Source organism: Corynebacterium anserum, assembly GCF_014262665.1.
Lineage (GTDB): Bacteria > Actinomycetota > Actinomycetes > Mycobacteriales > Mycobacteriaceae > Corynebacterium > Corynebacterium anserum.
Genome location: NZ_CP046883.1, coordinates 1,268,771 through 1,499,456 on the forward strand (window position 1 = coordinate 1,268,771; position 230,686 = coordinate 1,499,456).

The following is a 230,686-nucleotide window of genomic DNA, read 5'->3' on the forward strand; positions in this document are numbered from 1 at the left end:
CCTCGCCCAGTTCACGAGAGTCTCGATCGTCTCCGAATCCGGGGTATCGTATTCCGTAGCTTCGGGCTGCCCCTCGATAGGACGTGCATCCGGAACGGGTGTCACAACGGCCTCCACATTCGCAGCATAACCCGAGCTGGTGGACCGCACGAAGGTGTCTTCACCATTTTCTGCTATTGCGAGGAACTCCTCAGAAGCGGAACCGCCCATTGCTCCAGACGTGGCAAAACAAATCGCGTATTCAATCCCCAGAGTGTCGAAAATTCGTTGATAAGCCGCTCGGTGATTCTGGTAGCTCTCCTCAAGTCCGGCGTCATCCATGTTGAAGGAATAAGAATCCTTCATCACAAACTCGCGGCCGCGTAAAATACCGGCACGTGGTCGCTCTTCGTCGCGGTACTTATTTTGGATTTGGTACAGGGTGACCGGAAAATCCTTATAAGAGGTAAATTCACTCTTCACCACAGAGGTAAACATTTCCTCATGAGTCGGCCCCAACAGATAATCCGCGCCTTTACGATCTTTTAATCGAAATAGACCGTCACCAAATTCATTCCAACGCCCCGAATTTTCGTACGCCTCGCGCGGAAGCAAAGCGGGGAACGCGAGCTCTTGCGCGCCAATTGCGTTCATTTCGCGGCGAACAATGTCCTCAACGCGGCGTAAAACACGCAAGCCCAAAGGCAACCAGGAATAAATGCCCGGCGCAGCCCTGCGGATGTACCCCGCACGGATGAGAAGCTTGTGACTCGGGACTTCTGCGCCAGCGGGATCATCGCGTAGTGTGCGCAGGAATAAGTGTGACATGCGGGTGATCATGAGGGCTAGCCTACAACCTTCGTGTACCGGAACATACTGACAGGGTGGCTTTTAGGCAGAGCATTTACAATGCTTGCCATGCTGATTATTCTTCCTCCCTCTGAGACCAAGGCCAGGGGCGGCTCCGGTTCCCCATTGAACTGTGAGGATCTCCTTTTCACTGATCTCGATGAACAGGTGGCGTCGCCGATAACACACACGCGAATCCGGCTGGCCACTGCGTTAACACACATGCAGAGCGAGGAGGATCTGACGCTCCTCGGGCTCACACCTACCCAGTCTTCTCAGCTTGAACGCAATGCTGAAGTAATGACCTCGCCAACAATGCCGGCGATTGAACGCTATACGGGCGTGGCCTACGATGCTCTGGATGTCAACGGCGAGCGGACGGGCAAGGCGTTAAGTGCGACAGCTCGGAAGCGCTTGGCAATCGGTTCAGCGTTATTTGGCGTGGTATCAGCAGAAGACTTGATCCCCTATTATCGCTTGTCGGCCGGCTCAAAAGTTTCGGTAGATGGCAAGACCGTGACGGTACGTTCACAGTGGTCGAAGGTACTTAGCCCAGCATTGGAGGCATGGCGTGAATCTAACCCAACGGGATCAAATGGGATCATCGATCTGCGTTCGGGTGGGTATCTCAATCTAGGCCCGGTCAAGGGTGCCGTGAAGCTGCGCGTAGAAACTGAGTATCCAGACGGATCGCGGAAGGTGGTCAGCCATTTCAACAAGCACTACAAGGGTCTCGTTGCACGCGAGCTTGCACAAGCTAGTACTGATGTAGGTTCTGCTGACTCGGCGGAACAGTTCTGTGCCCTGCTCAGTAATGTGTCTTCTTTTCATGACGCGGGTTTCCGTACCGAGATAGTCGACGAGGAAAATGTCACTCTTATCGTTCCGAGTTGATCCCTACCTCTGGATTCCATCTCTGCCTCTGGATCCAGAGAAAATCTCAACTCTGGCCACGATGAACGGGCGACCGTGGGAACAGGAACTGAGGTGACGAGGAGCCATAGGTGAGACTGACTTTGTTCAGCCTTGGGTTACTTTGCTCAGCCTTTCCATCGTTGTCGCAGGTCATAAGGCATTTTAGGCTTATAGTATGTCCTATGAAACTCACAACGAACAGCAGCAGACCGGGCTCGCCTCGAAACTCAATTGGTTGAGAGCGGGCGTTCTCGGAGCTAACGACGGTATCGTTTCCACGGCTGGCGTGGTGGTCGGCGTGGCAGCTGCGGGGTCGAGCTCCTCGGCTATCTTCACTGCAGGCGTCGCAGCGGTTGCTGCAGGCGCTGTTTCTATGGCGCTCGGTGAATACGTGTCAGTGTCAGCGCAGCGTGATACTGAAGACATCCTGGTGAAGGAACATCGTGAAGCTCATAGCCGCGATCGCAGTCTTGAGGAAAAGGACATCATCACCTCTCTGCTAGAACTCGGCATGTCCGAAGAGACAGCCCACCGGGCCTCTCAAGAGATGACGAGTGATCAACGTTTGGCCGGTCATCTCCGTCTAGAACTCGGGCTGGATGAGGAAGACTTGACCAGCCCGTGGTCGGCGGCAGCCGCGTCAGCAGTTGCATTCGTGTCGGGTGCTTTACTCCCCCTCTTTGCCGCCATACTTGTCCCAGCAAGCATGAAGATTGCTGTGATTATCACTGCCACCCTACTTGCTTTGGCTATCACGGGAACTATCTCTGCTCATCTGTCCGAGGCGCACCGGAGCCGCTCTGTTGCCCGGCTCGTCATCGGTGGCGCTTTAGCTTTAACCGTGACCTTCATCATTGGTTGGTTGTTCGGCACAACCGTGGCCGGTTAGCGGAGAATCATTGGCTTCACCTGGGCTACTACTTCCCTCGCTGAGGTCGAATGCTCTCACCTCGTTCCCTGAGCTGGACTCTACGCTAGTTCCATTCGCTTTCCCGCGGCCTCACCAATGACGAAAATCGCCGGTGGTTTCACGCCTTCTCGTTCTACGACCTCGGCCAATTCACCTAAGTCGCACGTAGTTACCCGTTGCTCAGACATGGAGGCAGACTCAACAATCGCCACGGGGGTGCTGGGCGCACGGCCACCCTTTGTCTCCATCAGGACCTCGGCGATAGCCGCTGCGTTCTTCACTGCCATGATCAAGATGAGGCTCCCCGTCATCTGAGCCAATGCTTCCCAGTTCGTTGTCGACTTCGGGTTTCCAGGGGGCACGTGTCCCGATACGAGCGTCACATCATGGTTGAGTCCACGATGTGTCAGGCTAAAACCAGCCACGGCCGGAGCGGATGTCGCCGACGTCACTCCAGGGATCACCCGCACCGGAATCCCCGCTGCAGCTAATTCAGCCCATTCCTCGTAACCTCGACCGAAAATAAAGCTATCCCCACCTTTCAGGCGCACCACATTCTTTCCCATTGTGGCCTTCTCTACCAGCATCGCGTTGGTGCGCTCCTGTGCCACCTGTTTGCCGTAGGGAAGTTTGGACACGTCGATGATCTCCGCTCCATTGCGTGCAGCTTCCTCCGCCAGTGAATACGGTCCCAGATGGTCGGTAAGAATCACATCTGCTTCAGCAAGTGCCCGCGCCCCAGCGATCGTGATGAGATCCGGATGCCCGGGACCCCCACCGACCAAGGTCACGATCCCCTGACCCCCGCGGAATTGCTGGTCCACGTCCTGACCGCGTTGATCGTCCACCGGAATTCCCCATTCACTGGCGTGATCGATAACCTGCTCAACCATCGCCGACGCCACATCACCCGGTATAACGGCGAGAGCAAAGCGGGCGGGGTTGGCGTCGTTAAGAAAAGACGACGCCTCCCCAACCACGGTAACCGCTCCCTGTGATTCCAAACGCTGCGCCACGACAGCGGAAGACGGAGAATTAAGAACGAAAACCGTCAGGTTAGAGAGGCGAAGTGTCATGGAGGGGATTGTACTCCCCTCCACACTAGACAGCTCGGACTAGGCCAGCTTCAGTGCCTTCTGCGAGCGTTCCCACTGCTGCTGGAACAACTCTGGATTTTGTGAGAGACGTCCACCATAAGAAGGAATCATCTCCTTCAACTTCGGCGTCCACTCACCCATCTTCGAGCCGAAGCAACGCTCGAGAACCTCGATCATGGCGGAAGGGGCGATGGAAGCACCTGGGGAAGCTCCCATGAGTCCAGCGATTGTACCATCAGAAGAGTTGACCAAAGCGGTACCGAATTCCAGCGAACCAAACTTAGGCGCACCGATAGGCTTGATCACCTGCACACGCTGACCAGCAATCACAACCTCCCAGTCCTCAAACTTCGCGGTAGGCATGTACTCGCGCAAAGATTCAACCTTAGCCATCTTGTCCTTGAGGACTTCCTCAATCAAGTACTTGGTCAGGCCCATCTCCTGGACACCCACGCCCAAGTAGGACGGAATGTTCGATGGGCGCAAGGAGGACAACATATCGGTGAACTTGCCGTGCTTGAGGAATTTTGGAGTCCAACCGGCGTAAGGGCCGAACAGAAGCCCCTTCTTGCCATCAATGACGCGGGTGTCAAGGTGTGGAACAGACATTGGAGGAGCCCCGACAGATGCCTTTCCATAAACCTTAGCCTGGTGTTGGTCGATGAGCTCCTCGTTGGTGCAGCGCAGCCACTGACCGGACACGGGGAAGCCACCATAACCCTTAATTTCACGAATACCGGACTTCTGTAGCAATGGCAGAGCCATACCACCGGCACCAACGAACACGAAGTTAGCGGTGACTGTGGAGAGATCACCAGTGTGGAGATTCTTCGTCGTAACCTTCCACTTCGTGCCAGCTCGGGTGATGTTCTTGACCTCGTTACCGTAGCGAACCTCTGCACCCTGCTTGTTTACGATGTCCAGGTACTGACGCGTCAACGCACCGTAGTTAATATCCGTGCCGTCCTCGAACCAGGAAATAGACACAGGATTGTTGAAGTCACGGCCTGCGGCCATCAAAGGCAGAAACTCGCGGAACTTCTCCTCAGAATCGCTGTACTGCATATTCGGGAACAGCGGGTGGTCCTTGAGAGCCTCGTAGCGAGCCTTAAGGTAATCCACCTGCTTCATGCCGTTAGCGAAAGAAACGTGAGGCACGGCGTTGATGAATTCCGAAGGATCGCCCAACAAGCCTTCTTCCACGAGATAAGACCAGAATTGGCGCGAAACCTGGAACTTCTCGTTCACGCCGACAGCTTTGGAAATGTCAATCTTTCCGCCAACTTCTGGCGTGTAGTTCAACTCACACAGAGCGGAGTGACCAGTGCCAGCGTTATTCCATGGGTCGGAGGACTCCGCACCCGGCACATCCAAGCGCTCGACGATGAGCTGAGACCAGTCTGGCTGAAGCTGCTTAAGCATCACAGACAGGGTGGTGGAGATGACGCCCGCGCCGATCAGCAGTACGTCAACAGAGTCTTTATTTCCTGGTGCGTTAGTTGCCACAGTTCCTACATTCCTTTGTGCGTGGCGCAATCACGAGGGTGCGCCTCAAGGTAGATGACTTAACAGGGTGTAATTAACATTACGCCCATAAAATGAAGTCTCAATTGTTCACCCCCGGGCGATTCACATCGCTAGTGTTGTGTCCGTGAGTAATTACAGCAGCACAATCTCCACCCTCAGTCCCCTCAACGCCCCATTTTGCCAGGGCGTGAGTTCGCTAGAATTCGCGCCTGACCAGCTTGGAGAGGGATTTGGTTTCCATTTCATCGAGATGGGGAAAGACCCAGATAAACAATCACCGGTCCGCTGTACTCTGGTGCAATATAACCCAGAAGGCGAGTCTGATGACGGTAACTTTTATTCCCGCCCGGCCCTTTTACTGGTCCATGGCATGACAGACTATTTCTTCCAAGCACATGTCGCCCAGTACTTTCACAGTAAAGGCTACGCGGTCTATGGGTTGGATATGCGCAAGTGCGGCCGCTCGTGGAGGGAGGGGCAAACCTGGCATCACGTCACAGATCAGTCCCTCTACGATACCGACTTGACGATTGCCTCTACTCTCATCACCAATAGTCATCCCACCGTCACCCTCTTCGGGCATTCAACCGGAGGCTTAGACGTAACGATGTGGTCGGCTCGGTTGCGCCGAGCATCCATCGACATGCCAGAAAGCTCTGCCGCACAGCTATACTCCAAGCTCGCAGGAATTGTCCTGAATTCCCCATGGTTCGGTTTACAGTTCGACGCCGCCACTAAGCTCGTCGTCACGAGCATCTTCCCCACTCTTGGAAAATTATCCCCGTCGTTGCGGCTACCTGGCGGCATCAACCCGCTGTACGGCAAATCTCTGCATTCCTCCCAACAGGGCGAATGGAATTACAACTTGGAGCTCAAGCCACTAGCCCCGCGGCCTAAATTCCTGCCATGGATCAACGGGGTGGTACGGGAGATCAGAGAACTGCAGTCCGGAAAATACTCCACTGGCGTACCAACTCTGCTTCTGTGCTCCGATACTCACAGTTTCAAAAAAGGCAGGCTCACCGAGGATACCTACACTTCGGATGTCATCCTCAAACCATCCCAGATGCGCGAATACGCCCAGAAAGCCAACAAGAATGTGGAGGTGGCCGTCATTAAGGATGCGGTTCACGACGTGTTTCTCTCTAGACCGCACGTACGCGCCGAGGCTTTAGAAACTACCGCCGAATGGCTGGAACGCCATGTGAAAAACCACAGCGTAAAGGACGCCCATTAATGCACTACGATCTCATTATCGTAGGCACAGGCTCCGGCAACTCCCTGCCCTCCGAGGACTGTGCAGACAAGAAAATCGCCATCGTAGAAAAAGGCACGTTCGGAGGTACATGTATCAATGTCGGCTGCATTCCCACCAAGATGTTTGTCTATCCGGCTGACATCGCACGGGACATAACCCGCGCCAATCGAATTTCCCTACGCGCCACATTGGACGGAGTGGATTGGTTAGACATCCAACGTCGTGTCTTCACAGAAAGGATCGACCCCATCTCCGCTGGCGGAGAGGAATACCGTAGAGGAGACGAGACCCCGAACATTACCCTGTATTCTGGCACCGCCTCTTTTGTGTCACCTCGCACCTTATCCATAAGTAGCCCTGGAACACCTGACCTCACGATAAGCGCCGACGCCATCGTATTGGCGACCGGAACACGCCCCTTCATTCCCGATGTAGTCGCACGCTCTGGCGTGCGCTACCACACGAATGACACCATCATGCGGATGCCCGAGCTTCCCGACTCACTGATTATTCTTGGCGGCGGGATTATTGCCACAGAGTTTGCGCACGTCTTCTCCGCTTTTGGATGCGACGTGAAAGTCATTAATCGCTCCCCGCAACTGCTGCGCAAACTGGATTCCACCCTTGTTGAACGCTTCAATCAACAGGCAGCAACTCAGTGGACCAACTATCTCGGTCGCACGGTGGAGTCAATTGATTACGCCCCCGGTTCCGGCTCGGAAATCATCGTCACTCTCGACGATGGCACCGAAGTACATGGCGCTGAATTGCTGGTTGCCATGGGACGCGTCAATAACTCGGACACCCTCGACTGTGCGGCTGGTGGCGTCGAGACAGAAGACGACGGCCGAATCACAGTGGACGCATACGGTCGTACTACTGCCGACGGGGTCTGGGCGCTCGGCGATGCGTCGAACATCTTCGAACTCAAGCACGTAGCAAATGCAGAAGCGCGGGTGCTTCAGCACAATCTCCTGCATCCTGATGATTTGAGAGCCTATAACCACGAGCTAGTCCCATCGGGCATTTTCACGCACCCGCACATAGCCACTGTAGGACTGACTGAACAACAGGCTCGAGATTCCGGCTACTGCGTCACGGTCAGTATCCAGGACTACAAAGATGTGGCCTACGGATGGGCAATGGAGGATGACACCAGCTTCTGCAAACTCATTGCGGATGCAGAACGGGGCACACTACTTGGGGCACACATTATGGGGCCTCAATCAACCACTCTCATTCAGCAACTCATCACAGTCATGGTCTTCGGTTTGGATGTTCGCCTCGTTGCCAAAAATCAATATTGGCCTCACCCCGGGCTATCAGAACTGGTAGAAAATGCTTTACTGGGACTTCAATTCACCACACCACCACCAGAAGGGCTGTATCCCTAAATGATTTCTTCCACCGCTGTTGTCACAGGAGCTGCCTCGGGGATCGGGCGCAGCCTTGCCATCGCACTAGCCACCATGGGGTATCACCTGCATCTCACCGATCGCGACCCCGATGGCCTGAGTAGCACACGCACCGCCATTGAAGCGGCGGGAACTGGTCAAATTCTGAGCCTGCGCACCGTCGATATCACCGATCAACACGCTGTTGTCAGCTGGGCCGATGCCCTCGTCGCCGAATACGGAGTGCCTGACGAAGTCTATCACGTTGCCGGAATCGCCATCTGGGGTGACGCACGCACAATGCCCCATGACAAGTGGACCAGGGTAATCGATGTCAACCTCATGGGTTCCGTGCACATCGTGGAAGGATTTGCCCAACACCTCACCGTGGACAATCCCACCAGAAAAACGAAACGACGGAAGCTGGTCTTCGTATCCTCCGCCGCGGGCATCATCGGCCTTCCCTGGCACGCCGCCTATTCCGCCTCTAAAGGCGGTGTGCTTGGAATGTGTGAAGTCCTTCGGTTCGACCTCGCTCCGAGGGGAGTGGATGTTCACGTGGTCGCACCGGGTGCAGTCGATACCCCCTTGGTGTCCACCATTGATATCGACGGGGTAGACCAAACGAATAAACGCGTGCTCACGGCGAAGAAATTATTCCAAGGCCATGCACAAAGCCCCGAACAGGTAGCCGCGTCCATTATTCGAGGTGTGAGGAAAAACAAATATCTGATTTTCACCTCACGCGACATCGCTCTTGCTCGGTGGGCACAAGTCAACGCTCCCTTCGCCTATAGAGGAGCTATGAAACTACTCAACCGCGGTTTTCGTTGGGTTGCCGCCGGTGCGCAGTTGAACTAACGACCGGCGTAGCGAACACACGAGTGATGAGTCTCCAGCGATAGCGCAAGCGATTATTGGCTCCCCGAGCGCTTCTCATCGACAGGGACATTGAGCACGTCGAGAGCGGTCGCCAGGCCGTCGTACTGAGTAACCAGCATCACAAAGGCTACTTGTTGTCGCTCATCTAGGACTCCGGCTAAACGAGTCCATGTGAGATCTGACAGCTGCTTATTCTTGACAATCTCCTCCGCCGCATCCAGCAGTGTCGCACGACGGCCGACAAAACCATGCGACTCCAGGGCTGTGGACGCAATCTCCTCTGGTGACAGCCCCACTCGGGCAGCGAGGTCTTTGTGCTGGTCGTATTCATATTCCGAGCCCCGTATGTGGGCAACACGGAGGATGATGAGCTCCGTGTCCTGACGTGATAAGTAGCCAAAAGGCATCATCGTAGCAGAGTACACAAGCCAGCCGCGGAACAAGCGCGGTGCCCGTCCGATGGTAGAAAACACCCCCAGGCTCTTACGTCGTTGAACGCGGGCGCCTATGCGGGCAATGGTGCCGATCACTGGCCCGAGGTTGGTTGGGTGTGCAGGCCCAGGCCCACGATAACCGGTCTTGGTGAATTTCAGTGGTCGAGAGGACATGTTTTCCAGCCTAACTATAAAACGGGGCTCCACGTACACTGTGTGGGATCAATCGACCTCTGCCTCAGTTGACCATGGGAACATCGGTAGTGGTGGAATCCGAGCTCGAAGCAAAAATAACCGGCATTTTACGGCTGCGTAAGCTGTTCACTGATCAGCCGCTGACCTGTCGTGCTCACCTATCGTTCGGCATCTAGAACAGTGAGAACGTCACACCCATCCTCTGTAACTACCAGAGTGTGCTCAAATTGCGCGGTCCACTTGCGGTCGGTGGTTTGCACAGTCCAGTTGTCATCCCAGATTTCGTACTCCAAGCCACCGAGGTTAATCATCGGTTCGATGGTGAGAGTCATTCCAGGTTCCAGCAGAGTATGGTCACCGGGAGAATCGTAATGCAATACGACTAGCCCGTTGTGGAATGTCGTACCAACGCCGTGACCGGTGAAATCACGCACCACGTTGTACCCAAATCGCTTGGCATAACTTTCTATGACGCGGCCGATAACATTGATTTCGCGGCCAGGTTTAACAGCGTTAATACCTCGCCATAATGCCTTCTCAGTGCGATCGACCAGCAACCTATGCTCTTCAGATGCCTCACCTGCGATGAACGTGGCGTTGGTATCACCATGAACGCCATTCTTATAGGCTGTAACATCGATGTTCACGATGTCACCTTCCTCGATCACAGTTGTATCAGGAATTCCGTGGCAAATGATTTCATTGAGAGACACGCAGCATGATTTTGGATACTTGCGGTACCCCAAAGTAGACGGATATGCCCCGTTATCCAGCATGTATTCGTGAGCAATGCGATCCAGCTCATCCGTGGTGACGCCCGGCGCGACGGCACGACCTGCTTCCCGCAACGCCTCAGCGGCAATGCGGGAGGCTTCTCTCATCTTCTCAATGACGTCCTGGGACTGAATCCACGGCTCTCCCACATTCTCCTGCACACTATCTTTCCATGCATACTCGGGGCGCTCGATATGCGCAGGCACTGTGCGGATAGGGGTTGGAAGTCCGGGGGTGAGTGGGGCTCTAGTCATAAAATTCCACTGTACTACCCCGGCTAGTCCTCCTTGGCGTCCAGATTGGTGAAGAAGGTGTTGGTCACCTTCGTCGCATGCTCAGAACCCCCGCCGAGGACAATAAGCGTGGCAAACGCAAGATCCCCACGGTAGCCCACTAGCCAGGAGTGGGAACCTCCTGAAATCTCAGCTTCGCCCGTCTTTGCATACACGTCACCGGCGCCGGACACTCCTGTTCCGGAACCACTGGTCACCACAGCTCGCATAATTCTTCGCAGACCATCCGTCTGTTCTTTTGGCAGTGGATTAGTTTGTTCGCCTTTGACATCAGTCTTGTGATTCGTCCCCGCGATGAGATATGGCGTCGGCATCTTTCCCGCCGCCGCAGTCGACGCCGCCACTGCCATACCAAAGGGGCTCACGAGATCGAGTCCCTGACCGTAGCCAGCTTCTGTACGATCCAGCATTTTCTCGCCATCCGGCACGGTTCCTGTCACCGTATCCAGGCCATCGATCGTAAAATCCTGCCCGATGCCAAACTGAGCCGCTGTGTCCTTTAATTCACCCGGTTTTAGTTGGGTAGAGATATTGGCAAACGTGGTGTTACACGAACGCGCGAACGCCGATTCGAGACTGGTCATGCCCAGAGAGAAAGAATTGTAGTTGGTTACGATGCGTCCACCGATATTCTGCGTGCCCGGACATCCCACGGTGGAATCTGGAGTCAACCCTTGACGTTGCATCCCCGCAAACGTAGTAATCATCTTGAATGTCGAGCCCGGTGGATACTGCCCCATCAGTGCGGCGTCTCCGTCTTCATCTGCTTTTTCTGTCTGCGCCACAGCAAGAATTTCTCCGGTCGATGGGCGCATAACCACCATCATGGTTTTCGCGTCTGAACGCGTGTTGACTGCCGCCTGAGCGGCGTCCTGCACCTTCCTTGAAAGTGACACATGCACGCTCGGAGCGGGTTTCGCATCCTCCCCTCCTAGTTTGCGCACTTCCGACCCCTCTTTGGTGGCGGCGACGACCTTCCAACCGTTATTACCTTGGAGATCACCCTCGACGATCCGTGACACCCGGCTCATGATGTCGGGTGCGAAGCCTGGATCGGGACGTACTAGTGCTTGTTCCTCATTGAGCCGTATACCGGGTTCATTACTGAACACCTCCTTGAGGTGCTGGCCTTGTTGAGCGCTCACAGAGAGTACTGAGTATTCCCCGTCAACATCACGTGCCTCCCGTGCTTTAGCTTCAGGATTGATCTGTGGTGTGGATTTATCATCGCGACGCATCTCATCGAGCTCCCCCGAAATACGACGCATGGTTCCCAAGAGATCATCGGTCTTCTTCGTGTTGACGAACACGCGATAGGTCTTACCCGGTTCCAATAGCACAGCCCCGTCGGAACCGACCACATTGGCGATCTCAGCTTTTACTGACCGCAGTTCTAGGTGTTGATTCGCACCGAGATCTGGATGCATAACCGTCGGTACCCAACGCACCGTCCAGTGCCCGTTGGATTTTGTGAGGGTCATCCTCGCGTCATATTCGAAATGGCGGTCGTTGGGCAAGTCCCAGTTCATGGTGTAATTCGCTGTAGCAACAGTCCCGTCAGTATTGGTGTCTTTGAGAGTCGCCTCCAGCCCCTCTGCTTGGAGACTCTGCCATGTTTCTTCAATAGCCGCAGTTGCTGCGCTGGGATTATCCGTCTGTTCTCCAGCGTCCGTGTGATTGGACAATGCTTTGAGGAAGGCTTCAGCCGCATCGTCTGCAACGTCCGGGCGTGGAGTACAACCCACAATGGTGAAGACTAAGGACGAGGCGAGAACAGTGGAGACAATGCTACGGCGCATGCCGCTTACGTTAGCACCGGAAATATCACGTTATCTGGTGTGACACGAGCCAACGCACGGCATAACTTTTCTCATCGGACCGCTCTTTTTCCTTTCTACTGATGTGCCTACCTAGGTGACTATCCACACTCAAGGACCGTGTTCGCCGGCCTCTGTTCCGGTGCATTAGAGTTCCTTGTTATGAGTTCTCGCCACAAGCAGATGAGTACCGTGTTGTGCGTAGCCGCAGTGCTTGCTTTTTCCATTAATCTGCGTGCCGGCATAGTCTCACTCGGGCCCGTACTCGGACAGGTACGGGACACCCTGAAGGTATCCACTTCTGCCGCGGGTGTATTCACCGCGTTGCCCGGCTTCGCTTTCGCAGTCATGGGCTGGTGTACGGTGCCTTTAGCTCGACGCATCGGTCTCAGTCCCGCTCTACTCACAGGAGGGACGATGATTCTTACAGGTCTTGCCGCCCGACCATTTCTGAACAATTATTGGCCATTCTTGCTTCTCACAGGCTTAGCGGTATGCGGTATCGCCGTGGGAAATGTACTGCTACCTGCGTGGATACAATCTCACGCTGTACAGAATCAACGATTGCTGCTCATGACCATCTACACCACGGTGATAGGGCTTTCCGCGTCTGTAGGACCACTATCCGCCATGTGGTTTGGGGACGAGAATTCTTGGCGAGCCGTCTTGGGAGTATGGGCCATACCCGCGGCAATCTTAGTGTGCGTGTGGCTCGTAGTATGCCTACGTATCGGGTCAGGGGATCTCCCACACCCCACCTCTGCCCATTCCTCAGCTTCTGAGCAGTCCATGTGGTCCTCGCCAACTGCCGTCGCTATGCTGGTGTTTTTCTCGTTGCAGTCAGCAGGCTTCTATACGCAGATCGGCTGGCTCCCGCAGCTTATGATGGATCGAGGCGTTGAGCATTCCACAGCGAGTGTGGCGCTCATTGTGCTGGGTTTTATGGGAGTGATCGGCGGCGTTATTATGCCCACCGTTGTAGCACGTATACGCAATATCACCCCGCTGGCTATCTCCATTACCCTACTCACTATGACTGGGTGGGTGGGGCTGCTATGGAATACCGCGGCTGCTCCCCTGCTATGGGCTGTTCTTCTCGGATTGGGGGGATTCTCGTTCCCGCTGGCACTGGCACTGCTCTCCGCTCGGACGCGTTCCCCTCTGGTGACAGCACGTTTATCGGGATTTGTTCAGCCCTATGGGTATCTTGTCGCTGGAGCCGTCCCTCTTGTGGTCGGCGTGCTGTATTCAGCCGTGGGTAGCTGGACGCTAATTTTGTCCCTGTTGTTGGCGTTAGGCAGCATCCAACTCCTCGCCTCCACACGCTGTGCACGCAACGTGACAATTGACAAGGAATTAGAGCTGCGAGCAACCGCACACAGCAGTCACATGGCTATTTAGTAGATCCCCCTAGCAGATATGTACCGCAGATCTCTGCGGCACATATCCACCTCCGTTCAGCACGCGATCTGTCCGATCCTATGCGCACTGCCTCTACTCAGTAATGCGCACTTCAGCCTTCGCCCCCTCGACAGCCTCTAACCCCTCTTCCTCAGCAATGCGCATCGCTTCTTCGATGAGGGTCTCGACGATCTGATCTTCAGGCACGGTCTTAATAACTTGGCCCTTTACGAAGATCTGTCCCTTGCCGTTACCAGATGCTACGCCAAGATCAGCATCTCGTGCTTCACCGGGGCCATTGACTACACATCCCATCACTGCTACGCGCAATGGAAACTCCATGCCTTCCAAACCTGCTGTCACTTCTTCAGCCAAAGTGTAAACGTCCACCTGAGCGCGTCCGCAAGAAGGGCAAGAAACGATTTCCAATTTGCGTGGACGCAGATTCAGAGACTGTAGAATCTGGTCACCGACCTTGATTTCCTCTACTGGATCCGCAGACAATGACACTCGAATGGTGTCGCCGATTCCTTCAGCCAAGAGAGCGCCAAAGGCTACGGCAGACTTGATGGTTCCCTGAAAAGCAGGGCCAGCTTCCGTCACCCCCAGGTGCAACGGGTAATCAGATTGAGCGGCAAGCTGACGGTACGCCTCAACCATGACCACTGGGTCATTGTGCTTCACGGAAATGGCAATGTCACCAAATCCATGTTCCTCGAATAATTGCGCCTCCCACAACGCTGATTCAACCAACGCCTCGGGAGTAGCTTTACCGTATTTCTCCATGATGCGCTTATCCAAGGAACCTGCGTTCACACCGATACGAATCGGAATACCGGCGTCCCCGGCTGCTTTCGCAACTTCCTTCACACGTCCATCGAACTCTTTAATATTGCCTGGATTCACGCGCACAGCCGCACAACCTGCTTCGATGGCGGAAAAAATATACTTCGGCTGGAAATGAATATCTGCAATCACCGGGATTGGAGACTTCTTGGCAATCGCGGGAAGAGCTTCAGCGTCCACGGTCTTGGGGCAGGCGACGCGGACAATATCACAGCCAGAGGCTGTCAACTGCGCGATTTGCTGCAGGGTCGCGTTCACGTCATGTGTCTTGGTCGTTGTCATGGACTGCACAGAGATGGGGTAATCGCTACCCACACCCACTCCGCCAACCATGAGCTGACGAGTCTTACGGCGCGGTGCCAAAGTTGGTGGCGGGCCGTCAGGGATTCCAAGAGAAATGCCGGACATAAAGCTGTGCGACCTCTTTCTAGTGCTTTCTGGTGGATGTCTGGTCGTCTACGCTCTGATGCGTGACGTGGTTCATGCGTCTGTTGATACGTCCATGTGCAAAACACAGGTACCGCAGGTGTCAACGCACTCAACCCTCACTCAGTCTACGCCGTCGAACGCCCAAAATCCGTGTACCGACTGACCCCACGGCCTATTTCCGTGTCAGGAACCAGCTGGGAAACCCCTAATACCTCAAGAGCCGCCCCTAAGGTCAGAAAAGACGAACTGGATTAACCACGTCCGCCAAAATCACGGTGAGACCAAACACCAGCAGTACTGCGGTTGCCGCGTAGGTCAGGGGCATTAGCTTGGTGTAGTCTGCGGGCCCTCCGGGTGCCAGGCCGCGTGCGCGTCGATACATGTCCCGAATTTTTTCATAAATCACCACGGCAATATGACCACCGTCCAAAGGAGGAAGCGGAACCACATTGAAGAAGGCAAGGAACAGGTTCAGGCTCGCCAGAGTAATGAGAAAACTCTGCCACAACTGGTACTCCACTAATTCACCACCAATGCGGGAGGCTCCCACCACGCTCATTGGCGAATCTTCAGCACGATTGCCCCCAAAAATGGATTCCACTACCCCGGGGAAACGCTGCGGCAACTGTACGAGCCCCTTGGTAGTCTCCTTCACCATCATTCCGGTGAAATCGAAAGTTCCGCCTACTGCAGTCGCTGGATTGAACGTGAGGATTTCAGAGCGAGGTTGCACGGCTTGGATACCGACAGCACCCACGACCATGGTCTTCCCCGACGTGGCTCGTCGCTCTACAAGTTGTACTTGCAGGTCGAGCGACACCTCATGTCCATGGCGCTCCACTACCGCTGGTACCGTAACGCGATCTCCTGGACGGCCATCAGCATCACTACCGATAGACGACACAGCTTTGGAGAAGTCCGGAAAGGTCGGAGTCTCCTGTCCGTTGACGGACACGAATGTATCTCCAGGTCGCACGCCGGAATCTTCTGCCGGCCCAGTCCCCTGGCACGAGGTCAGCGATCCATCCTCTTTTTGGCTGGCAGGTGCACAAGCCAACTTTTCAACAGTGGGGGTAAAAACTTTTGAGGTATCCGGAAGCCCCCAGGCCAATGCCACGCTGTAGATAATGACGAGAGCCAGCACGATATTCATAAGGATGCCGCCTAGGAGCACAAAAATGCGTTGCGCAGCGGGGCGACTGTACATAGCGTACGGACGTTCTTCCTCCGACATCTCGTCCAGCTTGGTCATTCCTGCGATATCACAAAAGCCACCGAGTGGAATGGCTTTCAGGCCATATTCCGTGTGGTTCTTCTTTATTGACCACAGTGTCGGGCCAAAACCGATGAAGTAACGGCGCACGCGCATGCCACACGCTCGAGCAGCATACATGTGACCAGCTTCGTGCAGTGCGATAGATACCGCGATTCCCAGTGCGAAGAGTACGACACCTAATGCGAAAGCCATGGGCGCATCCTTTCATAGGCCTTTGCACGGGCCTCGCGTTCGGCTTCCACAACGTCTTCCACCGTGGAAGGGATCTGGCAGAGGTGTGCACAGTCCTCCATCACAGCCTGTACCGTGTCGACGATGCGCGGAAAGCTCAATGCCCCATTGAGAAATTCCACGGCGGCTTCTTCATTCGCGGCATTATAGACCGCGGGCATGGTACCGCCCGCACTCACTGCCTGTCGTGCCAGAACAACAGCTGGGAAGACGTCATCATCAAGGGGCTCAAAATGCCAATCCATCGCGTTGCTGAAATCCAGGCCTGGCTGTACTTCCGCCACGCGGTGTGGCCATCCCAAAGCGAGGCTGATCGGCAGCTTCATCGAGGGGGGTGATGCCTGAGCAATTGTCGAGCCATCAACGAAAGTCACCATCGAATGGACGATAGATTGCGGATGAACGGCCACGTCAATGTGCTCGGCAGGAATGCCAAAAAGCAGTGACGCCTCAATAAGCTCGAGCCCTTTGTTCACCATCGTCGCGGAGTTCAGAGTGTTCATTTGTCCCATCGACCACGTGGGATGATGTGCCGCCTGCAGCGGAGTCACAGGTTCTAATTGTTCACGCGTCCACCCACGGAACGGCCCACCGGAGGCGGTGAGTACTAGTCTGGCGACCTCCCGCGTTGATCCCGCGCGCAAGCATTGAGCCATTGCGGAGTGTTCAGAATCGACGGGGATCAGCTGGCCTTCATCCGCGGCGTGAAGAACCAGCTGACCACCGGCCACGAGGCTCTCTTTGTTGGCCAGAGCGAGCTTTGCGGCAGTTCCTAGGGAGGCAAGAGTGGCGTCGAGTCCAAGAGAACCCACCAGGGCGTTGAGGATTACGTCGTCACTGCACAACTCATCGCCCAGGTTATCCACCAGTTGGCGAGCAGAATCATTTCCTCGGATCACCCGGCCGCCCAATTGAGCATCCAGATAATCAGCGCTCTTTTCCGACGCCACGGCTACCCGATCAGCCGATAACTGAAACTGCTGGGCTTGTTGAAGCAAAAGCTCGGGATCACTACCTCGCGCGGCGATTCCCACGAGCTCAAAGCAATCGGAGTTGTCGGCTATCACTTCCAGTGCCTGGGTGCCAATCGAACCTGTGCTACCTAGTACAACAACGTGTCTCTTCACCCGAACTATCTTTCCACGAAAGACCCAGCGTGTGTACTTAGCTCTACTGTGAGAACGCTGGGAGAAAACAGGCTCAACTTTCTTAACCCCTAACGGGTGGCGAGGGCGACTTTCCTCAGGGAATATGCCAATATAATGAAGACGCAACTGACTGTGTTGGATAGTGGGTTGAACGATGGTCTGCAGCAAAGACAAGCTATTGTCCCATCAACTGCACCACTACACCCCACGCAGCAACACCGTTGCCAACACAGATAAATGACGAAAACATGGAGGACATGGTGGCTTCCCACGCAAAGAAGGCAGAAGTTTACGCCAACGTATCTACCGAAGATGTGCCATCTGCAGCTTGGGGCTGGAGTGCGCTCTCCCGCCGTGCTGTAGCTACCGCTGGCATCTGCGGTGGCTTGTTCCTGCTGGGAATGCTCTTCGGTAACCACAAAGGGCACGTTGAAGACATCTGGCTGATCGTCTTAGCAGTGCTCACTTTCATCGGCACCGCATTCGTTACCCTCCAGCCAAAACTGACGCAGGTTCGTACCGTCACCGCCCATAACAAGGCAGAAGGCCACGTTGAACCAGTCTGGACCGAAGATCAGCTCCACGGTACCGGCGTGTACGCCAACCTCTCCCGCGAAGAGCGTCTAGCGCTGAACACCGACGGGACCTCTGCTGGCACCGAGATTGATGGCACAACTGCAGACCCCGAGTTAGCTCACTAAACACCCGCACGCTGAACAACAAACCCGTGATGGATATCCATCACGGGTTTTCACTATGCGCCTGGCACGACCATCAGTTCTCCTCAGCGGCAAGCTGACCACACGCCGCTGCAATCTCCTGCCCCTTAGTATCGCGTACCGTACAAGGAACGCCCTGAGCAATCACGCGGCGTACAAACTCATCTTGAACTTCACGCGGAGACGCATCCCACTTCGAACCGGGCGTCGGGTTCAAAGGAATCACGTTCACGTGAACTTTCGAGCCCAACGCACCGTGAAGTTTCTTACCTAACAAATCCGCGCGCCACGGCTGATCATTCATGTCCCTAATCAACGCGTACTCAATTGACACCCGCCGCCCCGACTTATCAGCGTAATAACGGGCGGCATCCAGTACTTCTTCAACAGACCAGCGGTTATTAACCGGCACTAACTCATCCCGCAATTCATCGTCGGGAGTGTGCAAAGACACTGCAAGGCGAACGGTCATCTCTTCATCAGCGAGTTTCCGGATTGCCGGCGCCAACCCTACGGTGGAAACCGTGACATTACGCTGAGAAATCCCAAAACCTTCAGGTGAGGGATTAGTGATCTTGCGGATAGTTTCCACCACTCGCTTATAATTCGCCAATGGCTCGCCCATCCCCATAAAGACAATGTTGGAAAGACGGCCTTCCTCACCGGAAACTTCACCATCACGCATGGCTACAGCTGCGTTACGCACCTGCTCCACCATCTCCCCGACTGAGAGGTTACGGTCCAAACCGCCCTGGCCCGTCGCGCAGAACGGACAGGCCATGCCGCAGCCTGCCTGAGAAGAAATACATAATGTAGCGCGACCCGGATAACGCATGAGTACAGACTCCAGCAATGTACCGTCGTGAAGCCTCCACAGGGTCTTGCGGGTCTCGCCATCATCGGCCTCCATGTGCCGGACTGGTTGCATGAGGGGAGGAAATAAAGCTTCCCGAACAACCGAGCGGGCAGATTCCGGAAGGTCAGTCATCAAGTCTGGGTCGCCCTGCAAACGCCCGTAATACTGACGGGCAAGCTGATCGGCGCGGAATTTTGGCAAGCCTAACTGCTTAACCTGATCCTGCAAATCTTTGCGGGAAAGATCAGCCATGTGCGTCGGCGGCATACCTCGTCGGGGTGCAGAGAAATTTAACGTCACTGGTGTAACCATGATGAGGGACATTATTGCACGTAAAACGCGCCACACCCATTTCAGAAATGGCGTTAGAGGAAAAAATGGCGTTGAATAGTCATTATGACGAATAATAACGTACCCAACGACTACAGCAGCACTCCTGGTTTCGATGGGTCAACCACTCCTCAGGAAACCGCCAGCTACACCACTGACGTTCCAACTCGGGCACCGGAATCTCAGGTCATCCCTCCGGCAACTGAAGCTCAGCCCGCCCACACCCCTAGCCGCACGAAGGCAGACACGAAAGCTGAACAAAAGACGGTAAAGGGTTCCATTGCCGGAAGCACGTGGGTCGCCCTCATCATCGGCGCGCTGCTTCTCATTCTTCTCTTGGTGTTCATCCTGCAGAATCAGCAATCAGTACGCCTGCAAATGTTCGTGTGGGAGGTTAACTTCCCAATCGGTGTGGGAATGCTCATCGCTGCCATCATCGGTGCACTGATTATGGCTCTGGTGGGCGGCGTACGCATGGTTCAGTTACGACGCCAAGTCACCGCCCGTAAGAACTAACGACAGCTAGTCGCGCCGTGTAATGACGTGACTTTTGCCGCATGCCACATAGTACTGCCTCTGCCATGAAGAACTAAGACAATGGCAGAGGCAGTACTTTCTTCGTTTCTTCGCCTGCCGAACTACACCTCACGGCAAACCGTGCCTTGAGTCTGGGTGTTAAATAGCGGGAGGGGTTTTAGACACCCGACAGCATATTGAGAACCACCCACGTAATCATCGCGGCGGGAAGTAAGCCATCGAGGCGATCCATCAAACCCCCATGCCCGGGCAGCATGCCAGACATATCTTTGATGCCGAGATCGCGTTTAAACTGAGACTCCACTAGATCACCCAAAGTGCCACACGCTGCCAGCCCCATCCCCAAAAGCATTCCGATCCACATCGGTCCATCGAGTAGGAATACAACACACGCCATTCCTACGATGGTGGAAAACACGATGGATCCCACAAAGCCTTCCCACGACTTTTTGGGACTGACAGCTGGAGCCATTGGATGCTTGCCCAGGAAAATCCCAAATACATAACCTCCTACATCGGAGGCAATGACGCAGGCCATGAATGTAAAAATAAACGCTGCACCCGATGCCCGGGATGTTTCCATGCGTGAGAGCATCGCAGCGAAGGCGCCAAACAAGGGAATCCAGGTGAGGATGAAGATTGCCACGGCGGTATCGCGCACATAATTGTGTGGTGGAGACTTTCTTCCGTGGTGAAACAGACGCGTGACCATGACCAACAGCACACTCGTGGCATATCCAGCTACCAGGCCAGTAGTGCCGAATGGCCACGAAAGGTAGATCATGACCTGGCTACCGACCACGAGCGTCACTAGCGGGAGAACATAACCTGATTCGTATAGGCGTCGCCACACCTCATAGGTCGCCAACCCCATGGCAGTCGCAACTAACGGGTACCACGTGAAAGGAGTCTGCAAACACGCTATGACGACTATGCCGAGGAACACACCAACGCCGATCGCCTTTTTGAGGTCGCGACCGGCGCCGTTCTTGGGCTTAGGAGTTGCCATCGGAGATTAGACCTCCATCAGCTCCTTTTCCTTATTGGCCACCAAGGAGTCAATTTGACCAACGTAATCATGGGTGATTTTTTCAAGATCCTTCTCGGCCGCTCGTACTTCATCTTCGCCGGCTTCGCCGTCCTTCTGGATCTTGTGAAGTTGCTCCATGCCCTTGCGACGGATGTTACGGATGGCAATCTTCCCGTCTTCGCCCTTGGACTTAGCTAGCTTGACGAGTTCACGTCGACGTTCCTCGGTCAGCTGTGGAATAGTCACGCGAAGTACCTGTCCATCGTTGGTTGGGTTAACGCCCAAATCTGAATTACGGATAGCATTCTCGATGGTGTCCATCGACGACTGCTCGTAAGGTTTGATGATCAACATGCGAGGTTCAGGCACGGAAATGGTCGACATCTGTGTAATCGGAGTTGGCGCACCGTAATACTCAGCAATGACGCCATTGAACATCGCTGGGTTCGCACGACCCGTGCGGATAGTAGTCAGATCCTCGCGAGCGTGCTCAACAGAGTGGCCCATGCGCTCTTCGGATTCGAGCAGAATGTCATCAATCATGTTCTTGAATCTACCAGTCGAGTTGTTGTGTTAGCGATAAGGAGGGAGTTCGGACGACGGCGGGTGAACCCTGCTGCTGCCTATTTCGATTGAACGAGGGTGCCGATACGCTCTCCGTTTACCGCCCGAGCGATATTTCCGTCAGTCAGCAAGTTGAATACAAGGATCGGCATGTTGTTGTCCATACACAGAGAGAAGGCTGTGGAATCTGCCACTTTGAGACCCTTTTCGATCACTTCTCGAGGGGTGATCTCGGTGTAGAGTTCTGCCTTTGGGTTTGTCCGCGGGTCATCGCTGTATACACCATCAACGGCTTTCGCCATGAGAAGCACGTCGCATCCAATTTCCAATGCGCGCTGTGCGGCGGTGGTATCCGTGGAGAAATACGGCATACCCATGCCAGCACCGAAGATCACCACGCGACCTTTCTCAAGATGACGGTCGGCGCGCAACGGCAAATACGGTTCGGCCACTTGAGTCATTTGTATAGCTGTCTGAACGCGACAATCCACTCCCTCTTGTTCAAGGAAATCCTGAAGTGCCAAACAGTTCATGACCGTGCCCAACATTCCCATGTAATCAGAACGGGAGCGATCCAGACCCCGCTGTTGTAGCTCTGCGCCGCGGAAGAAATTCCCTCCGCCGATCACGACCGCCACTTCGGTACCAGCTTTAGAGACCTCGGCGATCTGGCGGGCCACGTTCTGAACCACATCTGGGTCCACGCCCACTTTGCCGCCGCCAAACATTTCGCCGCCAAGCTTCAGCATTACGCGCTTAAATGCAGTCCTATTTTCGCTGGTAGTCACCTGTTATCTCCTATGGGATGGTTCATACGGAGTGTTGTCTTTTCTTTCCGGTGAACCATCCTACCGCGTATGGACCTATCCCCTATGCAGAAGCGCCCTGACGTGCTCGGCTTTCTCTGAGGCTGAATTTTGCCGTACGTTTTCGGCTCCTCCTCGGGCTTAACCCTAACCCGGATCTTAGTGCTTCAAAGCTTGCGTCATAGGACGACGACCCGCACCGTTATCGTGGTGCGGGTCGTCGTCCTAAGCGTGCGAGGCTTCGTCAAGGTTGGGGCGAGATTACTCCTGGCCAACCTCGAAGCGTACAAAGCCAGTCAACTGAATTCCAGCCTCGTCTGCTACCTGCTTTACAGTCTTCTTCGACTCGGTAACGGATGGCTGCTCGACAAGAACAGCATCCTTGTAGAAGCCCTTGAGGCGGCCTTCGATGATATTTGGCAGAGCCTTTTCTGGCTTGCCCTCTTCCCGAGCGGTTGCTTCGGCAATTTCACGTTCCTTAGCGACGACATCTGCTGGGACCTCATCAATGGTGAGGTAACGAGCCTTCAGTGCGGCAACCTGCATGGCTGCTGCACGAGCTGCCCCCTCATTGTCACCGGTATAGGAAACCAACACACCAACGGCGGGTGGTAGGTCGGCGGAACGGTGGTGCAGGTAGACAGCCACCTGGTCGCTTTCGATGGTGACGGCGCGCTTGAGCTCCAGCTTTTCGCCAATCTTGGCGGACAGCTGCTGGAGGGCTTCCAGAGCGGTCTGGCCGTCAACATCCACGTTCTCTAGTTCTTCGCGGGAGTTGGCCTTCGCTGCGGCGGCAGCTTCGGCAACCTTGTTTGCGAAGTCGATGAACTCAGCGTTCTTTGCAACGAAGTCCGTCTCGGCGTTGACTTCAATCATGGTGTTGCCGGACACTGCAATGAGGCCCTCAGTTGCAGAGCGCTCTGCGCGCTTGCCTACGTCCTTAGCGCCCTTGATGCGCAGGATTTCGATGGCTTTGTCGAAGTCGCCGGATGCTTCTTCCAGAGCTTTCTTGCAGTCCATCATGCCGGAGCCTGTGATCTGGCGGAGCTTCTTAACATCTGCTGCGGTGTAGTTCGCCATGAGTGGCGTTCCTCCTTATTGGTGGAAAATGTCGGTGGCCGTTGTATTGGACGACCTAAGTGAAGGCAATCGCCCACGCCCGGTGGCGACTCAAGTGTCTATTCCATACGGGTGTGGGCGTCACGTGTGCTCTTACTCTGCGGACTTCTCCTCAGAGGCAGCGGCCTCCTTGGACTCAGCGGCCTCAGATTTCTCTACATTTTCTGGCTTCTCGGCCTTGTCGGCATCGCCGGTAGCTTCCTTGGCGGCAGCTTCCTGACGCTCTGCACGGGCAGCACGACCAGCCTCGACAGCGGAGGAGATAACAGAGGTCAACAGGTTTGCAGAGCGGATAGCGTCGTCGTTACCTGGGATTGGGTAATCGACAACGTCTGGGTCGCAGTTGGTATCCAAAATAGCCACAACTGGGATGTTCAGCTTGTGTGCCTCGGAGACTGCGATGTGCTCCTTGTTGGTGTCCACGATCCACAATGCGGAAGGAACCTTGGACATGTTGGCGATGCCGCCCAATACGCGCTCCAGCTTGTTGCGCTCACGGGTCAGCATCAAAATTTCCTTCTTGGTGCGACCCTTGTAGCCGTCCTCAGCGTTCTCCATAGCCTGGAGTTCCTTCAGACGGTGCAGGCGCTTGGCAACGGTCTGGAAGTTGGTGAGCATACCGCCCAACCAACGGTGGTTGACGTATGGCATACCGACGCGCTCCGCCTCGGTCTGCACTGCTTCCTGAGCCTGCTTCTTGGTGCCCACATAAAGGATGTTGCCACCGTGAGCAACGGTTTCCTTCACAAACTCGTAAGCCTCATCGATGAAGGTCAGGGTCTGCTGCAAGTCAATGATGTAGATGCCGTTGCGGTCAGTGAAGATGAAACGCTTCATCTTCGGGTTCCAACGACGGGTCTGGTGACCGAAGTGAACACCTGCATCCAGCAGCTCGCGCATAGTAACAACAGCCATAGTGTTACAGGGGCGGATATAACCTCGTGGCTCCCAGCCCAGTGGGATGCCGCCCCTTCCTCGCTTTCGAAAAAATCTAGGTTTCAACGGTTTATTTCGACCCACTCGCCGCAATCAATTGTGGTTGCAGTTTATGAATCGACCTGGCAGATAGCCCCTGGCTGTGTCCCACCGTGTTGTGTGCCCGGTTTTCTGTACCGAGACCGTTGCGATGATCCATGAAATAAGGGCTCGCGAATATCTACGCGTAGTCAGTGTTCTTCCCGCTTAACGAGCGGATTCGCGTACCGTTTCCTTCATACCCATGCAGGCATGGCTAAGTGAAAGCACACTGCTGAGCAGCCATATTACTCTAAAAATCTCTACGTTCACAACTTGGGATACCGGTGTGTCTGGGGATAACGCAACTTATCCACAAGCTAGACCCTCGCGTCATTGTTTTCTTCTCAACCGACGCAAACAATGCATTCTATGAAGTTACCCGGCCTTGTAAAAATCGTCTCTTATTCAGTATCTGCTGCATTGCTATTGGTTTCCCCAATTACATTGCTAGCAAGGAATGACCAGTCGCATATTTCACGCGAATCGGTCGCCCCCAGATCTCTTTTTCGCAGTGATACAGGTGGCGCACAAGACCTCACCCGCCTACCCCATTATGACTCAGCCGGAACCGGCACTCGTCCCGATTGCGCAGCAGTAGAAACCGACTCTCCTCCAAATTATGAATTGGCCAAGTTCACAGTCTCTGCCCAGAATCTTGTCGAAACTGAAAACTCCCAGCGCGGAGATCTGAGTCGTTATTCTGCGACGCACAGACTACCAATAACGCACGAGAGGAACGTGCCACCGAACAACTATGTACTTCGCGAGGCTGATATTCCGGAGAGGAACTGGGAGCCGGGGCATCGTGGCGTCGATCTCAAAGCACAACCAGGCGACCCGATATACGCCAGCCGCGGCGGCATAATCTATTTTGCTGGTGAAGTAGCGGGTACACCGGTTGTGTCTATCTTGCACTCAGACGGTCTAAGAACCACCTATGAGCCCATCACACGCACAGTATCGATCAACCAAAGGATCAGCCGAGGACAACTGATCGGCCACCTTGCCGATACGGCTACCCTGCCAAAGACCGCCAGGGCAGAACCCGGATTATCGTGGGGAGCCAGAGATGGGGACACATATGTAAACCCCATGCTATTGCTTGGTCTCCCCACAATCCGCCTGAAATCACCCAACCCGGAACAACGAGCCCATTCTGGTTAGTCAACAAGGTAGAAGCATTATTCAAGGCAAAGGCGCCATTTTCGCTTCTTATTATTTTCGGCCTCTACAAGTTTCCACTGCGTGGATGAGCTTGCTTAAACACGGCTCGGAGACGCTCAGTTCCCACGTGGGTATAAATCTGGGTCGTTGCCATACTCGAGTGTCCGAGCAGTTCCTGCACCACGCGCAGGTCTGCACCGCCCTCGAGCACCGATGTCGCGGCAGAGTGACGCAAACCATGTGGCGATAGTGTCGGCCCATCAGCTGCCGCAGTGGCCTCGCGAACCACATCGCGTACTTGTCGCGGATTTATCCGTCCACCGCGAACTCCCAGAAACAAGGCCGGTTGAACAGCCCGCATTGTGTTGTTCGTGGAATGGTCCCGCTGCGACAATATCTCGTGACGCCGCGTTATCCATTGCTGCAACGACTGCTCCACCGTCTGACCAAAGGGGACGACGCGGGTTTTGTTTCCCTTGCCTGTCACGCGTAGATAGCGACGGTGCATATCCACGTCATCAATATTCGCGCCGGTTAACTCGCTCACGCGAATGCCCGTAGCGTAGAGCAATTCGAGAATCGCCCAGTCACGCGTGGCAATAGCGTTTTGTGGGTTGTCAGCAGCGAAAGCTTGTGCACTATCTAAAAGCTCGCGAGCCTGATCTTCCCGCAGGACGCGCGGTAAACTGCGTTGAGGCTTAGGCGCTTTAAGAGCAGCCACTGGGTTGGCGTCTGTGTGCCCTCGATGAGCCAGATATCCGCCGAAACCCCTCATAGAGGACACGAGGCGGGCCAAAGTTGATCGCGAGATTTCCTTCTCCACTGCCCAGCCCAACACATCACGAGCTCTATCAAGAGTGAACTGATCTATTCGCTCGAGGCCTTCTAGAGCCACGTTCAGGTCATGAACATAGGCACGAATAGTGTTCTCACTACGCCCCACGACATGCCTTAGATACTTTTCATATCCGCGCAGAGCCTCACCGAGCTCTCCCTCAATATTCACTGCAGAATCAGAATCACCAGCACCGCGGGTAGCGCCGCGATCACTGAAGTTACCGTTGTGGCCAGAGGGGTTCATGGGACTTGATCATAGTTGCCGAAGGTCTTTTCCGAGAACCTTCACCCAGCGTTGACCTTGGCGGTCAATCACCCCCTTCTCCCTCAACAATCTCAACGCCACGACAATCACCTGCGGAGCAAGACCGGTAGCCTGCTGAATATCCTCCACAGTGCCCGTAGTATCCGTTACTACTCCCACGGCATCGTACACTGCTGTTTCCTGCCAACTCAGCGAAACAGCGTGCCCCTGCCCTCCAGCCGTGTCCTCGTCCCACAGGGTCATACTGCGCCCCACCGGTTCAATCGCATTGACCACATCTGCAACAGTGCGCACCAGAGCAGCCCTTTCTTCCTGAATCCTCAACAGACACCCCTGGCTGGCGGCACTATCAATCGGCCCAGGCACAGCTAAGGTAGGCTTCACCATCGCCTCTGCCCAGTTCATCGTGTTCATTGCGCCGGAACGAATAGGCGCTTCAACCATCACTGTGGCTTGACTCAATGCCGCAGCTAAACGATTACGTGTGAGGAATCTGTGCCGTGCCGGTGGAGTTCCAGGCGCATATTCACTGATTAGTAGCCCTCCGGAGTCCACAATGCGATCAAACAATTCCCGGTGTTTTTTGGGATATGCCACATCCACACCACTTGCTAATAAAGCAATGGTGGGCGCACCGTTATCTAATGCAGCACAATGTGCTTGTTTGTCAATGCCATAGGCTCCCCCTGACACGATTGTGTAACCTCGGCCTGCAAGTTCAGAGCACAACTGATACGCCGTATTTCGCCCATAGCGCGTGGCAGCACGCGTACCAACGACGGTCACTGAGTGCTGGATCACTGTCGCGAGATTTACCTCTCCCCTCACCCATAGTGCAAAAGGCGCTGATGCTTGTCCTCGAACTCCCGCCTCATTGTCCGCTCCTGCATCTGCCATTCTTAGGAATGCTTGCGTGAGTTCACACGGCCACTCATCACTATCGGGAGTGAGTAAACGCATTCCACGCTGTTCGGCTTGCTCCACATCGCTTGTAGGATCATAATTCCATCGACGTTCAGTGGTCATCAGCACTCTGTCAGGCAATGACGTGTCACGGCGGTAAATTCTCCGAGCCACCTCAACCACACGAGCCGAGGCCCTGTCTTTGCCCATCGGTTGACTACCGACGCACCCACCCTCTCGAGCGCTCCAACCCGCAGAGACCTCGTCATCGCTGTGAGGCCACAATAAATCCAATATTTCTGGAGTACTTCCTTCGACCACCCTGCGCAAGTACGCCCACGCAAGAACTCGCGTGCGTCCTGAATCCGCTGCGTCCATTGTTCGTATTCCCCCGTCTTACTCTCTTAGCTCGTCACTAAACGTCGCATTGATAACTCGTCTCTGAACATGCGCTACAGCTCGTCTCTGATCATGCGCTAGAGCTCATCGCTAAACATATCCACAGCATCCAGCACATCCTCAGTGGACGGTATCGCGGCGTCGCGTAAATCGCACAATGTCCAGCTAACCCGCAATGCTCTGTCCACACTGCGCTGAGATAGTCTTCCCGAACGCAAGAGATCCTGCAAAATGAGCATTCCCGACTCCTCAGCGGGATAATCTCGCCGCAAGGTCTTCCCTGGCACAGTCGCGTTCAACCAGGAACAATTGCTGCCTTGATCCTTGTCGACGCCCGACCATCTCGCCCTAGCCCTATCGTGAGCCTGGAGTACCCGCTGTCTAACGGTGGCTGTTGTCTCTTCTTTCTCGTTGGTAAGCAAGGCCAGACGGTTGCTCCTCGTGCGCGCAAACACGTCAATTCGATCCCGTAATGGACCCGAAAGCCTCGCCTGGTAGCGAGCACGATCCCCTGAACGGCACGTGCAATCCACATCAGTTTCCGCACCACATGGGCAGGGATTCGCTGCACAGACAAGCTGAAATTGAGCCGGATACATTACGCTCCGCTTATTTCGTACGAGCTCTACACGCCGAGTTTCCATGGGGGCACGCAGGCTATCGAGCACAGGACGAGAGATTTCCGCCACTTCATCCAGAAAAAGAACCCCGTGGTGAGCAAGACTGATCGCACCGGGTAATGGCCGTGCTCCTCCACCGATAAGTCCAGCGACCGTCACAGTGTGATGCGGAGCCACAAACGGACGTTGGCCACGAAATATAGACTCTAAATCTCCGCGCATCCCGGAGACAGAATGAATCGCCGCCGCTTCCACAAGCTCCTCCTGACCCATCGGCGGTAACAGCTGTGGCAAACGCTGAGCCAGCATAGACTTTCCTGTCCCCGGTGGCCCCGATAGCATCAGTGCGTGCCCGCCCGCCGCTGCCACTTCTACCGCTTTACGAGCCTCTGGTTGAGACACCACGTCGGCAAAATCCATGGTCGCGTGAAATCCCCCACCGCGTGAAGGCGCATCCATTCCTGCCCCCGTGGCCCCGCCTAGATCCGCAAGTTCCACGTACTCAGCTGCTGTTAACAATTTTCTGTCGTTGCTCATCCAGTCAACAACCTCACGCAGATTCTCTGCAACCAGCACATCAACACCGTCGGTTAACCCAGCAGCCTGAACTCCTTCCACTGCATTGTCTGCGGGAATGAGAGCGCGCTTGAGACCTCTACTACCCGCGGCAACAATAATGGGGAGAATTCCTGGCACCGGCCGTAAGCGCCCATCCAGTCCCAGTTCCCCGACCAACACTGTGTCCTTCACGCATTCCTGTGCCACGGGGCTTTTATTCCGCGCAACAAGCATCGCGCAGACCATTGCTAAGTCATAGCCCGCACCTGCTTTGGGTACTCCCGCCGGAGACAAACTCATCACCACTCGCTGGCCTGGCCATTGCAATCCGGAATTTGTTAAAGCCGCGCGCACCCGATCCCTCGCTTGGACAACAGCTGCGTCTCCCATACCAATCACACTGATTCCCGGAAGTCCTAAGGCCACGTCGCACTCCACCCGTACGACCAATCCCTCCAGGCCTTCTAATGCCATGGAGAGTGTGTATCCCACCCCCATTCTTTACAGCACCCCTTCCAAGTGATGCCGTATCCCTTCGGGTCCTACGTCGATAACGTCAAAACGCACGCACGGATATTCGTTCCGAGTACTGCTGATCCGTGGTCTGTTCTGCTGCATCCATAACGCGCTAGCTCGCTTCATTTTCTTGAGTTTTGCGGGTGTGACAGCGGCGAGACCCCCACCAAACTTCGTGGACGAGCGAAACTTCACTTCAAGGAAGACAAGGAGTCCTTCTGCAGTCTGTCCCACCACATCCAACTCACCATAAGGGCACAACCAATTACGTTCGAGGATTGTCCAGCCCTTGTCCCTCAAGAAGGAGACTGCTACATCCTCACCTCTATTACCTATGTCCTTCGTGGTCATAGCAATCCCACATGCTTCGTTGTCATAAGGAGACAATCGCATATCTGCACTGGTAGGCGCCGGTTCACAATGAGTGCCTCTATGCAAAAAGGCCAGGAGGTTGTGGATAACTCCTGGCCTGTGAAAAGAAAAAATCTTAGTTGTCTGGTAATTGCAGTTCGGGCTTGTCCAGCTCCTCAATATTGACGTCCTTATAGGTGATCACGCGAACATACCGCACAAAACGCGCTGGTCGGTACATGTCCCACACCCATGCGTCAGACATGCGAACTTCGTAATACACCTCTCCGCCAGAGTTGCGAGGGATCAATTCCACAGCGTTCGCTAAATAAAAACGCCGCTCTGTTTCCACCACATATGAAAACTGGCTCACCACATCGCGGTACTCGCGGTACATGGACAGTTCGACATTTGCCTCGTAGTCGTCCAGCTCTTCAGCGCTCACGTGAGCTCCACAACCTTCCAAAAAGTCTCGACTTTGCTGACCGGGCCATCGTCATGCCCGGTATCAGAATAATGACAGGTCACTCTGCATAGCTTCATATTGTGCCTGAGCAGCCGCCACATTTTTGTAAGTGTATCGGTGATGAGGCGTTCCGCCACGCAGACTCACCGCGCGCATATGATCCGCCGTTCCATAGCCCTTATGGTTTGCCAGACCATAACCGGGATACTGCTCATCCAGAGCAATCATGAGACGGTCGCGGCTAACTTTAGCCAAAACACTCGCTGCACTAATACAGCGCACAACCTGATCACCCTTCAGCACGGGTAAATGAGGTTGCACCAAACCTGGGATTCTCATTGCATCCGTGAGGACATAGCCAGGTTGGACAGAAAGTTGCGCAACAGAGCGACGCATACCGTCGAGATTAGCAGGCTGAATACCGCGTCTATCGATCTCCGAGGCCAAAATATGCACCACCGAAAAACTCAATGCTGCGTCGCACACGATGTTAAAGAGCCGTTCGCGCTTTGTAGGAGATAATTTCTTCGAATCGGTGAGTTCGTCCAACTCCGCTATGGGATGTGCAGGCAAGACGCACGCAGCGATGGTTACAGGACCGCAACAAGCACCCCGACCGGCCTCATCCACCCCCGCAACTGGGCCAAGACCCACCCTCTCCACGGCGTGCTCAACCGTGCGAGCATGGGGCATCACGCGCAGAGCTCTACGCACTACAGCGGCGGGATGATCCGGAGAAAGCATATAGAAACGAGGCGAACGTGACCCCAGAGCCCTACGCAGCGCCCTGGTTGTCCACGGAATCAACACTGCCGATCCGGCTGAACGGCAAGACAATCGACTCAACACGTCCGACCACGTTGGCTACTGGAATTGTGCCCTGGTTTTCATCTCCCATGTGACCACGAGAGTCCAGAGAATTAGTTCGGTTATCACCCATCAGCCACAAGTTGCCGTCCGGAACGGTAATGGGGCCAAAGTAGTCGCCACCACAGGCTTCCGAACCAGTAGCTGGATTCACTGGATACTCCGGCTCGGGATTGATGTAAGGCTCGTTGAGTTTCTTTCCATCAACCATCACACCCGGATCGCCTTCCAAGCACTGTACCGTCTGTCCCCCAGTGGCAATCACACGCTTGACGAGGGTGTTCTCATCGGGAGCTAGCAAACCGATGTAGCTCGCACCATTTTGGATGCCTCTCAGGGCGTTGTTTTTCGAGCGTTGGGAAACGTACTCTGAGTTCCAGGATTCCTCTCCTACGAACACAACTACGTCACCAGGCTTCGGTGTTTTTCCACCGAGATAAGCCATCTTGTTCACAAAAATACGGTCAGGAGTGCAACCGGCACACCCATGCAGCGTTGGTTCCATGGACTCAGAGGGAATCAGGTACAGGCGACCCACAAAAGTGTTAAACGCACCGAGAATCAGCAGTGTGACCACAACAATGATCGGAATTTCCACCCACCAGGGATAGGTCTTCTTCTCTTTCTGCTGTTTCTTCTGGGCATGGCGTCCACCGCCATGCTTGGGAGCATGTTGTTCCGATGAGTTATAGGCGGAATTCGCCGAGCTGCTAGAAGTCACAAAGAATTAGGCTACCAGCCCCTCGAGCTTTTTCATCCACACCACGTCTGTGAGGTTGCTGGGCATTGCGGTTATCACACGAGAAAACCCCCGCATCCACACCGTATTGGTGAATGCGAGGGCGTAGCAATGCGTTATATGGCCCAAACTGGGCGTTTCTTTAGCGCTTCTCCTTGATCTTCGCAGCTTTACCGCGCAGGTTGCGCAGGTAGTACAGCTTAGCGCGACGAACCTTACCGCGAGATAGTACGTCGATGTGATCAATGTTTGGAGAGTGCACAGGGAAGGTGCGCTCAACGCCGATGCCGAAAGAGACCTTGCGGACAGTGAAGGTCTCACGAATGCCAGAGTTCTGGCGACGGATAACGACACCTCGGAAAACCTGGATACGGGACTTAGAGCCCTCAATAACCTTTACGTGTACATCCAGGGTGTCGCCCGGGCGAAAGTCTGGAATGTCGGAACGCAGCTGAGCTGCATCAACCTTGTCTAGAATGTGCATAGATTGAATCCTTATGTACTCGCCTGGATAGAGGATCCTCGCGGCTTTTCGTACCAAATCACGCGCCCACGGGTTCATACCCACAACTGATTAACTTGAGTAGTATGCCAGCCTAAACAACACGAGGCAAATCCGCCATGCCACGGGATAAAGATGACTCTCGGTGTGGACTCATCGCCGTTCACGTGCGCACATGTCCATCCTGAACTAATGCCCAAAGCCTGCCTTGCGCAGTGCCTCCGCCATTGATCCGCCCGCTGGTGCTTCGAGTTTCGTCCGCCTACGAGAGGTGGCTTGGCCTCGGGCTCGATTTCCCCGCCCGCGGAGTTTATGTCCACCGGAACGCTGGTTAGGAGCATCCTCTCCACTTCTCGACGCAGATGTTCTTGACCCAGATGGTGCCTTTTTCGTAACCGCTGAGGCTTCGTCACCTAATCGCAAAGAAAGACTGATCCGATTCCGCTCCACATCAACATCTATAACCCGCACCCTAACCACTTGTCCCGAGGAGACGACGTCGTGCGGATCGTTAACGTACGTGTCACTCATAGCTGAAATGTGAACCAGCCCATCGTGGTGAACTCCTACGTCCACGAACGCGCCAAAGGCTGCAACATTTGTGACCGTTCCTTCAAGAACCATGCCGGGGACGAGGTCGGTAACCTTCTCCACCCCATCGGCTAGTGACGCGGTCTTGAAGCTAGGACGTGGGTCTCGTCCGGGCTTATCCAACTCCGACAGCACATCCGTCACTGTGGGGATGCCGAACGTCTCATCAGCGAAATCTGCTGGATTAATTCCTGCAAGTACTGCGCTATTTCCGATGAGATCGGGCACTGGCAAGCCGGTGACATCAACAATTCTGTGAACAAGAGGATAGGCCTCCGGATGCACCGCTGAAGCGTCCAGTGGATCAAGTCCCTCGCGAATGCGCAAGAAACCCGCTGCTTGTTGGAAGGCTTTCGGGCCAAGACGGGGCACTTTTAATAACTCCTTACGAGACTGAAATGCCCCGTGCTCGTCACGAAACGCGACGATATTCTCTGCCACAGTCTGGTTCACCCCCGCCACCCGCTGGAGCAGTTGAGTGGAGGCAGTGTTCAAGTCCACACCCACGGAGTTCACGGCATCCTCCACCACGATGTCCAGCTCAGCAGCAAGCAGAGTTTGATTCACATCGTGCTGGTACTGACCAACACCGATGGACTTCGGATCAATTTTTACTAACTCGGCTAATGGATCTTGAAGACGGCGGGCAATCGACACGGCGCCGCGTAATGCCACATCCATCTCTGGAAATTCCGTCGCCGCAACTTCTGACGCGGAATAGACGGAAGCTCCAGCCTCGGAAACGATCACGGCCTGCGGTTTTTTGGCTCCTGCAGCAGAGACGAGCTCTGCCACCTCACGGGCTAGTTTCTCCGTTTCCCGCGACGCCGTGCCATTGCCCACGGCCAACAACTCCACATGATGCACCGCAACGAGTTCAGCCAAAATGGTGCGCGCATGTTCCCACGCGGTGGTACCGCTGTGGGGATAGACGATAACCGTATCTAGTACTTTTCCAGTGGCATCCACGACGGCACACTTCACACCGTTGCGATAACCCGGATCAAGCCCCAGTGTCGCGCGCTGTCCGGCAGGAGCTGCCAAAAGAAGGTCTTTCACGTTGCGGGAAAAAACTTCCACCGCTCCACGATCAGCCTTCTCTTTAAGTTTCATCCGCACGTCGACTGCAGAACTCACAGACAGCTTCGTGCGCCAAGCAAAGCGCACACACTCTGCCCGAAATTGATCCGCCTTGTCTCCCCGCGGAGTCAGTCCCCCATCTTCAGCGATAATGTGCTCAAAAAACTGATCGTTGTCAGTCGTGCCGTGCCCATCACCAGTAGAAAAACTGACGTGAAGCACACCTTCTTTTTCTCCACGTAGAAGCGCGAGAATGCGGTGGCTAGGTAGAGCGTGGAAGGGCTCCGAAAAATCAAAGTAGTCACGGTATTTCGCTCCGGCCTCTTTTTTACCGTCCACCACACTCGAGCTGGCATAGCCGCGGGAGAAATACTCCTGACGTACACGACCCACAATATCCGCGTTCGTAGCGAGATCTTCGACGACAATGTGACGAGCGCCGGTCAGTACAGCACTGGCGTCGTCGAAACCTTCGGTGAGGAATTGAGCAGCTAACGCCACCGGCTCCTCATCGACCCCCTCCAGCAGCTGCCGAGCCAACGGCTCCAAACCAGCCTCGCGGGCGATCGAGGCTTTCGTGCGGCGTTTCGTCTTATACGGAAGATAGAGATCTTCAAGCCGAGCCTTCGTGTCTACTGCCAGGATCTCACGCTTAAGCTCATCGGTGAGTTTGCCCTGAGAGTCAATGGATTCCAGAACAGTCGTCTTACGATCTTCCAACTCACGAAGATACTGAAGTCGACTTTCCAAGGTGCGGAGTTGAGAATCATCCAAGCCACCAGTCATTTCCTTGCGGTACCGAGCAATGAAAGGAACGGTATTCCCTTCATCCAGCAAAGCGATCGTCGCCACCACATTCTTTTCCGCAACACCGAGTTCTTCAGCAATCGTCTGGGCAATCATTCCGCTCATGTTAGCGCGGCTCATTCATCCGACAGACGATGGGGACCGCGAGATCGCACTCTCGCAGCCGTCCTGCTCTCGTCCCGCCGTACCACAAAGCCTCGCTTCCATCTGGTGCGGATGGAAGAGACGCAGCGATCCTTGCAGTCACGTCACTGAATCTCGCACCTGCCGGTGCCGTGACCCCCACGACGATACGGTACAAGCTTTCTGCCATCGGTGGTTTTTCGAAGCGCTGTTCATACTCGGTGACAAGAATGTTGTCAGGTGCGCAGCCAGCGTGAATGTCCGCGACGTGGACACCCACATCGGTATAACCTTGCTCCTTCAGCGCTGTCGCTATCGCACGCACAGCGCCATCGGTCTCAGACGAACGCATGAGCACGGTGATATCGGCTATGTAAGCCTGTCGCGAGGTATCCGTCAGCAACCTTTCAATTTCATCATTGGACATCTTGCTACTCTCCGCACTCTATGGCTCTTTCAGCTGCTCTGTGAGAGCAAGCGTCATGCGCCGAAAACCACCGTGGCCTACCCCTTGAACTGCCCTGTCACCGAAGGCGCCAAATTGGTGTAGACGTGCTTGAGTTCTTGGTATTCAGCCAAACCAGTTGGCCCTAGCTCACGTCCGTTACCGGATTGTTTCATACCTCCCCACTCTGCCTGCGGAAGATACGGGTGGAAATCATTAATCCACACAGTGCCATGACGAAGCCCTCGGGCCATGCGCTCTGCCCGCCCAATGTCGGAGGTCCATACTGCGCCGGCAAGACCGTACTCCGTGTCATTGGCGATTTTTATTGCCTCGGACTCGGAGGTGAATGTTTCGACCGTGACCGCCGGGCCGAAAGCTTCGACGTGCACGCAATCCATATCACGGGTGCAACCATCAATCACTGTAGGTAGGTAATACATGCCTCGGGTGAGGTCGGTCTCACCAGTTGCATGCCCCGACTTGTTATCTTCCTCCGTTGGTACACGCCCTCCGGTGAGAATTTGTGCCCCTTGCTCACGAGCCTGGTCGACATAAGCCGCGACCTTGTCACGATGGTCCTGGGAAATGAGAGGACCGGTCTCAGCTCGCGCATCACGTGGACCGCCGATCTTGATCTGAGACGTACGCCGCACAAGTTCTTCCACAAACCTGTCATGGATCGATTCCTCCACAATCAGGCGGGAGCCAGCTGAGCACACTTGGCCAGAATGAAAAAATGCGGCGCATAAGGCGTTGTCTACAGCTGCCTCAAAATCTGCGTCGGCGAAAATGACATTAGGATTTTTACCACCCAACTCCAGCGCCACACGTTTGATAGTATCCGCTGCATTTTTAGCGATGATCCGGCCGGTGGCAAGGCCTCCTGTGAAAGAGACCATGTCAACATCAGGATGAGTCGATAGTGGATTGCCGCATTCCGCACCGGCTCCGGTGATGAGGTTGGCGACGCCATCGGGCAGCCCCGCCTGGGCAAAAACGTTCATCAGCATCATCGCGGTATGCGGAGTCAGTTCTGCTTGTTTAAGAACAAACGTATTTCCCGCGGCAATGGCAGGTGCTACCTTCCAACTAACTTGCAGCAGGGGGTAATTCCACGGGGTAATCAATCCGCAGACACCAACTGGTTCAGCGTCGATGCGGGAACGTACTTCGGAATCAGCAGGGTCGACTACTCGCCCCGCATGATGCGGTGCGAGGGTTCCGAAGTAGTCGAATGCATTGGCAATGTCATCCATATCAGCCAAGGACTCGTCGAGGCGCTTACCTGTATCCGCAGACTCAGCGCGAGCGAAAATCTCCTTGTTTTCGCGGATAATCTGTGCGACGCGTAAAAGTATTGCTCCTCGCTCCTGTGCGGGAACCGCTACCCATGTCCCAGAGTCGAAAGCAGCGCGAGCCGCCGCAATAGCTCTTTCCGTATCGGCCTCACTCGCCTCGGAAACCTCGCCTACGACAGAGCCGTCAGCCGGGCACACGATGGTGCGGGTCTTTCCATCGGCAGCAGCCTCCCAGCGCCCATTAATGTAGAGGGACGCCGGAGCCGCGCCCGAGTGTACGCCCTTGAGTAATTCACAGGTTGTCGGGTCAAACAAATGAGTCACAGTCGTGTTTCTCCTAGAACATGAAAACAGTTGACGTTGATTTCTCTATCCGTAGCGAAAAGGCATGCAGTACAGCAGAAATTGAAAGCTCACACCGCACTAAACAGCCTACGCATCTTCAGACCAGTCTCGAGCGGGGGCGGCCCCATCGGTCATGTCGGAAGCACCAGGAAGATCACGCTGAATGTGCAGGAATTCCAAATGCCGTTCATAGAGGTCGAGCACGTTGTTAATAAGCTGTTCCTGCGAATATCCACATACGTTGTAGCCGAGAGACCCATTTCGGTCGAAGACTTCTAAACGGTAGTACACAGAGTCGTCGCTGGTGCTTCGTGTAAACGACGGCACTGGGTTTTCAATTGGGTAAATCTGGTAACGGAAATCGCGTTCGTCCCCGAGACTTACGGTCAGATCCAATTGCCCGACCGGCATGCCTACAACCTGTGAACTTACTAGTACAGCATCAATACCCTGTTTCTCGAGTTCATGAGTGACTTGCTCTAGGGCTGGGCGCGCTACATTATCCAGGTAATCTTGTGCCCGTTTCGCACTTGGCCAGGTAGCAGCTCTGCTGAGTCGACGACGCCAGTGATGAGCCCCATCGCCGCCCGTACGACCTGACATTGCCCCGTGAAGAGAAATAAGACGAGCATCAGCTTGCACCGTTTCAAGCCTAAACGAACGGATGAGTCCAGCCATCACCAGGTACATCACGAAGGCAAAAGGAAGTCCCATGACAATCGTCGCAGATTGAACTGTCGACACCCCGTCAATTTGTAGGAGCACCACAGTCAATGCTCCGACTAGCACGGACCAGAAAATGCGGCTCGTTTTTCCTCCGTCTTGGCGGGAGTCAGTGATCTTGGAGGTGAAGTTCGATAGCACCAAAGCCCCAGAATCAGCCGAGGTGATGTAAAGCAATAACCCGATGAGAGTTGCCAAACCAATCAAAAAAGTGCCACCCGGATGCAGACCCAGAAGATCATAGAACCCCTGTTCCGGAACAGCCACGGTAGTCTCCCCAAACTGCCTATTTCCTCCGTTAATGATGAGATCCAGCGCAGAGTTACCGAAGAAACTCATCCAAGCCAGAATAAAGAAGAAAGGAATAGTCAGTACTCCGAAGACAAACTGGCGTAGAGAGCGTCCGCGAGAGATACGTGCCAAGAACAAACCTACGAAGGGTGCCCATGCTACCCACCAGGCCCAGAAGAACAATGTCCAGCCCGACATCCACTCGCTGACAGCTGCTTTGTCCTCGGCATAGGCAAAGGTATCCATCGTCATACTTGGAAAACTGGCGAGGTAATCTCCAATATTCATGATTAACGCATCGAAGAGGAATGCAGTCTTTCCGGTCACGACGATCCACACCATGAGTCCGATTGCCAAATAGACATTAATCTCGGACAGCAATTTGATGCCTTTGTCCACTCCGGAGACCGCAGATGCGGTCGCGATAGCGACTGAAAGTACAACAAGGCCGATCTGAGAACCTACCCCGATTTCGATACCGAACATCAAATTTAGGCCGTAATTCAGTTGAACCACGCCAATACCTAGCGAGGCGGCAATGCCGAAGACTGTACCGAGCACCGCGGCAATGTCCACCGTATTACCTATCGGCCCGTGTACGCGCTTTCCGATCAGCGGATATAAAGCGCTACGGATCGCCAGGGGCATATGTAAGCGGTAGGCATAGTACCCAAACGCCATACCCATCAGCGCATACATTGCCCAGCCGGTGATTCCATAGTGAAATAACGCCCAGACCACTGCTTTCTTGGCAGCTTCACGACTTTCCGGTGCCATGTCGGGTGGCATGAAATATTGTGTCACGGGCTCGGCAACGGAGAAGAACATGAGATCCACGCCAATGCCTGCGGCAAACAACATAGCTGCCCACGAAAAGAGCCGAAACTGCGGTCGCGAGTGGTCTGGCCCCAGCCGTAGCTTGCCATGCTTTGACATCGCTACCCATAGGACAAATCCCACCACAACAGTGGCGGTCAGAATGTAGAACCAACCGAGATTCGTGGAGATCCAATTGGTCACGTTCCCAAGGACAATTTCTGCATTATCTTGACCCAACCACGCCCACAACACCACCGCCAACACGCCCAGCGCGGAAATGGCGAAAACTGGCCAATTCACCTTCGGAGCACTGACCTCCCCTGGGGTATAGGATCCAAAAGAACCTGCTCTATAGGAGCCAATGATCACTTCAGGTGTGATCTCCTTGCTCTCGGAGTCTCCATTGGCACGGGATTTCTCGGAGAACGTCGCGGCACCGAAGCCATCTTCTGATCTACTCATGCAATTCTCCTTCTGCTCATGCAATTGTTTTCTTTCATTACTCAACCTCGCATTTCACTCAATCCCACGCATTTCTCAAATAAAATTTTCAGAGCAGACTAACCTCGTTGACACGTCGACAGCCAACCTCTCAGCGGTGTCCATTATCCATATTTTTCCTCACATGGAGAATCTCGATCCATCTTCTCAGCCTCAACAACCATTAGTTATTCTCACCCTGAAGCTTTCCTCTACGAAACCCCTTTATGCACGTCAAGCCGCTAAATGATACACTCGTGACACCTAGCTCGAGGTAGTTTGATCGGTCAGGGTGACTAGCTACATTGATCTTGCAGATTGCTGCTACGGCCATCCAACGGCTAGATAAGACAACCTCTATTGGGTGACTATCTCCCCTATTGTTCCTCCAGCTCCTTTCGCTTATTTGCTGGCTTATAAGGAGCACAAAGGCATGAGATTAGAGCACCCTAATGAACCATAATGCGCAGTTAAGCGATGCCATACTTACCCAATCGGTTGGTCGTGTCCGAGTCATGTTCGAAAGGGATGACGCATTTGTCCATCAAGGATTTTATTTTTAAGAACCTCAAGAAGAATGACGCCAATGGTGAGATCATCTACGATCGCCACCGCGATGTCGTCATTGTCGGTGGTGGTTCTGCCGGCTCCGTCATGGCTCGCCGCATGTCCGAAGATCCAGACGTTAGCGTCTTGGTTCTCGAGGCTGGACGCATGGATGCGTTCTTCGAACTGTTTTTGCATATGCCTTCCGGTTTCTCTTTCCCGATTGGCAATAAGCGTTATGACTGGATGTATGAGACAGAACCCGAGCCAGAGATGAACGGCCGCCGCATCCCCCATGCACGCGGCAAGGTCTTAGGAGGCTCCGGTTCTATCAACGGCATGATCTTCCAGCGGGGTAACCCTATGGACTACGAAAAATGGGGTGCTCTACCCGGCTTAGAAAATTGGGATTATGCGCACTGCCTTCCGTATTTCAACAAGATGGAGACCGCTAAAGCTGCGGATGCCCGTGACCCCCGCCGTGGACACAACGGTCCACTGTATCTTTCCCGTGGACCTGCTACCACTCCCCTCTTCCAGTCACTATTCAAATCTGTGCAAGAGGCTGGTTATCACATCACCAACGATGTCAACGGCTACCGGCAGGAAGGTTTTGCCCCCTTTGACCGCAACATCAAGCATGGGCGCCGTGCTTCCTCTGCCCGTTGCTATCTTCACCCGGTGAAGAACCGCAAGAATCTGGATATCTGCACCAAAGCATTCACTACACGTGTTCTTTTCGAGGGAACTAAAGCGGTCGGCGTGGAATACGAGTGGAAGGGCAACACCCGGCGAGTCACCGCGGACAAGGTGATTCTCTGTGGAGGTGCCATCAATACCCCTCAACTGCTGCAACTGTCTGGCGTCGGTCCGCGGGCATTGCTCGAAGAACACGGCATTCAGGTCGTCAAGGATCTTCCTGGAGTGGGTGAGAATCTCCAAGACCACTTAGAGGTCTATATCCAGTATGAAGTGGATACCCCATACTCATCTCAGCCCTATCTGCGAAAATGGCGCTGGCCTTTTATGGGACTGCAGTGGCTACTCACCGGTAGGGGGCCTGTCGGTACCTCCCACTTCGAGGCTGGCGGCTTTGTCCGCTCTAATGATGACGAAGACTACCCCAATCTCATGTTCCATTTCCTTCCCATGGCGGTGCGCTACGACGGTACGCCAGCCAAGGTCAAGCATGGATTCCAGTGGCATGTTGGCCCTATGTTCTCAGACACAAAGGGCTGGGTCCGTATCCAATCTGATGACCCCCATGTGAAGCCAAAAATGCTGTTCAACTACTTGCGTACGGAACAAGACCGCCGTGAGTGGGTCGAAGCAGTGCATAAAGCACGGGAGCTCATGGACACTGATGCCATGGCTGAGCATGGAGCCCGAGAGTTTTCCCCGGGCCCCGCTGTGCAATCCGATGAGGAGATCCTGGAGTGGGTGCGTAATGATGGAGAAACCGCTCTTCACCCTTCATGTACCGCAAAAATGGGTCCGGCCGACGATGAGATGGCGGTAGTCAACCCGGATACCATGGAGGTGCATGGCACTGAGGGTCTCTACGTTGTGGATGCCTCCGTTATGCCCATCATCACCAACGGCAATATCTATGCACCCGTGATGATGTTGGCGGAAAAAGCTGCGGATCTCATCCGCGGTATCACGCCACTGGAGCCCATCCATCTGCCCTGGTACCAAGCCAAAAAGGACATGCCTCTCTACGCCGAAGGTGAGGCAATCCGCGATCACGTCAATGCTATTCCCGGCGCTGATTTCTAGAGGATATCCACAAAAATCTTCTCGCCGGCTCTAGCCCTCCTCTCCTCGGGACTATTCCTCGAGGGGAGTTCCGGCATCCAAAACCTGTTGGTCGCGTTTAGTGAGCAGCCCTGCTTCCTGTGCAGCCTCCAGCAGGTCGGGTCGGCGTGCCGCCGTTTTCAGCAGTGACTGATCACGACGCCACCTTTCCACCTTGCCATGGTTGCCACTGAGTAACACAGCTGGCACATCCAGCCCCCGCCACCGACGCGGCTTGGTGTAGCTTGGCCCCTCCAGCAAACCATTTTGGAAACTATCGTCCTGGTGGCTTGCTGCGTTGCCCAGCACGCCCGGGATCAGGCGCACTATCGCCTCAACCATCACGAGCACCGCGACCTCCCCACCGATGAGGACATAGTCGCCAATGCTCACCTCCTCGACGCGGTAGGTGTTTGCGGCGTCGTCAACCACTCGCTGATCAATCCCTTCATAGCGCCCGCAAGCAAACACCACGTGCTTCTCCGTCGACCAACGAGCCGCCATGTCTTGTGTGAACGGCACACCAGCCGGAGTCGGCACTATCAACAGCGGCTTCGTAGTTGGGGATTCCTCGCCGAGCCGGGGTGCAGCGGCGTCGGAAGAAGAGGTCCCCAACAATCGATGGGGAACCGAGGAAATCAAGTCAGAACAACTCGCTGCCGGCCCAGTGCCCGCAGCGACATCATCCAATGCTGGCCCCCATACCGAAGGCTTCATCACCATGCCTGGCCCGCCGCCATAAGGACTATCATCTACTGCCTGGTGGACATCGCTAGTCCACTCCCGCAGGTTGTGTACACCAACCTGAATAATGTCCTGTTCGATAGCCTTGCCCAATAATGCATGGCGCAGTGGCTCAAGGTATTCGGGGAAGATCGTCAACACATCTAGGCGCATCTAGTTAGCCCCTCCATAGATTAAAGCTCAAGTAAACCATCTGGCGGTGTGATCACTACTGCCTCATTGTCCAGATCAACAATGGGGACGATGGCATGACGAAAAGGAATAAGCGCTGTGGAACCAGCGGAGGGGATGTTGGCATCGGCGTCAATCGCAACTTCGAGAGTCGTACCAGCGGGGCCATGCATCACACCGCTAATCACACCAATGTCTACGGGTTCTGGTTGTGCGCCCTCATATGCGCGCGCACGCGCGGTTGCCTCATCTACATTGCCCACGGTGAGAACACGCAGCCCTTCGAGCTCGTGATCGTAAAAAGACTCATCGTCATCATCGACGATCGGTTCTGCATAGAAGCGTACGCCCCGGAGGGACTCTGCCTCCGTCCGATCCTTAATCTCCTCCGCGGTCAGCAGCAAACGACCCTGATGAGGGCGAGTTGATTTAATAGTCAGACTGATCTCTTTACCAGCGTGACGCCCCGTGAGCACCTCACCGTTTTTAAACCGCACCTCGGGGTGATCAGTGGTGACCTCCACCACGATTTCCCCACGTACCCCGTGGGGTTTGATGACTCGTCCGATCTGCAGTTCAACCATGCAGGTCAGTTTAATTCACCCGGGAGACTAGATAACACCCTGGGCTAACATTGCGTCTGCGACCTTGCGGAAGCCAGCGATGTTAGCTCCAGTGATGTAGTCACCAGCTACGTCGTATTCTTCAGCGGTGTTCTTGCACGCCTTAAAGATATTGCGCATGATTCCCTTGAGGCGCTTATCCGTGTACTCGAAGCTCCACGAGTCACGCGATGCATTCTGCTGCATCTCCAATGCAGACGTGGCCACACCACCAGCATTGGCCGCCTTACCTGGGGCGAAGTGGATCTTCCGCTTGCGGAAAACCTCAATAGCTTCTGGGGTACATGGCATGTTCGCGCCCTCCGCAACGAACTTCACACCATTGTCAGCTAAGAGCCGGGCGGACTCTCCATCCAGTTCGTTTTGAGTAGCACACGGCAGAGCCACGTCGGCCTCAACTTCCCAGATGTTGCCACCTTGAACAAACTTCACACCGTCAGTTTCCTTAGCGTACGTTGATACTCGCTCGCGACGCTTTTCCTTCACATCTTTGAGCAGCTCAATATCCACTCCCTCAGGGGTCGCAACGTACCCGGAAGAATCAGAAAACGCCACCACAGTTGCGCCCAGTTCTTGGGCTTTCTCCATCGCATAAATGGCCACGTTGCCTGAGCCTGAAACGATCACCTTCGCACCGTCCAAGCGCTGATCGGTGGCGGTCATCATTTCCTGAGTGAAGTACACCGTGCCGTAACCAGTAGCCTCCGTGCGCACCAATGAGCCACCCCACTGCAAACCCTTACCAGTGAGTACCCCAGACTCATGACGGTTATGCATGCGGCGGTACTGACCGAACAGGTAGCCGATCTCGCGTCCACCTACACCAATGTCGCCAGCTGGCACATCCACTTTGTCACCGATATGGCGGTGCAGTTCAGTCATGAAGGACTGGCAAAAGCGCATGATTTCGCGGTCAGATTTGCCCTTCGGGTCGAAATCGGAGCCACCTTTACCTCCACCAATGGGCAACCCCGTCAAAGAGTTCTTAAAAATCTGTTCAAAGCCGAGGAACTTGATGATGCCTAGGTTCACTGACGGGTGAAACCTCAGACCACCCTTATAAGGGCCTAGGACAGAGTTAAATTGAACACGGAAACCACGATTGACTTGGACATTACCAGCATCATCAATCCAAGGAACACGGAAGATAATCTGGCGTTCCGGTTCGCACATCCGTTCAATCAAACCGTCATTGGCGTAATAATCATCCTTCTGCAGGACGTACTTGAGACTCTGCAGTACCTCCGCAACAGCCTGGTGGAACTCAGGTTCACCGGCATTGCGCTGCAGAATCTGCTCGTAATAGTGGTTGACGGTCTGCTCGACGTTCACTGCGACTCCTTACACAAACAAGAAAATATGCTGACCCACTCAACAGTGAGCCGGTGATGCTTTCAACACTAACTGTCGGGAAGAAAACAACATAGTTTGGCGGGGGTGACGTTTTCGTCAACGCAACAGATCAAGCGTAGTAGAAAGATCGGACACAGCAGGCAAATAAACCCCGGGAGGCGGCCAGGATACGGCTGATTACAAAAAGACGAAACACAGAAAATCCGCCACGCCCGCAAGCATGCGGTGAACCGTGACGGATTGTTCTTAGTGGATATTGTGCCGGTCTCAGCCGGGGGATGATCCGGAACTCACTGGCGTTAACGAGCGCGCCCAGGCCAGACCCAGGGTGCTCGCCGGGACATTACTCCTCGGAAGACTCCCCAGCCTCGGACTCGGACTCCTCAGATGCCTTCTCTTCAGCTTCGGCTTCGGCAGCTGCTTCAGCTGCGGCCTTCGCCTCTGCCTCTTCCTTAGCCTTGCGCTTCTTCTCAGTGATGGCCTCAGCGGTTGGGCCGTCAGCTGCCTCAGCAAGAGCCTCGTTGAACAGATCCAACTTGGACTTCTTCTCTGGCTGAGGTTTCAGCGTTCCCTCTGCACCATCGAGACCCTTGAACTTCTGCCAATCACCGGTCACCTTCAACAGAGCCAGGACAGGTTCGGTTGGCTGAGCACCTACACCCAGCCAGTACTGAGCACGCTCGGAGTTGATGCGAATAACGGATGGGTCGTAAGTTGGCTGGTAGATGCCCAGGTTCTCGATAACCTTGCCGGAACGACGGGTACGAGCATCGGCAACAACTACGCGGTACTCAGGGGTACGGATTTTACCCAAGCGCTGCAGTTTGATCTTAACGGCCACAATTGGCTCCTTTTCTTGGTCACTGGGCAGTTCAGACACTCCCCACACGGAACGCGGAAAGCCGGTTCAGCCCTTACTTTTATGCTGCGCGTGACCACCGGTCGACCGTGGTCGATGACGGTGTTACACAGACAACCCGAACAATACTAGTCCACACTGTTGTTTTCCCCAAACCGCTACAGTGGGCATCATGTCAACCGCCAGTGCCCAGACACCACCGCAACTCACCTCACTTTTTGCCGATGCGCTCCCCGACCTCGCCGCCCCGTGGTCTCCTGTTCCTTTTTCCAACGCCACGCTTCTCATCCTCAATGAGAACCTCGCACGCGATCTGGGTTTCGATCCGCAATGGTTACGCAGCGACGATGGTCTCCGGTTCTTGCTTGGCGAGTCGACCTCAGGGCATTCCGGATCGATATGGCCTCACCCGGTCTCCCAAGCGTACTCAGGCCATCAGTTTGGCAATTTCTCCCCCGTACTCGGTGACGGAAGGGCAGTACTTCTGGGAGAGGTAACCGTTGAGCAATCAGACGGGGCCACAGTTGCAGTGGACATCCATCTGAAAGGAACCGGCCGGACACAGTTTTCTCGCGGCGCGTCAGACGGTCGCGCCTGCCTTGGGCCCATGTTGCGCGAATATCTGGTGAGTGAAGCTATGCACGCGATGGGAATCCCAACTACGAGAGCACTGGCGGTCATATTAACCGGTGAAACAGTTCTACGGCGCCGCCCTGAACCCGGCGCGGTATTAGTGCGGGTCGCTCGATCCCATCTCCGCATCGGATCTTTTCAATACGCGCGCATGCTGTGGGACAGCAAACCGCAGGTTCTCACCGACCTACTGGACTTTGCCCTATCCCGGCATCCCCTACGTTTTTCTTCTCTTTCCGGATGTTCCCCTGAGTATCCCCACGGACAACCATCGACAAGGGATGAGGATCGCTCACTCGGTATGGAAGGTACCGCGCTGCATTTGCTGGATACAGTCGCCCGCGCACAAGCCAAGCTTATGGCGCAGTGGTTATGCGTAGGATTTGTTCATGGCGTGATGAACACCGACAACGTCACGATATCTGGCGAAACTATTGACTACGGCCCATGTGCCTTTCTCGACGCATTTGATAGCTCCACCTGCTTTAGTTCCATAGACGCCCAGGGTCGCTATGCCTTCGGCAGACAACCACACGTCATGCTGTGGAATCTCCAACGCTTCGCGGAGGCACTCCTTCCACTCATCGGCCAGCAAACCGGCGTTACTGCTGCCGGTGCTGTCGATAAGGCCAACAGCATCTTGCTCCGCTACCCCGAGTACTTCTCGCATGCGTGGCAATCCGGCATCGGAACTGCTTTGGGCTTAGCTCCCATTCCCACCAATCGCTCCTCAGATACCACCGCTCCGCTTTCAGCGTCTCAGGTATCTGTGATTGATGAGTTCATCGCACAACTGGAAAACTCCCATGCGGATCTCCTCCACGTGCTCAATGCTCTCGCACGTTCTCTCCTAGAGACAGGAGAAAAGCGGAAGGCTCATTTATCGCACACGCCGCTGAGCACACGGTGGATTGAACGGTGGATCTCCCACAATCCAGATCCTGAACTGATGCTTCGTACTAATCCCGTGTACATCCCGCGTAATCACCTCGTGGAGGAGGCACTCAGCGCCGCTGAATCTGGTGAAATGGAGGCATTCCACAAGCTCCTAAAAGCTGTCACCGAGCCTTGTGAAACGCCTGGGCAGATCAGAAGTGGCGTCGATAAGGAAAAGGAGAGCAAATACCGAGAAACCGCACCGAAAACCGACGCACCATACATCACCTACTGTGGCACGTAACCAAGTGTTGCACGTAGGCTTCCGGGAAACCTGCCGGTTCGTATACGTCTTTTGAATGACGTTCGTTGTCTGGTGGTTACTTCTTGCCGAAGCCCATTTTCCCCAGATCGATATTTTCAAACCCAGGGGGCAACTGCTCCTGCATTTTCTGTAAATCTGCCATAGATGGCATGCCACCACCAGCTCCGGGCATGGCAGGCATTCCTGGCATACCCTGCGGCATCCTTGGCTGAGTAGGACCCCGGCGCTTAGCGTTCTTCCCCTTCTTGCCTTTCTTACCTTTACGGTGGTTCTTCTGCTTCTTCGTGAACGACGAGCCACCCATGCCCATCTGGCCCGCCATCTTGCCCATCATCTTCTTCGCCTCAAAGAAGCGCTCAACGAGCTGATTAACCTCCGAGACAGAGACACCAGAGCCATTGGCAATGCGCTTTCGACGAGAAGCATTGAGAATCTTCGGATCCTGACGCTCCGCTGGCGTCATACCGCGAATAATGGCTTGAATGCGATCCAGCTGTTTCTCATCGACCATGTCGGCGATTTTGGACATCTGTGAACCGCCCGGCAGCATCTTCAAGATGTTACCCAGCGGACCCATGCGACGGATCATCATCATTTGCTCAAGGAAGTCTTCCAACGTCAGTTCGCCGGTGGCCATACGCTCCGCAGAGCTCATGGCCTGTTCCTGATCAAACACCTTTTCCGCTTGCTCAATGAGGGTGAGCATATCGCCCATACCCAGGATGCGGTTTGCCATGCGGTCGGGGTGGAAGACATCAAAGTCCTCGAGCTTCTCACCCGTCGAGGCGAACATGATCGGCTTACCCGTCACCTCGCGGATGGACAGCGCGGCACCACCGCGGGCATCGCCATCCAACTTTGTGAGTACAACACCAGTGAAGTCCACACCATCGCGGAAAGCTTCTGCGGTAGTCACCGCATCCTGACCGATCATGGAGTCAATGACGAACAACACCTCGTCTGGCTCCACTGCATCGCGAATGTCACGAGCTTGTTTCATCAGCACTTCATCGATACCGAGGCGTCCGGCGGTATCAATGATGACGATGTCGTGCTGGGTACGGTAGGCCTCTTCAATGCCCGACTGAGCAACAGCCACGGGATCACCGTGGCTGGTACCCATCTCATGATCCAGAGTTTCCAAGGAAGTTCCAGGATCCGGTGCGAATGTGGGAACCCCTGCACGTTCACCGACGATCTGCAACTGCTGCACCGCACCTGGACGTTGCAAGTCACAGGCGATCAACATCGGCGTATGCCCCCGCCCAGCTAGATGCTTCGCCAATTTACCGGCCAAGGTAGTTTTACCAGCACCCTGCAAACCGGCCAGCATAATGATGGTAGGTGGCGTCTTTGCGAGGGAAAGACGCCGAGTTTCACCACCGAGAATCTCAATGAGTTCCTCATTAACAATCTTGATGACCTGTTGAGCCGGATTCAGAGCCTGTGAAACTTCCGCGCCTGTCGCACGTTCCTTGATGCGCTTGATGAAACCGCGCACTACCGGCAGAGAAACGTCAGCCTCCAGGAGGGCAAGGCGGATCTCCCGGGCTGTGGCGTTAATGTCTTCTTCGGTCAAACGACCCTTGCCACGCAGACCTTTAAGAGCGCCTGAAAGGCGATCGGAAAGCGACTCAAACACGCTGTGAAGTCTCCTTGGTTCAGCTTGTTGAAACTCAATCTCTTTCCACACGCACGCACGCGACGCACACACGAGGGAACACTACGGCGCGAAAATACTACGCGCTAGCTTCTGTCTCCCCCACCTTACAGGGCTTATGGCTTCTTCCCCGACTTCCCCTCACCCCTGTTTTCTCCGACGCTACTCCACTCGCACCCAGCGAACCCTAGTCGCACGAACCGGTGACACCAATAGCAGTAACCCCACTAGCAGCAGCCCGGGACATCCAATGGCGCCGGCACACGATAAATCACCGAGCCAGTTAAGCTGTAATCAGCAACTGGACTCGGTGGGAAAGCGACCTGCAGCCTTTCATCATTACTCACTATTTTCTTATGTGAACAGTGAGCGGATCAGAGGATGAGAGATAAGGAACCGCGAGAAAGACCCATCGACGCTACGGGATTGAAGCCACGGGTTAGACGGTCGTGTTCGCCGGAGTGACATCGTCACCGTAGTGGTATGCGGACTCGCCGTGGTGAGATGTATCGATACCCAACTCCTCGTCCACGCCGCGGATACGCCAGCCCATAGCTTTCTTCAAAATCAGTCCGATAACGGTCGTCACAACGGCGCAGAAGATAGCAGCACTCAGGGCGATAATAATCTGCACAGCCAGTAACTTCGCACCTTCTACCCCGCCGCCAACGAACAGCCCACGATCAGTGGCAAACAGGCCACAGGCAATGGTGCCCCACGTACCGGCAACCAGGTGCAAACCCACAACATCTAACGAATCATCGAACTTGAAGCGGTACTTCATAGCGACGCCAAACGCTGCCAAGATACCTCCAATGAACCCTGCGATCAGCGACGTCAGTGGGTTGAAATCGCCAGCTGCTGGGGTGATCGTGACCAGACCCGCAACCAGACCGGAAGCAGCAGCCAAGGAGGTGCTTCGTCCATCACGGATGCGCTCGACTAGCAACCAACCAAGCATCGCGGCACATGTTGCTGCCGTCGTATTAACCCATGCAAGCCCAGCCACCCCATTAGCGGCAAACGCAGAACCACCATTGAAACCAAACCAGCCGAACCACAGCAGAGCCGCGCCCAACATCACCAGCGGCAGGTTGTGAGGCTTATCCTCTTTTTCCATGAAGCCGCGCGACTGGCCAATGATTAGAGCCAGGACGAGACCCGCTACACCGGCATTAATGTGGACGACGGTACCTCCAGCAAAATCAATTGGAGCAACGGCAGCAACGGTTTCTCCCCCCTCTTCAGTGGTGCCGAAAATCATGGAGGAAATGGAATTCTCGGAGTGAGAAAGCAAACCGCCGCCCCAGACCATGTGTGCCATAGGAAAATAAGCAAAAGTTACCCAGAGAGCTGTGAAGGTCAACCATGTGGAGAATTTCACACGGTTGGCCAGCGATCCAGAAATAATAGCCACCGTGATCATGGCGAAAGTCAGCTGGAACGCTACGTCAATGATGTTCGCGTAACCATTGGCACCGACAATGTAGTTGCCTTGCGCATCCATGATGCTGTCTTTCAGCCCAAAAAACTCCAGAGGATTAGACAGAATGCCTGCAAAGGACTGCGTGCCATAGGACATCGACCAGCCCCACAGGACGTAAATCACGCCGACGACACCCATCGAACCAAAGGACATCATCATCATGTTCAATGCGGATTTCTGCCGACTCATGCCTCCATAAAACAGCGCAAGCGCCGGTGTCATAAGAAGCACCAAGGCGGCGCTCATCAACATCCATGAAGCATTGCCACTGGCTGCGGTTACTTCCTCCGGGGACATTTCTCTCTCCTTTAAAATAAAGTTGTCTTATAAAACAACGATGTCTTACGGAGAGTCATTTAAGCGAGGCGATGTTTCATAAAAACATCGCCTGAGATTACTGGCTCATGAATTGAGCCAGACTTATGTTTCTCAGACGTAACCAAGCCGGGCGCTTCGTTTCAAGAATGTAACGCAGAACTGCAGCGGTGGCAGACACACCATCACAGAAGAGCCGAGCACCCACATAAAACAACAGTGATCGGCTCCCCTTCCGTGCAGGCCTGCCCAAGTCATACAGACTAAAACGATTTGTGCAGGCCTATCCAAGAAGGGCGTCGACGAAACTCTCTACTTCAAATGGCGCCAGGTGGTCTGCCCCCTCGCCCAGACCGACGAGCTTCACCGGAACACCAAGTTCCTCCTGCACTTGGAACACAATGCCGCCCTTTGCAGTGCCATCCAGCTTGGTAAGAACCACACCGGTAATGTCAACAACCTCTCGGAAAACACGTGCTTGCATGAGGCCGTTTTGTCCCACGGTAGCGTCCAACACCAGCAGAACCTCGTCAACGGTGGCGCGTTTCTCCACGACGCGCTTCACTTTACCCAGTTGATCCATGAGTCCAACGGATGTGTGAAGACGCCCAGCTGTGTCAATCAACACCACATCGGTGCCATCATCGATACCCTGCGCTACTGCATCGAAAGCAACAGAAGCCGGATCGGCGCCTTCTGCGCCACGAACAGTTTTCGCTCCCACTCGGCGCCCCCAGGTTTCCAGCTGATCCGCAGCAGCAGCGCGGAACGTGTCAGCTGCGCCCAGAGTTACACTGTGTCCCATGCCGATGAGAACACGGGACAGCTTGCCAGTTGTGGTGGTTTTACCGGTGCCATTGACACCCACGACCATGATGACCGCTGGTTTTCCGTCATACGGCATGGCCTTGATGGAACGATCCATTTCTGGTTTACACGCCTCGATCAACACCGAACGCAACATTGCGCGTGCTTCAGCTTCGCTTGACACTCCATTCACGGCGATGCGTTCGCGGAGAGCGTCCACCACATCCAAGGTGGTCTTTGTTCCGAGATCAGCCATGAGCAGGGTATCTTCGATTTCTTCCCAGGCATCCTCGTCGAGATTTCCCGCGGAAAGAATGCCCAATACGCCGCGTCCAATCACGTTTTGCGATTGAGATAAACGGCCACGCAGCTTACCCATTCGGCCTTGAACAGGGGCGATCTCATCCTGAGAAGCGTGGCCTACTGTGGTGTCCTCCTGAGGTAATTCAGGCTGCGCTTCGGCGTCCGGATCACGATCCTCCTCGGGCGAAGTTCGCAGTGACGTTTCTTCACTGCCCTCACTGCCTTCGACGGGCACCTCAACGGTTTCATCGACCGTATCGTTCAGTTGTTCATCCGTGGAACGCGGTTCTGCGGGAACTTCTGGCTGAGAGTCAGGTTTAGGATCAGTGTGAAGTCCTGAATTATCAGCGGATGGTTTGGTCTCCCCCTGGGTGAGTACCGCTTCAGACTCCGGAGCAGTTTCGCTTTCGCGTGGAGCCTGTGGTTGCGGCTTCAGTTCCTGGTTCTCGCGCAGTTCTGGCTGTTCATGCCCGTCGGTTGAAGGTTTGGTGATTTCGACGCCACCAATGGTGGTAGTACTACCAGAGGTGAAGTTAAAGCCTCCTTGAGCCTTGTAATTGCCTGACGAAGGCTTGGCTTGTTCAATCTCCTCCTTCTTCTCAAAAGAAATCTGCTTCGACTTACTACGCCGCAGGCCGAAGAGAATGATGAGCAAGGCGATAAGCAAAACTGCTACTACGCCAAGGATGATCCACATAAGCGGTGATAAAGACATACCCCTAGTCAATCAGAATCTATGTTGTCTTGTGTGCTTGGGCGGGACTATTCTTCCCTCATGCTCGACTTCATACGGTCGATCCCTTTGCAGGGCACCGCCGCAACCACCGCAACGTGGATCTTTCTGATTCTTTCCATCGCCTTACTTATACGCACCCAGGCTGCGGGGAAACAGCGACGCATCGGGGTTGTGTGTCTGATTCTCTCGATCATTCTGGCGGCTCCACTGCTTGGAACGCTCATCTTTGGCTACGGAATACCTCTCAACGAAATTCCTCGCAGCCTCATTATCGCCAGCATTCTTCTCTTTACGGCCTTCTTCCTCACTTGCGTAGCGATTTACACTCACTGGCGGAAAACGTGGACGATCCTTCCTTTGGCTGTCGTCACCGTGTGCACAATGCTTGTCGGCAACCAGGCATACGGTCTATATCCTGACCTTGAAGCACTAATTCCCAGCGTTTCCTATAACGAGGCGCAGGAATCCGACATCCCGCAGGTCAAAAACACTGATCACACTATCCCTGCGGATCAGTGGACGCCATCGCCGGACATGCCCGAGATGGGAACACGCGTATCCATGCACGTTCCTACCCCGCAGTCGAAATTTCAGGCTCGTAATGCGGATGTCTATTTGCCTCCAGCGTGGTTTACCTCTCCCCGGCCTGAACTACCTGTATTAGTACTCATGCATGGTATTCCGGGTGCGCCTGATCAGTGGATCGATGAGGCTGGTGCGCTGAAACCGGTGGCCAACTACCAGAAGAACCACAATGGTTTAGCACCAATCATCGTCTCCATAGATTCCACGGGAGGATGGGTCAAAAACCCTTTATGCACCGATTCCCCGCAAGCCAATATCACCACCTATCTCACCAAAGACATTCCTCAGTGGCTTATCAAGCGGCTTGGTGCCAATCAAGACCAGCAAACCTGGACCCTTGGTGGATTGTCTTATGGCGGGACGTGTGCTCTCCAGACCCTTGCACAACACCCCGAGAGTTACGGAGCCTTCCTCGATTACTCTGGCGAATTCACCCCCAATGACAGCCAGAGCCATAAATCCACCGTGAAAGACTTCTTCAACAACAACGAGGATTTATTCAAAAAACGCAATCCCGCTGATATTTTCACCAGCGCAGCCAACGATAATTCGGATAAGTTTGAGGGACTCGAGGGGCGCTTCGTAGCGGGCACGGGTGACCGATCAGCGCAAAAGGACTTAACGAGGCTGAACGCTCTTGCGAATAAGGTGGGCATTCAATCCACTTTCCGTGCTATTCCCGGCCGGCATGATTTCCGTGTATGGCGTACAGCCATCGCGCAGGACTTCGGCTTTGTAATTGAGCGTGGCGAGCTGCCCAAGTAGTGACTGCTTCCCCTCTGCAGTGGGTTGTTCCTTTGTCTCAGAATTATCTGCCCCTTTTTTGGAGCGTTCATCAGGCCCTTTCAGGGCATCTGCCACTCCGTTCTCAGAGTCTCAATTGGAGCTATTGTTCAATTCGGGTGGAGGACAAACCCCACCCTAAAGACGGACGGTGGCACACCCGGCAGCTGGCACACCCAAACGGAGGAGACTCTCCACGTCCTGGGTTGCTTCCACAGTATCCGTGTCCAGAGAATCTTCCTTCATCTCTGCGGGGCGGGTATCCACCGCATAACCACTGGCAATGATCTGTCCGTCGTTGACGATAAGGAAACCATTGGCGAAGGCACATCCGAGTCCCGTTGCCTTATCCAGTTGAACGGTGGCCGGCACACCGGTGAACACGGTCAATCCGCACACGCTCGGGAGCACTTTGTTCATAAAGATTGTGCCGAGCATATCCTCACGGCTCTCGTCAGGGCGAACCCTCAGCCCCAAGCTCTGACAAATCTCCCGAGCCTCCGACTCAGTCTGAACCGTGGCTTGGCCGGTGACATCTGCAACCGCAGAGGCGAATCCCACAGTACGCGGATCCGGCACAGCTTCCTCAGTCATTTTCCCCAGAATTGTCAAAGCCTTATCCAAAGCCCATGCCTCGTCGGCATGCGTGGCCATGAATGTCAGGTGCCGTTCAGGTTGGATCAGCTCCAGTTCGGTCACTCTGTCCTCCAGTCCATGATGAACTCCCGGCAGAGCGATACTAAATGCCCGAGCGGCACCACCAGTCAGAGCCGCAAGGAGGTGCAACGTAATGTCGATCTCTGGTATGTCCTCCAGCTCCACGAATCCCTCTGCGTTTAGCTCCGAGCGCACCTGGGTCATTCGAGCCGCGCTGGCGTACAGACGGCTACGCAAATCAGCGTCTGCGGTGAGCGCTTGCGCCATAGTTCGCACCGGGCTGGTTTCCTGGGTACTTTTATTCTTTTCGTTCTTTCCCGACGCCACCACTGCTTCTAACGCTTTTGCCTCGAACCGCAGTGCATGAGCCAACAGAGACGGTTGTCCTTTCTTAGATAGAGCTGTGATTCCCTCGACTTGAATATAGTCGGAGACTTCTACATCCGCTGGACGCACCGACCCCTCAGGTAAAGCCTCAGGCAAGTCTTTCTTATTGATGATGACCTGACAGACACCACTGGCGTCGGCAAGGTCGATAAAGGCGATAGCTCCGAATTTGCGTTTGGCAATGACCCGACCGGCGATAGTTGCCGCGTGCCCCTCCTGCGCGTCGTGTACCTCGCGACATGTCATAGTCGGGGTCGGCAATTGTGCCCATGGATCCACCCCGGACTCTTCGAGCTTCTGCGCCGTGGTAATGCGGTTATGTAATTGTTTGTTATGCTTCTTTTCTTTCTTTGAGCTCTTTGCCTCCCACCGGTGCATCGCTTTTACTGCCACGTCAGCGCCGGGAGTTTCTACAGCAGCGTGTGCGCGCATGTCTCCGGAATCAATCCACGGGATGAAACCTTCTGCGATTCCGGCAGCCACACTGGTACGCGCCAAGGCCACGGAGTTATCAAAGCACATGTACCGTGGGACCCATTCCGGGTTGTATTTGACGTTAGAACGGTACAACGCCTCCATTTGCCACCATTTAGACAGGAAGACGAGCACCTTCCTCGCCAGGCGGCGGATTGGCCCCACCCCTACCTTGGATTCAGAGGCAAAGACGCTGCGGAACACGGCAAAGTTCAAAGAGATACGGCGAATGTTGAGAGCATCGCCGCTGCACAGGTAAGCAACCATTGCTTCCACGGTCCCATTGGGAGCTTCAGGACCGCGTCGCATAAGGTCCAGAGAAAGCCCATCGCTTCCCCACGGGACAAAACTCAATTGTGCTACCACATGGGCGTCGGAGCCTTCACCAACCAGCGCCTCGACCAAAACACATTCGCCATCGGCCTCGTCCCCGAGACGCGACAGCGCCATGGAAAATCCACGCTCCTCAGAGGTGTCACGCCACACGTCGGCACGTTCCTGTACCTTCTGCATCTCCTCGGCGGGGATTTGCCGGTGTCGACGCACCCGTATCCACACCCCATCGCGTTGCGCATGGGCAACCGCTTGGCGTACGTCCTTAAGCTCAGGATGGGCTAGATCAAATGTGTCGGTGTAAATGACCGCTTCATCGCCCAGATGCATGGAACGCATACCATTGCGCTGATAAGCGCGGGCACCTTCCTCTGAGGCGCCCATCGCCCCTGTAGTCCAACCGAATTCTGCCGCCTTCGTTCGGAATGCGTCGATAGCTGCATCCCAGGAATCCGGCTCGCCAATAGGGTCAGCGGAGGCAATAGCGCTGCCCACTTCCACACGGTATGTGACGGCGGCTCGTCCATTAGGAGCGTAGACAATGGACTTGTCGCGTCGGGTTGCGAAGTAAGCGAGAGAATCATTCTGATTAAAGCGCTTAATCATCGAGCGAACCACGGCCTCATCAGTGGCTGATGCCGAATTCTGGGATCGCTGGGAGCGCACGGCAACAAAGAACGTGACAAGCAACACGAATGCCGCTGCGATGGAAATAATAATCGCGACGAAACGCGGCGCGTGACCATCAAAGAAACTGCGATCCACCAGAGATAGTAGTGCTGCATGGTTGAGAGCCCACCCCACGCGTTGGGACCCCACTAGGGATCCCGGGAACTTGAACACCAACGCCACAGCGAGAACACTCACCAACAACGTACCAACAAGCCATGTTAAAGCTGCTGCACGCACATTGATGCGGCGCGTGCGAGTGGTGAACAGGGGATGCAGAAGCACCATGAACACCAGCATCAGTGCCTGAATGACCGTGCCAATCTGAAACAGAACGCCCATGTCAGGCGGAATTTCGAAGGTCTCCGGGCTAAATGTGTAGAACAGTAAGTTGCCAACGTTGAGCAAGACGAGTCCCGCTACGGATGTCACCCATGCTGCTCGTCGGCATCGCCACAGCCCTGCTCCCAAAACAGCAATGAACACAGACCACGCCATCGACAGGTGAGAAACGGGGAGAAAAAGAGCATCCAGCGTATAGGCAACGGGCTTGAGGGTATGCCGTAATGTCGGACTAACCACCAAAAGGAATCCGAAGAATCCATAGGCCAGCAAAGAGCCGCCGATGATGCGAGGGGCGTAACGTTCAAATACCTGTTTCACGTGTCTGATTAAACCCATGGCACTGTGAGAAGCCGAGAAAAATAGCTGTATGTCTACTGAGAGTTAGCTTAGTATCTTCGATCTCCCTAGGGCACTACTCAGCCCAGTCACTCGGCTTCATGCTCCTCCTGCACATCCTCCTGCAGATCAGGGCCGAAAATACCCAGAACCATGGCTTCTGCGCTGACCAAATCCCCTGTCACTAAATCTGGTACCAAACGCGCCATCTCAGACCATGTTGGGTACACCCTCGGAAGTTTGCCCACGCTCGTCAGCTTCCCATGCGCATGCATACGCGCTGCTAACGCAAACACCATCGAAAGCACCGGCGCAAGAGCCCACCGATTAGCAGGGTTGTCTGTATCCACACCGTCCAGACGGTCAAAACGCACGCGGGCGGACAAATACAGTTGTCGGTTCGTGCTCTTCACGCGGCGCAAAATCTTCACGGCTGCCGTCATCAGTTCCGGATTACCCAGCAATTGACTCAGCCGCTCGCGCTTCGAAAATGTTTCAAAAACGCTGATCAGACGGGTGTTCTCATCACTTAGAGCATCAGGAACTACCCCGGCGCCGCCGAAGAATGCGTCGAGTACCGCTTTCTGTTGCGCTGGATCCATCTGTGCAATGTGGACTGTCGTGGCATCGATGCACGCGGTTTCCAGCGTGCTATCGCGTCCAGTCTCTGCGGTCTGTAGGAGAGTAGGGCCTGCCGCATCCACTAGTTCTTGGCGCAACTCCTTCGATCGAAGACTCCCTTCCTCTTCATGGAAGAGGTCATGGAGAATCTCCATCGCCGCGATCCACGGCGCATCCGACCGGCGCGTCCTGCCCCCCATCTGATCACCGCCCTCGTCTGACACCTGACGAGCTAACTCTTCATCCTCTTTAGACGACGTCACAACGTGCACCAGACCGGATTGAATGTACTGAGCTGGACGGTCGGCAGCAGGCACTAAGGACTGGCTCATGGCATGCATGGATGCAGCCGGATGAGCAGTCAGAGCTGTCTGCAGCGAGGATCGGAGATCATTCATCACTGCATTGTCGTAATCCGAATCTAAATGATTCTTCAAGCCTCCCGCCAGGACGTCCCACAGCGTCGGTAGAACCTGTGCGTCTCTTGGAGGTTCGGCACTCTCACCAGCCAAGAATGAAGACAATTGCGCAAAAGGGTCCGACATGTCGTCGCTGCCAAAGAATCCCTCATGCTCAACACGGACGGCTCGAGGTCCGGGGAACTCTGGAGCGCGCAGGAAGTTAAAACGGTCACACATCACCAACTGGACGGCTAGCGGTCCGGCATCCCGCAACTCGGGCGGCAGAGTTTCCCCTATCTTCACATAACGTGCCGATTCCCACGGCGCGGTCAGTGGCCACACCCACATCGCTTTACCTTCAAGGCGAGAAGGGTCATCGCTGGTTATCTCAATGCGATGGTGATCACCGTAGGTGACATCGAGGGAAGAATCTTCCACTATGCGTGCCATGCGCACGCTGACTCGACGGCCAGCACGCTCGTCGATGAATTCGAGTTCACAGGTTCCCTGACTCAGTAACTTCAGCGTGCTGGCGATTCTGCTTAGTTCAGCCCACCAGGTCACGTTGTCTTGAGTGGTGAGTTTTACCGTGCATGCTGGCGCACCATGGCGGTCGCGCACCACAAAACGCGGATCTGTAATAGGAGCACCCGGGCGCACACGGAAGCGGGTGTCTGTATCCACCCACGACGCAGCCATGCGCATCGCTTCGGTACGCCACAGTGGATCCTCACCCGTCAGCGGAAGTTGATAGCGCAGGCGCGGTGGATTGACCACGATGGGAAGAGCATCTCCCGCATCGGTTTCCACCACTGTCGTGGCGTAGCGATCCCCCGCCCCTAGCGTGATCGGTGGAATCTCTTCGAAAGGCTTGACTCCCGGGTGGAACACAACCGTGGCAGGGCTCAACCCCGTTGTCAGTGGCAAACGAGTCTGAGCTGATGCTCCTTCAATATCCACCGTGACCCGCAACCCCTCGATGAGAGCAAACTCGTGGCGAAACGACTCGTTGCGCGGACCGCGCAGACGGACCAAGTACTCCCCCACCCATGGGCTGTCATAGGCCTCTGGGTCAAAAACATCGAACACACCCCCTTCAGCTGGAACTTCCAGAGGTTCTTCCTCCGACACATCCACGCCCATCTCTCCTGGGCCTGCGTAGGCAGAGACGGAGAGATGCCATATCTCCGAGGAACAAGAGACGGTAGGTGGAAACTCAACCCGCAAACTCGAAGAGTGAATGCGCTGGCCTGTCACGGTCTCCACTGCCTCAGCTACATCATCGGGTTCAATAAACAACACACGTTGCCGCGGATCCACTGCCCGCATTGTGTTCATAGCCGGGCGATGTTCCCCTGGCTTCTCGATGTACAAACTCAAGGCATCGGTGAGATCGAGGCGTCGAATCACCCACCCCTCCCAGGTTTTCATTGCCCGCTCCCACACCACGGTGACCGGACGGTCCTGCACAGGGTCCACAGCCACTGTATCTGCAGGGCACACCACATCCACGGCCACACGGTGCAGGGACTCCAAACGCGTGAGATCCACCCCACGTTCAGAGAAAATCAAGGCAGGGTCTTCGCCGCCGATAACAGGAAGTGTCCAGTGCTGGCCATGCGTGAGGTTGTGAACATTGATTTCACGCATCGGGCGTCGCACAGGAATATCCAAGATTTCTGATACACAACGCCCTAAGTGTTCGGAGCGGCCTGTGCGGAAGGAAAAAGGCTGCCCATCGACGTCCACTCTCCAACGGATCTCAGCAGTGTCATCCTCTTCCACCGGCGGCAGGGGTTGAGAAGGCAGGCGAAGCACAATTCTGTTGCGTGGCACATCCAGCCGTAAGCGAGGTTGATCCTCGCGCTGAGCCACACCCACGCTATGACGCCGCCTCAACGTTCCGGCTGGACGTTCACGGAGCTCCTCAACGAGATCTTCAAAAATCAGCGAAGGTAACTTCAGAGCAGGGACAGAGTATTCCCAGGTCACAGGATTGGCCGCGGCGTGACGAATGATGCGCACAATCGGAGTAAATAACCGCGTAGCAATATCCGGCTGGAGAGTACACAGCGGCCCCACCTGGAGTTCTTCCCCGGAGAATTGCTCTACAACTGCCGAGGCTTCCTCGGTCGCATTCTCCAAAGCCGTACCTTCGAGTCGCCGGGAATCGATGCGCTCGATAATCTCTGGCAGCCAGTCAGTCGCTATGCCAACATGCATGAACAGACGACCAACCTCCCCGTCCGGTCCGCCCACAGCCTCATCCATCGGATTGAGGCCAGCGGCAGAGAGGATGTGCGCATACTTACCCTCAACGCAGGAGACGCGGTCGGGCGTCGGTTCCAAGCCCAGGCCAGCCCAGTATTCCTGTGGCAGTTGGCCTACCTTGTTAAAGCGGGCTGCACGAGCAATCAAGGTAGCGGCGGTCAGCGCGGGGCATACAGCCAACAAAGATTCTGGGCTAGAGCCTGCGGCAAGTTGGCGTTGGAGGAACGTGCCGAAGAACCTGGTGTAGCGTTCTAGCTGGTCACCACTGATGTCAAGGTCAACGAACAGATCCACTTCCCGCATACGGGCGGAGAGAGCAGCCTCTGCAGTAGAGGCCCAGGGAAGAAGAGTGTCTTTCAGGTCTGCGATTGGGCTGTCGGTCACTCCCATAATCCTACGCAGTTCCTCTCACAGTGCACCTGCTAGGTCCCCCTTTTGACTACGTGCTACCCGCCGGCCGGCGACATGCGCTGAGAAATGACCCGGGTCACGCCGTCTCCGCGCATAGTCACCCCATAAAGCACATTGGCCACGTCCATCGTCGGTTTCTGGTGGGTGATGACGATGAGCTGGGAATCTCTACGCAACTCTTCGAGAAGCGCGATCAGTCGCCTCAGGTTCACGTCGTCCAGTGCCGCCTCAACCTCATCCATCACATAAAACGGCGAAGGGCGCGCGCGGAAAATAGCTACCAACATGGCCAACGCAGTCAGTGACTTCTCGCCGCCGGACAAAAGAGTGAGCCTCTTGACCTTCTTTCCGGGTGGACGAGCCTCAACTTCAATACCGGTGGTCAACATGTCACTCGGATCCGTGAGAACCAACCGCCCAGCGCCGCCGGGGAACAGAGTGCTGAACACCTTCGGGAACTCAGTTTCAACATCCTTCCACGCCTCGGTGAACAATGTGAGGATAGTGTTGTCCACATCCGCAATGACGTCGTGCAAATCGGCGCGAGCTCGTTCCACGTCGTCAAGCTGCTGCGAGAGAAAACTATAGCGCTCTTCTAACGCTTTGTACTCTTCTAGAGCAAGCGGGTTGACTTTGCCTAGAGAATTGAGAGCCTTTTGCGCTTTCTTCAGTTCCGCACGGGTCGTCTTTTCATCGAAGTCCTCCGGGAGCTGCTCCTCCAACAACTGTTCTGCATTAAGCCCGAGCTGTTCCATCGCATTGTCCAGAGCTTGCTCAATTTTCAGCTGAGCCTGGCTGCGCGCCAATTCCGCGTGATGAGAAGAATCCGTCAGGCGCCCCAATTGTGCAGTCAACGCCGAGAGTTTCTCACGCTGTTGGCTCATCGTCACTTGCCACTGTTTATGGGCGGCATCGGTTGTACTGCGATTCTCTTCAGCACGCGCTAGGGCATCATCAATTCTGCGCCCCACCCGGCGCGCTTGTTCCAGTACGCTTGCGGCAATTTTTTGCTCACGACGGCGCCGGGCCTGAGCCTTGTCGAATTGCGCACGCGCCGCTTCTTCCTGCCGAGCTTGGCGGCGTAGTGAGTCGGCGCGGCCCCGTGTGGCCGTGGCTCGTTCCTCGGCCGTACGCAATGCCAGGCGCGCATCCATCTCCACTGCTTTTACTTGGCTGAGGGCTAGTGTAGCGGCATCTTTGTGCTGAGTGGAAGGTTCCTTCTCCTCCCCCTCGTCGTCAATCCGCGCTACACGGTCTGCGAGTTCTGCCACGTCCGATTCAGCCTGGGAGAGACGTAGCGTTGCCTCCTCTAGCTGCGCGGATACTCGTTGAAGTTGGCGGCTCACCGCGTCAAAGTTCTTGGCGGTGGCTTGCGCATGTCTTTGTGCCGAATCGAGTGTCGCCTTGTGCGCCTGCATTGCCGCTCGCGCGGCTGCGGCAGCGGTGCGGCGTTCGGAGGCTGCATCCAGAGCCCCATCGAGCGCTGCCTGTAGATCGGATAGTTCCGCCGTCTTTGTCTCCACGTCATGACGCGCAGCCTGAGTTTTCTCCACCAACTCCACGGCTGTCGAGCCACCATTACCCGCAGCGGCCCATCCTGTGCCCACGAGTACACCATCGCGGGTCACGGCGCGCAGACGAGCATCATCCTTGACCACAGAGCGGGCGTCCGCCACTGTGTCCACGGCGACAACATCCACGAGTAGAGCACTCAATGTTCCGTCAAGCTCCTGCGGGCAGTCGAGGAGGTCAAGCAACCACTGTCCTCTTTTCGGGCTCGCATCCAGTCGCCACCCCTTTTTTGGCTGCGAGGTGACCACCACTGCCCGTCCTTCGTCAGCGGCGCTCAGTGAGTGGATAATGGCGTCGCATAAAGAGAGGTTGTCCCCCTCGCCGGCAACAACTAGCCCATCGGAGGCCTCTCCCAGAGCAGCAGAAAATGCCGTCGCCCAACCGTCATGCGGGGTCACAACTTCAGCGAGGGTCCTAGTGGTGCCCCCAACCTCCCGAACGGTGCGGTTCACGACGGCTGCCCCATCGACCGGACGCATGTGGGCTTCCCAAGCGTTCATGGTGGCTTCAAGCGTGGAAATTTCCTTTTCCAAGACCAATTGCCTTGCCCGCAGTTCTTCGGCACGCTGCTCAGACGTGTAAGCCTCGCGATTCGCTCGTTCCAGATCTGCCTGGAGGTCACCGCCGGAATTTTCGGCATTGTTGACCGCTTCTCGAGCAATCTCGGTCTCTTCTGCTGCCGAGTCGACGGCTTCCTGTTGTTGTTCTACGGATTCCTTGAGCCGTTCCACTTCCGACTGAATGGAATGCTGACGTTGAAGCGCTGACTCGTGCTGGCTCAGCAAGCGCACAATGCCTTCACGGCGGTCAGCGATAGCGCGAACTTGGGCGAAGTGTTCACGCTCAGCCTGGCGTGCGGCTTCCTCACGCTCGGCGACCTCTTCCTGAATTGCCTCAAGCTTTTCTGCAGCTATTTCCACGGCATCGTCAAGCTCGCGTTGTTCCTGCTCAGCGCGGTCGGCCCGTGCGAGAAGCTCTTCTGGGTCTTGACCACCCCAGCGGGCCTCAGGTGACTGTTCCGCGCGATCGGCGGCGATGCGTATCGTTGCGGAGTTCTTTTCCGATACGGAAGATAGCCTGTACCACAGCGTGCGTGCGGCTTCGGCGTTTTCCAACGCTGTGCGCAATTCTTCCTCTGTGTTGGCGAGGCGGCTGGAGTGGTCTTCGACGAGCTCTTGTAATTCCTCCACTTGCTCAGCCACCAATTCGGCGCGGCCTGATGCAGAATTGAGTTCTTCGGACAAGGTGCGCACCTGGTGCGCCGCGAGTTGCACCTTAGCGTTGCGTATGGTCGCCTGCACGGTGGAGGCTTTCTGAGCAGCGTCAGCCTGGCGGGCTAGTGGCCCCAACTGCTTGTGAAGCTCATCGGTGAGGTCGTGCAGACGGTCCAGGTTGGCCTGCATACTGACCAATTTGCGCTGCGCTTTTTCTTTGCGACGCCGGTGCTTAAGCACTCCGGCTGCCTCCTCGATAAACGCACGGCGTTCCTCTGGCTTGGATTCCAGGATTTGTGCCAGCCGCCCCTGACCGACGATGACGTGCATCTCACGGCCGATACCAGAATCAGATAAGAGCTCCTGAACATCCATCAGGCGCGCTTTGGCACCGTTGATTTCGTATTCGCTAGCACCGTCGCGGAACATACGACGCGTGACGGAAACCTCGGAATACTCAATGGGCAAGGCGCCGTCTGAGTTGTCGATAGTCAGCGTCACTTCTGCGCGCCCCAGCGGTTTTCGGTCTCCAGCACCGGCAAAGATGACATCTTCCATCTTTCCGCCGCGTAGGGTTTTCGCCGAGTGCTCACCCATCACCCAAGCAAGAGCATCCACGACGTTGGATTTGCCCGAACCATTTGGCCCCACTACGGCGCAAATGCCAGGTTCGAGTTTGAGGGTCGTCGACGAAGCGAAGGACTTAAATCCTTTCAGGGTCAACGACTTCAAGTGCATTGGGTAATAATAACACCCCAAATCCGCAGAGCTTGGGGTGGTCAGGAAGCGGTGGAGAACACCAACCTGAGCTGGTTACTAGGACTCCCCACCGGAAGTTGTTGAGCGTGGTGTGACTGCGTCATTCCAGAACTCGCGGGTGGTCACGGGGTCAGACCCGTCCCAGCATTCGACGTTCTTGAGCTCTGGCATGTCGTCCCGGTGGAAAACAGGCTCCAAACCTTGGTGTTTCTGCGCCGAAAAGTGCTTGAGTAGCTTCACCGCGACGCCCGCTAGAGGAACAATAGCGATCAAGTTGATGATGACCATGGTTGCTGCAAAAGTATCCGCCAGTGCCCACACGATAGGGACTGTGCCAACCGCACCACCAAATACGCAGAGCACCACAAGTATGCGGAAAGCAATGATCGCGTTCTTGTTTCTAGTGAAGTACTCCACATTGGCCTGAGCCAAGTAGTAGTTGCCCAGCACAGAAGAAAAGGCTAGGAAGAACAAAATAAAGGTGACAAAGTGAATACCCCAACGGCCTACTTCAGAGGCCAAAGCCTGTTGCGTGAGGTTGGCCGATTGCATGGATTCACCGATTGTCGGATGGGAAAGCAAAATGATGAACGCTGTGATGGAACACACCACCAGGGTGTCGAAATAGACGCCCAAAGTTTGCACTAAGCCTTGTTTAACAGGGTGAGATACCGAAGCCGTAGCAGCAGCGTTGGGGGCAGAACCCTGCCCGGCCTCATTAGAAAACAGACCGCGTCGCATTCCGTTCATGAATGCAGCACCGATGCCTGCGCCAGCGATCTCCTTCAAGCCCAGCGCGTGCCCCACGATGTCCGCGAACATTCCAGGAATCTCGCCAATGTTCAGAGCCAACACAATCACGCCAATGAAGATGTATGCACCAGCCATAAAAGGAACGATCACCTGCGTTGCGTTAGCAATGCGTGTTACTCCGCCGAAGATGATGAACGCAGTCAGGATCGCTAAAACCAGTCCAATGATGACACGCAGCGAGTTGGAAGTTTCTCCCCCTAAAGAAGTATTCACTGCTTCGACAATGGAATTTGTCTGTACAGCGTTATACACCAGGCCGTAAGTAATGGTAATGGCGATACCAAAGATGACGGCCAACCAGCGAGCATTGAGTCCTCGGGTCATGTAGTACGCCGGTCCACCTACATACGCGCCGTCGTGTTTAGATTTCCACAGCTGAGCTAGGGTTGACTCCACGAATGCAGTAGCACCACCGATGATGGCGACCATCCACATCCAGAACACAGCCCCCGGACCTCCAACGGAAATTGCAATAGCCACGCCCACGACGTTGCCTGTGCCTACACGCGATGCTGCAGAAATGGTGAACGCTTTGAATGCTGAGATTTCAGCATCAGAGCTATCTGGATGAGGTTTGTCCTTCAAGGAACGAACCATGTCTGGGAACATGCGAATCTGCACGATGATGGTGCGCAGACCAAAGTAGACACCAGCGCCAATCAGGAGGAATGGGATGACCTTCCCCAGATTGTTATTGATATCCACTGTAAGGAAATGTTCGATACTTTGCATGCGCTAAAAGTACCGTAGTCATCGCATTTTCTAGCACCCGCGTGTATTTTGGCCGCCTGAACTGCACCTGCCTGCCGGGTCTACTTTTGGCACCGTGGACAGTAGTGGCTACTGCGACCGGACAACACTACTCGCTTGATTGGCGTCTGGCACCGCCGGCATGGCTCATTCTCGCGCCCGTATACATTGAGTGATCGCGAAAAATACCCTGAAGCCCCGTTGACGTTCACATAGAGAGAGTCAAAACTCGTACCCCCCGCTGCCAGAGCCTTGCGCATTACTGTTTCCGCCGCACGAATAGTTTTTTCGACGCGACGTTTACTTATCCTCTCGGGCTTTCTTGTTGGTCGGATTCCTGACAACCACAAGGCTTCATCAGCGTAAATGTTGCCGATCCCTGAAATCACACGTTGATCGAGGAGAATACTCTTGATGGGTGACCGCTTCGACGCTATCTTCTCCACCACAGAAGCTATATCGAAGTGTGGTTCCAAGGGGTCAGGCGCAATATGAGTCGCAGACGTAGGTACTGCCTCATATTCACCGAACGGATCGTCAACCATGGGCACAACTTCCCAGCGACCAAAGGTGCGTTGATCGACGAAATTGAGATCGTTCAAACCGTTATGCTCTAGTCCATCATCGGAACGTGTTGGCGACAACCTGTCACCGAACCCCGGGGACAGCAATCCACCACCGCGCCGCGACGGTGCGCAGCTGAGCCGGGCTCGAATGCGTAAGTGACTCGATGCCACTTGATCCGGTTCTGTCACCAGCATCTGTCCGCTCATGCCCAAATGAACTACAAGCGCTAGGCGCTCATTGCACGTCAATCCCGTATCAGCGTTGGGGTCTTGCGATAACTCCAACCAGAGGAATTTGCCCCGGCGACGCACAGAGACAACAGTGGCGGCATAGAGAAGCCTGGGAAGCGGTTCCCCTACATGGCAGCGAACTGCACGCGGGCTCAACACTTCCACGCCGTCAAACACTCGACCGACCACGTATTTTTCTAAGCCCCGCCGGACCACCTCAACTTCAGGAAGTTCGGGCATGAATAGACTTCAAGTGACTGACCATTGCTTTCGCAGCGTTGTGTTCTGCTTCCTTCTTATTGCGGCCGGTGCCACGCGAATACAGAGAAGGGCCAACGGTCAATGTTGTCTCGAAAGTGAGCGCGTGCTGCGGGCCGGTTTCTTCCGTAGAGTATTCCGGCGTGCTGGAAATCTTTTTCTCGCTGAGAGTCTGCAACAGCACGGTCTTCCAGTCCATGGTCAGCCCCACGGATGGTGCAGAGGTAATTCGCGAACCAAAAATGCGCAGCACTGTCTCGCGCGCAGTCGCAAAACCATGTTCCAAATAAATCGCACCCAGAATCGCTTCCACCGTATCTGCGAGGATCGAATCCTTGTCCTCACCACCGGTACGCATCTCGCCACGGCCGAGCAGGATATAAGAGCCAATCTGCAACTCGCGGGCGACATCCGCCAGGGCATACATGTTCACCACGGCAGCTCGCATTTTGGATATCTCCGACTCTGTGCGGTCTGGGAACTGGACATAGAGCTGCTCAGCGACAGACAAACCCAAAACGGCGTCGCCAAGAAATTCCAAACGCTCATTGTTTGGAAGGTTATCGTTCTCGTTTGCGAAGGATCTGTGCGTTAACGCGAGACGAAGGATGTCATCGCTGAGGGATACTCCCCACGCATCGAGTAAAGGAGCGTGATCGGAACGGTTGTAGGCGGCATGCAAAGCTGCCTCGCCGGTGAGACGACGTTTTCTAGCCACTGAAAATTACTCGCCCTTCAAATCCTTGAATTTTTCTAGTCCAGCCCATCGTGGATCTATTCGATCCACGTCCTCAGACTGTTCCTCCAAGACGCCATCCGGAACTGGAGTGTCTTCCTCGCAGTCGAGATGAAAGTCGTCACAGCTTGGAGAAAAAGGAGCATTCAAGCCCGCTTCGTCGAGGACGGACTGCGAGATATCCACCGAATTATCCACCACTAACGGCGGTTCTTCGTCATCGTCCCCCTCGTCACCCTGAATGAAATCTGGGGTAGTGCCAAAGACCTCACTAATAGACACTTTGAGTTGAGGGTTCAACGACCGCAGGCAGCGTGCGCACGTACCGTGTGCCTCGCCGAACACCGTCGCCTGAACCATAAACGCTTCGCCCAGATTGTTAACAGTGGCTTCGACATCGACGGTCGTGCCTTCCTCAACAGCCAGCATTTGCCCTCCCCATCGAACGGGGGAAGGTCCGGAATTGCTGATTCTCTCCAGGGATCCGTTGGGAATATCGCCAACAGGGATGACAAAAGGGTTGCTCATAGCCTCGTTTTTACCCGCTCGACACGAGGAACGGTAGCCGGCCTGGCCACACTGTGATCAACGGTGCGTCAGTGATTCTGGCCGCTCGTTGGGCGGTAGCCAGAAGCACCAGCTCCTTTGCGTAGGGCTGCTCGGTCTCGGTTCACGGTGCGCAGGGTGTCCGTCAGTGAATTTTCGAATTCTGCCAGGGTGGAGTCCACATAACGATCGCACTCGGTGCGGAGACGGTCGGAGTCGGCGTGTGCGGATTCCACAATGCGCTGAGCCTCTGCCTGGGCTTTGCGTACAACTTCAGACTCGGATACCAATCGCTGTTGTTCGGCAATGCCTTCATCAACCGACCGCTGATAAGACTCGTTACCGGAAGTAACCAAACGTTCAGCCTCTGCGGCTGCTCGGCTGGTTACTTGGTCATACTCTCGGCGGGCATCAGACACCAAACGATCAGCCTCAGTTTCAGCATGGGAGACCGTGGAAGCTGCTCGGTCTTCAGCGTCACGCAACATCTCGTCGGCACGGGCGCGAGCATCAGCCAAAATGGCGTCACGCTCGGCCTCTGCGTCGCTAATCATGGCATCGGACTGATCCTGGGCATCAGCCACGATGTTGTCGCGGTGATCCAGAACGTCCTGCGCATCGTCCATTTCGATCGGAATGGCATTGCGCATCTCATCGAGGATGTCCAAAACTTCGCGGCGAGGCACCATGCAATTAGCGGTCATCGGCACGCCATATGCCTGCTCAACCATCTGCTGAAGGTCATCCATACCCTGGAAAGTCTTATACATGCCCTCCACTATTGCATTAACAGATATCTATGTGGCTGAAAGACACGCGTGTTACACGTGTGACTACCCGCAATCGTTACGCCAACCCCTCCCCGCTCGATCAATTCACGCACACGCCGACTCACAAGGCTATCCACAAAGGCTATCCACCAGTTGTTGAGCCTCTCATGCGGCGTATTTTCTCTGAACGGCCTCCACCACCGGGCCAGGCAGAAGACCCGTCACGTCGCCCCCATACTTGGCCACTTCCTTGCACAAGGTAGAAGAGACATAACCATATTCCGGGCTCGTCAGTAGAAAATAGGTCTCAGCGCCGGACAGTCGCTGATTCATCTGAGCCATCGGCAATTCATATTCATAATCAAGGGAACTGCGCAGCCCCTTCACCATAGCCTTAATGTTGTTTTCCGTGAGGTAATCCACCAACAATCGATCCCACGTGTCCACCGTGACGTTCTGCGGGGCATTGGGAAGGCTTTCTAAGGAACGCCGAATCAAGTCCACACGCTCTTCTGCAGTAAACAACCCTCTCTTGTTAGGGTTATAGGTCACCAAAACAGTGACCTGATCCCAGGTCGCAGCCGCGCGGGTGAAAATGTCCAGGTGACCAAAAGTGACAGGATCGAAAGATCCGGGGCAGACAACATGCATGCGCAACAGTGTACTCGTCAATGCGAGCAGGCCAACCTATATGCCGCGGCCGCGGCCAGCCACAGGCATTATCCGCGCCAAATAGCCATATCGAAACGAGTCAATCCATACGTACGTTTTTTTAGTTTTTGGTTCGTAGGCTCAAATCCTTCCGGCCACGCAGTCTCGGGGGACTGAGAACTGCGTTCGACGACAATCACTGCGTCGTGAGTAAGAAGGGGAACCAGAGCATTCAACATCTCCACGACTGCATCGTCAGAAAGAGAATACGGCGGATCCGCAAGCACCATGCTGTAGTGGCCCCGCGGTGCCCCTGCGATAAAAGTCGACGCGTGCGATTGAACCACACGCACATTCGGATGCCCCACAATTTTTGCGTTGGATTGTATAACCTCCACCGCCTTGCGGTTGTTATCGACCAGCGTCACCTCTTCAGCACCACGCGAGGCTGCCTCCAGACCTAGCGCACCGGATCCCGCGAAAAGATCGAGCACCGTCTCCCCCTCAAAACCAAAACGAACCTGAAGAGAGGAAAACAGCCCCTCACGCGCACGGTCAGTCGTAGGGCGCGTATCTTCCGGAGGCACTTTGATATTGCGGCCACGGGCAGTGCCGGAAATAATACGAGTCATAACCGACAGCCTACTTCTCCCCCAGACGAAGAATCTCATCTCCTCCGGCTACATCTACAAAATCTTCGTGGATACTGCGCTGAACCACGCCCGGCCCCGGCGCTAACACAGGAGCTTCTAGTTTCACGGCTTCCACTACAGCCAATTGGTCACCGGTCTCCACGGTCTGGCCATCAGCCACCAGGAAGCGAACAACCCCTGCAAATGGTGCGTAAATCTTCATGAATCTAGCCTAGCTGCGCTCGATATACTCCTGCTCCTCAATCTCCAAGTTCGCCACCAGAGATCGGGCCAACAGTTCGTCATAAGCCACCAAATCATGAGCATAACGCCGCGCCTCAACAATAATCGCCTCATCCTCCACGAGATGCAGCAGAGTAGAGCGCCGTCCAGCCGAACCGGACTGGCGCTGTCCCAAGATGTCACCTTCCGTACGCTGCTGTAAGTCCAATTCCGCCAAAGCAAAACCATCGTGAGTGGTGGCCACAGCTTCTAATCGCTGGAAACTGGGTGTGAACTCTGACGCCGTAGTGTGCAGAAGACACACAGCGTCCTCAGTGCCACGACCTACGCGCCCGCGCAATTGGTGCAGTTGTGACACGCCAAAACTATCAGCATCGACGATGAGCATCATCGTGGCGTTCGGCACATCCACACCCACTTCGATCACAGTTGTGGCGACCAGTACATCAATCTGCCCCGCATTAAAGGACCTCATCACCTCGTCCTTCTCCTCGCTGGCCATTCGACCGTGCAGAACAGCGATCGAAGAGTCCGGAGGAAGGTAAAAACTCTGTATACGTTCCGCCCAGTCCTCTACGCCTCCCTCACCATCGATCCGGGGAACGACCACATAGACCTGGCGCCCGGCGTGAATTTCTTCGGCCATGCGCTGCCACATACGCTCCACCCACCGAGGCTTCCATGCCGGCACCACCGAAGTGTGCACGCGTCCTCGTCCCGCAGGCATTCCAGACAAACGCACCGATGTCAGGTCTCCGAACATCGTCATCGCGACGGTTCGTGGGATGGGAGTTGCGGTCATCACCAGCATGTGCGGGGTTTTGTCTGGCGGAGATTCTTCACGCAGCTTATCGCGCTGTCGCACGCCAAACCGGTGCTGTTCATCCACAACCACAAAACCCAGATTGTTGAATTCCACTGAATCTTGGATCAACGCATGAGTACCCACCACAATGTCTGACTGGCCGCTCACGATATTCAGCAAATTCGCCTTCTTCTCAGAGATCTTCTGTGAACCAGTGAGCAACGTCACTCCTACCATCGTTCCCTCCAGCAAAGTGGTGAGAGTCCGCGCATGTTGAGCCGCAAGTACCTCGGTGGGGGCGATAAAAGCGCACTGAAAACCCGCTTCAACGGCGTGAAGCATACTCAATAGTGCGACGATAGTTTTGCCGCTCCCCACATCCCCTTGCAGCATCAACGATGCCGGATCAGTGCTGTTCAGCGCGGCAGTGACTGTGGAGAGAGCGTCTTCTTGTCCCGTGCTCAAAGTAAAAGGCAACGTTGACTTCAATTGCGACGCCACCCCATTCTCAACTGGGACGATTGCTCGAGCCGTTCGTTTTTCTGCGTCGGCACGTCTCAACGCCATGACCAACTGCAGCTCAAGTGCCTCGTTAAATTTCAGCCGGTTGATAGCCGCCCAGGGTCCCTCCGGCGGGGGCTGATGAATGTCACGAAGCGCCTCGTCAAAGGCAATGAGCGGCTCTCCCGCTGAATCTACCGGCCAATCTGGCACCCCTGACCCCACATGTGGCAAAGGCAAGACTTCCGTCGGGTGCCCCATTCCACGCAATACTTTGTCCATCACGCCGATGAGCTCAGCTGTTGATGTTCCGGCCTTCCGCCCATAACTCGCTAACCACGGCCTCGTCAGTAACTCTTGGGCCTGAGCTTGCGAACCAGCCACATCCACGATTGTCTTGAGGGGGCCAAAGGCTCCGAATCGGGCTCCCTCTGCTGGATAGACCGATACATAGCTCGGGTTTTTCAGCTGCCATTTATTCCTATAGCGACTCAATTTTCCATAGAGCAGCACGATGCTCCCCTGCGTCAGCGCAGCGGTATGCAACTTCGGATTGCCAAACAGGGCCGACTCCATAGTCGCGGCACCATCGGTAAAGCGAAAAGTCACGATACTGCGTGGCCCTCGGCCGGAACGATTTTCACGTTCACTGACGCTGAGGATTTCTGCCACGCATGTGTACATCTCCCCCTCTTCCAGGATGTCCAAGGCTTGTGCACTTCCGGCACGCACATATTTCGTGGGGAAATTCAATACTGCGTCGGAAATGGTGCCCAGTTTTGGCTTATCGGCGAGCTTGCGCGCCCGATCCGGGGTGATGAACAGCGACAGCGGGCGTGTGTCCTCCCAGCCCAGCACTTACTCGACTCCGATCTCCACCGCAGCCCCCATGCCGTCAGCCCGATAGTCATGCAGTTCGACGTCCGGATATTGTTGTGCGACGCGAGCACGTAGTTGTTCGATCTGCGCGTCACTGACTTCTGGGGATGACCACAACAGGGTGACCAGCTCCCCGCCTTCGGTCAATAATGCATCCAAATCCTCAGCCATTGTCTCTGCGGTAGTCTCCACACAGCGCTGTATGGATACTGCATCCACCATTTCCTCAAGGTCATCGTCAAAATCATTATGCGGGTCGTGCACAGCCAGGGCTGCCAATCCACCAACCAAAGAGCGGGTGTCCAACACAGCAACGGGGCGTCCACGATCCATGAAAGCCGAGGCGTCCCTCCCGTTTGTCAGCACAATCACCATACCCATGCTGGCCATATCCAGAAGATCATTGATCTCACGATCATCAGCTTTATCTAAGTCCACGGCAATCGCGCCGGCTCCCTCAAACACATCCGCGGCACCACCCGATGGAGCCAGAGCGATGATCGGCGTCTGCGGGAGTTCGGAGCCGGGCAAAACCTCAAGGCGGAGATCAAACACGCGCGCTAGGCTAAAAGCCTTTTCGATGACGGCACCCGCTCGCCGCGTATGCACGTGCACCTTCACCACGCTGTCACCAGCGTGGGCGATCACCACACTATTCCCCGCATTGTCCAAAAAATCACGTAGCTCGCGGATAGCATGCGGCTTCCCTGTAGCATCGAACATGAACATGACCTCGATCTCCATCGATGGTGCAGTGTCCATCATTGTGGCATCAGAGCCGTCAGTATCAGGAAAAGCATCCGGCGCGGCGAAAGAATCATGGTAGATGCTGTCCGCATTCACGCCCTCTTCAGCATGAGGCTCTGCGCAGTTTTCCTTCATACGCTGGGAGGCACCGACCCTCGCTTCCCTGTTTGGCTCACGGTGCCTGTCCTCATGTGTGAGCGTGTCCAATAGAGCCTGAAGAATCACAACCAAGCCACAACCGCCAGCATCCACCACACCGGCCTTGGCCAGCACATCCAGTTGTTTTGGGGTCTGCTCCAGCGCGCGTTCAGCGGCGTCTAATGCTCGCTGTACGGTTTCAATCAGAGAGTTTCTCCCCTGATGTGCCCCTTCAGCTGCTGCACGCAACACGGTAAGAATAGTACCCTCCACCGGAGAGGCGATGGAATGTTTCACGAAGTCCACAGACTTGCTGAGCATTTGTGCAACCGCTGTGCCATCCACAGGTCCATGAGCTGCAGTATCCGCCAATGCGCGCAATACCTGGGATAACACCATTCCTGAATTACCCCTCGCACCGCGAACGGCACCGCTAGCGAGCGCTGCGGTGAGAGTCGAGGTATCACTCTCATCAGAATCTCTCGTAAACGCCACAGCCTGCGTCATAGTGTGCGCCATGTTGGAACCGGTATCGGAATCCGGAATAGGAAACACATTGAGGCTATTGATCTCTGCCTGGCGTTCCCGCAAGCCTGCGGCGGCCCGGCGCGCCCATTGCGCGATAAGGGGGCCGTCGAGGTTCTTTGTCATATGCTCCAGCCTAACGGGTGAGATCCCAGTTGACGGGATCGGCGCCCAGTTCAGTCAGAATTTGATTCGCCTTGGTGAATGGTCTGGATCCAAAGAAACCTCGATATGCTGACAGAGGCGAAGGATGGGAAGACATGACACAACGGTCCAGTCCAATAATTTTTCCTAATTGCTGTGCTGGACGCCCCCAGAGAATCGCCGCTACCTTATCGTTTGCCGCCACTTGTCGCACGGCTGCCTCAGTAATCTCTTCCCAACCACCGTTTCTATGGCTACCGGGCTTTCCTGCACGAACAGTCAGCACACGGTTGAGCAACATCACGCCTTCATCTAGCCATGGGGATAGATCTGCGCTGTGTGGCCGAGATAGTCCCAAATCATCTTGATATTCGGCGAATATATTGGCCAGGGATTTCGGTAAGCGCTCTCCGGCGGGCAGCTCAGCAGAAAAAGATAGCCCCACCGCGTGTCCAGGGGTCGGATAGGGATCCTGTCCCACGATCAGCACCCTCACATCTTCGGGAGCCATACGAAATGCCCGCAGGATATTTTCCTGAGCGGGAAGCACATGCACCCCTCGCTCCGCTTCTGCCAGCGCCTTGCAGAGTACAAAACGTAGATTCGGCAACTGCCAGTCAGGATGAATCTGTCCGATTAGTTCGTCTGCCCTCTTTTCCACAGTTGCAGAAAAAGAGTGTGGGCGCAGACGAGGTGACGTCGGTGTCGAATGCGCAGTCGACTGCGCATATCTCGTTGAACGGGAGGAAAGGGCAGAAGAATCTCCGGAAGGAAGATCAGCAGATGCCCCTGAGAAAGGATCAGAAGAAACAGTCATCGGAGCGATTCCCAACCTTTCGTGTATGCCGGACGCACACCGTCCACTGTGACATAAGGGGTTGTCTCATCCCCTGCAACTCGTGAACGAACCATACCAATAGGGCGGTATGTTGTTGGCAAGCGCGCATCAGTTGTGCCGATGAGTGTGTGGTCTTCACCACCGGTTAGCACCCACTCCCACGGATCAACGCCCGTAATCTCCGCGGCGTGGAGCAGTGTGGAATCTGGAGTAATCGCCGATCGGTTCAGATCGATGCGCACGCCTGAACGTTGGGCGATCATCGACAGATCCCTCACCAACCCATCAGAGTTATCCGTCATGGAACTCGCACCTGCGGCTCGTGCGACCGTTCCACGCTCCACTTCCAGCCGCGGAGCGCAGTGCCACTGCACCAACTCCTGCGCAATAGCATCCTCCTTTGGGATAGCCTCCCTGCTGCCGTAATGGCGCAATATATCTAAGCCAGCAGCAGAATAGCCGATTGGTCCGGAGGCAATAACCCGGTGCCCCACGCCCGCGCCTCCCAAAGTCAGAGCAGCGGCTGGGCCTCCAAGCTCGCCGATAGCAGTGATTGACAGCACCAGGTCAGTCGAGAGCACCACGTCGCCTCCGACGAGCTCTGCTCCCCACGGTTGGGCTGCGTCGTTGATTCCCCGAGCAAGGTCAGATATCACCCCTAAATCCGTGTCACCAGGCGTGGCTATTCCCAACAAAATAGCAGTCGGGCGCGCACCCATAGCTTGGATGTCAGCAAAGTTCTGGGAAACTGCCTTCACTCCAACCTCATAGGCGGTGGAATAGAGGAAGGAAAAATGGCGGTCGCATACTAGGACGTCTGTGGTGCACACGTGCCGTGAGTTAGAGGAGGTGGGATGCAATACGGCCGCATCATCGCCATTGAGCGAACTCGGGGCTGCCTTTTGAATGGCAGCTATGGTTGCTGATTCGCCTGCCTCCGCAACGGTGAGATGACCTGACATGGACTGCTCACAACTCCTCTAACCAGTGTTTCTCAGTATTCAGTAAGACTTTTGTGAAAGCGCTCTGTTTTCAGGCGGTATGGGCCGGTGCATCGTGTCACGCTTCGTTACTAAGATATGTGAACATGACTAAGCAGGCCTCAGATAACACTACCCCGCGTACCGTCGTGATCCTGTCTCTCATACTTGCTGTGCTTTTTGTCATCGCGGTTCTCGTGGGTGCGCACACTGTGATGGAGCGCCAGACATACACTCCCGTTTCGATGGGGCCTGTCGATGCTCCCGAGGCTGAATCCCAAGAGTGCTCTGACTATATCGATGCTCTGCCGGATAAGATGGAGCATTTCCGTGCTGTGGGTGTTATGGATCCTGCACCTGCCGGTGCCGCTGCTTTCCGTGACGAATCGGGGGAAGAACTCAGTGTCCGGTGTGGTGTGCGAATCCCTAACCAATACACCGTGTTATCGAGCACAACCGATGCCGGTGGTGCTACGTGGTTTGAGATCGCCGATGTGACTCCAAGTTCCACTATGCGCACGTGGTATTCCGTGGGCTCCACCCCTTCTTTGGCTATCACAACATCCAGTGAGCACGCCCCTGACCTGGAGGCATTGGGTAAACCTGCCGCCGCGTTCACTGGTGCGAAGCCTCAGCCTGGTCCTTATCCTCTCTCTGATCTCACGATGGTCTCCCCCATTTCCGACGCCACCCCGACCTGCACTAAGTTCCTCCGAGAATTACCACATGAATTCGAAGGCTACGTGAGGACTGAGCGTGAGGATGCTCCACAATTGTCCGCAACGTACCTCTCCTCGGATCTGGCCGAGCCGGTGGTCATCCGATGCGGTGCGACGTTGCCGAAAAGCTATAAGCCCGGTGAACATATCAGCCAGGTAGATTCCGTGGCGTGGTTCTCTGACCCAACAGTGAACCAGGGTTCTACGACGGGCGTATGGTATGCCCTGAGCCACGAACAAATTGTTGCCGTGTCCATGCCAAGTAACGCCGGCAATGCGGTGATTTCCGGCGTAAGTACGGTGATTGAAAAGACTATGAAATCTCACACATCGGCCAACTAAATCCAGTTCACTAACCCCCCGTGGAGACCAAAGCCCCACCCCAAGCCAAAGAAAACTGCGAGAGAGAGCAATTCCCTGGAGAACAATTCCAGTAGGAGAGGTTCGAGTAAGCGCGTATGAGTAACTATGAGATTTTCGAGCGCTGACTGACTAAGGCTCGTTCAATGAGACTGCTCAGAAGTTCTCCGTAGCCCACACCCGAAGCTTGGAACATCTGTGGATACATCGAAATCGGTGTGAAGCCGGGCATCGTGTTGATCTCGTTGAATACTGGCCCCTTATCGGTGGCAAAGAAATCAACTCGAGCCAGGCCCTCACATCCTAGGGCTTCGAAAGTAGTGATCGACCAGCGCTGAATCTCTTCAATAGTCCGCTGATCCAACTCGGCTGGAATGGTCGCGGAAACGGTATTATCCACGTACTTCGCGTCGAATCCGTAGAAGCCTTCATCGCCGTCCTCGGTGCCCTCAAGCATCGCCGGCAGAGAAGCGATAAGGCTACCGTCTGACTTCTGCAGCACTCCGCATTCAACCTCGGAACCCACGATCATTGATTCGATGATCACCTTGTGATCATGGGCGAAAGCCGCGTCCACGGCCTGGGGTAACTCGTCCCAGGTGTTCACTTTGGAAATTCCGATGGATGAGCCACCGCGGGCTGGTTTCACGAATACGGGTAGCCCTAAGGCCTGCTCTTCCTCTGCGGTCAATTCCCGACGGTGAGAAAGAACCAACTCGTGGGTAACGGGAATTCCCGCCTCGCGGGCGAGCTTCTTGGTAAAGACTTTGTCCATACCGGCTGCCGAGGCCAGCACACCATTGCCGACATATGGAACCCCGATGAGATCCAGGAACCCTTGGATAGTGCCGTCCTCGCCGTTCATCCCATGCAGCACGGGAAAGACCACGTCTACGTGAGCGTAGAGTTCACCGGTTTGCTGACCGGTGACATACCGAATCTCACCCGGCTTATCTCCGATGATGAGCTGCACGTGATCTGCGGAATCCTGAACCATTGGCATGTGAGAGCCATCGGCTTTGAGTTGCTCGATTAACTCTGGTACAGGCAGGTGGTTGGGTACCCATGCTCCAGTCTCGGTAATACCGACGGGAACAACGGTGAAGCGTTCCGGGTCGAGGTGAGACATAATCGCACCCGCCGAGATGCACGACACGGGGTGCTCAGTGGACTGGCCACCATAAAGAACGGCGACGACCGTGCGGTCAGCGGTGTCAGCGTCGCTGTGGTTATCAGGGGTATTACGCAAATCCTTAGTCACGGGCACCAAGTGTAGTGCTCTAAACCTCGGACTTGCGGGAGCGACCCAACAGCTGCTGCAAAACCTCCGGAGCTCGCTGTCCCTTGTGACACACTCCCACGACTGCCTCTGTAATAGGCATCTCCACCCCCACCTTGTGCGAGAGTTCCGAGACAGATTGGCTGGACACCACCCCCTCGGCAACCTGCCCTTTCGTCGCAGCTGCGGCTTCCTCTACCGAGGCACCCTTGGCCAGTTGCAGGCCGAAACGCCGGTTTCGGGATAGTGCCGACGTACAGGTGGCCACCAAGTCTCCCATGCCAGCCAGTCCAGCAAGTGTGCGTTGATCAGCCCCTAGTTCCAACGCAAGACGGGTCGTTTCGGCTAAGCCACGGGTAATCACGGTAGCCAAAGTATTATCCCCGAAGCCTAACCCCGAAGAGATCCCCGCGGCCAAAGCAATGACGTTTTTACAGGTACCAGCAATTTCACATCCGACCACATCAGTGTTGGTATAGGGGCGGAAATAGGGTGCTGCAACGGCAGCTTGGATGAGCTGTGCACGGCTCGTGTCTTCACACGCCACGACGGTGGCCGCTGGTTGCCCCTCAGCGATCTCCTTCGCCAGGTTAGGACCTGTCAGGACGGAGACGCGTTCTTTTTCTACCTCCGCGACCTCCGCGATCACTTGGCTCATGCGCATGCCCGTCGAATGCTCAATCCCCTTGGCTAAGGACACCAGTGACGCGTCGGCGGAAATGAGATCTTTCCAGTGGGATAGGTTCTCCCGCAGAGTTTGCGATGGCACCCCCAATACCACGATATCCGCTCGCTCCAGAGCCTCCTGCGGATCAGACGTACCGTGAATCGCTTCTGGAAGCTCAATATCCCCCAAATAGGCAGAATTGCGGTGGTTATCGCGAATGTCTGCGGCCACCTCTTCACGGCGCGCCCACAGTGTGACCTGGTTGCCGGCGTCTGCGAAAACCTTGGACACCGTGGTGCCCCAGGACCCAGCTCCCATCACTGCGACCTGAACCATGCTCTTCTTCCCTCATTTCGATATACGATATTTTGGACGTTAGCGATTATGGACGCTCACCGCCCGACTCTGCGTTAGCCGCCACTAATCACTATTGAACCAAAAACTTCTTACGTGAGGTATGAATCTCGTGATCTCCCATAATGGAATCGGCGACCTTTCCACTTCTCTGGCTATGTCCGAGCATGGCCGGGGCTCCATCACACGCATTGGCTCCCGTCCGGCGCAAGAGTTTGCACGCCCCACGTTCGCGTCCGGAGCGGTGTTGTGGCGTCGACCAGATGGCTATGGTGCTCTACACGGCGAAGGTGATACGGAGAACATGCTTATCGCCGTGGTTCATCGCCCTCACTACGATGATTGGTCGCTTCCTAAAGGAAAGGTCGATCCCGGTGAAAATCTCGCAGGTACCGCGGTGCGGGAAATAAAAGAGGAAACTGGGCTCGACGCCACGCTCGGTTGGTTACTGGGCTATGTTCATTACCCGGTGGGATCTCGAACCAAAGTTGTTTATTACTGGACTGCGGAAATCGCCACAGGCCAATTCGAGAAGAATAGTGAAGTCGATGAACTCAGGTGGGTCAGCTTTGCTGAAGCAGCGGAACTGCTCAGCTACGACATCGACCGAGATGTCATCAAGGCTGCAGAGGAAAGCCTCTCTCTAGGCTGCAATCGGCGCGTATTGTACGTCCGCCATGCCAAAGCTCACGACCGTAAGGGCTGGGGCGGCGATGATAATTTGCGCCCCTTGACTAAGAAAGGTCGCCGTCAAGCAGAGGCGTTGGCTTCTGAGCTCGAGGGCTACCGGCCACTGAATCTGGCCTCCGCCGAACCAGAACGATGCCAGAACACCGCCAGTCCCGTAGCGCAACAGTTGGAATTAGAGTTACATGTCAACCCACAACTGGGCGACGTTGCATGGAATGAAGACCCCACCACAGCCTTGGATGCTTTCCACGCAGCTACCACTTTTCCTGTCTCCGCTATCGTGGCACAGGGAAATGTGATTCCTGGGATCATTGAGAAACTCAGTGGCGACGCACACATTGAGATCGAAGATATGCGGGTGAAAAAATCCAGTGTGTGGGTGTTGCACTTTGCCAGTAACCGGCTGCTGGGCTTGGATTACTTGGCTAGCCCTTTGCCGGTGAAGTAATCCTTTCCCGACGTTCTGTCTGTGGGGTAGCCGAAAGACACCGTCCAACGAGGTGGACGGTGTCTTTTATTCAGAGTGCGCACCTAATTCTGAGCACATTGGTCTTATGAAAATGCTGCTTCTTTGAGGTCTCGCATCCCTAAGGTGCTGGCAGTGTGCGTGGTTTGAAGCTGGGACGCTGTGATTCGTAAGCCTTAATCGCCTCTTCATCCCGCAGGGTCAGGCCGATGTCGTCCAACCCTTCCATAAGGCGCCACCGAGTGTAATCGTCTACCTCAATCTGGAAGGTGTGATTACCTAATGTCGCAGTGCGTTCCTCCAAATTGACCGTCATGTCTTGACCCGGATCTTGTTCGAGCAATTTCCAGATCAATTCAATATCGGATTCCTCCAAAGTGGCCGCCAACAAACCGGCCTTCCCTGCATTTCCCCGGAAAATGTCTGCAAAGCGGGATGACAACACCACGCGGAATCCGTAGTCCATGAGAGCCCATACAGCATGCTCGCGGGAAGACCCCGTACCGAAATCCGGACCGGCTACCAGAACTGAGGCGTTCTTGTACTCATCCTGATTCAGCACGAAATTCTCATCCTTGCGCCAGGCCGCAAAGAGGCCATCCTCGAACCCGGTTCGGGTCACTCGCTTCAGGTATACCGCTGGGATGATCTGATCGGTGTCCACATTGGAGCGGGTCAGAGGGGCGGCCACACCGGTGTGAGTGGTGAACTTTTCCATAATTACTGTTCTCCTAAGTCTGGGGAATTCTCGTTCGGGTGAATTCTCTGGTGTGGGCGGTCTATACGTGGACCTGAGACGTGGCGTCAGTGAGGTCAGCCGGCGACGATAGATATCCGCGTACCGCGGTGGCGGCGGCAACCGGTGGAGACACCAGATGGGTGCGCGAGCCCTTACCCTGACGGCCTTCAAAGTTGCGGTTTGATGTCGACGCCGAGCGCTCACCCGGTTGCATCTGATCTGGATTCATTCCCAAGCACATAGAGCATCCCGCGGTACGCCATTCGGCCCCGGCTTCAACGAAAATCTTGTCCAAACCCTCGTCCTCGGCCTGCATCTTCACTCGAGCGGATGACGGAACAACAAGCATCCGTACCCCATCTGCGACCTTGTGGCCCTTGATAACCTCGGCAGCGACGCGTAGGTCTTCAATACGGGAGTTCGTGCACGACCCCAAGAACACCGTATCAATCTTCACCTCACGCAAAGGCGTGCCTGGTGTCAGATCCATGTATTCCAGTGCGCGTTCAGCGGCGGCACGTGAATTATCGTCCGAAAAGTCCTCCGGAGATGGGACTTTCTCCCCCAGAGGCAAGCCTTGTCCTGGGTTAGTGCCCCATGTAACGAACGGCGTGAGCGCAGCGCCATCAATGTGCACGACAGTATCGAACTCTGCATCGTCATCGGTGCGCAGAGACTTCCAATACTCCACGGCCTTATCCCAGTCCTCACCTGTCGGAGCGTGCGGGCGGCCTTTAATGTATTCGAACGTGGTTTCGTCCGGAGCTATCATTCCCGCTCGAGCACCGGCCTCGATGGACATGTTGCACATGGTCATGCGCGCTTCCATTGATAGCTTTTCAATGGCCTCGCCACGGTACTCAATAATGTGACCTTGCCCGCCACCGGTACCGATCTTAGCGATGATCGCCAAGATCAAATCCTTGGATGTCACGCCCGGCTGCAGCTCGCCAGACACCTCGATCGCCATGGTCTTAAAAGGCTTCAACGGCAAAGTCTGGGTGGCCAACACGTGTTCCACCTCAGAGGTACCAATTCCCATGGCGATGGAACCAAATGCGCCGTGCGTCGAGGTGTGGGAGTCACCACAGACGACGGTCATCCCTGGCTGCGTCAATCCCAGCTGCGGCCCCACCGTATGAACGATGCCCTGTTCAATGTCGCCCATGGAATGCAGACGGATACCAAACTCCTCAGCATTATCACGCAGTGTGGAGACCTGAAGCCGCGAGGTGGGTTCCTGGATCTCCAGCAAATTGCCTGAACTCACCCCAATGGTAGGGACATTGTGGTCTTCCGTGGCAATGGTCAGATCAGGTCGACGCACCGGGCGACCAGCTTGCCGTAGTCCGTCAAAAGCCTGAGGTGAGGTCACTTCATGGACGAGGTGAAGATCGATATACAGCAGGTCGGGTCCGCCGTCTTTACCTTCCGTCACGACGTGATCACGCCAGACTTTTTCGGCGAGAGTTAAAGGCTTATTCGTCACGATCTCTCCTCATGTCTCAATCTGTCCCCGTGTTGGTGGGCCGATTGCTATTGTGTTGTGCGGATTGTGTTCAGGCGAGTGGAGCGTATCTGGCGACAGTCTCGTCTTGACTATTGCGCAGGAAGCCACACTGTGAGCTGGTTTTATTTCATTGTCATTTGGCATCTCTTAGTGGCCTATTCCACTGGATGGAATGTATAGTATCAAATCATGGGACACAATACGGAAGTGCCGTCAACAAGCGGGATCCAAGTTCTCGACCGCGCAATCTTCATTCTTTCCGTCATTGCCGCGGAACCACGCAACCTCGCAGAGCTGTGCGAAATCACCGGTTTGCCACGGGCGACCACGCATCGCATCGCCGTGGCATTGGAAAAACACCGCCTCATAGAGCGTTTGCCCGATAGCCAATGGACTGCCGGGCCAGCTCTCACCGAACTGGCGCCGCAATCCAATAGTCGCCTAGAAGAAGCTGCAGAATACGTCCTGCCAAAACTCATGCAAGAGACCAACGAGTCAGTACAGCTCTACCGACTCTCCGGCATGGAACGCGTCTGCATCGCCAATGCTGAGCCAGCCGCCGGCCTACGAGACACCGTTCCAGTGGGAACCCGTATGACTCTAGAAGCCGGTTCCGCAGCAAAAGTCCTCGTGGGTCACTCCTCCCCTTCTCTCCAAAAAGAGGTTCTCGCCACAGCGGCTTATTCCGCCGACGAACTGCGCAATGTCGTGCAGGAGGGAGTGGCAGACTCCCATGCAGAACGCGATCCCTCCCTTGCCTCTGCATCTGTTCCCGTCTTCGACACCAATGGTTCCCTCATCGCCGCCTTGTCCATTTCAGGCCCTGCCGATCGCATCGGTAAAAATGCCGGTGCCCGCTATGGGGCTCAGTTGAAGGCAGCCGCACTCGAGCTGCAAAAACAGTTGAAGTAAAGCAATGTCTACTCCACGCCTGCCACAAAGCAACACTAAGACAAAAGCCCCAGCATAAGCTGAGGCTTTCCTTTTCTCTCGTTTTGTACCCCGTACGGGATTTGAACCCGTGTTACCGGCGTGAGAGGCCGACGTCCTAGGCCGCTAGACGAACGGGGCGGACGTTCATTCCTTGTGAACGAGATGTAACTCTACACAGTGCTTCATACACTCACCTAATCCGCAGCTAGATCAGTTGTCTCACGATGAAATTCTTAACGCTCGTGGATAGAGATCACCGCAATCGTGACATCTGCATGCACTGTTCCTTCACCGTGATCCTTAGAAAAGACACCTACTTTCCGCACCATCGATCGATGGAGACTTTTCCCTTGGCTCCTACATCAACACCTTCCTGAGAAAATCTCCCCAAAACGCTCTTTATTCGATCCAAGCAACCCATTACTGAGTAAGGTTCTTCATGTCGGAAAATGGTGCAGTTCCACCGAACTTCAATGGATTTCGGTAAAACCGCACTATTTCATGCCGGCGAAGTGGCCGTCTCCATCGCTCGACGTCCACCTCCCTGCCCCGATCACATGTTCTTCCACACGTGTTCCACAGCAATTCAGAGCTGTTTTTACGCAGAACTGATTGAAAACTGGATGATGCAATGGCAATACAGAGTATAAAACCGCATTCTTTACAGCCATTCCTTGTCATCAAAGAACACACAAGTGATCAGAGTATGTAACCGGACGTGGCTAGGGAGATCACTGACATTCCACGAGATTGTCGCGGTGCACTGTATGGGGCATACCCCCACCAAACCACCGCGACTGGAAAGAACTGACGATGACTCAATCGACTCCTTCTGCCACACCGGGCGCCACACATACCGCCCCGACCGGCGCCGCCGGTTCAACCCCGCGGCAGAATCCTATACGAGAGCTCACCTTCCGCGCGATCATTCTTGGTGGCATCATCACCCTGGTGTTCACGGCGGCAAACGTCTATCTGGGCCTCAAAGTTGGCTTAACATTTGCCACGTCCATCCCCGCTGCCGTCATTTCAATGGCCATTCTGCGCAAGTTTGCACATCACTCCATTGTGGAAAACAATATTGTGCAGACGATTGCCTCCGCAGCCGGTACGCTATCCGCGATTATTTTCGTCCTGCCCGGCCTCATTATGATCGGTTTTTGGTCTGGTTTCCCTTATTGGACGACAGCTTTTATCTGTGCCATTGGCGGTATTCTCGGCGTAACCTATTCCATTCCTTTGCGACGCGCCTTAGTGACTGGCTCTGATTTGCCCTATCCCGAAGGCGTCGCAGCTGGCGAGGTACTCAAGGTTGGTGATGAACAAGGTTCCGCCGAAGAAAATAAGCGCGGCCTACACGTCATCATCGCCGGATCCCTAGCATCCGCGGGTTTTTCCCTCCTCGCCGCAATGAAAGCCGCTGCTGGTTCCCTCACCTCCTATTTCAAACTCGGAGCTGGCGCTACCACAATTAGCGCGTCTTTGTCTTTGGCACTCATCGGTGTCGGCCACTTAGTAGGTATGTCCGTCGGCATCGCGATGATTGTGGGACTCGTCATTTCCTTCGGAGTTCTTCTCCCCATGAAGACCGCTGGATTGGTTGATGGAGGCACTGCCCTCGCTGATGTTGTCGACGGAACGTTTTCAGCCGATGTGCGTTTTATCGGCGCTGGCGCTATGGCTGTCGCAGCTGTATGGACGCTACTCAAGATCATCGCCCCCATCGCTAAGGGAATCAAAGAATCCCTAGCTTCCTCCCGAGCTCGTCACGATGGCAAGGAAGTAGATATCACCGAACGCGACATCCCATTCCCCATCGTCGCTGGCGTCACCCTCGCCTCGATGATCCCGGTGGGACTGTTGTTGTGGTTGTTTGTCAAAGACACAGAAATCATGCACCACACCACATCTCTGGTGCTGCTGTCCATTGTCTACGTACTCCTGGTTGGCCTTATCGTGGCCTCTATCTGCGGATACATGGCAGGCTTGATCGGTGCGTCGAACTCGCCTATATCCGGTGTTGGAATCATCGTAGTGTTATCCGCTGCACTCCTGATCAAAGCAGTAACCGGTAATGAGTCCGAAGTTCACCCAGAAGCCCTCGTTGCCTACACGCTGTTTACCGCTGCAGTGGTTTTCGGAATCGCCACCATCTCGAACGATAACCTGCAGGATCTTAAAACAGGACAAATAGTCGGAGCTACACCGTGGAAGCAGCAAGTTGCTTTGATCATTGGTGTCCTCTTTGGTTCCGCAATCATCCCGCCTGTCCTGCAATTGATGATGAAGGGTTTCGGCTTCGCAGGCGCACCAGGTGCCGGCCCCGATGCTCTGGCATCGCCACAAGCTGCCCTACTTTCCTCTGTCGCTAACGGCATCTTTGGCAACTCTTTGGATTGGTCGCTTATCGGATTAGGAGCCTTGATTGGCATTGGAGTCATCATCGTCGATGAAATTTTGCGGAAGACTTCTCGGTTCTCACTGCCTCCACTGGCGGTGGGAATGGGCATGTACCTTCCGATTTCCTTGACCCTGATTATTCCGTTAGGCGCACTGCTGGGGCTGTTGTACAACCGCTGGTCTCAGAAGCAATCTAACCCTGAAAGCTCCACGCGCCTCGGTGTATTGGTCGCAACCGGTTTGATTGTCGGTGAATCGTTGTTCGGCGTACTCAACGCAGGCATCATAGCCGCAAGCGGAAACGGCGATGCTCTCGCCGTATTCCCTGCTTCGTGGACTCCTGTTGCTAACTGGCTAGGTCCGATCGTTTTTGCAGTGCTCATCGGCTGGTGTTACCGCTACGTGCAGCGCAAAGCCACCGAAACCAAGGGATAAAACAATCGCATAAAGGCACGGGCTAGAAATTCTAGCCCGTGCCTTGCCATATTCTCCGCCACGTATAGGTCTTTTACTCCAGTAGGTCTTTTCCTTCGGGGAGTCACGGCCTTGTGATGCGATCACTCGTCCTCAGGTTTCGATCCCAATTCTTCCACGAGGACCTGCTGGGCGACCTTCATGGCGGCCAAAGCGGCTGGTGCACCGCAATATCCCGATGCATGCACAATAGCTTCCGTGATCTCTTCACGAGTCAGGCCATTAGCCAATGCTCCTTTCACATGCCCACGCAGTTCTTCCGTGGCACGCAACGCTACCAACATGCCAATGTTCAATAAACTACGGTCACGTCTGGATAGCCCCTCTCGCGTCCACACAGAGCCCCAGACTGTGGCGGTGATATGACGCTGGAGTTCTTCCCCGTCCGAGCCAGCATTACGCGATAATGCCGCGTCCACGAACTCGTCCCCCATGACCTCGCGACGAACACGGATTCCCGCTTCATAACGAGCATCGTGAGCAGCTTGTAAATCTGATTGAGAGTTGTTTTGTACGTCGCCCATAAGACTCATCCTACGCAGAAGTTCTTGACTGCATTTCGTACCGGAATAATGAGCCGGAGACTCTGTAGATTTTATATTTGATGAGCGTAGAGCATTTTTCCATCAACGATGGCACTGATGAGCGAGAGAATCTCCAGCCACGTACCGATGATCGCATCGTTCCCACCTTTGGAGGGCAGGTTACACCAACACTGCCTTCCTCGGCATATCATCGCGAAGTCGTAAGTGAACAACGCTGGCTTCAGCCGTCTGCGTGGAAAATAATCGTCAAGCGCCTGTTTGTGGAAGTCTTTTTTAACGCTCTGCTAGATAAGGGCGCCACGCTTAGTTTCTTCACCTTGCTTACCGGTTTGCCTACTTTGCTGGCATTCTATGCAATCACCACGTTGGTGCTCGACCGCAACCGTGACCAGGTTAATCTACTCACTGACGAATTTATCGCCGATAACGTCCCCGCCAACTTTCAACACAATGCGCACACCATCGTTCAAACGGTCATCGGTTCCACCGAACAATCAATCATCATGTTGGTGGTCAGCATTGTTTTTGCGTTGTTTTCCTCCTCCGCATACATTCGGGCTTTCTCACGCATGTCCAATGAAATGTATGGGCGCAAGGAAGGTCGTGGAATTATTCGCACGTGGGTAACCATGATGGCTATTACTCTGGTTCTGGTTTTGGGTCTCGTATTCATTGCCGGAGCGTATTTCCTGCGGGAAGATATTGCCCGGCCGTTACTGGATAAAGTTGCCGAGCCATTGAACTGGCAAGGATTTACCACGTTTGTGTTGGATCATTTTCTACCTACGTGGCAATACTTGCGTTGGCCGGTGATTCTCACGCTTTCTCTTCTGCTCATTGCGATTCTTTACCATGTGGCTCCGAATGTCCGTTTCGGACGTGTCCGCTGGGTTTCGGTAGGTTCTGTGTGTGCGTTGATCAGCATCCTCGCTGTTGGGCAAATCCTCCGCTTATACCTCAATAATTTCGGCCATTTCGGCCTCTACGGCGCACTCGGTGGTGTCATCGTCGCGCTCGTTGGCTTAGTGGTGAGTAATTCGTTACTGCTACTCGGTGTGAAACTCGACGCAGAAATTGCCCGAGTTCGCGAGCTTCAAGCTGGCATAGAATCCGAGCACATCATCCACGTTCCACCACGCTCTTCCTCCGCAGTCGATGGGCTGACCCAGCTACACCAACAACTTGAAATTCAGGCCATCGAACTACGCGCGCACTCGGAACCCGCACCTCACTCCACGGCTTCCCCACCGGACGACATCGAACTACACGCGCACTCGGAACCTCAATCCGCTGCGCAGAGGGCTACGCGGAAAGATTCGCCCCGGTAAGACTAAGCGGCATGGCGAAGGAACATGACGGGCTGCATTGCCATCTCTGCGTTTATATCAATAACCGCTTATTTACTCGGCCGCCGCCTCATCGCATGGGATTTGTCTACAGACCCCCATGAGCTACCCGCATAATCAGCACTTTGTTCGAACAAGGCTTAAAATCGAGCCTATGAGCCCCGAACAGCATTCGCTTACTCCTGCCCATGTCGCTACCCATGTTCGAGCCGCAGCTGGAACCACGCCGGAGGCTGCAACAACACGCAAATTCTGGGCCGGCTTGTCCCGCAGCATCCAGGAACGCATTGCTGACAATTGGGAAAAGACGCGCACGGCGTACGCTGATACACGTCAACAGCACTATTTCTCCGCCGAGTTTTTGATGGGGCGCGCGCTACTCAATAACCTCACGAACCTCGGTCTTGTTGAGGATGCCGCAACTGCAGCTCGCGCATTTGGCCATGAGCTCACGGATATTCTTGAGAGTGAAAACGACGCCGCCTTGGGCAACGGCGGCCTCGGACGCCTCGCCGCTTGTTTCCTAGATTCCGCAGTCACCCAAGATTACCCCGTCACCGGCTACGGCATTCTCTATCGCTATGGACTGTTTCGGCAGTCGCTCGAAAATGGTTTTCAGGTGGAGAAGCCGGATCCGTGGCGAGAAGAGGAATATCCTTTCACCATTCGCCGTTCATCGGACCAGCTCGTCGTCCATTTTGATGACATGAAGGTGCGAGCCATCCCCTATGACATGCCGATTACGGGTTACGGCACTAACAACGTGGGAACGCTGCGGTTATGGAAGGCCGAACCATGGGAAGAGTTCGATTACGACGCTTTCAATTCCCAACGCTTCACAGATGCCATTGTTGAAAGAGAACGTGTCTCCGATATTTGTCGAGTTCTCTACCCCAACGACACCACCTATGAGGGCAAGAAACTACGTGTTCGCCAACAGTATTTCTTCACTTCGGCGTCGTTACAGGCGATGATCCACAGCCATCTCACTCATCACGGTGATCTACAAAACTTCGCCGAATTCCACTCAGTTCAGCTCAACGATACGCACCCCGTACTGGCTATCCCTGAACTCATGCGTCTGCTTATGGACGAGCATGGGATGGGATGGGAGGAAGCCTGGGATATTGTTTCCCATACGTTCGCCTACACCAACCACACCGTTCTCACGGAAGCGCTGGAACAGTGGGATCAGCAAATATTTCAGCAATTATTCTGGCGAGTGTGGGAGATCATTGCGGAAATTGACCGTCGTTTCCGGATGGAACGCTCCGCGGAAGGGGTGGATCAAGAAACCATCCAACGCATGGCACCCATCCAACATGGTGTAGTGCATATGGCATGGATTGCTTGCTATGCCGCTTATTCGATCAATGGTGTCGCTGCGCTTCATACGGAGATTATTAAAGCCGATACCCTCGCTGATTGGCATGCGCTATGGCCAGAAAAATTCAACAACAAGACCAATGGCGTCACTCCTCGGCGTTGGCTGCGCATGATCAATCCCCGTCTATCTGAGTTGCTCACTCGTTTGTCTGGTAGCGACGCATGGGTCACCGATCTCAGCCAGCTCGTACAGTTACGTTCCTATGCCTCCGACGATGCCACTATGCGCGAGCTGATGGACATCAAATCCGCAAACAAGCGCGACTTCGCCCAATGGATCGCTGCGCGCCAGGGCAGCGTCGTCGATCCTGACTCCATCTTCGATGTTCAGATCAAGCGTCTTCACGAATACAAGCGCCAACTTCTCAACGCGCTCTACGTTCTCGACCTTTACTTCCGTATCAAAGACGATGGTCTCCGCGACATTCCAGCTCGCACCGTCATCTTCGGGGCAAAGGCCGCACCGGGTTATTCGCGAGCGAAGGCAATCATTAAGCTCATCAACTCCATCGCGGAACTCGTCAACAACGATCCAGTGGTTTCCCCACTGCTCAAGGTGGTCTTCGTAGAGAATTACAACGTGTCCCCTGCGGAGCACATCCTGCCTGCGTCGGATATTTCCCAACAAATTTCGACAGCGGGGAAAGAGGCTTCAGGCACCTCCAACATGAAGTTCATGATGAACGGCGCCCTCACACTCGGCACCATGGACGGTGCGAACGTGGAAATCGTGGATTCCGTAGGCGAAGACAACGCCTACATTTTCGGCGCGCGTGTGGAAGAACTGCCACAGTTCCGTGCCGAATACAAGCCCTACGAACTCTACGAAACGGTACCTGGCCTGAAGCGCACACTGGATGCTCTGGATAACGGTACGCTCAACGACAACTACACGGGTATTTTCTACGACCTCAAACAGTCGCTGATCCACGGCTATGGTGAAGGGGCCTCGGACACCTACTATGTTCTCGGGGACTTCGCTGACTACCGAAATGTGCGCGACCGCATGGCAGCAGACTACGCACGGGATCCCCTGGACTGGGCACGGAAAGCGTGGATCAACATTTGCGAAGCTGGCCGTTTCAGCTCCGATCGCACCATCCGCGACTACGCCACGGAAGTGTGGAAACTCACTGCTACTTCGGTGAAGTAACGCTCGCTAGTCCGGGGCAATACTACTCGCTAACCCAAAGAAGTACTGGCCACTAGTCCAGCGACGATCCCCGGTGAAGCTCACTGTTTCACGAATCGTCACCTTGCCGTTCGCTTCCACATGTGGTCTTTCCAGATGAAAAAGGTGGAATGTGCCCCTGGATTCCCCCCGGTCCCCCAAGAAATTGGGGGCTAACGCCTCTAGAGGTTTGCGACAATATCTTCGACGGTCTTCTTCGCATCACCCAGCAACATGTCCGTGTTCTCGTTAAAGAACAGCGGATTCTGCACGCCTGCGTAGCCAGACCCCATGGAACGTTTGAAAACGATCACCCTATCTGCTTCCCATACTTTGAGAACCGGCATACCTGCGATTGGGGAGCCTGGCTCTTCGGCTATCGGATTGACAGTGTCGTTAGCGCCGATGACCAGCACCACATCGATATCCGCGAAATCGTCATTGACCTCATCGAGCTCCAGCACAATGTCATAAGGAACCTTTGCCTCGGCTAGCAGCACGTTCATATGCCCTGGTAGGCGGCCTGCTACCGGGTGGATACCGAAAGTCACTTCCACGCCCTGAGCTTTCAGTTTTTCCACCAAAGTCGCCACAGGGTACTGAGCTTGTGCTACCGCCATGCCGTATCCAGGAGTGATCATCACGGTCTTAGCATTCTTCAGGATCTCCGCAGTCTCGGCTGCAGTGACCTCAGTGTGCTCACCGTACTCGCGGTCGTCACTTGCTGCGGTCTCTCCGCCAAAACCGCCAAGAATCACCGAGACGAAGCTACGGTTCATGGCTTCACACATCACATAGGACAAGTATGCGCCGGAAGAACCAACTAGTGCACCAACAATGATAAGTAGCGGGTTGGCGAGCATGAAACCGGCCGCAGCTGCAGCCCATCCCGAGTAAGAGTTCAACATGGACACGACGACCGGCATATCGCCACCGCCGATGGCGGCAACCAAGTGGAATCCCAAGAACAGTGCCAGCACCAGCATTACACCCAGGGCAACCCACGCCACGGCCCTATCATCATGACCGGCGATGATAAAGACGACCATGCCGATCAGCGATGCCACGATGACCAGCAGGTTAAGCATGTGACGCCCTGGCAGCATGAGCGGCTTGCCATCCATCTTTCCAGAGAGCTTCATGTACGCCACGATGGATCCCGTCAGGGTCACGGCACCAATGAAGACGCCGAGGTAGACCTCCCCCAAGTGGAAGGACTCGATCGCTGCGGTCTTTTCATCCGGTTGAATGAAGGAGTTCACACCAATGAGTACCGCTGCCAGACCCACGAAGCTGTGGAGCATCGCGATGAGCTCCGGCATTTCGGTCATTTCGACCTTCTTTGCCCGAGGAATGCCGATTGCTGCACCCAGAATCATTGCCACGGCGATGAGCAATAGTGTGACGATGGGGCCAGTAGATTGATTTCCACCATTAACTGAGTTCACTACGGCTTTCACGACGGTTGCGATCAACGCGATAGTCATACCTGCCATGCCAAAGCGGTTGCCACGTGATGCGGTTTGCTGCTTTGCAAGGCCGGCAAGAGCCAGGATGAACAGTAGTGCCGCTACTAGGTAGGCGAGGTTGGAGACCTTGTCAGTCCACTCGAGCACCGTGGGACTCACTGCAGCACGCGTCACTGTGTTATTTGAAGAGTGTGCTGCACTGGGGGCAACCGCACTGAAATGCGTGCCTGCGAGAAGTATCTGGTTCATGGCTTAGTTACCTCCGTCGAACATGGTCAGCATGCGGCGGGTAACGAAGAATCCGCCGAAAATGTTGATTGAGGCGACCACGATCGCCAAAAAGGACAAGCCAGCCACGATCACGTTCGAGCTACCTACCTGAAGAATCGCACCGACGAGGATGATGCCTGAAATCGCGTTCGTCTCACTCATCAGTGGGGTGTGCAGTTTGTGTGTGACAGCAGTGATGACATAGAAGCCCACGACGATCGCGAGCATTAGCAACATGTACTCCCCTGCCACCTGCATAGGGCTCACGAGGATGAGAAGGATACCTAACAACCCCGCAGCAAACATCCATGCTTTGCTCTTTTTCTTTACCTCTTCCGACGCCGCTTCTGCTGCCTCAGCTTCTGGCGAAGTCGTGGCGTCTTTCCGCAGCGTAGTTGGTGCAGCAGATACTTTCACTGGAGGTGGCGGCCACAGAATGTCGGCCGTGTCATGGGCGACTGGGCTACCTGCATCTTCCCCACGTTCGGCCGTTGCAAGTATAGCGGTCGAAGCCTTGGTGACGGTAATGCCTCGCACAATCTCATCATTAAGGTCAAAGACCAGCTGACCGTTCTTTTCCGGAGTCATGAGCTTGAGCAAGTTAACCACATTCTGGCCGTACAGCTGAGAAGCTTGAGCCGGCAAACGCCCTGCTAAATCGGTGTATCCAATGATACTCACACCGTTGTCAGTGATGGTAACTTGTCCTGGGACGGTGAGCTCACAGTTGCCGCCGTTGGCGGCTGCCATGTCTACGATCACAGATCCAGGCTTCATCGCAGCAACATCCTTTGCGGTGAGCAGCACAGGGGATTTACGGCCGGGGATGTTCGCAGTGGTGATAACAATATCTGCAGCGGCCGATTGTTGTGCATACAGTTGAGCTGCAGCTTGCGCTTGGTCCGCGGTCATTTCCTTGGCGTAACCGTCCTCAGACTTTTCTGTCTCAGCCTCAATAGCGACAAATTCCGCCCCCATGGACTCCACTTGTTCGGCCGTTTCGGGACGTAGATCGGTAGCTTTGACGATCGCCCCCATGGAGTTCGCCGTTCCGATTGCGGCTAATCCTGCAACACCCGCTCCAATGACGTAGACCACCGCCGGCGGGACTTTACCCGCTGCCGTGACCTGGCCGGTAAATAGCCGACCAAAGGTGTTTGCAGCCTCAATAACCGCGCGATAACCAGCGATGTTCGCTTGCGAGCTCAGCACGTCCATAGACTGTGCACGGCTAATGCGCGGAACCGCATCCATCGCAAGAGATGTAATGTTTTTGGCTGCGAACTCCGCAATGAGATCTTCGTTGCGTCCCGGAGCTAATCGAGCTAAGAGTGCAGCTCCTGGCTTCATGGCAGCCCGCTGTTCTGCAGTGGGCGTGTCGAGGGCGGTGATGATGTCGGCTCTCCATACATCGTCGCCGACGATGTTCGCGCCGGCCTCGTCATATTGAGAATCGGGATAGTTGGATCGCTCTCCTGCACCGGATTCGACGACAACGTCATAGCCAAGTTTTATGAGTTTGGCGACCGTATCCGGCGTGGCAGAGACCAAAGCTTCTGGCTCCCTTGGGATACCGATAAGCAAGGCTGGGCTCCTCACTGTTGTTGTGCTGAAAAGCTGCAGCTCAACACGCCCAGGATGCAGGATTGGTGTAGTCCCCATTCTCGCGCGTTGCGCTGCAGCGGATAACCATTTGTCTACAGGTAGTTCTAAAACAATATGCGAATACTGTGGAAAATATTGGTTTTTGAGAAAAATACCCCCGAATGTCCCAGCCTGTGAGATGCAACCTTTGTTTACACACTAAACAAAGGAAACAACCGAACCCCCGAAGCCAAAATCATGCGGTATCAAGGATACAACCGTGTAAGTTTCTGTTCCAGAATCCAGCCCCCAACAATCCGGCAAGCTCTGAAAGCACTAACTACGAAGCTAATAGAGTAAAAAAGCGCCTCTGGTCTTAACCAGAGGCGTTTTTGGTACCCCGTACGGGATTTGAACCCGTGTTACCGGCGTGAGAGGCCGGCGTCCTAGGCCGCTAGACGAACGGGGCGCTGGCCTACCAGGACTCGAACCTAGAATGACGGTACCAGAAACCGTAGTGTTGCCAATTACACCATAGGCCATCGCTCGCGTAGCGCAGTCTGCATCGCAGTCTTGCTCGCAACGAGGGATACTATAACCAGAAGACTTACTAAGTCGCAAATCACCTGGTGAATAGCAACTATTCCCCTACTCCGAAGCCGCTCGATAAGGAGTCTTCTCTTGCGCTGAAACTAAGCGAGCAATAGTAGATTCTTTGCCCAGTAGCTCCATCGATTCAAATAGTGGCGGCGATACAGCAGCCCCAGTCACTGCGACGCGGAGTGCCCCATACGCCTTGCGGGGTTTTAATCCCATGGTGTCTATCAAACGACCCTGAAGCGCAGACTCTATCTTTTCTGTGATGAACTCGGAGTCATCAATAGCATTCAATTCCTCACACGCTGTAGAAAGAACCTCGACTGCGTCCTCCTTAAGATTCTTCTTCGCGGCCTTGTCGTCGAGAACCAGGTCATCGTCCGAAGTGACAAGGAAACGCAGGAGCGAATCTGCGTCTGACAAAACCTTGATACGGGTCTGAACCAGTTCAGCCGCAAACGCAAATTTATCCTCTGGATAATCGGCAGGAAACTCTTTGTATTCCTGCAAATATGCACGTAAGCGCGATGTAAATTCTTCTAACGGCAACAACCGGATGTGATCCGCGTTAATAGCTTCGAGCTTCTTTTGATCAAAACGCGCCGGATTAGGCTTCACATCAGCAACGTCAAAATTGTCAATGAGCTGCTTCATAGTAAAGATGTCCTCATCCGCGGACAGAGACCAACCCAGAAGAGACAGGTAGTTGAGCATGCCCTCCGGAATGATTCCATTATCACGGTGATTGAACAGATTAGACTGCGGATCGCGCTTGGAAAGCTTTTTATTACCCTCACCCATGACAAATGGAAGATGACCAAAAGTCGGAACCTGTTGAGCCACCCCTACGCGCACGAGTGCCTCATACAGTGCAATCTGTCTTGGTGTAGATGGCAACAAGTCTTCGCCACGCAGTACGTGAGTAATGCCCATAAGAGCATCATCCACGGGATTAACGAGTGTGTACAACGGTTGCCCATTAGAGCGCGCAACCACAAAATCAGGAACATGGGAGCCGTCCACGGTCATCTCCCCGCGTACCAAATCAGTCCACTGGTACACGCGATCGTCCGGCATACGTAGGCGCCATACCGGCTGACGCCCCTCTGCTTCAAAAGCCTCTATTTGTTCATCACTGAGATTCCGATCGTAATTGTCGTATCCCAGCTTTGGGTCGCGTCCAGCCGATTTATGTCGTTCCTCAACCTCTTGGGCGGTGGAATAAGCTGGATAGATCTCGCCGGCCTGCTTTAGCTTGTCGAGTACATCAGCGTAGATATCCATGCGGCGAGACTGCCGATACGGCTCATGAGGACCACCTACCTCAATACCTTCATCCCAGCCGAGATTAAGCCACTTCAATGAATCAATGATGGCCTGATAAGACTCTTCGGAATCACGCGCGGCGTCCGTATCCTCAATACGGAAAATGAGTTTGCCACCGGTATGACGCGCATATGCCCAGTTAAAAAGGGCAGTGCGCACCATACCAACATGTGGGGTACCTGTCGGAGATGGGCAAAAACGTACGCGAACTTCACTCATAATCAGCCAGTTTACCTGCCCAAGCGCCTATCGTTTTCTCCGGTCCACGCATTTCTTCTCTTCGGCAGACTAACGCCGACTAACTATGCCCTCACGCACAAAATCCCCGGAGATTGACTCCGAGGAGTGGCGGAAGTGCACAAGGAACCAAAGACTTAACGTCCCATGAAGAAGTTCCACGCATTGATGGGAGCCGTGGGGGCAACTGGATACCACGTATGCACGCCTCCCGTGACTCGCTGTAACTTCGCGGAACCACAACCAGCATAAGATATCTCAGTGACGTTGAGGTTCTGAGTGCGATTCACCGGAGCTTTGACATTACACCCATTGCGCGCAGACATCTTGCGCAGAGTGTCCTCCGCCCCAAAGTAATGCGCGCCATTGGCATGACCACCGCTGTAATTCATGGTGAAATCCATGTCACCGTGGATGAGCAATGTGCGCACACGGCCGGGAGCACAGTGCGAAACAGTGGGATCGTAATAGGCCCCAGATACACCTACGACAGCATTCATGAGGTCGGGAGCCTGGCACGCCAGAGACAAAGCCATCCCACCCCCATTGGACAGACCTGCCGCAAAAATACGTCCACGGTCAATTGCTCGCTCTTTGCTCAACACATCGACGATGTGGCGGACAAACGCAACATCCTGCCCGCGCTTGGTCGCAGCATATGGAGCACCCTCCCATGAGAAGTTGATTCCCTCTGGATACACGACAATTGCGTTTTGTCCCGCATCAGTCAGATTGAATCCGCCATAGGCCCGCGCCATCATTGCCGGGTTACCTCGTCCACCAAACATAAACACTATCGGCAGTGGACGGTTACCAGCGTTGAGGGGTGTTTCGATGTAAGCCTGACGCTTCTGCCCACCCACTGTAAATTCGCGTGGCAACACTGCACCATTCAGAGCACTCAGAGGACCAGCCACCGGAGCACTGGATGACCCTGGGATCTCAGGCAATCCTGGGATTTCCGGAATTGTGGGGGCTTTTGGCAAACCTGGCAACTGTGGAGCTGCAGGAATCTGCGGGATACCCGGGATCTGGGCGGAAGCCACTGGCATAGCATTATCAGCTACCGCTGCAGTACCTGCAGTGATGCCGACGGCAAGAGCCAAGGCGGAAGCAATACGACCGAAAGTGCGCTTCATATGCGAATCCTTGAGTGAGTGAGAGGATGGGCTTATTCGAGCGTTGGCACAGCAAAATATGGGAACTTTGAGCGTGCCCGCTCCATATCTTCTTATATTTCCTATCCGAATGTCTAATTTTTGTCCGAAATGAAGAAGCTCTGAACTATTGCGTTGCTACGCGGTTCCTGCAAACAGCCCACGCGCCTTCAGCTGTATTTCAGGCCTTACTCCGGTATCAGGCCTTGAGGAAATTCCATGATTCTACAGCCATGTTGGGATCTAGAAACCAGGTATGCCTATCCTCCGGAAGAGTCCACAGCTCTACGTGCTTCTTGCAATTCTTATAAACCCGCTGGATGACAACTTCCCCGCCAAAGCGCTCGGTGATGTTCGACTCGTCAAAAACATCCTTGTCACAGCCATTCATACCCGTGAGGTTGCCCATAGCGAAGTCCACGCTCTTTACCTCTGCCCCATGAGCCTGCCCCCCGTCGTAAAGCATGAGCTCATCCGTCGCCGAATGTACGACGAGGCTACGAACCGGAGCGCCGACGCATCCATCAAAAACTGGGGCGTAGAAAGCACCGGATACGGTCACAATACCGTGCAGCAGACCAGGGTTTTGGCACGCCAGTTGCATAGCCATGCCCCCGCCGTTGGACATTCCCACCGCATTGATATTCATCTCATCAATAGAAAATGTCTTTGCCACGCGAGCCAGCAGATCTACCAAGAAACCGTTGTCCTCCCCCCGCTTCGTCACCGCATACGGAGGGCCGAACCACGCATTTCCTATCCCTTGGGCGTAAACGATGAACGCTTCCTTACCCATTTCTGATTCATCGAGCTTGGAATACCCTCGGAAGACCTCGGGACTGTTTGTCCAGCCACCGAGTCCCAAAACCACCGGCCATTTCCTATCGGGCGTATAGTCAGCCGGTACACTCACAAGAGCGTAGCGCTCGCGGCCTTGCCGGTCGGGCATCGTAACTTTAGTCACCTGCCCTGTAGCAGGAACTTCACTGAACCCCGACAAATCCGGAGAAGCATAGCTCAAAGGCTCAGGTAGAGCAGCATCTGGGGCTTTTGCCACTGCTCCGGAATTATCAAGCTGATTAGCGTCAGAACCGATTGTTTCTTCCTGTGGAACGAACAACGAGATCACGATAGCCGTGGCGACAAGGCTGACCAGAACAAATAGGACGACAATATTCCTGTCGGTGGGCTCCAGAATTTTCACCAGAACAGCCTACGACTTTTTGCGCTCAGTCTCCATTCATTTTGCCCCTGGAACGTTCCATCCCAAATAAGATAGTGTCATTGTGGCAGCCATTCCCCCACGATGTGTCCCCTATAATTCGCCTTTCTCAATTCACTAATCCATGCGGTCAGCGGGAGCCGTCCCGTTCCTGGGGCACCACGTCCTGGAGCATCCGCAACCTGCACATGTACCGGATTAGCAGTAGCAATGTTGTCAATATCAGAATCTACTGCCGCCGTTGACACAGCAGTCACAGCGGCATCCTCGGAAGATCCCTCAGGAATCACCTTCCACACCCCCGTATTCACGGCCACATGGTAAAGGTCGAGCAGTAAACCGCCGTGGCCCGCAATACGTATGAGAGACTCCGCTGAAGCAATAGTGCGGATTGGATAGTCATCAGCCCCAGACAGCGGCTCCACCATGGCAATACCACCAAAGCGCTCGGCAATCTCCCTGGCGATGACGGACCAACGTTCCGCCTGTGCAGCCTGAAGATGATCCCCTCCTCTACCGAGCAAGACATTGAATTTGTCTACGCCAGTACGTTCATTGAAATAAGCAATAGCATCGAGGTGCTCCTTCGGCATGTCTTCACGATGAAGAATGCCCCTGTCACCAGCAGACATATCGCCACCCCACATATTTAAAGCAACGAGGTTGAGAGCTCGTTTGTCGAGTTCAGCAATAAGCTCATCCATTTCTCTACGGGCGGGTTCTGGCGTTGCAAAAGGCCACCACATCTCCACGTTGCCGAAACCATACTCCACAGCCATGTCCAACCCTTCGATGAGGCGTGAATGGCCGATGGAACAATTCAGGGCAGTGAGTGTCAAACGCTCGGCAAGAGTCTGCATCATGAGTCGGATGTTACCTGGCGATGCGAGTGGACATGAGACAATGCACCCTATGGAATCTCCACACACTCCGTACAGTTCTCCCGTAGCAGTCATCACCGGAGCAGGCGGTGGGCTCGGACGCGTATTCGCCCAAGCGTTAGCCGCAGAGGGATGGTCGATCGCCGCGCTCGGCCGCAGCAGCTCCTCACTGCAAAAAACCCTCGACTCTCTTGTTGGCGCCGACGAACTCCGCGGATGCGACCAACACAGTGAAGCACGACAAGACATTCCTCGCGTGGTGCGGGATATTACGCAGGACGAGCCTCCCAGCGATGATCACAGCGCGGAGCATTATCTGGCTCCGCGAACAAAGAATCAACACAGTGCCGGCAAACATATATCCATCACCTGCGATGTCAGCGATGAGCACAGTGTGGCCACAGCCTTCAATGCGGTCATAAACCACTACGGTCGCCTCGACCTTCTCATCAATAATGCGGGGGTGCCCGGCCCCACTGGGCAACTTCACACCGTGTCATCTACAGAATTCCGTAAAACCATCGATACGAACCTGGTCGGCACATTCCTGTGCACCCACCATGCTTTCCGATGGATGGCGCGCAACGGCGGAGGCCGCATTATCAATAATGGTTCCATCGCAGCTCATGCGCCTCGTGCCGCCGCTGCCGCCTATGCCGCTTCAAAAGCTGCCGTTGCAAGCCTGACGGTATCGACGTCTCTGGACGGCCGTGATTATGGGATAACGTGCACGGAGTTGGATATCGGAAATGCGCGAACGTCACTGTTGGGCTCTTTTACCGGCAACGAACCGATGTTCGACGCCCAACACGCTGCACGCATGCTTGTCGCCGTGGCCTCATTGCCATGCGATGTATCGGTCGATCAGCTCACAGTCACTGCCACTGGAATGCCGTATCTGGGGCGTGGTTGACCCAACACAACCCATCCGAAAGACTGCGCGGACACGGGTTAGACTGGTTCCATGAATTCTGAGCAGCGACCGGTCACCGCGCCGGACTTTTTGCTGTCTCGCTCCACAGGCAGCATCCGCACCCAGGGATGGAAGGCCACTTTCCCCGATCCATTCGAGGCGGCCACTGCTCTGCGTGATGGTGAGGCCGAGTTGATCGTTGGTGCCATCCCTTTCGATACAGCTCACAATGCGGCTCTCATGGAGCCTGAAACCGTCACGTGGTCTCGCAGTCCTTTGGAACCACCCGCGTATTTTCGTGGCCCCAGTGCTAGTTCTTCCCTGAAGGTGGTCGACGTACGGCCACTCATCACCGCCGCAGATCACCAAACTGTAGTTGAGGCTGCCATCGCAACCATCCAACAAACACATGTGCGCAAGGTTGTACTAGCTCGCGCCGTTGACGTGGAGTTTGCGGAAGCACCGGATCCTCTACTGATTGCTGCCCGCCTCATTGATCTGTCCGCCAACCGAGATGGCTTCGCCGTCGATCTCACTGTTTCTGGTTCCGACGCCACATCTGGCGCCTTCTTTACCGGTAGTTCACCTGAACTTCTTGTTTCTCGACGTGGTTCCACGGTCAGTGCTTTTCCCCTGGCTGGTTCTGCTCCACGCACAGGGAGCGCTTCCGTCAACGAAGCCACTGCCCAGGCTTTATCGAACTCAGCCAAAGATCATATTGAGCATCGATACGTCGTAGAACACTATCGGCGCATACTCGAACCATTGTGTTCGCGCCTGACTATTCCGGATTCGCCTGAGATCCACGAGACGAATGAGATGATTCACCTCGGGACGCACATCGAGGGAGTACTGAAAGACGCCGAATTTTCCGCGTTGGATTTAGCGCTGATGCTGCACCCTACCCCGGCGGTAGGCGGCACCCCAACCGATGATGCCCTTGGGATCATCAACGAATGTGAACTCGACCGTAGTTTCTATGCTGGGGCAGTCGGCTGGTGCAATAGCGAGGGCGATGGAGAGTATATGGTCGCCATTCGCAGCTGCGTCATCCGTGACACAATAGCGCGAGCCTGGGCAGGCGGTGGCATCATCGCGACCTCCGATGCAGAAGATGAAGCGCAGGAAACTACCGCAAAGTTACAGACAGCGCTGCGGGCACTCAATGTGCCTGCAGCGCTACGAGTAGTCTGAGCCCTTCTTGCTGAGCCCTCGCTTGTTCCGTGCTTCCGCGTCCCGAGCTCTACTGTTTCGGGAGTACGTTTCCTGCGCCCTGCCTTCTTCCGAGCGTGCGCGTCCTAGGCCCTATTTGTTGTAGGCCTCAACTGGGTTGGCCAAAGTACCCAAACCTGGAATCTCTACAGCAATTCGGTCGCCCGGGGTCATTGGCGCAGTTCCCGCAGGTGAACCAGTGCAAATCACATCACCCGGAAGAAGTGTAAAGGCAGAAGATACCCATTCGACGATCTCCGGGATGTCCTTAATCATCTGGTTGGAGTTAGAGTCCTGCTTCGTTTCAGTCTTTCCCTCATGCGTGAGGTGCGCCTTGATGGGCAGACTATCAATCTCAATGCCATCCACATTGGTTTCAATCCACGGCCCCAGCGGGCAGAAAGAGTCAAGCCCCTTTGCTCGAGCCCACTGGCCATCGGCAAACTGGAGGTCACGCGAAGACACATCGTTTACGATGGTGAATCCAAGCACCACGTCTTTCCATTGTGAACGATGAACATCCTTACAAGGCCGCCCAATCACGATGGCCAGTTCACCTTCGAACTCCACGCGGGTAGCCCACTCAGGAATACGAATGGGAGCCTCCGGCCCCACCACTGCCGTCGGTGGCTTGAGGAAGATCGTCGGAGGCAGGTGCTCAGCACCCTGCTTAAACACCTCGGCCACGTGATCAGCATAATTGCGGCCGACAGCAACTATCTTGGAGGGGAGAATCGGCGCCAATAGGCGAACGTCCTCGATTGGCCAAGACTTACCGGTGAATTCCGGCTGACCAAATGGGTGGCCCGCAATTTCGCGGCACGTCGCGCCGGTTCCATCCGGCTGACCGCCTTCAAGCACCGCGAAAGTCATTCCTTCTGGGTGAGCGATTCGAGCAATGCGCATGAGCGTAAATCTTACGCCATACGTTTTTTGCTTCCCTATTCGACGCAGTGTTTAGGTGTAGCCAACGGGGCTGTGCAGAAAACCGCGCAGATTGTCAGAGGTACAAATTGTCAGAGGTGATGACGAGCCTCCGCCTATCGTTGGGCAAGACGAAAATTAGCGCGGTTGCATGGCTTTCAACGTGTGTCCCTTGGCCTGAGCCTGCAGCGCCAAATACAGTTCTGCGCATGCCAAAGCATCACTGAGCGCGTTGTGAGATGAGTAGTGTGGCAACCCATATCGTTCGCGCACCCGCGGCAGGCGCAAATCCTCACCCCGAGGGTATGTGGCCATGCGCTCCATGTGGCGTCGCTCAATCTCAAAGGTATCTACTATCTGTAAAGACAAGCCAGAGCCGAAATGAGCACGGCAGGCAGCAGAGAGAAATTCCTGTTCTATGCTCGCGTAGTGGGCAAGCATTGCACGTCCCTTAAGGGCACGAAGTAGATGTTCTAATGCCTCCTGGGGGCGCAGCCCCTGTGCAACCTGATCATCAGTGAGCCCGTGAATAACCGCCGACTCACCTACGCTCTCCGCCCCTTCCGTATTGAGCAGCACATATCCTGCTCCCGATAAATCAATCTCCAACCCGTTCAGGGGTACCCACCCAATGGACAGAAGCCGATGTTTAGCCGGGTTTAAGCCTGTGGTTTCGACGTCCACCGCGAGCATCGGCAGATCGGCAAGGGGCGTGTCTTTCCCTGGGCGCGGTACATCGTAGTACTCGCGCAGGACACCAGTTGCCCGCCTACGTGAACTCAGTTTTTTGAACATGGCGCTAAATGCTCCTGATCGGGTACTTGATATTTAGCGCGCTCTGAACACCCTTAATAATTTGAAACGCATCACGAAGATGTTCACGATCCATCTTACTTAAGGCATGAGGAGCAATGTGGTAGTCCGGCACCTTACCTGCCCGCACCATTTCTCCCTGATGGCGCAAAATGATGGAATTCAGAAAATCAAACGCTGCGATAAGATCCTTGGCACTGCGTTCACTCACCGGGCCGCCAGCAGCGAATTCAATGCGTTGACGAGTACCCAACACATCGCGGCCGCCTGCAATGGCAAACAGACGGCCCATTTGGACGACGGCGGCTGTCCCACCTTTCTTCACATTCAATGTATTGCGATACTCACCCGAGCGATCCACCACGAGTCCGCGGAAGAATCCTAAAGGTGGCTCACGTCGGGCAGCGAGTGCAGCCAAATGAGCATGGAGCCGCGGGGCGTTTTGTGCTGAAGACACAGCTTGAGCATGGACGCGCTCCGCAAGTTCGTAATCGCCGTGAATTGGCCGCATGTCAAAGAACGTCTGTGCATAGAGCAGTGCATCTGGTTCTGGCGCTGTAATCCAATTGTGGAAGGTGCTGCTCCACTGGCTCACGGTCATACGCCAATCAGGGTTTGAAGCCATCATCTCCCCTGGGCACAGGGGCTGACCCGCTGCTGCCAATCCTTGGCAGACGTATTCGGACAGCTCAGCAAAGTATGCACTGTGACTTGTGGCGTCGAATTGATCAGAGATGACCAAAGCATTGTCTTGATCGGACGCAAGCCCCATTTCCCGTCGTCCTTGAGAACCGAGAACAACGAACGCATAAGGAACAGGCGGTGGGCCAAGTTTCTCTTCCGCCAGCACGAGCAACCGGCGAGCCATGGAATCCGCTACTACGGTCATGAGGCTAGTGATTTCTGCTGCCGCAGCCCCGCGTTCAATAAATCGAACGGCTACCTGCTGTGCATCCTCATAGACTTCACGCATTTCCTCCGGCGTCTTTTTTCTTCCCAGATCCCCCGTGAAATATAGAGGGTTTGCCTGTAGTAACCGCATGATGTCTGCAGAGGTGATGATGCCCGTGGTTACCCCTCCATCGACCACCGGGATGTGGTGGATATTAAGCTCCGCCATGGTAAGCATGGCTTCAATAACTAATTCGTCAGAGGACGCAGTGCGAACTCCCGTGGTCATGATGCTGGAAACTGGTTGTTGAATGTTTACAGCCTTGGCCACGGCCTTGCGCATGTCACGGTCGGTAACGATACCGCGAAGCTGTCCGTCCAAGGTTCCACCGTCAATGATCAATAGTGAGCTCACATTTATCTCACCCATCACCTCAGCCGCTTTTTGGACGGAAACATCTGGCGCAATGTGCGCGGGGTTCTTGATGGCAAAAGCACCCAATTTGGTGCGTAAAACATCTGAAAAGGACTCTTGATGAATCTGCTGCGCCACGGCCTGCATTCGAGCTGAAAGGCCCGAATAGTATCGGGCAAATTCAGGATGCGCTTTGGCAAAAGGTTCAAAGTCGTCACGGTGCATCATCAGCACCAAACTGTCTTCTACGGCCACAAAGGTGTAGTTGGAACGGTTTTCTCCCACCAATGTGGAATAGGCAAAGGAACGACCGGACTCTCGACGGTCGAGAAGAAGTCCGTCATCATCCAGCACATCCACCGCTCCCGACCGCAAAACATAGAGATAGTCATTGGGGTCGCCACAATTCACCAGGGTCTCGCCACGCCGGACATATCGCATGACGAATTTCGAGGGAAGGCTGGATAGTGTCGCCTCATCAAAAGATTGAAAAGGGGCGATGTCCCCGAGAAATCGATACACCTCATCAAGTTCCACGTTCATGCTGTTAGCATAGCGAAACTATCCTTCGCTACCGTAGCAATAGCCGTAGACGGCTACCTCCGTTTCTCCCACTCGGTACTCCTCCGCACCCGATCCTCTCCCCAGCGCTCGCTCTCCCGTCCCAGATCTACCCATTCTTCCCAACGGGCTCAACCATAGGCATCCATACCCGTAACCAACTCAAGAAACTCACTCTCCTCGACGAGGAATCACCCCCCAACAAGGGGTAAAAACACCCCATTCTCCCCATTCATTACAAAAATTTTCCCTCCACACAGAGGAAAAAGTAAACACAAAGTTAACAGTTCTAGAACACCATGTAGCCTTCAGGCAACTTTCAGTGAACCGATGCCCTTTCAGCGCAAAATATCCGTCAGAATTCCCCACATTTTTACTTCAAAAATGGTTGTTATTGCAGGTCAAAGCAGAAAAATGAATTCTATTGTTCAATCATTGCATAGAGAGTATTTTCATGTTTGGCAGAAAACTGTGGAACCTCGTCCCCACCATGTTTTCCATGAGCCACCCTGAGTGGCAGACCTGACGTTAACCCGCAACGCGTGAGACACAAAAGGATCACTGACAGTGACAGCAACTCTCATCATCCTGGCCATTGTGGTCGTCACAGCCTTGGCTTTCGATTTCACAAATGGTTTTCATGACACAGGCAATGCCATGGCTACCTCCATTGCCACTGGCGCCTTGAAGCCCTTCACAGCCGTCGCTCTCTCCGCCACCCTCAACCTGGTGGGCGCATTTTTATCTGTCCACGTGGCCGCGACAGTCGCCTCCGGAATCGTTAACCTTGATTCCTATAACCTGTCCGCTCCAGCCGGTGGGGGCGTTCCATTGGATGGTGAAGCACTGCTACTGGTGGTCTTCACTGGCCTCATCGGCGGTATTCTCTGGAACTTATTTACCTGGCTTCTGGGCCTTCCCTCCAGTTCTTCCCACGCACTATTCGGTGGTTTGATCGGTGCAGCTCTCGCCGCCATGGGCACTTCTGGTGTTGCGTGGAGTTCCATCGCCGGCAAGATCCTTTTGCCCGCTGTGGTCTCTCCTTTTCTCGCAGGTTTTGTTTCCGCTTGTGGCACCTGGCTCATCTACTGGATCACCAGCACTATTCCTTCCAATGTAAAGAATGAGCACTTCCGTCACGGTCAGATCATCACTGCGTCGCTGATGTCTCTGGCACACGGCGCCGGCGATGCCCAAAAGACAATGGGTGTCATCTTCCTCGCATTGGTGGCAGCGGGCAATGCCGACGCTGATATGCGTATTCCCACGTGGGTCATCGTCGCCTGCGCTGTGGCGATTGCCGCAGGAACCTTGTCAGGCGGTTGGCGCGTGATCCGCACCATGGGCAAAGGTTTGGTAGAAATCGAATCCCCTCAGGGTCTGGCAGCGGAGGCTTCCTCTGCCTCCATTATCTTGACTTCAGCCGTGGGTGGCATGGCACTTTCTACGACCCACGTATCCACCGGCTCAATCATGGGTACCGGAATCGGTAAGAAAGGCGCCTCTGTCCGCTGGGGTGTAGCGATGCGCATGGTCGCAGCCTGGCTCATCACCCTCCCGTGCGCGGCGCTGGTCGGATTCCTCTCCTGGTGGCTTGCAACCGCCGTATCTCGAGCAACGCAACCAGTTGTCGGTGTGATCGTTGACTTTGCACTTCTCATCGGCTTCACCGCACTCATCATCATTCGTTCACGTATGAACCCAATCGATGCGTCTAACGTTAATGACGAGTGGGATCCCAATGCCGAGTCCGTCGATTCATCAGTGGAACCACACCCCGCAGCTCCTCCTGCTTCCACCACCAACAAACCACAGTCTGCATCCGCCGAATTGGCCGGCGCTGGTGCTTCTACCCAGTCGACCAAGTCTGTTGAGAAGTAAAGGAAACCAACGATGACCGCCGCAGAAATTATTACCTCCCTATTTCGTGTTTCCGCTTTCGCCCTCACCTTCGGTGCTGGAATCCCGCTCCTTTTCGCTTTGGGTATGCGCGCTATGACGGGTGACCCCATACACGATGAAAATGGCGTCTTGGTGGGAGACACTGAAGCGTCCCCACAAATGAAGCTACTCGGATGGATCGTGTATGGTTTCCTCGCCTTAATCATCGTCACCGCCATTGTGTTCATCGCGAAGGATTCCCTAAACCACTACTTCGGCTGGAATCTGTTTCCGGGAATTTCTGGCAAGCACTAATAGAACACCGCTTCACCCAGTTTGGCTCGCCGAGAGCACTATCTCTCATCTCTATCGGCCCCGATAGAGTGGCCGCCCAGTGTAGAACACACTAGGCGGTTATTTATTTTTGCAACGTCAAAATTCCTCAGAGAATATCTGTCTAACTGGGGTTTTACCCATCGACCAGACCGTCAACACGCACACAAAGACCGAAAATACTTGCAATCACCCACTATCGGAACTAACCTACTAATCATTGGTTCGGCAAAGAGTGCTCGATGCAGCGTCAGCACTGCGTGAACCCTTTTGTCCCCTTGGCACAAATACCTTGGGAATTTTCGTTTACCGCCCCGACAACGCTCGAATGAGGTGAGCACGATATGAATACAATCAACGGATTCCTCGATTCCGTTTCTTCCGTTCTTAAGAGCTCGACCGGAACGGGCTTGGACGTGCTGGAAACCAACTCTGTACCATCACGAGTTGCAACTAAACTGTTCCATGCTGACCGTGTTCCTGCTCGCAGTGCCGACGTGGCCCGTGCCATCAGTGAAGTAACCGGACGAGCAGCGTCAGAAAGCGACATGCTCACAGCAGAGCATTTCCTTCTATCACTCGGCTTCTTGCGCTAGCCAATCCCAAGTAATCATCAGCAAATCAGCAGCCAGAGCTACCGACAGTTCCCTTGGATCATCTCAGTGTCTCTGACTCTTTAACTACTCAGCGTGCCCTACTTCGCTAGAAGTACACACGCACACAAGCCCCGGCCACTCCCTCAAAGAGGAAGAGCCGGGGCTTCACGTCGCTGTGACTGCGCACGAGCGGCAGCCACAGCGGCAAACTACATCTTAGCGAGTTCACGAGCATCTACTAGGTAGCACGTGCAAGCACGGTTTAGGTCTACCGGGGCAGATGTGAGGAAGTTACATCGCAGCGACAGCTGCAGCAATCCGATCGCCCACCTCAGCAGTCTTAATCGGTGCACCGTCGCGCGAGCTCACTTCCTCCAGCACCGCTTTTTCAACCTTTGCTGCATTATCCTCATCGCCGAGATGACGAAGCATGAGAGCTATCGAGAGAATTGTTGCGCAAGGATCTGCTATACCCTGTCCAGCGATATCAGGCGCGGAACCATGTACTGGCTCGAACATGGAAGGGTTCCTGCGGGACGGATCTATGTTTCCAGACGCCGCAAGTCCGATACCACCAGTTACTGCACCTGCAAGGTCGGTCAAAATATCGCCGAATAGGTTGTCGGTAACGATCACATCGTAGTGTTCTGGTTTGGTCACCATATAAATGGTGGCGGCATCAATGTGGTTGTATTCCACGGTTACCTCCGGGTACTCGCGGGATATTGTCTCCACTGCACGTTCCCACAACCCACCCGCATTCACCAATACGTTCGTCTTGTGGACGAAGGTGAGTAGTTTGCGTCGAGACTGCGCACGCTCAAAAGCATCGCGGACAACGCGCTCCACCCCGTAGTACGTGTTCTGTGAGACCTCGGAGGCAACCTCCTGGTCTGTACCTTGGCGCAGGGTGCCGCCATTGCCGCAGTACAGACCTTCTGTTCCTTCGCGCACTACCACAAAGTCGATGTCACCAGGATCAGACAAGGGACTCACCGCTCCTGGATAGAGCTTGGCGGGGCGCAAATTGACCGCGTGGTCTAGCTTGAAACGAAGTGGCAGGAGCAGCCCTCGCTCAAGAACGCCCGCAGGTACGGAGCGAGGGTCTCCAATCGCACCTAGCAGGATTGCATCGTGCTGACGCAGGGATTCCAGGTCCTCGTCGGTGAGCGTTTCACCATTGCGTAAATAGCGACGGGCGCCGAGGTCATAATCGGTGGTGTCCACATCGTCTCTGAGGGCGCGCAGAACCTTCAGCGCTTCGGGAACAACTTCTGTTCCGATGCCGTCGCCAGCGATCACCGCGAGTTTCATTATATGAACTCCTTTGTCTCACATAGTTGGATTTAAGGAAAGTCTAACATGTCGCCTACACGCCCTCTCTCGCCCACAGCCCCCATTTGGACAATTTTTCACAACAGCAATATTGCGAAATACTCCAGCTAGAGTATTGTTCAATCCAGCAGTAATAGCTTAGGCATGCCTTAGGTTATTAAGGTTCCCCTTCTTCATACGCTTCTCTACTAGACATCAAGGAACATCAGCGTGCTCTACGCCAATCTCCTCATTGGTTTACGCGAGGGGCTCGAGGCCACCATGGTGGTCACGATCCTCGCGGCCTATCTCACCAAAACTGGAAGAAAAAGCGAACGCCCTGCGCTCTTTGGCGGCGTGGCTGTTGCTCTCATCTTCACCGTCATTGCGTTTGCAATCCTTCACTTTGGCACCAAGACGCTCACCACCACTGGTCAAGAGCTAGTCGGGGGCATCGCATCGCTAGTGACTGTTGCCATGATCACCTGGATGCTGCTCTGGATGAGCAAGGCAGGAAAAAACATCGCCGCTGAGCTCACGGGAAAAATGCAATCCGCTATTGGTCCCAAGGCCGTCTTCTTCGTTGCATTCCTCGCCGTCGGTCGTGAAGGTATCGAAACCATCCTTCTCGTTTTCGACACAGTGACGTCAGACAATGCCACTCCCTTCATTGGGCTGGCCATCGGCCTGGCCATAGCCGTCGCCATCGGCGTTCTGATGTACCTGGGGGCTATCCGAGTAAACATCAGTGCGTTGTTCACCATTCTTGGGGTTCTTCTGGTGATCGTCGCTGCGGGTATCCTCCGATACGCCGTCACCGATCTGCAAGAGGCCAATGTTCTTCCCGGTCTGTACACCTTTGCATTTAACATCTCACACGTGCTGGTGCCGGGCACATGGCTCGCTACAGCTCTTGAAGGCATGTTCAATATCGTGCCTGCCCCAACGCTTCTGTCCTTTATCGCTTGGGCTATTTACTTGGTGGTCGTCATGTATCTCTTCCTACGTCCATCTCGACAACCATCTCGACCAACGACAGAAGCCGCGTCCTCCGAAGCAATTTCTTCATCGACCGACGCCACATCCTCCCCCTCCCAACCCATTTCTTCTCCCCAGGAAGCAGTAAACAACAATGCGTAATACCCGCCGTTATACAACCCCTACCCTAGCGCTTGTACCGCTCATTGCCTTAGGTGCCAGCTTGACCGCATGTGCTGATAAGGCGGATCTTGCGTCGGCAACAAATATCGAAGTGAAAGCAGACGATACGTCCTGTACGCTCACGAACGACCAGGCAAGCACCGGCACCGTTACCTTCGATATCGCTAACTCTGGTTCCAAGATCAACGAGTTCTACATCACCACCAATAACGGGCGCGTGCTCGGTGAAGTAGAAAACATCGGGCCCGGTGCGTCACGCAAGTTGGTCGTCGAATTCCAAGAGGCTGGAACCTACACCACACTGTGCAAACCGGGAATGGTGGGTGAAGGCATCAAGGGACAGATCAACGTCACCGGCGATGCGGTCAATCTCGCTGAAGGCGACGCCGCTCTCCAAGAAGCTGTGGACAACTACACCACCTATGTACGTGCTCAAGCCACGACACTCAATGAGCTCACACCTGCATTCGTCCAAGCCATCAAGTCCGGCGACATCAACAAGGCTAAAAAGCTCTATGCCCAGGTTCGTACGCCATATGAGCGCATCGAACCCGTTGCGGAGTCCTTCCCCAACGATCTCGATCCTCGCATCGACTTGCGTGAGGCAGACCTCGCCGAGGGCGATACCTGGACTGGCTTCCACCCCATCGAAAAAGCTCTCTGGAAAGAAGGCAAGATCGACTCCTCCACCAAGAAGCTCGCAGACCAGCTATCCAAAGACATCCAGGAGCTCGTAGACGGAGTAAACTCCAAGGACTTCCAGCTCACTCCCACCCAGATTGCTTCCGGAGCGCAGGGACTGCTCGATGAGGTAGCCACCTCTAAGATCACCGGTGAGGAAGACATCTTCTCTCACACAGATCTTTATGACTTCCAAGCCAACGTGGAAGGCAGCAAAGCTGCCGTCGCAGCATTGGAAAGGTCGTTAGAGGAGAAGAAACCAGGCATGCTAGCGGAGATCAACAAGCGTTTCGACTCCGTCCAGGCCGAACTGAACAAGTATCGCCAAGGCGAGGGCTTTATCAGCTACGACAAAGTCAGCGAATCTCAGCGCAAAGGCCTATCAGTTGCATTGGATCATCTCTCCGAAGAAGTCGCCAAGGTGCAGCATACGGTGGTGGACTAGTCGATGAGCAATTCTTCTGACACTCACCCAGCCGACCGCAAAGAGCCTATCCCCACGGAGCAAAAACATCCTTTTGCGGACGCCGAGTCACCCTCTAGTAGTGCTGAATCTCACACCAGTAACTCTGGTACGGGAGAAAAATCTCGTCGGGGGTCGGTGAGCCGTCGAAAATTCCTGGCCGGCTTAGGTTTGAGCGCTGGAGCCGGTGCGCTCATAGGGGGCGGAGGCGTGACTGCGGTGCGCGCTGCTTCGCAGTCCCATTCTTCGACGCCACAACCCGTCCCCTTTTATGGCACCCATCAGGCAGGCATTACCACTGCCCAACAGGAAAATCTCCATATCGTAGCGTTAGACGTTCTGACGAAAGATAAAGCAGAACTCAAAGATATGTTGACTCGCTGGACAGCGATGTCCGAGCGCATGTCACGAGGCCTACCTGCCGCAGAACAGCCTAGTGATAGCGAGTATGCGGTTCCGGCCGACTCCGGAGAGGCCGATGATCTCAGCACCAATAACCTGACCATCACCATCGGCTACGGACCGAGCCTCTTCGACGGGCGTTTCGGGCTCAAAGATCGCAAGCCCCGGCGTTTGAAAGCGCTACCGACATTTCCTAGCGACCAGCTGATCAAGGAATTCTGTGACGGTGACATCGTCGTCCAGGCGTGCGCCGATGACCCTCAAGTGGCGGTTCACGCTATACGTAACCTCGTTCGCGCCGGCAGTGGCGTGGTTGAAGTGCGTTGGTCCCAGTTGGGGTATGGTCGGGCGAGTTCCACATCCGAAGAGCAAACCACCCCGCGCAATCTCTTCGGTTTCAAGGATGGAACCCGCAACATCCACTCTGGGGAAAAGGACGATCTCAACACCTACGTGTGGTCTGACGAAGAGGGGTGGATGAACGGAGGCAGTTACCTGTGCGCCCGCCGCATTCGTATGCTGCTTGAACTGTGGGATCGCCAGATTCTCGGCGAACAGCAGGCGACCTTTGCCCGTTACCGTCATTCTGGCGCTCCCTTAGGTCTGGAAGACGACGCCGCGAGGGAATTCGACGCAGTCCCGTTTGATCTCGTATTAGGAACGGAACCCGCGATCCCCACCGATTCTCACGTCTACCTCTCGCATCCAGACAATAATGACGGCCAGAGGATGCTGCGTCGAGCCTATAACTTCATCGAAGGATCAGACAGCTTCGGGCATCTTTCTGCAGGCCTGTTTTTTATTGCTTTTGTGGGAGACCCACAAAAGAGCTTCATCCCCATTCAGATGAAGCTCTCTCGCAATGATCGAATGAACGAATACGTCCGTTATGAATCCAAGGCGATCTTTGCCTGCCCAGCGGGTCTGCCAGAAGATGGCTCCCTGGACTGGGGAACACAGCTATTCGACTAGTGCTCGTCCCAGTGCCCCTCATGTAGGGCGTGGCGGTGGCCATCGTGGATATAGTCCACGTGGTCACCGTGTCGTACAGCTTCGTGACCACAATGTGGACCGTGCTGATGGTCGTGGTTCTCGTGTACGCGATGCTCGGTTGGCTCGCATTCATCCCAGTGACCATCGTGCTCGCGGTGGATGTGGCCGTCATGAACGTAGTCAATGTGGTCACCGTGCACGAAGCTCTTGTGGCCGCAATCAGGGCCGTGCTGGTGATCGTGGTTCTCGTGCTTAGTGTGCGTCATTTCTATGCACTCTCCTCATTCTTATGTTCTGTCACAACACACTTTACTGGTTTTCAATAGATTTTCAACAATAGGCATTAAATTTGTTTTACCTGCGGGTTCGATAAACAATCATCTGTTATGATTTTCAATAATAATAGGGGGTTTCCACCCAGCTCACAGCGACAGCCATCCCCCTATTCCTCCCCTTTTTCCACAACGTCACCCACTACCCCCAGAAGGTGACAGGACACCCTAGAAAAACTCAACACACGCAAAAGGCACCGGCCGTGGCAACAGCGTGCCATCGTCCGGCGCCCTATGTCACGAAGCGCTGCGGCGCCCCCCCAGACCCTAGTTCAAGTCAAGAACAACAGCGGTGGTTGCGCCTAATTCGCCCTTAATCTGCTCAACGATATCTTCAGACAGAGGCTGATCAACGCGCAGAACCAGCGTTGCGGATTCTTCCTCCGCCTCAGCGTTTTGAGACAATGCCGCCGCATCAATATTGATGCCCGCAGCTCCCAGAGCGGTACCCACCTTCCCCAAAGCACCTGGCTGATCCCCATAGGTAAGGAATAGATTCGTTCCCTCGGCGCGAAGATCCAAACCACGGTCATTAATGCGAACGATCTTCTCCACGCGATCCAGACCAGTCAAAGCACCAATCACCGATACGGACTTGCCGTCTCCAGCAACAACCTGTACTTCAAGCACTGAGCGGTGAGAAACAGACTCATCGTGAGTGGAGACCTCTAGCTGCACGCCGCGCTCTTCAGCGATCTTCGGAGCATTGACGAAAGTAACCTGCTCATCGATAACTCCGGAGAACACGCCGCGCAGAGCAGACAGCCCCAGAGCATCAACCGATTCGGTCGATAGCTCTCCACGGGCCTGCACGTTGACGGTCGCTGGAGCAGCCCCCAGCAAAGCGCTGCCCACACGGCCTAGCTTGGTAGCAAGCCCCAGCCACAGAGCAACCTCTTCACCGACTTTCCCGCCAGCCACGTTCACAGCGTCAGGGACAAAGTCACCGGACAGGGCGCGCAATACAGATGCGGCAACGTCGGTACCCGCGCGATCTTGCGCTTCTACCGTCGATGCGCCCAGGTGCGGCGTAACAACTACTTCAGGCAGTTCAAAGAGTGGAGAGTCCGTGCAGGGCTCAGAAGCGTACACATCGAAACCAGCACCGCGGATATGGCCTGATTTGATCGCCTCAGCCAGAGCAACCTCATCAACCAAACCACCGCGGGCAGCGTTAATAATGATCTGCCCCTTCTTTGCCTTCGACAGCAGATCGGCATCGAACATGCCCGCGGTTTCTTTGGTCTTCGGCAGGTGAATAGTGACGAAGTCTGAGCGACCCATCAACTCTTCGAGATCCTCAACCAGTTCCACGCCCAGCTGCGCAGCGCGCGCCGGATTGGCGTATGGGTCATAGGCAATAATGTCCGTCTCGAAGGCAGCCAGGCGCTGCGCAAACAACTGGCCAATATGACCGAAGCCTACGATGCCAACGGTCTTATTGAGAATCTCCACGCCATTAAATGACGAGCGCTTCCACTCACCGTCACGCAGAGTTTTATCGGCCGCTGGGATCTGGCGAGCTGTAGACAAAAGCAAGGAAATTGCGTGCTCACATGCTGAGTGAATATTGGAGGTCGGAGCATTAGCTACCATCACGCCGCGGGCGGTGGCGGTGTCGATATCCACATTGTCCAGACCAACGCCTGCACGGCCGACGATCTGAAGCTTTGGCGCTGCTTCCAATACTTCAGCGTCAACGGTGGTGGCAGAACGTACGAGCAGTGCATCTGCGTCTACGACTGCCTTCAACAGCTCTGGGCGGTTTGGGCCATCAACCCAGCGCACCTCGACAGAATCACCAAGGGCATCAACGGTGGATTGGGAAAGCTTGTCGGCAATGAGTACTACCGGACGGTTGTTGCTCACGATAAATATTCTCCTGAGTGGAAAAGTGCTGCCTTGCCCGCGCCGAAACGACCGCGCCGACACGAGAAGGGACCACGCCATCCAGATGTGACGTGCGACTCTTACAGCATAGACCGAACTTCTGCGTCACTCAGCATCGCATCCTGAAACTTTTTCAGAGCAGTCTGCCCATCAAAGTTCACGCCGATGAGAACCACTTCATTTGACGGGGTCAGATTTGTCTGCTTCCAGAAGCCCGCAGGCTGAATACGCAGGTCAGGACCGGCCTGATGCCATACCTGAACCAACTCCGGCCGATCAGCAATCCAGCAATACCCCTTGGACCGCACCAGACCAGTAGTCGCACGCAAAGCCTCCAGCAACCTACCCCGATCGAAGGGGCGGTCACCCCGAAAAACCACGGAACTAATCCCGTACTCCTCGGTTTCAGGCGTGTGGGGATTTTCCAGTTCTTCCCAGTAACCCTCGTACGCTCGAGCAGTTTCCTCGTTGTAAAGATTGGCGCCCAAAATATCTCCGATGACCGAGCGACCATCGACGGTACCGTTAACCATCTTCTCGACGCTGGCACGCGGATTCATCCGCTTAATCAGAGCAACCGTCGCGTTGTATCGGCCAGCACTCACCAGATCCGATTTCGTCACATAGATTTTGTCCGCGAATTCTATCTGATCAACAAGCAGATCGGCGATAGTGCGCTCATCATCAGGTGTGGCTTCGATTTCCGCCTCGGAGAGCAGTCGCTTTTGTCCGATCTGCTCGAGGAATTGGGCGGCATCTACAAGGGTCACCATGGTATCGATCGGCGCGATATCCGCAAGGCGCGTACCATCTTCCCATTGCCATTCAAAAGTGGCGGCAACGGGCATAGGTTCGGAAATGCCGGTGGATTCAATGACAATGTGGTCATAGTCTCCGCTGCGCGCCAGCGAACCAACGGATTCGACCAAATCTTCCCGCAGAGTGCAGCAGATGCAACCGTTTGTCAACTCCACAAAGCGATCCTCGCCACGTGTGAGGTGCCCCTCGCCTGCGATGAGGGCTGCGTCGATATTAATCTCAGAGAAATCATTGACGATGACGGCGATGCGTCGCCCTTCACGGTTAGCTAATAGTTCGTTGAGTAGCGTGGTCTTTCCAGACCCGAGGAAGCCGGATAAGACGGTTACGGGAGTGCGTTTCTGGCCGCGAGTGGCCGAGGGTATTTCAGTCATGACTGCCACCCTACACCTTAGTGATAATACTTTTCATTAAGGTGTTCTCGCAAAGACCCTAACGCACGACTGTCCCAGCTCACGCGGGTTACAGGTGCAAGCGGCTGAATAACCAACAGCCGAAAACCCCTGCGGGTACCAACTCCCGCAGGGGTTTTCAGAACTTTTCTCGGGGCAGTTCTCAGTCGCCATGTTCGACTCCGGAGACGCAGTCCAGGCACCTATCGATACAGGGAATGTCTTCCGCCATAACTCAGGCTAAGAACTCCAGTGACACAGTCTTCGTGCCACCTCCGATTGCGCAGATCTGCACTAACTCCGCTTTATACACACTGCGCCTTATGCGGTCTCCGCACGTGCGTCAACCTTGACCCAGCTCATGAGATCACGGAGCTTCTTGCCGGTCTTCTCGATCTGATGGTCATTGAAGGAAGCGCGGAGGCTCTCTAGCTCTTTGTTGCCACCCTCAACGTTGGCAACCAGGCGCTTAGTGAAGGTGCCGTCCTGAATATCAGCGAGAATATCCTTCATGCGAGCCTTAGTGTCTGCGTCAATAACACGCGGACCGGAGAGATAACCACCGAACTCGGCGGTATCAGAAACGGAGTAGTTCATGTTCTCGATGCCGCCCTCGAACATGAGGTCGACGATCAGCTTTAGCTCGTGGAGGCACTCAAAGTAGGCCATCTCTGGCTCGTAGCCAGCCTCGACGAGAACCTCAAAACCGGTCTTGACGAGCTCCTCCGTGCCACCACACAGCACTGCCTGCTCACCGAACAAATCGGTCACCGTCTCTGCTTCGAAGGTGGTTGGGATGACGCCAGCACGAGCGCCACCGATAGCCGCTGCATAGGACAGAGCCAAGTCACGTCCTTCGCCCTTTGGGTCCTGGTCGACAGCAATCAAGCAAGGTACACCCTTGCCATCAACGAACTGGCGACGAACCAGGTGACCCGGCCCCTTTGGAGCAACCATGCCGATGGTGATGTTGTCGGCAGGCTTAATAAGATCAAAGTGGATATTCAAGCCGTGGCCAAAGAACAGTGCATCGCCCTCTTTAAGGTGAGGAGCAATGTCATTTTCGAAGATGGTGGCCTGCGAGGTGTCCGGAGCCAGGAGCATGATGACATCTGCCCACTCGGAAGCCTCAGCGTTAGTCATCACCTTGAATCCGGCTTCTTCAGCCTTCACGCGAGACTTAGATCCTTCGCGCAAGCCAATTGCAACATCCACACCGGAATCACGCAGATTCTGAGAATGCGCATGCCCCTGGGAGCCGTAACCGATAACAGCGACCTTACGTCCCTGGATAATGGATAGGTCAGCGTCGGCGTCATATAGCAGCTCGATTGCCATGGAAGAAGTTCCTTTCGTTGGTGACCAACTGTCGATGGTTCCAGTTATACCAGCGGTCGTTTCATTAAATGGGATTGACTGTCCATATAGTGACACACGGGGGTGATTCCACCGTATATCACCTGAACACTAAAGTTTCGCGGGATACATAGCCTTCGGGCCACGGCTCATCGCAGTAGCACCGGACTCAATCAATTCGCGGATCCCGAATGGCTCCAAAATGTCCAACAGTGCCTGAAGTTTCGACGGAGAACCCGTCGCCTCAATGATCACAGATTCCGGTCCCACATCCACGACGTGAGCGCGGAAAAGCTTGGCCGACTCGACCACCTGAGTACGGTTCGATGCGTCAGCCGAAACCTTAACCATCAGCAACCCGCGAGCCACGGTAGTGGCGGGATCTTGCCGAGACACTTTAATCACCGGAATCAGCTTGTTCAGCTGCTTAGTGATCTGTTCCACAACGCGTTCCTCACCTTCAGCGGTGATCGTGATGCGGTTGATGCCCTCGATTTCAGTGCGCCCGGAACTGATCGACTGGATGGAGAAAGCACGGCGGGTGAACATGCCGGAGATACGGGAAATGATGCCGTCGACATCCTCACAGAGGATGGACAGAGTGTGCAGTTCAGCCATTAGTTCTTCTCCTCTTCCTTCTGCAGACCATCAATCTGTTCCTGGAGGTCTTCTTCCATTTCATCCTTGATGACGTTGTGGATATCAGCCGGGTTCTCTGCCGCAGACGCCTCCTCGTCGAAAAGAGGACGCAAATTCAGGGCATATTGAATCTCATCATTTGGTGTACCAGCGGCAACCATCGGCCACACCTGAGCATCCTCACCCACGATGAAGTCGATCACCACCGGACGATCATTAATCTCCTGAGCCTTGCGAATCGTAGGTTCTACATCCTCTTCGCGAGTGACACGGAATGCCGCACAACCCATGGATTCAGCCAGCATCAAGAAATCCGGCAAATAGGTTTCCCCAGGCTTCAGGTTGGTGTTGGAGTAATGCTCCTCATAGAACAAAGTCTGCCACTGACGCACCATACCCAAGTTGCCGTTATTAATCAGCGCAACCTTGATCGGGAGCTTTTCAACGGCACAAGTGACCAGCTCTTGATTGGTCATCTGGAAACAACCATCGCCGTCGATAGCCCACACATCCTTGTCCGGCCTGCCAGCTTTTGCACCCATTGCTGCCGGAACGGCGTAACCCATCGTGCCGAGCCCTCCGGAGTTCAACCAGGTACGAGGATTTTCATAGTCTACAAACTGCGCTGCCCACATCTGGTGTTGACCGACGCCAGCCACATAAATAGCCTCAGGGCCCACAACCCGTGACAAGGCTTCAATGACGAACTGAGGTGCCAGCTTCTCATTCGGCTGCTTGTCATAGCCCCGTGGGAAATCTTCGCAGAGCTTACCCAGGTACTTCAGCCAACTTGCGGTATTTGGACCACCCAGTTTCAGCGCTTCCATCGCTGACTTCAGCGCAGACAGTACCTCACGGGCATCGCCCACAATAGGCACCTGAACCTCACGAACTTTGCCGATCTCAGCAGGATCAATGTCGGCGTGAATGACCTTAGCGTTCGGGGCGAAGCTCGCCACGTCACCGGTGACACGGTCGTCAAAGCGAGCACCGATGGTGATCAAGAGATCCGCTTTCTGCAGAGCAGCGACCGCAGGAACAGTGCCATGCATGCCGGGCATACCCATGTGGAGTGGGTGAGAATCTGGAAATGCTCCCAACGCCATGAGAGTGGTGACCACAGGAATGTTGTAAGTCTCAGCCAATGCTTTCAGCTCAGCATGAGCCTCGGACTTAATGACGCCACCGCCCACGTACAAAACCGGCTTGCGAGCCGCATTGATCATGCGCACCGCTTCTTCAATCTGACGGGCATGCGGAGTGGTGACCGGACGGTATCCGGGCAACTCGTATGTAGGAGGCCACACGAAGTCCAGCTCCGCATTCTGAACATCTTTCGGGATGTCAACGAGCACAGCACCTGGACGGCCGGTCGATGCCACATGGAATGCTTCGGCGATCGCCGCTGGAATGTCCTCCGGACGAGTCACCATGAAATTGTGCTTGGTGATCGGCATTGTCACACCGCGGATGTCAGCTTCCTGGAAAGCATCTGTCCCCAGCATGTGCTGCCCTACCTGCCCGGTAATAGCCACCATAGGTACGGAGTCCATGTTTGCATCAGCAATGGGCGTTACTAAGTTCGTGGCACCTGGCCCCGACGTGGCGATGCACACCCCGACTTGACCTGTGGCCTGCGCATAACCGGTCGCGGCATGACCTGCTCCTTGTTCATGACGAACAAGGATGTGATTGAGCTTCTTGGAGGAGTAGAGAGCATCGTACAGAGGTAGCACTGCGCCACCAGGAAGACCGAATACTACGTCGGCACCGAGCTCTTCAAGAGAGCGAACGACAGCCGTTGCTCCGTTAATTCGTTCCGGGCGCTTTCCGCGGGAATTCTTGGCCAGGGTTGCTGGAGTTGGTTGCGAGCGTGATGTGTCAGTCACGTGTCAGTCGCTCCTTGGATCAGTGGACATCTGTACTGGAAACAATCAACCAGAAGCGCCCCCAAGGAACCGACCTCGTTAATCGTCGGTTTCTAGGGGGCGCCAGGTTATTCGAGTCTCAAGGTGAAGGTGCTTCCGGCGCCCCTCAACGCACGAGTACGCGAATAATAAGGTTGGTTATCATGGGTCTAAGCCTAGCGTTCCACTTGATCTAACGCAACTCATTTACCGGCTTTTTCTCAAAATACGGGCGGAATAATCTCACTAGATGAACTCTATATGGATGTGAATTCAGCACTTTTCCACGTCTCAGACAGTGAATTCTACGCATACAGTGTCCACATCCCCCGCCTTATCTACGCCCACTGTCCCACCCATTTACTACGGTTGGTCTCATGCTCAATGTCGATTACTTCCTTCTTCGCCTCTGGGAATGGCTCATCCGCAACGGCCTCCCCATCGCAGCACTGCTAATCGTCGCAGTGCTCATTCCCCGCGTGGGGCGTCTTGCCGTTCGTATCGTTACGCAACGCTTCTCGAAGGAAGAAGAAGCAACCAAGACGCGTCTCGCGCTCATCGGAGCCACAGTCTACGTCCTGGAAGCCATTGCATACTTCTTCGTGATCATGCTGATCCTCACAAAGCTCGGGGTGCCACCCATGGGCGCTGCCATCCCAGCCACTGTGGTTTCCGCCGCTGTCGGTTTCGGCGCGCAAAACGTTATCGGCGACTTCCTCGCCGGCTTCTTCATCATTTCCGAACGTCAATTCGGTCTCGGCGACTACGTAGGATTTGATGGCCCGTCTAAGCCGGTAGAGGGGACTGTCGTGGCTCTCACGCTACGCTCCACACGTCTACGCACGCCCTCCGGGGAAATGGTCAACATTCCCAACGGTTCCACTGGTGTGATCACGAACTTCTCCCAGGAATGGTCACGCGCCGTGGTTGACATCCAGATTCCAATGAACTCCGGTGAATCTATGGCCGACCTCACCCGCAAAGTAGAGGCAGCAGCTGAGGAGGCTGTCAAGGATCCGGAGGTTGCTAAAGACATCACAGACGATCTCGATGTACTCCCCGCCACCAAACTCATTCAACCTACCACCGCAGGACAACCATGGTCTGTTCAATACCGCATCACGGTAGACGTAAACCCTGCACGCCAGTGGGCTGTAGAGCGCGCAATCCGCGCAGCTATAGCCAATGTGTTCTGGGATCGGATGCAAGTCGCGAGAGGCTTTGCTCCGCTTAATCCCGACGGCACTTCTGCTCATCACGGAGATCTTCCCCACGGCTCTAACGGGCAACACTCAGACTCGGACACACTAGAAGCAGCTACAGAATTGATGCCATCAGTAGTGGCGTCGACAAAGAAAACAGAACTCAACCAGTCGATACGCAGCCACGGCTCACACAGCTCCATGACTGCAACCGACGATGGCCCGGGAGCTCCCGCGTTCAAAGGCGGGGCTCATAGTGCCGATGGATCAACGTCCAATCAGCCAGGTCACCACGACGAAGAGGCACTGGAGGAGGAAACCATCAACGGTTGGTTCGACCGACATGAATATGACACAAAGCTAAAGAACATCCTCAGCGTCGGTGGCCGAACGCGTGTGTCCACCACTCTCCTGCTCCTCGGCCTCCTACTCATCGGCGGTTTAGCACTGGCCTCCTCCAATCCCGATGGCGGCAATGCCGGTATGCTCAACCCGGCATACTGGAACGAACGCACTAATGGGCAAAAAACCACGCAACCCAGTACCGAGCCATCAGAAGTAACTAAGGACGTCCAGGAAACAACTGGCAACGCCGAACAAACCGCTAACTCAACCGAGACGAACGACCAGCAAGGCAAAGCAAGCAGCACCGCTCCCCAGACAGCTTCTTCACACTCTGACACCTCAGCCCCGACTACTCCTCACCAAAGTGAGTCGCATAACGCTCCACGCCAAACCCCATCGTCCGGTGGAGTCACTGACACGACAGGCAATTCCGTAGATACCCACGCTTCCGCTCCACTCAAGGAGGCAGAGTCCGCAATTAATTCCGCTCGCCGCTAGCACAAGCCCGAAAACCAATACTCGCTACGCCCAGTAGTGCCTCACAGAAAGAACCTGATTAAATAACAGCCATGACCCCTCAGGCAGAAAATCCCAACGACACACACCCCGACACCCCACCCACCTCTGGCCCTGGGGTGAAATGGAAAGGCGAAAATGCCATCCTCACTCCCAGCCGTGAGCACATCCTCGGTGCAGGCGTGATGTTCCTCATCTGCCTCATGTTTACTGGCTACGATGTTTCCACGTTCTTCTGGGTTCCCCTGATACCCCTCGCTTTCATGGCATGGACTCTTTATGTACGAACTGTGGTCGGACCCAACGGAATCACCACTCGCTACATGTTCCGCAAAGGTCAGACCATGACCTGGGATGAGTTTTCTGGAATCCAATTCAGCAACTCAGGCAAAGCCTACGCGGTCGCCCGCGACAAAACAGCACAGGAAGAGGTTCTGCGCCAGATTCGACGTGACACGGCACCCGACTCAACTGGAGCAGCCAACAGCACTACCCCACAGGAAGCACCCCCAGAAAACCAGCAGTACGGGGGAGCAAAGCGGCTCAGTGCGCAGGGGAACAAATCACGTAACACTGCATCTTCGACGGGTATTGAACGGCGCTTCTGGTTACCAGGAGTAACGTTCAATTCACTGGTCACCCTCAGTGCAGCATCAGAAGGTCGCATTCCAGATCCGGTCACCCCCGGACGAGAATCTGCAGACCGCAAGGTTCAGGTGGTCCATAAGGACGGTTACGCCGTGCTTATGACCAAAGAAGAATACGCCGACTACGAAAAAAAGCGACGCGCAGAGGAAGCCGCGAAAAAGGCCGCACGCAATCGCACTACCGAAGAACGCCCCGTCCATAATGACGAGAAATAGAGAAGAGTTACTGAGACTATGAACGCCATCCCATTGAGGTCATCTGTTACCACCCAAGGTCGTAACGCCGCTGGTGCCCGCGCGCTATGGCGTGCAACGGGCATGACCGAAGAAGACTTCGACAACAAGCCAATCATCGCCATTGCAAACTCTTACACCCAGTTCGTGCCAGGTCACGTGCATCTCAAAGACGTTGGCGAGATTGTAGCTGATGCTATTCGCAACGCGGGCGGAGTACCGCGTGAGTTCAACACGATCGCCGTCGACGATGGCATCGCTATGGGACATGCAGGCATGCTCTACTCCCTACCGTCTCGCGAAATTATCTCCGATGCCGTGGAGTACATGGTTAACGGTCATGCTGCTGATGCCCTCGTCTGCATCTCCAACTGTGACAAGATCACTCCGGGTATGCTCAACGCGGCAATGCGGTTGAACATCCCCGTAGTTTTCGTCTCAGGCGGCCCAATGGAAGCTGGTAAAGCTGTCGTCGTCGATGGTGTAGCTCAGGCTCCCACCGATCTAATCACGGCAATTTCCGCATCCGCCTCCGATGCTGTCTCTACGCAAAGCCTGCTCACCGTAGAACAGGCTGCGTGCCCGACATGCGGCTCATGCTCCGGAATGTTCACCGCAAATTCCATGAACTGCCTGACCGAAGCGTTAGGTCTGTCTCTTCCCGGCAACGGCTCCACCCTCGCTACACATGAGGCTCGACGAGCCCTATTTACTCAGGCGGGAACTACCATCGTGGAACTCTGCCGTCGATACTACGGTGACGGTGACGAATCTGTACTGCCCCGGAACATTGCCACCCGGGAAGCATTTGAAAATGCCATGGCTTTGGATATGGCCATGGGCGGTTCCACAAATACGGTTCTGCACATTCTCGCAGCAGCTGAAGAGGGAGGCATAGATTTCACTCTCCGGGACATTGACGAGTTGTCCAAACGCGTCCCCTGCCTGTCCAAGGTCGCGCCGAACTCCGACTACCACATGGAAGATGTCCACCGCGGAGGCGGCATTCCCGCCATCCTGGGAGAGCTATACCGCGGCGGCAAGCTCAACGAGGGCGTTCATTCAGTTCATTCACACACCCTGAAGGAATGGCTACTGCGGTGGGACATCCGTTCCGGTGAAGCCTCCGACGAGGCAATTGAGCTCTTCCATGCCGCACCTGGTGGGGTACGTACCACCGAGCCATTTTCCACGAACAATCGCTGGTCGGAGTTAGATACAGACGCTGAAAATGGTGTCATTCGCGACATCGACCATGCCTACACCGCCGATGGTGGTCTCGTTGTTCTCCGCGGCAATCTCGCAGAAGATGGCGCCGTCATCAAATCTGCGGGTGTGGATCCGTCCGTATGGCACTTCGAAGGCACTGCCTTGGTTGTGGAATCTCAAGAAGATGCGGTCAGAGTGATTCTCGATAAGAAAGTTCAGCCAGGACATGTCGTGGTTGTCCGCTACGAAGGTCCTGCGGGCGGCCCAGGAATGCAGGAAATGCTACATCCGACCGCGTTTCTTAAAGGTGCGGGTCTGGGCAAGAAGTGTGCACTCATCACCGATGGACGTTTCTCTGGCGGATCGTCTGGGATCTCCGTGGGTCATATCTCCCCTGAAGCTGCTCACGGCGGCTTGATTGGTTTGATTCGCGATGGTGATCCTATCCTTATCGATGTCCACGAGCGTCGCCTGGAACTGCAGATTTCTCAAGAGGAAATCGCACAACGTCGGGAAGAAATGGAAGCAAGCGATGCACCATGGACGCCAACCACCCGTCAACGAACCGTGACTAAAGCACTTCGGGCATACGCTGCCATGGCCACCTCCGCGGACCGGGGCGCGGTGCGCGAGGTTAAGTAACACCCGTCAACGCGGTGCGCAAGATGAAGTCGCTGCTATCAGCCGAGTCAGCTGAGCAAAGTGCGCGCCGCTGCCGCGTGGATAGCATCCGTGAGCTTCTCCAGGAGCTCAGATTCCACTTTCCAGCGCTGCCAATACAGCGGAACATCTAGCCAATTCGGGTGGTTCTTTGTGGTTGGTAACCGTCCATCAAGCACCACGAACTGCCCGCTATTGATGTAGGGTGTCGCCGCCTTTTCCGGTACCATCGCCCAACCCAAACCCGCCGCGACGGCATCATTGATGCCGTCGAAATAAGGCACATGTGTTTCTCTTCGTTCCGACGCCACCCTGATGTCCCCCTGGTGCTGCCTCAAATACTCCACTTCTAGCGAATCTTTTTTGTTGTATCGCACATACGGTAGGTTCGACCAGCCAAAGGTTCCGTCCTCTATTAAGGCAGCAACAGTCGGTGATGCAACGGCGAGATAACGCTGATAGCCAAGAAATTCACTATGACAGCCAGTCACCGGCTGTTCCTCTGTGGTCACTGCACCCATGCAATCGCCACGCTGCAGCAAACGCAAAGAGTGTCTCTCATCCTCGATGCGTAAGCGCAACCCTGGCCCCATGAACTCCTGAGCACTAGCGAATACGGGACGAAACCACGTAGCCAAGGAATCAGCATTGATCACAATGCTCAAAGGAACTGTGGCGAGGGAACCGCTGAGCAGGCTGTCAGCTTCCGCTTCAAGTAGTTGCATGCGTCGAGCGGTTTGAACCAGAACCTCACCGGCCGGAATAACGCTCACCGGAACCGTACGGCGTAGCAAAACGCGGCCGACAGCTGCTTCTAGTGTTTTCATCCGTTGTGAAATAGCCGACGCACTCACACCCAATGTGGCCGCTGCGGCCTCGAAAGAGCCTTCGTCGACGATCGCAAGCAGTGTATCCATGTGTCGTGGGAGCATGAAGCTATTCTAAAGCATATTTAGATTCCTTAGATTGCCTTATCTAGAGAGGGCTGCTTAGAGTCAGAAATTATGGATAATCAGTGGCTTACGGTAGCGTTTAGCAGCTTCATTCTATGGACCTCACTCATGCTCGCATTCGGTCCACAAAGCGCCCTCATTCTCAAACAGGGAATCCGCAAACATGGATTAATTACCGTATTGGTGGTTGTGATCATCAGCGATTTCTTTCTTGCGGCACTGGGTATTTCCGGCGTTTCTGCGATGCTCGAACGCGCCCCTTGGCTCGTCACTGGCCTACGCTGGGGTGGCGTGGTGTACATCCTCTGGTTCGCCTCTACCTGCTTCCGTGATGGATTACACCCGAGAGTTGACACCAGCAAGAATGCTCCAGTGGGTAACGATGCCGCGGTTTATAGCAATGCCGTACACAGTCCGCTCCCACTTCCAAACAACGATAATAGCCAGTCTCAAGCCTCACACCGACCACTATCGGCTACCTCACCCGTTAGCCAATCCTCGATAGCAATAGCAGTAGCTGAAGCTCCCGCCCGTACGTCCACACCCCTCACCCTCATTCGCACCGCCACCCAGCCAGGTCTCACGGCCTTCGCCATAACTTGGTTCAACCCCAATGCTTATGTCGATTCAATCCTGCTGGGAAGCTTGTCCATCCACCACCCGGGCATGGACACTGCCATTTTTGTCGGAGCTATGTGCGGCACCTGTCTCTGGTTCCCCTCTTTCGGATTCGCCGCGCATAAACTCTCCGGTCAACTAGCCAAACCGCACATATGGGCCAAGTTGAACCTCGCGATCGGTGTCATCATGGTATTCCTCGCGCTACGCCTGGCAATCGGCGGGTAAAGTACCTCCCCCAACACACCACACCACCCGAAGCCACTATAAGAAAGCCGCTATAAGAAGGAAGTGCCGGGGAGGGGTTTGTTCTCATTCGACTGAGAGCCCAATGCTGCCCAGCCGGGGGATGTAAGCTGTTCAGCCGAGAGGGTTGCCGCCCCCAACAGCTACCCATAGCGCTATTAATCCACCGAGCGCGATAATCGCGAAAATCCAGGCCGAAGCTAGTGGGCGCACTGCCCACCCTCGCGAGCGGTCAAAAGAAGCCTTCCCCGGTCCCGTCAACACTAGAGACAAGCAGATCACTGCGATAAGGATCCACGTACTAAACGTTGGGTCGAGCTCACTTGGCCAGAAACCCGTGGTGGACTCAGAGAGCGCGTGCAAGCCCATGAATCCGGCAACAACAGTTCCTACTGCCGCACCTAACGGCGTGAGCAGACCGAGAAGCACGGATACGCCGCCGATGACCGCTCCGATCGATAGACCAAAGGCCAGGACGTGGGATGAATTGTAGTTAAACATCATGGCTTCAAAATTGTTAAGGCTTGCGCCTCCGAAGCCAAAAAGATTCTGCAGCCCCATGACGAGCAGCCAGATTCCGGCAACGAGCCGAAGAACGAAGACACCGAAGCCAATAGTGCCCCGCTTCTCGACAATTGGTTGCTCTTGATCCTCATCTGCAACATCGTGCGGGACATCACCTTGCGGTGCTTCAGGAAGCTGTTCACCATCTAGCCCTTCCGGCATTTGCTCACTCTGTAGCTCTACAGAAGATCGACCGTGAGACTGCGTCGGGGTCTCAGACTGGGGAGCTGAAGATTGATTCCCTTCAGTTCCAGGCACCATCACCGGTTGTAAAGGCTTTTGCTCGGGCAGTGCACGAGTAACAGGTTGCTGTTGCACGTGAGGAGCTTTCGCATTGGCAGGCTGAGAAGCCGCAACCGCAGCTTTCTTAGTTGTGGAATCTGAGCATTGAGCTCCCGCGATCTTGCTGTCACCGCTTCGTGGGTGACTCGACTGTTGAGCTACCGCAGCTTCACCCTTTGCTTTTGTTTGCGCTTCATTCTGTGCGCCGGGCATAGCGGAGACAGTCTTAGGGGATACATGCGCGGTAGTGCGTGCTTCCTCAGTCTCAAGAGCATTATCCGGGTGGTCTTCGCCCTCATTTTCAGCGGAGACTGTGTGCCTGTCATGGACAGGCTGAGCCTCGATACGCTGCGGACGAGCCCGTCCAAGCATCGCGTAGATGTCACGTGATTGTTTATCCGCCCCAGTAGTACGCTCTGGCTGGGGGGACGCTGTCCGCTGCGCGCTGGAGGCCGACTTCCGCGATGTACTAGAGGAAGACTGTGCGCCCTTCGTCTTCGAGGATACGGCCGTAAACTTCTGAGTCTTGTCCAGCTCCTGGTTCTTATCAACGTCAGCCGATTGCTTGTTCACGGCTATTTCGTCTTTACCACGTGCATTAGCGCCCTTGGCGAACTGTGAAGCTGACTGAGCGGAACCACCGGGGTGAGCGTCGCGGCGGTAGACCGGCACGTCGATATCATCGTGCGGATCAAAGAAATGCTCATCGCCCGGCTTCGGGGTAGATCCATTCTTTCCTGAGTTGTCAAAATTAGTCACGCCCCCAGCCTATGCAACATTCAGAATGCACGTGGGGAGCGTGACTCGGCGCGTCGAGGGAGACAACACATGCACTGCCACTAGAAAACGTGCCGGACATATATCCAGTTCTCTGCGCCCTACCGCCAATCTCCCAGCCTGGACCTACCAGCAGTCCCCTTCGGTGTGGAGCTACTACTAGACTCCGCCGCGGACTTACGGATAATCGTTCTCATACTTCGCCGCGGCTAGGCGCTGACTAGGACAACTTCTTGGCAATTAACTGATTCACCTGACCCGGGTCAGCCTTACCCTGGGTCGCCTTCATCACGGCACCAACGATCGCGCCAGTAACCTTCTTGTTGCCTGCCTTGTACTTTTCGACGATATCTGGGTTAGCCGCCAATGCGTCGTCTACAGCCTTTTCAATCGCCCCGTCATCGCGAACTACTTCCAGGCCTCGAGAGGCAACGACTTCATCAACATCGCCCTCGCCAGCAAGAACACCGTCAACCGCTTGACGGGCGAGTTTCGTCGTCAATTTACCCTCAGAAACAAGTTCGATTACACGGGCGACCTGCGCCGGAGTGATACTCAACTCCTGCAATTCGGTGCCGTTCTCATTAGCCTTACCTGCCAAATAAGATACCCACCACGACCGAGCCTCACCGGGCTTAGCGCCGGCCTCCACTGTCTCGACAATCAAGTCGAGAGCACCAGCGTTAACCAAATCGCGCATCTCCTTGTCCTTGATGCCCCACTCTTTCTGGATCCGAGCTCGACGAATCCACGGCATCTCCGGCAAAGTCTGACGAATCTCCTCCACCCACTCCTCCGGAGCAAGCACTGGAGGCAGGTCGGGGTCATTAAAGTAGCGGTAATCCGCCATAGTTTCCTTCGGACGACCCTTCGAGGTCGTTCCATCGGCCTCCTGGTAGTGGCGCGTCTCCTGTACGATGTCTACACCGTTCACCAGACACGCAGCCTGCCGCTGCATTTCGAAACGGACGGCCTGTTCTACGGACTTTAAGGAGTTAATGTTCTTAGTCTCGGTGCGGGTTCCAAACTCAGTTGACCCCTTTTCCTTGAGAGAAAGATTGGAATCCACGCGCATGGAACCTTGATCCATGCGTGCGTCGGAAACCCCGAGTGCCTTCACCAATTCACGCAGTGCAGAAACATATGCCTTGGCTACTTCTGGAGCCCGCTCCCCAGCTCCCTCGATGGGTTTGGTCACGATCTCAATCAGGGGCACACCAGCGCGGTTGCAGTCGACCAGCGAGGCAGTAGCGCCGTGGATACGGCCGGACGCCCCACCCAGGTGAGTGAGCTTTCCGGTATCTTCCTCCATGTGTGCTCGCTCAATCTCTACACGCCACTCAGTACCATCCTCAAGAACGACATCGAGGTAGCCGTCATAAGCAATCGGCTCATCATACTGAGAGATCTGATAATTCTTCGGCTGATCCGGGTAGAAATAATTCTTCCGGGCAAACCGAGAATACGGGGCGATCTTGCAGTTGAGCGCCAGTCCAATCTTGATGGCCCACTCCACACCCTTCTTGTTGACTACGGGCAACGCCCCCGGCAGACCCAAGCTGCAGGGGTCAACGTTGGTATTTGGGTCATCGCCGAATTCTGCAGACGAAGTAGAAAACATCTTCGTCTTTGTCGCGAGTTCCACGTGGACTTCCATTCCCATTACGGGTTCAAAGCGCTCAAGCACTTCATCGAAGTCCATCACATCATCGGAATAGTCATAGACAGGCGCAGTCATGGGAGCCATCTTAGTATGTATCTGCACGCTTGTGTTCACTTGCCCTTGGGACACACGCCCGGCACTTGATCACCAGATTCTTCCGGTGACAGCACCTGGCTGGTCCCGTGACAACGACTAAGTGGTCGCGGATGGCGCCTCACTGGTGCCCTGACGGCGCGAACCTGTTAGTCGATGGCTTTATCCTCAGCAGTTCAACTAGCCGAACAGGTTCTGCGCAGTGGCATAGCGGTAATCAGGAACTTCTTTAAGGGTTCCCACTGCCTCTTCAAAATCAATAAGCTCAATCTCTTGGCCTTTGAGAGCCACGACCTTATTGAAGTCTCCCCGCAGGCATGCCTTCGTTGCGTTGACAGCAAAACGGGTGGCAAGCACACGGTCAAAAGCAGTGGGTGTGCCACCGCGCTGAATGTGCCCAAGCACAGTGGAACGCACCTCAGTATCCAGCCGGTTTTCAATCTCTTTGGCGATCAGACCCGAAATATCCTGGAATTTTTCATGCCCAAACTGATCAACCTCACGGTCAGCGATTTCCAAAGTTCCTTCCTTAGGAAGCGCCCCTTCAGCAACCACGATGATTCCGTACTTCTCCCCCAGTTGGAAACGACGAGCCATCTTCTTACAGACTTCCTCGATATCAAACGGATGTTCCGGAATGAGAATATCGTGAGCACCCGACGCCATTCCTGCGTGCAAGGCAATCCACCCTACGTGACGGCCCATAACCTCCACGATCATCACACGGTCGTGAGACTCGGCAGTAGTGTGAAGGCGATCGATGGCGTCGGTAGCAACCGCAACCGCCGTATCGAAACCGAACGTGTAGTCCGTACCATTGACATCATTGTCAATTGTCTTTGGCACGCCCACCACAGGAATGCCATTATCCGCCAGGAACTTTGCCCCCTTGAGAGTGCCCTCGCCGCCAATTGGGATAAGACAATCAATGCCGGCATCCTCCAAATTCGCTTTAATTTGCTCGATGCCAGCTTTAAAGTCGTCGGGATGCAAGCGACCAGTGCCCAGAATCGTTCCGCCTCGACTCAAAATACGGTCAATAAAATCATCGTCATACAACTGCACACGACGATCCTCGAGAAGCCCCTGCCAACCATCCTCAAAGCCCACGACGGTCGATCCATACTCTGCCGCTGTTCGCACAATGCCCCGAATGACGGCATTTAGGCCTGGACAATCTCCACCACTGGTCAAGGTCGCAATACGCATGACATTGAGTTTAGCGAGTTGCGGATTCAGCCGCGCACTATGCTCCCCACACCTCTACCCCACTGCCCACGTCCTCCACCGGAAAAGGTGCACATGGTGCGTTCGATAACGTTTTCTCTGACAATTTTTACCTGGCCGCATCCCTACGGAGTTGCCATGCGCAACGCACTCAGCTTTTCACGGATTGTAGGCAGCGCTTGGCGAAAAGCAGGCAGCAGATCCAGCTGTTCCAACTCGTCAATATGGTGCCACGCCAGATCGGTGGATTCACTCGTCGCAGAAAATTCCAGTGGCTTGTCGCACTCTGCAATCACAGTGGTATAGCTCCACTGATCGTTGTACTCATGGTCCTGGATCTGCCACCACCAGCGCGCACCCAGACCGAAAATTGCTTCGCCTCCATTAGTTGGGTGATAAACCGGGTGCATTTTCAACGCCTCTCGCGGATCTCCTGTACGCCTCGCTAGTTCTTTCACCGGAGCCAACAAATACTGTTCTTCATCTAATACCGGTTCCCGGCGCAACACATGGTCGAGAGGGGCAGAAGCTGTCACCACGTCGCCGAGCACGGTAATCAGACTGGTATCCACGCTCGTCTCTTCCCACGTCTCTCTTAAGGCAGCCTGGGCAGCCGTCTCATGAGGATTCCGCGCCCCACCAGGAATCGCCCACGTTCCTCCCCTATTGGTCCATGCGGCACGCAGCTGCACCAGCACGTAATTATCCGGAGTGACGAGGAATAGTCCGGCCGCTCCTAGCACACCCCAAAAACTGGTTCCATCGGCTGTGACAGCCCAGCCGTCGCCTCGGTATTCAGGACCTTCATATGTCATGCATGCCAGCGTAGCGTTAGATGCATAGGTCCTGCACCCGCCTCCACGCTGGATCAATCACAGCCTCACCAGAGATCTTCGCATCGGCAGGCAGAGCGCGGTACTGTTCTGCGACCTGTTGAAGTTCCTCCAGCAGACCAGTGGTTCCACCAACATAGAAGTGGAATGCTCGTGTGCCAACGAAAGTCTCTACAGCAACCAATTTGCCTACATGATCCACGGGACCAATGTGAGCAGAATGCTCCACGATTTTCTTCTCGAAGGCATCCTCGAGATCAAAGAGCTCATGTTGAGCTTCCTGCGTAGGCATGCCCTTTTCCGTGGCCTCAAAAGGCACATCAATTCGAACATGCACATCCAAAAGTGGAGCTGCCAAAGGCTTGAGAGGAGGATGAATCCGGCCTACGTAGTAGTTGCCCGCCTGCTCATCATTGAACACCACCCACTGATCCATGTCTCCGTTGTCATCTGAAAAACGAGCGTCGTATTCGTCAAGCACTCCGCGAACATCCTCGAGCGTAGCGGAAGCCCCGGGAGTCTTAGTGAACGCAATGGTATCCATCCACAACTCCACTGCCCTCTCTCCGAAAGCAATATCCAAGAGGACAAATCCCAATTGTTCGACGGTCGGCTGGTCCTCTTCAGACGGAGCCACTTCACCGCGTTCAGAAGATGAGCGCAGTTGGGTAAAAGCAGGGTGATAGACCTCGAGATCCACTGCGGTCGCACCCTTGTGCACACTGAAACGAAGATCGTGGGCGGAAACATTGGCGTCGCCCATCATGACGCCGAAAGAATCACCTGGGAGACGGAGATCAGAATAAGACCAGGTGGCGTCAGCTTCCGGAGCGCTGAGCATCCAGCGGCGCGCAGGTGCACGGTATTCCGCCACGCCTTCTGCAGTGAGTATGAAAAGGAATTCGGAATCCAAGCCGGCAGAATCGCCGGAAGCAAACTCAAAGACGAGATGTGGAGAAATCTGGGTAATCAATGCGTTGAGTTCATGCAGAATTTCCTCTTGGCGAGGACCACCACGGAACATATCAGCTAGTGCAGACGCACCTTTTTCCGCCCACCATTGCCAAAAGGCCCCAACGGCCTGCTCTTGCTGCATAGGATGCGGATACTGCTGGCGGTTAGGGCCTGTATTTGGCTGAGTCATTTACTTCCGCCCTGCCTCGAACGCCGCGCCAACGCGGTATAAACGATCATCGCCGTGTGCAGGTCCCATGATCTGCAGACCGGTAGGCAAATGAGTATCAGTAGCGAAACCACCCGGAACGGACATGCCACACACGCCAGCCAGGTTCAGCGGCAAAGTGAATAGGTCGAACATGTACATCGCTAGTGGGTCGTCCACCTTCTCACCCAACTTAAACGCTGTGGTTGGAGTAGTTGGGGCAACAATGGCATCCACCTGGTCAAAGGCCTTGTGGAAATCCTGGGCAATCAAGTTACGCACACGCTGTGCCTGCAAGTAGTAGGCATCGTAGTAACCAACCGACAAAGCGTAGGTACCCAGCATGATGCGTCGCTTTACCTCCGGGCCAAAGCCAGCTTCGCGGGTTAGGGACATCACTTCATCAGCGGAGTGCGTACCGTCATCACCCTTGCGCTGGCCGTAACGCATGCCGTCGAAGCGGGCAAGGTTAGAGGACACCTCACACGGAAGAATCAGGTAATAGGCGTTCATCGCGTGATCAAAGTTAGGGCAATCAACCTCAACCAGTTCCGCGCCCTGAGACTTCAACTGTTCTAAATTAGCGTGATAAGTCTCAAGCACACCCGGTTGCAGAGCTTCCGGGCGCTCAAATTGCTTGACCACGCCGAGTTTCACTCCGGATAAATCGCCGCTGGCGCCCTTCTTCGCGGCAGAGATCACATCCGCTACTGGCCGAGAGGATGAGGTGGAATCGTTGGAATCATGACCGGCGATGACAGAGTGCAAAAGAGCCGTGTCATAGACAGTGCGTGCGGTTGGGCCACCCTGATCCAGGGACGACGCACAGGCAACCAAACCGTAACGAGATACCGTGCCATAGGTTGGCTTGACTCCGACGGTGTTCGTCAGAGCGGCGGGCTGGCGAATAGACCCACCCGTGTCAGTACCGATCGCTAGTGGAGCCATGCCTGAGGCGAGAGCTGCGGAAGAACCACCGCCGGATCCACCCGGAGTGCGCTCAAGGTCGTAAGGATTACGGGTCACGCCATAGGCGGAGTTCTCAGTAGAAGACCCCATGGCAAATTCATCCATGTTGGTCTTACCCAAAATCGGAATACCTGCTGCTCGCAAACGCATGGTCACCGTTGCGTCATATGGGCTCATGTAACCCTCGAGCATCTTTGAACCACAGGTGGTTGGAGCATCGGTAGTGGTAAAGACATCCTTTAATGCTAACGGCACGCCGGCTAGCGGGCTGGTTGGTGTTTCGCCACTAGCCAAAGCAGTATCGACGGCTGTTGCTGCAGCAATAGCCTCATCTGCGCCGACATGGAGGAACGCATTAATTTCGCCATTAAGCTCATCGATGCGCGCGAGGTGAGCTTCAGTAACTTCCACCGAACTGATCTCGCGGGCGTGGATTTTCTCTGCGAGTTCAGCAGCGGTCCAAGTGGTGTAGTCCGCGTCGTCGCGGGCTCCCACGGTGTACGTGGTCTTGTCAGACATAGTTTCTTTCTATCTCCTGCGAAAGCGCGTGTTATTCGGCCAGAATTTGCGGCACTTGGAAGCGCTGCTGATCCTGCGCTGGTGCCTGATCGAGAGCCTGTTCTGCAGTTAAGGACGGAATGACTACGTCCTCCCGCATGACGGATACGTCGCCGTCCACGTTTTGTGTTGGGTGGCTCAGTGGCGGAACATCCGTGGTATCCACCTCGCGAATTGCTGCCACGGTCTCGACAATATCGTCAATCTGACTGGCAAATTCATCGAGCTCAGCATCCGTGAGCTTCAGTCGAGCCAAACGGGCCAGGTGTGCTACGTCGTCGCGCGAAATCTCAGACATGCGACATAGTTTAGCCGCTGTTGCCTCCGTGGTTGGTCGGAGGGCTGTATCACGGGGTGTCTGAAAGATGGTTACACTCTTGGGTATGTCTTTTCTCATGCGTGTCCGAATGCCAGATGCTCCCGGTTCCCTGGGACTGCTTGCGGTGGCTCTCGGCAACGTCGAGGCAAACATCATTGGTGTGGACATCGTGGGTCACGATGATGAGGACACCGTTGTCGATGACATCGTCGTTGAGCTGCCAAGCCAGCACCTACCTGATGCACTCATCACCGCTTCTCAGGAGTTACCCGGCGTATACGTAGATTCTATTCGTCCGTTTTCCGGCACGGTTGATCGCCGTGGACAGGTGCAGATGCTGGCTGCGGTAGCTTCCAAACGTAATAATGTGCAACGTGCCTTGGACATCATGATGGAGAATCTTCCGAAGTCCATGACAGCAGGATGGGCCATAGTTTTGGGTACCGAGCCGAATACTCACCGTGTGTCTGCCTCCTCAGCCGCACCGGAGGATGACGGCCAGGTTCTCGACGCCGCCCCTGTCACCGAAGCACGCACCCTGAATACAGAGAAGGAGGACTGGATTCCCGAGGGATGGAAGGTCATGGATTCTTCTCTCGCTGCCACTCCGATTGAGGGAACCGACTTGGTACTCATTATCGGCCGCCCTGGCGGTCCGGATTTTCTGCTGAGCGAAGTGGAGCATCTCCGCCAGCTAGGCTCTATCGTCGGAGCATTCTTTAGCTAATGTAGATTCTTCGTGCAGCTCCGTGAAGCTATTGTGCACACGCTCTAATAACTCAATAACGCCCGCAGGCGCAAGGGTAGAGCACTAGGGAGATGTAGCTAGCGCGGGAAGAAAAATAACGCGTTGCATAGTGCAAGGTGCGCTAGCGCATAAAGAACCTGTAGGCGGGGCTATCCGTCACATCCTTGACGTGGTAGCCCAGCTGATCCAGGTGTGCGGAGAATTCAGGATCTCCCTCAACATTTTCAAAGGCCGCGAGGATACGGCCATAATCCATCCCGAAACTGCGGTAATGGAATGCTGTGACATTCCAGCGCGTGCCCAATACCTCGAGGAAGTGTTGCAGTGCGCCCGGATGCTCCGGAAATTCAAAGCTGAAGGTTGTTTCGCGGACGTCTTCTGGAGGCTGCCCACCAATCATGTAGCGGACATGTTCTTTGGCTACTTCGTCGAGCGAGAGATCCACCACGCCATATCCCTGGGATTCAAGATCAGCCGCTATAGCTTGGCGTTCGGAAGCACCGTCTTTGAGCTGAACACCCACGAAAATACGGGCGGGTTCATCGGAGTCTCGCACGCCCACACGGTAGCTAAATTCTGTCACTGCACGACCACCGAGGATACGACAAAAGTCTAGGAAAGCTCCTTTCTTCTCGGGAATAGTCACACCAAAAATCCCCTCTCCCCCTTCTCCCAATTCAGCACGCTCAGAGACATAACGCAGGGAGTGGAAGTTCATGTTCGCGCCAGATAATACGTTGGCTAAGGTTTCGCCTTGAATGTCATTATCCTGGACATACCGCTTCAAACCTGCCAGGGAGACCGCACCAGCTGGTTCAGCGATAGCACGCGTGTCGTCGAAAATATCCTTAATAGCAGCACTGATCTCATCGGAGCTCACTGTGATGACGTCGTCAAGATACTCCCGACATACCCGGAATGTCTCCTCGCCGATTGTTTTCACCGCAACGCCTTCAGCAAAGAGGCTCACGTGATCGAGATCCACAGGATGCCCAGCTGCTAGCGCAGCGGACAAACAAGCAGATTCAGCTGGCTCTACACCAATCACTGTGATTTCTGGACGCAATTGCTTGAGCAACACTGCGATCCCAGCGGCGATTCCCCCGCCTCCCACCGGGACAAACACCCGATCGAGATTAGGCCGATCCTGGAAGAGCTCAAGTCCAATGGTTCCTTGCCCGGCGATGACTGCCTCGTCATCGAAAGGAGCGATCCACACCATTCCTTCAGTCTCTGAGAGCTCGACGGCCTTAGCCTTGGCTTCATCGAAGTTACTTCCATAAAGCAGTACTTCACCGCCGAAACCCCGGACAGCATCTACCTTGATCGACGGCGTCACCACGGGCATGACGATGACAGTACGGATCCCGAGTTCACGCCCCGACAGCGCCACCCCTTGTGCGTGGTTACCCGCTGAAGCGGCAACTACACCGCGTGCTTTTTCTTCTTCATTCATCTGCGCCATGCGGTTGAAAGCGCCACGAATCTTAAAGCTATGGACTGTCTGCAGATCCTCACGCTTAATCAGCACCGTATTTCCGATGCGCTCAGAAAGGGTGCTCATGTGCTCCAGCGGCGTGTGTTTCGCCGCGCGATACACAGGCGCGGCGACAACCTTGCGAAGATATTCAGCTCCAGATGCAGACATACGTTGCATTATAGGAGCCGAGGAACTCACCTCTTATATTCGTCCAAGTTCACCTGAGGGGTTGGTTGCAAATCATCCATCGCAGGGTTCTCCACAGATGGATACTTCAAATCCACGTCATGGTCATCGACCGTGGCCACATATGGATCCTCACCGTTAAGTACACGGTGCGCCTGCTGTTTATCAATAGTTTTCGTCCACGTACCGACCAATAGGGTGGCAACGGAGTTACCGGCAAAGTTGGTTAGTGCGCGGGCCTCAGACATGAAGCGGTCAATACCAACGATGATGCCCACTCCATCCAGAAGCTCTGGACGATGCGATTGCAAACCTGCGGCCAGCGTAGCAATACCGGCACCAGAGACACCCGCTGCTCCCTTAGAAGCGATGATCATGAATACCAGCAGCGAGATCTGCTCCCCGAGGCTCATCGGCATATTCATGGCGTCAGAGATGAAGATGGAAGCCATCGTGAGGTAGATCGCGGTTCCGTCAAGGTTGAAGGAATAACCGGTAGGTACCACGATGCCCACCGTTGATTTATCCACGCCAATGTGCTCCATCTTGCGCATGAGGTTTGGCAGTGCGGACTCGGAGGAGGAGGTGGCGAAGATCAGCAGGAACTCACGGCCCAAATATTTGGCGAGTTTAAAAATGTTGAAGCCAGTGAAGACGCGAAGAATAGCGCCAAGGAAACCGAAGATGAAGATCACGCATGTGATGTAGAAGGCGAGCATGAGGACACCCATTTGCACCACAGCCTTAATACCTGTGGCCCCTACCACTCCGGCGATAGCACCGAATGCACCAATTGGAGCTAACCACAGGATCCAGCTCAGGATCTTGAAGACCAGGCGCTGCAAAGACGCCACGAAAGCGAGAATCGGCTCACCATTTTTACCCATCGACTGAACAGCAAAACCCACGAACAAGGCGATGAACAGAACCTGTAGGACGGAACCAGACGTGAATGCCGAAAAGAAGGTATCCGGGATGATGGAAGCAATGAAGCCAGCGAGCCCCGTATGGCTTTCCTCAGCTTTTTGAATGAACTGATCAGCAGCATTGGCAGAAGCGTGGACATTGAGCCCTTCACCTGGCTTGATGAAGTTGCCAACGAGCAAGCCGACGGCCAACGCAAAGGTAGACATTGTGATGAAGTACACCAGTGCAATACCACCGGCCTTTCCCACCGACGCAGCGGCGCGAACGGAGCCGATACCAAGCACAATTGTGCAGAAGATCAACGGTGGGATGATCATCTTGATAAGGCTGACGAACAGCGTGCCCAAAATTTTGAAATTCGCTGCCACGTGCGGGGCAACAAGTCCGAAGATGATACCCGCAATGACAGCGATGATCACGGCGATATAGAGCCAGTGAGTGTTGTCTTTTTTGGGCTTCTTTGACGGTGCGATCTTCGGGCCATGGGAGGCTGAGGTAGTGGACATGTGGTGTTCTCCATGAGTCCAAGGGTCGAAAGCACATGCCACAAAGGAACCAAAAGGGCTGGTTCGCCTGCTCATATGCGTGCAACCAAAACGTGCAGATTATAGGTTGTGGCGCGCGCCTCATGCTGCGTGAGTGTGGCGTCCTGAAATGATTCAGAGCGTCTCGCTCGAGCGAGGGAGTCCCACGTAGATCGTGACGATCCTCTGGAGTTTCCCAGCGAATCATCATGACGCTTTTATCTTGCTCCACATACGTTGATTTGCAAAAGTTTTGGCCATATCCACTCGAAAATAGGGGTAATTGAGCCTAGAGCACCCGTTAGTTTCTCAAGCATAAACCGCAGTACACTACCTTCTCTCTACCTTCTCGCTTCTCCTGCTCCCCCACCAGCAACCGATCGAACGCTCTTAATCCTGCCGTTGTTGGATTGGCCACGACGTATTAACTGCCGTATCTCGCCCCTTCTTGGCGAACCATTGTTGCAGTTCAACCTGCATTTTGTAGTACCACGTGGACTGAGCAAGCATCAGCTCATCACTGGTCATCTCAACCAGCTCGGGAAACTCACGAGCAAGCTTCCATGCCACCCGCGCTGCTGCAACCGCATCCGCTGTTGCCTCATGAGCGTTATCCAAAGCCACGCCGTAATAGGAACATACATTTTCTAAAGTGCGTTTCCCTTTACGGAATTTATTCTTTTCACGATCAACTACGTAGGGATCAAATACAGGACCATCCACTGTGAACGAAGGATCGAGAGCGTGCAAGATGCTCAGGTCATATGTGGCGTTATAGACAATCAGCGTCGCACCATGTGCCCATCCTTCGCGAATTCGCCTCACTGTTTCCTGCAGAACCTCATCATGGGGACGACCGTGCTCGCGAGCATGTTCTGTCGTAATTCCGTGCACCGCCGAGGCAGCCTCTGGGATTTCGACGCCAGGATCCGCCAACATCTCACAATCGTCACGCTCACGCCCGTTGATGGCCACCAAGGCGCTCGTCACGATCTTTGCCGTCAAAGGATCTGTGCCGGTGGTTTCCAAGTCAAAGCTCAGCATGTGTGAGGGGTCGAAATGCTCCGCGAAGTTCATGTCTCCCACTCTATAGTCCAGTGTGGACAGGCCATGACAAATGTCATCGCTAGATAATGACTTTTGTTCTCTCGAGTTTTCCCTCGCGTTGGAAACACTACACATATGAACAATTCATCCCATCCCAACAGTGCCGAACCGTTGGTACTAATAAAAGGACTTAGCAAAGAATTTCCCTCTGCTGGTCAAAGTCCTATCCACGCACTCCGTGGCATCGATCTGAGCTTCAATTCTGGTGAGATCATTGGTCTGCTTGGGCCCAATGGCGCAGGGAAAACCACGCTCATCGACATCATCTTGGGGCTCACTACCCCAACATCAGGATCTATCAGCATCTTTGGAACTTCCCCGCATAGTGCAGTGAAGGACGCACGCGTTGGCGCGGTCATGCAATCCGGTGGACTGCTCCCAGATATGACCGTGGAATCTACAGTCCGAATGATTGCCCACACCTATCAACACCCCGAACCCATTGAAGAAATTCTTGAGCAAGCCAATCTGACCGAGATCCGCACCCGGCGCGTCGGTAAGTGTTCGGGTGGCGAGCAACAACGACTGCGTTTCGCTTTGGCTCTACTAGGCAACCCAGATCTCATAATCCTCGACGAACCAACCACTGGCATGGATCCCAGCAACCGTCACCTTTTCTGGGAAGCAATGCAGGTACAAGCTGAACGAGGGAAAACTATTGTTTTTGCCACGCATTACTTGGAGGAAGCACAGAACTTCGCTCATCGTATTGTGTTCATGTCTGGTGGTCAGATTATTGCCGACGGCTCCACAAATTCGATTTGCTCAATGACAGACTCTCACGTCATTGAGTGCACCCTCCCTGCAGAAACCATGCCACCAGAGCGCTTCCCCGGAGTTATCTCAGTGGAAAGATTCGGCGAGTCGATAAAAATGAGCACCAAAGACTCGGATGCCTTAGCTCTTTTTCTACTCACCAAGGCGGGGGCAAGGAATCTCCGCATCACATCCAACAGTTTGGAAGACACATTCATCCAACTCACCCAACAGGAGGATAAGCAATGAGCACCCTCATTCGTACCTTGCAATTTTCGGTTTATGACCTCAGCCGCCTTGCCCGAAATTGGTCAACTCTCTTTTTCTCCGTGGCTTTGCCCGTGTTCTTCTACCTGTTGTTTGGCGCGAATCAAGGTTACTCCAACCAACAGATCGGCAACGGTAATATCGCAGCCTACGTGATGATCGGCATGGCATTGTATGCAGGCGCAACGGGCAGCGTCGTCGCCGTAGCGAACTCTGTGGTGGAGCACGAGACTGGATGGGGTCGGCAGCTAGCACTCACCCCCTTGACACAACCACAAATTCTCATATCTAACTTGCTGAATATCCTTGTTCGAGCGGCGTTACCCGTCACAGCAGTCAATATTGCCGGAGTCTTTACCGGCGCGAGCATGCCAGCAGCAGCGTGGATTGCATCGTATTTCCTCACGATTCTGACAGCTCTTCCTATCGGTTTCTACGGCCTAGCATGGGGAATGCTTATGCCAACGGCAAATTCGGTGTCCCTTGCGTCTGGATCGATCGTTCTGTTGGCTTTCGCTGGCAATATTTTCATGCCCTTGACTGAAGGGCTCATGAAGATTGGGCGCTACACTCCGATGTACGGATTAGGTGCCCTGGCACGCTGGCCGTTGACCGAAGGCATCCAGGAAACCCAAACAGAACCGTACGTCATGAACGATTCTTTCTGGCTTATCATGGCTAGCATCATCTGCTGGACCTTAGTGTTCATCTTTGTCTGTGTTCTACTGAGGAAACGAGATAAGGGCCGTCGATGAACTTGCAAGTAAGGACGCATAGGAAACCATATGGCAGTTTTAACCTGTCTAACATGGCGTTAGCTGGGATATGGCTACCATTTCTCCTCATTCCTATATGGTCGCGATTGCAAGAACCATCCACGCCACTTTCGCTGCGTGTGGTGGGTGCTGCAATTACCGCAGCATTTATAGCGGTTTACCTCTTCGCTTTTGGAACTGTGAGGTATTCACAGACGTGGTCTCCGACGCTGCGCTGGCCTCTGTTTCTGGGGATTCTCGTTGCACTATCGGTACTGAGCATGTGGCCTTTAGGGGCTTATGCTATTGCTTTCACCCCGTTCCTTTGCGCCTTGCCTTGTTTTGTCGCTCCATTAAGTTTCGCTATACCGTGGACACTGTTTCTCATCGCTACCACTGGTTGTATTGCATGGATTTCTTATTCCAGTCAAACCTTATCCGTTTGGCCATACATCTTTTCTTGCCTCTTTGTACTGGTCACCGCCCTATTTTCTCGTCATGATGAGAAGCTGACCGAGGTACGGCATCAATTGGACATGGTGAAAGAGCGCGAGCGGATCGCCTTGGACGTCCATGATCTTTTGGGGCATTCGCTCACGGTCATCAACCTCAAATCTGAATTGTTGAAGCACCTCATCGAGACTGATCTACAGGCATCCCGTAGAGAGTTGGAAGACATTATTCTCCTGTCTCGCAAGGCATTGACCGAGGTACGTTCAACCGTCACACAACTACGTTCACCCGACTTTTCTCAAGCAATCGAAGCCACTAAGCAGGCATTAGACGCAGCAGCTATTTCTTACCGTCTTCCCACCCAGCCAGCAGTGGTGGGAACCAACGGCGCCCTATTCTCATGGGTTCTTAGGGAAGCAACCACGAACATTGTGCGCCACGCGCAAGCCAGCCATGTGGATATCCGTGTGACGGCAGATAAGCTACAAATTTCGGATGACGGCGTAGGTATCAATGACACTGCAGAAAACCATGGCAATGGCTTATCAAGTATGCGTAAGCGTGTGAAGGCAGCAGGAGGCACGGCAATCGTAGAGGAAGCACCCAATGGGGGAACTCGCATCTTCGTGACAATGAGCGGCAACAAGGAACGTCTAGGCAATGTGTGAGTCGACGAACATCAGAGTATTAATAGCTGACGATCAATCACTAGTACGCGGTGCACTGGCTGCACTACTAGGCATAGAACGTGACATCGATGTCGTCGCCGAAACAAGTATCGGTAGTGAGGTAGTAGAACTTGTCCGCAAACATGGTGTCCACGTAGCTTTGCTTGATATCGAAATGCCTGGAATGTCGGGCATTGAAGCAGCTGCAGCGCTAACGTCCGCAGGTCTGTCATGCCGCAGTATCATTGTCACGACTTTTGGGAGGCCAGGGTATCTCAAGAAAGCACTCACCGCCGGTGCCAGCGGGTTCGTCGTGAAAGATACCCCTCCTGAGCAACTTGCCGAAGCAGTGCGTCGTGTCCATGCCGGTCACCGAGTGATAGATCCCACCTTGGCGGAAGAATCACTGTTCACTCCAGACTCCCCCCTCACAGAACGTGAAATTGAGATTGCTCGCGTGGCCATCACCGGTGCAGATACCCGAGAAATCGCCAAACAACTCCACCTCACCCAAGGCACCGTGCGCAACCATGTGTCCTCGATTATCGCGAAAACCGGAGCGGGTAATCGCTACGAGGCGGCGCGCAGGGCCAAAGATTCAGGCTGGATTTAGATCGTGGATCCAGAACCTTAGATCAACATATCGTCAGCGATACGATCAGTATTGTCAGCGACGATGTACAGAGCTTCATCATCTCCAAAGATGTATGCGTTAGCGGAAGAAGTCAGGGCTGCGTCGCGGAAAAAGAACATGAAAATCAAACTCCTAGAGTGAGTCACGATGGTGTGGGATCTCTGTGTAGTCCCGGTATTTTCTGGTGCCATCCCAGCGCTACCGGGAATGAGTCCACGCTATGAGCCAAGCTGCGAGAACGCCCAACATCAGGCATTGATAATCAGAATCTCCTCCCCCTTCTAATTCCATATTAAATGTGCAGAAAATACTGGTCGCGTCCTTGAGGCACGTGTTTTTAGATATAAAAGCACGTGCTACCACCCGCCCCCGAATGCGTTGTGAGACACATGCGCATGTGCTCCACATCACAGAAATAACCGCAGGTGAGGCCATGTTTACATGTCTATTTAATTACCACCTTAAGGAGAGGGAAACTGTTTTTACCCTCTAATCAGATTCCGTCAACGCGTACTTTTCTAATCATGCTTCCCGCTTGTTCCAACATGAGAAAACGCGCGGCTCATTTCCCACTCACTTCGGCGATCACCGTCGCAGTTGCGTAAGCACCGTCGTGGCTCATTGACACATGCCACTGCACACAAGATGGCGCGCCGCGACGAGCCGTCACGAGGGAGGGAAACCGCTCACCCAGCACTTCGGCAATGCTCCGCTGCACGATGGAAGCTAGCGGCTCATGCAGGATCAATGACGGCCGTCCCCACTGGTCAGCAACAACCTCGATGTCCTGCCAGCGCAGTTTTTCAGCAGACACAGGGTTTTCACGACCGAACAGTGCTGCACTCCACGCCTTGATGAAGGACTCCTTGACCGACCATCGGGCCGCCAGGTGTTGCTCCACGCACCCGGACTGAGCAGCTTTACGCTGAGCGGCGCGGCGCTCAGCGCTAGTGAACACCTCACTAAATGCTGTTCCCGGCGTATGTAACTGCTCCGCAAAGCCAGCAATTTCTACGAGGTCAGTTCCCAAACCCACAATCATCAGTAGGTGCCATCCTTGTTGAGTCGAGCACCTGGATCGAGGAGCATCGCTGCTTCTTGATCCTTCACGGCTCCAGCCTGCTCATTAAAACGCCGCCCTTCGTGACGAGTAAACAACGCAGTACTGCTGAGCATGCCAGCTTCGCGGCGTCGGAGGCCATCACGCAGACGCCGAGTAGCGCGCTCACGCCAGCAAGCCGCATCCCGCTCCCCACACTCAGCCCGCAGAACCGCTTCGAAAGCAGCAGGGTGGACCAAGGCAACCACAGCAGAAACGTGTCCGAAGCCCAGGGAGGTCAACACGCCCGCCTTAATAGGCTGAGCCATCTGCAGCGGACTACGAGGCCAGACGAAGTGCTGAGCGCTGCGCATCGCCGGATCCAAACAATCCAGAGTGCGGTTACCTGGAATGCGTCCGGTACGGAACATGTCGGCAATACCCGCCACCTGGAAAACAGCAGCGCCGCCCTTAGCGTGACCGGTCAGAGTCTTCTGAGACACCACGAATAGCGGATTGCCCTGGCTGCGCCCCAATGCGGCTGACATACGAGTATGAAGATCTGCCTCATTGGGATCGTTGGCGTTCGTAGACGTGTCATGCTTAGAAACAACAGCAATGTCGTCGACCGTGACACCCAGCGCCTCCAAACTACGGTTCATTCGTGAGTCCTTGCCACCGCGAGCTGCCGCCAACGCACCGAGACCCGGAGCTGGAATGGAGGTATGCATGCCATCGGCATAGGACTGTGCAAAAGCAACCACTCCGTAGACGGGCAACCCCATTTCCGCCGCCACCGAACCACGAGCCAGCAAAACGGTGCCACCGCCCTGAGCTTCAACAAAGCCACCACGTCGGCGGTCGCCGGCACGGGAGTAGAAACGCTCGTTGATACCCTTAGCTGCCATCGCATTGGAATCGGTAGTGGCATTCATGTTGGCAAAACCGCTGATGGACTCCACGGAAATGTCGTCGACAGCACCGGCAACCACAAAGTCTGCTTTCCCGCAGTGGATTTTATCCATGCCTTCTTCAATGGACACCGCAGCGGTAGCACAGGCACCCACTGGGTGAATCATCGAACCATAGCCTCCGACGAATGCCTGCATGGTGTGAGCTGCCACCACATTCGGCAGTGTTTCCTGCAAGATGTCGGATGGGATCTCTTCGCCCATGAACCGATCGAGGAATAGCTTGCGCATGGATGTCATTCCTCCGAAGCCGGTGCCCTGCGTCATTGCAACATCTGTGGGATGCACGGCCTCAAGTAATTCAGCCGGGCTGAAGCCAGCTGACAGGAAGGCATCCACGGTGGTCACTAGGTTCCACACAGCCATGCGATCCATGGATTCCACCATGTCCTGCGGTATGCCCCAGCGTGCTGGATCAAAGTCGGTGGGGAATTGTCCGCCGACGATGCGCGCCAATGTTGCCCGGCGCGGTACACGTGCGCGAGCACCCGTCAAGCGGGTCACCTGCCATTCCCCTTCCACTTCGCTCGCGCGGGTAAATTGCGGATCCGCCTCAACATAGGCCTTCGCGTCTTCTTCAGAATCCACCGTGAATGTCACATCACGGTCGAGGAACATCTCCACGGATAATGGGCTATGTGGCTCGTCGCCGTCATTGTGTATCGCCGCATCCTCAACGAAAGTGCGCACTCCGGAGCGTGCAACTACCTCATCGCGGTAGCGATCGTAAATGTCAGCTTCCTCAACCATCTGATCGTTCTGGTCATACCAGCCTGCCTGCGGGGAGTCCTTCCAGGTCAGCAGACCTGTCATCCAGGCCAGCTCGAGGACACCGGCAGCAGTCAGTTCTGCTGATCCGTCGGGCTGAATACCGTACTCAGCTTCGCATCGGGTGCGTCCTGAGCCCCATGCACCCACTTCGCCGAGTCCCACAATAACAATGGTGTCATCGAGGTGAGCGCTGGTCTGATTCCACACACCGTCGGTATGCGGCTGGGTCGGCTGCTGTGGTGTCGGTAATGCATCGACGGTCGGGCTGGTTTCTTCAGCCTCCGACGCCACCTCGTCTCCACCGGAGTTAGCCTTGAGTTCTGCGATGTTGATCTCACCCAACCCGCCGGTCAAATCAGCTTTAACGGGAGCGCTCTTAGCATGTTCACGAACTTCCGCGGTGCACAGCTGGAGCAGTTCCTCAGCAATGTCGACGGGGGTGTATACGTGCACCCCGGCGGCGGTAGCAGCATCGACCAGAGGGTCATTACCTCCCATGAGACCAGTGCCAGCTACCCAGCCGATGCGAGGGTGAGCCAGTGTCATGTGCGCAGACCATGGCTCCACCTTCCACTTATTGACAATGGCGTCAAAGGCAGCTTTCGTTTCGCCATATGCCCCATCCCCACCGAACGTTCCTCGGTTCGGACTTCCTGGCAACACGACGTGCAGGCGATGATCCACGTTGGTGTCCGAGCTAATTTTTGCCAACGCAGTCATGGAACGCTCAACGCTCCACAACAACAACCGAGCTTGGTTTTCAGCGGCAGGTCCCGCCTCCTCAACAGATCCCATCACGGGCGGAGCGGCAAATGGGAAGAAAAGGTCTGGGGTAAGTGCTGGTTTGATGGTTTTCAGCTCACTGCCCACGGTTTCCGTCTGTTCGTGTGCAATCCATTCCACCAAGGAATCCACGTCCCGGTAACTGGACAAATTCGCTGGTACCAACCAGAGCGATGCACCGGCACGCGCATGGGTTCGGTAAAGATTTTTGACGAAGTTTAGACGTGAATCTGTGATGCGAGACGCAGTTGCCACGACAGTCGCACCACCAGCCAGCAGCTTGGCTACCACTGCACCGGCGATGGAATTCGGAGTCATACCGGTAACCACGGCCACCTGCCCGCTATATTCCCCATCTTCGGCGGATACAGCCGCGTCTGCCACTTCCTGAAGGAAGTCAGCGACTGTCTCCTCGCTGTGCTTCGCCCACCAGGTCGCCTGGTCAGCGACCGCCTGCCCGGTGCCTGCGAAGGAAGACACAGTGAGATCCTCGACTGATAGCTCTCCCAATGCCAAACGGGCAATATCTTCTCGAGCAGTTGCCCAACGGTCATCGACGAGCACTGCCCGTCGAGCATCAAAGACCGGGGCAACCAACTGCGGCCACTGGGAACCCAGCTCTTCTTCCACTGCCCGCACAATGTTGAAGACCTCCTCTTCCTCCGTGTGGTCGAAGTCTGCAGAGGTAGTGTCGGTGAGTCCTAAATCTGACAGAATCTGGCGCGCGGTGTTGGCAAGCACACCCTTGTCCCCAGTCACTGTCTCTGCGAAAGCGTCGAGTGCTGCGGAATCCACGACGGCGCCACCTGCTCCACCTGTGGACGATGGCTTAGCCACCGGGATACCATGAGCTGCCCCAACCTGGACAACCGCCTCATCGATCAGTTCTTTGACTGCCCCGATGTTGGAGGCTTCCTGAGGCATGGTGGCTAGGTCACCGCCGCGAGCGGATGCACCATCACGTGTTCCCAACAGCAGCATAGCGGTGGTGTGCGCTGCCCATCCCTCGCCCAGTCCCCATTCTCCAGTGACGTGGTCGAGGATCAAGGACTGTTTAGCTCCGGCTGCGCCGAATAGTTTACGGATACGGTCTTTCACAGCTTCACCCAACACCGGGCCGAACGCCTTGTAGTTGAACGCGGCCTTATCCACGGTGGCACTGAGCGTAGCTACGTCAGCTTCCGCCGCTCCTTCAACGCTGGATAGACCCAGCTCAGCGGACATGTCCATGAGGAGCTGGTTCAAGCGAGAAGATACGCCGTTAGTCAAAGTACCGGTCGTGTCAGCATCCCCAATCTGGTCAGGGCGAACTTTGTTGGAATAAGCCAACAAAGTCTTAATGGCATCTGACGCGGTATATGGCAGTTCAGGGGCATTTTCCACCGCCTCTGCACCTGGAATAGCCGAAGTAGCTGACGTTGAGGCTGTCGTAGTTGGGGACGCAGCAGAGTTTTCTGAAGATGCGGGAACAGAGGCAGCGGTGACGTCGGACGAAGAAAGGACGCTGGAAGAAGGCGCGGAGGTGGAGTTATCGGAGGAACCCGTCTCCTGCTCTTCTTCCTCTATCTCAATCGTCCTGACATCCTGCTGGTATACCAACTGCTCATCGCGCTGAACATTGCGGACCTGTACGCGCGCATCAGCAAACTGCGGCAGCGCCAACGTTTTCGCAGCCAAATTAGCCAAGGTCGGCGCAGCACCCAAGCCAATCTCTACATAAACTTCAATGTCCGCACCGCCTCGCTCGGAGGAATTAAAGAGCAACGCTTGGGTCTCGATCCACCGCACCGGAGAGGCGAATTGCCAACTCAACAACTCGATGAGCAGCATACGCGCTAAGCCCGATCGGTCCTTCAGACGCTCCTGCCAGTTGTCCAGCGCTTCTTCAACCTGGGTGGAAGGAACTACGTCAAGAATCGCTCGCGCAAACTCTTCAGTCAGCTCGAATGGGATAGCGACCAGGTTCGGAATGTAACGGCCTTCCAGTGCAGATGCATCAATCTCCTGCGGCACCAAGGCCGTGAGTCGCTCGCGGAATTCATCCACGCCATTGTGCAGAATTTGAGAGTGGAACGGCACGTCAATGCCGGGCACCAGCATGAACGCTCCCTTTCCTCCCGCTGCTTCAGCCCGGGCGTTGGCGTCTTGTTCCAGCGCCGTGATACCAGCGATCGTCCCGGCGACGGCGTACTGTTGGCCTGCCAGGTTGTAGTTCACAATCTCCAGGAACTCACCGGACTCGCGCGACACGTTGGCTACGTACTCGCGCACTTCGTCGTCTCCCCCAGAACCAACGCCAAATTGATTCGGGCGCAAAGCGCCCATGCGGTAGTTAGAACGCCCCTTCTCATCACGTTCAACCAAGTTGTGCATGGTGGATCCTCGGTGGAATACCAGCTCAACTACGGTTTCAAGGTCAAGGGCCTGGGCATAGGCAGACAATGCGTTGTATTCGCCTAAGGAGTGTCCTGCAAAGTAGGCATCATCTGCCACGCCCCCGGCCTCACGCAAACGAGCCGTCTGGGCAAACGCTAGTGTCGCTAAAGCGACCTGGGTGAACTGGGTGAGGTTTAGTACGCCCTCCGGGTGACGGTAAACGGTGCCTTGTGCTGTGAGCTCAGTTGGGTTGTCTCGAACAACAGCCAGGATTGAAAAGCCCAGTGCCTTCCGGGTGTGGGCGTCCGCCCTCTCCCACACGTCAGCTGCTGCGCGTGAGGCAGTGCGCTCATCAAGACCCATGCCCTTGGACTGGATGCCCTGGCCCGGATAAACATAGGCGGTACGCGGTATGTCTGTCGTCGCAGTAGCTTGAGAGACCAAATCACCCTCCACGGAGCATGTGACCTCCAAGACCAAACCGCCACCGACTAAGCGGCCTGTACGTTCGACCTTGATGTCCACTGCGGCGTCCAAAGCCACCAGGCCAAACATCCGATAAGTCCATCCCGTAATGCGGAATGGGCGCCCACCGTTCATTTCTGTGCCAGCGGTAGCCACAGCGTGTTGGGCAGTAGCGGATAGCCACATGCCGTGTACCAACGGAGCGTCTAATCCGGCGACAGTTGCCGCTGCACTGCTGGTGTGTATCGGGTTGAAATCGCCGGACACCCAAGCAAATGGGGTCATGTTGGATGGTGCTGTCACCGTTTCACGCAACAGGGTTGATCGCGGTGTGTCCTCTACATTCCGCCCAGTAGTCTCTGGCACGCCACCGGCGTACTTCGGATCTTCCGGCATAGCGCTACCAAAGGCGCGGCCCCGAATAGCGAAACGTTCATCAAACGTCCCATAAAGTTCATCACCTACATACAATTCCAGGGTGACGTGCACGATGCGACCCGACGATGACTCCTGCACAGATGCAGCCCAGCTGGTCACGTCCACCCTAACTCCCGGTTTCAGCTCGGTAACAGGGCGCCGGAAGTTGACTGTGTGGTCCAGGTGGACCGCGTTGAGCAGACCTTCAATCACTGGGTAACCGTCTACACGAGTGGAGCCAAGCGCCGCATAAATGGCAGGCCAGCACGGGCCGAGCAACGCATCAGGTACGATGCGGGCCGTCGGGGTACTCAATGCAGCACCAGTCACTGCGGTGTGATCTGGACCCAGATTCTCGGTGAGAATAAAGGAGAAGTGCGCTTCGCCATAGGGACTGCGCTGGGACTCCTCCATCGTAGGCATTGCGGTGATGTCTTCACCGGTCACCGATGTATTCCCGACGCCAGCTGTTCCCGCCAACAAGGCGAACATAGACTCTGGCAGACGATCTTCGTCGACGATAGGCAAACCACCATCGACGATGGAAGGTGGAAGCACGAGAGGGACAACAAGTTCGCGAACGGCGTGAACACTCGCATTCGTTTCATCCCAGTAGGTATCGAGCTTCACCGTGATGGTTGCTGTAACTGTCTCAACACCCACTGCAGAGGGATTGTCAATGTCCAACCGGAAGCGCTCATCATCCAGAATGTGCGCAGGATTATCCATGACATGCCCCGTCCAGGAGATAAACGGCGCAGCGGTCAGTAGTTCTTCCGCGCTCGTAGCGGAGGCGAGACGAGAGACCACAGCTGTCGGCGTAATCGCGGCATTGTCCTGCGCTACGCGTTCATACACTGCAGTCTCGAAGCGCCCTAAGATCTCTCCGATTGGCTCGTTTTTGGTCGTAACACCCCGCACCGATACCGGCCCTGGGATTACTCGCACAGCGGATGCAGCATAGCGATCGTCATGTGACTGCCACAGAGAATCCTGTCCCCAAGCACGAAGCAGGTCATCATCAATAACCGGAACAAAACCCATGGGCTTTGGATATTTACGGCACAGGGTGACAAACCACGCGGCATCGAGGTTGGTGAGGGTTATTTTCTCCGCTTGCGGATAGGCGGAGAGTAGGCGCGCCACGGCCTCCGGACCGTCCAACACGTTTTCTTCAGTGGGGAACATGGTCTCCACCACTCCATGATCCGCTGGTGCCAAGCGGGCCTCGACGCGCTGCACAAGTTCCCAAAAACGTTGCGACCAGGAGGGGTCTACCCAGGGATAAGACAGATCGACGAAACGTTGAACGACCTCGGCATAGGTCATCTCCACAAGATCGCCGAAATAAGGTTTGGCGGTCTTATTCATGGCGTCGATAATCTCTTCACGGCGTGCATTGATCCGCTTCATGTCGCCTTCAACCTCGCCGATGAGACGGGCACAATGCGCAGCGTCATTATCGATTTCGTACATGTCCGCACGCAGGTGAGACTGACCAGAGGTCATGCCACCAGAGGACTGCCCCCGGCCCACCCAACCATCATTTTCTTCATCGGGCACACCAGCTGTCTGCACCAACAGATCTTTGACTCCCTCGGAAGTCTTTGCTTCCTTAGCGGTCATCGCTGCGGTGCCAATCAGCACAGCATCCACCGGCATGGGTGCGACCCCAAACTCTCGCGACCACGATCCAGAAATGTAGTCAGCCGCGCGTGCAGGAGTGCCGACACCACCACCGACGCACAGGACGACGTTCGGGTGCCGACGGATGTCAGCGTACGTGGCCAACAACAGGTCAGATAGGTTTTCCCAGGAATGGTGACCGCCGGCGTGCCCGTCTTCTACGTGAAGAATCACGGTAGTGTCCACTGCCCGAGCAATCGCTAAACACTGCCGAATCTGGGCTACGGTACCTGGTTTAAAGGCGACATAGCGGAACCCCTGACTGTGCAGTTCCTGGATGAGCTCAGGAGCTTCGTCTACCTCGGGAATACCTGCAGAGACCACCACGCCGTCAATAGGTGCTCCCGACTCACGGGCTTTACTTACGATTCGTTGGGAACCAAATTGCAGATTCCACAAATAGCGATCCATGAACATAGCATTAAATTTGGCGGTACGCCCTGGATCCAATTGTTTCTTCAACCCTGCCAGGTTATCAGCGAAGACATCAGCTGTGACCTGGCCTCCACCGGCAAGCTCAGCCCAAAAACCAGCATTAGCTGCTGCCGCCACGATATCCGGATCTACTGTCGTCGGCGTCATACCAGCCAAAATGATCGGGGAATTGCCCGTTAATCGGGTGAAAGCGGTCTCCACGGCGAGTCCACGTTCCCCTGGAAGTTCCACCAACTTCGGAGCAAAACGCGACCAATCAGCGCTAGGTTCCGGCATCTTCCCGGAGGCAGAGAGACGGTCAATGTCGTCCAGAGTGGAGGCATTCACCACTCCGGCGCCCGTTCCTTCGATAATCTCCTCGGTGATTCGTCGAACCGCAGACCCCGGTCCGAGATCTATCAGCCACTGTGCGGCCTCTTTCCCCTCCCTCTCCGTAATGGCATCGACCACCTCACAAGGCCAATCGACGCGGTTGACCATCACCGCGGCCGCCAGATCTGCAGCTAATTGTTCATCAAGCTGGCATGCCTTAGCCCATTCCGCGACCTGATCAACAGCCTTATCCAACATGGTGTGGTGGAAAGGCGCCGCGACGTCAAGATGTTCACACACAATCTCCAGAGGTGCTCCGCCAGAGGTCTTCGCGGCACGAGCCTTCTCATCCGCCTCCATCTCCTCCTGCACAGCTCGTTCCACACGCTCCAAATCGGCGGGAGTACCAGAGACTACATGGCGAATACGTGTGTTGGTCAACGCCAATTGCGCACCAGAATCCGACTGCTCCAGTATCTGGCGTAAACCCGCCGACGTAACGCCAGAGAGGGCCAGCATAGGGGTTCGCGTGGAGTGAGAAAGCTCCGCTGCACGAGCAGCGCGTGAGGCGGCAGCGCCGATGAGACGTGCGATGGCGAATACTTCCGCTATTGTCCGTTCCGATGTGGCTGTGTCAGTTGTGGCGTCGATAAAGGCATCGACAATGCGCGCCCCCAGAACACCCTGGCTGTGCCCAAGCACCGCAACCGGACGATGAACCCGCACATCCAGACCCGCAGAAGCCATTGCGAGAACCTGCGCATACTGCGTGGCCGTGATGCCTGGTACCGATACAGCGGCATCAGTTGGATGGGGAGCCTCAGCCAAGTGCTCGGCACTCAAGCCACCTGCTCCTACGGCGGTGAGTTGGGCGATGACCGGAGCCAGCACCTTGTCGGAGGAAAGAATGAGCTCACGCAGTTTGTGAGCGAGGTGAGGATCCGTCAACTGCTCAGTGAGCAGCTCCTGCCACGGGCTGGACTGTCCCGCCAGAAGTAGTGCGAATGGCTCGTTGGTGACGCGAGTAAAGAAGCTCGTAGCCATAAAAGGGCATACCTTCCTGAATAATTGGTGCGCACATGCGCGAGAAAATGTGGGGTAAAACTGGGCCTACAGCGGCCCGTTGTTGTGGCGCTTCAAGCCGGAATGGGTGCGATCCTTGCTGCGCAGCACCTCGAGAGACTCAGCGATTGCCTGGCGGGTGTCCGAGGGTTCAATAATCCCGTCCAGTTCGCCGGAAGCCACGGAAAGATTGGGGTTGATGTTTTCTGCCGCATACGCGTCTGACAGTTCCTTGGCCTTAGCTGCCATCGCTGCCGGATCCGGACCTGCGGCCTTAATTTCACGGCGGTTCAGAATGCTCACTGCACCATCGGCGCCCATCACGGCAATCTCTGCATCCGGCCAGGCGTAAGCAAAATCGGCTCCAATCGATTTTGAACCCATCACGATGTATGCACCACCATATGCCTTGCGCAGCGTGATGGTGACGAGAGGAACGGTGGCGTTAGCGTAAGCAAAGATGAGCTTTGCGCCTCGTCGAATGATGCCTGCTTGCTCCTGATCCGTACCCGGGCGATAACCTGGTACATCCACAAGTGTGACCACGGGTAATCCGAAAGCGTCACAGCAGCGCACAAAACGCGCAGCCTTTTCGGAAGAATCCACGTCCAAGGTGCCGGCATTATGCATCGGCTGGTCAGCGACAATGCCAACGGACTCGCCGTTGATACAGGCAAACCCGACGACTATTGACGGGGCAAAATACTCCTGGACTTCGACAAACTCACCGTGATCAACGAGGGATTCTACGACCTCAACCATGTCATAGGGCTGTCGGGAATCATCGGGAACAAGTTCCTTCACTTTCGCAGCTGCTTGTTCATCGGAAGCAGCGGTGGAGTAGCTATACCGCGGCGGCAGCTCGTCACAGTGATTCGGCAGATATGTCAGCAGGCTCTGCACATAGTCCAAAGCATCTTCTTCGTCTTCACCCAAATAGTGAGCCACACCAGACTGCACGTTGTGCAGCTCAGCTCCACCGAGTTCGGCGGAAGTGACATCCTCACCGGTGACCGCGCGAACCACGTCCGGTCCGGTAACGAACATGTGGGAGTTCTCTCGGGTCATAATGACGAAGTCAGTTAGTGCTGGGGAATAAACAGCTCCACCAGCACACGGTCCCAAAATCACGGAGATTTGGGGAATCATGCCCGAGGCTTTGCAAGAGCGTTTGAAGATTCGCCCATATTCGGACAGCGCCTGCACGCCCTCTTGGATGCGAGCACCACCGGAATCCAGAATCGAAATAATCGGAATGCGCATGGCCATCGCTTTATCCATGAGAGCACAAATCTTGGTGCCCTCAACCTTTCCGAGTGTGCCACCTTTAATGGAAAAGTCCTGGGCGTAAACAGCAACCTTGCGGCCTGAAATCTCACCAAACCCGGTGATGACGGATGCCCCTAGAAAACCTTCCGAGGCATGGCCTCCAGCAAAACGCCCGACTTCAACGAAGGAATCCTCATCAAGCAGTAGCGCCAAACGCTCACGAGCGGTTTTCTTGCCCTTAGCGTGCTGAAAGTCCTGAGCTTTGTGCTCAGCTTTAAGCTCCAATGCGGCGTAGTCCACGCGATTGACGTTCTGGACAGAACGTTGCCCCGCCCCCATGGAGTCCGCCGACATGCCGGGTTGCACTGTAGGTGGGAGCTTCAGAGCAATAGACGAGTGATCATTGTTTCTACGGCCGAGTACTCGGCCGACCTGTGTACGAAGAGATTGAATACCCATGAGTTCCTAGACTTCCTCTCCAGGGTTTGCGGATTCCTTTACAGCCACACGCAGCAGTGGGGTGCCTGCCGGGACGTTCTGGGAGACATCCACCAGAATTTCCTCGACCACTCCAGAGACTGTGGAGTGGATGTATTTCTCCATCTTCATGGCCTCAAGGACGATCAACACGTCCCCCTCATTGACCTCTTGACCAGGCTGAACGGGCAAGCGCACCACAATGGCCTGCATTGGGGAAGCCAAAACACCATCAGCTCCAACAGCACCGTCTCCCGTAGGTGCAGGCGCTGCCTCCATCCTCCGCGACGAGCCACGGCGCGGTTGTGCTGGACGCTGCTCCGAGACTCCCCCAGCATGTCCACCGAACCCAGCGAAAATGTCGGAGGGAAGGGTAAGGGCGTGGCGTCGCCCATCTATCTCGATAACAACATCCTTGCGGGAAGGCACGGCTGAACTCACCTCCTCGGCTTTGCCCGTAGCAAAAGCGGCGGGGATATCAGCCGACGGTAGAAAGACCTCCTCCATCCACTTTGTGCCCACCGCAAAATTCTCTGCAGTGGTGGCCGCAAAGTCACGATGAGCCAAAATCTGCTCGATCAATGGCTGTGGCGTCGCCACCCCCTCGATACGTAGCTCGCGAAGAGCGCGCAGACAGCGAGACAGCGCGGTGGGGCGATCGGGTCCTGTGATAATTAGCTTGGCAATCATCGAATCGAAGTCTGGCGTGACCACGTCCCCTTGACGCACACCGGTCTCTACGCGCACCCCATGACCGGTTGGCCATGCCAGCTCAGTGATAGTTCCCGCTGTCGGTGTGAGATCAGCCCCTGGATCTTCACTGGTGATACGTAACTCAACGGAATGTCCACGACCGTCAGGCACAGCGCACAAAGCCTCACCATTGGCAATGCGGATCTGTTGCGTCACCATGTCAAGGCCAGTGATCTCCTCAGAAACGGTGTGCTCCACTTGCAAGCGGGGATTGACTTCAAGGAAATACACATCTTCGCCCTTGACCAGGAATTCGCAAGTACCGAGTCCCTGATATCCAGTGTGACGGAAAAGGTTTTCAGACCACTGGCTAAGCTTGGAGAGTGCGCCTGGGGAAAGAAATGGTGCGGGTGCTTCCTCAATCAACTTTTGGTTGCGGCGCTGAACGGAACAATCGCGCGTACTCACCACAGCGAAGTTGCCGTGGACATCTGCCATGCACTGCGTTTCTACGTGACGGCCGTTTTCCACAAATTTTTCTAGGAAGTATGAGCTCAGATCACCGCCAGTTCCATTGGCATCCGCGTGGCGCGCCCCGAATTCCTCCACATCTTTGTCCGTACGCATGATCTCGATGCCGCGGCCGCCGCCTCCGTCCGAACGCTTAGCAACAATCGGTAAACCATGCGTGGCCACGAAGTCACGCACAGTGTCCATGGAGTCAACCGGATCATTGGTACCAGGAACGGGTTGGACAGCGGCGGCGTTGGCAGTGCGCCGTGCTGAAATCTTGTCACCAAGTTGTTCAATAGTGTGAGCAGATGGGCCAATCCATACCAGCCCAGCATCTACGACGGCGGCCGCTACCTCGGCAACCTCAGACAAGAATCCATATCCCGGGTGGATCGCATCTGCATCAGCTTCCTTCGCGACCTGCAGAATCTTCTGCAAGTTCAGATAGGTCTCTTGAGCGGTACCCGCCCCGAGGGAATAGGCTTCATCAGCCAATTCGACCGCCGGAGAATTGATGTCCGCTTCTGCATAGACGGCTATGGCTTTCAGCCCCAGGTCATGAACTGTGCGAATAATGCGCGCGGCAATTTCGCCACGGTTGGCCACCAGGATCCTTGTGATCATCTACTGCCCTTTTTCTGTCGTTGGTGTGATGTGCGCGTAAAAGAAATCCCTGTTTTATGTAGGAGCAGCTGTGTTGTGGGAGCCGGCTCCTACACGGGCACACACCGTGCTCGCAGGGAATTGACCAAACTCTATGAACCCTTTTCGGCTTAACCCCAGTGCTGAAACACCCTTTTTAGCGGTGCTCGCCCCCGACCTCGTTTCTGTAGCATGCCAGCTGATCAGTACCTTTATGGCAACCATATGTATGTAATTGTGAAACAAAACCACACCCGCAGCACTCGAGCATTCCTCACCCATAGTGGGGCAGCTCACAATTTCTGCACGTACTTCGCCCTAATTTAAAACGTGTAATTTCATCAACTCTGCGTCGTCTAAAACCAGCCACCTGCGACGGCCGAGTATCAGTCAATAGATCCAATAGATGAAGGGTGGGAAAAGAGGCAGGGGCAGTAAAATCAGATCTCGTGACTAGTGCGAGCAAAGTAGCAGACAAAGATCCGGCAATCCGATGGCAGGAGCTGGCCGACGCCGTACGCCACCATCGTCAGGCGTACTACTACGGCAGCGCGGAAATCTCGGACGCGGACTTCGATGCCCTACTGCGAGAATTACAGCAATTGGAGGCTGAACACCCCGAAGCTGTGACAGGCACATCCCCCACGCAGGAGGTGGCTCCAGCACCGCCCGATAGTTCTCCCTTCCGCAATGTCGACCACCGTGATCGGATGCTGAGCCTGGACAACGTCTTCGATAGCGAGCAACTCACAGCATGGCTCGCACGCACGCCCGCAAGCACCTACCTCACAGAGCTCAAGATCGATGGGGCATCCATCAACCTTCTCTATGTCAAAGGCAAACTGGAACTTGCTCTCACCCGCGGCGACGGCACCACAGGCGAGGACATTACTCACAACGCACGTACCCTGAACGATATCCCCGACGAGCTTCATGCCACCGACGAGTTTCCAGTTCCTGATTTGGTAGAGATCCGGGGGGAAGTCTATATCTCCGTCGATGACTTTGCGGCGATGAACGCACAACGTCAAGCAGAAAAAAAGAAACTATTTGCAAATCCCCGCAACGCTGCAGCAGGTGCTATGCGCCAGAAAAATGCCGAAGATACCGCACAAAGGCCGCTCCGCCTGATTTGCCACGGCATTGGTGCACGGGAGGGCTTCGAGGTGCACAGCCAACACGAGGCCTACACAGCAATCAAGGCGTGGGGTCTACCTGTCAGTCCGTACACCACACAGGTACATTCGGCCGAAGAAGTGCTCAAGCAAGTGACGTACTGGGGTGAGCACCGCCACGATGCTGCCCATGAAATGGACGGTCTTGTCATTAAAGTTGATTCACTGGATGAACAGCTGAGAATTGGCACTACCAGCAGAGCACCGAAGTGGGCCATCGCTTATAAATACCCTCCAGAAGAGGCGATGACCCGCTTACGCAATATCCGCGTGGGAATCGGTCGCACCGGCCGCGCCACCCCCTATGCGGTGATGGAACCAAAATACGTGGCAGGTTCCACGGTGTCGATGGCGACCCTGCATAACCCTTCCGAGGCACATCGCAAGGGGATCCGCTTGGGCGATGACATCATGATCCGCAAGGCCGGCGAGGTTATTCCAGAAGTTTTAGGCCCCGTAGAGGATAAGCGAACCGGCGATGAGCGGGAATACCTCTATCCCACGTTATGTCCCGAATGTGGCACTGCCCTCGCCCCGTCTAAAGAGGACGATGCGGACTGGCGCTGCCCTAACAACCGGTTCTGCCCAGGTCAGTTGCACACTCGCTTGACCTATTTGGCGGGGCGCGGCGCTTTCGACATCGATGCTCTCGGCGAAAAAGCTGCCTATGATCTCATCCACTCTGGGGTTCTCGACGACGAGTCTGGACTGTTCGCCCTCACCGCGTCGGATCTGGAACGCACCACGGCCTACACATCTCAAACCAGCGCCACCGAACGCAAGAAAAATCCCGATAAACTGCGCAAACTCAATAAAGCCGGGCGCACTCTGCTAGAGAAACTAGAAGACGCCAAACAGGTGGATCTATGGCGCGTGATCGTTGCCCTTTCAATCCGCCACGCTGGTCCGACAGCGGCGAAAGCATTGGCTAAGCACTTTGGCTCTGTCGAAGCAATCAAGGATGCGTCAACCGAGGAAATGGCGGCGATCGACGGAGTGGGACCTATCATCGCTCAATCGGTGGCAGATTGGTTTGCCGTGGACTGGCACCGCGCGATCATTGAGGCCTGGCAGTCCGCCGGGGTGCGTATGGAGGTTCCTAGTTCCGACGCCACCACTGATTATCCCGCCGGTACCGAACAGCCCGCGGTGGATGCCGAATTACTGGCAGGTCTCGTCATCGTTGTCACCGGCACACTGGAAAACTTCGACCGTACGGGAGCGAAAGAAGCCATCGAAGACCGCGGTGGCAAGGCAACCGGCAGCGTGTCTAAGAAAACTGATTTTCTCGTCGCTGGTGACAAGGCAGGATCCAAGCTAACGAAGGCTATGGATCTCGGTGTGCCGGTGTTGAACGAGGAAGGCTTCCAACGGCTTCTCGCACACGGTGCAGCTGCTGTTCGCTAGGTGAGCGATGCCTTCCCGGTTGCTGGTTCTACGCCGGGATTGATCTAGCTGATCCGGCAGGCTTTCACCCCGACAAGGGGTCCAAGCCGGTGGCGGTTATTTGCTACTAGGCGGTAGATCGCAGCGAACAAAGGCGACAACGGGGGACACGTCAACACATAGCCTGCAGCCTTTAACGGTGGAGAGGCGCCGTAATCAATGAGACAGTGCCCGATCGCTCTATGCCCCAGCATGATTACCCGCTCAGCGTCTCGAGTTGTCACCACGCCAGTATTCGCATTGGCATCGACGTGGTCATCTACCGAACGCACGTACACCGCGTACTTGCTTATGTGCTGAGCTACGTCGGGTGGCGTACGTGAATGCTCTCCTGCCCACGCCGGCTTCACTGCGAGCTCGTCTTCAGTCAACGCGTCGAGTTTTTCAGCACTCCATTGACACAAACCGCAATCGCCATCGAAGAAAAACGTCGAAGTCACACTGTACATGGTTTTCAGCATGCCACATGGCATATCCTTCACGAGCTCATCTCTACTCATGACGCCTAGTTGTTCCACAACATGGAGGCAGCAGTTCGTGCAACAGCAGCAGCACAACTAGCGTTCTCTGCCGAACGCACACCTTCTGGAACAGTGATGTCCACGCAGTGCGGTAAGAGATCTGCAGGGAAAGTCCACTGCGACCAATAGCGCATCAGTATCTTTGCCATCGCGTTTGCTGCCTGCTCAATTTCTAGTGCTGTCCTCGCCGTCAGCGCCGAAGCTGGCAATGCCACCCCGATTCCCCGAGTAATTTCAGGTTCCCCAGCGCCAGATCCTCCCCCAGTAGTTGTCTCTCCGGCACCGAGTGCCCCGCCTACGAGAGCACCAATCGCATCAGTCACAGGTGTAGATTCACCCAATTGAGCCAGTGGAAGTTCCACCTTGTGCCACCCGCTGGCGTATAGCCCGCTGTCCATACTGGACGTAGGTTCTTTCCCAAGCAATGCGGGTGGGAGGGCACCATCACAGGTCAACACCAACGGAGTATTCACCTGCTGCGCGAAACGTCTCCATACTCCCATGATGATTTCAGGGTCCACGGGGTCAAGTGGGTCGAATTGCGTCGCCCCAGGAAGCCCCTCCATCACGGCGTCGAGGTGTGGTTCATGCATAGTAACCGTCACTTCTGCGCCGATCGCTGCCGCCACGCGCCTGACGTACTCACGAAGAGCCTCCCCAAGCGTCAGCGCCATATCCTTAAAAGCTGGGCGATCGGACATCACCGCATGTCCCCGATACTCAATTTGCGCCCCCATACTCCACGGGCCCAACACGTGCACCATCAGCCGTTCCACACGCCCCGGCAGAAGTTCCTCGGATACATCCCACACCTCACGCAGGTAACCAGCTGTGCGTCGTGATTCCAAGCTCGGATGAAGGGTTAGTTCCCAACCTCGCGGCGTGGTACGCAAGGGAATGCCAGCCAAGGACGCCGTTGTTGCAGCCAAATCCTTCCCTACGCCACCGGTCACCCGCACCAAGCTGAGTGCAGGAGCAATACCGCAGTCCTCATCCACGTCGATCGTACGATTCAGTGCGCTCAGAACAGCCGCACGCAGGTCTGTATGGGTCGTGACAGTATTTTCCCACCATCCCAAGCGGGTCATAGGCTAGCTCTCCTGAGCCAACCACGGCGTGGTGGCGCGTATGGTGCCGGAGCCCAGCAAAATATCGCCGGCCTCGTCCGGTTGGTACACCACCGCAGCCTGTCCACGAGCCACACCTTCCAGGGGTTCGAGCAGCTCAAGTTCTAAGCGCCACGGTGCTTCATCATTTTTCTTTTCGCGCCCAGCGGGAGTCACTGGCTCTGGGTCATCAACCAGGCGCGCAATCGCCGGAACAACTCCCCCATGGGCACGTACCTGAACCTCACAGCGGAATTCGCGACCATGTGTGGCAGGGTTAAGACGCTTCAGACGATCCGCAACAATACCGCCGATACGCAGATCATCGCGCTTACCGATGGTGACTGTGCCCGTTGCGGCGTCAATATCAGTCACGTAGCGCGGTTGCCCATCCAGCCCCTCACGCGGCAAACCGAGTCCTTTACGCTGGCCGATAGTAAACCCGTACACGCCGTCATGCTCAGCCACAGTCGTACCATCCTGATCCCTCATAATGCCTGGGCGCAATCCAATCTTCTTCCCCAAAAAAGCCTGTGTGCGACCATCCGGGATGAAGCAAATGTCATGGGAATCGGGTTTGGAAGCCACACCGAATCCGTGCGACTTTGCCTCCTGACGAATCTCAGGTTTCACGGTATCGCCCACCGGGAACATGCAATGAGCCAACTGTTCATCAGTCAGAACGCCCAGCACATAAGACTGATCCTTGTTGGCATCCACACCCCTGCGCATCACCCCATCGTGTAGACGCGCGTAATGTCCGGTTACCACAGCGTCAAAGCCCAGAGCGATAGAGCGTTCGAGTAGGGCCTCAAACTTGATCTTCTCATTGCAGCGCAAGCATGGATTAGGAGTCTCACCGATCGCATAAGAATCCACAAAATCGTCAATGACATCCTCGGCGAAGCGGTCGGAGAAATCCCACACATAAAAGGGGATGCCAAGCTTGTCAGCCACACGGCGGGCATCGGCGGAATCTTCCAGCGAACAGCAACCACGCGATCCAGCACGCACTGCTTCAGGGGATCGAGATAGGGCAAGATGCACGCCGATGACCTCGTGCCCGGCTTCCAACGCGCGGGCGGCCGCCACCGCCGAGTCCACTCCTCCACTCATTGCTGCTACAACTCGCATGAAATGCACCCTACTCGGGCATGGGGGTTCTATGCCATTCCATATTTCCCGCTGCGACATGGCAGACACACCAAACTATTCCCATACCTGCAGCCCTACAAGGCGTTACCAAGCACTGATTTATGCTTGTATCTGCAGCTCTGCTACGCCATGCCTGCAGCTCGAGCCTGCTCTACAACACGCGGCAGGATAGTTGAGAGGTACTCCACCTGTTCGTCTGTAATGTCTGCGCCAATGGTCAGCCGCAGTGCACCGCGGGCAACCTCTGCTGGCACGCCCATGGCGGTAAGTACATGGCTGGCGCGATTGACCCCCGCGCTGCACGCCGAACCTGTGGACGCGTCCACACCCGCTGAGTCCAACAGCATAATGAGGCAGTCTCCTTCCGCTCCGGGAAAACTCATATGAAGATGCCCGGGGAGCGTCTGCTCACAGGCTGTGTCTTCGGGCGTCCAGATACGTGCATCATCAATAGTGTGCACCACACGTCGCAGCTGTTCTCTCGCTGCGCGCAGGGTCGCGGCCGCCTCCTCCATCTCATCTATAGCCGACGCCAAAGCCGCCGCACACCCCACAGCTCCCTGGACGTTGACGGTTCCCGACCGCACAGAGCGCTCTTGGCCACCACCACGCACAGGGCTGAGTATGTGTGCGTCCCGACGAGCGAGGAGGATTCCGGTGGACTTTGGCCCACCGAATTTGTGCGCGCTCGCAGCCAGAGTGGAAGCACCTAACTCATGAAAGTCCACCGGAATGTGCCCAACTGCCTGGACAGCGTCCGTGTGAAAAGGGATGCCGCATTCGCGAGCGAAGCTTGCCAGCTCGCGAACGGGCTGAATCACTCCTGTCTCATTGTTAGCCCACATACAGGTGAGCAGGGCTATATCTCCCGGCTCAACACCGTCCACAGGAGATGCGACGCTCGACGTTCGAGATACTTCCGCTGGCTGGGCGGTTCCACTTAGTGCGCCACCGCCGTGCGAGGTGTCATCACCGAACGCTCCAATCCATTGCTGGGCAAGGACGCGGCCGGTGGCGTCGACGGGAAGAGAACAACGCTGGAAACCAAATCCCACCACTCCAGAGGTAAGCCAATCGACGGTCTCCATAACCGCCGGGTGCTCGATGTTCGAGCTAGCGATGACGGTGGCGCCGCGGCTGACCTTCGAGCCGTACGCAAGACCTTGAACTGCGATGTTATCGGCTTCCGTGCCGGAACCGGTAAAGATCACTTCCGCAGAATCAGCTCCAAGGAGAGCTGCGACGTGTTCACGAGCATCCTCGAGAACACGGCGAGCCTCCCGACCCGAGGCGTACTGCCCCGCGGGGTTGAGTAGGTCGGCAGCGTGAGCCATGGCTTCCTGAGCTTCGGGACGGAGAGGTTGGGAAGCGGCATTATCGACGTACAGGCGCGGGCTCATTGGCTCCAGTGTAGTGGCTGGAGCCTAGTACTGGAACTAGTACCCGGTGTATTGCCTCACCGCTGCGTTCACTCCGCGTACGGCATTCCTTAGCTCTCAGTTACCCCGGCCGGACTTGCAGTCTGTGATGGCAGACAAGCTCGGTACCTATGTGGCACATCTTCCTCTTTTAGAAAATAGGGAGCATATAAGTGGGTCGTCATTCCCCTTCTGAAGCGCTCCTGAACAAGACCACATCCATCTTTCGCCGTGTAGGTATCAAACACGCGAAAGCCGGTGCCACCCCCATCGAAACGGGAGGTCAGCACCGGCATGTGCTCGGAGTGACGGCGCCCTCGCTGGCTTCGAAAAGCCTACAACCAGTCTGAATGCTAGCCAACCCTAGCGAGGGCTACGGGTCGGCCTGCCCAATTGAGAAAGGCAGGCCTAACCACACCGCCGCCTCTTACTTGCGGTTCTTTAGTTCCTCGGTTGCCTGCGGTGCAACATTGAACAGGTCACCCACCACACCGAAATCAGCGATCTCGAAAATGGAAGCCTCTTCATCCTTGTTTACAGCAACGATGGTCTTGGAAGTCTGCATACCAGCCTTGTGCTGGATAGCGCCAGAAATGCCCAGTGCAATGTACAGGTTTGGAGAAACGGTGACACCAGTCTGACCGACCTGGAACTTACCTGGGTAGTAATCGGCATCAACTGCGGCACGGGAGGCACCAACAGCAGCTCCCAATACGTCAGCCAATGGCTCAACAGTGGTGGAGAAGCCTTCGGCACCTCCCACGCCGCGGCCACCAGAAACGACGATCTTTGCCTCGGTCAGCTCAGGACGGTCACCCTGCTCTGCAGGAGCGAAAGAGGTGATGGTGACAGAGGTTGGACCAGGTGCTGGCAGCTCCACTGCTTGGACGTTACCTGCAGCGGCCTCAGGAGCCGGGTCAACGGAGCCCGGACGCAGAGAGAATACAGGGGATGCGCCAGCAGCGGTGGCAGTTACGGTGTACTCGCCACCGAAGATGCCGATCTGAGCGTTGCGGTCCGCATCGATGGAGGATGCATCGTAGATGACACCGGAGGCCACGCGAGCACCGGTGCGGCCAGCAATCTCGTTACCGGTAGCGGTGGCGGAAACCAGCACTGGAACCTGCAGATGGGCAGCAAGCCCGGACAGAGCATCCACGGATGGGGTGACCAGCAGGTTATCTGTGTGGTCAGCCTCTGCAGCGTAAATGGTCTCAGCACCAGCCGCAGCCAAGTCGCTCTGAAGCTTCTCAGCGGTGCCAGGGGCACCGACGACAACAGCGCCTACGGTGCCGAATACGCGAGCAGCAGTGATCAGTTCGAGGGTGGTGTTCTTCAGTTCACCCTCAACATGGTCGACCAGAACCAAAACGTTGGTCATGAGGTTTACCTCTCTAGATTGTGTGAGTTGTTGTTATTCAGGGGTGAACTGGTTTAGACCAGCTTTTCCTTAACCAGGAACTCCACCAGCTTCTTGCCACCATCGCCTTCGTCAGTGATGATCTCACCGGCAGACTTAGGTGGCTTCGGGGTGGATGCAGACACGGAGGTAGTGGCGTTAGCCAGCCCGACGTTCGCGGGATCCACACCGATATCGGAGAGGGACAGTTCCTTAATGGTCTTCTTCTTTGCAGCCATGATGCCCTTGAACGCCGCAAAGCGTGGGGTATTGGCCTTCTCAGTCACAGAGACGATAGCTGGGGTCGGAGCCTCCAGACCGAACTTGCCTTCGTCGGTCACACGCTCGCCCGTGACTTTGCCGCCCTCAACAGACAGGGACTCCATGTGAGTCAGTGCTGGGATCTGACGGTATTCAGAAAGCAATCCAGGGATGGAGCCAGCGCCACCATCAGTGGAAGCGTTACCGGCGATAATCAGTTCGATGTCCTCGATCTGGTTCAGAGCATTGGAGAGGGTCCATGCGGTACCCAGCGCGTCGGAACCAGCTAGAGCGTCATCGGTGACGAGGATCGCCTCATCGCAGCCCAGGGACAGAGCCTTACGCAGCGCCTCGGTTGCACGCTCTGGACCGACGGACAGCACGATCACATTACGAGAACCGTCTGCTTCCTTCAGCTGCAGCGCAGCTTCCACTGCGTTTTCGTTAATTTCATCCAGAACCGCATCTGCACTCTCGCGATCCAGGGTGAAGTCATCGTCCTTAAGCTTGCGCTCGGAGTAGGTGTCCGGCACCTGCTTGACCAGAACAACGATGTTCGACATTCGTTGGCCTTTCCTGCTTGGGTTAAGTGATTCCTCGACCACTTTACAGGTGTTGAGGTGACCACTGCCACAACTAGCCCGTATTTTTATAGAACTTTTTCTACAGAGCAGTGCAGATGAACGCCATAGCAGAGTCTTCGATTCGCGTAATGACTACAGACCAGCCGGTCCCTTCCTTCTTCCCGCCTTTATCCCCCTTGAGCTTGAGTTTCTTGCGGAGCTGATCTGGATCTACATCCACTCCCCTGACTAGGATCTCCAACCGAACAGCCTTGCGCGCGGTCAGTGCAGCTTTCAACTTCTTCAATGGCACCGCTTCCTCAACGCGAAAAGCACGCACTCCTGCAGCTCTGATGTCCTCGCTGTGCCCGTCGCCCGGCAGTGATTCCCCCGTCAAATAAGCAATACGCGGATCCAATTGCCACCAGCCGTGTCGATGCGCCAAGTGACGCACCAGCCCCGCGCGTACTATGGCGCCATCTGGATCGAAGATATAGCGACCAGCAGGTCCGGCAGCGGCGGCGTCATCAGATTCATAAGGAAGGGTGGAAGACAAAACGAGGCATGTTTTTCCACGCAGTACCACCGCACGCCGCACCAGCTGCCCGCTGGGCTCGGCTTGGAGCCCTGGAGTGTATACACAGGCCTCCTTTACCTCTCCGTCTACACTCACCACGTCCACCTGCCCCGCCCACTGGCTCAAGACCGTAAAATCGATACCCGGTGCGCATTTGACTGCCAATTCTCGTCCTTTATGTGCGGCAATCAATTCCGGCAGTGGCGGCATGAGGTCCGTAATTCTATGAATCCGCCCGGAGCTACCACGTCGAGCCGGATCGGCTATGACCACGGGAGCATCAACGACCGGACGCAGCGCATCAGCACGCACTACGGCGCACTCAGGCACGTTGTGAGAAGCCATCCGCACGCGAGATTCATCTAAATCCGCGCCAACAGCGTGAATACCGGCCTGATGAAGGTGCGCCAGCTCCGTTCCAATACTGCATGTCACATCCGCCACCCACTCCACCCCAAGATCTTCCAGATTCTTTGACCGAAACCGTGCTACTGGGCTCGGGGTAGCTTGCTGTGCACTCGGGCTATCGACCAACCACTGTGCAGCGCTGTCAATTTTTCTCGACGCCACCCGTCTCGACCGCGTCAGTTCCACCAAACTCCGTGCATGTTGTCCAAAAAGTTTCTGCAGGGCGGTGAGATCTTTCAACTCGGACGCTGCGCTAAGCTCCAAATCGGCCGCATATGTCACGGCCTGATCATTGGACAGCAGAAAGTCCAATTCCTCACGGGAATAGGGCATGGCGATCCTTCATGGCATTTTTCTGGGGAGACGGTGCGAGAAGCCGTTTGAGCTTCTCACACCGTCAAATGTACGTGGGTCGATATGTGTTCGCGCGTGCTCTTACTGAGTCTCATCACTTCAAGGTAGGCTCACCGCATCAGAAGCGGGGCTCAGTACTGCGAGGGGGCTATGGCGATGGAGGGTTACTACTTCGGATGGGGTCTTACTACTGCAAATAAGACCCGGGCCGGTTCTCGAAAGGATGCTCCGGCAATTTTTCAGGCGGCACAGCAAACTTCATCCCCGGCGCGAAATGCCGACGCGGCGCGCCGAACATCTTGGTTTCCATCAGGTAATACTCAGCCATGTACGGCGCATCCACCGGCTCTTCTAAGACAGGATCCACGGAGAGATTGGAGGAAAAATCCATGACCTCCTGGACGTCTCGGAACGTGTCTAAAAGCTTGAGTTGAGCCCAGGTGGGTGGCATGAGGTTAATCTTGCGGCTACGCCACCCATCCAGCAGCGTGTTGGGACGGAACCAGCCAGTAGAGGTGGCTTCACGTGTGTCGCCACGCGTCAGCTGCCCCTCCGGTAGTGCGGCAACAAAGAAGGCCGTGTCATAACGGATAGGTTGTTCCTTCGGCGTCACCCAATTGGCCCACGGGCGCAGAAGATCAGCACGTAAAACAAGACCGTTGTTATTCATGAAGTCTGAAAAAGCCAGCTGATGGTTCTCCAGCTGTTTGCGCTGTTCCTGGTAGGGGGCGGTATCTGCCACGACGGTGCCATCAACGGTTCCGGCCAAGAGGGTTCCGGACTCTTCAAAAGTCTCACGCACGGCAGCACATACCAGCGCCCGCGCCATAGATTCATCCTTTGCCAGCCGTTCAGACCACCAAGCAACACTTGGACCCTGCCATTGCAGATCCGGCGATTCATGTCCGTCTTGGTCTACATCTCCAGGCATATCGCGCGAGTCCACCCCACCCCCGGGGAAGACAGTCATCTCAGCACAAAAAGCCATGGTGGAGGCACGTTCCTGAACATAGACTTCGGGACCGGAGAGCGTATCACGCAACAGGATCACGGTAGATGCATGCCGTGGCTTGGTAGGCCCCAAGCGATCGCTGTCCTGCTGTGCAGTCACTGGCGTTCTCCCTTTTCATTCACGTGCGCAGTTCTCACTAATTCTCTCTTGGTTGTTCTATCACGGACATGAAGTATCCGCGACTACCGAGCAACGGCTGTCATGTACCCCACCTAGAAATATCTACCGAGCAACGGCTGCCGTACTGCCAGCCGAGGAATAGCTCTGGGAAGAGTGGCTCTAGGAACGGCTACGATGTGCCCCGCCTCTGCGGGAGCGACGCGCAAACCACCGACCGTCGTTATATGTCACGTCGATGGGCTGATGGAAAGCCTTCGTAAGATTCCCTGAGGTCATTACATCCTCCAGTACTCCCTGTGCTACCACTACCCCTTCGTCAAGCAGCATGCCGTGGGTAAAACCGGGCGGGATCTCTTCCACATGGTGGGTAATCATCACGATAGCTGGGGAATCAGGATCATCGGCCAGCTCACTCAACAATTCGATGAGGTCTTCCCGGCCCCCCAGATCCAACCCTGCGCCTGGCTCATCGAGAAGCAAAAGTTCCGGGTCGGTCATCATCGCCCGAGCAATGAGAGTTCGCTTACGCTCACCTTCACTGAGCGTGCCCCACTCCTGGTCGGCCAAATGGTAGGCACCTACCCGTTCTAGGATCTCAACGGCTCGCTCGTAGTCCATCTCGTCGTACTCTTCACGCCAACGCCCCATCACGTCGTAGCCTGCAGAGATGACGATGTCGGAGACTTTTTCATCGTTGGGGATGCGCTGAGCCATAGCGGACGAGGACATACCTATAGCCGTGCGGATTTCGCGTAAATCCACTGTGCCCATGGTCTCCCCTACCAATGTCACCGTTCCTGTAGTGGGGAACATCTGGGCTGCGGCCAGGCGCATCAGCGTGGTTTTGCCCGCGCCATTTGGACCTATGATGATCCAACGCTCATCAAGCTCTACCTGCCAATCCATGGGTGCTAAGATCTCCCGACCTCCGCGTACAACGGAAACACCCTGCATATCAATAATGAGATCCTCCGCCACGGCGGGAGCGGTGGCGGGAGCAGAAATTATGGGGCTAGTGGAATGTGTCACGCCTTCCATCGTGCCCCAGATTGCTCCGTCATGGGGGGAGGCTGCTCCGTTGACTGCATAAACCTACAGGCACATTTAGTCTTGTAGTAGCATTGCGCACCAACCACGAGGAGCTATACCCATGATCGGCCGTCTCGGTATCGATAACGTCTCTCCATCTATCGCTGAAGGCACAGTCCCGGCAAAGGCCGTTGTAGGCCAAGTATTCCCCGTCTCTGCCACTGTCTGGAGAGAGGGTCACGACGCCATATCTGCCACCCTTGTAGTCCGCCGTCCTGCCGGAGCCGAAGGCGGTCGCGCAAAGATCACAATGACCCCCGAGGCCGGTGAACGCGGAAATCCCGATATCCGTCACGCCTTTTTCGTCCCCGACGTGCCGGGACTGTGGACCTTCCGGGTGGATGCGTGGAGCGACCCCGCCGCCACATGGTTTAACGCCATCACCAAAAAATTCGACGCCGGGCAAGACGCCGAAATGATGGCCAACGACCTCGAGGTGGGGGCACGGCTGTTTGAACGAGCCGCAGATAAGGTTTCCCGACGCCACAAGCCCCTCATGAAAGAAGTGATTGCAGTCCTGCGCGATGAATCTCTTCCGCTTGCGGAACGCATCGCACCGGCTCATCGTCCTGAGGTTGAGGAAGCCCTCAACCATCGCCCCATCAGAGACCTGCTGACCCGTGGCGTGGAACACCAGGTACTCGTAGAGCCACTCGAATCGGGGTTCGGCTCGTGGTATGAATTCTTCCCGCGTTCCACAGGAGGCTGGGACGACGAGGGGCGGCCGGTTCACGGCACGTTTGCGTCGGCTGAAAAAGACCTCCCCCGCATCGCGGCGATGGGATTCGATACCATCTACCTTCCACCCATCCACCCCATCGGAAAAATCAACCGCAAGGGGCGCAACAACACACTGACCCCTACCAAAGACGATGTCGGCTCTCCATGGGCGATCGGTTCCGTCGACGGCGGCCACGAAGCAATACACCCTGAACTCGGAACCGTCAAAGACTTTGCTCACTTTGTCACAACGGCCAAAAACAACGGTCTGCGCGTAGCGCTCGACCTCGCTCTCCAATGCGCACCAGACCACCCCTGGGCCTCAGCCCATCCGGAATGGTTCACCGTACTCCCCGATGGAACTATCGCCTACGCAGAAAACCCACCGAAGAAATATCAAGACATCTACCCCCTCAATTTCGACAACGACCCAGAGGGGCTCTACCAAGAAGTCCTCGATATCGTTCGTCTATGGATCAGCCGCGGAGTGAGGGTATTCCGAGTAGATAATCCCCACACCAAACCCACCAACTTCTGGCACTGGCTTATCCACGAAATCCACCGCACCGACCCGGACGTCATCTTCCTCGCCGAGGCCTTTACTCGCCCGCCTCGCCTCTACGGGCTTGCTAAAGCCGGTTTCACACAGTCCTATAGCTATTTCACGTGGAAAACCAGCAAAGAAGAACTGGAGGAATTCGGCTCAGACATCGCCACTGGAGCAGATGTCTTCCGCCCCAACCTTTTCGTCAACACTCCAGACATCCTGCATGAGTCCCTGCAGACCGGAGGCCGAGCAATGTTCGCCATCCGCGCCGCCCTTGCCTCCACTATGTCCCCGTTGTGGGGCATGTACTCCGGCTTCGAACTCTTCGAACACCTCCCGGTTCACGAGGGATCGGAAGAATACCTAGACTCTGAAAAATACGAGCTACGCCCGCGCGACTACGCCCGAGCCGCTGCGAACGGCGACTCTTTGGAGCCGTGGATCACCGCTTTGAATAAGTGGCGTAATGACAACCCCGCACTCCAACAACAGCGCAACCTCCACTTCCATCAAACCAGCAACGACAAACTACTTGCCTACTCACGTGTCGACACCATCACGGGTAACGTCATTTTTGTCGTGGTAAACCTGGACTCCACACATGTCCAAGAAGGCACCGTGAGCATCGACTTCGAGGCTGTCGGTCTGGCACCGCGCGCGGGGTTTGACGATACGTTGGGCGTTAACGAGCACTATGAGGTTCTGGATCTGCCTACCAACCAGATCTTCGCCTGGTCTAAGGAAAACTACGTCCGCCTCGACCCACACTTCCAAGTGGCGCACATCCTGCGTTTTCCGGACGTGCCGAAGTCTCGCCGAGCTCCTCTGTCCTTCAGGGGTGGAAAGACGGAAGAATACGATCCACGCGGTTAGAAATTTGGGTCTAGGCTGGACACTATGACGGATTCACACGCCATATTGCTAGACCCATTCGACCGAGCTCGTCTACAGCAGTGCAGGCACTACGCCCCGCACGATGTGCTCGGTCACCATCTTGTTGAGACAGCCAACGGCCCGCGAGCAGTATTTCGCACTGTACAGTGTGGCGCTAGCGGTGTATCCGTCGTGGTCGGCGATAACACGCTGCCCATGCACAACATCGGCGACGACATCTTCGAATTGCTCACCGATTCGACCGAGCGCTACGAATCCTATTCTTATGAAGTGACCTGGGGAGAGCATACCGCTCGTATCGACGACCCCTACGCTTCGCTGCCCACAGTGGGAGAATTGGATCTCCATCTCATCGGCGAAGGTCGCCACGAGCGCCTCTGGGAAGCCCTGGGGGCGCGTGAACTGACCGATCACGAAGGCAATCCCACCGGGGTGGCATTTTCCGTCTGGGCTCCGCACGCGGCTGGAGTAGCTGTCATAGCAGACTTCAATGGATGGAACCCGCGCCAGCACCCTATGCGTTGCCTCGGCTCGACCGGTATTTGGGAGCTCTATATCCCCGGTGTCGGTGCTGGCTCCCACTATAAGTTCTCTATTACGACCGGCGACGGCAACCGTTTAGACAAAGCTGATCCCATGGCACGCCTTGCCGAACAAGCACCGGCGACAGCCTCCATCGTTGTGGGAGCCGACACATATCAGTGGAACGATGCGCAATGGATCGAGCATCGAGCATCACAGGACTTCCGCCATGAACCGATGAGCATCTACGAGGTACACCTCGGCAGCTGGCGTAAGGGGCTGAGCTATAAAGACATGGCCACAGAACTCGTCAGCTACGTCAAAGACAAGGGATATACGCACGTTGAACTCATGGGAGTCTCCGAGCATCCCTTCGAACCGTCATGGGGCTACCAAGTCACCAGCTACTATGCCCCCAATAACCGCTTCGGCACACCGGATGATTTCCGCGCGCTCATCGATGCATTCCATGCAGAGAGTATCGGCGTAATCATGGACTGGGTTCCCGGCCACTTTCCACGCGATGAGTGGGCTCTAGCCCGCTTTGACGGCCAGGCCTGCTACGAGCACCCAGATCCGCGCCGGGGTGATCAACCTGACTGGGGCACTCACGTCTTCGACTTTGGCCGCAATGAAGTGAAAAATTTCCTTGTCGCTAATGCCCTGTACTGGTGCCGTGAGTTCCATATCGACGGCCTGCGGGTCGACGCTGTGGCCTCCATGCTCTACCTGGATTATTCCCGCAAAGAGGGTGAATGGCTGCCGAACATCTATGGTGGCCGCGAGAATCTTGACGCCGTGAGCTTCCTTCAGGAGATGAACGCGACGGTACAGCGCGATGTTCCGGGTGTGCTTACCATCGCCGAAGAATCCACCTCCTGGCCGGGTGTTACCAAACCAACTCATGAAAACGGTCTGGGTTTCAGCCTCAAATGGAACATGGGCTGGATGCACGACACCCTCGAATACATTCAGAGAGACCCGATACATCGCTCACACCATCATGGCGAAATTACATTCTCTATGGTGTATGCCTACTCTGAGAACTATGTGCTGCCGATTAGCCATGACGAGGTAGTTCATGGCAAAGGCACTCTATGGTCTCGTATGCCCGCTAGTTCCTCGTGGGACAGGGCGGCCATGGTACGCGGACTCTTGGCCTACATGTGGTCTCACCCCGGTAAGAAACTGCTTTTCCAAGGCCAGGAGTTCGGTCAAGTTCAGGAGTGGAACGAGGGACGAGGCGTGGACTGGGGGGATCAAGACGGTTGGGAAGGCGAATACCACCGGGGCATCTCAGCGTTGTCTACCACGCTCAATGAGCTCTACACTTCGCTGCCGGCTCTCGGGAACAATGACCATGATCCCGACGGCTTCAGCTGGATTGCAGCCGACGATTCGCACAACAATGTTCTGTCCTATCTACGCCGCAGTGTAGACGGAACGCAGCTTGTCGCATGCGTGGTGAATTTCTCAGGCTCCACACACAGCAACTATCGCATCGGGCTTCCTTTTGAAGGCACATGGCGGGAAGTGCTCAACACCGATGACGGACAGTATGAAGGAGCGGATCGGGCAACGGGTGATCTTCTTGCTTCAGGCCCTGGTGCGCACGGTTTTGCAACAAGCGCTGTGCTAGAGATACCGGCGCACTCTGCCCGCTTCTTCCTACTCGAGCCCTGAGGGATTCTCGCTCGGGGACTCGGGACTCCCATTCAATCTCTAAGACACCCGCTCGAGCCATGAGAGGTGCTCACGCGTAAAATCGGGGCTCTGCTTGTTTGCGCACAAGGCGAGATATTGCACGGCATTAGAAAAGGCGGAACTCACTGTCATCGGTGCCGCGCATCGCCGCATAGTCGAGCGTGACACAGCGAAAACCCCGATCCTCCGCGAGGGTTCTAGCTTGTGGCTTGATCTCCTGTGCAGCAAACACACCAGAGACAGGAGCCAATAATTCATCGCGGTTGAGCAGTTCCACATAGCGAGTTAGCTGTTCGACGCCATCAATCCCACCACGGCGCTTGATTTCCACTGCGACGGTGCCGCCATCAGCATCTCGGGACAAAATATCCACGGGACCAATGGGCGTTGGATATTCTCTGCTTACCAAACTAAATCCCTCCCCCAAAAGCTCGATCTGCTCCGCCAAAAGCTCCTGTAAATGGGCTTCCACACCATCTTTTTGCAATCCAGGGTCTTCTCCCAAGTCATGGGAGGAATCGGAGTGGATGTCATAAATCCGGATGCGCAGCTGTTCGGCAGTCTTGTTGGACACGATCCATAGCTGTTTCACCCTCGGATCGTCGAACTCGGGATGCGTAGTTGCGTCGAGTAAAGGATCCTCGGCGTTGCCTGTCGAGGAGGGCAACAGCTCTGTCAGAGTACACGGGGAAGTCATCCAATTCAGCGGCTTATAAGCACGGTCATCTGCGTGAATCGATACGGAGCCGTCGGCCTTGACCATGATGAGACGATCAGCCTCCGGCAAATGAGCTTCCAACCGACCCAAATAATCGACGCTACAGCGAGCAATGACAAGACGCATTGCTACAGAATAGCGCGGATAGAGCTATATCACCTCACCAAGGTGGGGCAGATAAGGAAACAAACTATTTAGATAGGACGTGGATTGTTATATGCAGAGTTCCGGTCACGACGGGCCGACGGCCCAGATTCCAGCCATGCGACGAGAGCTGTATCCCCTTGAGCATCCAAAGCCATCTCATAACGCTTACCACGGTGTGCAATCTCCACCGCATGCAAGTTAGCCTCCAAGAATTTGCGCTCAAAATGAGATATCTCCCGGCGACCGATAATCTCGGTGCCCAGTCGGGTGAACCTTAAATCACACTGAGGACGCAGACTCCGGAGTTGATAGAACCGTGCAGAAGTGCCTGCATACAACAAAACCCCGTGACGCCAATGCCTACCATCCTGGTTCGGAAGACTTCGGACGACCACGGGATACCCCTGGGAACGCAGATTCAAAAAGCGCCACAGCGCAGCACAACACGCGATGAGTACTATCGCGACAAGAATGAACATCAACGTCTTCATTAGGTGCCACGCCTCTACCGTCAAAGTGGAAACACTATAAAAACAACATACGCCGCCCCTACAGATAAGCCAATTGGCGGCAAAACAATAACATGGCAAAACCCCCGCAGGGAGGTAGCCGGCCTTTCACGGACAGCTCTCCCATACAGGGGTTGCAAGGTGTGAATGTACCTCCTGACCCAGGCCTCAGGTGAGACCCAGGTGCCAGGAACTACTTCTCCTGAAGTCGCTTCACAGCGCGCAACTCGGACTCGGCAGCTTGCTTCTCCTCGTCGGAATCAGCATTCTGCATGCGCTTTTCCGCCTCTGCTGTATCGACCTCATCGGCCCATACAGCGGAGTCAGCCAAGATGGTGATCTTCTCAGAAGATACGGAGAGGAAACCGCCCTTCACGGACGCCACCTTCTTTTCACCGTCGCTTGTCCGAATGACCACAACGCCGTTCTCGACCAGTTGGCCGAGCAGAGGCTCGTGACCGGGGAGCACGCCGATCTCGCCTTCAGTCGTCTGAGCAGTCACGGACGTTGCAGTACCAGACCACAGCGCGCGTTCCACAGCGACCAATTGAGCGGCAATCTCAGCCATGTGCGACTCCCCTTACTTCTCGTTGAGCTTCTTGTACGCAGCCTCAACGTCGTCCAGACCACCCAGGCCGTTGAAAGCCTGCTCTGGGTAGTGGTCGAACTCACCGTTGCAGATGCGCTCGAAAGCATCGATGGTGTCCTTCAGAGGAACGTAGGAGCCTGGGATACCGGTGAACTTCTCCGCGACGAAGAAGTTCTGTCCCAGGAAGCGCTCCAAGCGACGTGCACGCTGCACGGTCACCTTGTCCTCTTCGGACAATTCGTCCATACCGAGGATGGCGATGATGTCCTGGAGTTCCTTGTTCTTCTGCAGGATGTGGATCACGCGCTGAGCAACCTCGTAGTGACGCTCACCCACGATGCCTGGCTCGAGGATACGAGAGGTGGAGGTCAGCGGGTTAACTGCTGGGTAAATACCCTTCGAGGCGATACCACGGTCAAGCTCGGTGGTTGCGTCCAAGTGAGCGAATGTGGTTGCCGGTGCCGGGTCGGTGTAGTCATCGGCCGGCACGTAAACAGCCTGCAAGGAGGTGATTGACTTGCCCTTGGTAGAGGTAATGCGCTCCTGCAGAACACCCATCTCATCAGCCAGGGTTGGCTGGTAACCCACTGCGGACGGCATACGACCCAGCAGAGTGGATACCTCAGAACCAGCCTGGGTGAAGCGGAAGATGTTGTCGATGAACAGAAGCACGTCCTGACCCTGAACATCGCGGAAATACTCCGCCATAGTCAGGCCGGACAGAGCCACACGCATACGAACTCCTGGTGGCTCATCCATCTGTCCGAACACCAATGCGGTGTCCTGAAGCACGCCCATTTCCTCCATTTCGAGGAACAGGTCGGTGCCCTCACGGGTACGCTCGCCCACACCGGCGAACACGGAGGTACCGGAGAACTCGCGAGCAATACGGGTGATCATTTCCTGGATAAGCACGGTCTTACCCACGCCGGCACCACCGAACAGGCCGATCTTGCCGCCCTTCACGTAAGGGGTCAGCAGGTCGATAACCTTAATGCCGGTTTCGAGGATCTCGGTCTTACCCTCCAGCTGATCGAATGCTGGTGGTTCGCGGTGGATACCCCACTGCTCGCCATCACGGCCCAAACCTGGCTCGTCGATGCAGTCACCCAGTGCGTTGAACACGTGGCCCTTCACAACGTCGCCCACTGGGACGGAAATTGGCTTGCCGGAATCCTTCACCTCCGCGCCGCGGACGAGGCCGTCGGTCGGTGCCATGGACACGGCACGAACGAGGTTGTCACCGAGGTGCTGCGCTACCTCAAGGGTGATGGTCTTAGCCACTGCTTCGAGGGTTACCTCGACAGTCAGGGCGTTAAACAGAGCCGGCTGCTGGCCGCGTGGGAATTCCACGTCGACAACCGGGCCGATGACTCGCACGACGCGGCCCGCAGCAGTCGGCGCAGCGTTTTGCTGCTCCTGAATTGCTGTAGTCATATTTAGTCACTTTCTCCGCTATCGCCGAGTGCGGATGCGCCACCGACGATCTCTGTGATTTCCTGGGTAATCTGGGCCTGACGAGCCTGGTTAGCAACGCGTGAAAGCTGCTTTACCAGATCCGTTGCGTTGTCCGTTGCCGCACTCATAGCGGTACGACGTGCAGCAGACTCAGACGCAGCAGCCTCGAGCATCGCGGCAAAGATGCCACGGGAGACATACTGCGGCAGCAGTGCGTCAAGCAGTGTGTCCGGGTCCGGCTCGAACTCATATTCAGCGCCGACATGCTCGGCCTTATCGGAGACCAAGTCATCGCCCAGTTCGAACTTCTCTTCCTCCACGCGCATCTCAATAGGCAACATACGGTGCGCACGCGCCTTCTGGGTCAGCATGGATTCAAACTCGGTGTAAACAATGTGCACTTCGTCGAAGCCCTTGACACCTTCGCCCTCTGGAGCATTGACGCCGTCGCGCCATTTTGCAGTGCCCTCGGAGCCGGCGACAAAGCCGTCGATCAGGTGATGACGCAGGTTGTGGGTCGCGTCAAAATCTGGATCCTGGGAGAAACCAGTCCACGAGCCGCCGAGGCTCTGGTTACGGAAGTTGTAGTAACCAACGCCCTTGCTGCCTGCGACGTACAAGACAACTTCCTTGCCTTCGTTCTGCAGTTTCTTCCGCAGTTCCGCAGTCGTCTTGAACACGTTGTTGTTGTAGCCACCGCACATACCACGGTCACTCGAGACCACGAGGATTGCGGCACGCTGGGCATTCTCAGGCTCCTGCAGCATCTTGTTCTGCAGACTTGATGCTGAGGCCAGACGCTGAATCACGTGAGTGATTTCATCAGCGTATGGCTGAGAAGCTGCCACGCGAGCTTGCGCCTTCGTGATCCTCGAGGTGGCGATCAGCTCCTGAGCTTTGGTGATCTTCTTCGTTGAGTTCACGGATTTAATGCGTGTCCTCAGTTCGCGAAGACTAGCCATCGCTATCGCCTCCCTTCTTGTCCGTTAATGGTCATAGTGGTCACGATCCTGTCTAACCCTTACTTGGTCTTGCGGGAAACAGTGATCTGGGACTTCTTGACCTCGTGATCTTCCAAAGCACGTGGCTCGACCTCATTGATGATGGTTTCACCTTCGGTGGTTTGGAAAGAACGCTTGAAGTCAGCGATTGCGCTCTTCAGCTCGGACTGAGTCTCGCCGGACATCGCCTGCCCGCCCTCGATCTGTTCATAAACTCCGGCATGGTTGGAGTGCAGGTGCTCGAGCAGCTCTTCTTCGAAGCGACGTACGTCCTCAACTGGAACGTCGTCAAACTCGCCTTCGCCGGCGAGGTAGATGGAGACCATCTGGTCTTCAACGGACTGTGGCTTGGTCTCTGTCTGCTTCAGCAGCTCAACCAGGCGCTTACCGCGCTCAAGCTGCGCCTTAGAGGCTGGATCTAGGTCGGATGCGAAGGCTGCGAAGGCCTCCAGATCACGGTAAGCGGCAAGATCCAGACGCAGGGAACCGGAAACCTTCTTCATACCCTTAGTCTGTGCGGCACCACCGACGCGGGATACGGACACACCGACGTTAATTGCCGGACGAACGCCCTGGTTGAACAGGTCGGACTCCAGGAAGACCTGGCCGTCAGTAATAGAAATAACGTTGGTTGGAATGAAGGCGGAGACGTCGTTCGCCTTGGTTTCGATGATAGGAAGCGCGGTGAGGGAACCGCCGCCCAAATCATCAGACAGCTTTGCAGCACGCTCCAGCAAACGGGAGTGCAGGTAGAAGACGTCACCTGGGTACGCTTCACGTCCTGGTGGACGGCGCAGCAGCAGGGAAATTGCACGATAAGCTTCAGCCTGCTTGGTCAGATCATCGTAAATAACCAGAACGTGCTTGCCCTGGTACATCCAGTGCTGACCCAAGGCAGCGCCGGCAAATGGAGCCAGCCACTTAAAGCCTGCGGAATCGGACGCTGGGGCAGCCACGATGGTGGTGTACTCCAGAGCGCCGTTTTCTTCCAGGGTCTTACGGATGGATGCGATGGTCGAACCCTTCTGACCAATCGCAACGTAAATGCAGCGTACCTGCTTCTTAGGGTCACCAGATTCCCAGTTGGCACGCTGGTTAAGAATGGTGTCGATACAGACCGAGGTCTTACCGGTCTTGCGGTCACCAATGATCAGCTGGCGCTGACCACGGCCAATTGGGGTCATGGCATCGATAGCCTTGATGCCAGTCTGCATCGGCTCTTCCACCGGCTGACGCATCAGCACGGATGGAGCCTGCAGCTCCAACACGCGATCTTCTTCAGCCTCAATGTTGCCAAGGCCGTCGATGGCCTGACCCAGTGGGTTAATAACGCGGCCAAGGAAATTATCCCCGACCGGGATGGACAGGACCTCTCCGGTCCTCTTAACCTCGTCGCCCTCCTTGAGGGTCTCGTAGTTACCCAGTACCACGACGCCGACCTTGTCGGTGTCGAGGTTCTGTGCGACGCCGATCACGCCACCTGGGAACTCGAGCAGCTCGTTGGCCATCACAGATGGCATACCGCTCACCTGAGCGATGCCGTCAGCTGCCGTCGTAACCACGCCGACCTCCTCACGGGAGGCCTCCGGGGAGTAGCTCGAGGTGTAGTTCGCAATCGCGCTACGGATCTCGTCGGAGGAGATCGTCAGCTCCGCCATGTTCTTCCTGCTCTCGGTTTCGTCTTCCAGCTTTACTTCGTTTTGCTTTGGTCCGTCTTAGGCGAGGGAACGACGCAGCCGCTGCAGCTTGCCTGCAGTGCTTCCGTCGATCACTTCATCGCCGACGCGAATTACGGCACCACCGAGGAGGCTGGAGTCAACCTCGGAATGAACCGCAATTTTGCGACCGTAAATCTTTTCCAGCTTGTCCGCCAGAAGGGACTGCTGCTGTTCACCCAGTGGCGCTGCGCTGCGAACGCGAGCAACCTCGCGGCCGTCCAGTGCTGCTACCTCGTCACACAGTGCATCCAGATCTTCGACCGGACGCTTCTGTACGCGGCCAACCGCCTGCAGTGCTAAGGCTTCAGTAACAGAGGTGACTTTGCCATACAGCACCTTTGCCAGCAGATCGCGACGTGCGTCCTCGGACGCAGACTTGTCTGCCAACAGCATCTCAAGTTGTGGCTCGCGCTCAACGATGCGTGCGAGTTGGAAAAGTTCCTCCTCAACGCGCTCTAGCTGACCTTGCGCTTCCGCGGAACGGAGCAGGGCGCGACGCCCTAGCGCTACCAAACCATTGCGGAAGTCGCGCGTGTCAGACCAGTTTTGGGACACAGCAGCGGACACGATCTCCTCAGTGGAGGCAGATACTTTGCCAGCCAGCAGGCCCTTAATTAGAGATACGCGCTGTTCCGGAGCGGCGGCACTGTCTACGAGTGCGACGCGCAGGCTGCGTTCGGAGTCGAGCAACTCGACGACCTCAAACAGCTCAGAACCAGTCGTAGCTCCAATTTCAACCGTGTTGGCGGACTCATTCAGTCCCTGATCCAGGGAAGTTTTGAGTCGCTCCAATGCCTCTCGGCTCGCTGCGTGCATACCGATCACTTCCCAGCGGTGCCGACTCGATCGAGATCGGCAAGGAAGTTGTCGATAGTGCCCGAACGCTTCACGTCATCAGATAGCTGCTCGCCCAGGAGCCGCTCGGCGAGGGAAATAGAGTTCTCGCCCATCTCCTTGCGCAGGTCGGACACGACGGCGGCACGCTGAGCCTCAAGCTGTTTATGTCCAGATTCGACGATGCGATTGGACTCATCGGTAGCCTGAGCCTTCATATCAGCGATGATCTTCTGACCCTGGGAACGGGCGTCATCGCGAATCTGGGCGGCCTCGGTACGAGCCTCTGCGAGCTGAGCGTTGTACTTCTCGAGTGCAGCCTTGGCTTCAGCCTGCGCTGCCTCGGCACGCTGGATGCCACCCTCAATCTGATCTTCGCGTTGTTGTAGCACTTCCTGGAACTTAGGAAGGATGAACTTCCAGAAGACCACCAGGATGACTACAAAAGGAATGAGAGACCAGACGACATCGTACAGCGGTGGAATCAGCGGGCTAGGCGCATTTTCCATTGGAATGTCGCCGTCAGCCAGCAACATAATGTAGTTAGTCATAATGTCCAGCTTTCGCTCTCTTGCGGGTTAATAAATAGGACTCGGTTGTTGTCGTATTGCTTCTCACGGTTTCGCGGAAGCTCCGCCACAACCGTCAATCCGCAATTAGGCGAACAGGAAGCCGGCAACCAGACCGATCAGTGCCAGTGCCTCAGTGAAAGCGATACCCAGGAACATGGTGGTACGCAGCTGGCCTGCCATCTCTGGCTGGCGAGCCATAGCCTCAGCAGTCTTACCTGCAACCAGACCCACACCGATGCCAGGGCCGATAGCTGCCAGGCCGTAGCCAATGGAGCCCAGACCGGTCAGAGCGGTGGTGGAATCCTGAGCCAGAAGAATGAGGTCGTTCATGATTTACATAGCCTTTCTGGTGACCGACCAGACGAGGTTTTCCGTGTTCTTAGTGCCTGGTCGAGACGTTATTTGGTTGATAGTTACCCGGTGGCTTAGTGCTCGTCGGCGTGCAAAGACAACTCGATGTACACGGCCGTCAACAGGGCAAAAATGTATGCCTGCAGGAAGATGACCATGAGCTCGAAGAAGGAGAATGCAATGGCGAAGAGGATGGTACCGCCAGCCAGCAAGGTCCAGCCGTTGAGCTGCCAGAAGAAGAAGTTCGTGGCGCTAAACAGCATGACGAGAATGAGGTGTCCGGCCAACATGTTGGCCATAAGACGAATGGTCAACGTCATTGGACGTAGGACGAAGGTGGAGAAGAATTCAATCGGCACCACGATTACGTGAAGGAATGGTGGCAGACCTGGTATAACCAGCGAAGACTTCACAAACTTGCCGAAACCGTAGCGCTTTACACCCGCGTAAATGAACACCACGTAAGCCACGAGAGCCAATACCAGGGGTAGGCCGATACGCGCGCTAGGCGAGATGTTCAAGAATGGGATGATCGTCGGCAGGTTCACTGCAAGAACGGTGAAGAAAATCGCTGCGATGACAGGAAGGAAACGACGTCCCTCCTTCTTCCCCAAAATGTCCTCCGCAATATGGATGCGGACGAAATCCAGTGCGAGCTCTGCGAAATTCTGCACACCGCGCGGAATCAACTTCGGCTTGCGCATAGCAAAGAAGAAGAAAGCGGTGATAAGCAGGATCATCAGGATGCGAATGATCATCAAGCGATCCAGTGCAAAGGCGCCGTTGAGGAATCCGTCAAACCATAGCCGGTTTGGATCCAATTGCCCCGGGAAGAATTCGTGTTCCAATGAAGGGCTGTGGAACTCACCCTTCATGGCCAAGGTTGTTACGCTCAGCGTTCTCTCCCGTGATAGGGCCGCGGGACATTCTATTAATGTCAAGCGGTGCGATGGAGGTCTCTGTTGAGATGCTTACCGACTGTGTAGGGACTCCGTCGCACGTCCCCAATCAAGTCGGCGGTGCCTAGTGGCATGTACGCAAGCACCATGCTTGCTATTCCACCTTTATGGCCCATTGAAACCTTATCAGTTTCGTTGCCCATACCGCTAAGTGACTTTCAGCATGTCCCCCCTGTTTTCTTGTATGCTCCTCACTGGATTTTCAGCATTCTCACAGGCTACGCCGTCACCCCACCTTTTCACCCGTACAAATCCCCGTCTTCTCCTATAAATAAACCTTTGACATGCACTTTCTTCTTTTTATGACACCATGACTCCCTTTCTCACCCAGCGAGAAAATCTGGTGTGCTTTAGATCACGCTTGCCCATTTTTACCCCCTTTTGTGTCAAGGATCTGCCTCACATCTAGCACTACCTCAGCAAAAGCCACCTCATCCCAGTGAAAACGTATCTACATCTAGACCTGTTGGCTTAAACATGTTGGTTTAAAGGAACAGGTTGGCTTAGGGAGTAAGAATCTCAACTGCCAGCGCTTAGATGTAAACCTGCTGCGCTTTGGTCACGGACCACGTTTCGGTAGCGAGCAATACAACGAGACTGACGATCATGGTGGTAGCCAGCGCAGCGCGGTCGTAAAACGTCATGTCTTTGATAAGCAACATCACTACGAGAACCACAGCGATCTTGGCGAGCCAACTTCCCAAAACTGCGGCCATCGTGGTTGCCGGGGTGGAACGAGAGGTCATCAGCGTCACCACAACAGTCATCAACATGAATCCACCTGCAATTGCGACACCAATCAACACGCCCCAGATACCAGGCATATCGCGCAGGGCTCCCCAGATTGCCAGCGAAACGATGCCAATGATAGCTAGTGCAATCCCGCTGACTTTCAACGCGCGCCTCAAAGGCCAATTATGGTCATCTGCATGCGTCGTATCGTTGAGCTCTGGCAGCGGCTTGTTAGCCATCGATTTATCATTCACGTCGCTACTAGTCACAGAGATCGAGTCTATACGGCACTGTCAGGCTTGGATAATTCACCGTTGTGACGTCGAAAAGGAACGATCGTCACCACACCGACCAAAGCGAGCGCCCCGACAAACAACACAAGAGTCAACGTTGTCGGAAGAACCGAGGCTCCCACCGCGCCGAAGGCGACCACAGCAACCCAGCTATACAGTACCAATACCACGTGCTTCTGACTGTGCCCCAGACGCAACAAACGGTGGTGAAGGTGCATCTTATCGGGCGCAAACGGTGACTTCCCCGCCCCTACCCGGCGAACCACTGCCATAAGCAAGTCCAACAGCGGGATGGACAAGGCCGCCACAACCACGATCACCGGAGAGAGTAACGCGAACATATCCGCTGTGCCATACAAGGACATATTGATGCGTCCGGAAGCAGATACACACGCAGCTGAGAGCATCAAGCCAATGAGCATCGAACCTGAGTCACCCATGAAAATACGGGCGGGGGAGAAATTATGCGGTAGAAACCCAACGCATACACCGAGCAGCACAGTAGAAATAATTGCCGGAGGGTAAGCCGACACCGTCCCGCCCTGATCATGCAGGATCGTCAAGGAGTAAATGAGAATTGTCCCGGCCGCGATCGCTCCCAGCCCTGCCGCGAGACCGTCGAGACCGTCGACGAAATTCATCGCGTTAATAATCGTCACAGTAAGCAAAGCAGTCAAGACTGTGGACTGGATCTGGTCTAGAATCAGCGTGGTGCCGTCCCCTATGGGAACATAGATGAGATACCACGATAATCCCATAATGCTCATCACCACAGCCCCGCCCAGCTGTCCACCAAGCTTCAACATCCACGAAATATCGTAGAGATCATCGATTACACCGACAACCACAATGACAAAGGCAGCCATCACGACGGCCGCCATATCGGGAGTCACCGGAGGAAAACCGCGATTCAAAGCTGGAAGCTGGGAAGCCAACACGATGGCGATAATCCCACCTGTGAACATCGCCACCCCACCTAAACGAGGAGTGGGGATCTTGTGGACATCACGCTCACGAGGAGCATTCACTTGCCCATAGCGCATCATGATGCTGCGAATGATACCAGTGACGAGGTAGGTGACAGCACAGCCTACTAAAAGAACCAGAGCAAGTTCGCGCAAAGGAACACCAGCCCCGACGCTGGGTTGCGCCAGATGGGTGAGATGAAACGTCTCCTGTGCCGTAGTCACTGTTTACACTTGTCCTCGCAATTCGGCTGCGGACATGCCCAGCACCTTGCCAATCTTCTCCGCACTCAGAGCTCCTTCACGAAGAATTCGGGGTTTTCCGGACGACAAGTCGACGATGGTAGACGCCTCGCCAATAGTTGCCTCTCCCCCATCTAGATAAACGGCGACATCGTTGCCTAACTGATTTTCCGCCATGTCAACAGTGGTAGCGGGAGGTTGACCAGAAATATTCGCCGAGCTGACAGCCATCGGTCCGGTCTGGTTCAGCAGATCGATAGCAACCGGATGCATCGGCATACGTAACATGACGGTCCCGCGCGTATCACCGAGATTCCACGCCAAACTCGGAGCTTGGTGCACAACGACCGACAACCCACCAGGCCAAAAAGCCTCGACGAGACGACGCATAGTGAAGCTGTAGTCGCGAACCAATCCTTGAACCGTATTCCAACTACCCACCAAAACGGGGACAGGCATATCCGGGCCACGGTGCTTGGCGCGCAACAACGCATTGACAGCCTCATTGTCGAATGCATCGCAACCGATGCCGTACACAGTATCCGTTGGCAAGACCACCAAGCGCCCCCCTTTCACGGCAGAGGCCGCCGTCGTGATTGCATCCTCTCGATCATAAGGATCCGTCGCATCGACGCGCTGTGACATCACTCAAACTCGCCTTTGTTCTCTTTATTACGCTCTATTTATTGCTCATTAATCACTCAGTGTGCGCAATTAACTCTAGTGCCACACAACCCAAGTTCCACACTCTGCCACTGTTCCATTTCCACGGGTTTCATGAGAGGGCATGGACGCCACCTACTTCCACACCCTGCTCCGAGGAATGAAACCAGGATCCCGCACGATAGAAGCTGTCACAAATCGATCCCGTCCCGCGTAATCCTGGTGCTGTGTCACATCGATCATTCCATGAGCTTCCATCACACTACGCACATCGGCTCCTTTCGCGTCATCGTGTTCCACTGCTACGCCCGCCACGGGTGCACTGAGCAGATGGATCGCCTGAGCCAGCGGGTTCATCAAATTCATGCCGTCAGGACCGGCGAACACTGCACTATGCGGATCTGCTTTTACTTCCGGACTGATGAGCCCCTCCTCTAAGGCAGCTTCCGGAACATAAGGAGGATTGCTTAACACCAGCTGAGCCACGCCGCTAAGGCCGAGACGGCCAACGATATCCGGTTCTCGCACATCCGCTTGGATAAACCGCACAGCGACGTTTTCCCTCAACAAGCCCCTTCCACGCAGCTGGGCTTCATTTGCATGAGCCAATTCAAGAGCATCCGCGTCACGTTCCAACCCAATGATCTCTATATCTGGCGTCGTCAGCGAAGACAAACGGTGAGCCAACGCCAGGGCAATGGTTCCCGGACCCGAACACACGTCAACCACAGTGAGATGACCAGAAAATAAGCGACGACTCAGTTCGTATGTTGTGCGCCTCGTCCAGTAGCTACGCAGCCAGCGGTCACCCCATTCCACCAGCAACTCCGTTTCTGGACGCGGAATAAATCCCGCCGGCGAACTCAAAAAATCCAGGCCAGCGAACGCTGCAGAGCCCACAATATGCTGCAAAGGTACACGTTGGGCACGCCGTTGAACCCAAGATGTGAACACTTCTGGTGCGGATTCTTTTCCTCTCAAGAACAGATCAGTAGTACTCAGAGCGACCCTTGGCTCCCCTTCCCTCGGAAAATCTGCAAGAGCGTAGCCCATGAGCAGACGGGATTCCACCACCGGTGCGTCTATCCCAGCCTGCTCCAAAACGCGGGCACCCGCACGCACTGCATCGTCAACAGTGAGGCGGGTGTGATCTGTGTTGTCCACAGCGGATTAGTCCTCGGCTTCTAGTCGACGTTGACGCTCAGCCTCTTTCAATGCTGCGAACAGCGCCTCGAGGTCTCCCCCCAACACCGCATCCAGATTATTCGCCTTATACCCAATGCGGTGATCCGAGACGCGGGACTCAGGGAAGTTATACGTGCGGATGCGCTCAGAACGATCCATAGTGCGAATCTGCGCAGCACGTCCTTCCGCAGCCTCAGCCTCAGCCTTCTCCTCTTCCATCTGCTGGAGACGAGCAGCTAGAACCTGCATAGCACGAGCCTTGTTCTGAATCTGAGAACGTTCCTTCTGACAGGTCACGACAATCCCCGTTGGCAAGTGTGTAATGCGCACGGCCGAATCCGTGGTGTTCACACCCTGTCCACCCTTACCAGAGGAACGATAGACATCAACGCGCAGATCCTTGTCATCGATCTGCACATCCTCTATTTCATCCGGTTCCGGGTACACCAGCACACCCGCGGCGGAGGTCTGAATACGACCCTGCGACTCCGTGACGGGAATACGCTGCACTCGGTGTACTCCACCTTCGAACTTGAAGGCAGCCCACGCTCCATCTCGCGATGGCTGTTTGGAACGGATAGACATGGTCATATCCTTTACGCCACCCAGATCGGTTTCGTTAAGTCCAAGTATTTCCGTACTAAAGCCATGGCGTTCGGCGTAACGCTGGTACATGCGAGCCAACTCGCCAGCGAACAGCGCAGCTTCTTCCCCACCAGCTCCAGATTTGATCTCCATCACGATGTCATCGCCATCGTGTGGATCGCGTGGAGCGAGCAGATCCGTGAGTTTCTCTTCCAATTCAGCGATCTCGGCCTCGAGTCGTTCTGTCTCTTCGGCGAATTCCTTGTCTTCACTAGCCATTTCCGAGGCAGCCTCATGGTCCTCACGAGCCTGTTCCAAACGCTCATACGTCTGGATGATCGGTTGGAGTTCAGAAAAACGTTTGCCCACTTTACGGGCGGCGGAGGGGTCATTATGCAGTTCGGGATCCCCCAGCTGCATTTCCAAACCCTGGTACTCAGACAGGATGTCGTCGATCATTGACGGAGATTGGCTCATTGTTACTCCTCCTCGTCCTCGCCTGCCAGCGGTGCGGAGCTTGCAACCTGCAACATGAAATCACGGTTGGTCTTGTTTTTACGCAGCTGCTTGATGAGCAGGTCAATGGCTGCCTGAGGGTCGAGCGCAGACAGAATACGACGCAGCTTGTGCATAATCCGTGCTTCCTCCGGGCTCAGAAGCAGCTCATCCTTACGGGTACCCGAAGGGTTGACATCCACAGCCGGGAATACGCGACGCTCTGCAATCTTGCGATCAAGTTTCAGCTCAGCGTTACCCGTCCCCTTGAATTCCTCGAAAATAACTGTGTCACCAGCGGAACCAGTTTCCACCATGGCTGTCGCGATGATTGTCAGCGAACCACCATTCTCGATATTGCGAGCCGCGCCTAAGAAGCGCTTCGGTGGGTAGAGGGCATTCGAATCCACGCCACCGGACAAGATCCGCCCTGATGCTGGCGATGAATTGTTGTATGCGCGACCCAGACGAGTAATGGAATCCAGGAGTACTACGACGTCTTTACCCTGCTCGACAAGGCGCTTTGCTCGCTCTACTGCGAGCTCAGCTACAGCAGTGTGCTCTCCCGGTGGACGGTCAAACGTAGAAGCAATGACCTCACCATTAACGCTGCGCTGCATATCGGTCACTTCTTCGGGACGCTCATCCACAAGGACAACCATGAGATAGCACTCCGGGTTGTTCTTGGAAATCGCATTTGCGATGTCCTGCAAGATGGTGGTTTTACCGGCCTTGGGTGGGGAGACAATCAGTGCGCGCTGTCCTTTACCGATCGGCATAATCAGATCGATGACGCGTGTGGTCAATACTTTGGGCTCGGTCTCCAAACGCAGTCGCTGATTAGGATACAGCGGGGTGAGCTTAGAAAACTGCGGCCTCTGAGCGGCTAATTCCGGAGTTAAACCGTTAACGGTTTCAACGGAATACAAAGGTGTGTACTTCTGACGGTTACGTCCGCGGTTGCCACGTCCTCCCCCATTTCCGCCGCGGTTATCGTTATTCTTCTGCCGAATAGCCCCGACGATAGCATCACCATGGCGCATCCCGAACTTGCGCACCATATTGATCGGCACATACACGTCCGTCGCCCCCGCGTGGTATCCCGTGGTGCGGATGAAAGCCGTATTGGCATCGGCAAAATCAAGGATGCCGGCGACCGGGGTGAGCACAGGGGGCTCATTATTCTGCTTGTCCTGTTTATTGCCCTGGTTATCCTGGCCACGATGGTCGTTACCACGGCTATCGTTGCGGCCTCCGCCCTGATTGTCCTGGTTATTATCGCTACCTTGATTGTCCTGGTTGCGGTCACGCCCACGGTTGCGACGGTTGCGGCGGTTGCGGCGGTTACGGCGGTTACGCCCACGCCCCTGGTTATCGTCATCGTCGGAGTTATCAGCGCGGTTGCCAGTGCGATCATTACGGCCGTTGCTGCTAGCCCTATCCTCAGCATTATCACTGTTGTCCGAGGCATTGTCCTTATCTCCACGGTCAACACGGGAAACACCCGCATCTCCACGGTCAACACGGGAGACACCCGCAGCTTTATCCGCCCCCGTATTGGCTGAACCTGAGGCGCCCTCAGGGCTAGAATCACGATCCGTCCGGGCCACATGCGCCGCCCGGGTGTCCTGGCCTCCGGACTGCTCATCTGTTGCGTCGTCCACTGACGTGCGCGTGCCCCTTCGCCGCGTGGTCTGTACCCGCGTAGTTTTTGCCGGCTGGTCCGATACTGGAGCGCCACCATTATGGGCGCGTCCCCCAGCAGTCTCAATAGCTGCGATCAAATCCCCCTTGCGCAGAGCAGAAGTGCCCTTCAACCCCTGAGCAACTGCGATCTGACGCAATTCCGGCAACTTCAGAGAAGCCAAACCGTTTGTCTCGGCCCGGGTGAGAATATCCGACAGGCTCACAAAAGTCCTTTCACGTCGTCCTGCTCCACGTTGGCAGCGCGAACGACACGATAAGTAGAAAATCTTCAGGTGAATCTTTGAGCCCCAATCAGAGCGATCGACACGACCCTGATTTAGACCCGAAGGAAAAATATTGTGGTGAAAAAGTGGCGTCGAATAAAAGAAGTAAACGCTCAACCACTCTTCGAGGCAACCTAGGGCGCTTGGCCAGCCACACACAGAGTCCCTGCACACCCATTGCTGAGCATCAAACACATTCGTTGCTGAACAAGTAAACAGTGCAGAAAAATGTGAGGGGTGGTACTGCGCAGATGCGTGAATCTCGAAGTTATGTCTAAGACTAGCACCTGTCCCCGCCAGAACCTACAACGGTAGGCTATAACACCATGAAGTCGACCATGCAGGAGATCCCATTTTCTATGTCGCGGATCCTCCACTTTGGAGCAACAGCCCATCGCCACACCACTGTCACCACCTATCTCGGCCGAAGACCCGAAGTCACAACTTATGGCGATATCGCAGCACGTGCTGGCGCGTTGGCCACAGGGCTCCGGGATGTGTTCGGAGTGGGCATCGGAGACCGTGTCGCTACCTTCATGGCGAACTGTTCTGAGCACCTGGAAAGCATGCTTGGCGTGGCAGCGATGGGGGCAATCTTCCATCCCCTCAACCGGTATCTCATGGACGACCAAATCATCCACGTAATCAACCACGCCGAAGATCGCGTCATCATCTGCGATCCTACTTACAGCGAACGCCTCGTCCCGATGCTGCGCCACTGCCCAACAGTGAAAGCCGTCATCCTCATCGGCGCGGATTTGCGCTCTGTCAATTCTGCCCGTGCCCTCGCCCGCGATCACAGACACAACATCACCGTCCGGGGCTATGAAGAGCTGTTGGATGGACGTAGTGTGGACTATCCCTGGCCTGAACTTCCAGAAACTGCGCCAGCGGCAATCTGCTATTCCACTGGCACAGAAGGCGCTCCCAAAGGAATCGTGTACAGCCACCGTTCCATCTGGCTCCATGCTCTCTACCTACGTACCGCTGACTCCTTCGGCATACGTAACGGCCTGAAATTTCTCTGCTGCGTGCCCATTTACCACGTGTTGAGCTGGGGAGTTCCTATTTCCGCCTTCATGTGCGGCGCCCCCTTAGTGTTCACCGGCCGTTCTGATTCTTCCGAACATTTGGCTCACGTTATCGCCGACGCCATGCCCCGCGCAGCCCATGGGTCCCCAGCAATTTGGAGGAGCCTTCTGGAGCACTACAAAGAAAACCCTCCAGAAAGAATGACACTGCGAATCATCTACTCCGGTGGCCAACAGGTTCCACCTGCACTGATCGATTCCTGGGAGGAAATGTATGGTGTGGATATCATCCACACCTGGGGTATGACAGAAACCGGACCGGTAGGAACCGTGGCACATCCGCCAGCTGGTGTCGCGGGCGAAGCGCGTGCGCGCTATCGCTATTCCCAAGGACGCTTTCCGGCCAGCATGGAATACCGCATCGTTGACAAAAATGGAACCATCCTGCCGAATACGGACCGGACCGCTGGCGAGTTACAGGTACGGGGAAATTGTGTGACGGCGAGTTACTACCACTCCCCTGCCGCCGTACACGGAGGGTCGGCGTCGGTTTTCCGAGGTCAGCAGGTAGACAATGCAGAATCCCGGTTCACAGAAGACGGTTGGTTGCGCACCGGCGATATCTCCACGGTCAACGAGGACGGATTCCTCACTGTTCATGACCGAGAAAACGATTCCATCCGCTCTGGCGGTGAATGGATCTACTCGGCCGCGTTAGAGAACTACCTCATGGAGCGTGGCGAGGTGGTTGAGGCCGCTGTGGTCGGTATTCCCAATGACAAGTGGGGACAGCGCCCCCTCGCCGTCGTGCGACTGAGTGAAGGACTCGTCGGAGACCGTGCAATGGCGGAACTGCTGCACGCTGCGGTCAGCAATGAAGTGCCACGCTGGATGGCCCCAGAGTATTGGACGTTTGTGAGTCGCATTCCCAAGACGTCGGTCGATAAATTCGACAAAAAAGACATCCGGCAGAGTTTTCACGATGGCGAATACGACATCATCAAACTACGCACCCCCGGCGAACGCGAAGAATAACTACAGCAGGGTCAACCACCCTGGATTTTAATCCACGCTAACTTCCACAGGGCCGGCTACATCGAGCTCGAGAATGCGAATGCCCCGCTTGCTAGCATCTGCCAACAAGTCTTTGTCTATCTCATCCGTGTGCAGCACCATGACGGTCGGTCCCGCACCCGATAGGAACGCTGGATAGCCCTGGTTGCGCAGGCGGTTCACCCACTCCGCTGTCACCGGAAGTACCTCTGCGCGATACGTCTGGTGTAGTCGGTCGCGGGTACCCTCCCACAACAATGAAGGATCATCACGCAATGCCACGGTCATTACTGCGGTCCGCGAGACATTGAAACGCGCATCAATGTGGCTGACGTCGGTCGGCAGTACGCGGCGAACGGCTTCCGTCGACGCGTGGAAGTCTGGCACGAGAGCCGTGATTTTGATGTCCTTGTGGACTTCGATACGAGAGGCATAATACTGCGGAGCGGTGTGGCCATCGACCGGAATGTTGGTCCATGACACCACGGCATCGCCGAGAATGGATGCCGCCGCATTATCCGGATGCCCTTCGAAGGTCGACGCCAACTGGATCAACTTCCGGTTGTCCAAAGGAAAACCAGCGAGCCCGTTTGCTGCAGCCACCCCCGCGACTGCTGCCGCCGCGGACGACCCGAGACCACGCGATTGCGGGATGGAATTGTTGCACCGCACGCGGAGACCTCGTGCGGTCACGTCTGCGGCTTTGAGACCCTCACGCAGGGCGCGCACCACCAGGTGGCGCTCGTCGAGAGGAACTTCCCCTGCCCCTTCACCCGTGACCTCTACCTCGAGTCCAGAATCGATGACCTCGATATCCAGGTGGTCATATAGGCTCACAGCCAGGCCCAACGTGTCAAAGCCAGGTCCCAAGTTAGCAGAGGAACCTGGAACCTTAACGTGAACCTTCTTGCCTACGGGGATCTCAACACTCATGATGGAAGACCTCGCCTCATCTAGCTTTCCATGCGGATGACTGAGCGGATTTCCTTCACCGCATCCAGTTCCTTCAGACACGTCACTGTGCGGTCAAGATCGGCTTCTTTCGCAGTGTGGGTGATAACCACTAGGCGTGCGCCGTCATGAAGGCCTTCCTGCCGGACGGTCTTGATGGATACGGCATTGTGAGAGAAGACGTTGGCAACCTCTGCAAGCACACCCACTCGATCCGCGACCTCCATATCGAGATGGTAACGGGTATCGATACTGCCGAAGTCCGCGATAGGAAGGGCAGCGTACGTCGACTCTCCTGGGCCACGGCCGCCGAGCACAATGTTTCGAGCCACAGCAACCACGTCACCCAATACGGCGGAGGCAGTGGGCCCACCGCCTGCACCATTTCCGTAGAACATCAACCCACCAGCGGATTCCGCTTCCACGAAGATCGCGTTGTAAGAGGCAGAGACGCTGGCCAACGGATGGGATAGGGGTACGAGAGCCGGATACACACGAGCGGAGACGGACTCGTTCCCCTCCTCATCCTTCAGACGTTCACAAATCGCCAACAGCTTAATCGTGGAGTTGGCAGCCTTCGCCGCCTTAATGTCATCGGTGGTGATGTGGCGGATACCTTCTGTGTGCACATCGTCACTGGAGACACGGGTGTGGAAAGCTAGGGACGCTAAAATAGCTGCTTTCGATGCTGCATCGTAGCCATCGACGTCCGCTGTCGGATCAGCCTCTGCATAACCTAGTTCGGTGGCCTCCGCGAGCATCTCATCGTAGCTAGCCCCACGGTTGTACATCGCATCGAGGATGAAGTTTGTAGTTCCGTTGACAATGCCCATCACTGCCTCGACCTTGTCGCCGGCCAATGAGCGTAGCAACGGCCCCACCACTGGAATGGCCGCAGCAACTGCGGCCTCGAAAAAGAGGTCGACGGCAGATTTCGCAGCGGCTTCAGACAACTCCGCAGAATGAGCTGCGATCAGCGCCTTATTAGCAGTGACAACAGATTTTCCGGCTTTCAAGGCCGCGTTGACGACCTGGCGAGGGTAATCGATCCCACCGATGACTTCGATGACGAGATCAATGTCGTCGCGCTTCACTAAGCTCAGGGCGTCGTCGGTCAACAGGGCACGATCCACTCCCTCACGTGGGCGCGAGAGATCGCTCACAGCAACACCGCGCACCTCGAGCCTTCCGCCAACCCGAGCAGCGAACTCGTCACCACGGACGTCGAGCAAACGCAGAACCTCCGCCCCCACGGTACCCAACCCCAGTAAGGCTACCCCGACAGTAGCGCCAGCACCCTTGCCTGGACGGACAGAGTAGGACGTAGATTCAGCCATGGGTTTTCTCCAGATACGTTCGCGTCAGCAGGGATAAAATACTAGGCAAGTCTAACGCACCAAGCTCCCCGACGTGGCGCGCGGGAGGCCTTAAGTGCGATAGAGCTCACACCGTCGTAGGGCCGGGTCCGCTCATTCCAGGCGAAACTCTCAATGCACAGCACAGTGCGAACTCTCCGGTACACACTAGTACCGACAAATGTGACCGATGCCTATTGCGCCCATAACGAGGCCGCAAGCTAGGCCTCAGGCCCGGCTCATGGTTAGGTCTCAAGCGACAGGACATCCTCAATGGTTTCGCGGCGGATCATCACCGCCGACTCACCGTCTTTCACAGTGACAACCGGAGGACGCATCATCATGTTGTAGCGAGAACTCATGGAATAGCAGTAGGCGCCGGTAGCTGCAATCACCAAGAGATCACCAGGGCGCACATCATTTGGCACCGGCAAATCATTGACAAGAATGTCACCCGATTCGCAATGAGAACCGACAATACGGCAGTGAACCAGGTCCCCCTCGACTTCGCGATTAGCGATACGCACGTCATACTCTGCCTGATACAGGGCAGGACGGATGTTATCGGACATACCGCCATCCACGGAAATGTAGCGTCGAACGGTTCGATCCGACGTCTCCACATCCTTCACGGTGCCGACACGGTACACGGTGACCATAGACGGACCAGCAATCGCGCGGCCGGGCTCCACGTTCACCACTGGGCGAGGGACCCCCACCTTATACGAGGCTTCAGCGACTTTCTCCAACAGATTCGCCGCGACATGCTCCACATCCAATGCCTGCTGATCTGGCATGTAGGCGATGCCGTACCCACCACCGAGATCCAAAATGTTCAGCCGCTCCCCCTCCTCACGGGGCAGCTCCTGCAACAACCCAGCCCACATCTTCAGTAAGCGTTCCGCCGCCAAGACAAATCCCGCAGCATCGAAAACCTGAGAACCAACATGGCAATGCAAACCACGGAAGGAAAGATTCTTTGCATCTACGCAAGCCATGGCGGCGCGATACGCTGCACCAGAGGCCAAAGAGAAACCGAATTTCTGATCTTCATGGGACGTGGCGATGAATTCATGGGTATCGACATGCACACCCGGAGTCACGCGAACCAAAACATCCTGTTCGCAGCCAACAGAAGTAGCTACATCGGATAAGAGAGAAATCTCCTGGAGAGAATCGATAACAATGAGCTCGACGCCGGATTCCACGGCCAGAGTGAGAAAATCACGAGACTTATTATTTCCGTGCACGGTGATGCGCTCCGGTGGAAAATCCGCGGCTAAAGCAACCTGCAGTTCACCTTGGCTCGCCACGTCAAGTGCGAGTCCTTCTTCAGCCACCCAACGGCACACTGTCTTGGAGATGAAAGCTTTCGACGCATAATGCACGCGCTGGCCACCCCCAAAAGCCTTAGCAAGCCGGCGGCAGCGACTACGAAAATCATCCTCGTCCAAGATAAAGGCCGGGGTTCCATAACGCTCAGCGATGTCCGTTAAAGGCACACCGGCCACGGACATCACCCCATCAGCGCGTCGCGCGGTATTACACGGATACACGTGGGCGGGAATGGCGTTGAACTCCTCAGTGGACTGCGTCCTTTGGCGCAATGGCACCGATGGCAGATGAACCAGTGGATCCACTGTATCTACATCCTTTCTGGAGCTGAAACACCAACCAAACCCAAGGCGTTGGCCAGAGTCTGGCGGGTAGCAGCGGCCAATGCCAAACGAGCTCGGAACACCGGAGCTGCATCAGCGCCCGTCGGTTCTTCACCCTTCGGCAGAATCTGACAAGAATCGTAGAAACGGTGGAATGTACCCGCCAGTTCCTCTGCGTAACGGGCGACACGGTGTGGCTCACGCAATTCCGCAGCCGTGGCGACAACCTTCGGAAACTCACCCAGAGTACGGATCAAGTCGCCCTCCCGAGGGTGAGTCAATAACGACAGATCTGCGTCCTCTGCTTCCACACCACAGTCCACAGCTTTACGAGCAAGGGAAGAGAGGCGAGCGTGACCGTATTGAACATAGAACACCGGGTTATCAGACGTCTGAGAAGCCCACAGATCCATGTCAATATCCAAGGAGGAATCCACCGAGGAACGGATCAACGCGTAACGAGCCGCATCCACGCCGATAGCCTCGACTAGATCATCAAGGGTGATTACAGTACCTGCACGCTTAGACATACGGACGGCCTTGCCGTCCTTGACCAGATTGACCATCTGGCCGATGAGAACCTCAACCTGTTCGGGGTCGTATCCCAACGCTGCAGCAGCTGCCTTCAGGCGCGCAATATACCCATGGTGATCGGCTCCAAGCATGTATATACACAGATCGTGACCGCGCTCAATCTTGTCCACGATGTACGCAATGTCTCCAGCGATGTAGGCGGCGTTGCCATCGGATTTGATGACCACGCGGTCTTTATCATCACCGAAATTGGAGGAGCGTAACCACCATGCACCATCAGCTTCATAGAGGTTGCCATTAGCCTTCAACGTGCTAATGGCCCTGTCAACCGCACCGGACTCGAACAGGGAATTCTCGTGGAAGTACACGTCAAACTCAGTACCGAATTCCTTCAGGGTGCGCTTGATGTGGGCAAACATGAGCTCCACACCCTGCGAACGAAACAACTCGCGGGCGGCGGCCTCATCCAGTTCGGACCAGTGTGGGTTGGCCTGCGCGACCTGACCGGCGATATCGTGGATGTAGTCGCCTCCATAGCCATCTTCTGGCGTCGGCTCACCTTTAGCCGCAGCGATCAGAGAATGAGCAAAGCGGTCTATTTGCGTACCGTGATCATTGAAGTAATACTCACGGGTCACTGTGGCGCCGCGAGCTGCTAACACTCGCCCAAGAGAATCTCCCACCGCAGCCCACCGCGTACCGCCCAAGTGAATCGGCCCAGTCGGGTTGGCTGAGACAAATTCTAGGTTGATGGACTGTCCCGCTAGTTCGTCACCTGTTCCGTAACCCGAACCAGCGGCCAGAATGTCAGCGACGATCTTTCCCTGCGCCTCGGCGGCCAACCGAATGTTAATGAAGCCTGGGCCAGCAACCGTGGCCTCCGCAATGCCTTCTTTCTCAGCGAGGGCATCAGCCAACCAGGTACCCAACTGGCGTGGGTTTGTACCGGCTCGCTTTGCTAACTGCATGGCAATGTTAGTTGCATAGTCACCGTGTTCTGGGTTACGTGGACGTTCAACAGTCGCTGGTTTTTCAACGACGCCACTATCCAAGTTCTGCTCGTCCAACACGCTACGAGCAACATCTGTAATTAAGGCGGAAAGTTCTGCAGGAGTCACAGTGCTAAAGAGTAGCAACTGCACTCTGGGTTCCTCGCGTTAGTGGTCATTAGTGTTGTCGTGGAGAAATACGATCGCTCAGCGTCGCTGGATGGGAATAGGTCGTGTCTCCACGCGCGCTCGTAGCCTAGGGGCTGGACGAGAGTTTTCTTTGGAGCCGCTCTGGATCCCTCTTGAACTGTTGACAGACCCTTTGTGCCCCCATTGCGTCTTGGAGTACAACCTGTCTTGACCAGTTGAAGAGGCCCATCGATTCAGTAGTTGCCGAGGCGGTGTCACAGTGTAGGAGACAACGGTGCTAGACTCATTTCCCGTATCGGCGCTTGGCCGCTACACGCCCTCGTAGCTCAGGGGATAGAGCACTGGTTTCCGGTACCAGGGGTCGGAGGTTCGAATCCTCTCGAGGGCGCTTTGCTGTTTCTCACCCCTTTCCCCGCCAGGGACATCGGACGCGGTCGTAGTCCAAAGTAAGCTACTCTGCGGTTGTAATGCTGTCGATGGACAGCTGGCGAGCACCGGGGATTCCGTCGAATCGTTCCACATCGCATGTGAGTACGATGACCTGGTTGGTCCGTCCTAGGTGCCCCAGAAGATTATTCATGCTTTCGATGCGATGAACATCGGAGAATCCCAGCGCATCGTCAATAAAGATCGGCACTGCTTCCCCGCCACCAACTAATCTGGCTACTGCTAGACGAGCCAGGATAAGCATTTGCTCACGCGCCCCGCCTGACAACTGCTGCGGTTCAAGATCAATTCCCCGCAATACACGTTTAGTAACCGAGAAATCTTCCGCTAAGTCGAAATGCACCCCCGGACCATAGACCACTTCGGCGAGTTTTTCGAAGGTTTCTTTGAATGGTTTCTCGTACTGAGCCTGCATATCAGCGCGGGCTTTCATTACTGTCTCCGACAGCAGCCGCGCAGCATGCGCCTGGGCCTTGATGCGAGCGTAGTCACTCTCCGCTCTTTCACATTCTGCCTGGGCAGAATCTCGGCGATCAGCTGCATCAGAACGTCCGTCAAGATAGGCCTCATTGGCAACTTGATCCATATCGATCTGGCGCAGTCGCTGCTCAAGATTATGAACTCGGCCCTGGGCCTTCTTTAAATTGCTGCACGCAGTATCTAGCTCCACGCCTGCGTTCGCCTCGCGACCCTTCTGAAGCTCGGTTTCTGCCTCCTCCGACGCCTGTAACGCCTCCTCGACCGCACAAGATAAAGACTCATCTGATTGTTCTTGCCGGGCCGATGCCAGGGAAGCTGCGTATTTCGCTACAGTTCTCTCCGCTGAACTGTGTGCTGCTTGTGCTTTGAAAAAGGACTTAGTTACCTCAGAGGTTGCGCCGCTACGCAGGGACTCAGCGCGCAGGTTCTTATCAGCCTCATCAGCCACCAAACGAGATTGGCGCACCATACGAGAAAAGTCTGTCGCTGGCTCCATCTCAATCAGGCAGCGCAAAGTGGCTATATCTCCGGAGAATTCTTGCCCTCCGCCATCGCTTGTGCCCGAATCACTACCTGCCCGCTCTTCAGCATCCCTGTTGCGAGTACTAATACCTGCACAATCATCATCCGCGCTGCTGGCCTGATCCCCAATATCGGTTTTCCCCAGGGCGCTATCTTGGGCTACTAGTCGCTCATGGAATTCAGACAAAGTCGAGTCACTGAAACCGTGTGCTCGATAATCCTCGAGCATGTGCGTGACTTCCTTATCAGCACGAACATATTCAGCGTAAGTTCCCTGTAGCTTCTGACGAATACTGTCCGGAGTACGCCCTGCTACGACAGAGCTCATTTCTATGCTCAACTCGGATAGCTTTTCCTCTATTTTTTGTCGCTCATCGGCTTTGTCTTCTGCCTGAGCCAGAAGGGCAGTGCTGTCGCCGTCAGCAAGTTGCAGCTTCTCGGACAGGGCGCGCACATCATCTTGAGCGCGTTGCACAGCACGATCTTGGTCTGCTTGGTCTTGGGTCGGAGTGACCGTGACAATGAAGTCCCCCATGGTAATCTCACGCCGGCTTGCGATAGAAAGCTCTGTTCCCTCTTCGCCTAGTTCATAGTGTTCTCCAGTATCGTCGCTGACGATCTCCCCCACTGGGCCGTCAATGTGCACGGAGGTCGCTACCGCATCGCGCAGCTGAACTGCAGCATCTAGCTGAGCTATCGCACGGCGTAGCTCAGTCATCACTGCGCCCGTAGCGGGGTTGAGAACTAGTTCACGCTCTAAGTCGGTTTTGCGTGCCTCTAGCACAGTGAAGTCCTCGAGTACCATCTGATCCGCCACGATCGCTTCTGCAGCCTGCAAACGCAGATACGCTGCCTCAACCGCGCGATGCAGATTATGCGCTGCCTTGCTTCGCTTCTCTAACTCTTCGATACGCTTCTCACGATCTTCCGCGCGCTGTCGCTCTACTTCTTGAGCCTCCTGCGCAGTTTTCAAGGCGACAGCATGTTTTTCCAATTCATGGGTTTCTTGATTCAGCTGCTCAATGAGATTTTTCCTGGTGTTCCACTGGTTCTCAGCCAGTGCGTGGCGCTGTTGCGCGGTGGCTACTTTGTCCTCGAGTTGCGCGAGCGTCGCGGCTACTGTTTCTGCTGTCTTAAGCTCTGCTTCACAGACAACTACGGCTTCGCGAGCTTCAGGAAGTTTCTCAGAAATACTGGCTTTTTCTCGCTGGAGATGATCGAGTTTACCGATGTAGTCTTGCGCCTCGCGGTAGGTTTTCTCAGCATCAGCGAGTGACTGTTGAGCAGCTTCGAGCGCGTCTTTTTTCGCCCGGAAATCACTTTTGGCTTTTATCTGGCCAGTCGCTGTCCAGTACCTTGCATATTCTTTTTGGATGGCCTCGAACAAACTGCTTGCATAAGAATTGTCCGACGCTTCTTCCCCAAACGCAGAATCCTCCATGCCTTGATTGTTATTCGCCATCACTGTTGCCAGCGTGGAGACCTGCAACGCGGCAAAATCATCGAGGCTTTTGCCTTGCTCAATGGTCAATGCCGCGAGTAGTGTCCGATCCGTTTCTGCGTTGAGAATATCCCTGAAGCGTTCTTCCGCCTCGCGTCCTACAATGGTCTCCTGTTGCGGTTCAAAGATGTCTAGTACGGCCTTACCGGAATTCGGTCGATAGAATTTCTCTATTCGCACACGGTAATTCCCTACGCTGAGCTCAGCGGAGATCTGGGGGTGATCATCCCTATCCCGAGGGAAATTTTCTTTCACACTCTTGGCTGCAGAGTTCACCTTGACATCACTCACCAAGAGTTTGAAAGCCTTGAGTAAGGTGGATTTTCCTGCCTCATTAGGGCCATAAATTACCGTGACTCCGCTGTCCTTAAGCTCGAGACGCGCCTCACGGAGGCCAGCGAAGTTCTCGACATTCAACTTGTGAATCTGCAGCATGGTACGGCTCTATAATCCCTTCCCCACGTTGGCATTCAGACGGAACAACAGGCGCAGGGCATCGCCCGCTTCTGTGTCTTTGTTGGTGGCACGCTCAGCCAGTTCCTCCGCTGCGTGTTGCATATACCCGCCGCCTACATGCATCGACGACAACTCATCCATATCAGGGGCGACATGCAGATCCATGCACCGGCGCCGTTCATAAAGAGCGGCAAACCCCGGCGCGAGGCCACCAATGGTGTCTTCCAACCATCCCGATGTAGTGAGATCCACTGTGCCTCGCAGAGCATATTTGATAGCTGTGTGGCGCTTATTCTCCACAGCCCTGAGGCGCTCTACGAACGCCTCGGCATCTGCGCGGCTGTTCACATCAGCGTCCATCGCCACAAATGTCCACTGACCTGTGCGGTGTTCCGCTACGTCCACTGTCGCTGGATGAGAAGCAGCCTCCTCATCCACTGTTATGTCCACTACCAGCGCATAACCGGAATGTGTTTCGCCCCCACCATTGGGCTCCCGATACGCAGTGACCTCGTGAGCGCCGGAGTACCACACGGTTCCTGCTTCGTTCAGCCGGGTCGTCGAATGGGTATCTCCTAGCGCAATATAGTCAACAATGCGCTGATCACAGGCTTGCGTTGCTCTACCGACATCGATAGCACTCAGGTTGAAATCATCGCCGAAGGTGGCAACCGCACCATGTCCCACTAATATTCGAATCTCACCGGCCTCTGCTGAACCATAGTTCTGCTCTGTTTCGGCCACAGCGTGAGCTACAAGGTCCGTCGAAGCTCGTTTAGATTTCAACGGGGCACCAATAATACGCACACTGTCACCGAGTTCCTCACTAACGCGGACGGGGTGTGTATCACGCAGCACGATCACCGGTGCTCCATCCCCGGTCGCGGCTCCAAGAGCCTCGAAATCGGGATTGTTGTAGATACTGGCGGCATCGAGCGGGTCATGGTTGCCCGGTAAAAGGAATACGGGTACCGGAGCATGACCAAGCACATCCATTGCACGGCGATAGACCTCCGGTTGCAATAGGTTGTCATCGAATACATCTCCAGCGACCACGATGGCCTGACAGCCCTGCTCGCTAGCCACACTGAAGATCCTTTCCACGCCATTGAGACGAGCCTCGGCAAAGCGGATGCGCGATTCCTCTCCGAGAAAATGGGCGGGCATACCCAGTTGCCAATCCGAGGTGTGGAGGAAGCGAAAACTTCTAGTGCGAGTGCCCAGCGATGCCTCCTCGGGCCTCGCATCTCGCACTGTATCCGGCGCAGACACGTGCGGCGGCAGCTCATCTGACGAGGATGAATATGATGCCGATGGGCTAGTGCTAGTCATAGTCCTCATTCTTATCAGTGGGGCGAGACAAATAGTCCTTTTCCCATGGGAGTTTATCGAATATCTTTTCTATATTGACAAGATTTTCATAGCATCGTTCTAACTCGTGATGCGCACGTAGCTGATCCACTCCCGTCCAACTCACAGTGCGTAATGCAGCCATAAGGGCCTGACCATCGCCCTGATCTAGACCGAGTTCCTGCGCAAATTCACCCCATGTCACCCGTTGGTCAGGACTGCCCCAGAAGCGTATCGGATCGACAATTTCAGCAGCGGCCTCTTCCCCTCCTGTGTTCTTCCCTACGCCATACTTACTCGATGCCGCTTTTTTATTCGACGCCACGTCTCTCCCCGAGTGCGTTCCTCTCCAATTTTCAAGAGCGGCTGCACCCGTCTTCTCGTCAGCCTTGCGCAGCTGAGCCATAAACGGCTCGGGATCGATCCCACGCAACCGAAAGATCTGCTGCGGATCTCTTGTGAGCTGCGCAGCCACTGCATAACCCACTGCCACAGCGTGCTTACACACTGCAGCCCGATCCGGGCACGTACACGACACCTGCCTCAAATGGTCTGGCCGCATAAGGATGGTGGAGACTTCCTGACCGGGAGCTCGTCTGTGCATGAGGCTGCGTAGATGAGACTGATCCATCAACAACTCTTGCTGTAGAAATGCTCGCTTCCGTTCAGGTAGATTCTTCAGACGAAAGGTCACGTCAAAGGGTTCGAGCTGAGTTCCATCGACCAATCCAGTAATGATATTTTCTGCTAATTCCACCCCCAACACTTTTCCTCCGCGGTAATACTCACGTCCGCGGGCGAGGCGACCGGAATCCGTATTCTCCGCTAGTGCTTCCATCAACTGAGCGGATGCCCAGCTCTCCGATTCACCTCGAGGAATACTCGGCAAGGAGTTCGCGGCTTCAGCCGCTTCTTTGCGACGACGCGCACCGAAATCGGCCATGACGACGTTCTCCCCCCATCGGGTAGGCAGTCCTCGCCGGCGCCCACCGCCGCCGCCATGACTGCCGTTGTTATTCGAAGTCATCCCCAGCACTCCTCGTCCTCATGCGTATCTCAATTGCCCTTGTCGGTTCTCATCGCTCATGTCCTCTTTACCGTGATCACGGTGTGTCGCCGCTCAAGCGTCTCTCGCATCGCTTCTTAAGGCCATCACAGTCACGCTATATTCTTCAGGATTGCTCTCCTATTGTCGTGATAGCCTCACCGACCAGCGCTTCTTCAGATGCTGTTTTCAGTCTCCACAGCTCCTTAAGATCATCATCGTCCAAGTTCGCAATCCATCCTTCGCCTGATCCGATGACAGCCCCAGCCAACTCACGCTTTCCGGAAATGATGTCGTGGATGCGCTCATCAAGCGTCCCTTTAGCCACCAGCTTATAAACAGTCACATCTTTATCCTGGCCAATACGGTAGGCACGGTCAGTAGCTTGATCCTCTACCGCTGGATTCCACCAGCGGTCAATATGCACCACCACGCTGGCTTCCGTCAGGGTGATCCCCGTTCCACCGGCGCGCACTGACAACACCATGATCGGTGGGCCATCCGGCGATTGGAACTGAGTCACCATAGCATTCCTCGCTGTACGGCCACTACCTCCATGGAGCATAGGAACATTCACCGCATAACGCCGTTCTAGTTCGGGGATGAGCATGCGGCCAAACGATGGGAACTGCGTAAATATCAGAACCTTGCGCCCGTCGGCACGAGCTGCGTCGACAATCTCCAAGAGTCTCCGCACTTTGTGCGATCGATGCTTACCGTTCCTCATCAAGCCAGAGCCATCGCCCGCATAGTGAGCCGGATGATTACAGATCTGCTTGATCTTCACCAACGCGCCGAGGATCATTCCGCGCCTCGACTGCTGCTTAGCGCGTAACTGTTCCTCCATGTTCTTAATAAACGCCTCATAGAGAGCAGCTTGCTCATGGGTCAGGGGGATAAGCTCCACAATGTCTTTCTTCTCCGGAAGATGTAGCCCCACGGTCGCGTCGGTTTTTAAACGTCGCAGGATAAACGGCTGTACCAACCGCTTGAGACGTTCGCGCGCCGCTTCATCGCCATAGCGCTCCACAGGGATAGCCAAACGATTATGAAACGCCGCTGCACTTCCTAGAATCCCCGGATTAGCGAAGTCCATAATCGCGTACAAATCTGAGAGCCTGTTTTCTACTGGAGTTCCGGTTAGAGCTATACGGTGATCAGCTTTGAGAGAACGCACTACACTCGACTGCTTGGTTGCTGGATTCTTGATATTTTGAGCCTCGTCGGCGACTATCCGATGCCAGGTCAGCTTGCCGTACCGTTCTGGATTACGCGACAGCGTGCCATACGATGTCACCACCACATCTGATGCTCCTGCTACGTCAACAAACTGACTATCCGCAACCCTCGCGGAACCGTGATCAACAAGCACACGAAGATGCGGCACGTGACGCTTAGTCTCCTGCTTCCACGCTTCTACGACACTCGTTGGGGCGACGACGAGCGTCGGCCCAAGCCCCTGATTTTCATCCCTCACCTGATCTTTCTCCCAGGCAAGCAAGGCCAACACCTGCAGCGTTTTTCCCAACCCCATATCATCTGCAAGGATTGCCCCCAGCCTATGCCGATACATCCACACGAGCCAATTCAGCCCTCGACGCTGATGGTCGCGCAGTTCGGTGAGCACCGTTTCCGGCACAGCTACAGGCTCAGGCGGGTCAATAGGCTCTGTCGAAAACAGCCTGTCCAGCCATCCACCGGCCTCGATACGAAACTCGTGGTCGCCGTTACTATCTTGTTCTGCCGACGCCAAAGCTTCCGCCTCTAGCACCTCCCGCAAGGTTATGCGCGCGGCGCCTGTGTCTAGGTAATCCTCAGCGCGTTCTTCTGCCTGGGTTTTATCTTGTGTGTTTGCCTGAGCCAATTGACGGAACCAACCACGTGTGCGAGCAAGCACAGCTTGATCAAGATACACAAAATGTCCATTAACAGCTACGATGCCGCTTGCGGAGTTCATCATCTCTCGGCGAATGGCGCCATCCACTGGTTCACCGTCAACAGACACGTCCCATTGGAAATCCACCAGTTGATCCAGTCCAAGCTTTCCCGACCCGGCACCGGTACCCACTGGATTGGCCACAACGGACACGCGTGGACTCACCCTTGCCCATCCACGCGGAACCATAACCTGCACTCCGGCAGCAGAAAGCTTTCCGATACCACTGGACAACAGCGCGTGTACATCATCCGCCGTCAAGCCTAAGGAAACAACGCGGTCTCGTGATGGATTGGCCGTCACAATCTCCGCCGGGGGATACCAGACACCCTCGTCCAACCAGTGCACTACCGGTTGCATCCGAGCCTTGAACGCTGGCCACGCAGTGCATATGCGGTCCAATGCCCTGCGCAAACGCGTCCTTTGGGCATCTGTTGCCTCGGTGGCAATGACGGGCTGCACAGGACCGTCATTTACTCCTATTGCAAGGTCTAGGCGCCACCGCACATCATTGATGTCTACCTCCCCTGCATCCACCTTGATGGCTACCTTGTCAGGATCCGTTGTGCCGCCAACCTCATGGGGCAACGATGTTGTTTGCTTCCCAGTGCCGGGTGAGGCAACAGTCGCGTCAGACGGAGCAGAGAGAATAAGCACAACACGAGAGGCTTCATCCTCCGCCGAGGTACGCCAACGGTTCAGAGCAGACACAGTGTCCGCCGTGACCCGGCGGGCGGGTTCCCCCTCCACCAACGAGTGCACAAAGGGGGTCTCTATTTCACCCCCGCCAACGATGCTATCGCGAGCACCGAGCTTATCGCGAAGAATACGGACGGTAGCCCAATGTGTAAGGTCATCCGCGCACTGGCCCACCACATCGTAGGCACCATTACGGCTCAGAACCTGCGGAACGCTCTCGCGGAAACGTTGAAGAACCGACAGGTGATCCCCTGCGGTAGACATCATCCATCGGGGAAACCACTCATTGTCGATCCGGTCCATGCGCAGCATGACACGCCCGGACTGCACTACATCACACACGAACAAATAAAGGTCAACCAGGAACACAACTTCCGGGCTGAGGGCGGGAATACTCCCCCCAGATTGCGGCCTTTGTTCCTTGACAAAACAAGCTAACGCCGCGAGCACACCCAAAGACTGTTCCGGTGTAAAGGACACGGTAGGAACCGGTAAATTTTTCAACTTTCCCCGCGGAGTGGCGAGCCATTGCCGTCCCCTCACACGCAACGGCCTGACCTGCACTAAGTGTAGTAATTCATCCGGTAGACCTCCAGGTTCCACATCACGGACATCAGTAACCACACCGTGCCCCTCAATACGCTCCACCCACAGGTGTAATCCGCCACCGCGAGGCCACAACGCGTGCACCTGATGACTGAACTCCATGCATGAAGTTTTAGCACGAGGGTCAGACAGCAGATCATTTCCTATAGGGTGGAACGGCACAACGTTCGAAGAAGAAACCTTCGGCAGGCCGTGCCCACTCAGGCTTTTACCCATCGAGGTACACGCCGAGTACACGACGGCGGAGGTCTTCACTGCGACGATTCATAAGGAGTGGACACACGTGTCAAACCTCTCGTGGTTCGTGACAGCAATGGTGGCTTACCTGATCGCCATGCTGCTCATCGGTTTGTATTCCTTCAGGAAGACAGATGAGTACGAAGACTACATGCTGGCAGGACGTAACTTGCACCCATTCCCGGCGGCTCTGTCCGCGGGTGCATCGGACATGTCCGGGTGGCTTTTGATGGGTCTCCCCGGCGCCCTCTATATGCTTGGTTTCTCCGAGTTATGGATGGCTATCGGTCTACTCATCGGCGCAACGGTTAACTGGTGGATCACCGCTCCGCGCCTCCGGGCCTACACCGAGGTGGCGAATAACTCCATCACGTTGCCCTCTTTCCTAGAAAATCGTTTTCAGGATCGTAGCCACGTTCTCCGCGTGGTCTCTGGCATCGTGATCCTCGTGTTCTTCACCTTCTATGTCTCCTCCGGTATGGTTGCCGGTGGCCGATACTTTGAATCCACCTTTGACGGCGACTACATGACCGGGCTCATTGTTATTGCAGGAGTGACCGTAGCCTACACCTTCATCGGAGGTTTCCTCGCTGTCTCCTACACGGATATGGTCCAGGGCATCATCATGTTCGTGTCTCTCATTCTGGTGCCGGTCATTGCCCTCATAACCATGGATGATCCGAGCGCCATCTGGACTTTTCAACGAGAGCACGCTTATGGACTAGGTACCATCGAGCCAAATCCCCACTGGTTCTCCTTGTTCACCGGCCTATCCTTCGTCACCATCATTTCGAACCTCGCTTGGGGTTTGGGATATTTTGGTCAACCCCACATCATCGTTCGCTTCATGGCTCTGCGCAGCCCATCCGACGCTAAAGCGGGCATGCGTTATGGCATTGGCTGGATGTTCCTGTGCCTCGTCGGCGCTATTTTTGTAGCTATCATCGCGCCAGCTTTCTTCGGCATGAACCCCCACATTTCCATCACTGACCAGACCAACTTTGAAACGATTTTCCTGGATATGGGACGTATTCTGTTCCATCCTTTGATCGCCGGACTAGTTCTCACCGCTGTATTAGCCGCCATTATGTCCACGATCTCTTCCCAGCTACTGGTGGTTTCCTCAGCACTAATCGAGGACATCTACAAGGGCCTCATCAATAAAAATGCCTCCGATTCCGCGCTGAAGAACCTTTCCCGCCTGTCCGTCATTGCGGTTGCAATTTTGGCCGGAGTTGTTGCAGCCAATCCGGATTCCGGGATTCTCGCTCTCGTCGAATTCGCATGGGCAGGTTTCGGTTCCTCCTTCGGACCGGTGATCGTTGGAGCACTGTTCTGGCGCCGCCTCAACACCCCCGGGGCCGCCGCAGGCCTCGCTACTGGTGCGGTCGTCGCCTTCATCTGGGGTGGTCTCCCAGCCTTCGGGATCATCGACAAGCCATTCGGACTCTACGAAATGATCCCTGGTGTCGCAGCCAATATCATTGTCATGGTCATCGTTACCCTGGCCACCAAAGAGCCGTCCCAGGAGATAACTGACACCTTCGACAAGGCTGTGGCACTGTCCAAGGCCGCCGCAGCTGATCCTGAGAAAGACTTCGACGAGGCAGCAGCGCAGATTGATACCAGGAGTGCACCAGCCACGTAGCTTTCTCTCGTCCGGGCGCATCGGTCATCACATGAACCACCACACGTAGGCCGCCAAGGGCAGTGACCGCCAAGGGCGAACCTTTCCCCCGTCGTTGGAGTCTTACGCATTATGACCATTCATAATGCGCTTCGACTTCCCCGGCGGGCTTTTTCATTTGCCTGCGTGGTGGCTGTTGTGCTGGTAGCTACCGTGAGGGTTCCCGCTTTCCATCCTTTCCTGCACCCCAGCCCTCCTGTGGAACTGCGCGCAAGGGTAGAGCAAGCTTTGGACGTCGCTCATATCATTGATCGGCGTCTACGGGTCTTAGGGTATGAGCGTTCCTTGTTTGGATCGGGGTGGGCTATGACCGTCACAGCGGAAGGCACGTATCTCAGCACACGTGATGCGGTTATACAACGGGCACACCGTGCCTTAGCTCATGATGCAAGGGAACAGCGTTCCCTGTCCAACAGCCAGCGGGAACAGCAAGGTTTAGATGATTACACGGGTGAGGCAGTGACGGCGTCGGCGATCGAGATCGATCACATCGTTCCCCTCGCCGCTGCGTGGGATCTGGGAGCTCACAAGTGGGATATGGCACAAAGACGCCGTTTCGCTAACGACCTTGCCCTTAACCTCGCCGCGACCTTTTCCCAGCTCAACCGCGAGAAGTCCGACGCCACATTAAGCCACTGGGTACCACCAGACGAGACACGACAGTGCTCTTATGCTGCCCGTTACCTCACAGTCATCACCGAATATGGTTTGGATCTTCCTCGGGACGACGCAGAGACGGCACGGCAAGTCTGTCACATCCGTTAAGTACACAGCCCTGCCATATCCGCTTTCGCTCAGTGCACAGCTTTGTCACATTCGCCACATACACAGTAAAGCGACCAGTAGATGTACGGAAAACTCCTTGTGCACCGCCTATAAAGCTATCCACGGGATATCCTCTATGGGGCGGATGAAACCATACACAGGACGCATCGCGGGGCAGCCATCGCCATCCCACACTACAAGGAATGTGAACTGCATTACCTTAAGGCGCGCCTGATCTGACATTCACAGAAATCTTTGCCAAAGTGGTGGACATGTCCAATTTCATCGTTATTCTGCACGTACTTGCTGCAATCCTGCTGATTGGCCCGGTTGCCGTATCTACATCTATGTTCGCCCCTCAGCTGCGCAAGGTCGACAGCGGAAGCGAAGATGCGAGTACCCTGCGGCTGCTGCACAGTATCACCCGCGTCTATGGACTCATCTCTCTCATTGTTCCGACGCTCGGTCTAATCGCCATGTTCACCGTCGATGGGGCAATGAAAAACCCCCTCATCCACACCGGATTGCTACTCTCCATCATCGCGTGGGTCATTTTAGTATTCCTGGTCATTCCACGTCAGCGGCTGGCACTGCTCTCCGTGAACGCTCTCACCCCTGCTGACACCCCAGCATCCGAGAAGGAAACTGCCGCGCTGCACAAAGTGGATACAGCCAAACTGCCTGCTCACATTGCCATGTTCGGCGGAATCTTTAACCTGTTGTGGTTCATCACCGCACTACTCATGTTCTTTGCGTAGATTCTGTATCTTGCCGCAGAGACGACCATACATAGGTCATCTTGCATAACATGCTCTTGTCGCCGCTGCTCTGGTCCTTTCATGATCAGACGGCGGTGTCAGAGCGAGACAAAATCCTCCGAGGAAAGCAAACTTTTCACGCTCTCTCGGAGGATTTATTCATTGGACAATTCACCCGCCGTGCGAACAACAGGGCTGCCGGCTAGAAAGCCCTGAGCACTAGGGCTGTGTGCTGAAAACGCCTGGGCATCGAAGCTTCCCAGCACACCTTCACTTAGCGGTTTCCCCAGTGTCGATTGTCGCGACGATCCTTGCGGTCATTGCGGCGGTTACTGAACTTATCGTTGCGTCCGCGGCTCTGTCGCTCAAAACCTCCGCGATCCTTTCCGTGATCAGAGAAACGGTTCCGGCCACCACGTCCGGAACGCTCACCACGAGCGTTCTCCCACCGGTTGTCACGGTCGCTATAACGGCCACGACCGCTGGTGCGTCCACCGCGATCACCACCGTTACGTTCACCTCGATCACGGCGTTTATGGCTGCCTGGGCGACCAGCTGGAGCACCCGGATCCGGCTCTATATTGATCAATTGTCCAGATACACGCGTGTCATCAAACAGGCGGAATACATCTTCTGGAAGGTCATTAGGAAGTTCCACCAATGAGTGCTCCGAGAAGATACTGATGCGCCCAAAATCACGGGAGTTCAAGCCGCCTTCATTTGCCAAAGCGCCCACAATGGCACCCGGGCGAACACGTTGGCGATGCCCAACGTTGAGGCGATAAACCGCAAACTCGTTGCCGTGGCGATCACTTACAGTAGGTGGCTTCTTATTAAAGCGCTCCTCAAATGGGCGTGCAGCACCACCGCCGCGCCGACCATCATCACCATAACGATCTTCACGTCGACGCTTGGGACGCTCGGTCTTCGGCGGTTCCTTCATCAGGAATTCCTCGCCTGACTGCATCTGAGCAGCCAACGCAGCAGCAATGTCCTCCATTGGAACATCGTTGTTTTCCGCATAGTTCTTCACTAGTTCACGGAAAACCTGCATCTGCGGGTCACCGAGGGACTCGGTTAATGCGTCATTAAATTTCTCCCGGCGCGCCTCATTAACTTCATCGACGGTAGGCAGCTCGATCTCATTGAGACGGGACTTAGTAGCGCGTTCAATAGCCTTCAGCAGACGCCGTTCGCGTGGGGTAACAAAGAGAATGGCGCGTCCCTTACGCCCCGCACGGCCCGTACGTCCAATGCGGTGGACATAGGACTCAGTATCGTGAGGAATGTCGTAATTAAAGACGTGGGTAATGCGGTCTACGTCAAGACCTCGTGCCGCAACGTCGGTAGCCACAAGGATGTCCAACCTGCCATCCTTGAGTTGATCTACTGTGCGTTCGCGCTGCGCTTGCGCAATATCGCCATTGATAGCTGCGGCATTGAAACCACGGGCGCATAGACGCTCGGCAAGCTCCTCAGTCTCATTCTTAGTGCGCACGAACATGATCATCGCTTCGAACTCGGTGACCTCGAGAATACGGGTCAGCGCGTCCAGCTTGTTGCGGTGGCTGACGAGCAGATAATCCTGCTCAATATTCTCCGACGTGCGTTGGGCAGCTTTCACCGTGATCTCCACTGGAGAGTTCAGGTACTGCTTAGACAGGCGCCGGATCCCATTCGGCATGGTTGCCGAGAACAGAGCAACCTGCTTTTCCTCCGGGGTATCTTCCAGAATGCGTTCAACATCCTCTTGGAAACCCATATTGAGCATCTCATCGGCCTCATCAAGAACCATAAAGCGCAGGTTTGAGATGTCCAGGCTGCCCTTTTCCAGATGATCAATGACGCGGCCGGGAGTGCCCACAATAATTTGAGCTCCACGCCTCAGTCCGGAGAGCTGAACACCATAGGACTGGCCCCCGTAGATGGGCAGGACAGAAATACCACCGAGGTGCTGTGAAAATGACTGGAAAGACTCTGCCACTTGTAGGGCCAACTCGCGAGTCGGTGCCAGCACCAACGCCTGTGGATGGTGCGCCTCTTTCTCAATCCGAGAGAGAATAGGCAGGGCGAAGGCAGCGGTCTTACCGGTACCGGTCTGCGCCAACCCCACCACATCATTGCCGTCCATCAGAACAGGGATGGTTTCGGCCTGTATTGGGGAAGGCTGCTCAAAGCCCACCTGTTTCACGGCGTTCAGGATGTCTTCTGGAAGACCCAGGTCATCGAATTTTGGCCCTTGATCGTCCTCTGCAGGCTCTTCTTCTGCGGCATCCGCGATGTCTTTTACCTTGTTAGCAGTCTCGGTCTTCTCAGATGTCTCTGCGTTCACATGCTCTGTGGCGTTGTCTACTGCGCTAGTGGCAGGGTTCTCGCATGCGTTAGAGGTATCCCCCAACACATCGGCCACACCTAGTGGCCGTTCGCCATTGCTCTCATTGTGCAGATTGTTCTGAGCTACCGATGTCTCGTCTTCCACCGGCTTGTTTACGTCGCCGGCGACGTTTTCAGTATCACTCATTGCTCGATTAGCCTACGCCGCCAGCTGGCTAAAAGCTAACGTCAGCGTGCATCTCGAACTTGAGCACACCCGCGATGCCCCCGAAGGAGTCCCAAGTCACGTTCATGCACAGTAGCGTTCCACCACACACCGTCTACATACGGCATCACCCCCCTGCAGCATAGGCATCTACCGCTTACCGCTGCGGACGGTAGCTATGAGGCACCCAGTAACTCCACTACGCGCTTTGCAGCCCGCTGACCGCTGCGCAGAGCCCCGTCAATCGTTGGATTCGCGTGTTGAATACCCGCCAACGCTATGTGGCTACGGGTGATGACATCTTCATTCGCGGCGCGGGTGGCTCGTCGTGGCGATAAAACAGGGTGAGCATTCGGAATGTGGTGCCTGGTGACGAGTTCCCATGCCGCAGAATCCACACCGAGCAATTGACCCATATAACGCCGCATTGTCTGTTCGTCTGGCACATCGCTTTCTTGTAGTGCTCGCGGGCTACCACCATATGCAACTGTTCCTTGCACCAGATGGCGCTTCGGCGCATAGTCAGGAGCCACTGCAGTCACTTCTGCGATGGATGCGATCGGGGTGTCACCTGTTCCATCAACGGTAATAACTCCGCGCTCGCACACCGGTTCGTCTGAAATAAACCAGAATGTGTCCTGCCCGCGCATCGCCGAGAGGTTGCGCCCCAACAAAGCAGCTTCTTCAGCCTGAGGCACCGCGAGGATCACGTATGAAAAACGCTCTGTACGTCCGTGCTCCCCTAGCTCCACATCGACGTATCCCGTGGCCTGATCGGTCGTCTCCACCACTTTTAAGCGAGTAACGCGCGTGTCGAGTTCCACCGTGACTCCAGAAACCCGGCTCATGAGGCTCGATAAGTCACCCATCCCTTGCGCTGGAATGGTTGCAGATCCTCGCAATAACGTGGCAAATACCCACTTGGCGTAGATTGACGACGTTTCACCATCTGTATCCAACAGGAACGCGCGCATGAGAGGGTCCATGACCGCGCTTCTTATTTGTCGTGTTACCCCAGAGCGATCCAGGCTTTGAGCCATGCTTAGGTCTTTGTTGCGTCGAGAATCGGATATCTTCCGCAATTCCAGCGAGGTTCGATGCGAAAGCTCGGCGCCGAGCCATTTGCGTAGGGCCATGAGGTCCCGAATGCTGATCGCTGAACGCATGCTCGGCTTAAAGATCCCAGCGAAGATGCGGGGGGAACGTATTGGATCTCCCAGGAATGCCGGCCCCTGCTTGGTCATACTTTGGATGCCGGCTTCAAAAGAGCGCATATTGAGCGCCGAGTATTCCCCCGGAGTGAGCAGCTCTTTGAGAGCCGGATACCACGAGTTAAGTAGCTGAAAACCCTTGTCGACGATGATGTCGTCGTAGCGTTCTGATTTGACCCGGCCGCCGAGGGTGCCCGTTGCTTCGAAGAGAGTGCAGCGAATCCCCGCTGTTCGGAGGGTGCGGGCTGCCGCCAGCCCGGCGAGGCCACCGCCTACGATTGCCACATCAGTCATTTGGGTTTCTCCAAAGCGCCACAAGAGGTCTGTTTGTCCGGACAGTTACGTCGCGTTTCATTGTTCGCAGAGCACTGTTCTGCTTCTCTGTGCGCCATGTTAGTTGCCGTGCTCTAGCTTCCCTACAAATGGCTCACGTGTAGAACATATGTTCTATTTATTTCTCAACGCCACCTCTTTATTGTCTCGCTCGTTCCTAACGTTCGACGTAGTGAATTCGAAGAAAAGCGACTTCAGAAAAGCCATTCCCGGGAAAAGCCTCGCGATGAACCCACTGCACATCACTTCTTCGATGTCAGCCCTCGGCTTCATTTCACTTTTCTCCCACACCCTTCCGCAGCATGAAACACAGAAGGAGGTTCCCATGCTGAATATCCGATCAATCACCACGTCCACACCTCACCCGCAAGCTTCTCCCCTCTCTGCTTTAGCTCCCGTTCGTGATAGCAGGCGCAATGCTGAACAGATCAAAGCACTACTGCGTCATCCTCGCAGTCGTATCCGCATTGCTCCCAACTGGAAAGCGCCTCACGTGATCGTGAATATGCGTAGTGCCCAAGCCCGCATACACGCATCGCGTCACAGAGTCTCACCCATCATGTGGGAAAAACTTATTGGTACACCCGCTCCCACTGACGCTCCTTTATTCCTTGTCACTTTGAGCGCGATGGTAGATGAGAAATCTCTGCGCGGCCCCCTGCGTAATGTGACCGTTGATATTCATTCGCTTTTCCGCTCAATTGTCAGAAACGCATGGATCCAGCGCGACAGCGAAGGCGAATCTCTTACGTGGACATGGCACGCGCTATTAACACAGGAACAGCTCGAAGCTGAACCTCTCACTACGCGTCCCCACGCTGCCTGAGGATGAGGTTGCAGAGGAGACGGTTGTTGCACGAAAAGAGGCCTACCTAGCCATCACCTCCGGTGTTGCTACATCTCCCCGTTCTCAATAGACGGACTTGCCCCCTCAGTGAGCAGATTCGCCGTCGTCTACATCCCTGTAGGACTCGCCGTCTTCATCGGTGTCAGCAGTATCCTCTTCGTCGTCATAAACGCCCTCATCATAAACATTGCCGTCATGAGCGCCCTCATCATAGGCGTCGTCAAGAGGAACGAGCATCTCTTCCCAGTCGTATGCCTGCTGGGCAGCAACTGCCAAGGCATCAAACATTAAAGAGAAATCAGTGAAAGTTCCCAGCTCCAAGATCTCGCGGGTGAGGTCGCCAATATCCGCCACCATGTCATCGAATACACCCTGGCGCTCGGCCTCACGTATATCTTCCTCATACTCGAAGAGCTCATCAGTCGCCTGCTCAAGCAATTCTTCAAAATCGTCGCCATAGGTCACAAAGGTCACACGCCCTTCGGGCTGCTCACCATCGGCTTCCAACTCCACAACCAAATGGGACTCCTCGCCTACCTGAGCGTGAACCACCAACGGTTCAGTGGGATCCTGCTCAAAGTCAAGATCTTCAAGCCGATCATCACTCCCCTCGATCAGATCATTCAACACGCTAATTACCTGATCCATGGCGATATGCTTGTTCACTTCAGCGACTGCCGCGTCCACAGAGAACACCACCCCCACCAGCGCTGCCTCAAATTCCTCATCCTCATCGGTGACATCTGCCATCGCCACAAACACATTGGCAGCCTTTATAGCGCTCACAGGTCCCTCACCGACGATCTCAGAAAATTGCACTTCGACCTCCGGAGCAATGGGAACAAACAAAGTGCCGTCCACAATGCGAGACTCAATACCCTCAGCGTCTAGGGCCTCGGCAATGTCTTCGTAGAAACCCATCACAGGTTCCTTTCTCGCAAGGGTTCCACCCCACGCGTGTTGCAAACCACGCCCCGGCGCGGATACGCACAGCCACCGAGACACCTTGAGGATAATGTTAGCCCCGTGCAGCCACTCCTGCTAACGCCACTAGCGTCCCGGACGGGGAAACGGAATTAACTCCGGCTCCCCATTCCAACCACTCATACGAAAGTTCTCCCAAACCTCGCGAAAATCTCTGCGCGGGTCATCGACAGTGTAGGAATCAATTTCGAAAATCTTCGTCGTACGCGCGGGCGCACAATATCTATCCCAGCCAGGCGATCCACCCCAAACAAACTGAGACCATGCCTCTTGCATCTGTTCCGTCACACAATCCATCTCTGACCCCAAGAGAATGCGCGCCCTAGAGGCTTGTGCGTCGCCAAATAACGCAGATAACTCCATCGAATGCATCGCACCGATTCCCAAACGCCGCAACACGGCCGGCGCATAATCAAATCGATACATCCAAACCAGCTCACCCGCCTGTGCATGTAACTCCGCTAAACGCACTGACTGAGCCCAGAAAACCGCATCCGCCAAGAACAAGGCAAAAGCCCCTCGGTTACCCAAATCCCCATAAGCTTTTTCCACATCAGCCGCCAGATCCGGATCATGCGCCAGCAGCATCCTACGCGCCGCCTCAGCACGGCGACTTTTCGAAAAGAACAACACCTGGGCGGCACTGAGCTCATCATTGTTAGTACCAATCAGCAATGGAACTCTCGCTTGCTTCTCCGAACCAAAAATCTGCAGAGGGTGCTCCGGGAGTGCATTACCGTCCACCGTGTTACCAAAACAAGAGTTCAGCTCCCACAAACCCCGCCCCCGCCACAACATTTGCTGCCCGGCGCGCACTAACTCACCGGCCGGCAAATCCTTCAGCTCTCCCATGCTCACAGTCCGGGGAGCAAAGCCCGCATACTGAACAAGTTTCCGCGCCCACACCGTGGACAATCCCCTGGTATGCACGGTCATCACCGGCGCTGACTGCAGAATCACCCGGTGGAAGAGCCCCTCAACAAGAGGGCTAGCCATCAAAGCACTGGCCGCAGAACCGCCGGCAGATTCTCCCATGAGTGTCACACGGCCTGGATCTCCACCAAACTGGGCAATATTTTTCTGTACCCATTTCAAGGCCAACAGTTGATCTTTCAGCGCAGGGTTCGGTTCCAGATCCTCACTACCGCTGATATCCAACGCACTCATATCGAGGTATCCACATACGCCCAAGCGAAAATTTATCGCCACATAGACGCAATTGACCTGCCGAGCAAAACTAAACCCGCGCAGTACGGCAGTGTGGCTCGCCCCGGCAAAGAAACCTCCGCCATGTAAGTAAACAACCACCGGAAGCTGTTCATCACTATCTGGTCGCACGATATCAAGGTTCAAGCAATCCTCATCGCCCACCACAGTATCTTTCCAAGTGTAGGTGGTCTGCGGTGCCACGCTTCCATAGTCATCCGCTGGCCAGACCCCTTGCCATTCCACTGGCCCCGGAGCCTTCCAACGCTCCGCCACCCCGTAGGGAACGCCTCGCCACGTGCGCACACCCTCCATCACCACACCGCGCACCACCCCGCCATCTACGTGCACATCGATAGGGCGGTGCGCAGTAGAATCTCCCACACCAGGTATCCCAGAATTCACACGACCTATTCCAGAAGCTGTCTCGAACGCCTGGTTCTCCCCCTCGTACGAGGTTCGTTTTTCAGCATCCTTCACGCTATCTCATTGTATTCTTCTTCACTGCCGACGCATCTCGAGCTCATCTCGTATCTCCTCCACCATAGCCGCACTACCTCCGGCTCATCCCCAGATCATGACGCACCATGATCTTCCCAATGATCCCTCACAACCTGGAAACATCATCCTCGATGGTCGCTACACCTCGCCCTTATCCATCCACAAATAGATATATCTGAGGAACAAAGACGGCAGGGTTTTCGTTAAGCTGGACGAATCGCCTTATGAAAAGGCCTTCTAAAAAAGGCCTTCTAAAAGACTGACAAAAACCAAGACTCACTCTGAAAGAGGTCTCAACGATGGGCATCTTCGGCTTCATCAAGCGCAAGAAGAACAAGGCACAGAACAACGACGCACCACGCGACTTTTCAGATTTGAAAGACTACCCACAAGGTGCTGTCGCTGGTCGCTTCTTCAGTGCGGTTGATCGCGCTGCGTCCGTACAACAACCTGCCATCCGCAGCTACGTTCAGAAACTAAACGCCAAGCACAGCGGAAAATCTGTGGAAGAACGTCAATCCATTTTGGATAAGCACTTCCATAACCTTGCAGTAGGAACCGGTACAGGTACTGGCGGTTTGGCCGCACTTCCCGGCATCGGAACCCTAGCCTCCATCGGTGGTATCGCCGGAGAATCCGTCATCTTGCTCGAGGCCTGCGGACTGTATGCCTTGGCCTCCGCCGAACTGCACGGAATAGATGTAGGCGACGAACAGCACCGCCGTGCTCTCATTCTGACGACCATCTCAGGAGCATCCTCCAACGAACTTGTGAACGCCCTCACTCAAGACGGGGCGCTGACTTCTGCTAAATCGCTACGTGGACTGCGCAATGCCTCGGGTAAGGAATTGGTCACCATCAATTCCACTCTGGGACGTATTGCGTTCAAACAAATGCGCAAGCGCTTCGGCGGCGCGTTGTTAAAGAAGCTGCTGCCGTTTGGTGTCGGAGCAGTTCTTGGTGCCCGGGCGAATAAGAAAATTGCTGAACACATGACTGAACAGGTCCACCGCGTCATCGCGGAACTCAAGCATCCTACTATGTAGGAATGTCCGCTCCGCTCATCACCGCGCTTCGCAAGCATCCGTGGATGCTTGCGGGTGCGGTGTTTTTCACGCTTGTGCTTCCTGTTGCAGCTGTCCTCATTCCTCTGTGCGCAGGCGCAGCGGTCGACGGCAAGAGCGGTGCCATCGAGGCTCTCATCTTCGCTGCCACCGCGCGTTTCGCGGTTCAGGGCTGCCGGCGTTTCTTTTCCGGTGCTCTTTCTATCCGAGTGCAGCATTCTTTGCGTATGGCGGTGATGCGCCGCCTTCAGTCTATTGATGCTGCGGAAGCTTCCCGGTTGTCAACTGGCCAATTGGTATCTCGCTGCATTTCCGATTTGGGGCAAATCCAGTCCATGGTGGCTCTAATTCCGGTGGTGGCCAGTGGCGTGGTGGAAGTGATCCTCATTTCGGCAATCCTCCTGTGGATATCGCCCGTGATCGCACTCGTGATGCTGGCCCATATCCCGGTGATGTTTTGCGTGGCTTTTCTTTCACGCCGCCGCCTATACCCCGCAACGTGGCTGGTGCAACAACAGCAAGCGACTGTTGCATCGCATATCGAACAGTGCGTCAGCGGGGTGCGGGTGATTAAGAATTTCGCGCAACAGCCGGCGATGATCTCCCGCTTCGATGCTCTGGCACGGGTTCTGTATGGACGCCGCATGCGAGTGGGGCGACTCACGGCTCTTTTCCAGCCTGCGTTGAGTTCCATTCCACAAGTGATGCTCGTCGCCACCGTGGTTGTTGGTGGTTGGCTAGCTCAGCGCGGCGCTCTTTCGCTTGGGGAGTTTCTTGCTGCCGCTACCTATGTCACACTCCTCGCCCGGCTTATCCGAATGACGGCATCCATGATGGTTACGGTGTTTCTCGCACGCGCGGCAGTGCACCGCGTCGAGGAACTCCTAGAACTTCCCTCCCGTCCTCAGCCCGACAGCGCGCACTCGGACTGTACGCCTTTCGGCATACGCGGCGTCATCCCGGGTCGGCCTGGTTGTCCATCTATATCCATCGACATTCCCGCTGGTTATTGGGCAGTGATCACGGGTCCTGCTGCGTCGGGTAAATCTTTCGTGGCCCGTGCTTTGGCCGGAGTGGATTCTTCAGCGTCGTCGGGGCTTTTTGCCACATTCCCCGACGCCACCTCCTGCCCTCTATTAGATCTGCCGGAAGACCAACGCCCGTCATTGTTCTAGATGAGCCTTTTCTCTACTCAGCTAGCATCGGCGAATATCCGTCTCGGTACACACGCCACGGAGAGTGACGTGTGGAGTGCGGCTCGTATCGCGTGTGCGGATGACTTCATCACGGAACTCGGCGGGCTGGACACGATGGTCGGCGAACGTGGACTACGGCTGTCCGGTGGGCAGCGACAGCGTATTGCCCTGGCTCGCGCGGTACTGCGCCACCCGAGTGTTCTCATTTTGGATGACGCCACATCTGCCGTTGATGCCACCACTGAGCGTCAAATACTGCGCAACCTCAGCGATCTTTCGGACGGTATGTCCGTCATCAGCATCAATCACCGTCTGAAAGATGGAAAACGTGGCCTCGGTGTTCCCCCAGATTCCATCCTCATTACGCTTTCGGAACCCCCACACCAAGAACTGTGGCCAGCGGATCCCCCGCCACCCCAAGAGAAACAAGGGGAACCACCGGCTGGCGTCGAAAAACTCGCAGACAGCGACCTAGAACAACCGCTAGTACAGGATTACACTGCACCACTGAGCATCAGAAACCTCAGTAGGTTAGTACCGGGATTGCTCGTAGCCGTGGTTGCTTCCCTATTTGTCACGGTCATCGCAGATGTATCCCTTCCAAGCTTCATCCGCCACGCTCTGGACGCTGGCGTCGCTCAGGAAGATCAGTCCGTGGTCAACCACACCGCTGCCGTAGCGCTCGCCGTGGTTGCGACGAGTTGGATCGCATTATCCATCAACACGGTGCTTACGACGCGGGCTGGAGAACGGATTCTTTATGCCCTTCGGGTACGCAGCTTTCGCCATCTCAATTGCCTGGACATGCGCTGGTACGAGGCTCAATCCTTCGGTCAGATCATGACGCGCTTAACCACGGACATTGATTCTTTATCCAACTTCCTGCAGACGGGTCTATCCCAATTCATCGTGAGCCTCACTATGCTCGTCGGCGTTCTGGGGATGTTGCTCTACACAAATCTCACGCTCACGGGAATCAGCGCCTTGTTCCTACCTGTCATTGCCCTTGCAGCATGGATCTTCAAGCGGACGGCCTCTCGCCTGTACTCCCACGCGAGGACCAAGATCAGCCGCGTGAATTCCACATTTCAGGAATCCGTCGCGGGTCTCATCACTGCGCAGGCCTATGGGTATGCGCCAGCGCTTTACCGCCGCTTAGAACATGAATCTGCGGCGTACTGCCGCACCCGCATCAAGGCTCAAGCGGCCGTCAGCGTTTTCTTCCCCGGCATCAATTGGCTCACGGATCTCGCCCAAGCAGCGATTCTCGCCCTCGGCTCCACGCTGGTTGCTCATGGCCACGCCACTCAAGGAGCTGTCGTAGCGTTTAGCCTTTATCTCACTGTCTTCTTCACCCCTGTACAACAGCTCTCCCAAATCTTCGACTCCTTCCAACAAGCAAAAGTGGGACTCGACCGCCTCCGGGGCTTCCTCAACACACAACCTCGCTTGGTGCATCATTGCCCTTCCCCTGTGATTTCTCCCTTGCTACCGCCACCAGTGTCCCCGGCGATCGTCTTCGACGACGTGGCTTTCAGCTACCAGATGTCTTCTGGGCATCCCTCGTCAAGAGATTCACACCAGTTGTGCTCAGAAACTCCGGATAAGCACTTACACGCCTCCAGACCTGCTGTTGAGCTCTCTCATACCTTCGAAGGCACCACGGCATTGGTAGGTGCAACGGGTGCAGGAAAATCAACCATCGCAAAACTCATCTCCCGCTGGTACGACCCGCAACGTGGAACGATCTCCGCCGGCCTCCAGGCACCCCCTCTCACATGCGGCACGTCCGACCCGGCAAGCGCACACAATCCATTGGTAGACATATCCACCATTGATCTACAGGCGTGGCGTCGAACAGTGGGGACGGTACCTCAAGAACCCCACCTTTTCCCTACTACGGTCGCGCAAAACATCGCTTTCGGGAAACCGGACGCCACCCGCGTCGAGATTGAACGTGCGGTCTCAGCAATCGGTGGTGAAGGCATCATCTCTACAATTCCCGGTGGTTATCTCGCACCGATCGGTGAACACGGCTATGGATTGTCTGCTGCTCAACGACAGATCATTGCTCTAGCTCGCGCAGAACTCATCCAACCTGCAGTAATGGTTCTGGACGAGGCGACAGCCAGTCTGCCTGAGGATGTGGAACGAACCATCGTCAGCGCTATAACTCAAGCTGCCAGTGGGCGCACGGCAATAATCATTGCCCACCGGCTTACCACCGCTGCGCGAGCAGACCGGATTGTGGTGGTGGACCGTGGGCGCATTGTGGAAACGGGAACACACAGCGAACTTGTGCAATCCGGCGGCTACTACGCACGTCTCTGGAACCATCAAGTGTGACCTATTAATTACGGAACAACATAGATTGCTCCTTCTCACACCGCAGGCCCGAAACAGTGGCTTTATCTGCAGATATATACATAAATGACATGCCCCCTAGTCGACAGGCTCGGTGCGACTTTGTAGTAGGGTGGAGCGACGAGACTGAAGTCATGAAGAAAAGAGGCGAGGACCTGCCGTGAGCAGCGCGAATTTCGGTCAGAATACTTGGCTGGTGGATCAGATGTACCAGCAGTACAAGAAGGACCCACAGTCCGTCGATCCAGAATGGCGCGACTTTTTCCAGAAGAACCCTCAAGACAGTGCCGTCACCCCGGCATCTGAGGCATCCAACAAAGGCCGCATGACCTCCAAGAAGGCAGTTGAGCAACAGAACGTTGCCAAGACCGCCATGGAGAAGCAGCCCGCCAATAAGAAAGAGGAGCCGGAATTTAACCGGGCCTCCGTCATTCCCAAGCGCGTAGCACCCCCAGCTCCCAAGGCTCCCGTCGAGGCTCCAGAACCAGGAGAAAAGGTCATCAAGGGCGCCTCGAAGGCCGTCGTCAAAAACATGGACATCTCGCTGGAAATTCCAACGGCCACGTCCGTACGCGACATGCCCGCCAAACTCATGTTTGAAAACCGTGCCATGGTGAATGACACCCTCAAGGCACGTGGTGGTGGAAAGATCAGCTTCACCCACATCATCGGTTACGCACTAATCCGTGCAGTGATGGCTCACCCGGACATGAACAACTCCTACGAGTTGAAAGACGGCAAGCCGACTCTCGTCGTCCCTGAGCACATCAACTTGGGTCTAGCCATTGACATGACCGCGAAGAACGGCACCCGTTCCCTGGTCGTTGCGGCCATCAAAGAAGCAGAAACCCTGTCTTTCTCTGATTTCGTCGCGAAGTACGAAGACATTGTGAAACGTGCCCGCCAGGGAAAGCTGACCATGGAAGACTTCTCCGGCGTCACTATTTCCCTGACGAACCCCGGTGGTATCGGAACCCGCCACTCCGTTCCGCGACTCACCAAGGGACAGGGCGCCATCATTGGTGTGGGCTCCATGGATTACCCGGCCGAATTTGCAGGTGCCTCCGAAGATCGTCTCGGCGAGATGGGCATCGGCAAGCTGGTGACTATCACCTCCACCTATGACCACCGCATCATCCAGGGTGCTGAATCCGGTGAGTTCCTGCGTACAATGAGCCGTCTGCTCATTGACGATAACTTCTGGGACGACATTTTCCAGTCGATGAAGGTGCCTTATGCTCCAGTGCGTTGGTCGCAAGACCTACCAAACATCGGTGTGGATAAGTCCACCCGCGTGATGAAACTGATCGAGGCATACCGCTCCCGCGGTCACCTCATCGCCGACATTGATCCCCTGCACTGGACGCAGCCGGGTCTTCCCGTACCGGATCACTCCGATCTCAACATCGAAACTCACGGCCTGACGTTGTGGGACTTCGACCGCACATTCCACGTCGGCGGCTTCCTCGGCCGGGAGACGATGACACTACGTGAAGTGTTGGCCGCGCTGCGCAAGGCTTACACCCTCAAAGTGGGCTACGAGTACACCCATATACTGGACAAGGAAGAGCGTGGGTGGCTACGTGAACGCATCGAAGCGGGGCAGCCACGCTACTCCCAGGCTGAACAAAAGTACATCCTGCAGAAGCTCAACTCTGCTGAAGCTTTCGAGAACTTCCTGCAGACCAAGTACGTGGGCCAGAAGCGCTTCTCCTTGGAAGGCGCAGAAACCCTCATTCCAATGATGGACGCCGCTATCGACCGTGCTGCCGGCGCAGACCTCGAAGAGGTCGTCATTGGCATGCCACACCGCGGTCGCTTGAACGTGCTGGCCAACATCGTGGGTAAGCCATATGCCAAGATCTTCACCGAGTTCGAAGGCAATATCGACCCAGCATCTGCAGGCGGATCAGGCGATGTCAAGTACCACTTGGGTTCCAAGGGGCACTACACCCAAATGTTCGGTGATGGCGAAATTGATGTCTACCTCGCCGCCAACCCTTCACACCTGGAGGCTGTCGACCCAGTACTCGAGGGCATCGCTCGCGCCAAACGCGATCAGTTGGAGACGGACCACTCCGGTGCTGTCCTGCCACTGATGCTGCACGGTGATGCTTCCTTCGCAGGTCTGGGCATTGTTCAGGAGACCATCAACCTCGCCAAGTTGAAGGCATACGAAGTTGGCGGAACAGTACACATCATCGTGAATAACCAGATCGGTTTCACCACTACTCCAGATTCCGGCCGTTCCACCTTCTACGCCACCGACCTTGCAAAAGGCTTCGACTCTCCTGTCTTCCACGTCAACGGTGACGACGCCGAAGCTGTCGTGTGGGTCGCCCAACTTGCTGTGGACTACCGCAACAAGTTTGGCAAGGACGTCTTTATTGACCTGGTTACCTACCGCCGCCGTGGTCACAATGAAGCCGACGATCCTTCGATGACGCAGCCACTGATGTACAAGATCATCGGTGAACTACCCACGTCTCGCGCGCAATATACCGAGACCCTCATTGGCCGCGGGGATCTGTCTGAGGAAGACGCAGAAAAGGTACAGCGGGACTTCCACGAGCAGCTGGAAACTGTATTCAACCAAGTTCGCGAGGCAGAAAAGGGAGCGAGCCCAAAGGCTCAGACAGGCATCACTGGTTCCCAGGATCTCCCACGCGGTTTGGACACCTCCGTGTCTCGTGAGCTCATCGAGAAGATTGGCGAAAAGTTCATCAACACCCCTGAGGGGCTTAAAGTTCATCCTCGTGTGAAGCCTGTCATCAAGCGGCGCGCGGAGATGTCCAAGAACGGCAACATTGACTGGGGGTTCGGTGAGCTACTCGCTTTCGGTTCCCTGGTAGAGGGGGGCAAGCTAGTCCGCCTGGTTGGTGAGGATTCTCTACGTGGTACCTTCACCCAGCGTCATTCCGTGATCTTCGATTCCGAAGATAATGACCGCTATAACCCACTGCAGGAACTCGCGGAAGAAGCCGGCAATGGTGGCTCCTTCCATACGTATAACTCCGCGTTGACTGAGTACGCTGCCATGGGCTTCGAGTATGGCTACTCCGTGGGCAACACGGATGCTCTCGTCGCGTGGGAAGCACAGTTCGGCGACTTCGCCAATGGTGCTCAAACCATCATCGATGAGTACGTTTCTTCCGGTGAGGCCAAGTGGGGCCAGCTATCTAGCCTGGTTCTTCTACTTCCACACGGTTACGAAGGCCAAGGCCCTGACCACTCTTCTGCCCGCATTGAGCGTTTCTTGCAAATGTCCGCTGAGGGTTCATGGACTGTGGCTCAGCCTTCTACCCCGGCTAACTACTTCCACCTACTGCGTCGCCATGCTTTGGGTAGTCTTAAGCGCCCATTGGTTGTCTTCACCCCGAAGTCTATGCTGCGCAACAAGGCTGCGGTGTCCTCCATCGAGGACTTCACTGAGGTTAAGAAGTTCCATTCTGTCATCGACGACCCTCACCACGATGGCGTGGCCAAGGATGTAAAGACTGTCCTCATGTGCTCGGGCAAGATCTACTACGACCTGGAAAAGAAGCGCGCCGCTGACAAGCGTGATGATGTTGCCATTATCCGCGTAGAGATGCTGCACCCTGTGCCGTACAACCGCATCCGTGATGCGCTGGGCAATTACCCCAATGCCACGGAGATCCGTTGGGTTCAGGACGAGCCAGCCAACCAGGGTCCTTGGCCTTTCCTCGCCCTACAGCTTCCGGAGTACCTACCGGGTATTCAACTCAAGCGGGTATCACGCCGTGCTCAGTCTTCCACTGCAACTGGTGTGTCCAAGGTGCACCAGATGGAGCAAAAAGCACTGTTGGATGAGGCTTTCGCTGAGTAATCCCACTGCTTAACTCCACTAGCTGAGGCTAGACGCAGCACACGCCTCCCGGATCCCCTGCAGGGGATCCGGGAGGCGTGTTCGTCGCTACACTTTCGATTACTCCACTCGCTGATCCCCTATCACCCCGGTACGCGTTTCCCGGCTAGCCCTTTGAGTACTCCCCTAACTCTCCCCACATCTTTCCTAGCCCAGTTTTTCCTTTTCTCGATAATCCAAACTCACACTATCTGGATCCTCTGCGCCGCGCCTCAACTCGTCCAGAGTCTTCCCGTTAATTCCCTGGCTGAATGTCACCTTGTCCTCCCGATCCATGAGCCTGTCATTCACTAAGCCCACAATGTTTTGCGGCAGGTCATTTTTACCTTTCTTTTTACACGCCACAGCACTACCGAAGTCCGTTATGGTCACGCCGTTGGGAAGCACCGATAGCAGGGTTCCATGGGTCATGTGCTGCTGAGTAGTGAGATCGACCGGTGCTTGCTTCGCGATAGTGCGGCGCAATTGTTCGCCTTGCAAAGGAGCAACCATATCTAACATCTCACCGAGGCAACCGAAGGTAAACTGAATGTCTCCTGTACGTACTTTGTCTAGCCGGTCTTTTAGAGAAATGTGCTGGGTGATAATCGTACGGTCTGTCCGGTCGAGCATATCTGCGTAGTACAGCTGTAGCCCTTTGACTACTTCGCCGTCCACCCACGGTTGTTGCGGATCCGTATCCGGCACGCCGATTACCACGTCCCGGGGGGTTTCGGGGAGTCCCTTATTGTCGAAACCAGTGATACCACATGCGCTCGTTGCGAGGAGAGAGCTTAAAACCATGAGGGATGCGCCCGTCCGACGCGTAAGGAGTCGCTTCCCGTTCATGTCTTTATTCTTCCTCTCTTGCGGGATCTGGGGGATTTTTGCTTTCCTTAGACTCTCACTATGTGCGATAAGTGGGTAGGTTGTGGACCTGCGTACGCACCGGAATAGCTCTCTGCCCATAGTCAGGGGCCAGGCGGATCTCGGGGAGTTATCGAGTGAGCGTTTCTAAAACCACGCGTAAAAATATAATGCCACTGCCGTGACGAAAGGCACCAGGATCCAAATGCCGGCACGCTCTCCCCGGTGACGGCAGCGGGATGCGAAAGCCACGGAGACGCACGCGATCCCTGCTCCAATAATGTGGGCGACCCATGCGCTGTGTCCCAAGAATGTGAGGACGACGGCAAAGCCCACAAGGCCACCGGTAATCGTTCGGCTCAACACATGCACAGTGAGGATTCTCCTTAACAAGACTCAGACACACCAACATTACCTGCATGCAGTAATCTTGGGCGTTATGAGTTCAATGCGTGTGTTTGCCGGCCGCTTGGCTGGCATGGTGGTTCTTGGTCCCGATGGAGACTCCGTAGGTCGCGTTCGCGACGTGGTCATCTCGATCTACGACGAACGCGCGACCGCCCTCGGAATCGTTTTGGAACTCGCGTCGAAACGCAAGATTTTCCTGCCTATGCTGCGCATTGCGGCGTTGACGTCGAGTGAACTCACTACGGTGAGCTCCAATGTGAACATGCGCCCTTTTAAAGCTCGCTCCGGTGAGCTTTCCCTGATGGATGATCTAGTCGGCGCTAAGGTGCACACGGATGACCCTGAACACCCTGAACTCCACGGGAAAGTAGTGGAGATTGTAGACGTGGAGATGGAGCGTAGCCGCACCCGTGACTGGCGTATCCGACGCGTAGCTGTCGCTCAGCGTTCTCGTCTGGGTCGGCTCAGCAAAATCACCATCATCCACCTCAACCACATTCAAGGACTCCACGCATCGGGTACAGGCCAAGTTAATCCAGATGCGGAGCTCTTAGCGTCGTTTAAGGAAATGCGTAACGCAGACGTGGCTAACGCGTTGAGCGATCTTTCCGAAGATCGACGTAACAAAATCGCGGCTGAGATGGACGATGAACTTCTAGCTAATGTCTTGGCAGAAATGCCCGAAGATGACCAGGCCAAGATCCTCAGCCATCTGAATATTGAGCGCGCCGCCGACGTGCTTGAAGAAATGGATCCGGACGACGCAGCAGACGTTCTGGCCGAGCTGCCAGGTGATAAATCTGACGTGCTCTTGGAGCTCATGGACCCTGAAGAGTCCGAGCCAGTTCGCCGCTTGATGGAGTTTTCCCCTTCCTCCGTGGGTGCATTGATGACTCCGGAACCAATCATCCTTCCTCCGCAAGCAACGGTGGCTGAAGCCTTGGCTCACGCCCGCAATCCCGAGCTGCCGAGCTCCCTTGCGTCGATAATCTTCGTTGCCCGCCCACCGCAGGCCACACCGACCGGAAAATACCTCGGATGTGTCCATCTTCAAAAACTTCTTCGGGAACCACCTTCTGTTCAAATCGGCGGGATTCTCGATTTGGAATTACCGGCGTTATACGCAGAGGATTCGCAAGAAACCGCAGCACGTTACTTCGCTACCTACAACCTCGTGTGTGGACCAGTCCTCGATGCTGACAATCACCTGCTCGGGGCAGTTGCGGTGGATGACCTCCTCGACCATCTGCTGCCTGAAGATTGGCGTGAGCAAGATTGGCGTGTTGGTGAGATCCCCACTACGGCCTCGTTCCAACCTCA

Annotated in this window: 172 protein-coding genes and 4 tRNA genes (2 of these 176 cut by a window edge); 49 read left to right on the plus strand and 127 right to left on the minus strand. The window is 55.3% G+C overall.

The window, feature by feature from the left end; all coding sequences use genetic code 11:
- Nucleotides 1-819, minus strand: the start of a protein-coding gene (locus GP473_RS05340; RefSeq protein WP_186276668.1) for a proline--tRNA ligase. The gene continues 960 nt to the left of window position 1, outside the view; only the first 819 of its 1,779 coding nucleotides appear in the window; the start codon lies at nt 817-819; the stop codon falls past the left edge of the window.
- A gap of 78 nt (nt 820-897) precedes the next feature.
- Here GP473_RS05340 and GP473_RS05345 point away from each other — a divergent pair, with 78 nt between their 5' ends.
- Nucleotides 898-1,722, plus strand: coding sequence for a YaaA family protein (locus GP473_RS05345; protein WP_185769901.1), 825 nt, complete (start codon nt 898-900; stop codon nt 1,720-1,722).
- Between the two features lie 196 nt (nt 1,723-1,918).
- On the plus strand, nt 1,919-2,632 hold the full coding sequence (locus tag GP473_RS05350) for a VIT1/CCC1 transporter family protein (protein WP_185769902.1): 714 nt from the start codon (nt 1,919-1,921) through the stop codon (nt 2,630-2,632).
- Between the two features lie 80 nt (nt 2,633-2,712).
- On the opposite strand, the gene cobA is transcribed toward GP473_RS05350, so the two are convergent.
- Nucleotides 2,713-3,729: a uroporphyrinogen-III C-methyltransferase gene (cobA, locus tag GP473_RS05355; RefSeq protein WP_185769903.1), complete on the minus strand. Its 1,017-nt coding sequence runs from the start codon at nt 3,727-3,729 to the stop codon at nt 2,713-2,715.
- 39 nt (nt 3,730-3,768) lie between these two features.
- A complete protein-coding gene (mqo, locus tag GP473_RS05360; RefSeq protein WP_185769904.1) occupies nt 3,769-5,256 on the minus strand; it encodes a malate dehydrogenase (quinone) in 1,488 nt (495 codons plus the stop codon).
- A 145-nt stretch (nt 5,257-5,401) separates the two neighbouring features.
- On the opposite strand from mqo, the gene GP473_RS05365 reads away from it, so the two are divergent.
- From GP473_RS05365 to GP473_RS05375, 3 genes are read left to right on the plus strand one after another with little or no spacing between them, the layout of a single operon-like run.
- Nucleotides 5,402-6,514, plus strand: a complete 1,113-nt coding sequence (locus GP473_RS05365; protein WP_246394695.1) for an alpha/beta hydrolase — start codon at nt 5,402-5,404, stop codon at nt 6,512-6,514.
- Nucleotides 6,466-7,929: a mycothione reductase gene (gene mtr / locus GP473_RS05370; RefSeq protein WP_246394697.1), complete on the plus strand. Its 1,464-nt coding sequence runs from the start codon at nt 6,466-6,468 to the stop codon at nt 7,927-7,929. Before GP473_RS05365 ends, mtr begins: the two co-directional genes overlap by 49 nt.
- Nucleotides 7,930-8,790: an SDR family oxidoreductase gene (locus tag GP473_RS05375; protein WP_185769905.1), complete on the plus strand. Its 861-nt coding sequence runs from the start codon at nt 7,930-7,932 to the stop codon at nt 8,788-8,790.
- A 53-nt stretch (nt 8,791-8,843) separates the two neighbouring features.
- On the opposite strand, the gene GP473_RS05380 is transcribed toward GP473_RS05375, so the two are convergent.
- The 3 genes from GP473_RS05380 to GP473_RS05390 form a co-directional block, all read right to left on the minus strand.
- Complete coding sequence (locus tag GP473_RS05380; RefSeq protein ID WP_185769906.1) at nt 8,844-9,419, minus strand: carboxymuconolactone decarboxylase family protein; 576 nt, start codon at nt 9,417-9,419, stop codon at nt 8,844-8,846.
- Between the two features lie 179 nt (nt 9,420-9,598).
- On the minus strand, nt 9,599-10,468 hold the full coding sequence (map, locus tag GP473_RS05385) for a type I methionyl aminopeptidase (protein WP_186276669.1): 870 nt from the start codon (nt 10,466-10,468) through the stop codon (nt 9,599-9,601).
- Between the two features lie 23 nt (nt 10,469-10,491).
- Nucleotides 10,492-12,306 (minus strand): penicillin-binding transpeptidase domain-containing protein, encoded by a 1,815-nt coding sequence (locus GP473_RS05390; protein ID WP_186276670.1) that lies wholly within the window; start codon nt 12,304-12,306, stop codon nt 10,492-10,494.
- A 180-nt stretch (nt 12,307-12,486) separates the two neighbouring features.
- Here GP473_RS05390 and GP473_RS05395 point away from each other — a divergent pair, with 180 nt between their 5' ends.
- Nucleotides 12,487-13,725 carry an MFS transporter gene (locus tag GP473_RS05395; RefSeq protein ID WP_246394698.1) on the plus strand — a complete coding sequence of 413 codons (1,239 nt, stop codon included), beginning with the start codon at nt 12,487-12,489 and terminating at the stop codon, nt 13,723-13,725.
- Nucleotides 13,726-13,818: 93 nt separating this feature from the next.
- Here GP473_RS05395 and ispG read toward each other — a convergent pair whose 3' ends face one another.
- The 3 genes from ispG to dxr all read right to left on the minus strand — a co-directional run bounded on the left by ispG (nt 13,819) and on the right by dxr (nt 17,643).
- Entirely contained in the window at nt 13,819-14,979 is a 1,161-nt protein-coding gene (ispG, locus tag GP473_RS05400) for a flavodoxin-dependent (E)-4-hydroxy-3-methylbut-2-enyl-diphosphate synthase (RefSeq protein WP_185769909.1), read from the minus strand.
- 253 nt (nt 14,980-15,232) lie between these two features.
- Nucleotides 15,233-16,468, minus strand: a complete 1,236-nt coding sequence (locus tag GP473_RS05405) for a M50 family metallopeptidase (RefSeq protein ID WP_185769910.1) — start codon at nt 16,466-16,468, stop codon at nt 15,233-15,235.
- Nucleotides 16,453-17,643, minus strand: a complete 1,191-nt coding sequence (gene dxr / locus GP473_RS05410) for a 1-deoxy-D-xylulose-5-phosphate reductoisomerase (RefSeq protein ID WP_185770706.1) — start codon at nt 17,641-17,643, stop codon at nt 16,453-16,455. The genes GP473_RS05405 and dxr overlap by 16 nt, the downstream gene beginning before the upstream one ends.
- A gap of 260 nt (nt 17,644-17,903) precedes the next feature.
- On the opposite strand from dxr, the gene GP473_RS05415 reads away from it, so the two are divergent.
- A complete protein-coding gene (locus GP473_RS05415) occupies nt 17,904-18,356 on the plus strand; it encodes a DUF2631 domain-containing protein (protein ID WP_246394699.1) in 453 nt (150 codons plus the stop codon).
- Nucleotides 18,357-18,429: 73 nt separating this feature from the next.
- Here the strand turns inward: GP473_RS05415 and rlmN are convergent, their stop codons facing one another.
- Nucleotides 18,430-19,542, minus strand: a complete 1,113-nt coding sequence (rlmN, locus tag GP473_RS05420) for a dual-specificity RNA methyltransferase RlmN (RefSeq protein WP_185769911.1) — start codon at nt 19,540-19,542, stop codon at nt 18,430-18,432.
- Between the two features lie 84 nt (nt 19,543-19,626).
- On the opposite strand from rlmN, the gene GP473_RS05425 reads away from it, so the two are divergent.
- Nucleotides 19,627-20,076 (plus strand): LapA family protein, encoded by a 450-nt coding sequence (locus GP473_RS05425; protein WP_185769912.1) that lies wholly within the window; start codon nt 19,627-19,629, stop codon nt 20,074-20,076.
- A gap of 178 nt (nt 20,077-20,254) precedes the next feature.
- On the opposite strand, the gene GP473_RS05430 is transcribed toward GP473_RS05425, so the two are convergent.
- The 5 genes from GP473_RS05430 to rpsB form a co-directional block, all read right to left on the minus strand.
- Nucleotides 20,255-21,106, minus strand: coding sequence for a phosphatidate cytidylyltransferase (locus GP473_RS05430; RefSeq protein ID WP_185769913.1), 852 nt, complete (start codon nt 21,104-21,106; stop codon nt 20,255-20,257).
- Nucleotides 21,107-21,112: 6 nt separating this feature from the next.
- Complete coding sequence (gene frr / locus GP473_RS05435; protein WP_185769914.1) at nt 21,113-21,670, minus strand: ribosome recycling factor; 558 nt, start codon at nt 21,668-21,670, stop codon at nt 21,113-21,115.
- 80 nt (nt 21,671-21,750) lie between these two features.
- Nucleotides 21,751-22,440 carry a UMP kinase gene (gene pyrH / locus GP473_RS05440; protein ID WP_221891970.1) on the minus strand — a complete coding sequence of 230 codons (690 nt, stop codon included), beginning with the start codon at nt 22,438-22,440 and terminating at the stop codon, nt 21,751-21,753.
- A gap of 318 nt (nt 22,441-22,758) precedes the next feature.
- Nucleotides 22,759-23,577, minus strand: coding sequence for a translation elongation factor Ts (gene tsf / locus GP473_RS05445; RefSeq protein WP_185769916.1), 819 nt, complete (start codon nt 23,575-23,577; stop codon nt 22,759-22,761).
- A 132-nt stretch (nt 23,578-23,709) separates the two neighbouring features.
- On the minus strand, nt 23,710-24,531 hold the full coding sequence (gene rpsB, locus GP473_RS05450) for a 30S ribosomal protein S2 (protein ID WP_185769917.1): 822 nt from the start codon (nt 24,529-24,531) through the stop codon (nt 23,710-23,712).
- 840 nt (nt 24,532-25,371) lie between these two features.
- Between rpsB and GP473_RS09475 the strand changes: the two genes are divergently transcribed.
- Entirely contained in the window at nt 25,372-25,797 is a 426-nt protein-coding gene (locus GP473_RS09475) for a M23 family metallopeptidase (protein ID WP_246394700.1), read from the plus strand.
- Between the two features lie 64 nt (nt 25,798-25,861).
- Here GP473_RS09475 and GP473_RS05460 read toward each other — a convergent pair whose 3' ends face one another.
- The 12 genes from GP473_RS05460 to betT all read right to left on the minus strand — a co-directional run bounded on the left by GP473_RS05460 (nt 25,862) and on the right by betT (nt 39,807).
- Nucleotides 25,862-26,878 carry a tyrosine recombinase XerC gene (locus GP473_RS05460; RefSeq protein ID WP_186276672.1) on the minus strand — a complete coding sequence of 339 codons (1,017 nt, stop codon included), beginning with the start codon at nt 26,876-26,878 and terminating at the stop codon, nt 25,862-25,864.
- Between the two features lie 9 nt (nt 26,879-26,887).
- Entirely contained in the window at nt 26,888-28,180 is a 1,293-nt protein-coding gene (gene dprA, locus GP473_RS05465) for a DNA-processing protein DprA (RefSeq protein WP_186276673.1), read from the minus strand.
- Nucleotides 28,181-28,278: 98 nt separating this feature from the next.
- Nucleotides 28,279-29,853, minus strand: a complete 1,575-nt coding sequence (locus GP473_RS05470; protein WP_246394701.1) for a YifB family Mg chelatase-like AAA ATPase — start codon at nt 29,851-29,853, stop codon at nt 28,279-28,281.
- 27 nt (nt 29,854-29,880) lie between these two features.
- Nucleotides 29,881-30,246, minus strand: coding sequence for a YraN family protein (locus GP473_RS05475; RefSeq protein ID WP_185769922.1), 366 nt, complete (start codon nt 30,244-30,246; stop codon nt 29,881-29,883).
- Nucleotides 30,247-30,382: 136 nt separating this feature from the next.
- Nucleotides 30,383-30,691, minus strand: coding sequence for a DUF2469 domain-containing protein (locus GP473_RS05480; RefSeq protein ID WP_025402900.1), 309 nt, complete (start codon nt 30,689-30,691; stop codon nt 30,383-30,385).
- Nucleotides 30,692-30,754: 63 nt separating this feature from the next.
- Complete coding sequence (locus tag GP473_RS05485) at nt 30,755-31,405, minus strand: ribonuclease HII (protein WP_246394982.1); 651 nt, start codon at nt 31,403-31,405, stop codon at nt 30,755-30,757.
- Between the two features lie 82 nt (nt 31,406-31,487).
- Nucleotides 31,488-32,300: a signal peptidase I gene (lepB, locus tag GP473_RS05490; RefSeq protein ID WP_185769924.1), complete on the minus strand. Its 813-nt coding sequence runs from the start codon at nt 32,298-32,300 to the stop codon at nt 31,488-31,490.
- Between the two features lie 160 nt (nt 32,301-32,460).
- Complete coding sequence (gene rplS, locus GP473_RS05495; protein WP_151902925.1) at nt 32,461-32,802, minus strand: 50S ribosomal protein L19; 342 nt, start codon at nt 32,800-32,802, stop codon at nt 32,461-32,463.
- A gap of 207 nt (nt 32,803-33,009) precedes the next feature.
- A complete protein-coding gene (locus GP473_RS05500) occupies nt 33,010-35,394 on the minus strand; it encodes a Tex family protein (RefSeq protein ID WP_185770708.1) in 2,385 nt (794 codons plus the stop codon).
- Nucleotides 35,395-35,404: 10 nt separating this feature from the next.
- Nucleotides 35,405-35,848 (minus strand): hypothetical protein, encoded by a 444-nt coding sequence (locus GP473_RS05505; protein ID WP_185769925.1) that lies wholly within the window; start codon nt 35,846-35,848, stop codon nt 35,405-35,407.
- A gap of 77 nt (nt 35,849-35,925) precedes the next feature.
- A complete protein-coding gene (locus GP473_RS05510; protein WP_185769926.1) occupies nt 35,926-37,491 on the minus strand; it encodes an aldehyde dehydrogenase family protein in 1,566 nt (521 codons plus the stop codon).
- Between the two features lie 108 nt (nt 37,492-37,599).
- Nucleotides 37,600-39,807, minus strand: coding sequence for a choline BCCT transporter BetT (gene betT / locus GP473_RS05515; protein WP_186276674.1), 2,208 nt, complete (start codon nt 39,805-39,807; stop codon nt 37,600-37,602).
- A gap of 546 nt (nt 39,808-40,353) precedes the next feature.
- On the opposite strand from betT, the gene betA reads away from it, so the two are divergent.
- Nucleotides 40,354-42,150 (plus strand): choline dehydrogenase, encoded by a 1,797-nt coding sequence (gene betA / locus GP473_RS05520; protein ID WP_390625308.1) that lies wholly within the window; start codon nt 40,354-40,356, stop codon nt 42,148-42,150.
- Nucleotides 42,151-42,201: 51 nt separating this feature from the next.
- Here betA and trmD read toward each other — a convergent pair whose 3' ends face one another.
- The 4 genes from trmD to rpsP all read right to left on the minus strand — a co-directional run bounded on the left by trmD (nt 42,202) and on the right by rpsP (nt 45,900).
- Nucleotides 42,202-43,065 carry a tRNA (guanosine(37)-N1)-methyltransferase TrmD gene (trmD, locus tag GP473_RS05525; RefSeq protein WP_185769929.1) on the minus strand — a complete coding sequence of 288 codons (864 nt, stop codon included), beginning with the start codon at nt 43,063-43,065 and terminating at the stop codon, nt 42,202-42,204.
- A 20-nt stretch (nt 43,066-43,085) separates the two neighbouring features.
- Nucleotides 43,086-43,667 (minus strand): ribosome maturation factor RimM, encoded by a 582-nt coding sequence (gene rimM / locus GP473_RS05530; RefSeq protein WP_185769930.1) that lies wholly within the window; start codon nt 43,665-43,667, stop codon nt 43,086-43,088.
- Between the two features lie 27 nt (nt 43,668-43,694).
- Entirely contained in the window at nt 43,695-45,038 is a 1,344-nt protein-coding gene (gene gdhA, locus GP473_RS05535) for an NADP-specific glutamate dehydrogenase (RefSeq protein WP_185769931.1), read from the minus strand.
- 364 nt (nt 45,039-45,402) lie between these two features.
- Nucleotides 45,403-45,900 carry a 30S ribosomal protein S16 gene (gene rpsP, locus GP473_RS05540; RefSeq protein WP_185769932.1) on the minus strand — a complete coding sequence of 166 codons (498 nt, stop codon included), beginning with the start codon at nt 45,898-45,900 and terminating at the stop codon, nt 45,403-45,405.
- A 190-nt stretch (nt 45,901-46,090) separates the two neighbouring features.
- Here rpsP and GP473_RS05545 point away from each other — a divergent pair, with 190 nt between their 5' ends.
- The gene (locus GP473_RS05545; protein ID WP_185769933.1) at nt 46,091-47,731 is read left to right on the plus strand and encodes a protein adenylyltransferase SelO; all 1,641 of its coding nucleotides are present in this window, start codon (nt 46,091-46,093) and stop codon (nt 47,729-47,731) included.
- 76 nt (nt 47,732-47,807) lie between these two features.
- On the opposite strand, the gene ffh is transcribed toward GP473_RS05545, so the two are convergent.
- The 3 genes from ffh to ftsY all read right to left on the minus strand — a co-directional run bounded on the left by ffh (nt 47,808) and on the right by ftsY (nt 53,038).
- Nucleotides 47,808-49,394 carry a signal recognition particle protein gene (ffh, locus tag GP473_RS05550; protein WP_185769934.1) on the minus strand — a complete coding sequence of 529 codons (1,587 nt, stop codon included), beginning with the start codon at nt 49,392-49,394 and terminating at the stop codon, nt 47,808-47,810.
- A 457-nt stretch (nt 49,395-49,851) separates the two neighbouring features.
- Entirely contained in the window at nt 49,852-51,195 is a 1,344-nt protein-coding gene (locus GP473_RS05555) for an ammonium transporter (protein ID WP_185769935.1), read from the minus strand.
- A gap of 301 nt (nt 51,196-51,496) precedes the next feature.
- On the minus strand, nt 51,497-53,038 hold the full coding sequence (gene ftsY, locus GP473_RS05560; protein ID WP_246394702.1) for a signal recognition particle-docking protein FtsY: 1,542 nt from the start codon (nt 53,036-53,038) through the stop codon (nt 51,497-51,499).
- Between the two features lie 60 nt (nt 53,039-53,098).
- Between ftsY and GP473_RS05565 the strand changes: the two genes are divergently transcribed.
- Nucleotides 53,099-54,409 (plus strand): alpha/beta hydrolase, encoded by a 1,311-nt coding sequence (locus tag GP473_RS05565; RefSeq protein WP_185769936.1) that lies wholly within the window; start codon nt 53,099-53,101, stop codon nt 54,407-54,409.
- A 156-nt stretch (nt 54,410-54,565) separates the two neighbouring features.
- On the opposite strand, the gene lysX is transcribed toward GP473_RS05565, so the two are convergent.
- From lysX to GP473_RS05640, 15 genes are all read right to left on the minus strand, one after another.
- Nucleotides 54,566-57,610 (minus strand): bifunctional lysylphosphatidylglycerol synthetase/lysine--tRNA ligase LysX, encoded by a 3,045-nt coding sequence (gene lysX / locus GP473_RS05570; RefSeq protein WP_185769937.1) that lies wholly within the window; start codon nt 57,608-57,610, stop codon nt 54,566-54,568.
- Nucleotides 57,611-57,717: 107 nt separating this feature from the next.
- On the minus strand, nt 57,718-61,311 hold the full coding sequence (locus GP473_RS05575; RefSeq protein ID WP_186276675.1) for a hypothetical protein: 3,594 nt from the start codon (nt 61,309-61,311) through the stop codon (nt 57,718-57,720).
- Between the two features lie 56 nt (nt 61,312-61,367).
- On the minus strand, nt 61,368-64,856 hold the full coding sequence (gene smc / locus GP473_RS05580; RefSeq protein ID WP_185769939.1) for a chromosome segregation protein SMC: 3,489 nt from the start codon (nt 64,854-64,856) through the stop codon (nt 61,368-61,370).
- A 78-nt stretch (nt 64,857-64,934) separates the two neighbouring features.
- A complete protein-coding gene (locus GP473_RS05585; protein ID WP_185769940.1) occupies nt 64,935-66,422 on the minus strand; it encodes an alanine/glycine:cation symporter family protein in 1,488 nt (495 codons plus the stop codon).
- Nucleotides 66,423-66,502: 80 nt separating this feature from the next.
- The gene (locus GP473_RS05590; protein WP_186276676.1) at nt 66,503-67,477 is read right to left on the minus strand and encodes an Fpg/Nei family DNA glycosylase; all 975 of its coding nucleotides are present in this window, start codon (nt 67,475-67,477) and stop codon (nt 66,503-66,505) included.
- Complete coding sequence (rnc, locus tag GP473_RS05595; RefSeq protein WP_185769942.1) at nt 67,461-68,213, minus strand: ribonuclease III; 753 nt, start codon at nt 68,211-68,213, stop codon at nt 67,461-67,463. Before rnc ends, GP473_RS05590 begins: the two co-directional genes overlap by 17 nt.
- 6 nt (nt 68,214-68,219) lie before the next feature.
- A complete protein-coding gene (locus GP473_RS05600; RefSeq protein WP_185769943.1) occupies nt 68,220-68,759 on the minus strand; it encodes a YceD family protein in 540 nt (179 codons plus the stop codon).
- Between the two features lie 68 nt (nt 68,760-68,827).
- Nucleotides 68,828-69,547, minus strand: coding sequence for a DivIVA domain-containing protein (locus tag GP473_RS05605; protein ID WP_185769944.1), 720 nt, complete (start codon nt 69,545-69,547; stop codon nt 68,828-68,830).
- Nucleotides 69,548-69,712: 165 nt separating this feature from the next.
- On the minus strand, nt 69,713-70,198 hold the full coding sequence (coaD, locus tag GP473_RS05610; RefSeq protein ID WP_185769945.1) for a pantetheine-phosphate adenylyltransferase: 486 nt from the start codon (nt 70,196-70,198) through the stop codon (nt 69,713-69,715).
- Between the two features lie 68 nt (nt 70,199-70,266).
- Nucleotides 70,267-70,830: a 16S rRNA (guanine(966)-N(2))-methyltransferase RsmD gene (gene rsmD / locus GP473_RS05615; RefSeq protein ID WP_185769946.1), complete on the minus strand. Its 564-nt coding sequence runs from the start codon at nt 70,828-70,830 to the stop codon at nt 70,267-70,269.
- A 10-nt stretch (nt 70,831-70,840) separates the two neighbouring features.
- The gene (locus GP473_RS05620; RefSeq protein ID WP_185769947.1) at nt 70,841-71,053 is read right to left on the minus strand and encodes an acyl-CoA carboxylase biotin carboxyl carrier protein subunit; all 213 of its coding nucleotides are present in this window, start codon (nt 71,051-71,053) and stop codon (nt 70,841-70,843) included.
- 9 nt (nt 71,054-71,062) lie between these two features.
- Entirely contained in the window at nt 71,063-73,237 is a 2,175-nt protein-coding gene (locus GP473_RS05625) for an ATP-dependent DNA helicase RecG (RefSeq protein ID WP_185769948.1), read from the minus strand.
- Entirely contained in the window at nt 73,238-74,794 is a 1,557-nt protein-coding gene (locus GP473_RS05630; RefSeq protein WP_186276677.1) for a DAK2 domain-containing protein, read from the minus strand. It lies immediately after the preceding gene.
- Between the two features lie 10 nt (nt 74,795-74,804).
- On the minus strand, nt 74,805-75,629 hold the full coding sequence (locus GP473_RS05635) for a uracil-DNA glycosylase (RefSeq protein WP_185769950.1): 825 nt from the start codon (nt 75,627-75,629) through the stop codon (nt 74,805-74,807).
- Nucleotides 75,626-76,612 carry a thiamine-phosphate kinase gene (locus GP473_RS05640; RefSeq protein ID WP_185769951.1) on the minus strand — a complete coding sequence of 329 codons (987 nt, stop codon included), beginning with the start codon at nt 76,610-76,612 and terminating at the stop codon, nt 75,626-75,628. Before GP473_RS05640 ends, GP473_RS05635 begins: the two co-directional genes overlap by 4 nt.
- Before the next feature lie 125 nt (nt 76,613-76,737).
- Here GP473_RS05640 and GP473_RS05645 point away from each other — a divergent pair, with 125 nt between their 5' ends.
- A complete protein-coding gene (locus tag GP473_RS05645) occupies nt 76,738-77,691 on the plus strand; it encodes a DUF3515 domain-containing protein (protein WP_185769952.1) in 954 nt (317 codons plus the stop codon).
- A 124-nt stretch (nt 77,692-77,815) separates the two neighbouring features.
- On the opposite strand, the gene GP473_RS05650 is transcribed toward GP473_RS05645, so the two are convergent.
- Nucleotides 77,816-78,958, minus strand: a complete 1,143-nt coding sequence (locus GP473_RS05650) for a D-alanine--D-alanine ligase family protein (RefSeq protein ID WP_185770710.1) — start codon at nt 78,956-78,958, stop codon at nt 77,816-77,818.
- A gap of 31 nt (nt 78,959-78,989) precedes the next feature.
- Nucleotides 78,990-79,991, minus strand: coding sequence for an NAD(P)H-dependent glycerol-3-phosphate dehydrogenase (locus GP473_RS05655; protein ID WP_185769953.1), 1,002 nt, complete (start codon nt 79,989-79,991; stop codon nt 78,990-78,992).
- Nucleotides 79,992-80,112: 121 nt separating this feature from the next.
- On the opposite strand from GP473_RS05655, the gene GP473_RS05660 reads away from it, so the two are divergent.
- A complete protein-coding gene (locus GP473_RS05660; protein WP_260620020.1) occupies nt 80,113-81,147 on the plus strand; it encodes an NUDIX hydrolase in 1,035 nt (344 codons plus the stop codon).
- 139 nt (nt 81,148-81,286) lie between these two features.
- On the opposite strand, the gene leuD is transcribed toward GP473_RS05660, so the two are convergent.
- Together leuD and leuC are read right to left on the minus strand one after the other, a co-directional pair.
- Nucleotides 81,287-81,883 carry a 3-isopropylmalate dehydratase small subunit gene (gene leuD / locus GP473_RS05665; RefSeq protein ID WP_185769954.1) on the minus strand — a complete coding sequence of 199 codons (597 nt, stop codon included), beginning with the start codon at nt 81,881-81,883 and terminating at the stop codon, nt 81,287-81,289.
- A 61-nt stretch (nt 81,884-81,944) separates the two neighbouring features.
- Nucleotides 81,945-83,393: a 3-isopropylmalate dehydratase large subunit gene (leuC, locus tag GP473_RS05670; RefSeq protein WP_185769955.1), complete on the minus strand. Its 1,449-nt coding sequence runs from the start codon at nt 83,391-83,393 to the stop codon at nt 81,945-81,947.
- Nucleotides 83,394-83,603: 210 nt separating this feature from the next.
- Between leuC and GP473_RS05675 the strand changes: the two genes are divergently transcribed.
- A complete protein-coding gene (locus tag GP473_RS05675; protein ID WP_185769956.1) occupies nt 83,604-84,326 on the plus strand; it encodes an IclR family transcriptional regulator in 723 nt (240 codons plus the stop codon).
- Nucleotides 84,327-84,412: 86 nt separating this feature from the next.
- On the opposite strand, the gene GP473_RS05680 is transcribed toward GP473_RS05675, so the two are convergent.
- A tRNA-Glu gene (locus tag GP473_RS05680) sits at nt 84,413-84,485 on the minus strand.
- Nucleotides 84,486-85,160: 675 nt separating this feature from the next.
- On the opposite strand from GP473_RS05680, the gene GP473_RS05685 reads away from it, so the two are divergent.
- Nucleotides 85,161-87,182: an OPT family oligopeptide transporter gene (locus GP473_RS05685; RefSeq protein WP_185769957.1), complete on the plus strand. Its 2,022-nt coding sequence runs from the start codon at nt 85,161-85,163 to the stop codon at nt 87,180-87,182.
- 122 nt (nt 87,183-87,304) lie between these two features.
- On the opposite strand, the gene GP473_RS05690 is transcribed toward GP473_RS05685, so the two are convergent.
- Complete coding sequence (locus GP473_RS05690; RefSeq protein WP_185769958.1) at nt 87,305-87,745, minus strand: carboxymuconolactone decarboxylase family protein; 441 nt, start codon at nt 87,743-87,745, stop codon at nt 87,305-87,307.
- Between the two features lie 80 nt (nt 87,746-87,825).
- On the opposite strand from GP473_RS05690, the gene GP473_RS05695 reads away from it, so the two are divergent.
- On the plus strand, nt 87,826-89,094 hold the full coding sequence (locus GP473_RS05695; RefSeq protein WP_185769959.1) for a YihY/virulence factor BrkB family protein: 1,269 nt from the start codon (nt 87,826-87,828) through the stop codon (nt 89,092-89,094).
- Between the two features lie 172 nt (nt 89,095-89,266).
- The gene (gene malP, locus GP473_RS05700) at nt 89,267-91,651 is read left to right on the plus strand and encodes a maltodextrin phosphorylase MalP (RefSeq protein WP_186276678.1); all 2,385 of its coding nucleotides are present in this window, start codon (nt 89,267-89,269) and stop codon (nt 91,649-91,651) included.
- A 200-nt stretch (nt 91,652-91,851) separates the two neighbouring features.
- Here malP and pntB read toward each other — a convergent pair whose 3' ends face one another.
- The 8 genes from pntB to GP473_RS05740 all read right to left on the minus strand — a co-directional run bounded on the left by pntB (nt 91,852) and on the right by GP473_RS05740 (nt 100,394).
- Nucleotides 91,852-93,387, minus strand: a complete 1,536-nt coding sequence (gene pntB, locus GP473_RS05705; protein ID WP_186276679.1) for a Re/Si-specific NAD(P)(+) transhydrogenase subunit beta — start codon at nt 93,385-93,387, stop codon at nt 91,852-91,854.
- 3 nt (nt 93,388-93,390) lie between these two features.
- Nucleotides 93,391-94,992 carry a Re/Si-specific NAD(P)(+) transhydrogenase subunit alpha gene (locus GP473_RS05710; RefSeq protein ID WP_185769962.1) on the minus strand — a complete coding sequence of 534 codons (1,602 nt, stop codon included), beginning with the start codon at nt 94,990-94,992 and terminating at the stop codon, nt 93,391-93,393.
- A 393-nt stretch (nt 94,993-95,385) separates the two neighbouring features.
- Nucleotides 95,386-95,461, minus strand: a tRNA-Glu gene (locus tag GP473_RS05715).
- A gap of 1 nt (nt 95,462) precedes the next feature.
- Nucleotides 95,463-95,534: transfer RNA gene (locus GP473_RS05720), tRNA-Gln, on the minus strand.
- 106 nt (nt 95,535-95,640) lie between these two features.
- A complete protein-coding gene (gltX, locus tag GP473_RS05725; protein ID WP_185769963.1) occupies nt 95,641-97,134 on the minus strand; it encodes a glutamate--tRNA ligase in 1,494 nt (497 codons plus the stop codon).
- 155 nt (nt 97,135-97,289) lie between these two features.
- Nucleotides 97,290-98,291 (minus strand): CE1 family esterase, encoded by a 1,002-nt coding sequence (locus GP473_RS05730; RefSeq protein WP_185769964.1) that lies wholly within the window; start codon nt 98,289-98,291, stop codon nt 97,290-97,292.
- Between the two features lie 217 nt (nt 98,292-98,508).
- On the minus strand, nt 98,509-99,513 hold the full coding sequence (locus GP473_RS05735; RefSeq protein ID WP_185769965.1) for a CE1 family esterase: 1,005 nt from the start codon (nt 99,511-99,513) through the stop codon (nt 98,509-98,511).
- A gap of 77 nt (nt 99,514-99,590) precedes the next feature.
- A complete protein-coding gene (locus GP473_RS05740; protein WP_185769966.1) occupies nt 99,591-100,394 on the minus strand; it encodes a TIM barrel protein in 804 nt (267 codons plus the stop codon).
- Between GP473_RS05740 and GP473_RS05745 the strand changes: the two genes are divergently transcribed.
- Nucleotides 100,393-101,325 carry an SDR family oxidoreductase gene (locus GP473_RS05745; protein WP_246394704.1) on the plus strand — a complete coding sequence of 311 codons (933 nt, stop codon included), beginning with the start codon at nt 100,393-100,395 and terminating at the stop codon, nt 101,323-101,325. The genes GP473_RS05740 and GP473_RS05745 overlap by 2 nt on opposite strands.
- Before the next feature lie 51 nt (nt 101,326-101,376).
- Nucleotides 101,377-102,519: an isochorismate synthase gene (locus tag GP473_RS05750; RefSeq protein ID WP_186276680.1), complete on the plus strand. Its 1,143-nt coding sequence runs from the start codon at nt 101,377-101,379 to the stop codon at nt 102,517-102,519.
- A 111-nt stretch (nt 102,520-102,630) separates the two neighbouring features.
- On the opposite strand, the gene GP473_RS05755 is transcribed toward GP473_RS05750, so the two are convergent.
- The 3 genes from GP473_RS05755 to GP473_RS05765 form a co-directional block, all read right to left on the minus strand.
- On the minus strand, nt 102,631-103,443 hold the full coding sequence (locus tag GP473_RS05755) for a fumarylacetoacetate hydrolase family protein (protein ID WP_185769968.1): 813 nt from the start codon (nt 103,441-103,443) through the stop codon (nt 102,631-102,633).
- A 156-nt stretch (nt 103,444-103,599) separates the two neighbouring features.
- Nucleotides 103,600-104,256 carry an exonuclease domain-containing protein gene (locus GP473_RS05760; protein ID WP_185769969.1) on the minus strand — a complete coding sequence of 219 codons (657 nt, stop codon included), beginning with the start codon at nt 104,254-104,256 and terminating at the stop codon, nt 103,600-103,602.
- Nucleotides 104,257-104,260: 4 nt separating this feature from the next.
- Complete coding sequence (locus GP473_RS05765) at nt 104,261-106,123, minus strand: DUF294 nucleotidyltransferase-like domain-containing protein (protein ID WP_185769970.1); 1,863 nt, start codon at nt 106,121-106,123, stop codon at nt 104,261-104,263.
- 585 nt (nt 106,124-106,708) lie between these two features.
- On the opposite strand from GP473_RS05765, the gene GP473_RS05770 reads away from it, so the two are divergent.
- The 3 genes from GP473_RS05770 to GP473_RS05780 all read left to right on the plus strand — a co-directional run bounded on the left by GP473_RS05770 (nt 106,709) and on the right by GP473_RS05780 (nt 108,951).
- Entirely contained in the window at nt 106,709-108,022 is a 1,314-nt protein-coding gene (locus GP473_RS05770) for an inorganic phosphate transporter (protein ID WP_186276681.1), read from the plus strand.
- A gap of 12 nt (nt 108,023-108,034) precedes the next feature.
- Nucleotides 108,035-108,337 (plus strand): hypothetical protein, encoded by a 303-nt coding sequence (locus tag GP473_RS05775; protein ID WP_185769972.1) that lies wholly within the window; start codon nt 108,035-108,037, stop codon nt 108,335-108,337.
- Between the two features lie 362 nt (nt 108,338-108,699).
- Nucleotides 108,700-108,951, plus strand: a complete 252-nt coding sequence (locus GP473_RS05780; protein ID WP_185769973.1) for a hypothetical protein — start codon at nt 108,700-108,702, stop codon at nt 108,949-108,951.
- 291 nt (nt 108,952-109,242) lie between these two features.
- Here GP473_RS05780 and GP473_RS05785 read toward each other — a convergent pair whose 3' ends face one another.
- On the minus strand, nt 109,243-110,265 hold the full coding sequence (locus GP473_RS05785; protein WP_186276682.1) for a 3-isopropylmalate dehydrogenase: 1,023 nt from the start codon (nt 110,263-110,265) through the stop codon (nt 109,243-109,245).
- Between the two features lie 231 nt (nt 110,266-110,496).
- Between GP473_RS05785 and efeU the strand changes: the two genes are divergently transcribed.
- Genes efeU through efeB form a run of 3 tightly spaced genes read left to right on the plus strand, consistent with a single transcriptional unit; the run spans nt 110,497 to nt 113,944 of the window.
- Nucleotides 110,497-111,405 (plus strand): iron uptake transporter permease EfeU, encoded by a 909-nt coding sequence (gene efeU, locus GP473_RS05790; RefSeq protein WP_186276683.1) that lies wholly within the window; start codon nt 110,497-110,499, stop codon nt 111,403-111,405.
- A complete protein-coding gene (gene efeO / locus GP473_RS05795; protein ID WP_185769978.1) occupies nt 111,398-112,552 on the plus strand; it encodes an iron uptake system protein EfeO in 1,155 nt (384 codons plus the stop codon). The genes efeU and efeO overlap by 8 nt, the downstream gene beginning before the upstream one ends.
- A 3-nt stretch (nt 112,553-112,555) precedes the next feature.
- Nucleotides 112,556-113,944 (plus strand): iron uptake transporter deferrochelatase/peroxidase subunit, encoded by a 1,389-nt coding sequence (gene efeB, locus GP473_RS05800; protein ID WP_185769980.1) that lies wholly within the window; start codon nt 112,556-112,558, stop codon nt 113,942-113,944.
- On the opposite strand, the gene GP473_RS09480 is transcribed toward efeB, so the two are convergent.
- The 6 genes from GP473_RS09480 to GP473_RS05830 all read right to left on the minus strand — a co-directional run bounded on the left by GP473_RS09480 (nt 113,941) and on the right by GP473_RS05830 (nt 121,282).
- Nucleotides 113,941-114,231 carry a hypothetical protein gene (locus GP473_RS09480; RefSeq protein ID WP_185769981.1) on the minus strand — a complete coding sequence of 97 codons (291 nt, stop codon included), beginning with the start codon at nt 114,229-114,231 and terminating at the stop codon, nt 113,941-113,943. The genes efeB and GP473_RS09480 overlap by 4 nt on opposite strands.
- 333 nt (nt 114,232-114,564) lie before the next feature.
- Nucleotides 114,565-116,169, minus strand: coding sequence for a phosphoglycerate dehydrogenase (gene serA, locus GP473_RS05810; protein WP_185770713.1), 1,605 nt, complete (start codon nt 116,167-116,169; stop codon nt 114,565-114,567).
- Between the two features lie 98 nt (nt 116,170-116,267).
- Nucleotides 116,268-117,380 (minus strand): GTP-binding protein, encoded by a 1,113-nt coding sequence (locus GP473_RS05815; RefSeq protein ID WP_185769983.1) that lies wholly within the window; start codon nt 117,378-117,380, stop codon nt 116,268-116,270.
- A 339-nt stretch (nt 117,381-117,719) separates the two neighbouring features.
- Nucleotides 117,720-118,736, minus strand: coding sequence for a ketol-acid reductoisomerase (gene ilvC / locus GP473_RS05820; protein WP_185769984.1), 1,017 nt, complete (start codon nt 118,734-118,736; stop codon nt 117,720-117,722).
- Between the two features lie 129 nt (nt 118,737-118,865).
- A complete protein-coding gene (gene ilvN, locus GP473_RS05825; RefSeq protein ID WP_185769985.1) occupies nt 118,866-119,372 on the minus strand; it encodes an acetolactate synthase small subunit in 507 nt (168 codons plus the stop codon).
- Entirely contained in the window at nt 119,372-121,282 is a 1,911-nt protein-coding gene (locus tag GP473_RS05830; protein WP_186276684.1) for an acetolactate synthase large subunit, read from the minus strand. Before GP473_RS05830 ends, ilvN begins: the two co-directional genes overlap by 1 nt.
- Nucleotides 121,283-121,677: 395 nt before the next feature.
- On the opposite strand from GP473_RS05830, the gene GP473_RS05835 reads away from it, so the two are divergent.
- The 3 genes from GP473_RS05835 to ilvD all read left to right on the plus strand — a co-directional run bounded on the left by GP473_RS05835 (nt 121,678) and on the right by ilvD (nt 126,095).
- Complete coding sequence (locus GP473_RS05835; protein WP_186276685.1) at nt 121,678-123,345, plus strand: mechanosensitive ion channel family protein; 1,668 nt, start codon at nt 121,678-121,680, stop codon at nt 123,343-123,345.
- Between the two features lie 71 nt (nt 123,346-123,416).
- Nucleotides 123,417-124,226 carry a PH domain-containing protein gene (locus GP473_RS09485; RefSeq protein ID WP_246394705.1) on the plus strand — a complete coding sequence of 270 codons (810 nt, stop codon included), beginning with the start codon at nt 123,417-123,419 and terminating at the stop codon, nt 124,224-124,226.
- A gap of 18 nt (nt 124,227-124,244) precedes the next feature.
- Nucleotides 124,245-126,095: a dihydroxy-acid dehydratase gene (gene ilvD / locus GP473_RS05845; protein ID WP_185769990.1), complete on the plus strand. Its 1,851-nt coding sequence runs from the start codon at nt 124,245-124,247 to the stop codon at nt 126,093-126,095.
- Nucleotides 126,096-126,142: 47 nt separating this feature from the next.
- Here the strand turns inward: ilvD and GP473_RS05850 are convergent, their stop codons facing one another.
- Entirely contained in the window at nt 126,143-127,045 is a 903-nt protein-coding gene (locus tag GP473_RS05850; protein ID WP_186276686.1) for an ArgP/LysG family DNA-binding transcriptional regulator, read from the minus strand.
- Nucleotides 127,046-127,117: 72 nt separating this feature from the next.
- Here GP473_RS05850 and GP473_RS05855 point away from each other — a divergent pair, with 72 nt between their 5' ends.
- Nucleotides 127,118-127,912 carry a LysE/ArgO family amino acid transporter gene (locus GP473_RS05855; protein ID WP_186276687.1) on the plus strand — a complete coding sequence of 265 codons (795 nt, stop codon included), beginning with the start codon at nt 127,118-127,120 and terminating at the stop codon, nt 127,910-127,912.
- Between the two features lie 132 nt (nt 127,913-128,044).
- Here GP473_RS05855 and GP473_RS05860 read toward each other — a convergent pair whose 3' ends face one another.
- The 7 genes from GP473_RS05860 to gatC all read right to left on the minus strand — a co-directional run bounded on the left by GP473_RS05860 (nt 128,045) and on the right by gatC (nt 136,356).
- Nucleotides 128,045-129,535 (minus strand): DoxX family protein, encoded by a 1,491-nt coding sequence (locus tag GP473_RS05860; protein ID WP_185769995.1) that lies wholly within the window; start codon nt 129,533-129,535, stop codon nt 128,045-128,047.
- Between the two features lie 238 nt (nt 129,536-129,773).
- Nucleotides 129,774-131,291, minus strand: coding sequence for an Asp-tRNA(Asn)/Glu-tRNA(Gln) amidotransferase subunit GatB (gene gatB, locus GP473_RS05865; RefSeq protein WP_185769996.1), 1,518 nt, complete (start codon nt 131,289-131,291; stop codon nt 129,774-129,776).
- 198 nt (nt 131,292-131,489) lie between these two features.
- A complete protein-coding gene (locus tag GP473_RS05870) occupies nt 131,490-132,518 on the minus strand; it encodes an ATP-dependent 6-phosphofructokinase (RefSeq protein WP_185769998.1) in 1,029 nt (342 codons plus the stop codon).
- 143 nt (nt 132,519-132,661) lie between these two features.
- Nucleotides 132,662-133,351 (minus strand): NUDIX domain-containing protein, encoded by a 690-nt coding sequence (locus tag GP473_RS05875; protein ID WP_185769999.1) that lies wholly within the window; start codon nt 133,349-133,351, stop codon nt 132,662-132,664.
- 16 nt (nt 133,352-133,367) lie between these two features.
- Complete coding sequence (locus GP473_RS05880; RefSeq protein WP_185770001.1) at nt 133,368-134,513, minus strand: DUF695 domain-containing protein; 1,146 nt, start codon at nt 134,511-134,513, stop codon at nt 133,368-133,370.
- On the minus strand, nt 134,514-136,019 hold the full coding sequence (gene gatA, locus GP473_RS05885; RefSeq protein ID WP_185770002.1) for an Asp-tRNA(Asn)/Glu-tRNA(Gln) amidotransferase subunit GatA: 1,506 nt from the start codon (nt 136,017-136,019) through the stop codon (nt 134,514-134,516).
- 31 nt (nt 136,020-136,050) lie between these two features.
- Nucleotides 136,051-136,356: an Asp-tRNA(Asn)/Glu-tRNA(Gln) amidotransferase subunit GatC gene (gatC, locus tag GP473_RS05890; RefSeq protein WP_185770004.1), complete on the minus strand. Its 306-nt coding sequence runs from the start codon at nt 136,354-136,356 to the stop codon at nt 136,051-136,053.
- A gap of 85 nt (nt 136,357-136,441) precedes the next feature.
- Here gatC and GP473_RS05895 point away from each other — a divergent pair, with 85 nt between their 5' ends.
- Complete coding sequence (locus tag GP473_RS05895; protein ID WP_185770005.1) at nt 136,442-137,104, plus strand: ACT domain-containing protein; 663 nt, start codon at nt 136,442-136,444, stop codon at nt 137,102-137,104.
- Between the two features lie 142 nt (nt 137,105-137,246).
- Here the strand turns inward: GP473_RS05895 and ilvA are convergent, their stop codons facing one another.
- From ilvA to GP473_RS05910, 3 genes are all read right to left on the minus strand, one after another.
- Complete coding sequence (gene ilvA, locus GP473_RS05900; protein ID WP_186276688.1) at nt 137,247-138,773, minus strand: threonine ammonia-lyase, biosynthetic; 1,527 nt, start codon at nt 138,771-138,773, stop codon at nt 137,247-137,249.
- A gap of 26 nt (nt 138,774-138,799) precedes the next feature.
- Nucleotides 138,800-140,224, minus strand: a complete 1,425-nt coding sequence (locus tag GP473_RS05905) for a cation:dicarboxylate symporter family transporter (RefSeq protein ID WP_185770007.1) — start codon at nt 140,222-140,224, stop codon at nt 138,800-138,802.
- A gap of 408 nt (nt 140,225-140,632) precedes the next feature.
- Complete coding sequence (locus GP473_RS05910) at nt 140,633-141,319, minus strand: 3'-5' exonuclease (protein ID WP_186276689.1); 687 nt, start codon at nt 141,317-141,319, stop codon at nt 140,633-140,635.
- 105 nt (nt 141,320-141,424) lie between these two features.
- Between GP473_RS05910 and GP473_RS05915 the strand changes: the two genes are divergently transcribed.
- The 4 genes from GP473_RS05915 to GP473_RS05930 are packed head-to-tail and all read left to right on the plus strand — an operon-like array spanning nt 141,425 to nt 144,861.
- Nucleotides 141,425-142,354 (plus strand): ABC transporter ATP-binding protein, encoded by a 930-nt coding sequence (locus GP473_RS05915; RefSeq protein ID WP_185770010.1) that lies wholly within the window; start codon nt 141,425-141,427, stop codon nt 142,352-142,354.
- The gene (locus tag GP473_RS05920) at nt 142,351-143,127 is read left to right on the plus strand and encodes an ABC transporter permease (protein WP_186276690.1); all 777 of its coding nucleotides are present in this window, start codon (nt 142,351-142,353) and stop codon (nt 143,125-143,127) included. The genes GP473_RS05915 and GP473_RS05920 overlap by 4 nt, the downstream gene beginning before the upstream one ends.
- Entirely contained in the window at nt 143,124-144,248 is a 1,125-nt protein-coding gene (locus GP473_RS05925) for a sensor histidine kinase (protein WP_222104947.1), read from the plus strand. Before GP473_RS05920 ends, GP473_RS05925 begins: the two co-directional genes overlap by 4 nt.
- Complete coding sequence (locus GP473_RS05930; protein ID WP_186276692.1) at nt 144,241-144,861, plus strand: response regulator transcription factor; 621 nt, start codon at nt 144,241-144,243, stop codon at nt 144,859-144,861. Before GP473_RS05925 ends, GP473_RS05930 begins: the two co-directional genes overlap by 8 nt.
- A 17-nt stretch (nt 144,862-144,878) precedes the next feature.
- Here the strand turns inward: GP473_RS05930 and GP473_RS09560 are convergent, their stop codons facing one another.
- The 5 genes from GP473_RS09560 to GP473_RS05950 all read right to left on the minus strand — a co-directional run bounded on the left by GP473_RS09560 (nt 144,879) and on the right by GP473_RS05950 (nt 158,775).
- The gene (locus GP473_RS09560; RefSeq protein ID WP_260620023.1) at nt 144,879-145,001 is read right to left on the minus strand and encodes a hypothetical protein; all 123 of its coding nucleotides are present in this window, start codon (nt 144,999-145,001) and stop codon (nt 144,879-144,881) included.
- Nucleotides 145,002-145,444: 443 nt separating this feature from the next.
- Complete coding sequence (gene acpS, locus GP473_RS05935) at nt 145,445-145,924, minus strand: holo-ACP synthase AcpS (protein WP_246394707.1); 480 nt, start codon at nt 145,922-145,924, stop codon at nt 145,445-145,447.
- Nucleotides 145,924-155,181 carry a type I polyketide synthase gene (locus tag GP473_RS05940; protein WP_186276693.1) on the minus strand — a complete coding sequence of 3,086 codons (9,258 nt, stop codon included), beginning with the start codon at nt 155,179-155,181 and terminating at the stop codon, nt 145,924-145,926. The genes acpS and GP473_RS05940 overlap by 1 nt, the downstream gene beginning before the upstream one ends.
- Nucleotides 155,182-155,247: 66 nt before the next feature.
- Nucleotides 155,248-156,822 (minus strand): acyl-CoA carboxylase subunit beta, encoded by a 1,575-nt coding sequence (locus GP473_RS05945; RefSeq protein ID WP_425488599.1) that lies wholly within the window; start codon nt 156,820-156,822, stop codon nt 155,248-155,250.
- Between the two features lie 111 nt (nt 156,823-156,933).
- The gene (locus GP473_RS05950; RefSeq protein WP_186276694.1) at nt 156,934-158,775 is read right to left on the minus strand and encodes an ATP-binding protein; all 1,842 of its coding nucleotides are present in this window, start codon (nt 158,773-158,775) and stop codon (nt 156,934-156,936) included.
- A 467-nt stretch (nt 158,776-159,242) separates the two neighbouring features.
- Between GP473_RS05950 and ligA the strand changes: the two genes are divergently transcribed.
- The gene (gene ligA / locus GP473_RS05955; protein WP_186276695.1) at nt 159,243-161,375 is read left to right on the plus strand and encodes an NAD-dependent DNA ligase LigA; all 2,133 of its coding nucleotides are present in this window, start codon (nt 159,243-159,245) and stop codon (nt 161,373-161,375) included.
- Between the two features lie 44 nt (nt 161,376-161,419).
- On the opposite strand, the gene GP473_RS05960 is transcribed toward ligA, so the two are convergent.
- The 9 genes from GP473_RS05960 to GP473_RS06000 form a co-directional block, all read right to left on the minus strand.
- Nucleotides 161,420-161,914: a DCC1-like thiol-disulfide oxidoreductase family protein gene (locus GP473_RS05960; RefSeq protein WP_186276696.1), complete on the minus strand. Its 495-nt coding sequence runs from the start codon at nt 161,912-161,914 to the stop codon at nt 161,420-161,422.
- Between the two features lie 5 nt (nt 161,915-161,919).
- Entirely contained in the window at nt 161,920-163,023 is a 1,104-nt protein-coding gene (locus GP473_RS05965; protein WP_186276697.1) for a uroporphyrinogen decarboxylase/cobalamine-independent methonine synthase family protein, read from the minus strand.
- 3 nt (nt 163,024-163,026) lie between these two features.
- Nucleotides 163,027-164,175 carry a tRNA 2-thiouridine(34) synthase MnmA gene (gene mnmA, locus GP473_RS05970; protein ID WP_186276698.1) on the minus strand — a complete coding sequence of 383 codons (1,149 nt, stop codon included), beginning with the start codon at nt 164,173-164,175 and terminating at the stop codon, nt 163,027-163,029.
- Between the two features lie 143 nt (nt 164,176-164,318).
- Nucleotides 164,319-165,596 carry a cysteine desulfurase family protein gene (locus GP473_RS05975; RefSeq protein ID WP_186276699.1) on the minus strand — a complete coding sequence of 426 codons (1,278 nt, stop codon included), beginning with the start codon at nt 165,594-165,596 and terminating at the stop codon, nt 164,319-164,321.
- A gap of 445 nt (nt 165,597-166,041) precedes the next feature.
- Entirely contained in the window at nt 166,042-166,995 is a 954-nt protein-coding gene (locus GP473_RS05980; RefSeq protein ID WP_186276700.1) for an electron transfer flavoprotein subunit alpha/FixB family protein, read from the minus strand.
- Nucleotides 166,996-167,048: 53 nt separating this feature from the next.
- On the minus strand, nt 167,049-167,837 hold the full coding sequence (locus tag GP473_RS05985; RefSeq protein ID WP_185770022.1) for an electron transfer flavoprotein subunit beta/FixA family protein: 789 nt from the start codon (nt 167,835-167,837) through the stop codon (nt 167,049-167,051).
- A gap of 100 nt (nt 167,838-167,937) precedes the next feature.
- Nucleotides 167,938-169,155: a THUMP-like domain-containing protein gene (locus GP473_RS05990; RefSeq protein WP_186276701.1), complete on the minus strand. Its 1,218-nt coding sequence runs from the start codon at nt 169,153-169,155 to the stop codon at nt 167,938-167,940.
- A 208-nt stretch (nt 169,156-169,363) separates the two neighbouring features.
- Entirely contained in the window at nt 169,364-170,287 is a 924-nt protein-coding gene (locus GP473_RS05995) for an NUDIX hydrolase (protein WP_246394710.1), read from the minus strand.
- A gap of 180 nt (nt 170,288-170,467) precedes the next feature.
- Nucleotides 170,468-171,262 (minus strand): ABC transporter ATP-binding protein, encoded by a 795-nt coding sequence (locus GP473_RS06000; protein ID WP_425488600.1) that lies wholly within the window; start codon nt 171,260-171,262, stop codon nt 170,468-170,470.
- 196 nt (nt 171,263-171,458) lie between these two features.
- Between GP473_RS06000 and GP473_RS06005 the strand changes: the two genes are divergently transcribed.
- Entirely contained in the window at nt 171,459-173,537 is a 2,079-nt protein-coding gene (locus GP473_RS06005; RefSeq protein WP_186276703.1) for an alpha-1,4-glucan--maltose-1-phosphate maltosyltransferase, read from the plus strand.
- Between the two features lie 24 nt (nt 173,538-173,561).
- Entirely contained in the window at nt 173,562-175,763 is a 2,202-nt protein-coding gene (gene glgB, locus GP473_RS06010) for a 1,4-alpha-glucan branching protein GlgB (protein WP_186276704.1), read from the plus strand.
- Nucleotides 175,764-175,890: 127 nt separating this feature from the next.
- Here glgB and nucS read toward each other — a convergent pair whose 3' ends face one another.
- The 16 genes from nucS to rho all read right to left on the minus strand — a co-directional run bounded on the left by nucS (nt 175,891) and on the right by rho (nt 191,705).
- Nucleotides 175,891-176,628, minus strand: coding sequence for an endonuclease NucS (gene nucS / locus GP473_RS06015; RefSeq protein ID WP_186276705.1), 738 nt, complete (start codon nt 176,626-176,628; stop codon nt 175,891-175,893).
- A gap of 68 nt (nt 176,629-176,696) precedes the next feature.
- Entirely contained in the window at nt 176,697-177,140 is a 444-nt protein-coding gene (locus tag GP473_RS06020; protein WP_186276706.1) for a DUF2550 domain-containing protein, read from the minus strand.
- 211 nt (nt 177,141-177,351) lie between these two features.
- Nucleotides 177,352-177,726, minus strand: a complete 375-nt coding sequence (locus GP473_RS06025) for a F0F1 ATP synthase subunit epsilon (protein ID WP_186276707.1) — start codon at nt 177,724-177,726, stop codon at nt 177,352-177,354.
- A 12-nt stretch (nt 177,727-177,738) separates the two neighbouring features.
- The gene (gene atpD, locus GP473_RS06030) at nt 177,739-179,184 is read right to left on the minus strand and encodes a F0F1 ATP synthase subunit beta (protein ID WP_185770029.1); all 1,446 of its coding nucleotides are present in this window, start codon (nt 179,182-179,184) and stop codon (nt 177,739-177,741) included.
- A gap of 2 nt (nt 179,185-179,186) precedes the next feature.
- A complete protein-coding gene (locus GP473_RS06035; protein WP_186276708.1) occupies nt 179,187-180,167 on the minus strand; it encodes a F0F1 ATP synthase subunit gamma in 981 nt (326 codons plus the stop codon).
- Between the two features lie 59 nt (nt 180,168-180,226).
- Nucleotides 180,227-181,864, minus strand: coding sequence for a F0F1 ATP synthase subunit alpha (gene atpA, locus GP473_RS06040; RefSeq protein ID WP_185770032.1), 1,638 nt, complete (start codon nt 181,862-181,864; stop codon nt 180,227-180,229).
- Between the two features lie 57 nt (nt 181,865-181,921).
- Complete coding sequence (locus GP473_RS06045) at nt 181,922-182,740, minus strand: F0F1 ATP synthase subunit delta (RefSeq protein WP_186276709.1); 819 nt, start codon at nt 182,738-182,740, stop codon at nt 181,922-181,924.
- A gap of 5 nt (nt 182,741-182,745) precedes the next feature.
- The gene (locus GP473_RS06050; protein ID WP_186276710.1) at nt 182,746-183,309 is read right to left on the minus strand and encodes a F0F1 ATP synthase subunit B; all 564 of its coding nucleotides are present in this window, start codon (nt 183,307-183,309) and stop codon (nt 182,746-182,748) included.
- Between the two features lie 105 nt (nt 183,310-183,414).
- Complete coding sequence (locus tag GP473_RS06055; RefSeq protein ID WP_151903038.1) at nt 183,415-183,660, minus strand: ATP synthase F0 subunit C; 246 nt, start codon at nt 183,658-183,660, stop codon at nt 183,415-183,417.
- A gap of 95 nt (nt 183,661-183,755) precedes the next feature.
- Complete coding sequence (atpB, locus tag GP473_RS06060) at nt 183,756-184,556, minus strand: F0F1 ATP synthase subunit A (protein ID WP_186276711.1); 801 nt, start codon at nt 184,554-184,556, stop codon at nt 183,756-183,758.
- A gap of 617 nt (nt 184,557-185,173) precedes the next feature.
- Nucleotides 185,174-185,641 (minus strand): Cg1360 family ATP-synthase-associated protein, encoded by a 468-nt coding sequence (locus tag GP473_RS06065; RefSeq protein ID WP_246394711.1) that lies wholly within the window; start codon nt 185,639-185,641, stop codon nt 185,174-185,176.
- Between the two features lie 11 nt (nt 185,642-185,652).
- Complete coding sequence (locus GP473_RS06070) at nt 185,653-186,855, minus strand: MraY family glycosyltransferase (protein ID WP_186276712.1); 1,203 nt, start codon at nt 186,853-186,855, stop codon at nt 185,653-185,655.
- 3 nt (nt 186,856-186,858) lie between these two features.
- Nucleotides 186,859-187,518 (minus strand): L-threonylcarbamoyladenylate synthase, encoded by a 660-nt coding sequence (locus GP473_RS06075; RefSeq protein WP_186276713.1) that lies wholly within the window; start codon nt 187,516-187,518, stop codon nt 186,859-186,861.
- Between the two features lie 153 nt (nt 187,519-187,671).
- Nucleotides 187,672-188,700: a N5-glutamine methyltransferase family protein gene (locus GP473_RS06080; protein ID WP_186276714.1), complete on the minus strand. Its 1,029-nt coding sequence runs from the start codon at nt 188,698-188,700 to the stop codon at nt 187,672-187,674.
- A 6-nt stretch (nt 188,701-188,706) separates the two neighbouring features.
- A complete protein-coding gene (gene prfA, locus GP473_RS06085) occupies nt 188,707-189,783 on the minus strand; it encodes a peptide chain release factor 1 (protein ID WP_186276715.1) in 1,077 nt (358 codons plus the stop codon).
- A gap of 2 nt (nt 189,784-189,785) precedes the next feature.
- On the minus strand, nt 189,786-191,705 hold the full coding sequence (gene rho / locus GP473_RS06090; protein WP_425488601.1) for a transcription termination factor Rho: 1,920 nt from the start codon (nt 191,703-191,705) through the stop codon (nt 189,786-189,788).
- Between the two features lie 392 nt (nt 191,706-192,097).
- Between rho and GP473_RS06095 the strand changes: the two genes are divergently transcribed.
- Nucleotides 192,098-193,837: a long-chain fatty-acid--CoA ligase gene (locus tag GP473_RS06095; RefSeq protein WP_185770041.1), complete on the plus strand. Its 1,740-nt coding sequence runs from the start codon at nt 192,098-192,100 to the stop codon at nt 193,835-193,837.
- Nucleotides 193,838-193,864: 27 nt separating this feature from the next.
- On the opposite strand, the gene thrB is transcribed toward GP473_RS06095, so the two are convergent.
- The 4 genes from thrB to argS all read right to left on the minus strand — a co-directional run bounded on the left by thrB (nt 193,865) and on the right by argS (nt 199,471).
- Complete coding sequence (thrB, locus tag GP473_RS06100; RefSeq protein ID WP_185770042.1) at nt 193,865-194,788, minus strand: homoserine kinase; 924 nt, start codon at nt 194,786-194,788, stop codon at nt 193,865-193,867.
- A 20-nt stretch (nt 194,789-194,808) separates the two neighbouring features.
- Entirely contained in the window at nt 194,809-196,143 is a 1,335-nt protein-coding gene (locus GP473_RS06105; protein ID WP_185770043.1) for a homoserine dehydrogenase, read from the minus strand.
- 263 nt (nt 196,144-196,406) lie between these two features.
- Nucleotides 196,407-197,801, minus strand: a complete 1,395-nt coding sequence (gene lysA / locus GP473_RS06110; RefSeq protein WP_246394712.1) for a diaminopimelate decarboxylase — start codon at nt 197,799-197,801, stop codon at nt 196,407-196,409.
- A gap of 5 nt (nt 197,802-197,806) precedes the next feature.
- The gene (argS, locus tag GP473_RS06115) at nt 197,807-199,471 is read right to left on the minus strand and encodes an arginine--tRNA ligase (RefSeq protein WP_185770044.1); all 1,665 of its coding nucleotides are present in this window, start codon (nt 199,469-199,471) and stop codon (nt 197,807-197,809) included.
- Nucleotides 199,472-199,807: 336 nt separating this feature from the next.
- Here argS and GP473_RS06120 point away from each other — a divergent pair.
- Nucleotides 199,808-199,880 (plus strand) — tRNA-Arg (locus tag GP473_RS06120).
- Between the two features lie 63 nt (nt 199,881-199,943).
- Here GP473_RS06120 and GP473_RS06125 read toward each other — a convergent pair.
- From GP473_RS06125 to GP473_RS06140, 4 genes are all read right to left on the minus strand, one after another.
- Complete coding sequence (locus GP473_RS06125; RefSeq protein WP_185770045.1) at nt 199,944-202,877, minus strand: AAA family ATPase; 2,934 nt, start codon at nt 202,875-202,877, stop codon at nt 199,944-199,946.
- A 9-nt stretch (nt 202,878-202,886) separates the two neighbouring features.
- On the minus strand, nt 202,887-204,230 hold the full coding sequence (locus GP473_RS06130; protein ID WP_185770046.1) for a metallophosphoesterase family protein: 1,344 nt from the start codon (nt 204,228-204,230) through the stop codon (nt 202,887-202,889).
- On the minus strand, nt 204,223-205,275 hold the full coding sequence (locus tag GP473_RS06135; protein WP_185770047.1) for an SWIM zinc finger family protein: 1,053 nt from the start codon (nt 205,273-205,275) through the stop codon (nt 204,223-204,225). Before GP473_RS06135 ends, GP473_RS06130 begins: the two co-directional genes overlap by 8 nt.
- Nucleotides 205,276-205,420: 145 nt before the next feature.
- On the minus strand, nt 205,421-208,636 hold the full coding sequence (locus tag GP473_RS06140; protein WP_246394713.1) for a DEAD/DEAH box helicase: 3,216 nt from the start codon (nt 208,634-208,636) through the stop codon (nt 205,421-205,423).
- A gap of 211 nt (nt 208,637-208,847) precedes the next feature.
- On the opposite strand from GP473_RS06140, the gene putP reads away from it, so the two are divergent.
- The 3 genes from putP to GP473_RS06155 all read left to right on the plus strand — a co-directional run bounded on the left by putP (nt 208,848) and on the right by GP473_RS06155 (nt 211,981).
- Nucleotides 208,848-210,419 carry a sodium/proline symporter PutP gene (gene putP / locus GP473_RS06145; protein ID WP_185770722.1) on the plus strand — a complete coding sequence of 524 codons (1,572 nt, stop codon included), beginning with the start codon at nt 208,848-208,850 and terminating at the stop codon, nt 210,417-210,419.
- A 111-nt stretch (nt 210,420-210,530) separates the two neighbouring features.
- Nucleotides 210,531-211,223, plus strand: a complete 693-nt coding sequence (locus GP473_RS06150; RefSeq protein WP_186276717.1) for an HNH endonuclease family protein — start codon at nt 210,531-210,533, stop codon at nt 211,221-211,223.
- 272 nt (nt 211,224-211,495) lie between these two features.
- Nucleotides 211,496-211,981, plus strand: a complete 486-nt coding sequence (locus tag GP473_RS06155; RefSeq protein WP_186276718.1) for a hypothetical protein — start codon at nt 211,496-211,498, stop codon at nt 211,979-211,981.
- A gap of 274 nt (nt 211,982-212,255) precedes the next feature.
- On the opposite strand, the gene GP473_RS06160 is transcribed toward GP473_RS06155, so the two are convergent.
- Together GP473_RS06160 and GP473_RS06165 are read right to left on the minus strand one after the other, a co-directional pair.
- Nucleotides 212,256-214,502, minus strand: a complete 2,247-nt coding sequence (locus GP473_RS06160) for a DEAD/DEAH box helicase (protein WP_186276719.1) — start codon at nt 214,500-214,502, stop codon at nt 212,256-212,258.
- Nucleotides 214,503-214,696: 194 nt separating this feature from the next.
- On the minus strand, nt 214,697-216,025 hold the full coding sequence (locus tag GP473_RS06165; RefSeq protein WP_186276720.1) for an FAD-dependent oxidoreductase: 1,329 nt from the start codon (nt 216,023-216,025) through the stop codon (nt 214,697-214,699).
- Between the two features lie 364 nt (nt 216,026-216,389).
- Between GP473_RS06165 and GP473_RS06170 the strand changes: the two genes are divergently transcribed.
- Nucleotides 216,390-216,890, plus strand: coding sequence for a hypothetical protein (locus GP473_RS06170; protein ID WP_186276721.1), 501 nt, complete (start codon nt 216,390-216,392; stop codon nt 216,888-216,890).
- Between the two features lie 105 nt (nt 216,891-216,995).
- Here GP473_RS06170 and GP473_RS06175 read toward each other — a convergent pair whose 3' ends face one another.
- Nucleotides 216,996-217,832: a hypothetical protein gene (locus GP473_RS06175; RefSeq protein ID WP_186276722.1), complete on the minus strand. Its 837-nt coding sequence runs from the start codon at nt 217,830-217,832 to the stop codon at nt 216,996-216,998.
- 129 nt (nt 217,833-217,961) lie between these two features.
- A complete protein-coding gene (locus tag GP473_RS06180) occupies nt 217,962-219,506 on the minus strand; it encodes a carboxylesterase/lipase family protein (RefSeq protein WP_246394714.1) in 1,545 nt (514 codons plus the stop codon).
- A 395-nt stretch (nt 219,507-219,901) separates the two neighbouring features.
- On the opposite strand from GP473_RS06180, the gene GP473_RS06185 reads away from it, so the two are divergent.
- From GP473_RS06185 to GP473_RS06200, 4 genes are all read left to right on the plus strand, one after another.
- The gene (locus tag GP473_RS06185) at nt 219,902-220,648 is read left to right on the plus strand and encodes a hypothetical protein (protein ID WP_186276723.1); all 747 of its coding nucleotides are present in this window, start codon (nt 219,902-219,904) and stop codon (nt 220,646-220,648) included.
- 2 nt (nt 220,649-220,650) lie between these two features.
- A complete protein-coding gene (locus GP473_RS06190; protein ID WP_186276724.1) occupies nt 220,651-221,841 on the plus strand; it encodes an ABC transporter ATP-binding protein in 1,191 nt (396 codons plus the stop codon).
- Entirely contained in the window at nt 221,842-224,208 is a 2,367-nt protein-coding gene (locus tag GP473_RS06195; RefSeq protein WP_186276725.1) for an ABC transporter ATP-binding protein, read from the plus strand.
- A gap of 178 nt (nt 224,209-224,386) precedes the next feature.
- On the plus strand, nt 224,387-228,073 hold the full coding sequence (locus tag GP473_RS06200; protein ID WP_185770056.1) for a multifunctional oxoglutarate decarboxylase/oxoglutarate dehydrogenase thiamine pyrophosphate-binding subunit/dihydrolipoyllysine-residue succinyltransferase subunit: 3,687 nt from the start codon (nt 224,387-224,389) through the stop codon (nt 228,071-228,073).
- A gap of 186 nt (nt 228,074-228,259) precedes the next feature.
- Here the strand turns inward: GP473_RS06200 and GP473_RS06205 are convergent, their stop codons facing one another.
- Nucleotides 228,260-228,940, minus strand: coding sequence for a hypothetical protein (locus GP473_RS06205; protein ID WP_185770057.1), 681 nt, complete (start codon nt 228,938-228,940; stop codon nt 228,260-228,262).
- A 457-nt stretch (nt 228,941-229,397) separates the two neighbouring features.
- On the opposite strand from GP473_RS06205, the gene GP473_RS06215 reads away from it, so the two are divergent.
- A protein-coding gene (locus tag GP473_RS06215; protein WP_185770058.1) for a magnesium transporter crosses the window boundary here: on the plus strand, nt 229,398-230,686 show its 5' portion. It continues 22 nt past the right edge of the window; 1,289 of the gene's 1,311 nt are visible here — the first part of the coding sequence; the start codon lies at nt 229,398-229,400; its stop codon lies beyond the right edge, outside the window.

Coding starts and splice junctions, on each gene's coding strand:
- GP473_RS05345 (WP_185769901.1), top strand. CDS start 898: ATGCTGATTATTCTTCCTCCCTCTGAGACCAAGGCCAGGGGCGGCTCC.
- GP473_RS05350 (WP_185769902.1), top strand. CDS start 1,919: ATGTCCTATGAAACTCACAACGAACAGCAGCAGACCGGGCTCGCCTCG.
- cobA (WP_185769903.1), bottom strand. CDS start 3,729: ATGACACTTCGCCTCTCTAACCTGACGGTTTTCGTTCTTAATTCTCCG.
- mtr (WP_246394697.1), top strand. CDS start 6,466: ATGGCTGGAACGCCATGTGAAAAACCACAGCGTAAAGGACGCCCATTA.
- GP473_RS05375 (WP_185769905.1), top strand. CDS start 7,930: ATGATTTCTTCCACCGCTGTTGTCACAGGAGCTGCCTCGGGGATCGGG.
- GP473_RS05380 (WP_185769906.1), bottom strand. CDS start 9,419: ATGTCCTCTCGACCACTGAAATTCACCAAGACCGGTTATCGTGGGCCT.
- map (WP_186276669.1), bottom strand. CDS start 10,468: ATGACTAGAGCCCCACTCACCCCCGGACTTCCAACCCCTATCCGCACA.
- GP473_RS05390 (WP_186276670.1), bottom strand. CDS start 12,306: ATGCGCCGTAGCATTGTCTCCACTGTTCTCGCCTCGTCCTTAGTCTTC.
- GP473_RS05395 (WP_246394698.1), top strand. CDS start 12,487: ATGAGTTCTCGCCACAAGCAGATGAGTACCGTGTTGTGCGTAGCCGCA.
- ispG (WP_185769909.1), bottom strand. CDS start 14,979: ATGTCCGGCATTTCTCTTGGAATCCCTGACGGCCCGCCACCAACTTTG.
- GP473_RS05405 (WP_185769910.1), bottom strand. CDS start 16,468: ATGGCTTTCGCATTAGGTGTCGTACTCTTCGCACTGGGAATCGCGGTA.
- GP473_RS05415 (WP_246394699.1), top strand. CDS start 17,904: ATGGAGGACATGGTGGCTTCCCACGCAAAGAAGGCAGAAGTTTACGCC.
- rlmN (WP_185769911.1), bottom strand. CDS start 19,542: ATGGTTACACCAGTGACGTTAAATTTCTCTGCACCCCGACGAGGTATG.
- GP473_RS05425 (WP_185769912.1), top strand. CDS start 19,627: ATGACGAATAATAACGTACCCAACGACTACAGCAGCACTCCTGGTTTC.
- GP473_RS05430 (WP_185769913.1), bottom strand. CDS start 21,106: ATGGCAACTCCTAAGCCCAAGAACGGCGCCGGTCGCGACCTCAAAAAG.
- frr (WP_185769914.1), bottom strand. CDS start 21,670: ATGATTGATGACATTCTGCTCGAATCCGAAGAGCGCATGGGCCACTCT.
- pyrH (WP_221891970.1), bottom strand. CDS start 22,440: ATGCTGAAGCTTGGCGGCGAAATGTTTGGCGGCGGCAAAGTGGGCGTG.
- tsf (WP_185769916.1), bottom strand. CDS start 23,577: ATGGCGAACTACACCGCAGCAGATGTTAAGAAGCTCCGCCAGATCACA.
- rpsB (WP_185769917.1), bottom strand. CDS start 24,531: ATGGCTGTTGTTACTATGCGCGAGCTGCTGGATGCAGGTGTTCACTTC.
- GP473_RS05460 (WP_186276672.1), bottom strand. CDS start 26,878: ATGAACCCCTCTGGCCACAACGGTAACTTCAGTGATCGCGGCGCTACC.
- dprA (WP_186276673.1), bottom strand. CDS start 28,180: ATGGACGCAGCGGATTCAGGACGCACGCGAGTTCTTGCGTGGGCGTAC.
- GP473_RS05470 (WP_246394701.1), bottom strand. CDS start 29,853: ATGGCATTAGAAGGCCTGGAGGGATTGGTCGTACGGGTGGAGTGCGAC.
- GP473_RS05475 (WP_185769922.1), bottom strand. CDS start 30,246: ATGACCACGAAGGACATAGGTAATAGAGGTGAGGATGTAGCAGTCTCC.
- GP473_RS05485 (WP_246394982.1), bottom strand. CDS start 31,405: ATGCCCCATGCTCGCACGGTTGAGCACGCCGTGGAGAGGGTGGGTCTT.
- rplS (WP_151902925.1), bottom strand. CDS start 32,802: ATGCACATTCTAGACAAGGTTGATGCAGCTCAGCTGCGTTCCGACATT.
- GP473_RS05500 (WP_185770708.1), bottom strand. CDS start 35,394: ATGATTGCCCAGACGATTGCTGAAGAACTCGGTGTTGCGGAAAAGAAT.
- GP473_RS05505 (WP_185769925.1), bottom strand. CDS start 35,848: ATGTCCAATGATGAAATTGAAAGGTTGCTGACGGATACCTCGCGACAG.
- betT (WP_186276674.1), bottom strand. CDS start 39,807: ATGAGTAGATCAGAAGATGGCTTCGGTGCCGCGACGTTCTCCGAGAAA.
- betA (WP_390625308.1), top strand. CDS start 40,354: ATGACGCATTTGTCCATCAAGGATTTTATTTTTAAGAACCTCAAGAAG.
- trmD (WP_185769929.1), bottom strand. CDS start 43,065: ATGCGCCTAGATGTGTTGACGATCTTCCCCGAATACCTTGAGCCACTG.
- rimM (WP_185769930.1), bottom strand. CDS start 43,667: ATGGTTGAACTGCAGATCGGACGAGTCATCAAACCCCACGGGGTACGT.
- GP473_RS05545 (WP_185769933.1), top strand. CDS start 46,091: ATGTCAACCGCCAGTGCCCAGACACCACCGCAACTCACCTCACTTTTT.
- GP473_RS05555 (WP_185769935.1), bottom strand. CDS start 51,195: ATGTCCCCGGAGGAAGTAACCGCAGCCAGTGGCAATGCTTCATGGATG.
- ftsY (WP_246394702.1), bottom strand. CDS start 53,038: ATGTCTTTATCACCGCTTATGTGGATCATCCTTGGCGTAGTAGCAGTT.
- GP473_RS05565 (WP_185769936.1), top strand. CDS start 53,099: ATGCTCGACTTCATACGGTCGATCCCTTTGCAGGGCACCGCCGCAACC.
- GP473_RS05575 (WP_186276675.1), bottom strand. CDS start 61,311: ATGGGAGTGACCGACAGCCCAATCGCAGACCTGAAAGACACTCTTCTT.
- smc (WP_185769939.1), bottom strand. CDS start 64,856: ATGCACTTGAAGTCGTTGACCCTGAAAGGATTTAAGTCCTTCGCTTCG.
- GP473_RS05585 (WP_185769940.1), bottom strand. CDS start 66,422: ATGCAAAGTATCGAACATTTCCTTACAGTGGATATCAATAACAATCTG.
- GP473_RS05590 (WP_186276676.1), bottom strand. CDS start 67,477: ATGCCCGAACTTCCTGAAGTTGAGGTGGTCCGGCGGGGCTTAGAAAAA.
- GP473_RS05600 (WP_185769943.1), bottom strand. CDS start 68,759: ATGAGCAACCCTTTTGTCATCCCTGTTGGCGATATTCCCAACGGATCC.
- GP473_RS05605 (WP_185769944.1), bottom strand. CDS start 69,547: ATGTATAAGACTTTCCAGGGTATGGATGACCTTCAGCAGATGGTTGAG.
- coaD (WP_185769945.1), bottom strand. CDS start 70,198: ATGCATGTTGTCTGCCCCGGATCTTTCGATCCTGTCACTTTTGGTCAC.
- rsmD (WP_185769946.1), bottom strand. CDS start 70,830: ATGACTCGTATTATTTCCGGCACTGCCCGTGGCCGCAATATCAAAGTG.
- GP473_RS05620 (WP_185769947.1), bottom strand. CDS start 71,053: ATGAAGATTTACGCACCATTTGCAGGGGTTGTTCGCTTCCTGGTGGCT.
- GP473_RS05630 (WP_186276677.1), bottom strand. CDS start 74,794: ATGACAAAGAACCTCGACGGCCCCCTTATCGCGCAATGGGCGCGCCGG.
- GP473_RS05635 (WP_185769950.1), bottom strand. CDS start 75,629: ATGACTGTTTCTTCTGATCCTTTCTCAGGGGCATCTGCTGATCTTCCT.
- GP473_RS05640 (WP_185769951.1), bottom strand. CDS start 76,612: ATGTCAGGTCATCTCACCGTTGCGGAGGCAGGCGAATCAGCAACCATA.
- GP473_RS05645 (WP_185769952.1), top strand. CDS start 76,738: ATGACTAAGCAGGCCTCAGATAACACTACCCCGCGTACCGTCGTGATC.
- GP473_RS05655 (WP_185769953.1), bottom strand. CDS start 79,991: ATGGTTCAGGTCGCAGTGATGGGAGCTGGGTCCTGGGGCACCACGGTG.
- GP473_RS05660 (WP_260620020.1), top strand. CDS start 80,113: ATGAATCTCGTGATCTCCCATAATGGAATCGGCGACCTTTCCACTTCT.
- leuD (WP_185769954.1), bottom strand. CDS start 81,883: ATGGAAAAGTTCACCACTCACACCGGTGTGGCCGCCCCTCTGACCCGC.
- GP473_RS05675 (WP_185769956.1), top strand. CDS start 83,604: ATGGGACACAATACGGAAGTGCCGTCAACAAGCGGGATCCAAGTTCTC.
- GP473_RS05685 (WP_185769957.1), top strand. CDS start 85,161: ATGACTCAATCGACTCCTTCTGCCACACCGGGCGCCACACATACCGCC.
- GP473_RS05690 (WP_185769958.1), bottom strand. CDS start 87,745: ATGGGCGACGTACAAAACAACTCTCAATCAGATTTACAAGCTGCTCAC.
- GP473_RS05695 (WP_185769959.1), top strand. CDS start 87,826: ATGAGCGTAGAGCATTTTTCCATCAACGATGGCACTGATGAGCGAGAG.
- malP (WP_186276678.1), top strand. CDS start 89,267: ATGAGCCCCGAACAGCATTCGCTTACTCCTGCCCATGTCGCTACCCAT.
- pntB (WP_186276679.1), bottom strand. CDS start 93,387: ATGAACCAGATACTTCTCGCAGGCACGCATTTCAGTGCGGTTGCCCCC.
- gltX (WP_185769963.1), bottom strand. CDS start 97,134: ATGAGTGAAGTTCGCGTACGTTTTTGCCCATCTCCGACAGGTACCCCA.
- GP473_RS05730 (WP_185769964.1), bottom strand. CDS start 98,291: ATGAAGCGCACTTTCGGTCGTATTGCTTCCGCCTTGGCTCTTGCCGTC.
- GP473_RS05745 (WP_246394704.1), top strand. CDS start 100,393: ATGAGTCGGATGTTACCTGGCGATGCGAGTGGACATGAGACAATGCAC.
- GP473_RS05740 (WP_185769966.1), bottom strand. CDS start 100,394: ATGATGCAGACTCTTGCCGAGCGTTTGACACTCACTGCCCTGAATTGT.
- GP473_RS05750 (WP_186276680.1), top strand. CDS start 101,377: ATGAATTCTGAGCAGCGACCGGTCACCGCGCCGGACTTTTTGCTGTCT.
- GP473_RS05755 (WP_185769968.1), bottom strand. CDS start 103,443: ATGCGCATTGCTCGAATCGCTCACCCAGAAGGAATGACTTTCGCGGTG.
- GP473_RS05760 (WP_185769969.1), bottom strand. CDS start 104,256: ATGTTCAAAAAACTGAGTTCACGTAGGCGGGCAACTGGTGTCCTGCGC.
- GP473_RS05765 (WP_185769970.1), bottom strand. CDS start 106,123: ATGAACGTGGAACTTGATGAGGTGTATCGATTTCTCGGGGACATCGCC.
- GP473_RS05775 (WP_185769972.1), top strand. CDS start 108,035: ATGACCGCCGCAGAAATTATTACCTCCCTATTTCGTGTTTCCGCTTTC.
- GP473_RS05780 (WP_185769973.1), top strand. CDS start 108,700: ATGAATACAATCAACGGATTCCTCGATTCCGTTTCTTCCGTTCTTAAG.
- GP473_RS05785 (WP_186276682.1), bottom strand. CDS start 110,265: ATGAAACTCGCGGTGATCGCTGGCGACGGCATCGGAACAGAAGTTGTT.
- efeO (WP_185769978.1), top strand. CDS start 111,398: ATGCGTAATACCCGCCGTTATACAACCCCTACCCTAGCGCTTGTACCG.
- efeB (WP_185769980.1), top strand. CDS start 112,556: ATGAGCAATTCTTCTGACACTCACCCAGCCGACCGCAAAGAGCCTATC.
- GP473_RS09480 (WP_185769981.1), bottom strand. CDS start 114,231: ATGACGCACACTAAGCACGAGAACCACGATCACCAGCACGGCCCTGAT.
- GP473_RS05815 (WP_185769983.1), bottom strand. CDS start 117,380: ATGACTGAAATACCCTCGGCCACTCGCGGCCAGAAACGCACTCCCGTA.
- ilvC (WP_185769984.1), bottom strand. CDS start 118,736: ATGGCAATCGAGCTGCTATATGACGCCGACGCTGACCTATCCATTATC.
- ilvN (WP_185769985.1), bottom strand. CDS start 119,372: ATGGCTGAACTGCACACTCTGTCCATCCTCTGTGAGGATGTCGACGGC.
- GP473_RS05835 (WP_186276685.1), top strand. CDS start 121,678: ATGCTCAATGTCGATTACTTCCTTCTTCGCCTCTGGGAATGGCTCATC.
- GP473_RS09485 (WP_246394705.1), top strand. CDS start 123,417: ATGACCCCTCAGGCAGAAAATCCCAACGACACACACCCCGACACCCCA.
- ilvD (WP_185769990.1), top strand. CDS start 124,245: ATGAACGCCATCCCATTGAGGTCATCTGTTACCACCCAAGGTCGTAAC.
- GP473_RS05850 (WP_186276686.1), bottom strand. CDS start 127,045: ATGCTCCCACGACACATGGATACACTGCTTGCGATCGTCGACGAAGGC.
- GP473_RS05855 (WP_186276687.1), top strand. CDS start 127,118: ATGGATAATCAGTGGCTTACGGTAGCGTTTAGCAGCTTCATTCTATGG.
- gatB (WP_185769996.1), bottom strand. CDS start 131,291: ATGACTGCGCCTGTCTATGACTATTCCGATGATGTGATGGACTTCGAT.
- GP473_RS05870 (WP_185769998.1), bottom strand. CDS start 132,518: ATGCGTATTGCGACCTTGACCAGTGGTGGAGATTGTCCAGGCCTAAAT.
- GP473_RS05875 (WP_185769999.1), bottom strand. CDS start 133,351: ATGACATATGAAGGTCCTGAATACCGAGGCGACGGCTGGGCTGTCACA.
- GP473_RS05880 (WP_185770001.1), bottom strand. CDS start 134,513: ATGACTCAGCCAAATACAGGCCCTAACCGCCAGCAGTATCCGCATCCT.
- gatA (WP_185770002.1), bottom strand. CDS start 136,019: ATGTCTGACAAGACCACGTACACCGTGGGAGCCCGCGACGACGCGGAC.
- gatC (WP_185770004.1), bottom strand. CDS start 136,356: ATGTCTGAGATTTCGCGCGACGACGTAGCACACCTGGCCCGTTTGGCT.
- GP473_RS05895 (WP_185770005.1), top strand. CDS start 136,442: ATGTCTTTTCTCATGCGTGTCCGAATGCCAGATGCTCCCGGTTCCCTG.
- ilvA (WP_186276688.1), bottom strand. CDS start 138,773: ATGTCTGCATCTGGAGCTGAATATCTTCGCAAGGTTGTCGCCGCGCCT.
- GP473_RS05905 (WP_185770007.1), bottom strand. CDS start 140,224: ATGTCCACTACCTCAGCCTCCCATGGCCCGAAGATCGCACCGTCAAAG.
- GP473_RS05910 (WP_186276689.1), bottom strand. CDS start 141,319: ATGAACTTCGCGGAGCATTTCGACCCCTCACACATGCTGAGCTTTGAC.
- GP473_RS05915 (WP_185770010.1), top strand. CDS start 141,425: ATGAACAATTCATCCCATCCCAACAGTGCCGAACCGTTGGTACTAATA.
- GP473_RS05920 (WP_186276690.1), top strand. CDS start 142,351: ATGAGCACCCTCATTCGTACCTTGCAATTTTCGGTTTATGACCTCAGC.
- GP473_RS05925 (WP_222104947.1), top strand. CDS start 143,124: ATGAACTTGCAAGTAAGGACGCATAGGAAACCATATGGCAGTTTTAAC.
- GP473_RS05930 (WP_186276692.1), top strand. CDS start 144,241: ATGTGTGAGTCGACGAACATCAGAGTATTAATAGCTGACGATCAATCA.
- GP473_RS09560 (WP_260620023.1), bottom strand. CDS start 145,001: ATGTTCTTTTTCCGCGACGCAGCCCTGACTTCTTCCGCTAACGCATAC.
- acpS (WP_246394707.1), bottom strand. CDS start 145,924: ATGATTGTGGGTTTGGGAACTGACCTCGTAGAAATTGCTGGCTTTGCG.
- GP473_RS05940 (WP_186276693.1), bottom strand. CDS start 155,181: ATGGCTACGAGCTTCTTTACTCGCGTCACCAACGAGCCATTCGCACTA.
- GP473_RS05945 (WP_425488599.1), bottom strand. CDS start 156,822: ATGTCGGCGGACTCCATGGGGGCGGGGCAACGTTCTGTCCAGAACGTC.
- GP473_RS05950 (WP_186276694.1), bottom strand. CDS start 158,775: ATGATCACAAGGATCCTGGTGGCCAACCGTGGCGAAATTGCCGCGCGC.
- GP473_RS05960 (WP_186276696.1), bottom strand. CDS start 161,914: ATGAGTAGAGATGAGCTCGTGAAGGATATGCCATGTGGCATGCTGAAA.
- GP473_RS05965 (WP_186276697.1), bottom strand. CDS start 163,023: ATGACCCGCTTGGGATGGTGGGAAAATACTGTCACGACCCATACAGAC.
- mnmA (WP_186276698.1), bottom strand. CDS start 164,175: ATGCGAGTTGTAGCAGCAATGAGTGGAGGAGTGGACTCGGCGGTGGCG.
- GP473_RS05975 (WP_186276699.1), bottom strand. CDS start 165,596: ATGAGCCCGCGCCTGTACGTCGATAATGCCGCTTCCCAACCTCTCCGT.
- GP473_RS05980 (WP_186276700.1), bottom strand. CDS start 166,995: ATGACCAACGTTTTGGTTCTGGTCGACCATGTTGAGGGTGAACTGAAG.
- GP473_RS05985 (WP_185770022.1), bottom strand. CDS start 167,837: ATGTCGAACATCGTTGTTCTGGTCAAGCAGGTGCCGGACACCTACTCC.
- GP473_RS05990 (WP_186276701.1), bottom strand. CDS start 169,155: ATGCCCTATTCCCGTGAGGAATTGGACTTTCTGCTGTCCAATGATCAG.
- GP473_RS06000 (WP_425488600.1), bottom strand. CDS start 171,262: ATGCAGGGTGTTTCCGTTGTACGCGGAGGTCGGGAGATCTTAGCACCC.
- GP473_RS06005 (WP_186276703.1), top strand. CDS start 171,459: ATGATCGGCCGTCTCGGTATCGATAACGTCTCTCCATCTATCGCTGAA.
- glgB (WP_186276704.1), top strand. CDS start 173,562: ATGACGGATTCACACGCCATATTGCTAGACCCATTCGACCGAGCTCGT.
- nucS (WP_186276705.1), bottom strand. CDS start 176,628: ATGCGTCTTGTCATTGCTCGCTGTAGCGTCGATTATTTGGGTCGGTTG.
- GP473_RS06020 (WP_186276706.1), bottom strand. CDS start 177,140: ATGAAGACGTTGATGTTCATTCTTGTCGCGATAGTACTCATCGCGTGT.
- GP473_RS06025 (WP_186276707.1), bottom strand. CDS start 177,726: ATGGCTGAGATTGCCGCTCAATTGGTCGCTGTGGAACGCGCGCTGTGG.
- atpD (WP_185770029.1), bottom strand. CDS start 179,184: ATGACTACAGCAATTCAGGAGCAGCAAAACGCTGCGCCGACTGCTGCG.
- GP473_RS06035 (WP_186276708.1), bottom strand. CDS start 180,167: ATGGCTAGTCTTCGCGAACTGAGGACACGCATTAAATCCGTGAACTCA.
- atpA (WP_185770032.1), bottom strand. CDS start 181,864: ATGGCGGAGCTGACGATCTCCTCCGACGAGATCCGTAGCGCGATTGCG.
- GP473_RS06045 (WP_186276709.1), bottom strand. CDS start 182,740: ATGCACGCAGCGAGCCGAGAGGCATTGGAGCGACTCAAAACTTCCCTG.
- GP473_RS06050 (WP_186276710.1), bottom strand. CDS start 183,309: ATGACTAACTACATTATGTTGCTGGCTGACGGCGACATTCCAATGGAA.
- GP473_RS06055 (WP_151903038.1), bottom strand. CDS start 183,660: ATGAACGACCTCATTCTTCTGGCTCAGGATTCCACCACCGCTCTGACC.
- atpB (WP_186276711.1), bottom strand. CDS start 184,556: ATGAAGGGTGAGTTCCACAGCCCTTCATTGGAACACGAATTCTTCCCG.
- GP473_RS06075 (WP_186276713.1), bottom strand. CDS start 187,518: ATGTCACAGCGCGTCGATGCGACGGATCCTTATGATCGAGAGGATGCA.
- prfA (WP_186276715.1), bottom strand. CDS start 189,783: ATGAGCCAATCTCCGTCAATGATCGACGACATCCTGTCTGAGTACCAG.
- GP473_RS06095 (WP_185770041.1), top strand. CDS start 192,098: ATGAAGTCGACCATGCAGGAGATCCCATTTTCTATGTCGCGGATCCTC.
- thrB (WP_185770042.1), bottom strand. CDS start 194,788: ATGAGTGTTGAGATCCCCGTAGGCAAGAAGGTTCACGTTAAGGTTCCA.
- GP473_RS06105 (WP_185770043.1), bottom strand. CDS start 196,143: ATGGCTGAATCTACGTCCTACTCTGTCCGTCCAGGCAAGGGTGCTGGC.
- GP473_RS06125 (WP_185770045.1), bottom strand. CDS start 202,877: ATGCTGCAGATTCACAAGTTGAATGTCGAGAACTTCGCTGGCCTCCGT.
- GP473_RS06130 (WP_185770046.1), bottom strand. CDS start 204,230: ATGACTAGCACTAGCCCATCGGCATCATATTCATCCTCGTCAGATGAG.
- GP473_RS06135 (WP_185770047.1), bottom strand. CDS start 205,275: ATGACTTCGAATAACAACGGCAGTCATGGCGGCGGCGGTGGGCGCCGG.
- GP473_RS06140 (WP_246394713.1), bottom strand. CDS start 208,636: ATGGAGTTCAGTCATCAGGTGCACGCGTTGTGGCCTCGCGGTGGCGGA.
- putP (WP_185770722.1), top strand. CDS start 208,848: ATGGTGGCTTACCTGATCGCCATGCTGCTCATCGGTTTGTATTCCTTC.
- GP473_RS06150 (WP_186276717.1), top strand. CDS start 210,531: ATGACCATTCATAATGCGCTTCGACTTCCCCGGCGGGCTTTTTCATTT.
- GP473_RS06155 (WP_186276718.1), top strand. CDS start 211,496: ATGTCCAATTTCATCGTTATTCTGCACGTACTTGCTGCAATCCTGCTG.
- GP473_RS06160 (WP_186276719.1), bottom strand. CDS start 214,502: ATGAGTGATACTGAAAACGTCGCCGGCGACGTAAACAAGCCGGTGGAA.
- GP473_RS06165 (WP_186276720.1), bottom strand. CDS start 216,025: ATGACTGATGTGGCAATCGTAGGCGGTGGCCTCGCCGGGCTGGCGGCA.
- GP473_RS06170 (WP_186276721.1), top strand. CDS start 216,390: ATGCTGAATATCCGATCAATCACCACGTCCACACCTCACCCGCAAGCT.
- GP473_RS06175 (WP_186276722.1), bottom strand. CDS start 217,832: ATGGGTTTCTACGAAGACATTGCCGAGGCCCTAGACGCTGAGGGTATT.
- GP473_RS06185 (WP_186276723.1), top strand. CDS start 219,902: ATGGGCATCTTCGGCTTCATCAAGCGCAAGAAGAACAAGGCACAGAAC.
- GP473_RS06190 (WP_186276724.1), top strand. CDS start 220,651: ATGTCCGCTCCGCTCATCACCGCGCTTCGCAAGCATCCGTGGATGCTT.
- GP473_RS06195 (WP_186276725.1), top strand. CDS start 221,842: ATGAGCCTTTTCTCTACTCAGCTAGCATCGGCGAATATCCGTCTCGGT.
- GP473_RS06205 (WP_185770057.1), bottom strand. CDS start 228,940: ATGAACGGGAAGCGACTCCTTACGCGTCGGACGGGCGCATCCCTCATG.